The sequence below is a fragment of the Streptomyces changanensis genome (genome assembly GCF_024600715.1).
GTDB lineage: Bacteria > Actinomycetota > Actinomycetes > Streptomycetales > Streptomycetaceae > Streptomyces > Streptomyces changanensis.
The window spans coordinates 2,174,149-2,404,834 of sequence record NZ_CP102332.1 but is presented as its reverse complement, the minus strand read 5'-3'; the positions used below and the strand labels follow the sequence as shown (position 1 = coordinate 2,404,834).

The following is a 230,686-nucleotide window of genomic DNA, read 5'->3' as shown; positions in this document are numbered from 1 at the left end:
TGGCCGCCCGTCAGGCGCCGGCGAGGAGGCGTTCGAGGGCCTCCACCACCAGCGCGTGGTCCTCCAGCTGCGGCAGGCCGGAGACGGTGACCGCACCGACGACACCGGCGCCCGCCACCGTGATCGGGAAGGAGCCGCCGTGGGCCGCGTACCGGTCGGGGTCCAGGCGGGAGTCCGTGTCGAAGGACCCGCCCTTGGCGCGGAAGCGCGTACCGACCAGGAGCGAGCTCTCCGCGTACCGCTCCACGACGCGGCGCTTGCGGTCGATCCAGGCGTCGTTGTCCGCGCTCGACCCGGGCAGGGCGGCGTGGAAGAGCTGCTGCGCGCCCCGCCGCACGTCGACGGCGACCGGGGCGTTCCGCTCGCGGGCCAGGTCGACGAGGATCGTGCCGAGCCGCCACGCGTCGTCGTGCGTGAAGCGGGGGAGGGTCAGCCGGGCCTGCTGCTCGACCAGTTCGGCGACGGTCGGGGCGGTCACAGCGCCACCGCCACGCCGTCGCGGGCCGAGCGGCGCGCGGCCTCCAGGACGTCGAGCGCCGCCGCGGCCTCCCCGGCGGTGACCGGCGGGGGCGTGCCGTCCCGTAGCGCGGCGGCCACGGCCGCGTAGTACGCCGGGTAGTCGCCCGGCAGTGTCGGCACCGGCCGCCCGCCGCCCGTCAGCGGTGACTCGCCCGCGCCGACCCGACCCCACAGCGCCTCGGGCTCCACGCCCCAGGGCTCGCCGGCCACCGGTCGCGCGCCCTCCCGCAGGGCCGCTTCCTGCGGGTCGAGCCCGTACTTCACGAAGCCGCCGCGGGAGCCCAGCACCCGGAAGCGCGGGCCCAGCTGGGCGGTCGTCGCGCTGACGTACAGGTGCGAGCGGACCCCGCCCGCGTGCGTCACCGCCACGAACGTGTCGTCGTCCGCCTCCGCGCCCGGCCGCCGCACGTCCACCTCCGCGTACACCCGCACCGCGGGACCGAACAGGACCAGCGCCTGGTCCACGACGTGGCTGCCCAGGTCGTACAGCAGGCCGCCGATCTCCTCCGGCGCGCCCGACTCCCGCCAGCCGCCCTTCGGCCGCGGCCGCCACCGCTCGAAGCGGGACTCGAAGCGCTGGACCTCGCCCAGCTCCCCGGCGTCCAACAGGGCGCGCAGCGTGCGGAAGTCGGCGTCCCACCGGCGGTTCTGGAAGACGGAGAGCAGCAGGCCGCGCCGCTCGGCGAGCGCCGCGAGGGCACGCGCCTCGGCCGCGGTACCGGCCACGGGCTTGTCGACCACGACGGGCAGGCCCGCCTCCAGCGCGGCCGTCGCGAGGGGGACGTGCGTGCGGTTCGGGGACGCGACGACGACCAGGTCCAGCTCGTCCGCCCGGTCCCACAGCTCGTCGGGCGACCCGGCGAGGCGGACGTCGGGGAAGGTGTCGCGGGCCTGGCGGCGCCGCTCCTCGTTCGCGGTGACGACCGTGTCGAGCACCAGGCCCTCGGTCGCGGCGATCAGCGGGGCGTGGAAGACCGAACCCGCCAGGCCGTAGCCGACGAGTCCGACGCGCAGCGGAGGTGGAGTGCTCATGACCGCCACTTAAGCAACACTGTTGCGTTACCGCAAGCCGGGCCCGCAGAATGGCCGGGTGAACCTCTCCGGCCTGCGCAGTCACAACACCGCCCGCGTCCTCGGCTTGCTGCGCGCGGCCGGCGCCGCCGGCGTCAGCCGCCTGGAGCTCGCCGAGCGCACCGGGCTCACCCCGCAGGCCGTCAGCAAGATCACCGCGCGGCTCCGGGACGAGGGCCTGGCCGCCGGCGCCGGGCGCGGCGTCCCCACCGGCGGCAAGCCGCGCACGCTGCTGCGGCTCGTCCCCGACGCCGCCCACGCCGTCGGCCTCCACCTGGACCGGGACGAGCTGACCGCCGTCCTCCTCGACCTCGCGGGCGCCACCGTCGCCGCGCGCACCCGGCCCCTGGACCTGGGCGAGGGCCCCGGAGCGGTCCTCGCGGCGGCCGTCGAGGAGGTGGCCGCCCTGCGCGGGGACGGCACCCTGACGGGCGTGGGCATCGCCATGCCCGGGCCGCTCGACCACACCGCGGGGGTACCGCACCGCGTGACCGGCTTCCCCGCGTGGGACGGCTTCCCGCTGCGCGACACGGCCCGCCGCGCCCTTGCCGAGCGGCTGGGGCAGGACGTGCCGGTGGCGCTCGACAAGGACACGAACGCCGCGGCCCTGGCCCTCGCCCTACGGGCCGACGACGACCGGGAGGCGGGGGCCGGCGACCGGGAGGCGGCGGACGACGACCGGGAGGCGGCGGACGGCGTCCCGGGCGGGCGCGGCGGGGCCCCGGGCGGGGGCGGCGGCAGTCAGGACGGGCGCGGCGGCACTCCCGAGGGGCGCGGCGGCGCGCCGGACCGGCTCGGCGCCGCACCGGACGACCGTGGTGGTCCCGCCGACGGGCGCGGCGGGTCTCCCGACCGACCCGGGGGCGCGCCCGGCCGGCCCGGCGGGACCTCCGGCCGGGTCGGCGTCGCGCCCGACGGGCCCGGTGTCACGCCCGGCCGGGTCGGCGTCGCGCCCGATGGGCCCGGTGTCACGCCCGACCGGCCCGGCGCCGCACCGGGCGGTCGCCCGAGCGCCCCGCCGGCGGACGGTGCCGCCTCGTTCGCGTACCTCCACGTCGGTACGGGGTTGGGCGCGGGGCTCGTCCTCGCCGGCGTCCTTCACCGGGGCGCGCGTACGGGCGCGGGCGAGTTCGGCCACCAGACGGTGCAGCTCGACGGCGCGGCGTGCGGGTGCGGGGGGCGCGGCTGCCTGGAGGCGCTGTGCCTGGCCGCCGTCGCCCGCGGCGACCTCGACGAGGCGGCGCGCGTGCTCGGCGCGGGCGCCGCCAACCTCGCCGGACTGCTGGACGTCGACCGCGTCCTGCTCGGCGGCCGCGTGGTCGCGGCGGCGCCCGGCCCCTTCCTGCGCGGCGTCGGCGCGGCCCTCGCCGACCGCGCCCGCCGCGCGGGCGAGCCGCCCGTACCGGTCGCCCTGGCCACCGGCTCGCCCCACCTGGTCGCCGAGGGCGCGGCCCAACTGGTCCTCGCCCCGCTGTTCGGCCGTTGACCGTTGCGCTGTTCGGGCGGTTCCCGCCGTACGGGCGGGGGACGCGGGGGACGCGGTGGGAGACCTGTGGGGACGACCGTCGGCGAGCAGCAAAGGCCCTCCCATGCGACTGCGCACCGCCCTGGCCGCCACGGCGGCGGCAGTCTCCGCGGCGGCGGTCGTCGCGGGCCCCGCGCTCGCCCTGGCGCAGTCGCCCCGTGACGTCGCCGTCACCGGCCGCCCGCCGGGCGACGTGACCGTCGCCGGCCGCGAACCGAGCTGCGGCGACACCGCCGCCCGCGACTTCCCCCTCCGTACCCGCATCGCCTCGGGCCCCACCGCGTACCACCCCGGCGCGGCGCCCAGCACCTGGTATGTCGACCTCACCAACACCACCCGCCACCTGTGCCGCAACATCCACCCGGTGATCGTCCTCACCGACACGTCCGGCACGCTCACCCCGGCGCAGGTCCGGCTGGGCTTCTCCACCGCACCGGGCGGCCGCCCCCGCCCGGTCCGGGTCGAGCACACCGACCACGACGAGATCGTCGCCGTCCTCGACGACGACACGGACCGGGCCTTCGCCGGCTTCGTCGTCCCGCCCGGCGGCACCGTCCGCGTCCCGGTCCACCTCGCGTTCGCCGCCGACGCCCGCCTCGACGAGGTGACCGCGCACGCCGCCGTCGTACAGCGCAGGGGCGACGACGGCGACTGGGTGGGCGCCTCCCCGTCCTACCGCTTCGCCCTGGTCGCCCCGAAACGGCCGCCCGGCATTTTCCCGGAGGAACTGGCCAGCACCGGCCGCCGCGCCGCCGCGCACGCCGTCCCCCTGTCCGCGGCGGCCGCCACCTGCGTGGCCCTCGGCGCGACGGCCGTCTACCTCACCCGCCGCCACCACCGCCACTGACCGGCCGCCACCACCGCTCCCGCTGACCAGCCGCCGTCACCGCCCCCGCTGACCCGGCGCCGTCACCGCTCCCGCTGACCGGTCATTGCCGACCGGCCGCAGTCGTTGCCGACCACCCGCCCCCGTCCGCAGGTCGTGTGCCCCAGGCCGGAGTTCGCCGGCCGTAGCGGCCGGTCGCCCTCGCGAGGCGCCACCGAGGCCGGCGATGGCGGAACCCCCCTGGCCGACAGACACGTGCGCAGGGGCTCCGAGCCGGTGGGGTCATCCCGCGGAAGCTGATCGTCCGTCAGGAATTCACCGCGCGTACCTGGTCTCCGCGGCCTCCCGGCGCAACCATGGCCCGCGCCACACCCACACCCACACCCGCACGCCGCCGTGCCGCTCCCCGTACCCGTACCCGCACTCCGCACGCCACCGCGCCCCGCCCACGCCCCGCACGCTCCGCGGCCCGACGGACACACCGGCCCGCCCCGCACCACCACCCGGCACCACCCCGCACCACGCCCCGCACCCCCGGCCCCATCCCGCACCCCCCGTACCGTCGCGACCCCCTGGAGGAGACCGTGCCGACCGCCGGCATACCCCGCCGTACCGTGCTCACCGCGTCCGCGTCCGCGTCCGCCGCCGCCCTCGCCGTCACCGCCGGTGCGGCCGGTGGGGGTGTCGCGGCCGCCGCTCCCGCCCGGGCGGCGGCCGTGGCCGCGCCCGAGCTGCCCGCCGGTACGAGCGCCGACAAGGTGCTCGTCGTCGGCATGGACGGGCTGCGCCACGACCGCATCGACGCCGCCACCGCCCCGCACCTGAAGGCGATGCGCGCGGCCGGCACGTTCGGCACGTCGCTGCTCTACGCCAACCCCATGGCCGCGACCTCCTCCGGCCCCGGCTGGTCGACGGTCTCCACCGGGGTGTGGCCTGACAAGCACGGAGTCCGGGACAACTCCTTCGCCGGCCGTGACTACGGCCGTTACCCCGGCTTCCTCGCCCGTCTCCACCAGGTCCGCCCGCAGCTGTCCCTGTACGCCGCCGTCGACTGGAAGCCGCTCGACACCCACGGCACGGTCACGGCCGGCGCCGACGCCAAGGTCGTCCTGGACGGCGACCGGGACGGCTACGTCGGGCACGACGAGACGATCACCGCGACCACCGTCTCCGTCCTGCGCGACCAGAACCCCGACGTGGCCTTCGTCTACCTCGGCAACACCGACGTCGTGGCGCACTCCCACGGCACCGGGCAGCGCTACCTCGACGCCCTCGCCGTGCAGGACGCCCAGCTCGGCCGGATGCTCGCCGCGATCGAGGCCCGCCCCACCCGCGCCGCCGAACGCTGGACCGTCATCGTCTGCACCGACCACGGCCACCTCGACGCGGGCGGCCACGGCGGCAGCTCCATCCCCGAGCGGTCCACCTTCGTCCTCGCCACCGGGCCGGGCATCGCCGCGGGGGCGCGCCCGCACGACACCCGGCTGGTCGACGTCGCCGCGACCGTCTTCCACCAGCTCGGCATCGCCCCCGACCCGTCCTGGGGCCTGGACGGCCGCCCGATCCAGCAGCGCTCCACCGACCCCTTCGACACCCTGTACGGCTCCCTGTCCGGCCGCGTCGACGAGACGGGCATCCCGGCCGGGGTCCTCGGCCACACGCACACCCCGCCCGGCGGCTGGTCGGTCGTCGGCGGCGCCATGGGCACCGGCGGCGTCGCCGAGTGGCGCGGCTGGACCTTCGCCACCGACGACTTCTGGTCCCGCACCCAGCGCGACCAGTGGCGGGAGCTCAACGTCCGCGCGCGGGGCGTGTTCGCCGTCGCCGACTCCGACGAGTGGGCCGACAAGGCGAGTTCGGGGCGGTTCGAGTCGACGCTCGTCACCCCCGCGTACGACGTGACCGGCCGGCGGCGGGTCACGCTCCACTTCACCACCCACTACCGGCAGGAGGCCGGGCAGACCGCGCAGGTCCTCGCCTCCTTCAACGGCGGCACCCCCACCGTGGTGCGCGCCTACACCACCGACGTGGTCGCCCAGCCGCAGGCACTCACCGTCGACGTGCCCGCGGGAGCCTCCGCCGTCTCCTTCCGCTTCCACTACACCGGGTCGAACAACTGGTACTGGGTGGTCGACGGGGTCGAGATCCGCGCATCGTGACTACGCTGGGGGCGCCGCCACAGCGCTGTCGCGGCGCCCCCAGCACACACGCGGTATCCGTACGGCAGGAGTCCCGTTCCATGGCAGAGCGCAAGCCGATCGAATCCTGGCTGACCGACATGGACGGCGTCCTCATCCACGAGGGCGTCCCCATCCCCGGTGCCGACGCGTTCATCAGGAAACTGCGGGACACCGAGAGGCCCTTCCTCGTCCTGACCAACAACTCCATCTACACCGCCCGCGACCTCCACGCCCGGCTGTACCGCATGGGCCTGGACGTGCCGGTCCGCAACATCTGGACCTCCGCGCTCGCCACCGCGCAGTTCCTCGACGACCAGCGCCCCGGCGGCACCGCGTACGTCATCGGCGAGGCCGGGCTGACCACCGCCATGCACGACATCGGGTACGTCCTCACCGACCACGACCCCGACTACGTCGTCCTCGGCGAGACCCGCACCTACAGCTTCGAGGCGCTCACCAAGGCGATCCGGCTGATCAACGCCGGGGCCCGCTTCATCTGCACCAACCCCGACGAGACCGGCCCGTCGGCCGAGGGCCCCCTGCCCGCGACCGGCTCCGTCGCCGCGCTGATCACCAAGGCGACCGGCAAGGAGCCGTACTTCGCGGGCAAGCCGAACCCGCTGATGATGCGCACCGGCCTCAACGCCATCGGCGCCCACTCCGAGACGAGCGCCATGATCGGCGACCGGATGGACACCGACGTGCTCGCGGGTCTGGAGGCCGGCATGGAGACCTTCCTCGTCCTCACCGGGCTCACCACCCCGGCGGACATCGACCGCTACCCGTTCCGGCCGTCGTCGGTGGTCGACTCCATCGCCGATCTGGTCGAACGGGTCTGAGGCCCCGGCGCGCCAAGTCCCCAGGTCACCGGGGTCTACCAGTCGGTAGGCCCCGGGTGGGCGACCGCTGCGGATGCGCGGTGCGCCGAACGGGGTGAATCTTGCCCCAGGAGGTTCACGATGCGTCCACGACTGGTTGCAGTCCGTCCCGCGGCCGGGGCGGCCGCCGCCCTCGTCGTCGCCCTGGCCCTCACCGGCCCCGCCCCGACCGCCCTCGCCGCCGCCCCCGCGGGCGACCCGGCCGGCGACGGCGGTGCCCGCGTCACCGCCGTGGTCATCCCGGCGACCACGGCGCCCGGCGCCGACGTGGACCTGCGCGTCGAGGGCTGCGCAGGCCCGGGCGGCACGGTCCGCTCCCCGGCCTTCGTCGCCGACGCGGAGCTGTCCGGCGGCACCGGTGGCCTCGGCGGCCTCGGCGGGACGGGTGCGGGTGGCACCGGCGGGGTGGAGGGGACGGGTGGCACCGGGAGCACGGGCGGTGCGGGCGGCGCGGAGGATCCGGTCGACCGCGGGGGCGGCAAGGGCGACGGCGGTCCCCTGTACGGCGACACGACCATCCGCTCCGGCCTCGCCGCCGGCAGCCACCCCCTCACCGTCGTCTGCGCCGGCCGCGAGCACCGCGACGCCGGCCGCGTCCACGTCTCCCCGGACCCGCCGGCCACTCCGCACGCCCCGGTACGCGCCGGGGGCGGCGGCGCCGTCGCCGCGCCCCTCACGGCCGCGCCGAGCGTCGCCGAGCAGGGCCCCGGGGCCCGCCACACCCTGGTCGGCCTGGCCCTCGCCGCGGTCGCCGCCGTCGCCGTCGCCGTGCGCTCCACGCGCCGGCGCCGCGAACCCGGAGCGGACTGACCGTGCCGGGCGGCGCGACCTCCGGGACGGGCAGCGGTCGTCTCCTCGTCGGCATGATCTGGGCGCTCGTCCTGGTCCTGATGTGGCTGTGGGGCAAGGAGGTCACCGCCGGCCAGGGCGGTCTGTCCGCCCCGACCACCGGTGACGTGGCCGCCGTGGGCCGTCCCCGCGGCGTCCCCCTGCCACCCCCGCACGAGCCGGTCGGGCCGGCCAGACCGCTCCGCCTGGACGTCCCGTCGCTCGGCGTGGAGTCCCCGGTCGTCCCGCGCGGCCTGGAGGAGACCGGGGCGGTCGAGCCGCCGCCCTTCCAGATGCCGGGGACGGTCGGCTGGTACGCCGCCGGCACCCGGCCCGGCGAGCGCGGCGCCGCGCTCCTCGTCGGCCACGTCGACACCGAGACCGGCCCGGCCGTCTTCCACCACCTCCGCACCGTGCGCCCCGGCGCCCTCGTACGCGTCGGACGCGCCGACGGCTCGGTCGCGGAGTTCACCGTGGAGGATGTGCGCGTCCTGTCCCGGCACGGCTTCGACCCCCACCAGGCGTACGGGCCGCGCGACCCGTCCCGGGCGGAACTGCGCCTGATCACCTGCGGCGGCACCTTCGACCGGGCGACGCAGACGTACACGGCGAACGTCGTGGTCTCCGCGTACCTGACGGCCGTGCGCTGATCCCCGGCGCCCCGCCCGCGGGCCCGCGCGTCGCCCCCTCCCGCGTCCCTCCCACGCGTCCGGCCTCCCGCGTCCCTCCCACGCGTCCGGCCTCCGGCACTCCGCCCCGGCCTCCCGCGCCCCCCGGTCGGCCCGTCCGGCGGTTCCCTGTCGGCCTGCCGGGCGGCTCCCTGCCGGGCCCGCTTCGCGGCTCCTCGGCGGCCCGCGCGGCGGGCGCCGCGACCGGCGGGCGCCGGGGCGTCCCCGCTGTGCCAGGATGGCCGCCGAACGGGTCGTCAGGCGCACCCAAGGGGGAGTCGATGTACGGCAGTCGCGGCGGCTACGTCCGGGCGGGCGTGGCCGCGGTGGGGGCGGTGGCGGTCCTGCTGGTCGCCGCCTGCACCTCGTCCGACGGGGACGGCGGGGACGGCGGGCGCGACGGGGGGCCGGGTACCGGTCGGGACCGGCCGGCCCGGACGGCGGACCGGTTCTGGGTCGACCCCGACGGCAACGCGGCCCGCCGCGCGGCCGGCCACCGCCGCGCCGGCGACGCGCGCGGCGCCGCCCTCGTCCACCGGATCGCCTCCCGGCCGACCGGCGTGTGGATCGGCACCGACGACCCCGAGGGCGAGGCCCGCCGGGTCACCACGGCCGCCGCCCGGGCCGACCGCCGCCCGCTCCTCGTCCTCTACGACATCCCGCACCGCGACTGCGGGCAGCACTCCGCGGGCGGCGCCGCCGACGGCGCGGCGTACCGGGCGTGGATCGAGGCCGTCGCCCGGGGCGTCGGCGACCGGCCCGCCACGGTCGTCCTGGAGCCCGACGCCGTGATGCACCTGGTCGACGGCTGCACCGAGGGCCGGTACCACGAGGAGCGGTACGCGCTCCTCGCCGGCGCGGTGCGGCGGCTCGCGCGGCTCCCGCACGCCCGCGTCTACCTGGACGCCGGCAATCCGGGATGGAGCCGCCCCGAGGCGCTGCCCGGCCCGCTCGGACGCGCCGGCCTCGCCGACGCGGACGGCTTCGCGGTGAACGTCGCCAACTTCCACACCACGGCGGCATCCCGCGCGTACGGGCGCAGGATCTCCGCGCTGACCGGCGGGAAGCACTTCGTCATCGACACCGGCCGCAACGGCAACGGCCCGTACACGGGCGGCGACCCGGCGGGCGACTGGTGCAACCCGCCCGGCCGGGCCCTCGGGGAGCCGCCGACCACCCGGACCGGGGACCCGCTCGTCGACGCCCACCTGTGGGTCAAGCGACCGGGCGAGTCGGACGGCCCGTGCCGGGGCGGCCCGGAGGCGGGCGAGTGGTTCGCGGCGTACGCCCTGGAACTGGCCCGCAACGCCCGCTGATCCACCGCCCGCCCCACCACACCCGCCGCGGACCGCCCACCCGCCCCGCGACACCACCCCCCGAGGGCAGCTCCACCAACCCCCGCCCGCGGACCGCCCACCACCCACGACACCCGCCTCGCAGCACCCACCGTCCCGCCGCCGACGCCCGCGCCCTAGACGCCCGCGCCCTAGACGCCCGCGCCCTAGACGCCCGCGCCCTACGACGCCCGCGCCCTACGACGCCCGCGCCGCCAACGCCCGCGCCCCCACGACGCCCGCGCCGCCAACGCCCGCGCCCCACAACGCCCCGCCGCCCACGACGTCCGCGCCCCGCGACAGCCCCGCCCACGTCACCCGCCCCGCAGCACCCGTCACCACACCCGCCGCCCTGCTCTCCCCTCCGGGCCGTTCACGGCACCTCCACCCACACCGCCTCCGACGGTGTGCCGCGCCCGTCGGCGACGAACAGCATGTAGTACCCGGACGGGACGAGGGCGCGATTGGCCGGCACGGTCACCCGCAGGGCGTCGGGACCGGTCCGCTCGACCGTCAGGGCGACGCCGCTGGTCGACGTCGGTGACGTGCGTGACGGCGCTCGGGCGCATGAGCCGCGCGGTCCGCACCCGCGCCGCGTCCGGGGTGCGCAGCACGGCGTGCGGGGGCGGTGGGGCGGGGCGTGCGGCGGTGCGGGCCGCGCGGCGCCGTGCGCGCCGCCGGTCGCGGCGGGCGGCGCGCATCCGCTCGAGGTAGTTGGGGAGCGGCACGTGGTCGGTGTCGACGCAGGCGAGGAGGTCGTAGCCGGCGCCGTGCGCCTCCAGCCAGGCGTTGTAGTTGCCGTGTTTGGTGCGGGCGCGGTACGGGCCGGCGGGCCGGTTCCAGCGGGGGACGCCCCGGCGGGAGAAGTGGCGCACGCCGAGCCGCGCGCAGACCCGCCGGACGTCGGGGTCGTCGCCCTCGTCGAGCAGCCACACGTGCACCACGCCGCGGTGCCGGACCCGTACGGCGGCCTCCAGGGTCCGGGTCACCAGGGCGAGGGGTTCCTTGCCGGGGACGAAGGAGGTGAGGAAGGCGACGCGGGTGCCCGGCTCGGGCACCACGGGCACGGGGTCGCGGGCGACGAGCGTGGCGTGGGCGATCGACAGGACGTTCAGCGTCCGGAACAGTTCGATCAGGCCGATCGACGCGAGCATGACGAGGTCGAGGGCGAGCAGGCGCCCGTCGGCGGCGCGCGGCCCGCCGGCGGACCAGTGGCGGGGCTGCACGAGCCAGCCGAACAGCCCGAGCGAGACCAGCGGTGCGGCGCCGAGCAGGAGCGCGGCGCGCACGCGGTGCGGTTCCGCGGCGAGCAGCGGGCGGTAGCGCACCCGGTAGGGTCCCGCCGCCGGGTCGGGCTGGGTGAGGGGCCCGGCGAGCCGGCTGTGGTGTTCGTAGTCGTACCGGGGCGCGGGTCCGGGCGCGTCGCGGGCGCGGGTCGTCCGGCGGGTCGGGCGCGGTGGCGGGGCCGGGGAGGCGTCGTCGTCCCGTCGGGCGCCCGTCGGCGTCCACGTCATGGGCCATCCCCCCGCACGCGCGTCGCTGCTGACCGGTCGCGGCGCGGCCACCGCCCGTACCCGGAGCGGGGACGGCGGACGGGACGCGCCGGTGACCTGCCACCCCCCTCAGGTCAGCCGCGGGGGTCACGGCTGGAACACAGCGTGGACGAGCACATTCGTGTCCGCAAGGGTGAAAAAGCGGCATACCCGGATGTGTGTGCGATTCCCGGGCGGGCGCGGACGCGGGAGGGCGTGCGGGCCGTGTGGGGGAACGACCGAGGCCCCCTCACTCGAAGTGAGGGGGCCTCGACCCTGCGTGCGCCGCCAGGGACTCGAACCCCGGACCCGCTGATTAAGAGTCAGCTGCTCTAACCAACTGAGCTAGCGGCGCCTGCTGACCTGCACAACTCTACCCGACGTCACGGAGTGCTCCCGACCGCCCGCCGGGTGCCGGTCGAGAATTTTCCGCCCCGATGCGCCTGTCGGAAAGTCGTTTTTTCCCTTTTGACCGTCAAAATACGAGACGTCCGGACAGTTGGGAGGCTGGCGCGTGTGCACCAGTACGGAGAAATCTTGCCCAGTGTGGAGGGGAACCGTATGACCGTCCCGGTCTTCGAGGAGTACGCGCCCGCCGCCGACTGCCCCTGCCCGGGCTGCGCCCGGCAGCGGCGGGAGCACGCACTCCGCCCGGCCGTGCGCGCGGGGGGCCACCCGGCCGCCCACGGCGCCCGCCGCGCCCTCGTGCTGGCCACCGCCGCGGGGGCCGTCCTCGGCGGCGGCGCCACCACGGCGGGCGGCGCGGTCCACCCGGCCGGCCACCCCCTCCTCCCGGCGCTGCCCGCGGGCCCGGCGGGCCACGCGGCGGACGGCGACACCCCGCAGGGCGGCACCGCCGGACTGCACGGCCGGCCGCTGGCGGGGCCGACGACCGGGCCCGTCTCCGTGCGGCAGCTCCCCGAGTCCACCCGCGCCGACATCATCAACCGGGCCAAGCGGTGGGTGACGGCGAAGGTCCCGTACTCCATGGAGAAGTACTGGACGGACGGTTACCGCCAGGACTGCTCCGGCTACGTCTCCATGGCGTGGAACCTGCCCGCCAACGAGTGGACCGGCAGCCTCCACCGCTTCGGCCAGAAGATCGCGTGGGCGGACCTCCAGCCGGGCGACATGCTCCTCTTCCACAATCCCGACAATCCGACCAAGGGCTCGCACGTCACGCTCTTCGGCGGCTGGACCGACCACAAGCGGACGCACTACACCGCGTACGAGCAGACCAAGCCGCACACCCGCCGCCAGACGACCCCGCTGGCGTACTGGACCAACTCCGAGCGGTACGTCGCCTACCGCTACCTGGGCCTCGTCGCGGAGTCCGGTGTCACGCCCGCGAGCGTCACGCCCGCCGGCGGCGCCCCCGCGTCGATCGCCTACCCGGGCGCCGGCCACTTCGGCCCCGGCGCCCGCAACCACCACGTCACCCGGCTCGGCCGGATGCTCGTGGCACGCGGCGCCGCCCGCTTCTACACCGACGGACCCGGCCCCCGCTGGGGCGAGGCCGACCGGCGGGCGACCCGCGCGTTCCAACTGGCGCAGGGCTGGCGGGGCGCCGAGGCGAACGGCCTGCCCGGCCCCCACACGTGGCGCCTGCTCGCCACGGGCCGCGGCCGGGACATCCCACCGGGCGGGGGCCGGGCGACGGCGCCCCCCTACCCCGGGCGGGCCCACTTCCGTCCGGGCCGGTCCGGCAGGCACATCGAGACGCTGGGCCGCCAGCTGGTGAAGCGCGGCCACGGCAAGCACTACACCCACGGCCCCGGCGCGCGCTGGAGCGAGGCCGACCGGCGCAACGTCCAGGACTTCCAGCGCGCCCAGGGCTGGCGCGGCGGCGCCGCCGACGGCTACCCGGGCCCGGAGACATGGAGGCGGCTCTTCCGATGACCGAGCACCACGAGCGTGAGAAGGCACCCGACACGGCGGCACCCCCGGACGGACCCGCGCCGGCCCGCCGCGCCCCCCTGATCGGCCTGGACACCACCGGCCCCGTCCCGGCCCATCCGTTCTTCCGCGCGGAGCACCAGGCCCCGCCCGAGCCGGAGGTACCGGACCTGCTGGGCCACGGCGCGCGGATGCTCCTCGACGCCCCGCCCCCGGCGGCCCCGGACCCGTACCTTCCGGACCTGCTGAATCCCGAGACGACGACCCGCAGGCCACCCCGCTTCACCCCGACGCCCCACCCTCAGCACACCCGTCCGGCCCCGCCCCCGGCGGCCGGCGCGGCCCGCCCGGCGGCGGCACCGGCGCGGCCGGCGTCGACACCGGCCTGCGCGGCGGCCGGGACGGCGCAGACCCCGCCGGCGGCCACGACCTCACCGGCGGCCACGACCTCACCGGTGTCCCCGCCCGCGCCCCCGACCGCGGCCCCCACCCGCCCGGAACCGGCCCCGGCTCCTCCTGCCTCGACCCCGGCCCGCCCGGGGGAGGCTTCTGCCCCCGCGGAAGAGGCTCCTGCCCCCGCGGGGCAGGCCCCGGCCCGACCGGCGCCGACCGCGCCGCCCGCGACGGCCCCGCTCCGGCGGCCGGACCGAAACCGCCCGGCCCCGGGCGACGCCTCCGCCCCCGGCCCCGCCCGTACGACCCGACGCCTGCCGGACTTCCTCCGCCCGTCCGCGGCCCGCTCCACCCCCGACAGGGGTGACGGCGCACGCGGCGAGCGCCCCACGGGTGCACCGACCGGACGCGGCCCGTCGCTGCGGACGCCCGCGGAGTCGCCGGGCGGGGGTACGGAGGTACGTGTCGGAACCCCGGCAGCGGCGGCCCCGACCGTCGACCGGCCGGCAGCGGCGCCGGAGGCGCCCACCGCGTCGACCGTCCGGGCCGCGAGCGGGGACGACGTACGTGGCGAAGACCCGGCGGGTACGTCCACCCGGCGCGACCCGTCCCTGCGGGCACCGGCGGAGTCGCTGCGCCCGGGCGCGGAGGGGGTACGCGTCGGCCACCCGACGGCAGCGGCGCCCCGCCCCGAAGCGGCGCAGGCCCACCCGACGGCAGCGGCGCCCCGCCCCGAAGCGGCGCAGGCCCACCCGACGGCAGCGGCGCCCCGCCCCGAAGCGGCGCAGGCCCACCCGACGGCAGCGGCGCCCCGCCCCGAAGCGGCGCAGGCCCACCCGACGGCAGCGGCGCCCCGCCCCGAAGGGGCGCAGCGAAGGAGGAACGAGGTCCGCGACGAGCGTCCCATGGGCGCACCGACCGGGCGCGGCCCGTCCCTGCGGACTCCGGCGGAGTCCCTGCGCCGAGGCGCGTCGGTACGGGTCGGACGCCCGGCAGCGGCGGCCCCGACCGCCGACCGGCCCGCGGCCGCGCCGGAAACGTCCACCGGCTCGTCCGCCCCGCCGGCGGAGGGTGTGGCCGCCCCGCCGCGCGCAGTGGCCGCGGACCCGGCTCCGGCGGAGGCCCTGACCGGCTGGTTCCCCCGCGTGGCCGAGGCGCCCGCCCCGCACACGAACGTGCCTCCGCGGCCCACGGCGCCGCCGACGCCCCCGACCGGCTCGACCGCCCATTCGGCGCGGGAGGAGCCGGACGTGGCTGCGGCAACGCCACCCACCGGCCGCCGGACGCCCACCACTTCGCCGGCGCCGGCGCGGGCGCCGCGGGACGTGACGGACGCCGCCGAGCCGGCGGCAGCGGCCCCGGCAGCGTCGACCGCGACGAGCCGGGAGCCGATGGCACCCGGCAACGACCCGGCCGCCGCGCCGAAGACCGCCCCGCCCGCCCGTGCGACGCAGGACCCGACCGATGGGGAGCCGGCAGCCCCCGGTGATCGGTCCGCCTCCGCGCCGGAGGCGCCTGCCGGCCCGAGTGTCCGGGCGGCGAGGGATGTGGCCGTGGCGGAGAGGGTGTCCGACGGGCGACCCGCTGCGGATACTCCGACCGCCCCGCCCGCCCGTGAGGCGCAGGCCCCGACCGGTTGGGACCCGACAGCGCCCCACGACCGGTCCGCCTCCGCGCCGGAGGCGCCTGCCGGTCCGAGTGTCCGGGCGGCGGGGAAGGTGGCCGTCACGGAGGGGGCGTCCGACGGGCGGCCCGCTGCGGAGGGTCTCACCTGGCCGTTCGCCCATGGGGCCGACGCCCCGGAGGACACGGAGGCGTCCGTCATGCGTGAGCGGAGCGTGGAGGTGCCGGAGGCCGCCCAGGCGGCCGAGGTCCCGGCTTTCCAGGAGGCGGCGACCACCCGTGACCGGCCCGCAGACGCGGCGGCGCTTGCCGGTGCGGTCGCCGCGGGCGGCGCCCGGGTCCCGTCGGAGGGCGGGGCCGAGAGCCGGGCGTCCGTCAGGATCGCCCCGGACGCCCCGGACGCCCCGGACGCCCCGGACGCCGCCGGCCGGGTGGAGGGTGCCGGCTTCGGGCCTCACCCGGGCGGGGCCCGGGACTCCGCGGCTGCCGCCGGGGCCGCCCCGGCATGGGGAGGGGCGACGGTGGCGCCGCCCCCGTACGGCGCGCGTTCCGGGGGCGGTTCCGCCCCCTCCTGGGGGCAGGGGCCGGAACACGGTGATCCGCGCCGGTCCGATGCCGCGCCGTACGAGGGGCGCGGGGTCGAGGCGGATCCCGCCGCCACCGTGCGGGCCGGCGCCCTCGCGGGCGTGGGTGTCGCGCCGCGCTCCGAGGCGTCGCGGGCGGCCGGGCCCGGGCGTGGGGGACGGCACGCCGCGGTGACGCCGGTCGGCCGGCGCCGCGCGCGTCCCGTACCCGACGCCGAGCCGCGGCTCGCCGAGCGGCCCGGGGCGGTGCTGCCCGGCTGGGCGGGTGTGCTCGCCGGGGCCGCGGCGCTGGTCGCGTGCGGCCTGGCCCTGTGGTGGGCGGGCGCCCTGCCGGAGCTGGTGGGGCGGGTGTTCGGCCTGCCGGACGTGCCGCCGGCGGGGCTGACGGCGGGGCCCTCCGCCCTGATGGTGTGCGGCCTGCTGCTGGCGCTGTTCGCGTTCGGCGGGCTGGTGCGCGGCCGGGTCGGGCACGCCTGGGTGCTCACCCTGTTCGGTGACTACCGGGGCACGGTCCGCCGTACGGGCCTCCTGTGGCTGAACCCGGCGTTGGCGCGTCGCCGCGTCGACGTGCGGCTGCGTCACTGGCGCAGCGAGCCGCTGCCCGCGGTCGACGCGAACGGCACCGCCCTGCGGGTGGTGGTCCTGGTGGTGTGGCGGGTCGGTGACACGGCTCGGGCGGCGCTCGCGGTCGCCGACCACGAGGAGTACCTGCGCGACCAGGTGGAGGCGTCACTGGCGCGGGTGGTGTCGCAGCTGCCGGCCGACGCGTTCCAGGTGGGCGGTGGTACGCCGACGCTGCGGGACGCCGAGTCGGTGGGAGAGGCGCTGACGCGGACGGTGTCCGTCGAGTGCGCCCCGGTCGGCGTGGAGGTGTTCTCGGCGCAGCCGACGCGGATCGAGTACGCCCCGGAGATCGCGTCCGCGATGCGCCGCCGCCGGATCGCGGCGATCGACGCGGAGCACCGGGACGCGGTCCTCACCTCGGTCGTGGACGCGGTGGACGACATGGTGCACCGACTGACCGAACGGGGCCTGATGGAGCTGGACGACTACGAGCGCAAGGCCCTGGTGAAGGACCTGGCCGTCGCCTTCTACACGGGGCACGGCGCCCGGACCGAGGGCGCCTGACCCCGGCGGGACGGGGACGGACGCGCCGGACATGCGGGAAGGCCCCTCGCTTCCGCGAGGGGCCTTCCCGTGTCTGTGCGCCGCCAGGGACTCGAACCCCGGACCCGCTGATTAAGAGTCAGCTGCTCTAACCAACTGAGCTAGCGGCGCCTGCTGACGGAGTAAATACTACCTGGTCCGCGGGGTGCTTCCGACCGCGCTGTCGTGATCCGGCTCACATCGGGGGCCCCGGAGGTTTAGGTGAGGTCTGGAGGGGTGCCCCGCCGCGCCGCTGGGCCTCCGCCGCCCGGGCACTGCCCGCCGCCCCGCGCGTCGGCGGGCGACGCCCCCGCGCGCCCGCAGCGCCCCGCGCGCCCGCAGCGCCCCGGCGCGTCTACAGCGCCAGCGAGAGCACCACCGGCGCCGCCTTGCGGTTGAGCGTGTCGGCCGCCGAGCGCAGGCGGTGGGCGTGCTCGATGGGGAGCGACAGCGCGAGGCAGCCCACCGACGACCCGGCCGTCAGGGGGACCGCCGCGCAGACCGTGCCCACGGCGTACTCCTGGAGGTCCAGGACGGGGACGGTCGGCGGCTGGCTGTCCAGCTTGGAGAAGAGCACCCGCTCGCTGGTGATCGTCCGCGACGTCAGCCGGGCGATCTTGTGGCGGGAGAGGTGGTCGCGCCGGCCGTTCTGGTCGAGCTGGGTCAGCAGGCACTTGCCGACCGCGCTGGCGTGCGCGGCGGAGCGGAAGTCCACCCACTCGTTGACCTTCGGGGTGTGCGGGCCGTCCGCCATTTGCGTGATCTTGACCTCGCCGTCGATGTACCGGCTGATGTAGACGGCGGCGCCGACCGAGTCGCGCAGCTCCGTGAGGGTCTCCTGCAGCTTGGCCTCCAGGGCCTCGCGGCGCGTGACGCCCGAGCCGAGCAGGACGAGCGAGTCCCCCACGACGTACGCGCCGTCGGCGACCTGCTCCACGTACCCCTCGCGGCGCAGCATCCGCAGCAGCGGGGTGAGGTGCGCCGTGGGCAGCCCGGTCTCGCGCGCGATCTGGACGTCGGTGACCCCGCCGCCGTGCCGGGACACCGTTTCGAGCACGCGCAGGGCGTACTGCACCGAGTGGAACGGCGTGGTCGGCTCAGGCTTCAGCGCCACGGTTTCCCCCTACCAGGTTGTGACCGCAAGCTTCCGTACCACGATAGCCGCCAAGGGCCGGTTACGGGCCACCTGTTGACGAGAACCGGCCGCGCCCCGGGCGCCCGCGCCGGCCCGGTCGGCCCCTGGCACATGCCAGGGGCCGAACCGCCGGTGGCGGGGGTCGTCAGAGCACCGCGCCGAGGAACTCGCGGGTCCGTTGGTGCTCCGGATCGGACAGGATCCTCTCCGGAGAACCGGATTCGATCACCCTTCCCGCGTCGAACATGAGCACCTCGTCCGAGATGTCCCTGGCGAAATTCATCTCATGCGGGACGCACACCATCGTGATGTCGGCGCTCCGCGCGACGTCCCGCAGCAGGTCCAGCACGCGCGCCACGGACTCGGGGGCGAGCGCCGACGTCACCTCGTCCAGGAGCAGCACCTTCGGCCGCATCGCCCGGGCGCGGGCGATGGCAACGCGCTGCTGCCGGCCGCCGGAGAGGGTGCCGGGGCGGGCGACCGCACGGTCGGCGAGGCCCACCAGTTCGAGCAGGTCCCGGGCGCGCTCCCCGGCCCCCTCGCGGCCGAGGCCGAGCACGCGGACCGGCGCCTCCGTGAGGTTGCGCAGCACGGTCATGTGGGGGAAGAGGGTGAACTGCCGGAAGACCATCCCGATGCGCTTGCGCACCTCCCGGCGGCTCTTGTCGTCGGCCGGGAAGAGCCGGTCGCCGTTGACGTCGATCGTGCCGCGGTCGGGCCGCTCCAGGGTCATCGGCATCCGCAGGATCGTGGTCTTGCCCGATCCGGACGGGCCGATGGGCGTGACGTGCCGGCCGGCGTCGACCGAGAAGGACAGGTCCCGCAGGACGGTGCTGCCGCCGTGGCTCTTGCCGACGCCGGAGAAGCGGACGAGTCCAGTGGACAGACGGCGCTCCCGTCCACGACCACGGCGAACGGCGGCACGCTCTCGGCGCGGCTGCTGTCCCGCGCCACCCGGCGGGTGGTGAGCGCGGTCGCGGCCAAGGCGCCCACGCGGCCGGACTCGACGGCGGCGTTCAGACCGGCGACCTGGTCCCGGAGAATGACGAGCCGCTTCTCGGGGTACCCGGCGGCCACGGCGTGAGCGGCCTGGGCGTACCCGGTGCCGGTGGCGAGGCGGGCGCCCTCGCGCAGCACGTCCGCGCAGGAGCGCAGCCCGAGCGGGTTGCCGCGGCGCACGATGAAGGAGTCGAGCATCTGGTACTCGGGGTCGGAGAAGAGCACCTGACGGCACCGCTCCGGGGTGAGGTACATCCCGGAGAGACGACGTCGGACTGCTGGGAATCGAGGCCGGGGATGAGCGAGCCGAAGTCGGTGGCGACGGGCTGGACGCGGGCGACGCCGAGCCGCCGGAAGACGACGCGCGCGAGTTCGGGCGCCCCGCCCGTGAAGGCCCCGTTCTCGTCGACGTACCCGTAGGGCACCTAGCCGGCGATGCCGAGCCGTACGGTGCCCTGCGACCTGAGCCGCGCCGAGGCGTCCCCGGACGGGACCCGGGCGCACCCCGCGGCCGCCAGGGCGCCGGTCGCGCCGAGAGCGGCCGTGCCCAGGAGCAGCGAGCGCCGTCCCACCGCCCCCGACCACCTGTTTTCTGTTGGACGAGCTGTTCGAGCCAGGGCCGCGCGGCTACCCGGGCGCCGACGGGGTATGCGTGATCCGCGCCGAGGACAGGAGGCCAGCATGACCACCGTCGGACTTCTCCTCCCGGAGGGGACCCCCGAGGACGATTACCGCCGCATGGAGACGCTGCTCGGCGGGGACATCCGCGTCGATTCCGTCGCGTACGGCGGGCCGGGCGGGGGCGCCGTGTCGTTCGCCGCCGAGGGCGAGCGGCTGCGCCTCGCGGGTGCGGACGCCGTGGTGTGGGCGGCCGCCGGGGCGTCGTTCGCGCCGGGGTGGGAGGCCGCGCACGAGCAGGCGCGGGCCCTCGCCCTGAGCGCCGGCGTCCCCGCGTCCAGCACCGCGATCGGCTTCACCCACGCGCTGCGGGAGCTCGGCGCCACGAAGGTCGCCGTGGCCGGCGCGTACCCGCGCGACACCCTCGACGGCCTCGCCCGGTTCCTGGGCGCCGCGGGCGTCGAGGTGGTCGGCTCGGGCGGGGGCTCCGCCGCGACGCCGCTGCCCGAGCTGGTGCGTGCCGCGGACGACCCGCTCGCCGAGGCCGTGCTCGTCCCGGACACGGCCACGCCGTGCGTCGCGGAGGTGGCGGCGGCCGAGGCGGCGGTCGGCAAGCCGGTGCTCACCGGGACGCAGGTGACGGTCTGGGAGGGGCTCCGCCTCGCCGAGCGGCGTGGCGCCTGGGCCGACGAGCTGGGGGCGCTGTTCGCCCGACGCGACGCGAGGGACGTGGGACAGCCGGCAGGCTGACGCGGCCCCGCCCCACCCGGGGCGGGCGCTCACGCGGGCGTGGCCGGCGCCGCGGGGTCCGCGGGGTCTCGCACGCGCGCGCCCCGCCTGTGGGCGCGGCCGGACTGCCCCCGGCGGTACGACCCCGGCGGTACGACCGGCGGCGCGCCCCCCCGGGACGCGAGCCCGGCGGCGGCGCGCCTCCGGGCGCCCGGCGTGGGCGGCACGGCCCCGGGGCACTCCCGGCCCGGTGGGCGGGCAGCGTGTGGCCGGAGGGTGGGAGCCCGGGGCGACCCGGCTGGCCCGTGAGACCCCGGGCGCCCGGGCCGGACGGTACGGCGTCCCGGGCGTCCGGCCCCCGTGCGGTACGAGCCGGTCCGGAATAACCGGACGGTCCCTCCTGTTAGTGCCTGGCGTACCGACGTCATGTGCAGGAGGACCCAGCGGTGAGCGACGACGAGGCGACACGGGAGACGGCGACCGGGGAGACGGCGGCGCGCGGGGCCGCGCCCGGGGACGCGGTGCGCGGGACGGCGCGCGGCACCGCCCCCGTACCGCTGTCCGTACTGGACCTGGTCACCGTGGGGGCCGGGTCGACCGCCACCCGCGCCCTGGCCACCAGCGTGGGGCTCGCGCGGCTCGCCGAGGACCGGGGCTACCACCGCCACTGGGTCGCCGAGCACCACTCCATGCCCGGGGTCGCCTCGTCGTCCCCGGCCGTGATCCTGGCGCACCTGGCCGCCCACACCCGCCGCATCCGCCTCGGGTCCGGCGGCGTCATGCTGCCCAACCACGCCCCCCTCGTGGTGGCCGAGCAGTTCGGCACCCTGGAGGCGCTCGCCCCGGGCCGGGTCGACCTCGGGCTGGGCCGGGCGCCCGGGACCGACGGGGCCACCGCCGCCGCGCTGCGCCGCGCCGACCGGCTGGACGAGGGCGCCGACGAGTTCCCCCGGCAACTGTCCGAGCTCGTCCGGTTCCTGGACGACGACTTCCCCGACGGGCACCCGTACGCCAGGATCCACGCCGTGCCCGGTCCGGTGCAGGGCCCCACGGGGCGCCCGCCGGTGTGGCTGCTCGGCTCGTCCGGCTTCAGCGCGCGGCTGGCCGGGACCCTCGGGCTGCCCTTCGCCTTCGCCCACCACTTCTCCGCGCGCAACACGGTCCCCGCGCTGGAGCTGTACCGGGACTCCTTCCGGCCCTCCGCCGTCCTCGACGCGCCGTACGCGCTGATCGGCGTCTCCGCCCTCGCCGCGGACGACGAGCGGGAGGCCCGGCGCCAGGCGCTCACCGGCGCGCTGTCGATGCTGCGGCTGCGCACCGGCCGGCCCGGACTCGTCCCGACGCCCGAGGAGGCGGAGGCGTACCCGTTCGGCGCGGCGGAGCGGGAGTTCGTGGACGGCTGGCTCGCCAACGTGGTGCACGGCACGCCGGACGCGGTCCGTGCCGGTCTGGACGGCCTGCGGGAGCGGACGGGCGCCGACGAGCTGATGATCACGGCGAGCGTCCACGGCGGTGAGGCGCGGCTGCGCTCGTACGAACTGATCGCGGACGCGTACGGGATGCCGGCCGGTGGTTCCCCCTCGGGAACCGATGCACAAGATTCCTAAGGGAGGCTTAAACCGCTCGTCACCATGGGTGGCGGGCGGTTTCTCCGTCCCCCGCACGGCTTCTGATGAGGGGTTTTACCCGGCGATTGGTCTAGTCCTCATTCTGGTGCAGACCATTGACGGGGCGTTCGCGCGGCGGTTATCAATTCTTCGACTTCAGCTCCGCGTACCGCGCTTCACCCCCTCGGAGGCCGCTCGTGCCCGCCCGCAAACCCCTGCTCGCCGCGCTCACCGGCCTGGCCGTCGCCGCCACCGGTGTGCTGGCCGCCGTCGCCGGCCCCGACACCGCCCGCGCGGCGGAGACCGCGCCCGCGGCCGCCCCCGGCGGCGTGAAGATCGCCTACTACGACCAGTGGAGCGTCTACGGCAACGCGTTCTACCCCAAGCACCTCGACACCCGGGGCATCGCCGCCAAACTGGACGTCATCAACTACTCGTTCGGCAACATCCACCCGACCGAGCACACCTGCTTCATGGCGAACAAGGCGGCGGGGGACGACAACAACCCCGACGCCGGTGACGGCGCGGGCGACTCGTACGCCGACTACCAGCGCTCCTTCGCGGCCGCCGACAGCGTGGACGGCGTCGCCGACACGTGGGACCAGCCGATCGTGGGCGTCTTCAACCAGTTCAAGGAGCTGAAGGCGAAGTACCCCCACCTGAAGATCAACATCTCGTTGGGCGGCTGGACCTACTCCAAGTACTTCCACGACGCCGCGAAGACGGACGCGAGCCGCAAGAAGCTCGTCTCGTCGTGCGTCAAGCAGTACATCCAGGGCGACCTGCCCGTCGAGGGCGGCTTCGGCGGCCCCGGCACGGCGGCCGGGATCTTCGACGGCATCGACGTCGACTGGGAGTACCCCGGCTCGCCCGACGGCCACCTCGGCAACCACCACGGGCCGGAGGACAAGCAGAACTTCACGCTGCTGCTCGCCGAGTTCCGCAAGCAGCTCGACGCGTACGGCGCCGCGCACGGCGGCAAGAAATACCTGCTGACGGCGGCGCTCCCGGCCGGCCAGGACAAGATCAAGCACATCGAGACGGACAAGATCGGCGCGTACCTCGACTACGCGAACATCATGACGTACGACATGCACGGCGCCTGGGACGGCGACGGGCCGACGTACCACCAGTCCCCGCTGTACTCCGGCTCCGACGACCCGACGGACCCGATCAAGCCGGGCACCGAGAAGTACTCGATCGACAACGCCATCGACGCCTGGATCGACGGCGAGCCCGCCTACGGCATCGCGGGCGGCTTCCCGGCGAACAAGCTGACGCTCGGGTACGAGTTCTACTACCGCGGTTGGAAGGGCGTCCCCGCCGGGGGGAGCAACGGCCTCGCCCAGCCCGCGACCGGCGCCTCGGCCGCCCGCCCGGTGAGCCGGCAGGCCGGCATCGCCCACTACAAGGAGCTCGGCGGCATCGTCGACAACCCGGCGACCACGTTCTGGGACGACCGGGCGAAGGCCAGCTACTTCCACAAGGACGGCGAGTTCTTCACCGGCCTCGACAAGCGGGCCGTCCAGGCGCGCGCCGAGTACGGCCGCAGCCGGGGCCTGGCGGGCGCGATGATGTACTCGCTGCTCGGGCTGGACGCCGGTACGACGCTGCTCAACGAGATCGTGGCGGCCGTCGGCGGCACCCCGCAGACCCCGGACCCGATCCCCACCCCGACTCCGACCCCCACCCCGACCCCGACTCCGACTCCGACCCCCGCCCCCACTCCGACCCCGACTCCGACGCCCACCGGCCCGGCCGGCTGCACGGCCGGTGCCTGGGACCGGGCGGCCTCGTACGGCGGCGGCGCGCAGGTCTCCCACCAGGGGCGCACCTGGAAGGCCAAGTGGTGGACACGGGGCGAGGAGCCCGGCACCACCGGCGAGTGGGGCGTCTGGCAGGACCTCGGCGCCTGCTGAGCGCCGTACCCGGACCGCCCCCGGAACCCACCCCCCACACCACCGCCCCTGACCGGAGAGCCGCGGCCTCCCGGTCAGGGGCGGTTCCCACGCCGGTCCCACGCCGGTCCCGCGCCTGCCCGGTCCCACGCCGGTCCCGCGCCTGCCCGGTCCCACGCCGGTCCCGCGCCCGGTCCCGCGCCCACGCCGGTCCCGCGCCCGCCCGGTCCCGCGCCCGGCCGGCTCAGGCGACCTTCGCGCCCACGCGGATCATGTCGGCGATCCGCTCCGGGGCCACCGCCCGGGAGTACAGCCAGCCCTGCCCGGTGTCACAGCCGATCCGGCGCAGCCGCGCCGCCTGCCCGGCCGTCTCCACGCACTCGGCCGTGACGGTCAGCCCCAGTCGGTGCGCCAGGTCCACCATCGTCTCGACGATCACCTCGTCGGCCGGGTTGGGGTGTGCCTCGTCCTGGAAGCCGCGGACGAACGAGCCGTCGAGCTTCAGCACGGACACGGGCAGCCGGCTCAGGTAGGCGAGGTTGGAGTACCCGGTGCCGAAGTCGTCGATGGCGATCCGCACGCCCATGTCGCTGAGCGCCTGGAGCGCCTGGAGCGGGCGCCCGGCCGAGCCCATCACCGCGGACTCGGTCAGCTCCAGCTGGAGCAGGTGGGCGGGGAGCCCCGTCTCGGCCAGGATCCCGGCGACGTCCGTGACGAGGTCGGAGTCCCACACCTGCCGCACGGCGACGTTGACGCTGACGAACAGGGGCCGCTCGCGGGGGTGTTCGAGCTGCCACCGGCGGGCCTGCCGGCACGCGGTCCGCAGCACCCAGCGGCCCAGCTGCACGATCGAGCCGTCCTCCTCGGCGATGCCGACGAACCGATTCGGCGCCAGCGCGCCGAAGCGCGGGTGGTGCCAGCGCACCAGCGCCTCGACGCCCCGCACGGTCCCGTCGGCCATGCCCACCAGCGGCTGGTACTCCAGGGCGAACTCGCCCCGCTCCACGGCCGGCCGGAGCGTGGAGCTGAGCGCCTGCCGGGTCATGCGGTGGGCGTTGCGCTCGGGGTCGAAGAGCGTCCAGCGCGCCTTGCCGTCGGCCTTGGCCCAGTACAGCGTGGTGTCGGCGGCCTGCATCAGGCCGTTCACCGTGGTGCCCGCCGCGAGCCGCTCGACGACGCCGATGGAGGCGGAGACGGACAGCCGCTGCCCCGCGAGGTCGAACGGCCGCTGCACCGCGGCGAGTACGGCCCCGGCGAGCCCGGCGAGCTGGTCGGTGCCGGAGGAGTCCTCGACGAGGATGGCGAACTCGTCGCCGCCGAGACGGGCCACGAGGTGGCCGCCGCCGCGGGCGTGCCCGTCGTTGTCGGCGCACTCCGTGAGGCGGGTGGCGACGGCGGCGAGGAGCCGGTCGCCGACGCGGTGGCCGAGGGTGTCGTTGACGGCCTTGAAGCCGTCGAGGTCGAGGTAGCACAGGCCGATCCGGCCCGTGCCGCCGTCGCCGTGGGAGCCGTACGACTCGTAGGCGTCGTACGAGGAGTTCTCCAGCGCGGAGGTGAGGCGCTCGAAGAACAGGGTCCGGTTGGGCAGGCGGGTGACCGGGTCGTGCATCTGGAGGTGGCGCAGCCGGGCCTGGAGCTCGCGGCGGTCGCTGATGTCGGCGATGGACAGCAGCACGTTGTGGCCGCGGGGCACCGGCGCGACGGTCACCTCCGCCCACAGGGACCGCCCGTCGGGGTGCTTGAGCCGGCGCGTGCAGCGGAACCGCGAGCGGTGGCCGCGCAGCACCTCCCGGTAGGCGTGCCAGGTGCGGGGGTCGCCGGCCAGGTCGACGAGGTCGGCGGCGACCTGGTCGCGCAGCGACGCCGCGTCCGTGCCGAGGAGCGCGGCGAGCGCGTCGTTGGCGTTGAGGACGAGGCCGTCGGGGTCGACGACCGCCATGGCGAGCTGCGCGGCGTTGAACGCCGCGTGGACGTCCCGCAGCTCGCCCGCCGGGACGGGACCGGACCGGGGCGGCGGCTCGGTCCGCGCCGCGTACCGGCGGACGCCGGAGTCGCCCGCCGCCCCGCAGTCACCCTCCGTGATCGCGCGGATCGTGGTGCAGGGCTGCGCGACTGCCGTGTGTCCCGGTCCTTCTGGAGTTCCGCTCACCGCTCGCTCCCGCAGGGCAGTTGTGACGTACAGGTGTGGTCGGGCGAGGTCAGCCAAGGAAAGTGTGCCGATCATAGAGGCTGCCGTTGGGCCGTTCCAGCGCCATCGCCGGGCCGTCGGGGCCTCCGTGTCCGCCTGCCGAACAGGGACGATCGTTTCTGCACGGGTGTGGCGGCGCCCGGTCCCGGTCTGACCGGTTGTGACTGTCAGTGAAGTGACCGATGTGGTCCGGGAGTGTCGCTGCTCACCCGAGTGGTGCAGCGGAACAGGACGAAACGTGGCAAACCCCCACAGGGTGGGATGACGTTCCGCATCTCGCACCCGGAGGTCGACGTGCAGGGTCAGCAGCCACCCGCGCAGCCACCCGGGGGAGTGCACCTGCCGAGCCTGCGCTCCACGGCCGCCGGTGTGTTCTCCCTGATCGCCATCGCCGCCACCGGCCTCGCCGCCGGCCCGGTGGCGGCCGTCCCGTCCACGGGGCCGTGCGTCCTGCCCCGTACCGAGGCCCACCACTCCCTGGGGCTGGACACCTGGAACACCGCCTACCCGCGGCCCGACCGGGCGCTGGACGCGGTGATGGTCTTCCTCTCCTTCCCCGACGCGACCCCCGTGCACGGCACCGAGGTGATCGCCGCGGACCACTTCCCCGGCACCAGCGAGTTCTTCGCGCGCGCCTCGTACGGCCGCTTCGCGCTGCGCGCCGAGCCCCGGCACGGCTGGCTGCGCATGCCGCGTCCCTCCACGGCGTACGCCGTGCGGCGCGACTGGGCGCCTGACCGGCGGGCCGCCTATCTGCGCGACGCGCTGGCCGTGGCGGACCCGGTGGTGGACTTCTCCCGGTACGACGTCGTCTACCTGGTCGCGGACCCGGACGCGCCGGGCGTCGACTCGGACGCGACGAAGGTCGTCAACCTGCGGACCCCGCTGCGGGCGGACGGCACCGACATCGACCGGGTCGTCACCGTCTTCGAGCGGCACCCGCCGGACCGCAACGTCCTCGCCCACGAGACCGGCCACGTCTTCGACCTGCCCGACCTGTACAACCGCCCGGTGGACGGGAAGGGCGACTGGGACACGCACGTGGGCGACTGGGACGTCATGGGCAGCCAGTTCGCCATGGCGCCCGAGCCCTTCGGCTGGCACAAGTGGAAGCTCGGGTGGCTCGACGAGCCGCAGGTGCGCTGCGTGCGCACCCCGCAGTGGGTGACGCTGCGACCGCTGTCCGGCGGGACGGACCCGGACGGCGCGGACGGGGGCGGCTCCGTCCCGGGCGGCGCGGACCCGGCCGTTCCCGTCCCGGGCGCCGCGGACCCGGGCGTTCCCGGCCAGGCCGTTCCCGTCCCGGCCGTTCCCGTCCCGGGCGGGGCGGACCCGGGGGCCGGCTTCGGCGCGCAGGGGGCGGGTGCGGGCGGTGGCGCGGACCCGGGCGGCACAGGCGCGCCGGGTACGGGGGCGGCCGGGCCGGGTGTGGATACGGGCACGGGCGCGGGTACGGCGGCCGACGGCGCGCTGCCCCGCGGTGCGGGGCCGGGGGCGCGGCTGGCGGTGGTGCGCACGGGCCGCGACACCGTGCTCGCCGTCGAGGCGCGCGGCGCGGTCGGCAACGACCGGGGCACCTGCGCGGAGGGCGTGCTCGTCTACCGGGTGCGGGCCGGCGCCGAGTCCGGTGCGGGACCCGTGGAGGTGGTCGACGCCCACCCGCTGACGGCGGCGTGCCGGGACCGCTCGGTGTACCCGCCGCTGGCGGACGCGCCACTTCGTGAGGGCGAGTCGTTCACCGTGCCGGGGGAGGGTGTGCGCGTGCAGGTGGGGGCTCGGACTCCGGCGGGGGACTGGACGGTCCGGATCACGCCGTAGCCACGAGGAAGGCGCACGAAGAAGCCCCCCGCTTCCGCGAGGGGCTTCTTCCGTCTGTGCGCCGCCAGGGACTCGAACCCCGGACCCGCTGATTAAGAGTCAGCTGCTCTAACCAACTGAGCTAGCGGCGCCTGCTGACGTCGTAGACCTTAGCATCCTGCTCCGGGTCGGGCGAAATCGATACCCGGACGGCCCCGGCGGACGTGGCGCGGGCCACGCGGACGCACGCCCACAGGACCACGTCGGGGCCCGGCAGCCAGGGGCGGCGGGTGTCGGGGGCGACGACCCAGCGGGGCCCCTCGCCCCTGCCCCGGACGAGCGGGGGCACGGTGACCGCGTCGCCGAGGCCGTGGCAGAGCAGCGGCGGGACCGCGTCGCCCCACTCCTCCCAGCCCAGCAGGGAGGGCAGCCGCTGGCTCGTGCCGGGGGCGGTGAACAGCAGCATCCGTCCGTGGTGCGCCGCGACCGGGCCGGAGCCGGGGCCCTCCTCCCACAGCCGGTCCAGGAGGCGCCGCCCGAAGACGGCGGGCACGTTCACCACGTCGAAGACGGAACCGCAGGGCAGCACCGCCGGGGCGGTGGGGTGGGCCTCCCACCGCGAGAGGGTGGTGGCCGGGTACGCGGAGCCGGACACCAGCCACTCCGCGCCGTCGGCGGTGATCCGCGTGGCGTGGTGCGGCCCGTCGCCCCCCGGGTGCGGGAGGACGTCGGCGCGACGCTCGTCGGCGTCGCCGTGGACGGGGCTCGGCGGGGTCTCGTCTCGCAACCAGGTCCTCATGCCACCGGTCTACCGAAGGTGACGAAGCGATCTCACTGAGTTCCCGAAAACGGGGACAATCGGGGAGCGGGAGGGGTATCTTTCCCCCTCGGCATATGCCCAGGGCGTGCCCGTGTGGCTCAGTCCTCGCCGGTCCGCCCGCCGCCGCGCAGCAGGTCCCGGCCGAACTCGACCATCTTCTTCGCGTAGTCCTCGGTCCACTCGGCGCGCTGGGCGATGTCCGCCGTGGTCAGCCGGTCGAACCGGCGGGGGTCGGCGAGCTGCGCCGCCGCCATCGCCTGGTACTCCACCGCCCGGTCGGCCGCCGCGCGGAAGGCCAGCGTGAGCTCCGTGGACCGGGAGAGCAGCTCGCGCGGGTCCTCGATGGACTCCAGGTCGAAGAAGTGCTCCGGGTCCGCGGCGGCCTCCGCAGGCTCGAAGAGCAGGGGCGCCGGTTTGAACCGTCGCTGCTGCTCGCTCCGCTCGGTCTCCGCCATCGGTGAACTCCCATCGCTGCTGCCGTGCCGTGCGCTGCCGTGCCGTGCCGTGCGCTCCGTGTGCGCGCAGCCGTCCGGTCGTACCGGCCGTACCGACGGCCACCGACCATTGTCCCGCCTCCCACAAGACCACGTCCCCCGGCTCCGCCCGACCTCGCGCCGACCGCGCCCCGGCTCCGCCCGACGCCCGTCCCGGAGCCCGTTCCGCCGCTCCGAGCGGCGCCCGGCCGGACCGGCGCGCGGGGTCAGGGGCGGTGGCGGACGCGGTGCTCCGCGAGGTGCGAGAGGACCGCGTGGTTCGCCTCCCAGCCGTCCGGGAACTTGACCGTGACGCCCAGCTGGACCGGCTCCGTCGACGGGTGCTCGTCCAGGAGGTCCGCCACGCCCTCGCGGCAGACCACGACGCACGCGTGCCGGTGCCGGGAGGCCAGGACGCACAGGCGGCCGGTCTCCAGGTGGAAGGCCGTGGCGTCCGGCCGGCCCGACAACGGGTGGAGGACGACCGTCACGTCGTACTCGCGCCCCTGGAGGCGGTTCGCCGTGTCCACCGTCACGCCCCGCACGCCGAGGTTGGCGAGGGCCGCGCGGACGGCCGCCGCCTGGTCGCGGTGGGCGGTGCCGACCGCGACGCGGTCCGCGGTGACGGGCACGGGGCCGTCGGACCGCTCGCTGACGGCGACCGCCCCCCGGTCCAGCAGGCGGCGCACCACCAGGGCGCAGGCCCGGACCGCCTCCGGGTCCGTGCGCGGCGTGTGGCGGGCGGGCAGCTCCAGCAGGCCCCAGCCGCTCTCCGCCGCCTCGTCCAGGACGCGGTCGGCGGCGGACACGTCCGACGGCACGCCGAAGGACAGGCGCCGGTCGCCCGGGCCCGTGCCCGCCCGGAACGGCGTGTACGGGTAGAAGGCGGCCGACACCAGCGGCGCCGCCGACGCCGGCAGTCGCCACGACACCGGCAGCCGGTGCTGCGGCAGCCGCGGGTTGTGCGCGAGCAACGTCGACACGGCGCTCGCCGACGGGTCGTACGACAGCCCCGCCCACTGGTCGGCGCCCACCACCGAGAACGGGTCGAGCTGGCCGGGGTCGCCCACGAACAGCGCCCGCTCGAAGAGGCCGGCCACGGCGAGCAGCGCGTCCGACCGCATCTGGTACGCCTCGTCGACGATGGCGTGCCCCCACGGCTCGGCGCCCCGCACGTGCGCCCACTTCGCGGCCGTGGAGATGACCACGTCCAGCCCGGTCAGGTCCGCCACCTTGGCCGACTTCCGGACGTTGCCGAGGTCGTCGAGCGCCTTGTCGTACGGGTCGGAGTCGTTGCTGTGGAGCCGGCCCACCGGCAGCTCGGGGTCCTTCTCGGCGAGCCGCAGCACCAGGTCGTCGACCTGGGCGTTGGTCTGCGCGACCACCATGAGGGGCCGCCCGGCCGCCGCGAGCTCCAGCGCGGCGCGCACCACGAGCGTGGACTTGCCGGCGCCCGGCGGCGAGTCCACGACGACGCCCCGCGCGTCGCCGTGCAGCGTGTCGTCGAGGATCTCCCGGGTGGCCCGGGCGGCCTCGGCGGCGGGATCGAACGGAACGGACGTCACAGCAGGTCCTCCGGCGTCACGGGGTCGGGGATCTCGGCGGCCTCGGAGCGCGGGGGCCCACCGTGCGTCCACGGTGTCTCCTCCGGGTCCGGCAGCTTCGGGCCCACCCGCGGCTCGTGCTCGAACAGCGTCCACACCAGCCGGTCGCCCTTCTCGGGCACCGAGCCCTCGGCCGGGTCCCTGCCGCGGCCCATCCGGTCCAGCAGCCGCAGCACCAGCGACCCGTCCTCCTCGTACCGGACGAACTCCGCGGCCTGCGGCCGGCCGTCCAGCGACCGGTACGCCTTGACCCGCTCGCCGACGTGCGGGGCGTCGTCCGTGCGCACCGTCAGCAACGGGCGCGGGGAGGGCCGCTTCGACTCCGTCCAGGCCATCGTCACGTCGACCACCTCGGCGAGGAACGCCTCGCCGGCGAGCCGCCGCCCCGCCATCGCCAGCGGGTCGTCCAGCGCCTCCTGCGCCTCCAGCTGCGTCTGGGCGCTCTCCCGCGCGGCGAGCTTGTTCGCCGCCGTGACGGCGTCGTCCCGGCGCGGCTGCGGCGGTTCGCCCGCCCGCACCCGGTCGCGGTGGCCGGTGAACGACCAGCGGTCGCGGGTCCACCGGTCGGCCACGCGCGCCCCCGGCGGCAGCTCCCGAGCCAGGTCCAGCGCCCGCCACACGGCGTGCCACGTGGGCCGCAGCTGGGACAGGACCAGCCGCCTGACCTCGCGTTCGGCGTGGTGCAGGTCCCCCAGCCGCTCGTCGGCCGCCTCCCCGTCCTCGGCGGACGCCAGGGCCTGCCGGGCGCGGTCGTACCGCTCGATCGCGGGGGCGAGGAGCCGGTTGTCGAAGGCGGGGTCGGTCGCCGGGCCGGCCGGCGGGCACAGCAGCTGCCCGTCCCGGTCGCGCCCCAGCTCGGCCCGGAGGGCCGCCTCCGCCCCGGACCCGCCCCCCACGTCGGGAGCGTCGATCCAGGCGAGCAGCGCCCCCAGGTGCTGGTCCTCCAGCGACGACTGACCCGTCGCCCAATGGCGGTTCAGCAGGTCCGTCGCCGCCAGCAGCAGCGACGAGCCGGGCACCCGCGCCCGCTCCCCGTAGTGCGTCAGCCACCGCCCCAGCAGCGGCACCCGCGGCGGCGCCGGGAACGGTGTCTCCGGGTCCTGCTCGGCCGTGCGCCGGAACCGCATCGACCGACCCAGCAGCCGTACGTACTCGACGCCCGCCCGGCTCGGCACGATCAGCTGCGGCGCGTCCGCGCACAGCTCCACCTCGACCTTGACCTTCTTGCCGGTCTCCGGATCCGTCTGGCTGCGCTCGGCGGCCTCGACGTCGTCCGCGTACCCGTCGACGTACGGCAGGACCGCCTCGGCCAGGTCCGCCAGGAACGCGAAGCGCAGGTCCCGGTCGCGCGGCTGCGGCACGACCAGCAGCCGCGGCTCCTCCCGGTCCGTGCCCACCAGCGCCCCCAGCGGCGCACCCGCCTCACCGGCGGTCGTCAGCGGGACGAGGACGAGGGGCCGCTCCGACAGGTGCCGGTGGCGCACCGTGGCCAGCGGCCGGGCGCGCCCGGACTCGACGGCCTCCAGCCGGGCGAGCGTGGAGATCAGTGACACGCGCCCGCCCCCTCCAGGGACTCGGCCCGCAGCGCGGCCGCCCGCCGCAGCGCCGCCACGGCCGGGTCGCGGGGGTCGCCCGCCTCGCCGCGCGCCGCCGCGAGGACGTCACCGACGGTCCTCAGCCCGCCCAGCTCACCCCGTACGGAACGGCCGAGCGCCTCCACGGCGCCCGCGGCGCGGGCCCGGCCGCGGCAGTGGAACGCCAGCTCGCACGCGGCCAGGCACTCCGGCGCGTACGCGTGCGGCACCGCGTCCACGGCGGCGGTCAGCTGATCCGCGGAGCACGTCGACATGTCGAAGGAGACCCCTTCGGGCAGGGCCGCCGCGATGTCCTCGACGCGGGTCAGCCGGGCCAGCTGCCGCCGGGTGACGGACAGCTGCTTGCGGACGTCGACGACCGAACCGGTCGGCTCGTTGGAGAAGTCCCTCGGGCAGACCAGCAGCACCGCGTGGTCCACGGCGGCGCCGTCCGTGACGGCCGCGACCCGCTCCAGCGCCAGCACGTACACCGCGGCCTGCCGGGCCGCCGCGCCGACCTTCGCGGCGTCCGCCGAGCCGTCGATCATCGGGAAGGACTTGATCTCCACGACCGCCCACCGGCCGTCCGGCCGCACCACGACCGCGTCCGGCTCCAGGTAGGCCGGGGAGCCGGCCACCTCCAGCGCCAGCATCGGGTGGTCGAGCAGGGCCCAGCCGCCGCCCGCCGTGGCCTCGCGCAGCGCCAGCGCCGTGCGCGCCGCCCGCCCCTCGGGGCCGGCCGCGGCGAGGTCCGGCGTCCACACGCCGTCCGGCCCGTCCGCGCCGAGCAGCCGCAGCAGCTCGGCGCCCCCGTCGGCCTTGACCTTCGCCTCGAAGGCGTTGCCGCGCATGAAGGCGAACTGCGACTGCCCGAACCCGGACGACGCGCCCAGGGCCGTCGCCAGCGCGGCCTTGTCGACCCCGGCGCCGTCGAGCAGGGCCCGGCGCCGGCAGCCCGGGTTCGCGGCGAGGGCGGCCAGCGCACGGGCGTCCAGCGGGTGCGGCGCGGCGGCGGGGCCGCGCAACTCCGCCAGCCGCCGCCGCAGCGCCCCCGGCGGGACCTGCGGGGTCTGCGGGACGTGCGGGTCCCGCTGCGCCTGTGGGGCCTGCGGGGCCGGCCGGTTCTGCGGGGTCCGCGGAGCCGGAAGCGGTCCGCTGCCCAGGGAATCGCTCACCGCGGCAGTCTCGCATCCGCCACTGACATGTGGGGCGGGGTCGCGCCACTCGCCCCCCGCGGCCGTCCGTGATCCCGTGCGCGATGATGGACGGGTACGTCGCTGCACCCGCCGAAGTGTGCACCCCCCCCGCGTGACCCCCAGGAGTACGCCCCATGGCACCGCGCATCCTGCTCGCCCGGCACGGCCAGACCGAGTGGTCGCTGCTCGGCCGGCACACCGGCCGGACGGACATCCCCCTCCTCGACGAGGGCCGGCAGGGCGCCGAGCTGCTCGGCAAGCGGCTCCACCGGGCCCGCTGGGCGGGCCTGGAGGGGTACGAGATCCGCACGAGTCCGCTAGCCCGCGCGCGGGAGACCTGCGACCTGGCCGGCTTCGGCGCCCGCGCCGAGGAGTGGGACACGCTCATGGAGTGGGACTACGGCGCGTACGAGGGCATGACGCCCGCCGAGATCCACGCCGTCCGGCCGGGCTGGCTCATCTGGCGCGACGGCGTGCCGGAGGGCGAGACGCTGGCGCAGCTGTCGGCCCGCGCCGACGAGGTCGTGGAGTGGGCCCGCTCGGCCGACCGGGACGTGCTGGTCTTCGCGCACGGCCACATCCTGCGGTCGATCGCCGCGCGCTGGCTGGGCGAGGACGTCTCCTTCGCGGCGCGCGTCCGCCTCGACCCGACGAGCCTGTCGGCGCTCGGCTGGGCGTACGGGGCACCGGCGATCGAGCGCTGGAACGACACGGGACACCTGGAAGCCTGACCCCGCGCGCGGGGCGCCCGCCCCAGGGCCGCCCACGCGGGCGTCCGGGCCGCCCTGGGAAACCCCGGACCGCTCCACGCAGCCCCGGGCCGCGCCGCACGGGCATCCCGGGCCGCGCCCCGGGCATACCGGGCCGTCCTGCGGAAATCCGCCCGCCCGGCCGCCGGCTCCCCCTAGGCGCCGCCGCCCGTTCCCGGTCCCGGGCCCGGTGCGAGGGCCGGGACCGTCGACCGGTGGCGGGCCAGGAACGCCGCCACCTCCGGCACGTCGCGCCGGGCGTGCAGCACCCGCGCCGTGTCGGCGAGCATCGCCTGGACCCGCGCCGAGCGGACCTCCACGTCGTCCAGCAGGTCCAGGACCCGGCCCCCGACGGCCGCCGCCTCCTCCACCGCGCCCCCGCGCGCCAGGTCGCCGGTGAGCTGGGCGTGGTAGAGGGCGAGGTTCCGGGCGAAGTGCGGGTCGTTCAGGGCGGCGGCGCGGCGGGCGTGGCGCACGGCGCGGGCCCCGTCGCCCAGCAGCGACCACGCCTGGGCCTCCAGGAACTCCAGCTCCGGCGCGCCGAAGAACGACATCCACTCCGGGTCGGCGTCCGAGGCGCCCCGCCCGAACTGGGTGTGCGCCCGCCCCAGGGCCTCCTCGCACGCCGTGCGATCGCCGAGCCCCGCCCAGCCGGCCGCCTCCCGCATCGCCAGGAGCGACAGCAGCCGCGCCGACGACAGATGCTTCGCCGCGTGCTGCCCGGCCTGCGCCGCGCGCACCGCCTCCCGGAACCGGCCCGCGTCCTTCGCCAGGAACGACGTGTTGGAGAAGGCGTGCGCCTCCAGACCCGGATCGGCCCCCACACGCGCGGTGGCGAGCGCCTCCGCGTAGTGCGAACGGGCGTCCTCCAGGCGGCCCGAGTCGTGGGCCAGCCAGCCGACGGAGAGGGCCAGCTCACCCGCGCCCGCCGTGAGCCGGTCGGCCGTCGACCGGCGGGTGGTCGTCCCCGCGTCGAGCAACGCGTACGCCGTGCGCAGCGGCTCCGCGGCGCGGCGGTACAGCCCGTCGGCGCCGTACCGGTCGTCCAGCAGCCGGATCCGCCGTACGGCCTCCTCGACCGCCGCCACCTCGGACTCGCCGAAGCGGCCGCCGGCACGCGGCGCCGGGATCGTCCCGAGCGGCTCCGTCCCGCCGCCCCGCTCCGCCGCCGCCCGGGCGGGAGCGAGGCCGAACGAGACGGCCGCCACGGTGACGGTTCCGCCCGTCATGAATGCGCGACGCAGCACGTCGCTCTCCTCATCGTTCGGGATGGTGGTGGGGGGTTCGGGAGCGGCGGCCACCGCACGCGCCCCCCGACCGCGTACCCGCTCCCGCGCGACGAACCCCAGATCGGTCAGCGACAGACCGGGGAACATGTGCAGGAACACCCGCTCGTACGCGTAGTTGGGGCAGCGGATCTCCCCCGACTCGACGCGTCCGACGTAGCGGGCGTCGCACGCCACGTGCTCGCCGATCTCGCGGCCCGCCCGGCGCACCGCGGCGGCGAACTCCGCCGGGGAGCGCGGGCCCCGCAGCCGTCGGAAGGCGAGATTCGGAACTGCCCGTGACGAGGCCATGGCGAGCCCTCTCCTGCGTGCTGCCGATGCTCCGGCGATGCAAGAACGTACCTGCCGGGGCGGGGCACACACGCACGGTTTGGCTACAAACGGGATATCTCACCCACGATCCGCCATGAACTGCCATCCTTTGCGGCGGCATCCGGCCGTAGCTGTTGACGCCGCCGGCCGTTGAACCCCCCGGAGAGACGGCCCGTGTCTCCACTCGGGGCTCGAGCGAGGAGGCAATCCCTTGTTGGAGGTCGGTATGGAGACAGGACGACCCGCCCACGGCGTGCCAAGCGGCACCGCGCGGCACACGCCCGTCCCCGACGGCGGCGCCTGCCCGGCCGGGGGCCACGGCGCCCCGGACGGCGCCCGGGAGCACACCGCGGACGGCAGGGGCGCCGCGCCCCGCGGGGGGGCGCCGTGCGATCTGGTCACCGTGCCCGCCCGGCGGGGCCTGGAGGCCGTCGACATCCTCCGCCGCGTCGCCCCCGCCGTCGGCCCCGTCCTCCACGACGACGCCAGCGACACGCTCGGCTTCGTCGTCCCGCCGGGCACGGCCGCGGCCTGGGACGTACCGGGCAGTGCCTGTACCGGTACCGACGGCCGGGGCCTGCGCCTCCCCGCCGACCCGGCCGCCCCCGCCCCCGCCCCCGGGGCCGCACCGCCCCCGCCCCCCGCCGGTACCGGCTGGCTGCTGCCGCCCGCCGACACCGACCCGGTCACCGACCCCGAGGCGCTGCGCGAGGCCCTCGACGAGGCGGCCCGCCTCATCGAGGCCGCGGACAACTGTCGCTAGGGGGCGTCGTCCCGTCGATCGGCCGGATCGACGGGAACACCCCGGGGGCCCCGGCCGGGGGATGCTCAGGCAGGCAGGCAGGCGGGCAGGCAGGCAGGCAGGCAGGCGGGCAGGCAGGCACCGGCCCGGGGACGGGCGGCCTGCGGCGCGGCCGATAATGGCCGTGTGGCGAGGAACAAGGAACGGCGCGGGCGCACGGCGGCCCCGGAGACCCTGCGCGAGACCGTCGACGGCGGGCTCGCCGAACTCGTCCCCGACCGGGAGCGGGCCCGGGCCTGGACGCTGCTCGTCGACGGCGCGCCCCAGTCACACGTGGACCTCGACGACCCCGCCCACCTCGACTTCGCGTACCAGCGCCGCCTCGGCCACGTCATCGACCTCGCCGCGCCCGCCGGCCGCCCCCTGCACGCCGTCCACCTCGGCGGCGGCGCCCTCACCCTCGCCCGCTACGTCGCGGCCACCCGGCCCCGCTCCACGCAGCAGGTCGTCGAGATCGACGCGCCCCTCGTCCGGTTCGTCCGCCGGGCCCTGCCCCTCGAACCGGCCGCGCGGATACGGGTGCGGGGCGGCGACGCGCGCGCCGGCCTCGGCAGGCTCCCCGACGGCTGGGCCGACCTCGTCGTCGCCGACGTCTTCAGCGGCGCCCGCACCCCCGCGCACCTCACCAGCACGGAGTTCCTCGCCGAGGTGCGGCGCGTGCTGAAGCCGGGCGGCCACTACGCCGCCAACATCGCCGACGGGCCGCCCCTGGCGCACCTGCGCGGCCAGATCGCCACCGCGGCCGCCGTCTTCCCCGAACTGGCGCTCGCCGCCGACCCCGTCGTCCTGCGCGGCCGGCGCTTCGGCAACGCGGTGCTCGTCGCCGCCGACACCCCGCTGCCCGTCGCCGAGTTCACCCGCCGCGTCGCGACCGACCCGCACCCCGGCCGGGTCGAACACGGGCGCGCCCTCGCCGACTTCACCGGCGGCGCCTCCCCCACCACCGACGCCTCCGCGAAGCCGTCCCCGCCGCCCCCGCCGTCGGTCTTCGACGCGTAACCGCCGCACCCCGCCCCGCCCTTCCGTTCGGATCACCGAACGGGTTTTCGCGGTTTCCGTTATCCGCGTCCCGCCGTCGGGTCTCCCCTCGTGCCAGAGGAACGAGAGGACCGGGCGCCGCCCGGGGACAGTGAGGGGCGCGACGTGCAGAGGGAACCGGAAGCCGCGGTGGTCAGGGCGGCGCAGCAGGGGGAGACGTGGGCGCAGGACCGGCTGATCGCCGCCTACCTCCCCCTCGTCTACAACATCGTCGGGCGGGCCCTGAACGGTCACGCCGACGTGGACGACGTCGTCCAGGAGTCGCTGATCCGGGCCCTGACGGGACTCGACGCCCTGCGGGACCCCGACCGCTTCCGGTCGTGGCTGGTGGCCATCACCATGAACGGGATACGCGCCCACCACACGGCGCGGGCGTCCGGCGCCGTGGCGGTGGCGCCCGACCGGGTCCAGCAGGTCGCGGACCCCGGTGCCGACTTCGTGGACCTGACCATCGTCCGGCTGGGCCTGTCCGGGCAGCGCCGCGAGGTCGCCGAGGCCACGCGGTGGCTCGACGCCGACGACCGGGAGCTGCTGTCGCTGTGGTGGCTGGAGGCGGCGGGCCGCCTCACCCGCGTCGAGGTGGCCGCCGCGCTGGACCTGTCGCCGCAGCACACCGCCGTACGGGTGCAGCGCACCAAGGGCCGGTTGGAGATGGCGCGGCTGGTGGTGCGGGCCCTGGCGGCGGTGCCCCGGTGCGTGCTCCTCGACGACGCGCTCGGGGCCTGGGACGGCGCGCCGTCGGCGCTGTGGCGCAAGCGGCTCGCACGGCACGTGCGCGACTGCACGGTCTGCTCCGGGTATGAGTCCGGGCTCGTGCCCGCGGAGGGGCTGCTCGCCGGGCTCGGTCTCGTGCCGGTGGCGGCCGGGCTGCTGGCGGCGCTGCCGGGCGGTGACGGCCCGTCGCTCGCGGAGACCACCGCCGCCACCCCGGCCGCCGCCGCGGCGGGCGGCCCCGCCGTAGTCGTCGGCCGCCGGGCGGCGCAGCGCGGCGCCGCGCGGGCGCGCCGCCGCCGTACGGCCGCGGGCGCCGCGGTGGCGCTGCTGGTCGGCGCGGGCGCGGTGACCGGGGTCGTACTGCTGCCCGGCGACGGCGACACCGACGCCGTACGCGTCCAGTCGGCGCTGCCCGGGGACGGCAACCCGCGGCCCCTCGCGGTGGGCTCGCTGCAGCCCGCCGCCCCGACCGCGCCGAGCCCGTCGACGGCGTCGTCCTCCCCGTCCCCCGCCGCCTCCGCCTCCGCGTCCCCGGCGGCGTCCGCCTCGCCGAAGCCCTCCGCGACGGCCGGCCCGACCTCGGCGCCCAGCCCGAGCGCCACCCCCTCCGCGCGCCGGAGCACGCCCACCGCCGAGCGCGACGACTCCGACCGGTCCGGCGGGACGAGCCGGCGGTACAGCGCCACCCGGCCCTCGGGCGGCGGCTCGTACGGCGACCGGGTCACCGCGCTCGTCAACACCGAGCGCGCGCGCAACGGCTGCGGCCCCGTCTCCCGGAACGGCCTGCTCGACACGGCCGCGCTGCGGCACTCCGAGGACATGGACGCCCGCGACTACTTCGACCACCGGTCACCGGACGGCACCGACCCCGGCGACCGCGTCACCGCCGCCGGGTACCGGTGGAGCACGTACGGCGAGAACATCGCCCGCGGCCAGCAGACGCCCGAGGCCGTCATGGAGTCGTGGATGAACAGCCCCGGCCACCGCGCCAACATCCTCAACTGCTCGTTCAAGGAGATCGGCGTCGGCCGGCACGACGCGTCGGGCGGCCCCTGGTGGACGCAGGTCTTCGGCGCGGCGGGCTGACGGACACCGCAGCCGGCAGCACGGGTGCTCCCGGTGCTCCCGGGTCTCCCGGTGGTACCGGTGCTACCGGTGCTGCCGGTCTACGCGTCACGCTCGTCGACCTCGACGCGGGGCGGGCCGTCGTGCCAGACGCAGAACACGGAGACCTCCCGGCCGTCCCGGGTGAACGTCACACGGATCCAGGTGTCCTGCTTCCACACCTGCATCCGCCACCCGGACGCCGGGGTCGCCGAGACGAGTTCGGCCGACGTCTCGCCCAGATCGAACGCCACCCGGCCGCCGTCGACGACGTGACTCCGCACCGTCCCCGCCGACGAGCCGGACGAGTCCGGCGGGTTCGGCTCCGACGGCCCGGGGGACGGCCGATGGGCGGACGGCGAGCCGTCCGGGTCCGCCGGCGCCGGCGACGGGGGCCGCCCCGACGGGCGGGCCGGCGAGGCGGACGGGAAGGCGGACGGCGCGGGGGAGCCGGGGTCCGGCCGGACCGGCGAACGCGGCGGCGCGGACGGCGCCGCGGCCGGGTCGTCGTCGGTCACCGCGGCGAGCGGCAGGGCGCTCGGCCGGTCGTAGACGCTGCCCGCCAGGACCGTGTGCACGCCCCACCACGAGAGGGTGACCGCCGCGCCCGTGGCGAGCGACCACGCCAGGGCATGGACCAGTCCTCTTCGCATCCGGGCCATACTGCACCACACGGCCACGGCGTCAACGACGGTCCCGCTCATTCCGCCTGATGGCGTACGGTGCCGCCCATGGCAAGTGTGCTCGTGGTCGAGGACGACCAGTTCGTGCGCTCCGCCCTCATCCGGCACCTGGCCGACGCCTCCCACACCGTGCGGAGCGTCGGCACGGCCCTGGAGGCGCTGCGCGAGGTGGCCCACAACCGGTTCGACGTGGTCATCCTCGACCTCGGTCTGCCCGATCTGGACGGGGCGGAGGCGCTGAAGATGCTGCGCGGCGTCACCGACGTACCCGTGATCATCGCGACGGCCCGGGACGACGAGGCGGAGATCGTCCGGCTCCTCAACGACGGCGCCGACGACTACCTCACCAAGCCGTTCTCCGTGGAGCACCTGTCCGCGCGGATCGCCGCCATCCTGCGGCGCGCGCGGGGCGGTGCCGGGGAGACCGGCCCGGACACGGTCCTCCGCGTCGGTGGCCTCGCCGTCGATCCGCTGCAGCGCCGCGCCGAACTCGATGGCCACCCCCTGGACCTGACGCGCCGGGAGTTCGACCTGCTGGCGTTCCTCGCCGGGCGGCCCGGCGTCGTCGTCCCGCGCCGGGAACTCCTCGCCGAGGTGTGGCAGCAGGCGTACGGGGACGACCAGACGATCGACGTCCATCTGTCGTGGCTGCGCCGGAAGCTGGGCGAGACCGCCGCCGCCCCCCGCTACCTGCACACCCTGAGGGGCGTCGGCGTGAAGCTGGAGCCGCCTCGGTGAGGTGGGCGCTCGTCAGGGTGGCGCTGGCGGTCACGACGATGGTCGTGATCGCCTTCGCCGTCCCCCTCGGACTCGTCACCCAGGAGCTGGCCCGCGACCGGGCCTTCGGCAACGCCGAACGGCAGGCCGCCGCGATCGGCCCCACCCTGTCCGTCACCACCGACCGGTCCGCGCTGGAGCGGGCCGTCGCCTCCACCCAGGCGGGCGCCGACGGCCGCATGGCCGTCCACGTCCCCGCGTCGCCCGGTCGGCCCGGCGCGCGGGACGTGCGGATCGGCACGGGCCGGGCCACGGCCGCCGACCTGGACACCGTACGGCGGGTGCCGCGCGCCTCGGTGACGGACGTGGCGGGCGGCTCGGTGCTGCTCCAGCCGACCGCGCTCGGCACCGGGCAGATCGCCGTCGTCGAGGTGTTCGTCCCCGAGGGCGAGCTGACCCGCGGCCTCACCACCGCCTGGCTGGTCCTCGCCGGGGTGGGCGCCGCCCTCGTCGTCGGGTCGGTCGCCGTCGCCGACCGGCTCGGCGTACGGACGGTGCGGCCCGCGCAGCGCCTCGCCCGCGCCGCCCACGACCTCGGCGAGGGCCGGCTCGGCGCCCGCGTACCGGAGGACGGGCCCGCGGAACTGCGGGCCGCGGCCGTCGCGTTCAACGCGATGGCCGACCAGGTCGTCCGGCTCCTCGCCAACGAGCGGGAGCTCGCCGCCGACCTGTCGCACCGGCTGCGCACCCCGCTGACGGTGCTGCGCCTCAACGCCGCCTCCCTCGGCGACGGCCCGGCCGCCGACCAGACGCGGGCGGCCGTCGAGCAGTTGGAGCGGGAGGTCGACACGATCATCCGTACCGCCCGGGAGGCAAAGCCGCAGACGCGGGCGGCGGGGCCGGGCGCCGGCTGCGACGTCTCCGAGGTGGTCCGCGACCGGATGGCGTTCTGGTCGGCGCTCGCCGAGGACGAGGGCCGCACGGTGCGGCTGGCCGGCGTGGAGCGACCCGTACGGGTCCCGGTCGCCCGCCCCGACCTGGCGGCGGCGCTGGACGCGCTGCTCGGCAACGTCTTCCGGCACACGCCGGAGGGCACCGCCTTCTCGGTCGACGTCCACAACGGCGACGACGCCGTCATCGTGCTCGTCTCGGACGCCGGGCCGGGCATAGCCGACCCGCTCGCCGCCCTGGCCCGCGGCAACAGCGGCGCGCGGGACGGCTCGACGGGGCTCGGGCTGGACATCGTGCGCCGGGTCGCCGAGTCGACCGGCGGCGACGTCCGCATCGGCCGCTCCGTCCTCGGCGGCACGGAGGTCCGGGTCCGGCTCGGCCTGGACGGCCACCGCCCGGACCCGGGCGGGCGGCGCGGCCGGCGCGGGCGGCGGACGGCCCCCCGCCGCGGCCCCGGCCGCTGACCGACCACCCCGGACGGGCCCCGGCCGGCAGGCCCAGGCCGCCACGCGCGCCCGACAGCCGCCACCCGCGCCCGGCGGCAGGGCGCCGGGCGTCGGGCGCAGGTCGGGCGACGGCCCCGCCACCCCCGACCGGGCAGCCGCGACCCGCACCCGGCGGCCCGGACCGCCACGCGCACCCGACAGCCGCGACCCGCACTGGCAGCCGTGGCCCGCACCGGCAGGCGGCACCCGCACCAGGTACCCGTGACCCGCACCCGGCGGCCCAAGCCGCCACGCGCGCCCGGCAGTCGCGGCCCGCACCCGGCATCCGCGGCCCGCACCGGCGGCCGTACCCGCACCGGCGGCCTATGCCCCGCGGCCGGGCGTCGGGCGTGCGTCGGTCAGGGGGTCACGCGGGTGAGTTCCTCCATGCCGCCGCCCTCGCGGTCGGCGCGGGCGACGTAGAGCTTGCCCTCCCCGGCCGGGGTGAGGACCATGCGGCCGCGCACGGGGCAGGCGGCGCTGCCGGGTTCGAGCGGGCTGAGGACGAGCCGGTCGCTGTGGGCGCCGGTCAGGACCGAGATCCAGGCGCACTCCGCGTGCCGGCCGGAGCCGGTGGCGGTGGCGACCCTCTTCCCGAACCGGCCCTGGGTGACGGTGAGCTTCAGCCGGTCGTCCTCCCCCGGCGTGTCCAGCCGCCACGTGCCGAGGAACTTCGGGTGCACCGCGGCCTCGCTGGTCGTGGCCGGTTCGAGGACGGCCTTCGCGCCGCCCATCTCCCAGTCCAACTTGCCGTCGGTGCGCGTGGCGAGCGTCAGCGGCGGGGGCGGCGTGCACTGCTCCGCCCCCTTCGGCACGGCCGTCTTCCGGACGCCCGCGCCCAGGGAGATCCGCCGGTCGTCGACGGACGCGAGCGGGCTCTCGCCCTCGCAGAGCGCGGTGGGGCCGGTCAGCGTGACCGTGGCGACCCGCATGCCCTTCTCGCCCTGCACCACCTCGAACCGCCCGTGCAGCTCCCGGTCCGAGTCCGTGCGGATCATGCCTTCCCACGAGCCGAGGTACGCGTCGGGGACGGCGCCCTCGATCTTGCGGATCTCGGGTGTCTCCTCACCGCCCTTGTTGACGAGGAGGCCGATCAGGAAGAGCAGCACCGGCACCAGCAGGATGCCGCCGACGACCGAGCCGACCACGATCAGCGCCGTGCGCCCCCGCTCCTGCGCGGTGCCGGCGCGGGCGCGGGCACCGGCACGGGGGTGGGCGCGTAGGGCTGGACGGGCGGCCCGTACGGGCCGGAGTGCGGCGGGGCGTACGGGCCCGGCCCGGGCGGCGGCGTGCCGAAGGCGGTCGGCCCGTACGGCGAGGGGGCCGGGCCCTGCGTCGGGAACGGCGCCGGCGGTGCGGGCGCCGACAGCCGCGTCGAAGGGTGGGCGCCCGCCGCGGCGGGCGCCTCCGCGTCAAGCAGCTGCGCGGCACGCCGGCCGAGCTGCGCCAGGAGCGCCCCGGGCAGCCACGCGCCCGCCGGTTCGGCGTCCCGCGTGGCCTCGACGAGCTCGGCGACCGTCGGCCGGCCCGCCGGGTCCTTCACCAGGCACGCCCGGACCAGCCCGGCCACCGCCGACGGGACGCCGTCGAGGTCCGGGTCCTCCTGCGCGATCCGGTACAGCAGGCTGTGGACGCCGCTGTCGGCACCGCCGAACGGGGTGCGTCCCGTCGCCGCGTACGCGAGGACCGCGCCCAGGCAGAAGACGTCGGACGCGGGCGTGACCGCCTGGCCGCGGACCTGCTCGGGCGACATGAAGCCGGGGGAGCCCACCATCACGCCGGTCTGCGTGCGGACGTCGCCCGTGGCGGCGAGCCCGTCCAGCGCGCGGGCGATGCCGAAGTCGATGACGCGCGGCCCGTCGACCGTGACCAGGATGTTCGACGGCTTCAGGTCGCGGTGGACGAGGCCGACCGCGTGGATGGCCGCCAACGCCTGGGACAGCCCGCTCGCCAGGGCCCGCACGGACGTGTCGGGCAGCGGCCCGTGGTCCTCGCCGACGACCTGCGTGAGGGAGGGGCCCGGCACGTACCCCGTCGCCACCCACGGCACCGCGGCGCCGGTGTCGGCGTCCAGCACCGGGGCGGTCCACTGGCCGCCGACCCGCCGCGCGGCGGACACCTCCTGCGCGAACCTCCGCCGGAACTCGGCGTCCTGGGCCAGCTCCGCCAGGACCAGCTTCACGGCGACGGTACGACCACCCTCGCTGCGGGCGAGGTACACACGGCCCATGCCCCCCGCCCCGAGCCGGCCGAGGAGACGGTAGGGGCCTATCCAGGAGGGGTCTTCAGCGGTGATCGGTTGCACCGGGGGATCTTCGCACAGCGGCCCCGGCGGGGGAGGCGGGGCCGCGACCGCCGGCTGGTCCTCCACCTTTAATCCACGCCCATGGCTTCCTTAAGCGGAGCCTAAGATCACCGAGCCCCGCCCTTGGCGGCCGTTTTGTCCGGTCGGTGGCGGCTAGCGTGCTGCCGCGTCCACCCCCCACCCGTACACGAGGCAGGCACATCGATGGGAACGACCACGCACCGGCGCAGGGCCGGCGGCAGGGCGAAGGCGGTCGGCGCGCTGGTCGCGGCGGCGGTGGCCGCGGGCACGGCGTTCGCGTTCACCGGCACGGCGCAGGCCGCCGGCGTCAGCGCCGCGTACACCCGGACCAGCTCCTGGGCGGGCGGCTACACCGGCCAGTACGTCGTCACCAACACCACCGGCGCGGCCCGTTCGGGCTGGAAGCTGGAGTTCGACCTGCCCGCGGGGACGCGTCTGACCTCGCTGTGGAACGGCCGGCACACCGTCGAGGGACGGCACGTGACGGTGGAGCCCGAGAGCTGGAACCGGGACCTCGCGCCGGGCGCCTCGGTCGGCGTCGGCTTCGTCACCGGCGCGGACGGCGGCGCGGCGGGCGACCCGACGGGCTGCCTCATCGACCGGGTCGCGTGCTCCGCCGGTCCCGGTACGACGCCGCTCCCCACCGGCCGACCCACCGGGCAGCCCACCACCGGCCCCGGCACCACCGCGCCGCCCACGCCGACCGCCTCCCCGACGACCACCCCCACCCCCACGGCCGTGCCGACCCCGACGGCGACGGCCCCCACCACCCCCGCGCCCACCGGCGCCCCGGCGGCCGGCGCGCGCTTCGCGCCGTACGTCGACACCTCCCTGTACCCGGCGTACGACCTGCTGGACACCGCGGCGAAGACCGGCGTCAAGCAGTTCAACCTGGCCTTCGTCACCGCCGGCGGCGGCTGCGAGCCGCGCTGGGGCGGCGTCACCGCACTCGCCGACGACCGGGTCGCCGCGCAGATCGGCGCCCTGCGCGCCGCGGGCGGCGACGTACGCGTGTCGTTCGGCGGCGCCGCGGGCCGTGAACTGGCCCTGAACTGCGCGACGACCGCCGAGCTGACCGCCGCGTACGGCAAGGTCGTCGACGCGTACCGGCTCACCAAGGTCGACTTCGACGTCGAGGGCGCCGCCCTGCCCGACGCCGCCGCCAACACCCGCCGGGCCCAGGCCATCGCCCGGCTCCAGAAGACCCACCCGGACCTCGACGTGTCGTTCACGCTGCCGGTCATGCCGGAGGGCCTGACGCAGCCGGGCGTGGACCTCCTCGCCGACGCCCGCCGCAACGGCGTCCGCGTCGACGCCGTCAACATCATGGCGATGGACTACGGCCCGGCCTACGCCGGCGACATGGGCCGCTACGCGGTCCAGGCGGCCACGGCGACGCAGGCGCAGCTCAAGGGCGTGCTCGGGCTGTCCGACGCGGCCGCGTGGAAGACGGTGGCCGTCACCCCGATGATCGGCGTCAACGACGTCACGACGGAGGTCTTCCGCGTCGACGACGCGACCGAGCTGGTGGACTTCGCCCGGTCGAAGGGGCTCGGCTGGCTGTCGATGTGGTCCTCGACCCGGGACAAGCAGTGCCCCGCGGGCGAGGTCGGCCACGCCGACGCGACGTGCAGCTCCATCCTCCAGCAGCCGCTCGCCTTCACCCGGGCGTTCGCCGCCTACCGCTGACCGGCCCCCGGGGGCGCCGGGGCACCCCGCCCCGGCGCCCCCGGCACCCCCTGCACCGCGCGCTCCGGCCGACACCCCCACCCCGGCCGGAGCGCGCGGCCTCACGCCCCCGGCAGCTCCGGCAGTTCGCCGCTGCGCGCGACCCGCCCGTACCAGTGGGCGCTCGCCTTCGGGGTGCGGACCTGTGTGTCGTAGTCGACGTGCACGGCGCCGAACCGCTTGTCGTACCCGTACGCCCACTCGAAGTTGTCCAGCAGCGACCACAGGAAGTACCCGCGCACGTCCGCGCCGCCCTCCACGGCCCGGTGCACCGCCTCCAGGTGGGCGTGGACGTAGGCGATGCGCTCCGGGTCGTGGACGGCGCCGTCCGCCCCGACCGCGTCCTCGTACGCGGCGCCGTTCTCCGTGACGTACAGCGGCAGTTCCGGGTACCGGCGCGACAGCCGCGTCAGCAGGTCGTACAGGCCGGAGGCGTCCACCGACCAGCCCATCGCGGTGAGGTCGCCGGGCGGCTGGTGGAAGGCCACCTCGTCCGCGGCCGGCCACGGCGACGACGTCCCGCCGCCGTGCCCGCCGTCGCCGCCGGCCGACCCGTCGCCGCCCGCGGACACCAGGGTCGGCGTGTAGTAGTTGACGCCCAGGAAGTCCAGCGGCTGGTGCGCCGTCGCCGTGTCGCCGGGCCGGACGAACGACCAGTCCGTGAGGCGCGCCGTGTCGGCCGGCAGGTCCTCCGGGTAGGCGCCGTCGAGCATCGGCCCCAGCCACACGCGGTTGCCGACCGCGTCGATGCGGCGGGCCGCGTCCAGGTCGCCGGGCGCGTTCGTCAGCGGCCGGACCTCGTGCAGGTTGAGCGACACGCCCACCTCGGCGCGCGGCGGCAGCGCCGCGCGCAGCGCCTGCACGCCGAGGCCGTGGGCGAGGTTCAGGTGGTGCGCGGCGCGCAGGGCGGCGACGGGGTCGGTGCGGCCGGGCGCGTGGACGCCGGAGCCGTACCCGAGGAAGGCGGTGCACCAGGGCTCGTTGAGGGTCGTCCAGCGCTCCACCCGGTCGCCGAGCGCGTCCGCGACGAGCGCCGCGTACGCGCCGAACCGCTCGGCGGTGGCCCGCTCCGGCCAGCCGCCCGCGTCCTCCAGCTCCTGCGGCAGGTCCCAGTGGTACAGGGTCAGGGCGGGCCGGATGCCGGCGTCGAGCAGCTCGTCGACGAGGGCCCGGTAGAAGTCGAGGCCCTTCTGCACGGCGGGGCCCCGCCCGGTGGGCTGCACCCGCGACCAGGAGACGGAGAAGCGGTAGGCCGTGAGGCCCAGCTCCCGCATCAGCCGGACGTCGTCGCGGAAGCGGTGGTAGTGGTCGACGGCCACGTCACCGGTGTGGCCGCCGAACACCTTCCCCGGCGTGTGGGAGAAGGTGTCCCAGATGGAGGGCGTACGGCCGTCCTCGGCCGAGGCGCCCTCGATCTGGTACGCGGCGGTGGCGGCCCCCCAGAGGAAACCGGGCGGGAAGTGGCGGGTCGCGGTGAGCGGCCGGGCTTCGGACGCAGTCATAGGAGAGCGCTCCCAACGCGGGTAGGAAGGAGTGACGTGATGGGTGCCGGACCGGCGGTGCGGTGCGGGGTGCGGCGGTGCGGTGTGCGGGGTGCGGTGCGGCGGTGCGGCGGTGCGGCGCGGCGTGATGCGAGGCGGTGCCGGGCGGCGCGCGTCAGCTCTTGACCGCGCCCGAGGTGATGCCGCCCACGATGTGCTTGCCGAGCAGCGCGAAGACCAGCAGCAGGGGCACGGTGGAGATCAGCGCGCCCGTCAGCACGACGGCCTGGTTGATGGTGTGGTTGCCGGAGCCCAGACCGGCGAGCGCGACCTGGAGCGTCGGGTTCCCGTCCGGGGTCAGCGCGATGAACGGCCAGAAGAAGTCGTTCCACGCCTGGACGAAGACGAGCATGCCGAGGACGGCCATCGCGGGCCGCGCGACCGGGAACACCACGTGCCAGATGATCCGCAGGCTGTGCGCGCCGTCCACCCGCGCCGCCTCGACCAGTTCGACGGGCAGCGCCTCCAGCAGGTACTGCCGCATGAAGAACACGCCGAACGCGGCGACCAGCGACGGCAGGACCACCGACTGCAGCTGGTCCACCCAGCCCAGGTCGGTGATGATCTGGTAGAGCGGGATGACGCTGAGCTGCGGCGGGATCGTCATCGTCGCGACCACCAGGGCCAGCAGCACGTTGCGGCCCCGGAACGGCAGCTTGGCGAAGGCGAACCCGGCCAGCGTGGAGAACAGCACGGTCGACACGGCCACCAGCCCGGCCACGACGGTCGTGTTGACGAGGGCCTCGCCCATGTCGACCTGGTTCCAGGCGAAGGACAGGTTCTCGAACAGGCGTGGTCCCGGCAGCAGCGGGGCGGGCGCCTCGACGACACGCTCCCCGGTGTGCGAGGCGGCGACGAGGTTCCAGTACAGCGGGAACAGGGACACCAGGGCGGCCAGCCCCAGCAGGACGTAGGTGACGGGCCCGGCGTGGTGCTGCCGGCCGGCCGTCTGCGTGAGCTTCATCGGTCAGGACCCCTGCCTCTTGCGGTGGACGCGGGCGGACAGCAGCCGCAGGCCGCCGATGAGCAGCAGGAGCAGCAGCATCACCCAGGCGATGGCCGACGCCTGCCCGAGCGCGCCCGTCACCCAGCCCTTCTCGTACATGAGCAGGCTCAGCGTCTGGAACTGGTTGCCGCTGCCGCCGCTCACGCCGAGGCTCCCGCCGAAGAGCATCGGCTCACCGAACAGCTGGGTCGCGCCGATCGTCGACACGACGATGGTGAAGAGGATCGTCGGCCGGATCGAGGGGATCGTGACGCTGACGAACTGCCGCCAGCGCGAGGCCCCGTCGAGCGCGGCCGCCTCGTACAGGTCCTGCGGGACGGCCTGCATCGCGGCGAGGTAGATCAGCGCGTTGTACCCGGTCCACCGCCACGTCACGATCACCGAGATGGCGATCTGCGCCGGCCACTTCGAGGACTCCCAGCTGACCGGCTCGAAGCCGACCCAGCCCAGCACGGTGTTGATCAGCCCGTAGTCGCTGTTGAACAGCTGTGCGAAGACGAGCGTGGCGGCGGCGATGGACGTGGCGTACGGGGCGAGCACCGCGACGCGGAAGAAGCCGCGCCCGCGCAGCTTGTAGTTGAGCAGGTGCGCCAGGCCCAGCGCCATCAGCAGCTGGGGGACGGTGGAGAGCACGCCGATGGTGAACGTGTTGGCCAGCGCGTTCCAGAAGAAGTCGCTGTCCCACAGGGCGGTGTAGTTGTCGGCGCCGCGCCACTCGGCCTCGCCGCCCAGCTCGACCCGGTGCAGGGAGAGCCAGCCCGTGTACACCAGCGGGAAGAGCCCGAACGCGGCGAAGCAGAGGAAGAAGGGCGCGACGAACGCGTACGGCGTCGCCTTGAGGTCCAGGCGGTAGAGCCTGCTGCGCCAGCCGGCGCGCGCCGGGGTCGGTGTCGGCTTCCGGAGGGCGGGGGGCGGAGGAGGAGGGGGCGGCGGCGTACCGTCGGCCGCCGCCCGGACGGAGGTGGCCACGAGGCGGTCCTTTCGGTCGGGGGGTCCGGTGGCCCGGCTTCGCCGGGGGTGCGGGTGGCCCGGGTTCGCCGGGGCAGTCGTGGGCCGGGCGCTCGGCGGACGGCAGGGTGTGGGCCGGTGCCGGTGTTCCGCTCACGGTCGGGTGGGGCGGGCCCGGCGATGGGGCGCGCGTCAGGGCGTCCACGGGTGGGCGCCGTGCACCCTCGGGCGTGGCACACCCGTGGTGCCGCGGTGCACCGGTCGGCTCGGTGCGGGGCTGGGCGCTGTTCGGGTGGGCGGGTGCGGCCCGCGGGGGCCGGGGTGCCTGCGGGCCGGGGTCCGTATCGGCGGCGGACCCCGGCGCCGGCCCCTCCCCACCGCCGGGCCCGTCCCCACCACCGGGCCCGGCACGGTTCCGTCCCCGCCGGGCCGTGCCCGGCCCCCGCGTCCGCCGGGGCCGGGGCCGGGGTCCCCGGGCGCTACTGGGCGATCTTGTCGTCGACCAGCTTCTTCACGTTGTTCCACGCCTCCTCGGGCGACGTGCCGCGCTGCTCGATGTCGAGGATGCCGTTGTCCGTGACGAACGTCTTCACCTGACCGTCGTACCGGCTCACCGGTGCGGGGGTGATGCCCGCGGCCGCCGACGAGTAGATCTTCCCGACCGGGGTGTCGCCGAAGTACGGGATCCTGGCGTTCTGGACGGCGTCGGAGGCGAGCGTGTCCTTGGTGGACGGGATGTTGCCGTTCACGCCGAAGACCTTGGCGTGCTGCGCGGGCGCCGTCAGCCAGGCGGCCAGCTTCGCGGCCTCCTCGGTGTGCTTGCCCGCCTTCGGGACGGCGAGGAACGACCCGCCCCAGTTGCCGGCGACGGGAGGCGCCGCGATGTCCCACTTGCCCTGGTTGGCGGGACCGGCCTGGTCCTTGATGATGCCGGTCATCCAGGACGGGCAGGCGACGGTGGCGAACCGGGAGTTCTTGAACCCGGCGTTCCAGGTGCCCTTCTCGTCGAACTGGCGCAGCTTCGCGGTGATGCCGCTGCGCGCCGCGTCGACGGCCAGGCCCCACGCCGTGCGCACCCCGGGGCTCTCCTCCCAGGACAGGTTGCCCTCGGCGTCGGCGTACTGCTGGGGCTGGCTGGACAGGACGGCGTTGAACAGCCCGCTGGCGGAGTCGTGGAAGGCGGTCCCCGCGGGGGCGTTGCGCTGGTACGTCTTGCCCGTGGTTACGAATTTCGCCCAGTCCCCGGCCCACAGCCGCGCGACCCGCTCGCGGTCCGTGGGCAGCTTCGCCTTGGCGAAGAGGTCCTTGTTGTAGCAGATGGCCATGGGGCCGATGTCGGTGCCGAGGCCGATGACCTTGCCGTCGGCGGTGGTGGCCTGCTTGATCTTCCAGTCCAGGAAAGCGGAGGTGTCGGCGCCCCCGGTCTTCGACAGGTCGACCCACTTGCCGGCCAGGGTGGAGCCGGTCGCCTCGGCGATGTACCCGACCTCGACGGCCTGGATGTCGGCGAGGCCGCTGTTGCGGGAGAGGCGCAGCTTCAGGGTGTCCCAGTACTTCTGGCCGTCCGCGACGTTCGACTCGACGATCTCGACGTGCGGGTTCAGCTTCTCGTACTCGGCGTACAGCTTGGCGCCGTTCTTGTCGTCGTAGCCGAACGACCCGAAGGTGCCGATCCGCAGGGTGATCTTCCCGTCGGCACCCGCGCCCGATCCGGAGCCGTCGCCCCCGCCGTCGCTGCAACCGGCGATCAGGGCCGCGCAGGCCGCGATGGCGGTCACCGCGAGTGCGGGGCGGCGTCTGCGGGCCAGGTCACGGGTACTGCTCGAAGTGCGCATTCTCCACTCTCCTCGTCCAGGGTGGTGCGGGGTCGCGCCGGGGTGGGGGTGGGGCGGCCGGGGCCGGGGGACCGGGTGGCCTGACCGGGGCGGATCGGATCGGCGTGCGGCGGCTCGTGCGTCGGATCCGGCGAGTCCTCGCGGGGTGGTGGTGGGAGCGCTCCCACGTCGCCATGCCCGGAAGATTGCTGCCTGGCGGGTGCGGGTGTCAAGAGATGAACGCGAATTGATCCCCTCGCGGGCGCCCGGTGTCCGCGATGCGGTGCGTGCCTTCAGGACCTCAAGGCCGATCGCTGGAGACCGGCGCCACCTTCCGCTACGTTGGGAGCGCTCCCACCACTCTCGGTCAGGACCCGGCCCTCCCGCTGGGGCCGGTGCGCGGGGCAGGCTCTACCTTGACTCCAAGGAGCCCCGCCCGGCCGGGCGGCCGGCTCCGCGGCTCTCCGCCCCGGGCGAGCCGGCACCGAGGACGGACGGGAGACGTGACCCCATGGCGGTGAACGGACGGCAGACGGGCAGGCCCACCCTGGAGGAGGTCGCGGCCCGGGCGGGCGTCGGCCGCGGCACGGTGTCGCGCGTCATCAACGGCTCGCCCCGCGTCAGCGACCGGGCCAGGGCCGCCGTCTCCCGGGCCGTCGCGGAGCTGGGGTACGTCCCGAACCGCGCGGCCCGCGCGCTGGCCGGGGCCCGTACGGACGCGGTGGCGCTGGTCATCCCGGAGACCGAGGCGCGGCTGTTCGCCGAGCCGTACTTCCTCGACATCATCCGCGGGGTGAGCGCCGAGCTCGCGGACGCCGACAAGCAGCTGCTGCTCACCCTGATCCGCACCAGCCAGGAGCGCCAGCGCTTCGAGCAGTACCTCGCGGCGCAGCGCGTCGACGGGGTGCTGCTGGTGTCGGTCCACGCGGACGACCCGCTGCCGGACGTGGTGCGCGGCCTGGACATCCCCGCGGTCCTCAACGGCCGCCGCTCCGAGGCGGAGCCCGTGGCGTACGTCGACTCCGACAACGTCGGCGCGGGCCGCTCCGCCGTCGCCCACCTGGCGGCGGGGGGCCGCCGCCGCGTCGCGACCATCACGGGGCCGCTCGACATGTACGTGGCCCGCTGCCGCCTCGACGGCTACCGCCGGGGCCTGGCGGACGCCGGCCTGACGGCCGACGAACGGCTCGTCGCCGCGGGCGACTTCACCGAGAAGGGCGGCCACCGCGCGATGGTGGAGCTCCTGGAGCGGTGCCCGGACCTGGACGCCGTGTTCGCGGCGTCGGACGTCATGGCGGCGGGCGCGCGGGTCGCCCTGCGCGAGGCGGGCCGCCGCGTCCCGGACGACGTGGCCCTGGTCGGCGTGGACGACTCGGCGGTCGCCCGCCACATGGACCCGCCGCTCACGAGCGTGCGGCAGCCGATCGAGGAGATGGGCCGCGTGATGGCCCGCGTCCTGCTCCAGGAGATCACCGGCACCGGCTCCGAACCGCGCCAGCTCGTCCTGCCGACGTCCCTGGTCGTCCGCGACTCGGCGTGAACGGGGCGCTCACCGGTTCCGGTAGAACCCCTCGTCCTCTTCGTCGGGCTCTGACGGGGCGAACTGCCGCAGTTTGCCACCTCGGATCATCCAGGTGCGGAAGAACTCCTGCTCCTGGTCCATCACCAGCAGCTGGACCAGGTTCGGCTCACACCACGGCACCTCGGACACGCGTTGCCTGAGGGCGTCGAGGTCGGCGTGGTTCAAGGTGCCCGCCCACACCTCGCACTCGGGCTGCTTCCAGCCGCCCCACTGGTTCGTCCCAGCGTCGGTGAGCAGCTTCAGAAACCCCACCCCGCGGACTTCCGGTTGACCGCGGCGAGGGGCTTCCGTCCGCAACCACTCACTCAACGCCTCGACATTCGCGCTGTCGGCCATGTCGACCGAGATCATCACGTTCGCCACCCAACTCATAGCGATCGTTGTACTGCAACAGCCGGCGGTTCCGCCGCGCCTATCCGTGCGGGAGGCTTCGCAGGCCCCCGCACATCCCACCACCGCGCCCAGCCGTCGTTCGGGGTCTGCACCTGTGTACCCGCACGGTCGGGTGGCGTGCGGTACACAGGTGCCCCCGCGGCGGGCCGTGTCTTGTTCCCCGCTCCCGCACATGCCTCGATGCGCCCTTGATGCTGCTCAGGCGTGAGGACGAGGCTCATGCACGTCTGTGCAACCGATTTGCTAGGAGAGTACCCAGTGGCTCTGACCTTCCTGGGGATCTGGCCCAACACCCCCGATGACGGCTCGCCGACGATCTGGGTGGAGGAGGAGACGGGAGACCTGATCATCCAGTCATGGAAGGCGGACGAGGAGACGATTCGCAAGGCGCAGGAGGTCGGCTCAGTTCCGGGTCACTCCACGGACGTCCCGGATCACGAGACCGTCATCCGGCTCCCTGCGAACATGCTCCGGTTCATCCCCCGTACGGACAGTGAGGGCAGTGGTGGCAACAGCGGTACGTGAATGCCTCGCCAAGACCCAGCGATCGGCGATGCACCTGGAGATGCGGGACAGCTACATGCGGGATGACCCGGAGTTCATCCGCTGGCAGCAGGGGCACCGGTACGACTCGGCGGACCGTGAGTCCTGGTGGCGGCCGTGGCTGGACGTGGTGGCCCAGACGACCGGCCGGGGTGTCGTCATGCGCCGTTTGCGGGTGGTTTCCGAACCACTGAGCGACTATGTCCGGTATGAGTACGACGGCACCTTCACGAACGTTGCAGCCGGTGAGGACGTCCGTTGGCTGTCGCGCTCGCGGGCGCGTGATCTGCTGCTCCCTGTGCTGGACGGGTGGGTCATGGATGAGGAGACCGTGATCCTCCACCACTTCAGCGGCGAGGGGCAGTGGACCGGGCCGCGTATGGAAGTCGTGCACGACCCGGCTTTGGCCGCGCAGTACGTCAGCGCGTACGAGACGGCGTGGGAGCGCGCGATTCCCCATGCGGAATACCGACCCGCCTGATCGCGCCTCCATGGCTGTCTCAGCGTCTTCCAGCGCCCAGGAGGCCCGACAGGCTCTCGCGAAACGGCTCGCGGATCTTTGCCGGGATGCCGGGCTGACCGGTCTCGACCTTGCCGAGCGCTGCGGATGGAGTCGGTCGAAGTCGTCCCGGATCATGAACGCCAGGACACCCCCGTCCGCTGACGACATTCGGGCCTGGTGTCAGGCGTGCGGTGCCGAGGATCAGGCCGAGGGTCTGATCGCCTCGCTGCGGACGGCCGAGGGCATGTGGGTCGAATGGCGGCGTATGGAGCGGGCGGGCCTCAAGCGGGCGCAGGAAGCGCGCTTGCCGATGTACCAGAGGACGCGCCGTTTCCGGTCCTACTCGTCGTGGCTCGTGCCCGGCATGATGCAGACGCAGCCGTACACGACGGCTGCTCTGCGAGCGATCCAGCGACGACGCGGTTTGGTGGACGACGTGGCTGATGCGGTGGCCGCCCGCATGGAACGTCAGAGGGTGTTGTACGAGGGCGATCGGCGGTTCGCGTTCCTCGTTGAGGAGTCCGTGTTGCGGGCCGGGGTGGGTGGTCCTGAGGTCATGTTCGGGCAACTCGGCCACTTGGTCTCGATCGCCTCGCTTCCCCATGTCAGTCTGGGCGTCGTGCCCATGCGACCCGACCGGGAGCGCTGGCCGGCTGAAGGGTTCTGGATCTATGACGCCGCCCAGGTCAACGTCGAATTGATCTCCGGCTACCTCACGATTACGCAGCCGAGCGAGGTGGCGATGTACGCGGAGACGTTCGCGGAACTGGCAGCGCTGGCCGTCTACGGGGCCGCCGCTCGTGCGCTGATCACCTCGATGCTGGACGTCCTCGGATAACTCGCGTGCAATCTCGTGCAACCGCCTGTCAGTCGGCGTTGCCTCCTCCCTAGCGTGGTCGTCGTCGGTCCACGTGAGAGGACGCCTCCGATGGCGAGTACGACCGGAGACAGGGATGGCCGCAGGGACGAGTACGCGACGTTCGCGCCCGGGGGAGAGACCCTGCCACGAGTGCGGCAAGCCGATCGGAAACCTGAGCTCTGTCGCCGGGGATCGGTGGCACGGCCGTCGGGGCCGCCCGCCGTGGTCTACCGGCACAGCGAGTGCGCCGAACCGTACCGGCGCGACCGGTGACACCGAGATAGGGGAACACCATGGGATGGGGAACGGGTAAGGGCGGCAGCGGAGGCAACGGGCAGCACTCCGGAGGGAAGGACCCGGGCACGTCCAAACCGTCGTCGGACACGGCCAAGCCCAAGGACCCGCCGAAACACAAGAAGGGCGAGTGACAGTGGCGGCGGACTCCGCAGCGTCCGAGCGGATCGCCAACCGCGATCTTCTGCGCGCGTTGAAACAGGAGGGATACGTGGCGCCCGAGTGGGAGCATGCCGCGTGGGCCGTGCCCCGTTCCGCGTACGTGCCTGATCGTGTCTACCTCGGTGATGCCCTGGAGCCATGCGACCGTGCCGACGCCCCGGACACGTGGCTGCAGGCGGTGTACGCCAATGACTCCGTGGTGACGCAGATCAACGACGGCGAGGACCCAGGAGCAGGAGAGCGGTGGGCTTCGTCGTCCGCTTCCGCCCCGTCCATCGTGCTCCGGATGCTGCACATGCTCGACGTGCACGACGGACACCGGGTCCTGGAGATCGGCACGGGCACGGGGTGGAACGCGGGGCTGCTGTCCTACGTCGCCGGCGCGGAGAACGTGACGACCGTCGAAGTGGACCAAGCGTTGGCTTCCCGAGCCCGGGACCGCCTGCGCAAGGAGGGACTGAGCGCGGAAGTGATCGCCGGCGACGGAGCGGAAGGGCACGCGGCCAACGCTCCGTATGACCGGCTCGTGGCCACGTGCTCCGTACGGTCCGTCCCGCGTCAGTGGGTCGACCAGGTGAAGCCCGGCGGCGTCATCCTCACGCCATGGGAAAGTCCATGGGTCTGCTACGGACTGCTCCGCATGACGGTGGACGACACCGGAGGAGCGTCGGGTCCGTTCTCGCCGCACTCCGCGTTCATGCTCATGCGGAACCAGCGCACCGACCTCCGGGTCTACCGGGACGTGGTGCGCGACGACCACCGGCCCGCTGGGTCCACTACCGATCTTCCCCCGTGGATGGTGACGGGTGAGGATCTCGCCGCGCAGTTCGCCATGGGGCTACAGCTCCGCGACGTGTGGTGGACGTGGCACGACAACCCGGACGTGGACGGGGTGGCGGCCCGCCTGTGGGTCGCGACGACCGACGCCACGTCGTGGGCAGCCGTGGACTGGGACGGACAGCCGGACGGCCGGTGTGCGGTGTGGCAGCACGGCCCGCGCCAGCTCTGGAACGAAGTGGAAGCGGCTTACTCGTGGTGGTCGCTGCACGGCCGTCCCGGCCCGGAACGGTTCGGGCTGACCGTGACCGCCACGGGTGAGTATCCGTGGCTGGACATTCCCGATCATCCCGTTCCCGCGCTCGGCTGATCGGTACGACTGCCCCGTCTGTGCGCTGCTCTCCGTAGCGCATCGGCGGGGCTCGTGCGACCTGCGAGGTGAGCCACGCGCCCGAAGGCGTCGCCGGACAACGTCACGGACGCGTGCCGGCTGCGCGTACGGCCCGAGCAGGCGGGATTCGTCGAGTCGGTCGCGGAGTCCCTCGCCGAGGCGTACGCCTCGCCCGACATCGCCTGGCCGCGGCTGGTGTGCGACGGTGAGGAGGCCGTCGGCTTCGTGATGGCCTTCTTCGACGTCCCGTTCGACGTCGACGGGCCCGGCGCCGCGCCCCGCAGTGGACTGTGGCGGTTGGCCGTCTCCGCCGACCACCAGGGCGCCGGCTACGGCCGGTTCGCCGTCGCGGCCGTCTGCGACGAGGTCCGGCGCCGTGGCGGGTCGACGGTGACGGTCACCTACAAGCCCGGCGAGCACGGCCCGGAGGGCTTCTACGCGCGGCTCGGCTTCCGTGCGCTCGGCATGACGGACGACGGGGAGGTCCTCGCCGAAATGAACCTGCCCGAACGGGACCTGTCCGAGGTGGACCCGACCGAGGTTGACCGGACCGAGCTCGGCCCGACCGAAGGGGGCCCGGCCGCGCCCGCTGCCTGAACCCGGACCCGTACCCGTACCGGGCCTCCCGCTCGGACGCGATCCGGACCCGGACCGGGCCCGCTCGGACGCGATCCGGACCCGTACCGGGCCTCCCGCTCGGACGGGACCCTTACCCGGGCCCGCACCCAGGGCGGGGGCGCGCCCCGCGTCGTGCGGCGCGCGCCCCCGGCCCGACCGGAGTGGACCTCTCCGCGCCCGCCGCCTGAGCGCCCGCCGTCCGCTCCGTACAGGGGCGGGCGGCGGGCCGCCGGGGGCTACGCGGGGCGCGCGTACGGGCGGGTGATGATCTCCATGTTGTGGCCGTCCGGGTCCTCGAAGTAGGCGCCCCGCCCGCCGAAGAGGTCGTTGACCTTCCCCTTCTCGGTGTGGTGCGGGTCGGCGTAGTACGTCACGCCCGCCGCCTCCAGACGGTCGATCATGGTGTCGAACTCCTCGTCGGGGACGAGGAAGGCGTAGTGCTGCGAGGCGACCTGTCCGTCGGGCGCGGTGTAGAAGTCGAGCGTCACGCCGTTGCCGGTGTCCACCGGCACGAACGGCCCGAAGGGGGCGCCGACCTCCAGCCCGAGGATCCCCGCGAGGAACTCGGCGGACGCCTGCTTGTCGGTGGCGTGGACGACGGTGTGGTTGAGATCTGCGGTCATGGATGTTCCCTGTGGTCGATGGGCGTCGAGGCGTGCGAGAAGTCCCCGTGCGACAGAGGCACGGAGAGGAGCGCGTCGGAGGGACGCGTGCACGCCGCGGGGGGCCTCTGGCCCGCCCCGCGCTCACGAGGAGGCCGGGTGCCCCACTCGCTGATGGCCCATGGCCGACCCGGCAGTCACGGTGTCGACTCTAGTCCCGCCGGTCCCGCGCCGACAACGCGGTTCCGGCCGAACTCCCGTTCGCTCAGCGTCGATCCAGCAGCTCGACCATCCCCGCGACGTCCTCCCCGCCGTGCCCCGCGGCGACCCGCCGGGCCATCAGCTCCATGTACGGCGTGAGGAGCTCCGGGCTGACGCGCTGCTCCTCGGCGGTGCGCAGCAGCGTCGCGTTCCCCGCCGACTGCATCGCGAGGTTGGACACGACGCCCTTGCCGTAGTCGCCGGTCTCGATCTGCTCGGCCGTCGTGTGCGCCGACCCGGCCATGGCGGTCAGCCAGTCGACGAGGAGCGCGGCGAAGTCCCGGGGGGCGACCTCCTCGTGGCGCACCAGGGCGAAGGCGTGCAGGACCCCGGCGAACATCCCGCTCATCGCGCTGAGCAGCGCCACGTCGTGCAGCGCGGCGAAGCCGGGGTCCTCGCCGACGTACCGCGCGCCGGCCGGGACGGCGAGCGTGGCGCGGTGTTCCGCGAAGAGGTCGCGGGAGCCGCTGTAGAGGACGTAGGCACCCGAGTCGGGCACGCCGATCATGGGCGGTACGGCCATGATCCCGGCGTCCAGGAAGCGGGCGCCGCGCTCGCGCGCCCAGGCGGCCCGGGACCGGCCCTCGCCGGGGGTGCCGGTCGTGAGGTTCACCAGGTCGCGGCCGGCCAGGTCCGCCCCGTCGAGGGCGGCGCCGACGGAGTCGTCGTCGAGGAGGCAGGCCACGACGAGCCGGTTCGCCGCGACCGCCTCGGCGGCCGTGGAGGCGACCACCGCCCCCAGCGCGGCGAGTGGCTCGGTGCGGGAGGGGGTGCGGTTCCAGACGGTGAGGGGGTGGCCCGCGGCGAGCCAGGCCCGGCCGAGGGCGCTGCCCATGTCGCCGGTGCCGAGCAGGGTCAGCGGGGTGGGCGACGGCGTCGGGGAGGCGTCGGGGGAAGGGGTGGTGTCGGTCATGACCGTTAGGCTCGTCGGTGCGGGGCGGCCGCTCAAGTACGCACTTTCGAGTGGGCGGGCACCTCCGGGTAAGCATCCAGGTGGAGGGGGTGGCGGCATGGCGGTGGCCAGGCGGCCGGGGGCGTACGTGTGCGGGATCGACGCCGCGATGGACGTGATCGGCGGGAAGTGGAAGGTCCTCATCCTGTGGGCGCTGCACGAGCGGCCGTGCCGCTTCGGCGAGCTGCGCCGCGAGCTGCCCGGGGTGACGGAGAAGGTCCTCGCCTCGCACCTGCGGGAGCTGGAGGCCGACGGCGTCGTCCACCGCGAGGAGTACGACGAGGTGCCGCCGCGCGTCGAGTACTCCCTGACCCCGCGGGGCGTGTCGCTGAACGAGGCCCTCGCCCCGCTCGGCGCCTGGGGCCGCGACCACGTCCTGGCCCCGGCCCGTGAGGCCGCCTCGGCACCCCGCTGAGCCGCCGCCCGCCGCCGCGCCGGGCTGAGCCGCCGCCCGCCGCCGCGCCGGGCTGAGCCGCCGCCCGCCGCCGCGCCGGGCTGAGCCGCCGCCCGCCGCCGCGCCGGGCTGAGCCGCCGCCCGCCGCCGCGCCGGGCTGAGCCGTGCTGGGCGATGGGACGAGCCCCCGCCCCCGGGAACGTACCGCCGGGTGCGGGGGCTCGTGGTCAGGAGCCGGCTGCGGGCGTCAGAGCGCCGGGTGGGCGTTCTTCAGCAGCTCCTGGAACTGGGCCGAGAACCAGTGGCCCGAGACGGGGGCGTCGGGCAGGGCGCCCGACATGTTGTTGTTGTTCCGCGGGTTGCCCGTGTACGTGGGGTCGCACATGCGGTCGAAGCCCTTGCCCTCGTTGTTCGGGATGGCCTTGCTCGACCCGTCGGACTCGCCCGGGGGCTTCATCCACACGTAGGCGTCGATGCCCGGCTCCGGGTTGGCCTTGGGTCGCTCGCCGAGGCCGGCGCCCGCCTGGTTGCACCAGTTGCCGAGGTGGATGCGGCGGTCGTAGCGGCCGCCGTTGACGTACGTGTCGACGTTCGTCTGCGCGCCGGGGCCGGTCGGGCGAGCCGCGCCGCCCCAGCCGTTGCGGGAGGTGTCGATCAGCATGCCGAGGTTCGGCGAGAAGCCGATCCGGATCAGCTCGGCCCGCATGGCCTGCGCGAACGACAGCTCGTCGGTGTACCGGTTCCAGTCGATCCACTTCGAGGTGCGCACCGACTGGCCGCCCACCGTGTCGTTGATGGTGAAGTGGTCCTCCTTCAGGGCGCTGTAGTTGGCGGTGTTGACGATGAAGCCGTGGACGTTGGCCACGGTCGATCCCTCAGCCGTCGCCGCCTGCTTGAAGATCTGGGCGGACGCGCCGAAGTTGTCGTCCCAGCCGAGCCAGCCGTGGTGGCCGGCGTCGACGTAGTTGTAGACGTTGGGGACGGCGCCCAGCTTCGCCAGGGCGTAGCCGACGCCCTTCACGTAGTTGCCGTTCGCCTTCATGACGTCGCAGTTCGGCGTCGCGGTCGGGCGCGGGGTGACGTTGGTGACGAGGTTCGGCAGGCTGTCGATCTCGACCGTCGTGACGATCCGCAGACCCTTGTACTTCGGGTCGGCGAGGATCGCGGCGATCGGGTCGATGTACTCGCGCTGGTAGCGGCCGATCTCGGTCGGGCCCAGCTCGCCGTTGGAGGCGAGCGCGGCGCAGTCGCGGCCCGGCAGGTTGTAGATCACCAGCTGGATGGCGAGCTCGCCGTTGCCCTTCTGGCGCAGCGCCTCGTCCAGGTGGTCGCGCAGGCCCATGCCGCCGTTGACGCCCTGGATCGCGGCGATGCGGTCGAGCCAGACGCCGGTGGGCTGGTTCGCGACCTTGGCGCCGCCCGGCTCGGCGGCGGCCTTCGCGGACCACTCGGGGTTCACGTACACCTTGGCGCCCGCGTACGGGTTGTCGACCCGGTTGCCGGCCGGCGGGTCCGTGGGCGGGTCGGTCGGCGGGTCCGTCGGGCCGGTGGAGCCGTTGCAGACGACGCCGTTGAGCTTGAACACCGTCGGCACGGCGTTGGTCCCGCCGTAGGAGCCGTTGAACCCGAAGGACGTGGACGCGCCGGTGGCGAGGGAGCCGTTGTACGCGAGGTTCCTCGCGGTGACGGCCGCGCCGGACTGGGTGACCGCGGCGTTCCAGTGCTGGGTCACCTGCTGGTTGCCCGCGTACGTCCACTCCAGGGTCCACGCGGCGACCGGGTCGCCGGTGTTGGTGACGGTGACGTTGGCGCCGAAGCCGTTGTTCCACTGGTTGGTGACGGTGTAGTCGACCTTGCAGCCCGGGGCGGCGGCCCCGGCGGGGGAGGAGAGCGCGGTGGCGGTCGCGCCCGCCGTGGCGATCAGGGTGCAGGCGGCCAGCAGGGCCGTTCTGCTGCGGCGGCGAGGTACCTGAACGGTGGTGCTCGCGGTGCTCGTGCGGCTCATGGGGATGAGGTTTCCTCTCTGACTTTCCCGGTCTCTCCGGGCGTGCGGTGTGCCGTGCTGCGGTGTGCTGCGGTGCGGATCCGTGTGGTGCGGGGCGCGGTGAGGCCGTGCTCAGCCGGCCAGCGCGCGCAGGTGGTCCCGCAGTCCCGCGCCGAACGGCGTGGGGGTGCCGTCGTACGCGCTGATCAGGGCCGGGCCCGCGGAGCAGTCCCAGGTGTTCCAGGTCCAGCCCAGGTACGACAGGCCGCGGGCGTCGAACCACGCCATGACGCGGTCGATGAACCCGTGGCCGCAGGTGTTCTCGCCGATCTCGCCCGCCACCAGCGGGACGCGGGCGGCGACCGGGGCGAGCGTGGCGTCCCAGCAGCTCTCGGTGGAGCAGGTGTTGAAGTTGTAGACGTGCCAGGCGGCGGCGAGATTGCCGGCCGGGTCCGTCGGGGCGTGCGCGAGCCACCGGCTCAGGTCGTTGGCGTAGGCGAGGCCCGGGACGAGCACGAGGTTCCTCGCGCCCGTGGCCCGTACCGCGTCGAGCAGGTCCTGCATGCCGGCCACCTCGTAGCCGATGCCGGGGCAGGTGCCGCCGTCCCGCCAGCACGCCCACGCCGCGTCGGCCGTGGGGGTGGCGCGGTCCGGGTACGGCTCGTTGAACAGGTCGAACACGACGCGCCGGTCGTCCTTGAAGGTGTCCGCGACCGAGGTCCAGAACGCCGGTGTGTAGCGGGCGTTGGGCATCGGCTTCTGGCAGCTCGCGTGCTCGTCGGCGCAGCCGGCGGAGTTGCCGGTGTACCGGCCCCAGCTCCAGTGCAGTTCGAGCACGGGGGTCATGCCGTGCGCCAGCACGCGGCCCACGAAGCCCTTCACGGCGTCGACGTAGGCGGTCCCGCGGTATCTCGGGTCGATGTTGTCCAGGCCCAGCCAGCACTCCTCGTTCAGGGGGATGCGTACGGTGTTCGCCTTCCAGTCCGCGATGGCGCGCACGGAGGCGTCGTCCACGGGGCCGTCGAAGATCCCGCGGCCCTGGACGCACATGAACTCGCCGCCGGAGCGGTTCACGCCGAGCATGCGGCGGGTCCGGCCGTCCCCGTCCACGAGCCGGTTGCCGCTCGCGGTGAGGACGGGCGCCCCGTCACCGGGGCCCGGCGGGTCCGGCGGATCGGGTGGATCCGTCGGGCCGCCCGGGTCACCGCAGGGGGTGCCGTCGAGCGTGAAGGCGGTCGGCGCCGGGTTGGCGCCGGAGTACGAGGCGACGAAGCCGGCCGTGACGCTGGCGCCCGGGGCGAGCGCCGCGTTCCAGCTCTCGTTCACGACGGTCACCGAGGCACCGGACTGGGACCACCGGGCGCCCCAGCCCTGGGTGACCCGCTGGTCGCCCGGGAAGCCGAAGCCGAGCCGCCAGCCGTCCAGCGCGGGGCCCCGGTTGGTGACCGTGACCGAGCCCTGGAACCCGCCGGACCACTGGTTGACGACGGTGTACTCCACCGTGCAACCCGCGGTGGGGGCCGCCGTCCGCACGGGGGCGGCCGCCGGCGGGGCGTCCGCCACGGGGGCGGCCGCACGGACCGGGGTGGCGGCCGCTGGGGCCGCCGGTGCGAGAACGACGCCCGCCAAGGCGAGCGCGGCTCCCACGACGAACGATGATGTGCGCGGGGGGTGTCGCATGAGCGACTCCTTGCCATTTAGGCGCGAACCTGACAACGCGCCGACTGACGTGGAACCGCTCCCACTGGTGTCGCCGACCGTAACCCCGGTCCGCCGTCAAGCAACAGAGGGTGGGTCAAGTTTTTCTTTCGAACTTCTTCGACTCTTCGCACACCTTGACCGCGCACCCGCCCCTCCTCATAGTGGGAGCGCTCCCACTGGTTCAAGGCTTGTCACCCCCCTCCTCCTGCCCTACAGAGCCGCTAGGAGAGACCCGCATGTCGCCAGGACCACGTACGGGCCGGCGCCGACGGCTGACGGCCGTCCTGGCCGCCGTCCTCGCCCTCCCCCTGGGCATGACCGCGGCCAACGGCGCACCCGCCGGGGCGCGCACCGCCGCAACAACCGCCTCCGCAGCCGTCCAGTGCAGCGTCGACTACCGGACCAACGACTGGGGCTCCGGCTACACGGCCGAGCTGACGCTCACCAACCGGGGCACCGCCGCCCTGGACGGCTGGACCCTCCGCTACGACCAGACCGGCAACCAGCGGCTGGCCAACGGCTGGAACGGCACCTGGTCCCAGACCGGCAAGACCGTCACGGTCACCCCCGTCGGTTGGAACAGGACCGTCCCCGCGGGCCAGGCCGTCACCACCGGCGCCCAGTTCACCTACAGCGGCGCCAACGCCGCGCCCACCTCCTTCACCGTCGACGGCACCGTCTGCGCCGGCGCCCAGCAGCCGCCGGTCGCCGTGCTGACCAGCCCCGCCCCGGGCGCCACCTACACCGCCGGCGACCCGGTCCCGCTGGCCGCCACCGCGGCGGCCGCCGACGGGGCGACCGTCGACAAGGTCGAGTTCTACGACGACACGACCCTGCTCGGCACGGACACCACCGCGCCGTACGCCCTCACCGCCCGGGGCCTCGCCGCGGGCACCCACTCGCTCTACGCGAAGGCGTACGACAGCCGGGGCGCCGCCGCCGAGTCCGCCCCCGTCGGCATCACCGTCGCCGCCGGGCCGGCCCTCGTCGCGACCCCCGCCCAACTGCCGGTCCGCCAGGGGCAGTCCGCGACCTTCGACGTGAAGCTCTCCACCCGGCCGGCCGCGAACGTCACGGCGACCGTCGCCCGTGTCTCGGGCAGCACCGGCCTCACCGCGGCGCCCGGCACGCTCACCTTCACCCCGGCCGACTGGAACACCGCCCGCAAGGTGACCGTCACCGCCGCCGCGACCGGCACGGGCTCCGCCGTGTTCGCCGTGACGGCCCCCGGCCACGCGAAGGCCGAGGTGACCGCCACCCAGCTGGACGGCGACTCCACGTACGACGCCCGGTTCCTCGCCATGCACGCCAAGATCACCGACCCGGCGAACGGGTACTTCTCGCCGGAGGGCATCCCGTACCACTCGGTCGAGACGCTGATCGTCGAGGCGCCCGACCACGGCCACGAGACGACGTCCGAGGCGTACAGCTACCTTATCTGGCTCGACGCCATGTACGGCAAGGTCACCGGCGACTGGACCCGGTTCAACGGCGCGTGGGACACCATGGAGAAGTACATGATCCCCACCCGCGCCGACCAGCCGACGAACGACAAGTACAACGCGTCGAAGCCGGCCACCTACGCCCCCGAGCACGACCTGCCGACGCAGTACCCGTCCCGCCTCGACGCCGGCGTCCCCACGGGCTCCGACCCGATCGCCGGCGAGCTGAAGAGCGCCTACGGCACCGACGACGTCTACGGCATGCACTGGCTCCAGGACGTCGACAACGTCTATGGCTTCGGCAACGAGCCCGGCAAGTGCTCCGCCGGCCCCGCCGCCACCGGCCCCTCCTACATCAACACCTTCCAGCGCGGCCCGCAGGAGTCGGTCTGGGAGACCGTGGCCCACCCCACCTGCGACAACTTCACCTACGGCGGCCGCAACGGCTACCTGGACCTCTTCACCGGCGACGCGTCGTACGCGAAGCAGTGGAAGTTCACCAACGCCCCCGACGCCGACGCCCGCGCCGTCCAGGCCGCCTACTGGGCGGACGTCTGGGCCAAGCAGCAGGGCAAGGGGACCGCGGTCTCCGGTGTCGTCGCCAAGGCCGCCAAGATGGGCGACTACCTGCGGTACTCCCTCTTCGACAAGTACTTCAAGAAGGCGGGCGACTGCGTCGGCGCGACCACCTGCCCCGCCGGCACCGGCAAGAACAGCGCCCACTACCTGATGTCCTGGTACTACGCCTGGGGCGGCGCCACCGACACCTCCGCCGGCTGGGCCTGGCGCATCGGTTCCAGCCACGCCCACAGCGGCTACCAGAACCCGCTCGCCGCGTACGCGCTGAGCGAGTACGCCCCGCTGAGGCCCAAGTCGGCGACCGGCGCGCAGGACTGGGCGACCAGCCTGGACCGGCAGGTCGAGTTCTACCGCTGGCTCCAGTCCGACGAGGGCGCCATCGCGGGCGGCGCCACCAACAGCTGGCAGGGCCGCTACGCCACCCCACCGGCCGGCACGCCCACCTTCCACGGCCTGTTCTACGACGAGAAGCCCGTCTACCACGACCCGCCGTCCAACCAGTGGTTCGGCTTCCAGGCCTGGTCCATGGAGCGGGTCGCCGAGTACTACCACCAGAGCGGTGACGCCCTCGCGAAGAGCGTCCTCGACAAGTGGGTCGACTGGGCCCTGTCGCAGACCACCGTCAACCCCGACGGCACGTACCGCTTCCCGTCCACCCTGCGCTGGTCCGGCAAGCCCGACACGTGGAACGCCGCGAACCCCGGCCCCAACGCCGGCCTGCACGTCACCGTCGCCGACTACACCGACGACGTCGGCGTGGCCGCCGCGTACGCCAAGACCCTGACGTACTACGCCGCCAAGTCCGGCGACGCGGACGCCAAGCGGGTCGCCAAGGCACTCCTCGACGGCATGTGGCAGCACCACCAGGACCCGCTGGGCATCGCGGTCCCGGAGACCCGCGCCGACTACAACCGCTTCGACGACCCGGTGCACGTCCCCGCCGGCTGGACCGGCACCATGCCGAACGGCGACCGGATCGACTCCACGTCCACCTTCGCCTCGATCCGCTCGTTCTACCAGGACGACCCCGCCTGGCCGAAGGTCGAGGCCTATCTGAAGGGCGGCGCCGCGCCGGTCTTCACGTACCACCGCTTCTGGGCGCAGGCGGACATCGCGCTCGCCATGGGCGCGTACGCGGAACTGCTCGAATAGCCCCGCGGCGGCTTTCGCGTACGTCACAGCCGGGTGGGCCGCGCTGTTCGCGCCCCACCCGGCTTCCGCACGCCCCCACCCGCACGCCCCCACCCGCGCGCCCCGACAGGAGGCACCGTGCGCACGAAGTGGACCCTGCTCACCGGACTGGCCCTGGCCGCCGGCCTGCTCACCGCCGCACCACCACCCGCCCCGGCCGTCCCCACGGCCCCTGCCGCCCCCGCGGTCCCGGTCGCCCATGCGGCCCCGACCGCCCCCGGGGGCGCAACAGTGCCGGCAGCCGCCGGCACCGCACGGACCCCGGCCGCCCCCGGCGCCCCGCGGATACCCACGGTCCCCGGCATCGCACCGGCCCTCTCCACTCCTTCCGCCCCTGCCGGCGCACCGGCCCCCGGCACCACCTCCGCCGACACGTACACCTGGAAGAACGTCCGCATCGACGGCGGCGGCTTCGTCCCCGGCATCGTCTTCAACCGCGCCGAGAAGGACCTCGCCTACGCCCGTACCGACATCGGCGGCGCCTACCGCTGGCAGCAGTCCACCAAGACGTGGACCCCGCTCCTCGACCACGTCGGCTGGGACCGCTGGGGCCACACCGGTGTCGTCAGCATCGCCACCGACTCCGTCGACCCCGACCGCGTGTACGCCGCCGTCGGCACCTACACCAACAGCTGGGACCCCGGCAACGGCGCCGTCCTGCGCTCCACCGACCGCGGCGCCACCTGGCGCACCGCCGACCTGCCGTTCAAGCTCGGCGGCAACATGCCGGGCCGCGGCATGGGCGAGCGCCTCGCGATCGACCCGCACCGCAACGGCGTCCTCTACCTCGGCGCGCCCAGCGGCCACGGCCTGTGGCGCTCCACCGACGCCGGCGCCACCTGGTCGAAGGTCACCGCCTTCCCCAACCCCGGGAACCACGCCCAGGACCCCACCGACCCCTCCGGTTACGCCTCCGACAACCAGGGGATCGTCTGGGTCACCTTCGACGAGTCCACCGGAACCCCCGGCTCCGCCACCCGCACGATCTACGTCGGCGTCGCCGACAAGGAGAACGCCGTCTACCGCTCCACCGACGCCGGCGCCACCTGGTCCCGGCTGCCGGGCCAGCCCACCGGCCTCCTCGCCCACAAGGGCATCCTCGACGCGCGCGGCGGCCGGCTGTACCTGGCGTACAGCGACACCGGCGGCCCGTACGACGGCGCGGACGGCGCGGTGTGGCGGTACGACACGAAGGCCGGCACCTGGCAGGACATCACCCCGGACACCGACCCGTACTACGGCTTCAGCGGTCTGAGCCTCGACCGGCAGAGGCCCGGCACGGTCATGGTGACCGGCTACAGCGCCTGGTGGCCCGACACGCAGATCTTCCGCACCACCGACGGCGGGACGAACTGGACCCGGGCGTGGGACTTCTCCCCGTACCCCGACCGGACCGACCGCTACACGATGGACGTCTCCTCCTCGCCCTGGCTGGGCTGGGGCGCGAACCCGTCCCCGCCCGAGAAGTCCCCGAAGCTCGGCTGGATGACGGAGGCGCTGGAGATCGACCCGTTCGACTCCGACCGGATGATGTACGGCACCGGGGCCACCGTCTACGGCACCGAGGACCTGACCCGGTGGGACACCGGCGGCCGCATCACCATCAGGCCGATGGTCCGGGGCCTGGAGGAGACGGCCGTCAACGACCTCGTCTCCCCGCCGTCCGGCGCGCCGCTCCTCAGCGCCCTCGGCGACATCGGCGGCTTCCGCCACACGGACGTCACGAAGGTCCCGGCGATGATGTTCACCTCCCCGAACTTCACCAGCGGGACGAGCCTCGACTACGCCGGGGCCAGGCCGGACACCGTCGTCCGCGCCGGCCATCTCGACGCGGGCCCGCGGATCGCGTTCTCCACCGACAACGGCGCGACCTGGTCCCCGGGACAGGAGCCGGCGGGCGTCTCCGGCGGCGGCACGGTCGCCGCCGCGGCGGACGGCAGCCGCTTCGTGTGGAGCCCGGACGGCGCGGGCGTGCACTGGACGTCCGGCCCGGGCGGCACGTGGACCGCGTCGCGGGGCGTCCCGGCGGGCGCCGTCGTCGAGGCCGACCGCGTCGACCCGCGCACGTTCTACGCCTTCGCGGGCGGCACGCTCCACGTCAGTACGGACGGCGGCGCGACGTTCACCCCGAAGGCGACGGGCCTGCCCGCCACCGGTCCCGTCCGCTTCCAGGCGGTCCCCGGCCGGGCCGGTCACCTCTGGCTCGCGGGCGGCGCCGCCGGGGCGTACGGGCTGTGGCGCTCCACCGACGCGGGGACGACGTTCACCAAGGTCCCGGGCGTCGAGGAGGCCGACACCATCGGCTTCGGCAAGGCCGCGCCGGGCGCCTCGTACGACACGCTCTACACGAGCGCCCGGATCGGCGGCGTACGCGGCATCTTCCGCTCCACCGACGCCGGCGCGAGCTGGACCCGGATCAACGACGACGCCCACCAGTGGGGGTGGACCGGCGCCGCCATCACCGGCGACCCGAGGGTCTTCGGCCGCGTCTACGTCTCCACCAACGGCCGCGGCATCGTCTACGGCGACCCCTCCGGCAGCCCGGGTCCGGATCCCGACCCGGACCCGCCCACCGGGGCGACCTGCGAGGCCGCGTACCGGGTGACCAACCAGTGGCAGGGCGGCTTCCAGGCCGACGTGACGGTCAGGAACACGGGCACGACCGCGTGGAACGGTTGGCGGGCCGCCTGGGCCTTCCCCGACGGCCAGCGCGTCACCCAGGGGTGGAACGCCGCCCTCACCCAGTCCGGCGCCGAGGTGACCGCCGCGCCGGTCGGCTGGAACACCCGCGTCGAGCCGGGCGCCGCGGTCGCCTTCGGGTTCACCGGCTCGTGGTCCGGCGCGAACCGGCCCCCGCCGGTGCTCACCGTGGACGGCACGCGCTGTGCGACCGCGTCGCCGTGACGGCGGTGCCGGGGGTGCCGGGGGTGACGCGGGCGCCGGTCCGGCGCCCCTGGCACCCCCGGCGTCACGTCACGCCCACCGCGCGAGGCGTGCGTGCCGCCGGCGCCGGTGGTAGGCGACGGTGACGGCGACCAGCAGCGGCGGCCAGGTGAGCAGCGGCAGGTAGCAGACGAGGAGCAGCGCGTCCTGCGCGGGCGTCCCGATGCTGCCGTCCCCGAGCCCCGCCGCCTGGGCGTAGAAGCCGTACGCGGCGAGCCCCGTCAGTCCGGCGGCGCCCAGCAGCGCGGGCACGACCGCGGCGAGCGGCCGCACGCCCCGGCCACCGAGCAGCGGCACCCAGCGGGGCACCACCTCCCCCCAGCCCTGTACGAGCCCCAGCGTCAGCAGCGCGAGCAGCTCCGACAGGACACTCAGGCCCACGACGTACGCGATCTCCCACCCGCCTTCGACGGGCTGTTCGGCGACGGGCAGCCCGGCGGCGAGGGCGATCCGCCACAGCCCGGACGGCAGGGTGACGAGCGGGACGGCATGGGCGGCGAGCACGGCCCAACGGGGCACGTGCGGCAGGGCGTTCATCGTCAGCATGCGGCCATGCTGCCGTCGGCCCGGTGGCTGTGCCGTCGCCGCCGGGTCGCATCATCCGCCCGCCCCTCCGCCACACGGCGGACCCACCCCTACGACCCCGGTCGCCCAGGGCGCGGGCCCCACGACCCGGCGCGGCGAGGCCAGCCACAGCCGCTGCCCGGCGGCCGTCACGGTCAGCCCGAACGCGTCGGCGGACGGCCGCCCCAGCCCGGCGTACTCCGCCTCCACCCGCTCGACCTCCCGCCACAGGTCGCGGGGCCCGTACTCCCACACCTCCCGCGCGGCGGCGTGCGCGGCGGACCTCGACCCGTCCTGGAACCAGAGCTCCACGCCGTCGCCCTCCCCGGAGTGCCACGCCCGCACCCCCGGCAGGCGGGCCCCGGCGTACAGGGCGAACCCGAGGTCGAGCAGCCGCGCGGGCGGCAGGGCCCCGGCGCGGCGGCGGGCTGTGGCCCCGTCCACGCCCACCGCGTCGTCCGCCGCCCGGTGGGACCGCATCGGCATGTACGAGGCACCACCGTGGAAACGCCCCTCCGCGACGGCTCCCGCCCCGGCGGTGAGCCGCACGAGCGCACCGGACCAGAAGTCCCGGCACAACGGCGCCACCAGCACGCCACTGGGGCGCAGCTGGGTGAGGAGGTCGGGCGGTACGCGGCGGACTCCGCAGGTCACGACGATCCGGTCGAACGGCCCGGCACCGGGCAGCCCCCACGCGCCGTCGCCGTGGACGGCGTGGGGCGCGTACCCGGCGGCGGAGAGGGCCCGCGCGGCCCGATCGGCGAGGGCCGCGTCGACCTCCACGGTGTGGACGTTCCGGTCGCCGACCCGCTCGCACAGCAGCGGCCAGGTGCCCGGTGCCGGTGCCGACCTCCAGCACCCGGTGCCCGTCGCGCAGGTCGAGGAGCCGCAGCATCCACGCGACCATGCTGGGTTGGCTGTTCGAGCAGGTGGCGACACCGGGGCCGTCGGGACGACCGTCGTCGAGCTGGGTGACGACGGGCTCGTCGGAGTGGAGCAGCGCGAGCCGCCCGTCACCGGTGACGGGCACGCACCCGGCGGCCGTCTGCCGCCAGGCCGTCTCCGGGACGAACGCCGCCCGGGGGACACCGAGCCAGATGCGGCACCACTCCACGTCGAGCAGCCCGCGCTCGCGGAGCGACTCCACGAGCGCGACGTGCCCGGGACGCGGGGCGAGACCCATTCCCGCCCCCTACCTGCCGGGCCCGGAACCGTCGGGCGACGGCGGCGCGGGCGGCGGGTTCCACGGCTTGTCGGACGGCGGCCCGGCGTGCTTCCCGTCGGTCATGAGGGGACCTCCTTCGTGAGGGGTACGGCAGCGGTGGCAGGACCGGCAGGACCGCGGCCACCAGGAGAGGTGGTAGTCGACCCAGTCGTCCGGTTTGTAGTCGTGCCGCCCCAGGTCGACGGCGGTGCGGGGCGTGAGGACGACACCGCAGTGGACGCAGTCCGCGCCCCGCCGCTGCCGCTCGGTGACCCGCCGCACCGGGGGCACCCCGCCCGGTACGGCCGCCGGGACGCGCCCGCAGCTCACCGCCCCGCCTCCCCGCCCGCGCACCGCGCGCACGCGCAGGGCGGATAGCGCAGCCCGTCGACGGGCGGATCACCGGCCTCGAACTCCCGCCGCTCGCGCACGGTGTCGGCGGTGCCGTCGGCACGGACCCGGTACACGCGCAAGGTCATGCCGCTCACCGGACGGCCCCGCCGTCCGACACGTAGGGGCGTACCGGTGAGCCCGTCTCGATCAACACGTCCGGCCCTGCCGCTGCCCGCGGCAGATGCGCGGCGACGGGTTGCCAGGGAGTCGCCCGCGCGGCACCCCAGACAAGGGAGCCACTGCTGGTGCGGGTCGGGCAGTGGGGACGTTGCAGCGATTGTCCCCTCGCCATGTGAGGAGGCGGGGCGGCGACACGGACCATACGATCACCTGCATTTCGCTACGCTGAGTTGTCCTTGATGACTCTTCGACAGTAGAAGCCCACGCCCACGCGTTGAACCGACTGCCAGTACCGGTTATGGGCGTCTCTTCGGGCAGGAGGAGCGAATGCGAGGCAAGCGGAACGTAGGAACCCGGACAGTCGGTCGGGGTCCCTCCCCACCGTCACGTACAGGGTTGATCTCCGGATTCGTCTTTCGGCTGGCGCGGGAGCAGTTAGGGCTCACGCAGGAGAGGCTCGCCGAGCGGTTGCGGGTGTCTTCCGACACCATCGCCGGATGGGAGTCCGGCAGGCGGGCACTCACCGCCGTTCCCACCGGCCAAACGCTCGTCCACCGGCACATGCTGCTTCGGATGGGGGCTTCGCCCCCTCTGCTCCAAACGCTTGAACGAGCCATAGAGGCGGATGTCCTGTTGACGAGCATGCTCGATGACGGAGCACCGGAAGAGAGCCCCATGGGCGCGTGGGTGATGCGGCGCGATCTCATGGAGGTGATCACGTGGCCTCTGACCGGCATGGTGCCGACCCCCCTCCGCTCGCTGCCCCAGCCGCCGCGACTCCGGCGAGGGCCCGCACCCGCTGGGCCAGAGATGTGCAGGGCTGACCGAGAGTGCCTCTTCGGCCGCCTACGGCACACAGCCGAACTCGCACGGGACCCCGACTTGTTCCTTCTGCGACGCCAGAGCCTCTACCTCGCCGGATACGACACCGAGAGCGATACGACGGCTTGGCTCAACGGGCAACAACGGGCAGTGCGCCCGGACGGCTGGCTCAACCACTGGCTGCACTCTCGCTCCGTCGCAGCAGTCGCAGCCCGCCAGGGGGACCGTGACCGGATGAGCCACTTCATCGGTTCGCTGGAGGGCGACGACGCTTATGAGGCGGCGAACTTGAACTACTGGGCGTACTGGATCGGGGAGCTCGACACGGTGGAGCTGACCGACGACTTCATCGCAGACCCGACACTGGGCCCTTGGACGGGTGACAGGTTGCTTGCGCATCTCACTCGTGGTCTGACACCCGAACACGGGTTCTTCGAGCTGAATGTCCACACCCTGTGGGCCTTGCTCATTGCCAGGCCGCATCTATTGCGACGGTCGGCCGGCGGATCACACCTGTCTGAACGGCTCCCCATGCTGTTGGATGACCATGGCCTCTCACCGCATGCGCGGCGAGAGCTGGAAGGCATCCGGTATGCGATCCGCCTCGCTGAGGCGTGAGAGGAGACGGACGGTGGCTGACGACCTGTCCGCGGTGGGCCGCTTCTTGTTCGAGGCCGGCACGCTCAAGCACAGCAGGCGCACGGGCTGGTGGATGGCCGGGGTGCGGGACCCGGAGAGCGTCGCCGAGCACTCCTGGCGTACGGCCCTCCTCGCGTCGGTCATCGCCGAACTGGAGGGCGCCGACCCGGCACGTGCCGCGCTCATGGCCGTGTGGCACGACTCGCAGGAGACGCGTACGGGCGACGTGAACCACCTAGGCAAGAAGTACACGCCCGCCGCCGACCCCCGTGCGGTCACCGCCGACCAGACGGAGGGTATGCCGCCCGGCCTCGCGGCGCTGGTGCGCGGACTGGTGGGTGAGTACGAGGCCAAGGAGTCGCCCGAGGCGGTCTGCGCCCGGGACGCCGACAAGCTGGAGTGCCTGATCCAGGGCGTCGAGTACAGGGAGCAGGGGTACGCCCACGCACAGCGCTGGATCGACAACAGCCGAGACAGGCTCGTCACGCCGACGGCACGGAGCCTCGCCGACGAGGTGCTCCGGCAGGGCAGCCTCGACTGGCTGCGCGTGGCGATTGGCGAGGAGAAGGCGTAACCGGCAGGCACGGATGATGCCGCCGCGCCCGGTCGCATGGGTGTCGGATGACCTGGGCGAAGATCCGTCCGGTCGGCTCCGGCCGGTGGGGACCCTCCTGTGCGCGTCGCGACCAGGCGGAACCGAGGGCCCACGCCGCCTCCGACATGCCGGGTCCGCACCCGGATCGCCCGGGAGGCCACCCAGGCCGAGTGCTCCACATGGGCGGGTGGGACGCGCCGACGTCACATGGACACGCCACCCGATCGGGGCCTGAGGGTGACGGGGCAGGAGTTCCACAGGGCCACTCCGGCGCGGAGGAGTGCCAGTACCGCGCGTCGCTCGTCGGGTGTCCACGCGGCGCACTCGTTTCCGAACAGCCGCTCGTAGGCGCTGTCGTGCACGGCTCCCTGCGCGGGCAGCTCGGGCAGCTCCTGGACCGCGTCGAGCCCTCGGGCCAGATCCTCGAAGAAGTGCCACGCGTCCAGGACCGCGCCCGGTGGGACGTGGCGACGCGCCGGATCCTCCAGCCAACGTTCGACACGGACGAGCTCCAGGGTGCCGACCTCGGAAGTGGCCAGCCGCCGCCCTTGCCGACGCGCGTACACCCGCGCTTGCCGAGCCGTCACGAACAGCGGCACTCGCCGACGATCGGGTGCCGGCGACGTCAGCACCCGATCCGGTTCGTCATCCCCGCCACCGATCCACAGGACCACCCCGCTGCGGCTGAGCCCCCGCACCCGGTACGCATGGGGACTGCCCCCTCCACCGCGCCGTCCGGCCGCGCCCGCGTCCGCCCTATCGATCTCTGTCACGCCCTCACCCTGACATGGCACGGCAGAACCGTCGCGCGCCTTTCTCGGCGGCGCCTGGCGGACGATGCGCTGCGGCAGAAGGGCCTGGCGGCTGCACATGGCGGTCGGCGAGGGTAGGACGCCCCCCCCCGTGCCGCTCGAAGAAGGGCGCTCCGCTCAGCGGCGACCCCGGACGTGCCGGGGTCGCCGGGAGGGGGCACGGGCGTCGGCAGGCTCAGACGGCCAGGGCGAAGATGCGGGGGCCGTGACGAAGCATGCCACTACGCCACTCGCGCGCTCGTGCAACTGGACGCCACCTGGTACGCGACCGGTATGGAGCGGGTGCGTGAGGTGCGGCGAGCCCTGGCGCCATGGCAGCACGAGCAGTGCGTCCGCGACCTTGACGAGCGGCTGTACGGGTGGGGGACGACGCTCAGCGCCCTTGCGCGTTGAAGGCCGTGATCGCTTGCGGGAGTTCGGCGAGGTTGCCCACGCGGAAGGTGGGCAGCTGTACGGCCTCATCGGTATCCCACTGGATCGTTGCCCACGGGCCGCGTCGTACGAGGGCCGTGTGCATCCCGGCCTTCACCGCCGGGCGGATGTCGTTGTCGACGCGGTCGCCGACGTACAGGATCTCCTCAGCCTCGTACGGGACCGCCTCGGCGACCCGCACGAAGAATGCGGGGTCCGGCTTGCTGGCACCCGAGTCGTCCGACGTGCCGATCAGGTCGACGTCGGCGCTGAACAACTCCCGCAGGAGCCCCCCGGCTCTCACGGTCTGGTTCCCGGCTATGCCCAGCCACAGTCCGTCCGCGCGCAGCTTCGCGAGCGCGGGCCGGACGTCCGGGTACAGGTCGTCCTCGCCGAACCACTCCGGCTGCCCGGCGGCCGCACGCTCCTCCCGCTCGGCGTACAGGTTGAACCCGGGGCGGAACACCTGGAAGACATCGCGGTAGTCGCGGCCCTGCGCGACGACGGCGCCGAACATCGCGGCGAACGTGTGGCGCGGCACGCCCAGCCAGTCCGCCCACGTGCCGTACTCGCGGGTCTCGTCCACCAGGCACTCACCGATGTCGAACACCACCGCGTGAATCATGGCCGCAGCCTAGACGCGGGCCTGGGCATGACGAAAGCACCCCCGGACCTCCCGCAGTCGGGAGGGCCGGGGGCGTCGCCGTCAGGTGGGGTCCGTGTGGCCACGGTTTGGCCAGGAGTCGGGATACGACGAAGGGCTGACCTGTTTTACCAGGTCAGCCCTTGATCGATCAGGGTGAGTAACGGGACTCGAACCCGCGACATCCTGGACCACAACCAGGTGCTCTACCAGCTGAGCTATACCCACCACGACCGGTCGTTTTTCCGACCGGCCGAGAAAAAGTGTACAGGGTCCGGGAGGGTGCTCGCGCACGCGTTTCCCTGGGGGCCTCCCGGACCCGTGGGAGCGGGGTCAGGCCAGGGGTTCGGTGGGCAGGACGTGGCGGGCCGCGATGGCCTTCGCGGTGTCGGAGTCGGGGCCGGGCTGCGGGACGAAGACCGCCTCGCGGTAGTAGCGCAGCTCGGCGATGGACTCGCGGATGTCGGAGAGCGCCCGGTGGTTGCCGGTCTTCTGCGGGCTGTTGAAGTAGGCCCTCGGGTACCAGCGGCGTGCCAGCTCCTTGACGGAGGAGACGTCGACGATCCGGTAGTGGAGGTACGTCTCCAGGCCGGGCATGTCGCGGGCGAGGAAGCCGCGGTCGGTGCCGACGGAGTTGCCGCACAGCGGCGCCTTGCCGGGCTCCTTGACGTGCTCGCGGACGTACGCCATGACCTGTGCCTCCGCGTCGGCGAGGGTGGTGCCGCCCGCGAGCTCGTCGAGGAGCCCGGAAGCGGTGTGCATCGCGCGCACCACGTCCGGCATCGTCTCCAGCGCCGCGTCCGGCGGCCGGATGACGATGTCCACGCCCTGACCGAGCACGTTCAGTTCCGAGTCGGTGACCAGTGCGGCCACCTCGATGAGTGCGTCGTCCGTCAACGAGAGCCCGGTCATCTCGCAGTCGATCCACACCATGCGGTCGTTCATGCGTCCACCTTAAAGGGGCCGCCGGTGGGGAGTGGCGTCGTGCCCACACCCCCACCGGCGGCCCCTCAGGGACGTGCCGTGCCCTACGGCGCGCTGCGCTGGCCGGGCAGGGCGCCCCGCCCGGACGCGAAGGCGTCCGCGTGCGGCTTGCCCGGGTCCATGCCCAATCCGGCGCCCGCGCCCGCCGTCGGCCGGCGCAGCCCCGGGCCCTGGCCCGCGGCCTGCGGCGGGACGACCGCGTCGGCGACCGACGGCGGCCCCCCGTCGCCCTGCGGGCGCCGGGCCCGGTAGGCGGCGCGGTAGGCGGCCGGCGACGAGCCGAGCTGCCGGCGGAAGTGGCCCCGCAGCGCCACCGGCGAGCGGAAGCCGCAGCGGCCCGCGACCTCGTCGACGGAGTAGTCGGACGTCTCCAGGAGGCGCTGCGCCTGCAGCACCCGCTGGGTGATCAGCCACTGGAGCGGCGCGCTGCCGGTGAGCGAGCGGAACCTGCGGTCGAAGGTCCGTCGGCTCATGTACGCCCGGGCGGCGAGCGTCTCCACGTCGAACTGCTCGTGGAGGTGCTCCAGCGCCCACGCCACCACCTCGGCCAGCGGGTCGGCACCGATCTCCTCGGGGAGGGATCGGTCCAGGTAGCGCTCCTGGCCGCCGCTGCGGCGCGGGGGCACGACGAGCCGCCGGGCGAGCGCCCCGGCCGCCTCCGTGCCGTGGTCCGTCCGCACGATGTGCAGACAGAGGTCGATGCCGGCCGCCGTGCCCGCCGACGTCAGCACGTCGCCGTCGTCGACGAAGAGCTCCCGCGGGTCCACGTGGACCGACGGGTAGCGCTTGGCGAGCGTCGGGGCGTACATCCAGTGCGTGGTGGCGGGACGCCCGTCCAGTAATCCGGCGGCGGCCAGCACGAAGGCCCCGGTGCACAGGCCGACGATGCGGGCGCCCTCCTCGTGTGCGCGGCGCAGCGCGTCGAGCGCCTCGGCCGGTGGCGGTGAGGTGATCGACCGCCAGGCCGGTACGACGACGGTGCCCGCTCTGCTGATCGCTTCCAGGCCGTACGGCGCGGAGAGTTCGAGTCCCCCGGTCGTGCGCAGTGGCCCTTCCTCGCCCGCGCAGACAAGCAGCCTGTAGCGCGGAACTCCGGCGTCCTGGCGGTCGATCCCGAACACCGAGAGTGGGATGGAACTCTCGAAGATGGGCCCGCCGCTGAACAGCATGACGGCGACGACCTCGCGACGGCGGCGTCCGGACAGTTTGCGTCCGGTCTCCGGTGCGGCGGAGTCCTGGCTCATGACGCTAAGCCCCCCTCGGTGTTCGCGTCTCCTAGGTCCTGTCGCTCCTGCACGTTTCCCCTCGGTTTTGCACGAGACCCCGTTCTCCGATAGTCATGATCGAATCTACTGCGTCCCGCGCTGCCGGCGTGACAAGTTCCGTATCCGGCACTATGTCGACAAGGCAACTTGGCGCGAAGCATTCGATCACGAAGCGTTTCACCCGGAGGGCCCCGCAGGGAAGTGCGTCTCACGCTCATGGCCCATCCGCGTAGGGTGCGCGAGGCCCCTGCGGCCCTTATCTCCCAGGTGGCAAGGGGGTTCGCAGGCCATTCCGGCAAGGAACGGCGGGGCTGCTGAAGTTGGCTGAAAACATACGGGTGCGAGTGTGCGAAGCCCTCAGTCTCCCGGCGCACTCCCCGGCCCGCACCGTCCGCCCCGGTGCGCCCCGTTCCCCGTGCGCGCGTGCCGGCCCCGGTGCGGCGCCGGCGCCCCGCCCCGTTCCCCGCCCGCCGCGGCGCAGCACCACCCGGCAGGCGGCCGTCACGGCCGCGAGCCCGAGCGCGGTCCCGGTGGCCGCCACGAGCGACTCCTCGTACAGGAGGAGGACGAAGGGGACCAGCCGCAGCTGAAGGCGCCCACCGCACCACGTCGTCGGCCGCGTCGGCGGGTGCCTCCGGCACATCGGGTACCCCGGGTGCGCCTGGCATACCCCCACGTCTGCGCCCGCCCGCCGTGGCGGCGGCCGGGGGCGGCTCCGTCCGGCCGGTCGGCCGTGCCGTCCGCGCCGACCGCCCCCGCTCGACGGCGGCGGACGCGTCCCGCCCGGCGGTCGCGTCAGGTTCGGCGGAGGCTTCACGCCGGGCGACCGCGTCCCGCCCGGCGACGGTGTCCCGCCCGGCGACCGCGTCCCGCCCGGCGACCGCGTCCCGTCCGGCGACGGTGTCCCGTCCGGCGACGGTGTCCCGTCCGGCGGCGGAGGCCGGCCCCGGCGTGGACGGAGGCGCCGCGTGGCGCCGGGAGCCTGCCTGGGGTGTGTGCACACGAGGGCTCCCTCACGGGGTGACGGCGGGCGGGGCGGGGCCTGGCTGCCAAACGAGGAGCGGAGCGCTCCGGTCACTGTCGGGGAGTGCGGCGTGACGCTCCGGAGGGCGCCTGGGAGGCCGCGCCGAGGGGCGCCGGGGCCGGTTCGGGGCCCGGGCGGGGGACGCCTGTAGGGGCCAACCGGCGTTGCGTACGGGGGCGGGCTCGTGCATGCTCCCTGGAACGCCGCGTGCGCGGCGGCGGACGATGGGCACGAGAGGAGTGGCGCCGTACCCTTGGGGTATGGGGTTGGGAAGATGATTCCCGGACACAGCTCCGCGTGCGACGTCCCTTGAACCCCTCCCACGAGGACCTTCTTCGCCGAGACACCGATGGCCGGTCACGAATTCCCTGAACCAGCCGACCGCAGGCAGGTCGCCGATTCGGCGGTGGACCCCCTGGCGGCGGCTGACACGCGCCAGGCGTGTGATCCCGCGTTCCGGCACGGCGTCGTCGTCGGCTTCGACGGCTCGACCTCCAGCGAACGGGCGCTCGCCTACGCGATCGGCATGGCGCGCCGGTCCGGCTCGGGTCTGATCATCGTGCACGTCGCGAACCGGCTGCCCACCACCGTGTGGGCCGGCTGCGAACCGCCCGTCTTCGTCGATCTGCCGGATCATCGTACCGAGGTGCTGGGGCTGGAGCTCGCCTGCGCGGACCACCTGTCCGAAGTGCCGTGGATCCTCGTCGAGCGGGGCGGTGACATCTGCCACGAGCTGGAGGAGGTCGGCCGCGAGTACGCGGCCGACGCGATCGTGGTCGGTTCGACGCACGGTATTGCGGGGCGCATTTTCGGTTCCGTCGCCGGTCGTCTCGCGCGGCGCGCGCAGCGGCCCGTCGTCGTCATTCCCTGACCGTGCGGCGGCGCATTCCCCCGGGGCGGCTCCGGGGTGCTTTCGGACCATCGCGCTATTGATTCAATAATGAACCACATTCCCCGCCCGGCAGGGCCCGCGGGGCCGTCCGGACGGGAATTCCCCCGGCCACCCCGCCACGGGCCCCCGCGCCGGGCCCACCCCGCCCCCGCCCGCCCGCCGCTCCCGCCAGGTCCCCGGCCCCGCCGCCCCCCGCCCCGGCGTCCGCCACCGACCGTCCGCCGCCCCGCCCCGCGGCCCCCGCCGGGTCCCCGGCCGCCCCGGCCCCGCCGCTCCCGGCCCGCCGGCCGCCCCGGCCCCGCCGCTCCCCGCCCCCCGGCCCGCCGCCCACCCCGGCCTCGCCGCTCCCCGCCCCGCCGGACGCCCCTCCGCCCGCGGGCCGCCCGCGTCGGCCGTTCCCTCGGGTGCCGGATCCGACGGTTCGTCAACCGCCTCCGGGTGCACGGTGGATCACCCTCCGGTCGCACACGGACGCGACCCTGGAACGACGCCCGCGCCCCGCGCCGCCGCCTAGCGTCGGGACCATGAAGACGTCACGCACGCTGCGGTCGGCGGCAGCCGCGGCCCTCCTCGCCACCCTCGCCGCCACGGCCACGGCTCCGACCGCCCAGGCACACACCCCCGGCGCCGGCGCGTCCGCTGCCGCGCTCACCGCCGGCGCGTCCGCCACCACCGCCCCGGTGCTCCGACAGACGGCGCCCGACTCACGGGCGGCGGTCGGAGTGGTCCTGCCCCGTCCCACCGGCCCGTCGGCCGTGGGGCGCTCCACCCTCCACCTCGTCGACCGCTCCCGCCAGGACCCCTGGGTACCGGACCGGCCGCGCGAGCTCATGGTCGACATGTACTACCCCGCCCGCTCCGCGGCGGGCACGCCCGCGCCCTACGCCGACCCGCGCGAGGCGCGGCTGCTGCTGGAGGCGGCCGGGAACCAGGACGCCGAGGCCGCCGCCCGGCTGGGCGCGACCCTCACGCACAGCGTGGCAGGCGCCCGCCCGCAGGGCGGACGCCACCCGCTGGTCCTGCTGTCACCCGGATTCGGCGCCCCCCGGTTCACCCTGACGACCCTCGCCGAGGAGTACGCGAGCCGCGGCTACGTCGTCGCCGTGGTCGACCACGCCTACGAGGCGGCCGGCGCGGTCTTCCCCGGCGGGCGGGTGCTCACCTGTGTCGCCTGCGAGAAGGCGCAGACCCTGGAGGACATGCGGAAGGCCACCGTCAACCGGGGCCGGGACCTGTCGCACGTCGTCGACCGGCTGACCGGGCCGCGTCCGGCCTGGCGGTACGCCCGGACGATCGACCGGAAGCGGATAGGCGCCGCGGGGCACTCGATCGGCGGCGCCGCCGCGGCCTCCGTCATGGCGCAGGACGACCGGGTGCGGGCGGGCGTCAACATGGACGGGTCCTTCGGCGACCCGGTACCGGCGGGCGGGCTCGGGGGCCGGCCGTTCCTCATGCTCGGCACGCACGACGAGGTCCACCTGCCCGGCGGCGGCGACCCCACCTGGGACGAGGCGTGGCGCCACCTGGACGGGTGGAAGCGCTGGCTCGGCGTGAGCGGCGCGCACCACTTCACCTTCTCCGACGTGCCCGTCCTCTTCGACCAGCTGGGCGTGGCCTACCCCGGCGAACAGCCGCAGCCGACGATCGCCGCGGGCCGGGCCGTCGAGCTGACGCGCGCGTACACGACGGCCTTCTTCGACCGGCACCTGCGCGGCCGGCCCCAGCCGCTGCTGGACGGCCCGACGGCGCAGAACCCGGAGGTGCACTTCCACGGCGACGCGCGGTAGCCCGCCCGCTCCCGCGCCCACCCGCTCCCGCGCCGACGCGGGTACGACGCGGCCCGGGGGCCGGCCAGGACGGCCGGCCCCCGGGCCCGGTGCGTGCGGAGAGCGCGGTGCGGCCGCGCGTGCGCCGCCTACTCGACGGTGACGGACTTGGCGAGGTTGCGCGGCTTGTCGATGTCGCGGCCCATGGCGAGGGCCGTGTGGTACGCGAAGAGCTGGAGCGGGATGCCCATGAGGATCGGGTCGAGCTCGTCCTCGTTCTTCGGCACGACGATGGTGTGGTCGGCCTTCTCCTGCTCCTGGTGGGCGACGGCGAGGATCCGGCCGCTGCGGGCCTTGATCTCCTCCAGGGCCGCCCGGTTCTTCTCCAGCAGCGAGTCGTTCGGGACGATCGCCACGGTCGGCAGGGCCGGCTCGATGAGCGCGAGCGGACCGTGCTTCAGCTCCGAGGCCGGGTACGCCTCGGCGTGGATGTACGAGATCTCCTTGAGCTTCAGGGAGGCCTCCAGGGCCACCGGGTAGCCCCGGACGCGGCCGATGAACATCATCGACTTGGCGCCGGCGTACTCCGCGGCCAGCTCCTTGATCTCGTCCTCCAGCTTCAGGATCTCGCTGATCTGGTCCGGCAGGCGGCGCAGGCCCTCGATGATCCGCTTGCCGTCGGCGACGGACAGGTCGCGGATGCGGCCGAGGTGCAGGGCGAGCAGCGCGAAGGCGACGACCGTGTTGGTGAAGCACTTCGTGGAGACCACGCAGACCTCCGGGCCGGCGTGGACGTACACGCCGCCGTCGGCCTCGCGGGCGATGGCCGAGCCGACGACGTTGACCACGCCGAGGACGCGGGCGCCCTTGCGCTTCAGCTCCTGCACGGCGGCCAGCACGTCGTACGTCTCACCGGACTGCGACACGGCGATGTACAGGGTGTCGGGGTCGACGACCGGGTTGCGGTAGCGGAACTCGGAGGCCGGCTCGGCGTCGGCCGGGATCCGCGCCATGCCCTCGATGAGGCCCGCGCCGATCATGCCGGCGTGGTACGAGGTGCCGCAGCCGAGGATCTTCACGCGGCGGATGCCGCGGGCCTCGCGGGCGTCCAGGTTCAGACCGCCCAGGTGCACGGTGGAGAACTTGTCGTCGATGCGGCCGCGCAGCACGCGGTCGACGGCGTCGGCCTGCTCCGAGATCTCCTTGTGCATGTACGTGTCGTGGCCGCCCATGTCGTAGGAGGCGGCCTCCCACTCGACGGTCTCGGGCGTCGCCGTCGTCAGCGTGCCGGAGGTCGTGTACGTGCGGAACTCGTCGGCCTTCAGGGTGGCCATCTCGCCGTCGTCCAGGGTGACGATCTGACGGGTGTGGGCGATCAGCGCGGCGATGTCGGAGGCGACCAGCATCTCCTTCTCGCCGATGCCGAGGACGACCGGCGAGCCGTTGCGGGCGACGACGATGCGGTCGTTGAAGTCGGCGTGCATGACGGCGATGCCGTACGTGCCCTCGACGACCTTCAGCGCCTCGCGGACCTTCTCCTCCAGCGACTCGGCCTGCGAGCGGGCGATCAGGTGGGTGAGGACCTCGGTGTCGGTCTCCGAGGCGAAGACCACGCCGTCCGCCTCCAGCTTGGCGCGGAGCTCGGCGGCGTTGTCGACGATGCCGTTGTGGACGACCGCGACCTTGTTCTCGGGGTCCATGTGCGGGTGCGAGTTCACGTCGCTCGGGGCGCCGTGGGTGGCCCAGCGGGTGTGGGCGATGCCGGTGGTGCCGGTGAAGCGCTTGGGGACGCGGGCCTCCAGGTCACGGACCCGGCCCTTGGCCTTGACCATCTTCAGGCCGCCGGACTTGGGGCTGGTGATGACCATGCCCGCCGAGTCGTACCCCCGGTACTCCAGCCGCGCCAGACCCTCCAGCAGCAGCGGAGCGACGTCGCGCTTGCCGATGTAACCGACGATTCCGCACATAAGGTGTTGCCCCTCCAGGTTCGGTGTGTGTGCCCGGTCCGACGCTCAGCCGTAGACGATGCGGCGCAGCTGGCGGAGCGAGAGCTCCGGCGGCGCCACGGCGCGGTGCGGCAGCTCCGCCGCTATCCGCTCGAAGATCTCCGCGTTCACCGCGCCGGCCGCCTGGAGCTCGCGGTGGCGGCGCCGGACGTACTCCTCGGTCGTCTCGTCGAAGTACGCCAGCACGTCGAGTACCACCCGGGCGGCCTCGCCGCGCGGGAGCGCGGTGCTGCGCACCAGGTGGTCGATGAGGTCGTCGTGTGACGGGCGGCGATCGAGCACCCGTCGATATTGGAGGACGGGCAGGTCGATGGCAACATTTCTGCCCGATATCGGGCAGAGGTGTGCCCGTTTTGGTCAGAGTTGTTGGAGAACGGCCCGTTTCGCCGTGCTGAACTCCTCATCGGTGAGGACGCCCGACCGGTGCAGCTCACCCAGCGCCATCAGCGGGTCCTTGCGGAACCCGTACAGCTTCACGGCGTACGGGTCGTACTCGGGCGCCGGGGGAGAGGCCGGCGCCCCGACCGCCACCCGGAAGCGCAGGTAGCCGTTCTCCAGCCCGACGGCGGGCAGCCACTCCACCGCCCGCACGTCGGCCGGCGCCAGGGTGCGGGCGCCCCCCGAGGACGTGGAGTCCAGTTCCACTCCAGGCGGACGGCCTCCCCGTCGAACGTCACCGTGCCGTCCCCCGCCCCGACGGTGAGGGGCACCGGCGGGCCGGGCAGCAGGTACCTGTCCACGGGGCCCGTCCCCGTCTGCTCCAGCAGCATCGCGCGGCGCACCTCGTCCACGAAGTACTCCGCCACCTCGCTCCGGTCGTTCGCCACCGCGAGCCGGTAGGGGTCCGAGCCGTCCGCCAGCCTGCCCCGGGTGATCCGCAGCAGCGGATCGACGCCGTCCCGCAGCCGCAGCCGCAGCCGCAGCCGCAGCCGCAGCCGCAGCCGCAGTTGCAGTTGCAGTCGCAGCCGACCGGTCTTCCTGCCCGGCTCGAACGAGATGCCCGCCGGCGCGTCGAGGGGTACGGCGACCTCTCCCAGGGTCTGGCGCAGCAGCCCCACGCCCTTGTCGCCACCCGGCACGATCCGTATGACGTCCCCGTCGAAACTCCAGGTCCCGTCCTTCTGGATGATTTCCGTCATGCCGAGGATTCCGACACCGGGCGCGGGAAGCCGGGGCGTCGGACGGGGGACCGTACCCCGTCCGACGCCCCGGCCGGCCCGTGTTACGCGAACCGCGCGATCGGGTTGACCAGCGTGCCCGCGAACTGCAGCGCGCCGGACGGGTCCGCGAGGTCCACCATCTGCCTGTTGTTGCGCAGCTGGAGGCGGTTCAGGCAGGAGAGCGCGAACTCCTCCGCGAACAGGTCGTACCGCTTGAACTTCTCCGCGAGCTCCGGCACGGACTCCTGGTAGCCCGTGACGCACTCGGCGACCGTCCGCCAGAACGTCTCCTCGTCCAGCACGCCCTCGGAGTCCAGCGTCGCGCCCAGGAAGCGGAAGAAGCAGTCGAAGACGTCCGTGAAGACCGACAGCAGCTTCTCGTCCTCGGGCACCTCCACCCGGATCCGCTCCACGTCCGGCGGCAGCACCGCGTCCGGGTCCATGACGACGATCTCCTCGGCGATGTCCTTGAAGATCGCCCGCCGCACGGTGCCGTCCTCGATGACGAGGATGACGTTCTCGCCGTGCGGCATCCACGCCAGGTCGTAGGCGTAGAAGGTGTGGAGGATCGGCAGCAGGTAGGCGTCCAGGTAGCGGCGCAGCCACCGGTCCGGGGCGAGCCCCGACTCGGCGATCAGCGCGCCCGCGAACGAGGCGCCCTCGTGGTCGACGTGGAGCAGCGACGCCATGGTGGCGAGCCGCTGGCCGGGCTCCAGGGTCGGGACCGGGCTCTCCCGCCACAGCGCGGCGAGCATCTTGCGGTAGGGCGAGTAGCGGTCGGTGGCGGCCTCGTACTCCAGGTGCCGGTAGCCGACCGCCGCGCGCTCGCGGATGATCGAGAAGCGCGCCGCCCGCAGGACGTCGTCGTGGTCGATGAGCCGGGCCAGCCAGTCGTTGATCGCGGGCGTCGCCTGCATGTACGCGGCCGACAGGCCCCGCATGAAGCCCATGTTCAGCACGGACAGGGCCGTCTTCACGTAGTGCTTGGCCGGGTCGCTCGTGTTGAAGAACGTGCGGATCGACTGCTGCGCCAGGTACCGGTCGTCGCCCTCGCCGAGGTACACCAGCCGCTGCTGGGCGATCTCGGCGGCGAAGGTGACCGTCAGCTTGTTCCACCACTGCCAGGGGTGGACCGGCACGAGCAGGTAGTCGGCCATGTCCAGGCCGCGCTCGGCGAGGGTGCGGGCGAAGCCGTCGACGGCGGCGTCGCCCAGCTCCGCCCGGACGAACGTGTCGTACTCGATGTCCGCGCCCGCCGTGAAGGCCGTGCGGTCCCGGTGCGCGGCCAGCCACACCAGCCGCAGCGGGCTGGCGGCCTCGGGCGCGTACGCGTGGTACTCGTCGACGCCGAAGCCCAGCCGGCCGTTGTTGGCGACGAAGCACGGGTGGCCCTCGGTCATGCCCGTCTCGACCGCCTGGAAGTCGGCCCGCGCCAGCTCCGCGGCGGTCACCTGCGGTTTGGCCGACTTGTACGCCGTGCCGGAGAGGGTCGAGGAGATCTCCTCCAGGTACACGGGGAGGATCTCGTCGCTCAGGCCCAGGGCCCCGCGCAGCTCGATGACGAACTCCAGCGCGTCCACCGGCAGCTCCCGGCCGTCGCGGTGGCGGCTGATCGAGTCGGCGTACACCTGCCAGTGGTCGAGGGCGAAGCGGCCCGCGGTGAAGCGGTACTCGGTGGCGCCGTCGTCGCTGAGGACGCGGTACCGGCCCTCGCCGAGCGGCTGCGGGTCGAGCAGCCGCTCGTGGGCGAACTCCGCGAGGCCCTTGCGGACCAGGAGACGGTTGGCGTGCGCCCAGCGCTCGGGGGTGAGGTGGGCGACGGCGTCGGCGGTGCGCCCCGGGGCGCCGGTGCCGTCCGGGGCCACCGTGCCGTGCGTGTCGTGCGCCAGGGCGCTCGTGCTGCTCGTGCTGTTCGTGTTGCTCATCGGGGTGCTCCCACTGCCGCCTCGAACGCCTCGCGTGTGCACACGCTGAGCAGGGCTTCCTTCTCCGGCTTGGTGATCTTGTCGACGGGGACGAAGCCGACCGCCTCGTTCAGGGCGTGCACCGCGGTGTTGCGGACGTCCGGCTCGACCACGACGCGGCGGGTGGCCGGGTCGGCGAAGAGCTCCGCCATGACGGCCGTGATGACGGCGCGCGTGAAGCCGTGGACCGGCGTGTCCGTCGGGGCGACGAGGAAGTGCATGCCGACGTCGCCGGGGAGCGGGTCGTACAGGCCGACCAGCTCGACGTGCGCCGGGTCGTACCGCTCCATGAGGAAGGCCGGCTCGCCGTCGAGGAGGCCGATGAAGGCGTCGTGGTGCGGGTGGGCGGCGATCGCCATGTAGTCCCGCTCGACGTCCTCCAGCTTGTGGTCCTGCATCAGCCAGAACGACGCCTTGGGGTGGGTGACCCAGCCGTGCACCAGCTCGGCGTCGGACAGCGGATCGAGCGCGCGGACCGTGAAGGTGCCTATGCCGGGGACGGTGGTGCCGGTGGTGCCGGTGGTGCCGGTGGTGCTCATACGGTGAACTCCTGGAACGCGATGGACTTCTCGACGGGGTAGTACTCGGTCCCCAGCAGCTCACGGATGATGTAGGAGTTGCGGTACGCTCCCATGCCCAGGTCGGGCGAGGTGATCGAGTGGGCGTGCACCCCGGCGTTCTGCAGGAAGACGCCGCGGCCGGTGGTGTCGATCGAGTAGTTGCGGGCGATGTCGAACCGGCCGCGCGCGTCCCAGCGGAGCCGGTCGCGGACCGGCTCCAGGAACGCGGGCACGCTGTACTTGTAGCCGGTGGCGAGGACCAGGCCCTCGGTACGGATCTCGTACTCCTTGCCCTGCTCCTCCTGGCGCAGGCCCAGCGTGTACGTGCCGGTCGCCTCGTCGTAGGAGGCGGTGTGCAGCGCGGAGTTGGTGAGCAGCCGGGTGGGGACCGGGCCGTCCAGGTTCTTCTGGTACAGCAGGTCGAAGATGGCGTCGATCAGGTCGCCGTTGATGCCCTTGAACAGGCCCTTCTGCGCCGTCTCCAGGCGGTAGCGGGTCTCCTCCGGCAGGGCGTGGAAGTAGTCGATGTACTCGGGGGACGTCATCTCCAGCGTGAGCTTGGTGTACTCCAGCGGGAAGAAGCGCGGGGAGCGGGTCACCCAGTTCAGCTGGTAGCCGTGGACGTCGATCTCGGAGAGCAGGTCGTGGTAGATCTCGGCCGCGCTCTGCCCGCTGCCCACGAGCGTGATGGACTTCTTCGCCTTCAGGGCCTCGCGGCCTTGCATGTAGCGGGAGTTGTGCAGCAGGTCGCCGCCGAGGCCCTGGCACGCCTCCGGCACGTACGGCGGGGTGCCGGTGCCCAGGACGAGGCGGCGGGCGTGGAAGGTCTCGCCGCCCTCGGTGTGGACGACGTACACCTCGCCCTCGGTGTCGTACTCGACGCGGCTGACCGTCGTGCCGAAGCGGACGCTGCTCAGCTTCCCGGCGGCCCAGCGGCAGTAGTCGTTGTACTCGGCGCGCAGCGGATAGAAGTTCTCGCGGATGTAGAACGAGTACAGCCGGCCCTTCTCCTTCAGGTAGTTCAGGAAGGAGTACGGCGAGGTCGGGTCGGCGAGCGTGACGAGGTCCGACATGAACGGCGTCTGGAGGTGCGCGCCCTCCAGGAACATCCCCGAGTGCCACTCGAAGTCCGGCTTCGACTCCAGGAACAGGCCGTCGAGCTCCGCGATGGGCTCGGTCAGGCAGGCGAGGCCCAGGTTGAACGGACCCAGTCCGATACCGAGGAAATCAAGAGGCGTGGACAAGGTTCTCTCCCAGGTACTGCTCGGCGTGGCCGGCTATCAGATCGAGGACGGCGGCGATGTCGTGCACGGTCGTCTCGGGGTTGAGCAAGGTGAACTTGAGGTACTGGCGGCCGTCGACCTTCGTACCGGCGACGACGGCCTCGCCCGACGCGAAGAGCGCCTTGCGGGCGTGGAGGTTGGCCCGGTCGATCTCCGCGGGGGAGGTGACGGCGGCCGGGACGTAGCGGAAGACGAGGGTGGAGAGCGAGGGCCGGACCACCACGTCGTAGCGCGGGTCGGCGGCGAGCATCTCCCATCCCTCGGAGGCCAGGTCGCACACCTCGTCGAAGAGCTGCCCGACGCCGTCGGCGCCCATGACGCGCAGCGTCAGCCACAGCTTGAGCGCGTCGAAGCGGCGGGTCGTCTGGAGCGACTTGTCGACCTGGTTGGGGATGCGCTCGGCGACCGTGCGGCGCGGGTTGAGGTAGTCCGCGTGGTAGGTGGCGTGGCGCAGGGTCGCCCCGTCGCGGACCAGCACGGCGGAGGAGCTGACCGGCTGGAAGAACGACTTGTGGTAGTCGACGGTGACCGAGTCGGCCAGCTCGATGCCGTCCAGCAGGTGGCGGCGGGTGGGGGAGGCCAGCAGGCCGCAGCCGTAGGCCGCGTCGACGTGCATCCACGCGCCGTACTCGGCGGCCAGGGCGGCGATCTCGGGCAGCGGGTCGATGGAGCCGAAGTCGGTGGTGCCGGCGGTCGCGACGATCGCCATCGGGACGAGCCCCTCGGCGGCGCAGCGGGCCAGCTCGGCCGCGAGGACCACGCTCTGCATGCGGCGGTCGCGGTCGCAGGGGATGGAGACGACCGCGGAGCGGCCCATGCCGAGCAGCTGCGCGGACTTCTGGACGCTGAAGTGGCTGCACTCGGAGGAGAAGATCCGCAGCTTCGTCAGGTCGTCCGTCTTGGCCTCCTCGCGGGCCAGGAGCAGCGCCTGGAGGTTGGACTGCGTGCCGCCGCTGGTGAAGACGCCGTCGGCGGCCTCGCCGAAGCCGATGCGCCCGGTGGTCCAGTCGATGAGGCGGCGCTCGATGAGCGTGCCGCCGGCGCTCTGGTCCCACGTGTCGAGGGAGGAGTTCACCGCCGAGAGGACGGCCTCGCCGAGGACGGCCGGGATGACGACCGGGCAGTTGAGGTGCGCCAGGTACCGCGGGTGGTGGAAGTACACCGCGTCGCGCAGGTACAGGTCCTCCAGCTCGTCCAGGGCGGCGGAGGCGTCGCCCAACGGCCGGTCCAGGTCGACGGCGTCGACACGCGGCGCGAGGTCGTCGGGGGTGGCGCCGCTGAAGGGCCGCTGGGTGGTGGCGATCTTCCGCGCCACCCGCTCGACTCCTTCGGTGACGGAACGCCGGTACTGCTCCGCCGTTGCGTCATTGAGCAGGTGCGAGCGCATGCGACATCCTCCCGGATGCAGGACTTGACCGTCCCTCAGGGACAGGGTGAGGGCGAGGGACGCGGTGTTAAGTTAGCCTAACCTAACTTGATGTTGCAACGTGTCCCACCCCCTCTGACGGGCGTACGGGCGCAGGGCGTGCGCACGTACGGGCGTGCGGACGTACGGGCGCGGCGCGCCGGGGGGACGCGCCGCGGGCGGTACTGGTGGTGCGGTGGTGCGAGACGTGGTGCCGTCGTACGGGCGGTGCCGTCGTACGTGCCCCGCCCTGCCGTGCCGTCGTGCGGGCGGTGCGGCGTGCGCGGTGCGGGGGTCAGACCTCGGCGTCGGCGTCGGGCTCGGGGACCTCGCGCAGGGCGTCCTCGCTCAGCCCCTTGCGCCAGTATCCGACGAACGTGACGCGACGGCGATCGAACTTCCGCTCGTTCACGAGGTGGCGGCGCAGCGCCTTCACGACCCCCGACTCGCCGGCGATCCAGGCGTACGGCGCCGTGCCCCGGACCTCCGCGGCGCGGACCGCCTCCAGGGCCGGGGGCGCGCCCTCCTCCCGCACCAGCCACGTCACGGTGGCGTCCGCGGCGGTGCGCGGTTCCACGCGGTCGCCGGCGTGCGGCACCTCCAGCCACACCTGGGCCCGGATGCCGGCCGGCAGCCGCTCCAGCACGGCCGAGGCGGCGGGCAGCGCCGTCTCGTCGGCCCAGATCAGCACCTCGTCCGCGTCCGCGGGCAGCCGGAAGCGGACACCGGTGTTGTCCTCCACGGTCGGCCCGAGGACCGCCACGCGGTCGCCCTCCGACGCCTGCTGCGCCCAGCGGCAGGCGGGCCCGCCGTCGGGGTGGACGGCGAAGTCGATGTCGACCTCGACCGTCCCGTCGTCGGCGCGGCGCTGCTCCCGCACGGTGTACGAGCGCATGACGGCCCGTACGTCGTCGTCCATGGCCCGCCAGGCGCCGAGCGCGCCGTACAGGTCGCCGTCGACGACCGGCGGCATGACCGGCTCGGGCTGGCCCGGGTGGGGGAGGAACAGCGACAGGCTCTGGTCGTGGCCCCCGGAGGCGAAGCCCGACAGGTCCTCGTCACCGGCGCCGGTGAAGGTGACGCGGACCAGCGACGGGCCGAGCCGCCGCGTCCGTGCGACCCGCAGGGCGAAGAAGGCGAAGGGCAGTGCGGCGGTCTCGGCGGTCGTCATGGTGTCAGGCCACCTTCTTCGCGTTCTCGATGGCCTTGGCGAGGTCCTCCAGGAGCGGCGCGCACTTCTCGTACGAGTAGATGGGCTCCGTGACGCGCGGGACGACCTGGCCGGCCTTGACGGCGGGCAGCTGCGCCCAGGTCGGCTTCGACGCCAGGTCCTTGGGCTGGATGGCCGAGGTGCGGTTGTCCATCATGATGATGTCGGCCGGGTACTTGTCGACGTTCTCCCAGCTCAGGCCCTCGAACCAGCCGGCCGCGTCGAGCTTGGTCGGGACGACGACGTTGACGCCGAGCTCCTTGAAGTACAGCGTGTCCGTCGGCCGGACCGGAGTGGAGACGTAGAAGAGGTCGGCGCTCGCGGAGCCGATGAGCACCCGGATCCCGGGGTTCGCCTTGGCGGCGGCGCGCAGCCGGGCGGCGGCCTTCTCGAAGCGGGCCTTGCTGTCGGCTATCGCCTTGGTCTTCACGTCGGCGCCCAGGCTCTCGGCCAGGTCCACGTGACGCTGGATCACCTTGGGCATCGACTGGTCGGCGGCCCACAGCGCGACGCTCGGGGCGAGCTTGAGGATCTTGTCCTTCGACTCGTCCGGCACGTACCAGAGGGCGTCCTTCTCCCACATGTCCGTGATGAGGACCTCGGGCTGGAGCTTGATGTACTCCTCGATGTTGAACTCGCCCCAGACGTTGCCGATGATCTTGACCTTGTTCACGTCGAGGTCGCCGGCCTGCACGTCGGGCTTGCCGTCGGCGGTCTTCGTGGGGCCGAAGACGCCCTTCACCTCGACGCCGAAGTCGTGCAGCGCCGCCGCCGTGCCCGTGAACGCCACGATGTTCTTCGGCGTGGACTTCGCCTCGGCCACGACGCCGCGGTCGTCCGTGAACTTCCACGGGCCCGACGCGGCGCCGCTCTTGTCGGCGGCCTTCCCGCCGTCCGCGTCCTTGCCGCCGCACGCGGCGAGAGCGGCGCCCAGCCCGAGGGCGCCGCCCGCAGCGAGGAGACCGCGTCGGGTGAGATGGGTGGCTCGGGCGTTGCTGGGCATGGCGGAGTCGCTTTCGTACGGCCGGATCCGGCCTGTGGGCAAGTTCGAGGGTAGGTTAGCCTAACCTCAGATCTTGTCCAGGGGGTGACTCCCGGTTGTTCCCTTGATCACGCCGAGAGGCCGAGTTCACGGGCGATGAGCATGCGCTGCACCTCGCTCGTGCCCTCCCCGATCTCCAGGATCTTCGAGTCCCGCCACATCCGCGCCACCGGGTACTCGTTCATGAAGCCGTAGCCGCCGTGGATCTGGGTCGCCTCGCGGGCGTTGTCGACCGCCACCGTCGACGAGTACAGCTTCGCCAGCGCGGCCTCCTTCTTGAACGGCTCGCCGAGCACCAGCCGGGAGGCCGCGTCCCGCCAGCCGATCCGGGCCATGTGCGCCCGCATCTCCATGTCGGCCAGCTTGAACTGGATGGCCTGGTTGTCCCCGATGGGCCGGCCGAAGGCCCGGCGCTCCTTCGCGTACCGCACCGACTCGTCCACGCACCCCTGTGCCAGCCCGGTGGCGAGCGCGGCGATGGCGATGCGGCCCTCGTCCAGGATGCGCAGGAACTGGGCGTACCCGCGGCCCTCCTCGCCCAGCAGGTTCGCGGCGGGCACGCGGACGTCGGAGAAGGACAGCTCCCGGGTGTCCGAGGCGTTCCAGCCGACCTTCGAGTACGGCGCCGCGACGGTGAAACCGGGCGTGCCCGACGGGACGATGAGCGAGGAGATCTCCGGGCGGCCGTCCTCCTTGCGGCCCGTCACGGCCGTCACCGTCACCAGACCCGTGATGTCCGTACCGGAGTTGGTGATGAAGCACTTCGTGCCGTTGATGACCCACTCGTCACCGTCCCGCACGGCCGTCGTGCGCGTCCCGCCCGCGTCCGAGCCGCACTCGGGCTCCGTCAGGCCGAACGCGCCCAGCAGTTCACCGCTGCACAGACGGGGCAGCCACTCCCGCTTCTGCTCCTCCGTACCGAACCGGAAGATCGGCATCGCGCCCAGCGAGACGCCCGCCTCCAGCGTGATGGCCACCGACGAGTCGACGCGGGCCAGCTCCTCCAGCGCGATGCCCAGCGCCAGGTAGTCACCGCCCATCCCGCCGTACTCCTCCGGGAAGGGCAGGCCGAACAGCCCCATCCGGCCCATGTCCCGCACGATCTCGTACGGGAACTCGTGGCGCTCGTAGAAGTCGCCGATCTTCGGCGCGACGACGTCGTGCGCGAACTCCTCGACCGTGCGGCGGAGTTCTTCCAACTCGGCGGGAAGGCGGTGGTCCATCGGTGATCACTGCTCCTTGTGGGACAGGGCGCGGACGGTGCGGGAGGGGCTGGGTCGGCCCAGGCGGTCGGCCATCCACGCGCTCGTGGCGACGAGACGGCCGAGGTCGACCCCGGTGTCGATGCCGAGGCCGGTCAGCATCCACACGAGGTCCTCGGTGGCGAGGTTGCCGGTGGCGGACTTGGCGTACGGGCAGCCGCCCAGCCCGCCGGCGGAGGCGTCGACGGTGGTGACGCCCCGCTGGAGGGCGGCCAGCGTGTTGGCGAGGGCCTGCCCGTAGGTGTCGTGGAAGTGCACGCCCAGGGCGCCGACCGGGACGCCGGCCCCGCCGAGCGCGTCGAGCAGCGCGGTGACGTGACCGGGCGTGGCCACCCCGATGGTGTCACCGAGGCTCAGCTCGTCGCACCCCATGTCGAGCAGGGCCCGGCACACCCGCACCACCTGGGCGACCGGCACCGCGCCCTCCCAGGGGTCGCCGAAGCACATCGACAGGTAGCCGCGCACGTGCACGTCGGCCGCCTTGGCGCGGGCCACCACCGGCTCGAACATGGCCAGTGCCCCGTCCACGGTGCGGTTGAGGTTGGCCTGCGCGAAGGACTCGGTGGCGCTGGCGAAGACGGCGACACGGGTCGCCTCCAGCGCCAGGGCGCGGTCGAGCCCGCGCTCGTTGGGGACGAGGACGGGCAGCGCCACGGGCAGGTCCCGCACGAGCGGGAAGAGCCGCTCGGCGTCGGCCAGTTGCGGCACCCACTTCGGGTGGACGAAGCTCGTCGCCTCGACCGTCGTCAGCCCCGCGTCCGCGAGGCGCCGGACGAACTCCGCCTTCACCTCGGTGGGCACGACGCCCTGCTCGTTCTGCAGGCCGTCGCGGGCGCCGACCTCGTGGATCCGCACCCGCGCGGGCAGGCCCGGCGCGGGGACGGTCATGGGGAGCCCCAGCCCTGCGGTGGTCATGCCCCCTCCTCCTTCGGGACCACCACGGCGAGCACCTGGTCCATGGCGACGGTGGTGCCGGGCGTGACGTCCAGCTCGGCGACGGTGCCGTCGTGCGGGGCGGAGATGACGTGCTCCATCTTCATCGCCTCCACCACCAGCAGCCCCTGACCGGCCGTGACCTCGTCGCCCACGGCGACCTTGACGACCGTGACCGTGCCCGGCATCGGCGCGGTGAGGGAGTCGGCGCCGGCGTGGGCCGCGCCCGTGAGCGACGCCTCCACGGGATCGTGGTCCAGCACGTTCCACGCGTCGCCGTCCCGGCCCAGCCAGGTCCCGGCGCGGTGGAAGGTGTGGGTGACGCCGTCCACGGTGACCGTGACCCGGTCGCCGGTCACGCGCGCGCCGCCGCCGGCCCGGTGGGCGACCGGCTCGTGCCCCGGGACGCGCAGCCAGTGCGTCGCCGGTACGGCCTCGCCGCCGAGGCGCCAGCCGCTCGGCACGGAGAACGGGTCCGTCCAGCCGCGCGCGTCCGGGCCGGGCCGCAGCCGGGCCTCGCGCACCGCCGCCGCGGCCTCGTACACCTCCTCCGGCACGCCCTCGGGGACCAGGCCGTCCACCTCACGCTCCACCAGGCCCGTGTCCAGGTCGCCCGAGACGACGTCCGGGTGGGCGAGGAGGCGGCGCAGGAACCCGGCGTTCGTCGGGACGCCGAGGGTGACCGTGCCGGCCAGGGCGGCGCGCAGCCTGCGCAGCGCGGTGGGCCGGTCGGGGGCGTGCACGATGACCTTCGCCAGCATCGGGTCGTACAGGCTGGACACCTCGGTGCCCTCGCTGAGGCCCGAGTCGGTCCGCACCCCCTCGCCGGCCGGCTCGGACAGGGCCAGCACCGTGCCGCCCGACGGGAGGAAGCCCCGGGAGGGGTCCTCGGCGCAGAGACGGGCCTCGATCGAGTGGCCGGTCAGGGCGACGTCGTCCTGGGTGAACCCGAGGGGCTCCCCGGCGGCCACCCGCAGCTGCCACTCCACCAGGTCCACGCCCGTCACCAGCTCGGTGACCGGGTGCTCCACCTGGAGGCGGGTGTTCATCTCCATGAAGTAGTACTGCGAGGGGTCGCCGCCCGGGACGATGAACTCGACCGTGCCCGCGCCCCGGTAGCCGCAGGAACGGGCGGCCTGCACGGCCGCCTCGCCCATCGCGGCGCGCGTCCCCTCGTCGAGGAGGACCGACGGCGCCTCCTCGACGACCTTCTGGTGGCGGCGCTGGAGGGAGCACTCGCGCTCACCGAGGTGCAGCACGGTGCCGTGGCCGTCCGCCAGGACCTGGATCTCGATGTGCCGGGGCCGGTCGATCCACCGCTCCACCAGCAGCGTGTCGTCACCGAACGACGCCCGCGCCTCGCGCCGCGCCGCGGCGATCTCGTCCTCCAGCGCCGACTCGGCGCGCACGAGCCGCATGCCCTTGCCGCCGCCGCCCGCCGAGGGCTTCAGCAGCACCGGCATCCCGATGTCGCGGGCCGCCGAGGCCAGCTCGCCGTCGGTGAGGCCGCTGCCCGACGAACCGGGCACGACCGGCACGCCCGCCGCCTTCACCGTCTCCTTGGCGCGGATCTTGTCCCCCATCAGGGAGATCGCGGAGGCCGGCGGTCCGATGAAGACGAGCCCCGCGTCCTCGCACGCCTGCGCGAAGGCGGCGTTCTCCGCGAGGAAGCCGTACCCCGGGTGCACCGCCTCGGCGCCGGTCCGCGCGGCGGCCTCCAGCAGCCGGTCCACGCGCAGGTAGCTCTCCGTCGCGGCGGGCGGGCCGATCCGTACGGCCGTGTCCGCCTCCCGGACGTGCCGGGCGTCGGCGTCCGCGTCGCTGAAGACGGCGACCGAGCGGATGCCGAGCGCCCGCAGCGTGCGGATGACGCGGACCGCGATCTCGCCCCGGTTGGCGACCAGAACAGTCGTGAACATCAGTCCCTCACATCCGGAAGACGCCGAAGCCGGGCTCACCCAGCGGGGCGTTGGCGCAGGCGGTCAGGGCCAGACCCAGCACCTGGCGGGTCTCCATCGGGTCGATGACCCCGTCGTCCCACAGCCGGGCCGTCGCGTAGTAGGCGCTGCCCTGCTGCTCGTACTGGGCGCGGACGGGGGCCTTGAACTCCTCCTCCGCCTCCGCCGACCACTCCTCGCCGCGCGCCTCCAACTGGTCGCGCTTGACGGTGGCGAGGACCGACGCGGCCTGCTCGCCGCCCATCACGGAGATCTTGGCGTTGGGCCACATCCACAGGAAGCGGGGACCGTAGGCCCGGCCGCACATCGAGTAGTTGCCCGCGCCGTACGAACCGCCCACGACGACCGTCAGCTTCGGCACGCGCGTGCAGGCCACGGCGGTGACCATCTTCGCGCCGTGCTTGGCGATGCCGCCCGCCTCGTAGTCCCGGCCCACCATGAAGCCGGAGATGTTCTGGAGGAACAACAGCGGCACGCCCCGCTGGTCGCACAGCTCGATGAAGTGCGCGCCCTTCTGGGCGGACTCGGAGAACAGGATGCCGTTGTTGGCGACGATCCCCACCGGGTGCCCATGGACGCGGGCGAAGCCCGTGACGAGCGTCTGCCCGTACTCCGCCTTGAACTCCTGGAAGCGGGAGCCGTCGACGATCCGGGCGATGACCTCCCGCACGTCGAAGGGCGTCCGCGGGTCGACCGGCACCGCGCCGTACAGCCCCGCCGGGTCGACCGCCGGCTCCTCGACCGGCTCCACCGACCAGGGCAGCGCCCCGCGCGCGGGGAGCGTCGCGACGATGTTCCGCACGATCCGCAGGGCGTGCGCGTCGTCCTCCGCGAGGTGGTCGGTGACGCCGGACGTCCGGGAGTGGACCTCGCCGCCGCCCAGCTCCTCGGCGGTGACGACCTCACCCGTCGCCGCCTTCACCAGCGGCGGGCCGCCCAGGAAGATCGTGCCCTGGTTCCGCACGATGACGGCCTCGTCACTCATGGCCGGGACGTACGCCCCGCCGGCCGTGCACGAGCCGAGGACGGCGGCGATCTGCGGGATCCCGGCGCCCGACATGCGGGCCTGGTTGTAGAAGATCCGGCCGAAGTGCTCCCGGTCGGGGAAGACCTCGTCCTGCATCGGCAGGAACGCGCCGCCCGAGTCGACCAGGTACACGCAGGGCAGCCGGTTCTCCAGCGCCACCTCCTGCGCGCGCAGGTGCTTCTTGACGGTCATCGGGTAGTACGTGCCGCCCTTGACCGTGGCGTCGTTGGCGACGACCACGACCTCGCGGCCCGAGACCCGGCCGATCCCCGCCACCACCCCTGCGGCGGGCGCCTGGTCGCCGTACATGCCGTTCGCGGCGAGCGGCGCCAGCTCCAGGAAGGGCGACCCCGGGTCCAGGAGCGTGTCGACGCGGTCGCGCGGGAGCAGCTTGCCGCGCGCCGTGTGCCGGGCGCGCGCCTTCTCGCCGCCGCCCAGCCGGGCGGCGGCGAGCCGCGCCCGGAGGTCGTCGACGAGCTCCCGGTGCGCCGCCTCGTTGGCCTGCCAGGCCGGCGACGCGGGATCCGCCGCGCCGGCCAGCACAGGTGCCTGCTGCATCGTGTCGAGCCCCCTTGCCCGTACGAGAGCGTTAATGAGCGTTAACGTGTGTCCTTCAGGTTAACGACCGCTAACCGCGTTGTCTAGAATCGATCCATGACCACCAGGACCGACGCCCCGACCCGCCGCGAGCAGATCCTCAAGGAGGCCGCGCGCCTCTTCGCCGAGCGCGGCTTCCACGGCGTGGGCGTCGACGAGATAGGCGCGGCGGTCGGCATCAGCGGCCCCGGGCTCTACCGGCACTTCCCCGGCAAGGACGCCATGCTCGCCGAGCTGCTCGTCGGGATCAGCGAGCGCCTCCTCGACGGTGGACGCCGCCGCGTGGCCGAGTCCGACGGCGACCCCCGCGCGCTGCTCGCCGCGCTCATCGACGGGCACATCGACTTCGCGCTCAACGACCGCTCGCTGATCACTCTGCACGACCGCGAGCTGGACCGCCTCCGGGACGCCGACCGCAAGCGGGTCCGCCAGCTCCAGCGGCAGTACGTGGAGCTGTGGGTGGATGCCGTCCGCGCCACCTACCCCGAGCTGGGGGAGCCCGACGCCCGCGCGGCCGTCCACGCGGTCTTCGGCCTGCTCAACTCCACCCCGCACCTCGGCCCCGCCGGCGCCCTCACCAGCCACGGCAGCACGGCCGCCCTGCTGCACCGCCTCGCCCGGGGCGCCTTCGCGGCCGCCGCGCCGGGCGCCTGACGGGCCTGTCGGGGGCACGCCGAGTGTCCGGGCGCGGGCCCGGGCAATGGCCTGCGCGGGGGTACGCCGGGCGCGTGACGGGACCGCGCGGGGTGGCCGGCGCCTGACGGGGCCCGGCGGGCCGGCGCCTACGGAACCCCCTGGGCGGACCGGCGTGTGACGGGATCCCGCGGGGTGGCCGGCGTGTGACGGGGCCCGGCGGGCAGGCCGGGCGCCTGACGGGACCCCTGGGCGGGCCGGGCGCCTGGCGGACCCCGCGGGCGGGCCGGGTGCCTGGGCGCGGGTCCCGCCCGCGGGACGTCGGCGACTGGGCGTGGCCCGGCCGCCGGTACGCCGGGCGCCTGACGGGACCCGCGCCGACCCGCCGGGTGTCCGGGCGCGGGCCTGCGGGGCGTACGCCGGGCGCCTGCGCGGGGGCGACGGCCGCCCGGACGCGCGCCCGTGCCCACGTACGCTCGGGTGACCGCCGCGCCCCCGGCCCGCCCCCCGCCCCGCCCCGCCCCGGACGCGGCGGAGGCCGGCCGGGCGGGGGTACCGCTCGGCCGGCCTCGCGTGCCGCGTCCCGATCAGCAGGCGTACGTGGTGGCGTCCCGGGCGGAGCCCCAGTTACACGCGGACAGGGAGCCGGCCGTGCTGTTGTCGTCCCGGCTGCCGGGCTTCTTCAACCGCAGGTCGGGGTTGCGCGTGCCGGCCTCGTTGGGCAGGACGTGCCGGGCGTACCCGCGGTAGATGTGGTGCCAGCCGGCGCTGTCCCGGTGGTTCGTGCCGCTGCCGGTGTGCACGTAGGCCCGCGCGCCCGCCGGCAGGCTGTACGAGGGCAGGGCTCGGCCGTACGTGTTCGAGGTGATGTCCGGGACGTAGCCGCCGGTGTTCACCGCCCGCGCCGTCACGTTCTTGATGACGAAGTACTCGCCGTTGACGTTGAGCTGCCGGCCGTCCTTCGTGTCCGCGCCGGCGGCGTTCGGCCGCACGTGCGTGAGCATCAGGGAGCCCGTCGTGGAGGCGGCGTGACCGGTCGACGGCAGGGCGGCGAGGGAGAGTGCGGCCGTCGCGAGGGCGGCGGCGCGTATCGCACGGTGCAAAGAGGTGCCTTTCTGGCGGCGGTGCCGGGGCGCGTGGCGGCCCGGCCCGTCCGGGACCGCGCGTCCCGGGGGCGAGGGGGATGGCCGCCGCCCAGTCTGCCCGGCCGGAGGGCCGTTCCGGGGCGTTTTCCGCACAACCGGGCACGGGCCCGGGAACACGCGGCCGTCCACGCCGCGGAACGGCTCGGCCACGCGCGGTGCCGGGCGGCACAATGGGGGGATGCCGATACCCAGCCGCCCCGCCCTCGTCGAGCACCTCGTCCGCACGCGCATCGCGGGCGACGTCGCCACGCCCCGCGACAACAACCTCTCCCACTACCGCAAGCTGGCGAACGGCGACCGCCACTACTGGCTGGGTCTGGAGCTGGGCGACCGCTGGACCGACGAGCAGGACGTCCTCGCCGTGATGGCCGAGCGGTGCGGCGTCATCGACGACCCCGCCCACCGCGCCGGGCAGGACACCATCGACCCGGAGCTGACCGTCGACGCCCTGGACCGGATGGCGGCCCGCCTGCGCAAGGCCGCCGCCGCCCGCGAACGCGTCCTCTTCGCGACCGGCCACCCCGGCGCGCTCCTCGACGTGCACAGCCGCACCGCCGCCGCGCTGCGCGCCGCCGGGTGCGACGTCGTACGGATCCCGGGCGGTCTCCACGCCGACGAGGGGTGCGTCGTCCAGTTCGCCGACGTCGCCGTCTTCGAGCGCGGCGCCACCCTGTGGCACACCCACTCGCCCGAGCCGATGAACGCCGTCCTCGACGGGCTGCGCGCCATGGACCAGCCGCTGCCCGACCTCGTCGTCGCCGACCACGGCTGGGCCGGCCGCGCCGCCCAGCGCGGCATCGACACCGTCGGCTACGCCGACAGCAACGACCCGGCGCTCTTCGTCGCCGAGGCGGAGGGCACCCTCCAGGTCACCGTCCCCCTCGACGACCACGTCGTCGACCCGCGCTTCTACGAGCCGATGACGCAGTACCTCCTGAACGCGGCGGGCCTCCTGTGACCCGTCCGGGCCCCCGCCGACGCGCCCGGACCGTCGGGCCCGCCGGTCACAGGCCGCCCGGGGGCGCCACCCACGCCGTCGCCTGCCCGGTGGCCCGCGCCACCGTCTCGAAGTCCGCGTCGTAGTGCAGGACGGTGAGCCCCGACAGCTCGGCCGTGGCGGCGACCAGCAGGTCGACCGGCCCCGCGCTGCGGTGCTCGCCGCGCTCCGTGAGCGCCCGCTGCACGGCGCCTGCCCGCTGGTACACCCCGTCGGGGACGGGGGACCAGTTGAAGAGTTCGGCGAGCAGGTCCTGCTTGGCCAGGCGGTCGGCGAGGGAGCGCGCCGAGTGCAGCATCTCCAGCTCGGTGATCTCACACATGCCGACGACGCCCTCGGTGAGGTGGTCGATCCAGCGCTCCCTGACGCGCACGTCGGTCAGGATCCGGGCGGCGGCCGATGTGTCGACCAGGTGGGTGACCGGGCTCATCGACGGTAGTTGGCCTTGTCCAGCAGGACGTCGAAGTCCCCGCGCTCACCCATGGCGGCGAGCTCCTCCAGGGCCCGAAGGCGGCGCCGGCGCTTCGCCACTTCGAGCAGGGCCGCGTTGACCGTGTCCTTCTTGGTCGTCGTGCCCAGTATCGACGCGGCCTCGCTCAGGGCGTCGTCGTCGACCTCGACGTAGAGATTCGACATGACATATCCTCCCTATGGCTCCGGCATATGAAGCATATGCCCGCCCCGTCGGGGCGGGCAACGTCAGCGGGAGAGCGGGCGACGCCGCCGGTCAGTCGCGGGGGACGCGGATCATGCCCTCCTGGATGACCGTGACCGCCAGGCGGCCGTCCTGGGTGTAGATGCGGGCCTGGCCCAGGCCCCGGCCGCCCGCCGAGGAGGGTGACTCCTGGTCGTACAGGAGCCACTCGTCCGCGCGGAACGGGCGGTGGAACCACATCGCGTGGTCCAGGGACGCGCCCACCACGTCGCCGACCGCCCAGCCTCCCCGCCCGTGGGCGAGGAGGACCGAGTCGAGCAGCGTCATGTCGGAGACGTACGTCGCCAGGCACACGTGCAGCAGCGGGTCGTCGGCGAGCTTGCCGACGGTGCGGAACCACACCTGGGAGCGCGGCTCGCGCCGCACGCCGGCCGTGCCGTACGGGGGCTCCTCGACGTACCGCAGGTCGACCGCCGCACGCGCCTCCAGGAGGCGGTCCATGGCGTCCGGGTGGACGAACAGGTCCGCGTACCGGGGGAGGAGCTCGGCGGCCGTCGGCAGCGTCTCCGGGTCCGGCGCGGGCGGCATGTCCGCCTGGTGCTCCAGCCCCTCCTCGTACACCTGGAACGACGCCGACAGGTGGAAGATCGGCTGGCCGTGCTGGACCGCGACGACCCGGCGCGTGGTGAACGAGCGGCCGTCGCGGATCCGGTCCACGGTGTAGACGATGGGCGCGCCCGGGTCCCCGGGGCGCAGGAAGTACGCGTGCAGGGAGTGGGCGGCCCGGTCGGCCGGGACCGTGCGGCCGGCCGCGACCAGTGCCTGGGCCGCGACCTGGCCGCCGAAGACGCGCGGGACGATCGCCGCGCGGGACTCGCCGCGGAAGATGTCCTGCTCGATCCGCTCCAGGTCGAGCAGGTCGAGCAGGTCGTCGAGCGGCTGCGCGCTTGCGGTCACCGGTGTTACAGGCCCATCGACTTGGCGATGATCGACTTCATGATCTCGCTGGTTCCGCCGTAGATGCGGTTGACGCGGTTGTCCGCGTACAGGCGGGCGATCGGGTACTCGTTCATGTAGCCGTAGCCGCCGTGCAGCTGCAGGCAGCGGTCGATGACGCGGTGGGCGACCTCGGTGCAGAAGAGCTTGGCGCTGGCGGCCTCGGCCGGGGTCAGCTCGCCCGCGTCCAGGGCCTCCAGGGCGCGGTCGGCGACGGCCTCGGCGGCGTCGACCTCGGCCTGGCAGGCGGCCAGCTCGAACTTGGTGTTCTGGAAGTGCGCGACCGGCTTGCCGAAGACCGTGCGGTCCGTGACGTAGCGCTGGGCGAACCGCACCGCGGCCTTGGCCTGGGCGTACGAGCCGAAGGCGATGCCCCAGCGCTCGGAGGCCAGGTTGTGGCCCAGGTAGGAGAAGCCCTTGCCCTCCTCGCCAAGCAGGTCCTCGACCGGCACCTTGACGTCGACGAACGCCAGCTCGGCGGTGTCGGAGGTGCGCAGGCCCAGCTTGTCCAGCTTGCGGCCGATGGAGTAGCCCTCGGACTTCGTGTCCACCGCGAAGAGCGAGATGCCGAAGCGGCGGTCCTCGGCGGAGGGGGCCGAGGTGCGGGCGCAGACGATCACCCGGTCGGCGTGGACGCCGCCGGTGATGAACGTCTTGGCGCCGTTGAGGACGTAGTGCGTGCCGTCCTCGGAGAGCTTGGCGGTGGTCTTCATGCCCGCGACGTCGGAGCCGGTGCCCGGCTCGGTCATCGCCAGCGCCCACATCTCCTCGCCGGAGACGAACTTCGGCAGGTACCGCTTCTTCTGCTCGTCGGTGGCGAGCATCTTGAGGTACGGCAGGGCGAGCAGCACGTGGACGCCGGAGCCGCCGAAGATGACGCCCGCGCGGGCCGTCTCCTCGTAGAGCACGGCCTCGAACTTGTGCGTGTCCAGGCCCGCGCCGCCGAACTCCTCGGGGACGTTGATGCCGAAGACGCCCAGCTCGCCGAGCTTGTAGTAGAAGTCGCGCGGCGCCTGGCCGGCGGCGAACCACTCGTCGTAGACGGGGACGACCTCGGCCTCGATGAAGGCGCGGATGGTCTCCCGGAACGCCTCGTGGTCCTCGTTGAATACGGTACGGCGCACGAGCCGCCTCCTTCGGTTCCTGTCCTGGTCCGGCCGGTCGCTCCGACGCTCCGGCATGTGCCTAAGCGCTTGCTCAGCCTGTGTCAGTCGAAGTTACTCACCGGTCACCCGGTCTGTCCAGACTCCGTGTCTGTGATCCAGAGCCCTTCGGCGGAGTCGTACACGTACGCCGGCCTCCCTCGGGTCCCGCTCGTGCGGAAGGGCTTCCCGCCGTCCGTGATCCGCGCCGTCCCCGAACGGCCCCCGGCGCTCCATTCCAGCTCCAGGTACCAGCGGCAGTCGCAGCCCGCCGTCCGGGCGGAGACGAGCAGCTCCTCGGGGTCGGAGGAGGTGACCTTGTACGGGAAGGAGACGGCCGGGATCGTCCGGACCTCGGCGCCGGAGGCGTCAAGGCCGTCGACGGGCCTCGCGAGCGGGCGCGGCCGGTCGAGGTCCACGGCGAAGTGGCGCGGGGTGACGGCGCCGCCGCAGCCGTTGTCCATCCGGTACGCGTTCCATGGCAGCGGCGCGGCCCGGTCGACCACGCGCACGTGCAGGGCCTGGAGGACGACGGCGTCGGACGGCGACCGGCCCTGGAGCGTGATCCGCACCAGCGCCTCCCCGCCGTGCACGGCACCGTGCGTCCCGGCCCACGCCCCGGAGTCGGCCGCGACCGGCGGCGGGGCGACCGCGCGGGGGGCCCGGTCCACGAGGTAGGTGTGCCCGCAGCCGCCCTGCCAGAGCTGGGAACCGATGGTCCAGGTGAAGGGGAGGGGGGCTGCGGTCCGCCCCGGAGGGGTGGAAGCGGGAGCGGGGGCGGAAGCCGTACGGGTGGGGTGGCCGAGCAGGGCGGCGGCGAGGGCGAGCACGACGAGGGCGACGGCGGCGGCGACGAGGAGGGGAGCGGGGGCGGCACGACGGGGGCGGGCGCGGGGCGCCTCCGGCGTGGTCGGGTCCGGGGCGGTCGGATCCGGCGTGGTCGGGTCCGGGGCGGGGGTGGGGCTCGGTTCCGGCGCGGCCGGTTCCGGGTCCGATTCCGGCGCGGACGGCACAGGCGTGGGCGAGGGCACGGGCGAGGCCGTTCGGCGGCGGGCGCGGTCCGCCTCCGTCCAGGCCGCCTCCAGGGCCCGCCGTTCCTCCTCGTCCGCCCCGCACAGCAGGGCGAGGCGGTCGACCACGGCGAACTCCTCCGGGACGGTCGCGCCGGAGCAGTAGCGGTGGAGGGTGGACGCGCTGACGCTCAGGCGCCGGCCCAGCGCCTCGTAACTCCTCCCGTCCCGCGCCTTCAGCACGCGCACGAGCCCCGCGAACTCCTCGACGGCGGCGTCCTTCGGCATTCCATCCCCCTCGACCCTGCGTCCCATCCTTCACGTCCTTGCACGTCAGCGGGGGTGGAATGGTTCCGGGACGGATGGTGGGCGCGTGATCGTTGCAGACGGCGGGCGCCGGCCCCACGCTGGTTGAGCACTGACCGAACGAACGACCCGACGGGGGATCACCACCATGAACAAGCTCCGTACCGCATTCGCCACCGCCGCCGCTGCCGCCCTGGGCCTCGCGGCCCTCGCCACGGCCCCGGCGCAGGCCGCTGCCCAGCCCGCCTTCCTCGCCGCCTCCCAGATGCCGCCGTCGTCGACGCCGTGGACCGCCACCCAGGTCTTCACCGGCGTCCCGGAGAACGGCGGCGTCCTCTGCGCCCCCTACAAGATCCCGGCGCAGAACACCCGCTACCGCGAGTTCAGCACCGAGCTCGACACCAACGGCGTCCAGGTCACCACCGTCGCCCCCACCGAGGCCGACGCCGTGAAGCTGGTCGACACCCTCCGCAAGTCCCTCGCCGGCTGCGGCCCCCTCCTCGAGAAGCAGAACCCGGGCCTGAAGGCCGTCAGCGCCTCCCACGGCAAGCTCGCCGTGGAGGAGGGCGCCTGGGTCTACAGCCTGGACACCGCCGACCCGCAGATCGGCATCAGCGACATCCACCTGTTCTCCGTCGGCCGCGACGGCCGCACCGTCACCCTCGTCCGCTGGGGCCAGATGGGCGACTTCAAGGACGCCCCGCTGACCGCCTTCGGCACCACCACGAAGACCGCCGTCAACAAGCTCCACTGACCCGGGGGCTCCCCCGAGGGCTGACCACAGCTCCACAGCGGCGCGGCCGGAACCCGGGCGCGCCGCTGTCGTGCCCGCCCACTGCGCCGGCGGCGAAGAGGGCCCGGCATGCTGCCCGAGGGGGCGTCAGGGGAACAGAGTGGCCGGCCTGAGGCCAGGTGCGGTGCGCGGCGACCGCGCCGTCGTCAATCCGGCGCTGGGCGCCATGGCGCAGGTGCTGGGGGTTTTTGCTGCTCTTGTGGGGCGCCCTGCTCGTCACCACCGTCGTCAACCCGTCCGCGGCCGAGGGGAACGCCGCCGTCGCGACCGCCGTGGTGGCCGCGGTGTACGCCCCGAAGTTCGATGGCGCCGGCTGACCGCCCGGCTCGGCGTGAACAGGTGCTACCTGTGCGCGGACGGAGTGGCCGTCACCGACCGGTTCGGCCGGATAGGCGGCTCCGTGGCGTGGAGCGAGGTGACCGGGGTGCGGCCGCGGGCGGTGGCGAGTCTCGTCATGGCCTGCCACGGCGTCGAGCTCCTCAGGGACGACGCCGCCGCGCCCCTCTGATGCGTGGCGCCGGGAGCGAAGTCCGCCCTCGTGCGGGCCCTGCTCGACGAGGGCAGGCGTAGCGGCGTCCTCCGGTGACCGCCCGCACGGTCGCCGCCGGCGACTCCCGTACGGAAGCGGCCGGAGACTCCCGCACCGCGCAGGTACGTTCGCGTAGGCACGTCCGAGTGGGGGCGTGCGGCGTGGGGGCGTGCGGGGCACGGGCGTGTGGTGCGTGGGGGGCCTGTCAGTCCGTGGGGGGCCGGCCTGCCTCCGGGGGCCCCGCCGCCCGCAGGGCGAACCAGAGCTCCATCCGTACGTCCGGGTCCTCCAGGTCCGTGTCGAGCAGCGCCGCGCAGCGGGCGACGCGTTGGCGGACGGTGTTGCGGTGCACGCCCAGCGCCGCCGCGGTGCGGTCCCAGCCGCCGTGCAGCGACAGCCACACCCGCAGCGTCTCCACCAGGACGGGGGCGTCCAGCAGCGGGCCCAGCAGCGTGCGGGCGTGGGCCGCGGCCTCCTCGTCGTCGACCAGCGCGGCGAAGCCGCCCGCGCGGTGGCGGGCCAGCGGCCGGTGCGTGGCCTCGGCCCGGCGCAGCGCGCGGGCCGCCTGCGCGTCCGCCGCCGCCAGCTCCGCCGGCGCGGCCGGGGCGCTCACCCCCAGCGTCCACCCCGGGTACGGCGCCACCTCCCGCCCGGCCGGCAGCAGCACCCGCACGGTCCGCGCCCGCGCCGCCGGGCCGGCGGAAGCGGAGACGTCGGGGTCGCCGTCCGGGCCGCCGTCCACCAGGGGGCTGCCCAGGGCCGGCGGCGGGGCCTGCGGGTCGGTGGACCGGGCGTGCACCACCGTCCACGGCGCCGCGCCCAGCGACGGCGCCACGTCGGCGGGGTCGGCGCCCAGCAGCAGTCGTACCAGCGCCGCCGACCGGGCGGCCTCGCCGGCGCCCTGGTGCGGGGCGGTCAGCAGGGAGAGCAGCACCATCGCGGTCTCGGCGATCCGCCGGTCCGCCTCCTCGTGCCGGGCCATGGCGAGGGCGAGCGTCAGCCCCTCCCGCCCGGTCCCCAGCCCGTACGCCACGAGCCGCGCCCCGCCGGGCGCGTCCGGCCCCTCCGCCGCCGAGGCCGGCCGGCGCGCCTCCCCGGCCGCCGCCGTCGCTGCGGCGGTCCCTGCCGATCGGGCGGTCCCGGTCGCCTTCACCGCCCCCGTGATCCCGGTTGTCCCTGTCGGCGCCTTGGGCTCGACTGCCTCGGCTGCCCCGGTGGCTCCCGGCAACTCGCCCGCCCCGTCGGCCCCGCTGCCCCCGCCGCTCCCGCTTGCCCCGCCAGACCCGCTCGTCCCGCCGGTCACGACGCGCACCAGCCGGTCCACCGCCGCCGCCTCGCGCGCCGTGAGCGCCCGTCCGGCCGCCGCGTACTCGGCTCCGTCCGGCGCGTACAGCGCGGCCCGACCGTCCAGGTGCGCGGCCAGGACCCGCAGCACCGCCGGTACGGGGGCCGGGCGCGCCGCCGCCGCGGCCAGCGCGCGCTGGGCGTCCGCCACCCGGCGCAGCTCGTGATGGCGGGCGTCCGCCATCAGCCGCCACACCGCCCGGGCCACCGCCGCGAACGTCGTCCCCGGCTCCACCTCCACCAGCGGCAGCCCGTGCCGCCCGCACGCCTCGACCAGGGCACGCGGCACCGTGTCGTACACGGGCGTCACCCCGAAGCCCAGCGCCGCCGCGCCCGCCTCCGCGGCCCGCGCCACGAAGTGCTCCGGGTCGTCGAGCTGCACGCCCGCCGTGAGCAGCAGCTCGCCGCCGAGCAGGTACGGGTACGGATCGGCCATCTCCGAGGTGTGCACCCAGTGCAGCTCGGCGGCCGAATCCCCGGAGACCAGCCGCAGCCCCAGCTCCCCCCGGTCCAGCAGCGCCGCCAACCGGACCGGCGGCGCGAACGGCACCAACGGCTCCACCATGGACGTTTCCTCCACTCCGGGACACTCCGATGGAGGAAACGTACACTTCTGTCGGTCTGGCGGCGCCCGTACCGTCGTTCCCATGGGCGCCGTGTGACGGGCGGCGCGAGCGCAGGAAAGAAGGCACCCCACATGAGCAGCACCAACGGCACGCCCCGCGGCCCCATCGACTCCTCCCGCGTCCCGCGCTACGCCGGCCCGGCGACCTTCGCCCGGCTGCCGCGGCTGGACGAGGTCGGCACGGCCGACGTCGCCGTCGTCGGCGTGCCCTTCGACTCCGGCGTCTCCTACCGCCCCGGCGCCCGCTTCGGCGGCAACGCCATCCGCGAGGCCTCCCGCCTCCTGCGCCCGTACAACCCGGCGCAGGACGCCTCCCCCTTCGCCCTCGCGCAGGTCGCCGACGGCGGCGACATCGCCGTCAACCCGTTCAACATCAACGAGGCCGTCGAGACGGTCGAGGCCGCCGCCGACGACCTCCTCGGCACCGGCGCCCGCCTGATGACGCTCGGCGGCGACCACACCATCGCCCTGCCGCTGCTGCGTTCGGTCGCGAAGAAGCACGGCCCGGTCGCCCTGCTCCACTTCGACGCCCACCTCGACACCTGGGACACCTACTTCGGCGCCGAGTACACCCACGGCACCCCGTTCCGCCGGGCCGTCGAGGAGGGCATCCTCGACACCGAGGCGCTCTCCCACGTCGGCACCCGCGGCCCCCTCTACGGCAAGCAGGACCTGACCGACGACGAGAAGATGGGCTTCGGCATCGTCACCTCCGCGGACGTCTACCGCCGCGGCGCCGACGAGGTGGCCGACCAGCTGCGCCAGCGCATCGGCGACCGCCCGCTGTACATCTCCATCGACATCGACTGCCTCGACCCGGCCCACGCCCCCGGCACCGGCACCCCCGAGGCGGGCGGCATGACCTCCCGCGAGCTGCTGGAGATCCTGCGCGGCCTCGCGTCCTGCAACCTCGTCTCGGCCGACGTCGTCGAGGTCGCCCCGGCGTACGACCACGCCGAGATCACCTCGGTCGCCGCGTCGCACACCGCGTACGAGCTGACCACGATCATGTCCCGGCAGATCGCCGCGGCCCGTACGGCGGACGCGCAGTAGTCTCCGAAGACGGCGGGCCGGCCCGCACCGGCCCGCCGTCGCGCACCGGCCCGCCGTCGCGACCCCGCACCGAGCCCGGAGACCGGATGACCCACGACCACGACGCGGTACCGCGCCCCACCGCCGCGCAGACCGCCGCCGCGCTCGACCCCCCGCCGGGGCGGATCGGCGGCGACCTGGTCGTCGAGACCCTGCGCGGCCTCGGCGCGACCACCGTCTTCGGCCTGCCCGGCCAGCACGCGCTCGGCATGTTCGACGCGCTGCGCCGCTCCGACCTGGAGTACGTGGGCCTGCGCGTCGAGAACAACGCCGGGTTCGCCGCCGACGCCTACGGCCGCGTCACCGGCGAGGCGGCGCCGCTGCTGCTGTCGGCCGGACCGGGCGCGCTCATGGCCCTGCCCGCCCTCCAGGAGGCCGCCGCGGCCGGGGCCCCCGTGGTCGCCATCGGCGCCCAGGTCCCGGTGCGCGGCCTCGGCGGCGGCCGCCACGGTTACCTGCACGAGCTGCGCGACCAGCAGGCGTCCTTCCGGGACGTCGTGAAGTCCGTCCACCCCGTCCGCACGGCTTCCCAGATCCCCTCGGCCGTGGCCGCCGCCTGGGAGTCCGCCCTGACCGCCCCGCACGGCCCCGTGTGGGTGGAGATCCCGCAGGACGTGCTGACGGCCCCGGCCCGCCTGCCCGTGGTGACCGCCGTCGACGCCACCCCCCGCGACCTCGTGCCGCGCCCGGAGCTGACGGCCGTCGCCGCCGACCTCCTCACCCGCGCCGCACGTCCGGTGATCATCGCCGGTGGCGGAGTCGTGCGGGCGGACGCCTCGGGCAAGCTGCGCGCGCTGGCCGAGCGCCTGTCGGCGCCCGTCGTGACGACCTTCGGCGGCAAGGGCGCCTTCCCCTGGGAGCACCCGCTGTCCCTGCGGTCCTGGCTGGAGGACCGGCACACCACGGACTTCCTGGAGGACGCCGACGTCCTGCTGGTCGTCGGCTCCGGCCTCGGCGAACTCTCCTCGAACTACCACACCTTCCGGCCCCGCGGCCGGGTCGTGCAGATCGAGGCCGACCTCGGCAAGCTGGAGTCCAACCACCCGGCCCTCGGGATCCACGCCGACGCCCGCCCGGCCCTGTCGGCGCTGCTGGAGACGGTGGGGGAGCGCCACGACCCGACCGCCGAGGAGCGCGTCCGCACCCTGCTGGGGAAGGTGCGGAGCCGGATCGACGCGCAGGGCCTCGACCTGGAGCAGGGCGTCCTCGCGGCCGTCCGCCGCGCCCTGCCGGACGCGTCGCCCAGCTTCTGGGACATGACGATCCTCGCCTACTGGGCCTGGTCGGCCTTCGACCCCCGGCGCCCCGGCACCATGCACTCCGCGCAGGGCGCGGGCGGCCTCGGCTACGCCTACCCCGCCGCCCTCGGCGCCGCCGTGGCGGACCGCGGCCGGCCGGTGCTGGCGGTCTCCGGCGACGGCGGCGCCCTGTACTCGATCGCCGAGCTCGCCACGGCGCGCCAGCACGACCTGCCGGTGACGTGGCTGATCGTCGACGACGGCGGCTACGGCGTCCTGCGGGAGTACATGACGGACGCCTTCGGCGCGGCCACCGGGACCGAGCTGACCCGCCCGGACTTCGTCGCCCTCGCCGAGTCCTTCGGCGTGCCGGCGGTCCGCACGACGCCGCAGGCGCTGGAGGGCGACCTGGCCGCGGCGCTCGCCACCCCGGGCCCGTCGGTGGTCGTCCTCCCGGCGGTACTGCGGATGTTCGCCCCGACGCACCTCGGCGGGGACGACGGGGACGACGCGGCGGCGGGCGGGCGCTGAGGCGCCGAGGCGCTGCGGCGGGGCCGGACCGGCCCGGCCGCACCGCGGCGGGACCCGGACGCACCGCGGCGGGGTACGGGAGGCGCGTCGCCCTCCCGTACCCCGCCGCGTCGGCGTGTCCGTGCGCGGGCCGGTGCCCGCGCACGGACTCACCAGATCGCCTCGACCCACTCCGGGTGGTCGATGAACGGGTTCCGGTTGCGCTGGTAGGTGCTGTAGATGATCTCGTTGCGCTTGCGCTCGAACGCGTCCGGCGGGTCCTCGTCGTTCCACCGCTTCAGCACCGAGAGCCGCCCGTGGTACGGGGCGCTGCCGTTGGTGACGGTGTCGTTGGGCTCCAGGTCGGGCCAGCCGTCGGTGCCCTCGTAGCGGACGGCCATGTACAGGATCATGCGGGCCACGTCGCCCCTGTCGGCGGCGCGCGGCTCGAAGGAGTCGGCGTCCGTGTAGCTGCCCGGGGCGCCGCTGACGGGGCTGCCGCCGAGGTCGAAGTCCTTGTTGCCGCGGATGGCGTTGACCTGGACGTCGGCGGGGCGCAGGTGGTGCAGGTCCGTGCCGGGGCCGGCGGAGGTGCCGAAGTCGCCGTGGGACTGCGCCCACACGTGCTCGCGGTTCCAGTCGCCGACGTCTCCTCCGTTGAGGGCCTTGCTGCGGGAGGCGCCGCTGTAGAGGAGGCGGACGTTGGCGCTGTTGGCCGGGTCCTCGTCCGTCTGCTTCAGGGCGGTCCAGACGGTCGAGTACGAGATCTTCGTCTGGTCGCGGATGATCCCGTGCAGGGCGGTCTTCAGGCTCGCGCCGGTCTTCCCGGCGGCGTTCGCGTAGTAGGTGTCGTCGTACGCGGTGACGGTGGCGGTCGCGCCGGCCGTGGCCGGGGCGGGCCGCGGGGCCGTGGCCGCCGTGGCGCCGGGCACGACCATCCCGGTGAGGAGGGCGGCGGCCAGGACGGGGACCGTCCAGCGCCGGGTGTTTCCGGCCGGGGAAGACGGCATGGGGGAGTCCTTTCCCGAGGTGGGGTCACGGGGGAACGGGGTGGACGTCGAGCGCGTTCTACGCGGGTTGACGGGTGCGGTGAGGGGAGAGTGCCATGGACATGGCTACCTGTGCGTGAACGTCGTGCGACGGTCCTGTGTCTTTGTCATGGACGTGTCGCAATGGCCGAAAACCGCCCCGTACCGGGAAAGCGGGGGACAGGACGGACCGCCCGCGGGCACACGGCGGACCACCCGTGCCGACACCGGACGGACCCGCCCGCGGCCGCCGGACGGCGCCCCGACGCGGGCGCGGCGGAGGCGTACCCCGGCCCGGGCCCGTGGGCCGGAAGTCCTAGGCCGAAAGGAGGGACCTGGCCCGACCCGCCGCCCCCCGGGATGAAAATCGGACCCGCTCCTGTTGGTGCCTTCCGGTAGACCAGCGGAGAAACGGGAGGCGCGGGACGTGGTGTCGGCGGCGGGGGACCAGGAGCGGAAACCGGGGCGGAAAGCGGAGCGGGGCTGGGCCGGCCGGCTCTGGCAGTACGCGTGGCGGCACCGGCTGGACGTCGTCCTCGCCCTCGGGTCGTCGCTCGGCGGCATGGCCGTCATGGCGTTCGTCCCGCTCATCACCAAGATCGTCATCGATGACGTGATCGGCGGGGGCGACGGCTCCCTCGGCACGTGGATCGGCGTCCTGATCGGCGCGGCCCTCGCCGTGTACGCCCTCACCTACGTCCGCCGCTACTACGGCGGGCGGCTCGCCCTCGACGTCCAGCACGACCTGCGCACCGAGATGTACGCGACGATCACGCGACTCGACGGGCGGCGGCAGGACCAACTCTCCACCGGGCAGGTCGTCGGCCGCGCCACCAGCGACCTCCAGCTCATCCAGGGCCTGCTGTTCATGCTCCCGATGACCCTCGGGAACGTCCTGCTCTTCCTCATCTCCCTCGGCATCATGGCGTGGCTCTCCCCGCCGCTCACCCTCGTCGTCCTCGCCGTGGCCCCCGCCCTGTGGTTCATCGCCCGGCGCAGCCGCACCCGCCTGCACCCGGCCACCTGGTACGCCCAGGCCCAGGCCGGGCACGTCGCGGGCGTCGTCGACGGCGCCGTCACCGGCGTCCGCGTCGTCAAGGGCTTCGGCCAGGAGGAGCAGGAGACCGACAAGCTCCGCGAGGCGAGCCGGACCCTGTTCGCCGGCCGGCTGCGCACCATCCGGCTCAACGCCCGCTACACCCCCGCCCTCCAGGCCGTCCCCGCGCTCGGCCAGGTCGCCATGCTCGCCCTCGGCGGCTGGCTGGCGACCCGCGGCGAGATCACCCTCGGCACCTTCGTCGCCTTCTCCACCTATCTCGCCCAGCTCGTCGGCCCGGTCCGCATGCTCGCCATGGTCCTCACCGTCGGCCAGCAGGCCCGCGCCGGCGCCGAACGGGTGCTGGAACTCATCGACACCGAGCCCGTCATCCGCGACGGCACACGGGCACTGGACCCCGACGCCCCCGTGGGCGTCGAGTTCGACGACGTCTCCTTCGGCTACGAGGACGGGCGGCCCGTCCTCGACGGGTTCTCGCTGAGCATCCGCCCCGGCGAGACCGTCGCCGTGGTCGGCGCCTCCGGCAGCGGCAAGTCCACCGTCTCGCTGCTCGTGCCCCGCTTCTACGACGTCACCGGCGGCGCCGTCCGCGTCGGCGGCCACGACGTGCGCGAGCTGACCCTGGAGTCCCTGCGCGCCGCCGTCGGACTCGTACCGGAGGACAGCTTCCTCTTCTCCGACACCGTCCGCGCCAACATCGCCTACGGGCGGCCCGACGCGACGCCCGAGGAGGTCGAGGCCGCCGCCCGCGCCGCCCAGGCCCACGGTTTCGTCACCGCCCTCCCCGACGGGTACGACACCACCGTCGGCGAACACGGCCTCACCCTCTCCGGCGGGCAGCGCCAGCGCATCGCCCTCGCCCGGGCGATCCTCACCGACCCCCGGCTGCTCCTCCTCGACGACGCCACCTCCGCCGTCGACGCGCGCGTCGAGCACGAGATCCACGAGGCCCTCCGGTCCGTGATGGCGGGCCGCACCACGCTCCTCATCGCGCACCGCCGCTCCACGCTCGGCCTCGCCGACCGGATCGCCGTCCTCGACGGCGGCCGCCTCTCCGACCTCGGCACCCACGACGAGCTCCAGGCCCGCTCGCCGCTGTACCGGCGGCTCCTCACCGACCCCGACGGGCTGGGCGGCGTCTCCCCCGGCCACACCCTCCCCGCCGGCACACCGGCCGACGAGGCGGCCGAGCACACCGTCCGGGACGAGATCGACGCCGAGTTCGACGCCGAGCGCGGCATCACCCCCGCCCTGTGGGACCGCGAGACGGCCGGCACCGGCCACGACGCCACACCCGGCGCCACGCCCGAGCTGCTCGCCCAGGTCGCGGCGCTGCCCCCGGCCGACGGCACCCCGGACGTCGACGAGGACCGGGCCGTACGCCCCGAGGAGTCGTACGGGCTGCGCCGGCTGCTGCGCGGCTTCGGCCTGCCGCTCCTCGCCAGCCTGCTGCTCGTCGCGGTCGACGCCGGCATGGGCCTGCTGCTGCCGGTGCTGATCCGGCACGGCATCGACGAGGGCGTCACGCAGCTCGCGCTGGGCGCGGTCTGGGTGGCGTCCGCGCTCGCCCTGCTGGCCGTCGCCGCGCAGTGGGCGGCGCAGTCCGGCGAGGTCCGGATGACCGGGCGGACCGGCGAACGCGTCCTCTACGCCCTGCGCCTGAAGATCTTCGCCCAGCTCCAGCGGCTCGGCCTCGACTACTACGAGCGCGAGCTGACCGGGCGCATCATGACCCGGATGACGACCGACGTCGACGCCCTGTCGACGTTCCTCCAGACCGGGCTCGTCACCGCCTTCGTCTCCGTGGTGACCTTCTTCGGGATCATGGTCGCCCTCGTCGTCATCGACGTGGAGCTCGCCCTCGTCGTCTTCGCCACGCTGCCCCCGCTGGTCGTCGGGACCGTCTTCTTCCGGCGGGCCAGCGTCCGGGCGTACGAGCTGGCCCGCGAGCGGATCAGCGTCGTCAACGCCGACCTGCAGGAGTCCGTGGCGGGGCTGCGGATCGTGCAGGCCTTCCGCGGGGAGCGGTCGGGCGGTGCCCGGTTCACCGAGCGGAGCCTCGCCTACCGCGAGGCGCGGGTGCGCGGCCAGTGGCTGATCTCCGTGTACTTCCCCTTCGTCCAGCTGCTGTCGTCGCTCGCGGCGGCGGCGGTGCTGGTCGTCGGCGCCGGCCGCATCGAGGCCGGCACGCTCACGGCGGGCGCCCTCGTGGCGTACCTGCTCTACATCGACCTGTTCTTCGCGCCCGTACAGCAGCTGTCGCAGGTCTTCGACGGCTACCAGCAGGCGTCCGTGTCGCTGGGCCGCATGCAGGAACTGCTGCGCGAGCCCACCTCGACCGCCCCGGCGGCCGACCCCCGGCCGGTGCGCTCCCTCAAGGGCGAGATCGCCTTCGAGGGCGTGTCGTTCGCCTACGGCGACGACGAGCCGGCCCTCACCGGCGTCGACCTGCGCGTCCCCGCCGGACAGACGGTCGCCTTCGTCGGCGAGACCGGCGCCGGCAAGTCGACGCTCGTGAAGCTCGTCGCGCGGTTCTACGACCCGACGTCCGGCCGCGTCACCGTCGACGGCACCGACCTGCGGGAGCTCGACCTCACCGCGTACCGCCACCGCCTCGGCGTGGTGCCGCAGGAGGCGTACCTCTTCCCGGGCACCGTGCGCGACGCCATCGCCTACGGGCGGCCCGGCGCGAGCGACGCCGAGGTGGAGGCCGCGGCCCGCGCGGTCGGCGCCCACGACATGATCGCCACCCTCGACGGCGGCTACCTCCACGAGGTCGCCGAGCGCGGCCGCAACCTCTCCGCGGGCCAGCGGCAGCTGATCGCCCTGGCGCGGGCCGAGCTCGTCGACCCGGACGTGCTGCTGCTCGACGAGGCGACCGCGGCGCTCGACCTGGCGACGGAGGCGCAGGTCAACCAGGCCACCGACCGGCTGGCGGGCCGCCGCACGACCCTCGTCGTCGCGCACCGCCTCACCACGGCGGCCCGCGCCGACCGCGTCGTCGTGATGGACCACGGCCGCGTCGCCGAGGACGGGACCCACGACGAGCTCCTCGCCCGCGACGGCCACTACGCGCGGCTGTGGCGCACCTTCACCGGCGAGGCCGACCCCGAGCCCCGCCCCGAGCCGGAACGCGTCGCCTGACACCCGGGGCAGGGCGGGACGGGACGGGGCCGGCGGACGGCGGCGGGCGACGCCCGGCCGGCCGCGGTGCCGACCGCCCACGGCGCCCGCCACTGCGGGGGCGTCCGTGGTGCGTGACGCCCGTGGTGCGTGACGCCCGCGGGGTCGTGATGCCGCGGGTCCTGACGCCGGCCGGTTCGGGGCGCCCGCCGGTTCGGGGCGCCCGCGGGTCGTGATGCCCGCCGTTCGGGGCGCCGGCCGGTTCCGGGCGCCCCCGGCGGCGTGGTGCCTGCGGGGTGGTGGGTGCGCGGTGCGGTCGCCGGTCTCCCGGCCGGTTGAGTACGCCGCCCCGCCGTACCGGGTACGCGCGCTCATGCCCCGGCGCCCGCCGCCGCGCTGTGATCGGGGCATGACCGCGCACCCCGAGCCCGCCTCCCCTGGGCCCACCACCGCCCCCGCCCCCGGCTCCCCGGCCCCCGCCGTGACCGCCCTGCCCACCGTCACCGCCGCCGGAGCACGCCGCGTGGCCGGGTTCGCCGCGCTCGCGCTCGCGCCCGCCTGGCTGTGCGCGTGGCTGGCGGTCGCCTTCAGCGACGACTTCGGCCGCTGCCTCACGTACGGCGAGCGGTGCACGGGCTGGCCGTCGTGGGTGGGCCAGGCGGCTTTCGTCGTCGCGGGGGCCGCCTGGTGCGCCGTGCTCCTCGTCGGCGGCCGGGGACGGTGGGTCCCGCCGGTCCGCCTGACCGCCCTGGCCGTACAGCTCGCCGCCGAGGCCGCGCTCGTCCTGTCCGTGCTGAGCCGCGCCTGACCCGGGCCCGCGGAGCGCACCCCGCGTCCCCAGCTGCCGCGTCTCGTCCCTCCCCCGCCTCTCCCGCGTCCCGCGCCTCTACGCCGCCCGGCGCCTCCCACGCACCCCGCGTCCCCAGCTGCCCCCCCCCGGCCGGGAACGCGCCCCGCGCCGGGAACGCGCGTCCCGGAGGGCAACCCTCCGCCGCGCTCCCGCGTCGTACGCCAGTACGGGGTCGAAACGAGGGAGTCGCGGTGTTCGGTCGAGGCACGGGTACGTCCGGATGGCGGCGGAAGGTCGCCCACGGGGTCGCGGTGGCCGTCGCCGCGGGGGCGCTCGGCCTCGCCGGGCCGGCCGTCGCACCCGCCGGGGCCGCCGGTACGGCGTGCCCCGGGCGGCTCGCCAAGACCGTCCGGTTCGCCACCGGTGAGCTGCGCGTCTACAAGAACCGCCAGTACGCCTGCGCCGTCACCGTCGCCAAGGCCGGCCCCCGCCGTGCCATGTCCGTCACCCTGCAGCCGCGCGGCGCCCGCGCCGTCGTCGACGCCGGGCGGTTCACCCGGCAGGCCGGGCCCGTCAGCGTGCACGCCCTCAACCGCTGTGTGCGCGCGGCCGGCAGCGTCTCCGGACGGGGCACCGCCACTGGCTGGATCCTGTGCTGACACCACGTCGGAAATAACCGGTCGGGTCTGGTCATGCACACGCGCACCCCAGTAGGTTCGCCGCGACCGCAGTGAACCCAGTGGAAGGCAGCGCATGCGCACGACGCTCAGATGGCTGCTGTCGCTCGTGGTGCTCATAGGCACCGTGGGCACGGCCGGCACGGCCACCGCCGCCGGACAGGACAGCACCGCCGTGGACATCAAGGAACGCGTCCTCGCGATCCCCGGGATGTCCCTCATCGAGGAGAAGCCCTACCCCGGCTACCGCTTCTTCGTCCTGAACTACACCCAGCCGGTCGACCACCGCCGCCCCGGGAAGGGCACCTTCAAGCAGCGCCTCACCCTGCTGCACAAGGACACCAGCCGCCCCACCGTCTTCTACACCAGCGGCTACCACGTCAGCCCCGACCCGCGCCGCAGCGAGCCCACCCGGATCGTCGACGGCAACCAGGTCTCCCTGGAGTACCGCTACTTCAGCCCGTCCCGCCCCCAGCCCGCCGACTGGTCCAAGCTGGACATCTGGCAGGCCGCGTCCGACCAGCACCGCCTGTTCACCGCCCTGAAGAAGGTCTACGACCGCAAGTGGATCGCCACCGGCGGCTCCAAGGGCGGCATGACGGCCACCTACTACGAGCGGTTCTACCCGCGGGACATGGACGCCGTCGTCGCCTACGTGGCGCCCAACGACGTCGTGGAGAAGGAGGACTCGGCCTACGACCGGTTCTTCGCGACCGTCGGCACCGCCGAGTGCCGCGACCGGCTGAACGCCCTCCAGCGCGAGGCCCTCGTCCGCCGCGCGCCGCTCCAGAAGAAGTACGGCGACTGGGCCGCCGCCGAAGGCGCCACCTTCCGCACCGTCGGCAGCCTGGACAAGGCGTACGAGGCCGTCGTCCTCGACTTCGTGTGGGCGTTCTGGCAGTACCACGGCGAGCAGGACTGCGCGGGCCTCCCCGACGCCACCACCGCCACCGACGACGCCGTGTACGAGGCGATCGACACCTACTCCGGCTGGTCCTTCTACACCGACCAGGGCCTGGAGCCGTACACGCCGTACTACTACCAGGCGGCCACCGAGCTCGGCTCCCCGAGCCTGCGCGTGGACCACCTCAAGGGGCTCACCCGCTACGGCTACCAGCCGGCGCACACCTTCGTCCCGGACGACATCCCCGTCCGGTTCAAGCCGTGGGTGATGCGGGACGTCGACAGCTGGGTCCGCCACAACGCCCGCCGCATGCTCTTCGTCAACGGCGAGCGTGACCCGTGGGGCGCCGAGCCGTTCCGCGTCGACCGCGGCGCGAAGGACAGCTACGTCCTCACCGCGCCCGGCGCGAACCACGGCGCCAGCATCGCCGGCCTCGCCGCGCCCCAGCGCGAGGCGGCCACGGCGCGACTGCTGGAGTGGGCGGGCGTCGCCCCCGCCGCCGTCCGGGCCGACGCGGAGCGGGCGCAGCCGCTCGCCCGGTACGACGCGCGCCTCGACAAGCGCGACCTCCGGCGCGAGCCGACGCTCCGCCCGTAGGCGCCGCGCCCGCGCGCACCGCCGCCCCCCGGGCCGTACCCGGGGGGCGGCGGTGCGTCCGCGCTCAGTACGACAGGCCGTACCCGATCGGGTACAGCACCCGGGACGGGTCGTCCGCGCGCTGCACCGGGACGGGCAGCCGCCCCCCGGGGCGCACCCGCCCGGCGATGACCCGCGCGGCGGCCCGCAGCTCCACGTCGGTCCACGCGTACGTGGCGAGGAGGGCCCGCTGCCCCGTCAGGTGGGCGGCGTCGTACGGGTTGCGGATCGCCACGACCACCACCGGCACGCCCGTCGCCGCCAGCCGCGCGACGAGGGTGCGCTGCGCGCTCGTCGCCGAGACGTTGTACGTGCCGACGACGACCGCGTCCCGCCCGGCCGCCGCCGCCACCGCCTGCTCGATGCGGGCCGCGGTGGGAGCGGTGCCGGTGGACAGCGCGGTGGTGGCGAACCCCAGCTCGCCGAGGGCCGCGGCGAGCGTCGCCGTCGGCGGACCGGTCGTCCCCGACGGCGAGGCCGGATCGGCGCCGACGACGAGCACGTCCCGGTGGGTGAGGCGGTTCAGGGGCAGCAGGCCGCCCTCGTTGGCGAGCAGCGTCGTCGTCGCCCCGGCGATGCGGTCCGCGGCGTCCAGGTGCGCGCGCCGGCCGACCACGCGGTCCACGCCCTCGCGCGTCACGTAGGGGTCCCGGAACAGGCCCAGGCGCGCCTTCAGCCGCAGGATCCGCAGAACCGATTCATCGATCCGGGCCCGGTCGAGCTCCCCGCCGCGCACCGCGGCGAGGACCGCCTTCCACGCCAGGTCCAGGTCCGGCGGGTTGAGGAGCTGGTCGCACCCGGCCTTCAGCGCCAGCACCGGCACCCGGTCGTCGCCGTACTTGGTCCGCACGCCCTCCATGCCGAGCGAGTCGGTCACCACCACCCCGTCGTAGCCCAGCTCCTCGCGCAGGATGCCGGTGAGGATGGGCCGCGACAGGGTCGCCGGGTCCTCCGCCGAGTCCAGGGAGGGCACGACGATGTGCGCCGTCATCACCGCGTCGATGCCGGCGGCGACCGCCGCCCGGAACGGCGGCGCGTCCAGGGCGTCCCACTGCTCGCGCGTGTGGTGGATGTACGGCAGCTTGGTGTGGCTGTCGTCCGTGGTGTCGCCGTGGCCGGGGAAGTGCTTCGCCGTCGCCGCGACGCCCGCCCCCTCGTACCCCTTCACCTGCGCGGCGACCAGCCGGGCCACGGCCCGCGGGTCCGCGCCGAAGGAACGCACGCCGATGACCGGGTTGGCGGGGTTGACGTTCACGTCCGCGACCGGCGCGTAGTTCTGCCGGATGCCCAGCGCGGCCAGCTCCGTCCCCGCGATGTGCGCCGCCCGCCGGGCCAGGTCGCGCGAACCGGCCGCGCCGAGGGCCATCGCGCCCGGCACGAGCGTCGCCGGCTCGCCGACGCGGGCGACGATGCCGTGCTCCTGGTCGGTCGAGACGAGCAGCGGCACCGGCGTCCGCTGCGCGAGGCCGGCGCGCTGGATCCCGTTGGACAGGTCGGCGATCTGGTGCGGGTCGCGGGTGTTGTGCGCCCACGTGAAGTAGATGATGCCGCCGACGTGGTACCGGGCGACCAGCTCGGCGGCGGAGCGGACGCCGATCTCGCGGAGGTTGGCGTCGACGTCGGACTGGTCGGGGTCGGTCGCGGAGTGCCCGTACACCCGCATGACGAAGAGCTGACCGACCTTCTCCTCTAGGGTCATGCGGTCGACGATCCGCGCGAGGCGCCGCTCCTCGGCGGCGTCGGCGGCGCCGTCGGCGACGGCGGTGCGGGGGACGATCGCGGTGGCGGCGGCCGCGGCGGCGGTGGCGGCGAGGACGGTGCGTCTGGAGGTGGCCCGGTGGTGCACTGGTGCTCCTTCCGGCCGTACGTGACGAGGGATGAAGGAAACTTCCGAGGAGTCACGCTTAGGCGAAAGTAACTGCCGGGTCAAGGATGCGCGCGGACACCGGCCCCCCGACGACGCCCGTGGCGGCACACCGCCGACGGCGCCGGCGGGGACGCCTCCTAGGGTGACGGTCATGGACACCTCGACGTACTTCTCCGAACTCTTCTCGCTGGACGGCCGCGTGGCCGTGGTGACCGGCGGCAGCTCCGGCATCGGGCGGGCCATCGCCGAGGCGCTGGCCCGGGCCGGCGCCGCCGTCGTGGTCGTCGCACGCCGGGAGGCCGAGCTGGACGCGACGGTCGGGGAGCTGCGGGCGCTGGGATGCCGGGCGGCCCGGGTCAGCGCCGACCTGGCGACACGGGACGGCGTGCGCGCCGCCGCCGACGGCGCGGTCGCCGCGTTCGGCGAGCCGGACATCCTGGTGAACTGCGCGGCGGTCAACCTGCGCCCGCCCTTCGGGGAGCTCGGCGAGGACGTGTGGGACACCACGATGGCGGTGAACCTGGACGCGCCGTTCCTGCTGGGGCAGCGGTTCGGGCCGGGCATGGCCGAGCGGGGCCACGGCCGCATCATCCACGTCTCCTCCCAGCAGGCGCACCGCGCGTTCGTGCAGAGCGGCGCCTACGGGGTCTCCAAGGGCGGGCTGGAGTCACTGGCCCGCTCGCAGGCGGAGGCGTGGTCGCCGTACGGCGTCACCTGCAACACCCTCGTGCCGGGCTTCGTCATGACGCCCCTCAACTCCCACCTGTCGGCCCAGCCCGGGAAGGTCGCCGCCCTCGCCGACCGCACCCTGGTGGGCCGCAACGGACTGCCCGGGGACTTCGCCGGGGCCGCCGTCTTCCTCGCGAGCCGCGCCTCGGCCTACGTCACCGGCCAGTCCGTCTACGTCGACGGCGGGTTCCACGCCCACTGAGCCCCGACCCGCCACCGCCCACCCGCGCCCGCGGCGGTCAGCCGCGCACCGTCACCCCGTACCGGGTGCGCAACCGCCGCAGCTCCCACCACGCCACGGCCGTCACCGACGCGGGCCCGCCCAGCAGCGCGCACCACTGCACCAGCGGCGGGCCCGGCGGTGGCCCGCCGTAGTACAGGTTGATCCCCGCCAGCTCCCACACCAGCACCCCCGTCAACAGCGCCGGCAGCACGGGGTGGACACCCGCGGCGTTGAACGCGCCGCGCACCGCCCGCGCCGACGCGAACGCCAGGAACATCGCCGCCCAGGCCAGCAGCACGAGCAGCACGAGCAGCACCAGCGCCACCACCAGCTCGGACGCGTCCAGCTTCGTCCCGTCCGACGCGAGCAGCTGCATCCCGACCAGGAGCAGGACGGGGGCGCTCAGCGCGCCGAGGTACCACAGCACCGCCCGCACCGCCGGGCGCAGCCCCGCCCGCATGCGCGGACGCATCGCCGGCGGTGCCAGCCGGAACACCACGAGCACCACCACGGGCGCGGTCAGCAGCAGCAGCCACGGCGTCAGCGCCAGCCGCATCACGAACTGCTCCTGCGCCTGGTCCCAGTCGGCGGACGTGCCGTAGACGGCGAGGATGAGGACGGACGCGGTCGCCGCCGCCCACGCCCTGGTCGTCTGCACCCGGACGACGTGCGGGTCGACGCCGAACCGCGCCTCGGACGGGAAGACCTGCCGCGCCTTGTTCCGGGCCGCGCGGAGCATGGGGTAGCCGACCAGCAGCGCGAGGAACGGCCACACGCAGCACATCAGCGGCACCCACAGCACCGGCTGCACGTACCCGAACAGCTCCCGCAGGGTGGGCCACTCGTCGTCACGGAACCGCCGCCACAGCGAGGGCCGCGGCGGCGGCCGACGCGGCCCCGGCACGTACGGGGCGCCACCGTACGGATACGGAGCACCCGGGTGGGGAGCACCCGGATACGGCGGCCCCGGATACGGGGCACCCGGGTACGGCGGTGCCCCCGCGGGCGGATCGCCACCCTGCGGGGGCCACCCGCCCCCGTACGGACCATTTCCCCCGAACGACACGTCGACGTCCCTCCCAGCCCACCCGCGAACACCACCGACCGACAGTCAGCCCCCCCCGCGCACCCGCGGGACGGCCCACCGACCGACAGTCAACCCCCCGCGCGCCCCGCACGGCGGCCACCATGGCACAACGCCCACCACACGCCCACTTCACGCCCACGGGACACCCACCCCACACCCGCCCGGCCCGTCACCACCCCAGGTGCGTGAAGCCGGCCCACCCCGCCAGGTCCCCGGCGTCGATCCGCCGCACCCGCGGCAGGAGGGCGCCCGGCATGCCGGGCGGCGCCTGGCGCCCCTCGTCCAGCATCCACAGCTGGGCACTCCTCAGGGCCCGCCCCGGCGTCTGCCCCTCCCGGGCCATGTAATGGTGCGTCATGTACATCAGCAGCGACGTCGCCTCGTCCGGCACCGGCCACAGCGACCCGACCACCGACCGGGCACCCGCCACGAGGAACGCGGTGGCCAGGCTGTACGCCTCGTCGTAACCGCGGCCCGACACGTTCGTCCGGCACGCGGCGAGCAGCACCACGTCGAGCCCGCCGAACCGGTCCGCCGACTCCGTCAGCTCCTCCGCCGCCAACCGCCCGCCCAGCAGTTCCAGATAGGCGCTGTGGCGCTCACCCGGCCGCACCACGCCGTGGCAGGCCAGGTGCAGCAGCCCGCCGCGCTGCCCCCGCAGCCACTCCGTCACCGCCCGCGGCGTCGCGTCCCCGGGCCCCAGCAGCACCCCACCGGGGTGGAACGCCGCGTGCACGGCCCGCGCCTCCTCGCCCGCGTGCGGCAGGTCCCGCGTCGGGTCACCGACGACGAGCGCCTGCCGCGCCCCGGCGGCCGGCCGGGCCGCCACCTCGCACAGCACCCGCGCCGACGGCACGTACGACACCCGCGCCTCCTGGCAGACGTAGCGGTACCGGCCCCGCCGCCCCCGCACCCGCGCGGCGTGCCAGGGCACCATGCCCAGCTCCGCCATGGGCACCAGCACCACGGACGGGACGCCGCCCAGACGGCGCGGCAGCTGCCGCAACAGCGGCTCCATCACCGTGGCGCCCGCCCAGTCGCACAGCCGCTCCAGCGCGGCCCGCCCGTCCGCCGACGGACGGGCGGCCCCGGCCGCGGCGGGGTGCGCGGGCGGCCTGCCCGCGTCCCGGCCCGGCGCGCCCACGTCCCGGTACTCGGCGAGCGGCGAGCCGTCCACCACCAGCCCCGGCAGCCGCAGGTACCGCACCGACCCGTCCGGCGCGACGACCACCGCCGCGCCCGGATGGTCCTCCTCGGCCGGCACCAGGTACACCAGCGCGTCCGCGCCCAGGGCGCGCAGCGCGGCGGCGGTCTCGGACAGCGCCGGCACCTCCAGCAGCCGCCGCTGGTGCGGCGACGCGGCGAGGACGTCCAGGACGCGCCGCCGCAACCGGCTCGACGGGCCCTGCGCGGCGGGCGCCGGCAGCCCCGCGGCCGACTCCGGTACGACCGCACCGGCGCCCCGCCACTCCCGGGCAAGGTCCGGGTGCCCGAGCCCCGCCAACATGTCGGGCACCGTCACCGCGACCGTCGCCGCGTGCAGGACACCGCCACGGCCGGCGTCCAGGGCGCGCACGGCGTCCTCGTACGCCCCGTCGGCCAGACACCAGCGGGCCACCTCCAGCGCGTGCCACGCCGCGTGCCGGCCGGTGTCCGCGGCGTGCCCGGTACCGGACTGGAGCAGTACGCCCCGCGCTCCGGTCCGCACTCCCTCCATCCCGAGCCGCCGTGACGCGTCCCGGTTCAGCCGGGCGGCCCGCCGGTCCGCCACCTGCGCGTCACCCCGCATGCGGCAGGCGCGCGCCAGGGACTGGGTGATGTTGTGCCACAGCGGGTGCTCGGGCCCGCCCGCCTGCCGCCGCGCGTGGTCCAGCCACGCGATGCCCTGGTCGAGCAGGACCGGGCGGTCCGCCGCGGAACCGGCCCCCAGGGCGGCGAGCACGACATGGGAGACACCGAGGACGAGCGCGTACCGCGTCCACCGCTCGTCACCCGGTTCGAGCAGCTCCATCGCCTCGTGCAGCAGCTCCACCGCCTCGGAGAGCCGCACCGGATCGCGGGCGAGCATCCCGTGGCCGCCCCGGCCGATCGCCACCTCCCCCAGCCGGTCCGCCCGCGCGTCGTCGGGCAGCACGTCCAGCTCCCGCCGCAGCTCCTCCAGCGGCGGGGCCGCCGACTGCGCCAGCTCGGGGTCGAACCGGCCGGTCCGCATCCCCTGGAGCGCCGCCAGGTGGGCGCGCATGGTGTCCAGGTTCGCGCGGAGCGCCGGCCGGTCCGCGTGCTCGGCCGGCATCCGGGCGACGCACCCGTCCAGTACCGCGATGTGCTCCGCCAGGGCCGCCTCGTCCTGGCGCCGCGCGGCCTGACGGCCCCGGAACGCCGCGAGCTGACCCGCCAGCACCACGCGGTCCTCGTCCTCCCACAGCGGCGACTCCGCCAGCTCGGCCAGGTCCTCGACCGCCGAGTCGAAGTCGTCCTCGCCGCCGCTCAGCTGCGCCAGCTGGGCACGCAGGCTCGCGTGGGTCGTCCGGAACGCGAAGTGCTCCGGGCTGCGGGACTCGACCAGGGACATCGCCTCGTCCACCCGCGCCAGCGCCTCCTCCAAGGCCGCCGGCCCGGCCCCCGTGTCCCGCAGCGCGGTCAGGGCGCTCAACCCGGGCACGTTCGCCTGCCAGCGCACCTCCTGCGGGCCGTGCTCCCGCAACTCCCGCAGCAGCTCCTCGCGCTCCGCCCGCCGCCGGGCGACGGCGTCGGCCCGGTCGAACTGGAGCATCGGCAGGAGCGACAGGATCTGCCCGGCCCGCATGCCCGACATGACCGTGGCCCGGGGAAGCGCCCGCCAGTCCCGGTACATCCGGTCGAACGCCGCGTCGGCGGTGGCGCAGCCGAGCCGCTCGCACACCAGCGACGTGACCCGGGCCAGGGCCTCGGAGCCGGTGCCGAGCCGCTCCCAGGTGTCCTTGACCTCCCACGTCACGGCGTTCAGGTCGTACGGGATCTCCGGCATACCCAGCCCCCTCCGGCTTCGTCACCGGACGCCACGCTAGCGGCGGGGGCGGCCGCGTTCCGGCCGAACGCCGGTCGTCACCCGGCCACGAGCCCCGCCAGGTGCTCCCGGCCCGCCGCGAGGAGCCCCGGCAGCGGCGGCGCGTCCGGGTACCAGCGCCGCTCGTACTCCCAGCACAGCCAGCCGTCCCGGTCCAGCAGCCCCACGCAGGCGTCCAGCGGCAGGGCGCCCGCGCCCAGCGGCACCGGCGTCGGGTCGTCGACCGACGGGCAGTCCTTGACCTGCACGTACCCCAGGTACGGGGCCAGCAGGCCGTGCGTACGCCGCGGCTCCTCACCCGCCCGCCACGCGTGCATCACGTCCCACACGGCGCCCACCTGCGGGTGGCCCACGGCGGCCACCACCCGCGCCACGTCGGCGCCCGTCGCGTGCGAGTCGTGGTTCTCCAGCAGGATCCGCACGTCCAGCTCCGTCGCGACCTCCGCCGCCGCCCCCAGCCGCCGCGCCGCGACGGCGTCCGCCGCGTCCTGCGGCTGCTCCCCGCCCCCTGGCAGGACCCTCACGTAGGGCGCCCCCAGGTCGGCGGCGAGGTGCAGGAGCCGGTACAGCTCCTCGTACACCTCCTCGTCGTCCCCCTCGGCGGCCACCCGGGCGTACCCGGCGACGCCGAGGACCTCCACCCCGCCCGCCGCGAACGCCGCCACCACGTCGCGCCGCTCGTGCGCGACGAGGCCCGGGTGCACCGGTTCCTCGGGGTGGGCCCGCAGCTCCACCCCTTGGTAGCCGGCCTCGCCCGCCAGCCGCACCACGTCGTCAACTGCCATTCCGGGGACCCCGAGGGTCGAGAACGCGTACCTCATCCAAGGAAGCTACCCCGCCCCCCGCGATCCACCGCGCGACCCGCGTGCCATGATCGACCGACGTCGAGGAGCGGAAGGATCACCGGGCGGTGGACGAGGAGACGCACCTGCGCCGCCACGGTCTGCACCCGGCCGGCCCACGGCTGGACGAGGTCCGCGCCGTACTCGCGGAGCAGACCCGCCTGGAGCGCGGCGCGCAGGGCGACGGCGACACGGAACTGATGAAGCTGTGCTGCGTCCAGCTCTTCAACGCCGGCGACCCCCGGGACACCCCGCTCGTCTGGGCCGCGAAGACCGCGAGCATGGACGCCGGCTGCTCGATCGAGACCCGTCTCCTGTGCGGCGCCGGCCTCCCCGAGACCAGGGCGTACCTGACCGCCCACCCGTCGCCGGCGTCCGAGGCGACGCTGACGCACCTACGAGAACGCGCCGCCGACTTCGGGGCGTTCACCCCGCGACTCGTCACCGCCCAGTACCGGGCGTACTACGCGGACTGACGTGCCCCGCGGCCGTGCAGCGGCCACCACGCCGTCGATGCCGGTGGGTGGGGTCGGGGGCGCGCGGGGTCACCTCCTCGGGGCCGGCGGCCCTGGGCACTGGACAACGGAACCCACCCGACGCCGCCAACCCCTGCGGGGGCAACCCCCCACGCTCCCTCCCAGGCCGGACGACGGCGAGCCGGCCGAGGCGGCGGGGGCCGGCAAGGCCGACGGTACGCACGACCGGCCACCGCGTCCTACGCGGCCTGCCCCGCCCCGTCGGTCCGGGCGTACGCGGTGAACGCCCTCCACGCGGTGTGCGAGAGGGTGAGCGGCGCGACGCCGAAGTCCTTGGAGTCGCGGACGTGGACCACACGACGCGTGAGGGCCACCTCGACGCAGTTGTCACCTGCGCTGCCGCTGTGACTGCTCTTGAACCATTGCAGGTCTCTGGCGCTCATGGGGCTCCTCGCAACTGCTTCAACAGGCCGACCGAAGCAACGGGGTTCGAGGGCCTGTCCCTGCATCCTCCCAAAGCGCTGCAGCATCGCACTGGCCCTGATCGGCGACAATGAGCCGAACGAGCGACCGGACGGACGGAGCCCGCAACGTGCTGCATCTCGACCGGCGGCTCATCGGCGGTTGGCACAGCGCGCCCTTCGATGTGGGCGCCATGGAGACGAGTGGCCTCGTGTTCCTGGCGGACGGACGGGGGTGGAGCCGGTTCGAGAGCATCAGCTCCGAGCTGGGCGTCAGCCGCTTCCGCTGGCACTGCCCCGACGCCGGCGTGCTGGAGATGCGCCACACCTGGCAGGTCGACGGGCACTGGGGGAGCGGCGACGGCTTCGCCGCCGTGGACTCCAGCGGGCCGGACGACGAGGTCGTCCGCACCGGCTACCGCATCGGCCCCGAGACGCCGCCCTACGGGGCGGGACCGGTGGACACCCTCGTCCTCGACCGGGCGGTGGCCTTCACCACCACGTATGCCCGAGGGCAGCGCACCGTGTCGACCGCCGACGACCCGTCGGCGGCGGTGGTCCCGTACACCCCGGCCCCCCGCCCCGCACCGCCACGGCGCTGAGTCCGCGTGCGGTCTGGGAGGGGGCGTGGGGGGTTGCCCCCGCAGGGGTTGGCGGCGTCGGGTGGGTTCCGTCGTCCAGTACCCAGGGCCGCCGACCCCGAGGAGGTGACCCCGCGCGCCCCCGACCCCACCCACCGGCAGTGCGGCGGCCCTGCCCCGCACCGCCACGGCGCTGAGTCCGCGTGCGGTCTGGGAGGGGGCGTGGGGGGTTGCCCCCGCAGGGGTTGGCGGCGTCGGGTGGGTTCCGTCGTCCAGTGCCCAGGGCCGCCGACCCCGAGGAGGTGACCCCGCGCGGCCCCGACCCCACCCACCGGCCTTGCGGCGCAGTGCCCCCGAGGGCGGCGGACGCCCCGTTACGCGCGCGGGGGCGCCGTCGACGCGCGGACCGTCAGTTCGCCGGCGATCGTCTCGACGCCCCCCGGTGGCGGCGTGTCCGTGCCCATCGCCAGGCGCCCCGCCCGGACGCCCGCCTCGTGGAGCGGCAGCCGTACCGTCGTCAGGGCCGGGACCGCGTCGACGGAGAACGGCAGGTCGTCGAAGCCGGCAACGGACACGTCCTGCGGGATGCGCAGCCCGGCCTCGCGCACGGCCGCGCAGGCGCCGAGCGCGACGGTGTCGTTGGCCGCGACGACGGCCGTGAGGGACGGGTCGCGGGCCAGCAGCTCCCGGGTCGCCTCGTACCCGGCGGCCCGCGTGTACGGGCCGTGCGCGGTCAGTCCGTCCTGCTCCGGGCCGCCACCGCCGAGCCCCGCCGCGGCGAGCGCGTCGCGGTGGCCCTCCAGCCGGTCCCGGGTCGTGGTGCGTTCGGCCGGCCCCGCGACGTAGCCGATGCGGCGGTGGCCGAGGGCGAGCAGGTGCTCGGTCAACCGCCGCCCGCCGCCGCGGTTGTCGAAGGCGAGGGTGGCCGTGACGGCGTCGCCGGGCATGGGAGGGCGGCCGCACAGCACGACGCGGGTGCCCGCGTCGGCCAGCTTCGCGAGTTTGGCCGTCAGGGCGGCGATGTGCGCGGGATCCTCCAGCGCGCCGCCGGTCACGACGACGGCGGCGGCCCGCTGCCGTTGGAGGAGCGTCAGGTAGGTGAGCTCGCGTTCGGGCGAGCCTCCGGTGTTGCAGACGACGGCGAGCTTCTCGCCGCCCGCCCGGCCGGTCCCGGTGTCGCCGATGGCGCTCTGCGCGGCCCCGGCCATGATGCCGAAGAAGGGGTCGGCGATGTCGTTGACGAGGATGCCGACGAGGTCGGACGTGGCCGCGGCCAGCGCGCTGGCGGGGCCGTTGAGCACGTAGTCGAGTTCGTCGACCGCGCGGAGGACCCGTTCCCTGGTCGACGCGGCCACGGGGTAGTTCCCGTTGAGGACGCGCGAGACGGTCGCCGGGGACACCCGGGCGCGTGCCGCCACGTCGGCCAGAGTGACTGTCATCGCGTCCCTCCGTGGGGGGAAGTCGGGCGCGGCTCTTGTACGGGCCGCTGTGCGCAGGCTAGCGTCATCACCCATAGAAAGCGCTTGCTATAGCGGCGCCGCACCAGCGGCCGCCCGGCGCGCAGGGGCCACAGGGGACGACATGGAGGACCTTCGTGACACGTAGGACAGTGCGGATCGCCATGAACGGCGTCACCGGCCGGATGGGATACCGCCAGCACCTGGTGCGGTCCATCCTGGCCATCCGCGAGCAGGGCGGCCTGGACCTCGGCGACGGCCGCGTGCTGTGGCCGGAGCCGGTCCTCGTCGGCCGCCGCGAACACGCCCTGCGCGAGCTCGCCGAACGCCACGGCCTGACCGAGTGGTCCACGGACCTCGACGCCGTCCTCGCCGACGACCGCACCGAGATCTACTTCGACGCGCAGGTCACCTCCGCGCGCGTCGCGGCCGTCACCCGGGCCATCGCCGCCGGGAAGCACGTGTACACGGAGAAGCCCACCGCCACCGACCTGGCCGGCGCCCTGGAGCTGGCCCGCCTCGCGCGCGGGGCGGGCGTCAAGCACGGCGTCGTCCAGGACAAGATCTTCCTGCCGGGCCTGCTCAAGCTGAAGCGCCTGATCGACGGCGGCTTCTTCGGCGAGATCCTCTCGGTGCGCGGCGAGTTCGGCTACTGGGTCTTCGAGGGCGACTGGCAGGAGGCGCAGCGCCCCTCGTGGAACTACCGCGCGGAGGACGGCGGCGGCATCGTCGTCGACATGTTCCCGCACTGGGAGTACGTGCTCCACGAGCTGTTCGGCCGCGTCACCTCCGTCACCGCCCATGTCGCCACGCACGTCCCGCGGCGCTGGGACGAGCACGGCAAGCCCTACGAGGCCACCGCCGACGACGCGGCGTACGGCATCTTCCAGCTGGAGGGCGGCGCCGTCGCCCAGATCAACTCCTCCTGGGCGGTCCGCGTCAACCGCGACGAGCTCGTGGAGTTCCAGGTCGACGGCACCCACGGCTCCGCCGTCGCCGGACTGCGCGGGTGCCGTGTCCAGCACCGCTCGGCCACCCCGAAGCCGGTCTGGAACCCCGACATCCCCGTCACCGAGTCCTTCCGCGACCAGTGGCAGGAGGTACCCGACAACGCCGAGTTCGACAACGGCTTCAAGGCCCAGTGGGAGCTGTTCCTGCGCCACGTCGTGCTCGACGAGCCGTACCAGTGGGACCTCCTCGCGGGCGCCCGGGGCGTCCAGCTCGCCGAACTGGGCCTGCGGTCCGCCGCCGAGGGCCGCCGCCTCGACGTCCCGGAGGTGGCGCTGTGACGGTCCGACCGCCCCGACCCGACGGCGGTGCGCAGGAGCGCGAGGACCGCCGTACCGACGTCCCGGAGGTGACCCCGTGACGGTCCGCCTGCCCCGACCCGACGGCGGTCTGCGGGAGTACGAGCCCCGCGCCGAGCCCCTGGCCCTGACCGGTGGCGGCCCGCTGACCTCCCGTACGGTCTTCTCCGCCGCGCACGTCGTCGCCGACCCGTACGCCGACACCACCCCCGACGGCCCCGCCGCCGTCGACTGGGACGCCACCCTCGCCTTCCGCCGCCACCTGTGGTCCCACGGCCTGGGGGTCGCCGAGGCCATGGACACCGCCCAGCGGGGCATGGGCCTCGACTGGGCGGGAGCGGCAGAACTGATCCGGCGCAGCGCGGCGGAGGCCCGCGGCGTGGGCGGCCGCATCGCCTGCGGCGTCGGCACCGACCAGATCGCGGGCGGCACGCTGCCGGAGATCCGCGCCGCGTACGAGGAACAGCTCGCGGTGGTCGAGGAGTCGGGCGCGCAGGCCATCCTGATGGCCTCCCGGGCCCTCGCGGCCGCCGCCTCCGGCCCCGACGACTACCTCGACACCTACGGCCACCTCCTGCGCCAGGCGAGCGAACCGGTGATCCTGCACTGGCTCGGCCCGATGTTCGACCCGGCCCTCGACGGCTACTGGGGCTCGGCCGACCTCGACGCGGCGACGGAGACCTTCCTCGACGTGATCGCGGCCCACCCCGACAAGGTCGACGGCATCAAGGTCTCCCTCCTCGACGCCCGGCGCGAGGTCGAACTGCGCCGCCGCCTCCCGCAGGGCGTCCGCTGCTACACGGGCGACGACTTCCACTACCCCGAGCTGATCGAGGGCGACGAGCAGGGTTTCAGCCACGCCCTGCTCGGCATCTTCGACCCGTTGGGCCCGCTGGCGGCGGAGGCGGTCCGCACCCTCGACACGGGTGACACGACGGGCTTCCGCACGCTCCTGGACCCCACGGTTGAGCTCTCCCGCCACCTCTTCCAGCCCCCCACGCGCTTCTACAAGACCGGTGTGGTGTTCCTGGCGTGGCTCGCCGGCCACCAGGACCACTTCGCGATGGTGGGCGGCCTGCAGTCGGCACGCTCCCTGCCGCACCTGGCGCGCGCCTACGAACTGGCCGACGGCCTCGGCCTGTTCCCGGACCCGGAGCTCGCGGCGGACCGCGTCTCGTCCCTCTTCGCGGTGTACGGGGTGGCCCGGTGACCGACACCCCCGACCTGTCCCGCTTCAGCGTCAACCAGATGACCGTCCGGCAGCTGTCGCTGCCCGAACTGACCGAGGCGTGCGTCCTCCTGGGCGTCCCGGGCGTCGGCCTGTGGCGCGAACCGGTGCGGGAGTACGGCGTGGAGGCCGCCGCGAAGCTCGTCCGGGACGCCGGGCTCGCCGTCACGACCCTGTGCCGGGGCGGGTTCTTCACCACGGCCGAGGACCTGGACGACAACCGGGAGGCCGTCGACGAGGCGGCCGCGCTCGGCACGGACACCCTGGTCCTGGTCTCCGGCGGTCTCCCGCCGGGCGGCAGGGACCTGTCCGCGGCGCGTGAGCGGATCGCCGCGGCGCTCGCGGTCCTCGCGCCGTACGCGGCGGAGCGCGGCGTCCGCCTCGCCGTCGAACCGCTGCACCCGATGTACGCGGCGGACCGCTGCGCCGTGTCCACCCTGGACCAGGCGCTGGAGCTGGCGGCGCCGTTCCCGGCGTCGTGGGTGGGCGTGGTCGTGGACACGTACCACGTGTGGTGGGACGACAGGGCCCCGGCGGCGGTCGCGCGGGCGGGGGCGGAGGGCCGCATCCACTCGTTCCAGCTGGCCGACTGGACGACGCCCCTGCCGGCGGGCGTCATGACCGGTCGGGGGCAGCTCGGCGAGGGCGTGATCGACCTGCGGGGTTGGTACGAGCGCGTCGCCGCGGCCGGTTACACCGGACCGGTGGAGGTGGAGCTGTTCAACGACGCGCTGTGGGCGAGGGACGGGGTGGAGGTCCTGGAGGAGACCGTCCGCGGGTACGTCCGCCACGTCCTGCGACCGAACGGGTGACGGCGCCGCGCGGAACGAGGGGGGCCGGCCCTGCCCCCCTTCGTTCCGCGCCCCCGCGCAAGCCCCCACCGACTTCGCGCCCCCGCCACCGACGGGCGTCCACCCCCACCCGCCCCGTGCCTGTGGACGACTCGTCCACAGGCACGGGGGCGTGTCGGAGCCACCCGATAGCGTCGGAGCCATGTCCCGACTCGCGGTGGTGGAAGGCGTCCTCGAGCGGATCACGTACTGCAACGAGGACAACGGCTACACGGTCGCCCGGGTCGACACCGGGCGCGGCGCCGGTGACCTCCTCACGGTCGTCGGCGCGCTGCTCGGCGCCCAGCCGGGGGAGTCGCTGCGGATGGAGGGCCGCTGGGGGTCGCACCCCCAGTACGGGAAGCAGTTCACCGTCGAGAACTACACGACCGTCCTGCCCGCCACCCTCCAGGGCATCCGCCGCTACCTCGGTTCCGGACTGGTCAAGGGCATCGGCCCCGTCTTCGCCGACCGCATCACGCAGCACTTCGGCCTGGAGACCCTCGACATCCTCGAAGGGTCCCCCGGGCGCCTGATCGAGGTCCCGGGCCTCGGCCCCAAGCGCACCCGGAACATCACGGCCGCCTGGGAGGAGCAGAGGGCGATCAAGGAGGTGATGGTCTTCCTCCAGGGCGTCGGCGTCTCCACGTCCATCGCGGTGCGGATCTACAAGCAGTACGGGGACGCCTCGATCTCCGTGGTGAGGAACCAGCCCTACCGGCTCGCCGCGGACGTGTGGGGCATCGGCTTCCTCACCGCCGACCGGATCGCGCAGGCCGTCGGCATCCCGCACGACAGCCCGGACCGGGTGAAGGCCGGCCTGCAGTACGCCCTGTCGCAGTCCGGCGACCAGGGGCACTGCTTCCTGCCCGAGGAACGGCTGATCGCGGACGCGGTGAAGCTCCTCCAGGTCGACACGGGGCTCGTCATCGAGTGCCTGGGCGAGTTGTCCGAGGACCCGGAAGGGGTCGTGCGGGAGACCGTGCCGGGCCCGGAGGGGACGCCCGTCACCGCCGTGTACCTGATCCCGTTCCACCGGGCGGAGCTGTCCCTCGCCGGGCAGCTCCGGCGGCTGCTGCGGGCCGAGGAGGACCGGATGCCGGCCTTCCGGGACGTGTCCTGGGACAGGGCGCTGGCCTGGCTCGCCGCCCGCACCGGGGCCACGCTCGCCCCCGAGCAGGAGGAGGCCGTGCGGCTCGCCCTGACCCATAGGGTCGCCGTCCTGACGGGCGGCCCCGGTTGCGGCAAGTCCTTCACGGTCCGCTCCATCGTGGAGCTGGCCCGCGCCAAGAAGGCCAAGGTGGTGCTCGCCGCCCCCACGGGGCGGGCCGCCAAGCGGCTCGCGGAGCTGACGGGCGCCGAGGCCTCCACCGTCCACCGCCTCCTGGAGCTCAAGCCCGGCGGGGACGCGGCCCACGACCGGGACCGGCCCCTCGACGCGGACCTGGTCGTCGTCGACGAGGCCTCCATGCTCGACCTGCTCCTGGCGAACAAGCTGGTCAAGGCGGTGGCCCCGGGCGCCCACCTGCTGCTGGTGGGGGACGTGGACCAGCTCCCGTCGGTCGGCGCGGGCGAGGTCCTCGGCGATCTGCTCGCCCCGGGCAGCCCCGTACCGGCGGTCCGGCTGACGCGGATCTTCCGGCAGGCCCAGCAGTCCGGCGTGGTCACCAACGCGCACCGGATCAACGCCGGCACGCCGCCGCGCACGGAGGGCCTGCCGGACTTCTTCCTCTTCGCCGAGGAGGAGACCGAGGACGCGGCCCGGGTCACCGTGGAGGTCGCGGCCCGCCGGATTCCGGCCAAGTTCGGCCTCGACCCGCGCCGGGACGTCCAGGTACTCACCCCCATGCACCGTGGCCCGGCCGGCGCGGGCGCGCTCAACGGCCTGCTCCAGCAGGCCATCACCCCGGCCCGCCCCGACCTTCCGGAGAAGCGGTTCGGCGGCCGGGTCTTCCGGGTCGGCGACAAGGTCACCCAGATCCGCAACAACTATGACAAGGGGGCCAACGGGGTCTTCAACGGCACGGTGGGCGTCGTCACGGCACTGGACACCGTCGAGCAGCGGCTGACCGTCCGGACGGACGAGGGCGAGGAGGTCCCCTACGACTTCGACGAGCTCGACGAGCTGGCCCACGCGTACGCGGTGACCATCCACCGGTCGCAGGGGAGCGAGTACCCGGCCGTGGTGATCCCCGTCACCACCAGCGCCTGGACCATGCTCCAGCGCAACCTCCTCTACACGGCCGTCACCCGCGCCCGGAAGCTCGTCGTCCTCGTCGGCTCGCGCAAGGCGATCGGGCAGGCCGTGCGGACCGTTTCCGCCGGTCGGCGCTTTACCGCACTCGATCACCGGCTGTCAGGAGGACGTCCCGTGGGAAACATCACCTAGCACTTCCGGAACCGGGGCGAAGGGGGCAGTATGAGCAGGTTGACGGCACTCAGTGCCGCCAATAGGCCCAATGGTCGACCCCGAGTGCACTCTGCTGAGCCAAGTGGGGGATGGTAGAGACAGTCAGGGCACCTCGAAGAAGAGGCACAACGTCGGTGAGGGATGACGTGAGCGACAACTCTGTAGTACTGCGGTACGCGGACGGTGAGTACACCTACCCGGTGGTCGAGAGCACCGTCGGCGACAAGGGCTTCGACATCGGGAAGCTCCGCGCGCAGACGGGTCTGGTGACGCTGGACAGCGGCTACGGCAACACGGCCGCCTACAAATCGGCGATCACCTACCTGGACGGCGAGCAGGGCATCCTGCGCTACCGCGGCTACCCCATCGAGCAGCTCGCCGAGAGCTCCACCTTCCTGGAGGTGGCGTACCTGCTGATCAACGGGGAGCTGCCGAAGGCCGACGAGCTGGAGACCTTCACCAACGAGATCACGCAGCACACCCTCCTGCACGAGGACGTGAAGCGGTTCTTCGACGGCTTCCCGCGCGACGCCCACCCGATGGCGATGCTGTCCTCCGTGGTCAGCGCCCTGTCGACGTTCTACCAGGACAGCCACAACCCGTTCGACGAGAAGCAGCGCCACCTCTCGACGATCCGGCTGCTCGCGAAGCTGCCGACCATCGCGGCCTACGCGTACAAGAAGTCGATCGGCCACCCGTTCGTCTACCCGCGCAACGACCTGTCGTACGTCGAGAACTTCCTGCGCATGACGTTCTCCGTGCCGGCGCAGGAGTACGAGCTGGACCCGGTCGTCGTCTCGGCGCTCGACAAGCTGCTGATCCTCCACGCGGACCACGAGCAGAACTGCTCGACGTCCACGGTGCGCCTGGTCGGCTCGTCGCAGGCGAACATGTTCGCCTCGATCTCCGCCGGCATCTCCGCCCTGTGGGGCCCCCTGCACGGCGGCGCCAACCAGTCGGTGCTGGAGATGCTGGAGGGCATCCAGGCCAACGGCGGTGACGTCGACTCCTTCATCCGCAAGGTGAAGAACAAGGAGGACGGCGTCCGCCTGATGGGCTTCGGGCACCGGGTCTACAAGAGCTTCGACCCCCGCGCGAAGATCATCAAGGCGGCGGCGCACGACGTGCTGTCGGCGCTCGGCAAGTCCGACGAGCTGCTCGACATCGCCCTCAAGCTGGAGGAGCACGCGCTCGCCGACGACTACTTCGTCTCGCGCAACCTCTACCCGAACGTCGACTTCTACACCGGTCTGATCTACCGGGCCATGGGCTTCCCGACCGAGATGTTCACGGTCCTGTTCGCCCTCGGCCGCCTGCCGGGCTGGATCGCCCAGTGGCACGAGATGATCAAGGAGCCGGGTTCCCGCATCGGCCGTCCGCGCCAGATCTACACCGGTGAGGTCCTGCGCGACTTCGTCCCGGTCGAGGGCCGCTGACGCCGGTACTCCCGGCTCGACCCGACATCCCGGTTCGACCCGACGTCCCGGGCCGACCCCGGCACCCCGGGTCGACCCCGACGCCGCCGGCCGCGTACGCGTGGCCGGCGCCGGTACGGAAAAGCGCCCCGCCAGCCGATCCCCCCACGGGTCGGTGAGCGGGGCGCTTCCCGTTTCCCCGGTGCGGATTCCCCCCACGGGATCCGGCCCGGGCGTCTGCCGTTGTCCGGCAGAAGCTCGCGTGCGATCTGCCGGGGTACGCACGGACGGGAGGGCCGCTCAAAGCTCCCCGGTTGCGCGTGCCCCGGCCAACGCTTGCCTGGGACGTCCCCCAAGACATCCCATGAACGTCCCCCAAGACGTTCTCGGCATCGCCCATTCAGACTCGCGAGCCGTCCGAATGGTTACCCCCAAATATCTGTGATCTAGGTCTCTTTGTGAAGGTCTGGTGAGTCACGTGAAGGTGAATTCACGTGAACGTCCGTTCCGGCGGCACAGGCAGGACGGGCCGTACTACGGCATTTGTCGCGGTACGGCCCGTACGGGTGTGCGGGGTGAGGTGCGGTGGGGCGGGCGGCGCGGGGTTCAGGCCGTGCCGAGCAGCTCGTAGCCGGCCTCGTCCACGGCGGCCCGGACCGCCTCCTCGTCCAGCGGCGCCCGCGAGACGACGGTGACCTTGCCGGTGGAGGCGACGGCCCGCACCGAGGTCACCCCGTCGAGGGCGGAGAGCTCCTGCGAGACGGCGCCCTCGCAGTGGCCGCAGGTCATGCCCTTGACCTCGTACACGGTCGTGACGTCGGCGGCCTGCTCCCCGGCGGCGCCCGCGTGGCCCGCGCCGGCGGACGAGCAGCAGGAGCCGCCGCCCACCTGGGGCAGCTCGTTCTTCGTCGTCTCGGCGGTCATGGTGCTTCTCCTCTGTGACGGGGGAGGGGGGTGGTACCCCGGTACGGAGCCAGGGTATACCCCTAGGGGGTATGAATTCCAGCGCCCCCGCCGCCGCCCTCGCCGTGTGCGCCGCGCCCGCCGTCGTCGACGTGGCCGTGGTGGCGGGCCCACTCCGGTGCCAGGATCGCCATCCGTACGGCGTCGATCCACTCGCCCCCGTGCAGCAGAGCCTCCCGCCCCACCCCCTCCCGGACGAAGCCGACGCGCTCGTAGACCCGCAGGGCCCGCGGGTTGAACGCGTAGACCTCCAGATGGATGCGGTGGAGGCCCAGCCGTTCGAAGCCGTACCCGAGGAGCAGACGGACGGCCTCCGTGCCCAGCCCCCGGTCGCGGCCGTGCGGGCCGATCGCGATCCGGAACCCGCAGCTGCGGTTCGGCTCGTCCCACTCGTGCAACACCAGCTCGCCCACCAGCTCCCCGGAGGCCCGGTCGACCAGACCGAGGTCGAGCCGGTCGGTCTGCTCGGCGCGCGAGGCGTACCAGGCGCGCAGCCGCTCGATGGTGAAGGGCGGGTGGCCGGCGCTGCCGGTGAGCCGCGCCGTCTCCGGGTCGTCGATGACCCCGGCCATCGTCTCCGTGTCGGCGGCGGTCAGGGGGCGCAGGACCACCCGGTCACCGGTGAGCGTGGGTTTGTGAGAGAAGTCGGTCATGGCGCGATCGAAGGCGACCGGACGGCGTATCCGCAACCGGTGGGCGTCCGCTGCCGGTCGCCACGACTCGCGGCCGCCGGGCCGGTTGGGTTGTCGCCGCGACCGACGGCTCTCCTCCGGGCCGGGTGCCGCCGCGGCCGCGGCCCCGCGCCGGGAGGCGGCGCGGGGTCGGAGCCCCTCGGGTGCCGAAGGGTGGTCCGCGGGGGGTCAGGTGCCGCGCGCCCGGTTCCCGGGCCGGTTGGCCACCCAGGTGCGGATGGTGTCCGCGTACCAGTAGGGCTTGCCGCCCTCCACGTGGTCCGGCTCGGGCAGCAGCCCGTGCTTGCGGTACGAACGGACGGTGTCCGGCTGCACCTTGATGTGCGCCGCGATCTCCTTGTACGACCAGAGCCTTCTGTCCGTCATCTCGGTGGCACCTCCCTGCGCGCGCCGCGGCGCGACCCGGGAGGGCCGTCGGGGGAGCCGCGGTGCGGACTGGTGATCACCAGGGCTGTGCCCGCCCGTGGACGGAGAGTGACCAGGAGGGGGCAGGCTGTTGAACGACCGTGACCGAACACCCGCGTCATGGCGACAAACGTGACATCGGTGCGACCTCCGTGACGCAATGCGGGTAGGGACCGGTCGTGGTCCGGCGGCCCGCACGCCCGCGGGGCGCCGTCCGCGCCGCGCACGTGTCTACGACGACCCCGAAACGCCCGACACAGTGTCCGGCGCGCCGTCCGCGCCGGGCGTGGTGGGATCAGCCCGACGCCGCCATCTGCGAAGGAGTACGCACGCCATGACGAAGACCGTCCACCACTGGATCGGTGGCAAGACCGTCGAGGGCACGTCGGACCGCTGGGGCCCGGTCGCGAACCCGGCGACGGGCGAGGTCGGCACGCGCGTCGCGCTCGCCTCCGCCGACGAGGTCGACGCGGCGGTCGCCGCCGCCCGGGCCGCCTACACGACCTGGGGCACGTCGTCGCTCGCGCAGCGCACCGCCGTCCTCTTCCGCTACCGCGCGCTGCTGGACGCGCACCGCGACGAGATCGCCGCGATCGTCACCGCCGAGCACGGCAAGGTCCACTCCGACGCCCTCGGCGAGGTCGCCCGCGGCCTGGAGATCGTGGAGCTGGCGTGCGGGATCACCACCCAGCTGAAGGGCGAGCTCTCCACCCAGGTGTCGCACCGGGTCGACGTCGCGTCGATCCGGCAGCCGCTCGGCGTGGTCGCCGGCATCAGCCCGTTCAACTTCCCGGCGATGGTGCCGATGTGGATGTTCCCGCTCGCCATCGCGTGCGGCAACACCTTCGTCCTCAAGCCCAGCGAGAAGGACCCGTCGGCCTCCCTCCGCCTCGCCGAGCTGTTCGCGGAGGCCGGGCTGCCCGACGGCGTCCTCAACGTCGTTCACGGCGACAAGGAGGCGGTCGACGCGCTCCTCGTCCACCCGGACGTCGCCGCCGTCTCCTTCGTCGGCTCCACGCCGATCGCCCGGTACATCCACACGACCGCGACCGCGCACGGCAAGCGCGTCCAGGCGCTCGGCGGCGCCAAGAACCACATGCTCGTGCTCCCCGACGCCGACCTCGACGCGGCCGCCGACGCCGCGGTCTCCGCGGCCTACGGCTCCGCGGGCGAGCGGTGCATGGCGATCTCCGCCGTCGTCGCGGTCGGCGCCGTCGGCGACGCCCTCGTCGGGAAGATCCGCGAGCGCGCCGAGAAGATCAAGGTCGGTCCCGGTGGCGACCCGTCCTCCGAGATGGGCCCGCTCGTCACCGCCGCCCACCGCGAGAAGGTCGCCTCGTACGTCACCGGCGCCGCCGCCGAAGGGTGTGAGGTCGTCCTCGACGGCACCGACTGCGTCGTGGAGGGGCACGAGGAGGGGTACTGGATGGGCCCGGCCCTGCTCGACAAGGTGCCCACCACCGCCCGCGCGTACCAGGAGGAGATCTTCGGCCCGGTGCTGTGCGTGCTGCGCGCCGAGACGTACGAGGAGGGCGTCGCGCTCATCAACGCCTCGCCCTACGGGAACGGCACCGCGATCTTCACCCGGGACGGCGGCGCGGCCCGCCGCTTCCAGATGGAGGTCGAGGCGGGCATGGTCGGGGTGAACGTGCCGATCCCGGTCCCCGTCGGCTACCACTCCTTCGGCGGCTGGAAGGACTCCCTCTTCGGCGACCACCACATCTACGGCAACGACGGCGTGCACTTCTACACGCGCGGCAAGGTCGTCACGACCCGCTGGCCCGACCCGGCGGACGCCCCGGCCGGCGTGGACCTGGGCTTCCCCCGCAACCACTGAGCCCGGTCGCCGGGGCCGGTCGCGGCGCCCCGGCACCGCGGCCGGCCGTCTCCGGGACGGCCCGCGGTCGGGCCGGCCCCCGCCCGCCGCCCGGCTGGGCCGTCGGGTCGGCCGCGCCCGCCGCACCGGCCGCCCGCCGCGCCCGGCCCACGGGCAACCGGAGGGTGGGCGGCCGGTGCGGCGGCGCGGCAACCGGGCGGCCGGGTGCGGCGGTCCGCGCCGCAGGCCGGATCCCCACGCCGGGTCGTCCCCTTCGTCCGCTTGCGTCTACCGCGCCCGTGGTACGGGGACGCCACCGCGTCGTCCCTGAGGAGGCGGCAGACTTCCGACCGGCGGCACCCCGGCGACCGTCGCGCGCCGTTTAGGGTCAAGGGATGCGCATCCGACTCCCCCGCCGGTGGGCGGCGCTCGCCGCGGCCGCCGCGCTGCTCGCCGGCGCCGGCACCTGGACCGCCGTCGCCTCCGACGGCGAGCCCCCGGTGCACCGCGAGGACACCGTGCTGGCCATGCCCGGCGCGAGGATCGACACGTCGTTCTTCACGGCGGGCGGCGGCGGACGCCGCCCCGCCGTCCTGCTGGGGCACGGCTTCGGCGGCGCCAAGGACGACGTGCGCGGGCAGGCGGAGCAGCTAGCCCGCGACGGGTACGCCGTACTGACCTGGACCGCCCGGGGCTTCGGCGCCTCCGGCGGGCGGATCGGCCTCAACGACCCGGACCACGAGGTGAAGGACGTCCGGCGGCTGGTCGACTGGCTGGCGAAGCGGCCCGAGGTACGGCTCGACGCGCCGGGCGACCCGCGCGTCGGGGTGTCCGGGGCGTCGTACGGGGGCGCGATCTCGCTGCTGGCCGCCGGGTACGACCGGCGGGTGGACGCTATCGCGCCGCAGATCACCTACTGGAACCTCGCCGACGCGCTCTTCCCCGACGGGGTCTTCAAGAAGCTGTGGGCCGGCATCTTCTTCACCACCGGCGCCGGTACCGGCCCGGGGACGGGTCCCGGCGCCGGCGTCGCACCGCCGGCCGGTGAGCGCCCGCCCGCCGGGGACGCCCCCGCTTCCGGCCCGGACACGAACACCGGCACCGGCGCGGCCACCGGTCCGGGCGCGGGCGCGGCCGGGGGAGCGCGTCCCGCCGCGGGCCGCCCGGCGGCACCGCCGGCCGCCGCCTGCGGGCGGTTCCAGCCGGAGCTGTGCGCCCTGTACGAGCGGGTCGCCGTCAGCGGCCGGCCGGACGCCGCGGCCCGCGCCCTGCTGGAGGCGCGCAGCCCCTCCGCCGTCGCGGACCGCATCAAGGTGCCCACCCTGGTGGTGCAGGGCCGGTCGGACTCGCTCTTCCCGCTCTCCCACGCCGACGCCATCGCCGAGGCCGTCGCCGGCAACGGCGCCCCCGTCGCCGTCGACTGGATCGCCGGCGGCCACGACGGCGGCGACGCCGAGGCGGAGCGCGTCCACGCCCGGATCACCGACTGGTTCGACCGGTACCTGAAGGGCGACACGACCCAGGACACCGGCCCGGCCTTCCGCGTCAGCCGCTCCGGCGGTGTGGACTCCACGGACGGGCGGGCCACACTGCGCGGCGCGACCGCCGACCGCTACCCGGGCCTGCGCGCCGGCGCCCGTGCCCTGCCGCTCGCCGGCCCGACGCAGACCTTCCGCAACCCCGCCGGGGCGAACCCGCCCGGCATCTCCGCCGTGCCCGGCGTCAGCGGCGGCCTGTCGCAGCTGTCCTCGCTCGGCGTCGGCGTCTCCGTCGACTTCCCCGGGCAGCACGCCCGGTTCGAGACTCCTCCCCTCGGCGAGCCGCTGCGCGTCACCGGCTCGCCGACCGTCCGCGTCCGGGTCGCCGCCGACAGCGGCGAGGCCGTGCTGTTCGGCAAGGTGTACGACGTGGGCCCCGACGGCCGCCAACAGGTGCTGCCGGCCCAGCTCGTGGCCCCCGTCCGCGTCGGGGACGTCCGGGCCGGCCGGCCGGTCGAGCTGACCCTGCCCGCGATCGACCACGAGGTGGAGGCCGGGCACCGGCTGCGCCTCGTCCTCGCCGCCACCGACCTCGGCTACGCCTCCCCGGTGGCGCCCGCCGCGTACACCGTCTCCCTCGCCGGCGGCGGGCTGTCCGTGCCGACCGCGCCGACCGTGCGCACCGAGGCGGCCGGCCTGCCGTGGTGGGTGTGGGGGCTGCCGGCCGCCGGCGCCCTCGTCGCGGCCGCGCTGCTGCTGACGGCCCGCCGCCGCACGGCCGCGCCCGCCCCCGACCCGGAGCTGGCCGACGTGCCCCTGACCATCAGCGGGCTGACGAAGCGCTACGCGGGTTCCACGGACGCCTACGCGGTCCGCGACCTGTCGTTCCGCGTCGAGAAGGGCCAGGTCCTCGGCCTGCTCGGCCCCAACGGCGCCGGCAAGACCACCACGCTGCGGATGCTCATGGGCCTGATCGCCCCCGACGACGGGGAGGTCCGGGTCTTCGGTCACGCCATCCGGCCCGGCGCGCCCGTCCTGTCCCGGGTGGGCGCCTTCGTGGAGGGTGCCGGCTTCCTGCCGCACCTGTCCGGCCGGGAGAACCTCGAACTGTACTGGCGGGCCACCGGGCGCCCCGCCGCCGACACGCACCTCGACGAGGCGCTGGAGATCGCCGGGCTCGGCGGAGCGCTCGCCCGCGCCGTCCGCACGTACTCGCAGGGCATGCGACAGCGGCTCGCCATCGCCCAGGCCATGCTGGGCCTGCCGGACCTGCTCATCCTCGACGAGCCGACCAACGGGCTCGACCCGCCGCAGATCCGCGAGATGCGGGACGTGATGATCCGGTACGCGGCCGGCGGCCGGACGGTGATCGTCTCCAGCCACCTGCTGTCGGAGGTCGAGCAGTCCTGCACCCACCTCGTCGTGATGGACCGCGGCCGGCTCGTGCAGGCCGGACCGGTCGCCGAGATCACCGGCAGCGGTGACACGCTGCTCGTCACCACCGAGGGCGACCCGCCGGACCAACTGGTCGAGAAGGTCGGGGCCCTGCCGGGCGTCGGCTCCGCCACCCGCACGGAGGGCGGTCTGCTCGTCCGGCTGGACGGGGCCACCGCCGCCGCGCTCGTCGCCGACCTGGTCCGGCTCGACGTGCCCGTCACCGGTGTGGGCCCGCACCGCCGCCTGGAGGACGCGTTCCTCACCCTGATCGGAGGAGGAGGCACCGCATGACCGCGCTGCTCGACTCGGCGCCCGGCTACCGCGCCGGGCACACCCTGCCCCTGCGCGTCGAGGCGGTGCGCCAGCTCAAGCGGCGCCGCACGGTCGTGATGGGCGCGGTCCTGGCCGCCCTGCCGTTCGTCCTCATCGCCGCCTTCGCCATCGGTGGCGGTGACGACGACGGGCCGGACCGGCGGATCACCCTGATGGACACGGCGACGGCGTCGGCCGCGAACTTCGCCGCGACGTGCCTGTTCGTCTCGGCCGGCTTCCTGCTGGTCATCCCCGTGGCGCTGTTCTGCGGGGACACCGTGGCCTCCGAGGCCGGCTGGTCGTCGCTGCGCTACCTGCTCGCCGCGCCCGTCCCGCGGGCCCGGCTGCTGTGGTCGAAGCTCGTGGTGGCGCTCGCCTTCAGCGCCGCCGCGATGGTGCTGCTGCCGCTCGTCGCGCTGGCCGCCGGCACCGTCGCGTACGGGTGGGGGCCGCTGCGGCTGCCGACCGGCGGCGCCCTGCCCGCGGTCGACAGCCTCGGGCGGCTGGCGGTCGCCGTGGCGTTCGTCTTCGTCTCCCAGCTGGTCACCGCCGGGCTCGCCTTCTGGCTCTCCACCCGCACCGACGCGCCGCTGGGCGCCGTGGGCGGCGCCGTCGGCCTGACCATCGTCGGCAACGTCCTCGACGCGGTGACCGCGCTCGGCGACTGGCGGGAGTTCCTGCCCGCGCACTGGCAGTACGCCTGGATCGACGCCCTCCAGCCGCAGCTGGAGTGGGGCGGCATGATCAAGGGCGCGGCGGTCTCCGTGGCCTGCGCGACGGTCCTCTTCGCCCTCGCCTTCCGCGGCTTCGCCCGCAAGGACATCGTGTCGTAGGGCACACGGACGACGCCCCCGGGCGGGACGTCGACGCCCCCCGGGCCGGCCGGTGCCACCAAGCGGGACCGCCGGGGCCGCCGGGGCTGCCGGGGCCGCCGGGGCCGCTGGGGCCGCCGGGGCTGCCGGGACGGACGCCGGCGTCACCGAGCCGGACCACCGGGGCCGAGCCGGACGGCCGAGGCTGCCGAGACGGTCACCGGCTCGGGGGCGCGCCGGCCCGGCCCGGCACGGAGCAGGCCGGCCCACCTCCAGGCCCCGGCCCCGCACTGAGGCAGGTCCGGCACGGAGCAGGTCGGCTCTCCTCCGGGCCCCGGCCCCGCACTGAGGCAGGTCCGGCACGGAGCAGGCTCCGCACTCAGGCAGGTCCGACCTCGCCCGGAGCGGGTCTGCCCGGCCCGGAGCGGGCCCCGGCCCGGCGGCAGGTGGGCACGGCATCGGCGCGGTGTGTCACAGCCAGCCGCGCCGTGCCGCCTCCGCCCCCGCGCGGAAGCGGCTCGTCGTGCCCAGCGCGGCCAGCAGTTCGCCCACCCTGCGGCTGTACGTGCGGCCCGATATGCCCAGGCGGGCCGCGGCCGTCTCGTCGGTGAGCCCGGCCAGCAGCGCGTCCAGCACGGGGCGCAGCTGCGGTGGCGGCGCGGCGCCCCCGGGTGACGCCTCGCCGATGTCCTCTCCGGCGTCCCACCAGGCGTGGTGCGCCCGCACCAGCGCCTGGACGACGACCGGGTCCCGGATCAGCAGCAACCCGTTGTGGAGGAGCTCCAGGTCGAGGGGGACGGCCGCGACCGCCCGGTCGACGACGATCATCTTGAACGGGATCGTGTCCGTCAGCCGGGCCCGGCCGGGCAGCCGCGCCGTCGCGGCCAGGTCGGCCGCGGTGACCCGGGCCAGCGCGTGGCGCGGTACCACCTGGCGGACCGTCCGGACCCGCTCGGTCGCCATGCGCACGCACGTCACGACCAGTTCCAGGATGGGTTCGGGGATCGGCTGGCGCAGCGCGGCCGCCGGGTCGTCGAAGGTCAGCAGCTCACGGCGGGCCGACTCGGTGAGGGCCGCGAGGGCGGCGCAGATGTGCCGCGTCCCCCGCACCGGCTGGCCCGCCGGTCGGGGCGCCAGCGGGGGAGCCGCCCGCGCCGGTACCGCCTCCCGTGCCGCCCTTTGGCCGAGCACGGAGACAGGGACGTTCGCCACGGCCGACCACCCCCCGTCATCGCCAAGGAACGTACGCCACTCCATGTACTCATGTGACTCCGTACGGTGACAAGGGGGGTGTGGGGGGAATGGCGAGTCCAGGCCAAGTCCTGTGCGCCGTGGGCGGCGGGCGCGACTCTGGGCGGTTCGCCCCGGTTCGCCCCGGTTCGCCCCGGTTCGCCCCGGTGCGCCACGGCGACGGCCGGGTCCCCGCCGTCCGGGTGAGCCGCCCCCCGTTCGCACTACCGCCGATGGCGGCCGGCCGTGAGCCGTGTCCCGATGGTGGTGCGGCCCGCCACCCGCCGGGCCGAGAGCCGACCCACACGAACGGATGACGACGACGCCATGCGCACGCACCACTTCTGGGCCGCGACGGCCCTCACCTGCCTCTCCCTCTCCGGCATAGCCGCCGTACCGGCCTTCGCCGCAGACGACGCGAGCCCCACCGACAGCGCGTTCCTGCGCGCGGCCCACCAGGGCAACCTGACCGAGATAGCCGCCGGCCGGGACGCCCGGAAGAACGCCACGACCGAGTGTGTGAAGAAGGTCGGCGGCGTCCTCGAACGCGACCACACGAAGCTGGACGCGGCGACGAAGGCCCTCGCCGACCAGCAGGGTGTCGACCTGCCCGTCGCCCCCAGCGCCGAACAGCAGCGGGTCCTGGCCGACGTCATGGCCAAGGCGGGCAGCAGCGCGTACGACGACGCCTGGCTGAAGGCGCAGGACGCCGCCCACGTCAAGACGCTCGGCATGATCGACCATCAGATAGCCAAGGGCGAGAACGCCCAGGTGACGGCCGCCGCGAAGGCCGCCCGGCCGATCGTGGCCCACCACCACTCCATGGTCCGCGGCGGTACCTGCCACGACGGCGCCGCGACCCACACCACCCCGAAGACCGTCCACGCGGGCAACGGCGGCCAGGTCGCCCTCGCCGACGAAGGGGTGCCCGCGTTCGTCGCGGTGCCGGCGATGGCCGTGGGCGGCGTGCTCATCGCGGGCGGCGCCTTCTGGGCGGCCGGGCGCATCCGCCGCCACGACACCCGCTGACGCATGCGCCGCAGGCTGACCACCGAGCCCGGTCCCGGCCGCCTCCTGGCCTGGGCCGGGCTCGCGGGCGCCGCGTCGGCGGCGCTCGCGCTGTTCCTGCCGGCGTCGCCGCCCGCCCCGGCCGACGTGGGAGCCGTGCCGACCGGGAGGGCCTCCGGGCCCGCGAGGGAACCGGCGTACTCACCGCCCGTCACCCTCACCGTGCCGGGGCACGTCGGCAGCCTGCCGGTCGACCCGGTCGCGGGGGCCGGCGGGACGCTCGACGTGCCGGCCTCCCCGTCCCGGCTCGGCTGGTGGGCGCTGGGCGCCCCGCCGGGGGCCGCCCGCGGCACCCTGCTGATCGCCGGGCACCTGGACTCCGCCGAGGAGGGGCCGGGCCCGTTCGAGGCGCTGCACTCCCTGCCGATGGGCGCGTACGCGCACGTCGCGGCGGCGGACGGGTCCCGGCACGCGTACCGCATCGTGGCCCGGCGCACCTATCCGGCGGGGGCCCTGCCCGGCGACCTGTTCTCGGCGGAGGGCCGCCCCCGGCTCGTCCTGGTCACCTGCGCGGGCGCCTTCGACCCGGAGGAGCGCGTCTACGCGGAGAACCTCGTCCTGTACGGCGTGCCGGCGTGAGGCGCCCACCGCGGCGGCCGACCGGCCCCGGACGCGGGTGAGCCCCGGGAGGATCGGATCCTCCCGGGGCTCACCCGTGGGACGTCGGTACCGACGCGGCTACCGGTCTCAGCCGAAGGCGCGGCCGAACTGGCCGCCGACGGCCGGCAGGCCGTTCGTGCCCGGCTTGTACGTCGTCGCCGCGGTGGCCGCACCGGTGCGGCCACCGGTCGCGTTGCCCCAGGGCAGGGCGTACGCGGCGCCGTACGGGGAGGCGTTGGGCACGCCGACGTACAGGCTGGTCGCGCTCGCGCCCAGCCAGGTGCCGACGGCGTGGCCGGCGGCCGGCGCGCCGCCGAGGCCGGAGGCGTCACCCGCCTGGATCCAGTGGTCGTGCGCACCGGCGCCGCCGAACGGGTAGAAGGTCTGCACCGCGCCGGCGCCCGCGAGGGAGCCGAGGGCCTCGCCCGGGATGCCGACCGCGAGCGCGAGGGTCGACGCGGAGCCGACGGAGCGCGGGGCGGTGTTGGCGAGGACGACCTTGGAGCCGAACTTGTCACCGGTCTCGGCGGAGCCGGCGACGTCGGTGACCTCCTGCTGGACGTTGGAGGCCGCGGTGACCGCGCCCGCCGCGGAGACGCGCAGGGTGTGGACGCCGCCCGCGTCGGCCTTGTTGGCCGTGCCGACGGTGAGGTCCTCACCGGGGGAGCCGATCGCGACGACCGTGTCGGTCGCGGTGGCCGCGCCCGAGGGGCGGTACTCGACGGCGGCGACGGACGCGCCGAACTGGTCGCCCGGCTCGGCACCGCCGCTGACGAACTCGGCGTCCTGGTCGAAGCCGGAGACCGGGGCGGGGACCTTGTCGGTGTTCAGCGCGTGCTTGCTGATCTGCACGCCGCCGGCGTCCTTCTCGGTGCCGATGGCCTCGCCCGGCGTGCCGATGACGATGTGGTTCGCGGAGCCCGCGACGGCGGAACCGAACCGGTCGTTCGCCTCGGGGTCGCCCGCGTAGCCCGGCTTGTCCTGGTTGACGGCGACGTTGACGCTGCCGCGCAGGTAGATGGCGCTGCCCGCGTTCGCGACGGTGCCGAGGTCCTCGCCCGGCATGCCGATCAGCAGGTACGGCTCGCCCTCGGCGGTGTGGCCGGCGGCCACGGCGTGGCCGAACCGGTCGCCGGCCTCGGAGGCCGAGCCCTTGATCGCGGCGACGTCGCCGAGACCCTGGACGTGGTCCGTGGCCGCGCGGCCCGTGCCGATGCCGCCCGGGGCGCCGTACAGGATCTGCACGGAGCCGGCGTCGGCGTGGGTCGTGGAGCCGACGGTGATGTCCTCGGCGGGGACGCCGACGACGAGGTCGGTGCAGCCGTCCTCGTTCTGGTCGAACGTCGCGAGGGCCTCGCCGAACCAGTCGCTCGCCTCGGCGCCGCCCGGCACGTAGGCCTGGTCCTGGTTCAGCTCGGCGGTGCCCTTGCCGCCGCCGTAGACGACGCGCACGACACCGGCGTTGGCGTCGCCGCCGACGGTGGCCTTCGGGTCGCCGATGGCGACGTCCTCGGCGCCGTCGCAGTTGAAGTCGTTGACGACCGGCGCGGCGGTCTCGGCGCCGACCCAGGCGCGCAGGTCGTCGACGCGGGTGTCGACGGCGGCGGTGCTGGTGACGGTGGCGTCGATGCCGAAGCAACCGGCCTGGTACGAACGGCTGTTGACGGCGACCAGCTGGGCCGCGCCGTTGACCGTGCGCAGGACCGGGCCGCCGGTGTCGCCGGCGCAGACGGACACGCCGCCCTGGCCGGTGACGTTGACGTCGGCGGCGTTCACCGCGTCGACGGTGAAGGTGCCGCTGTGGAGCTTGAGGGGCGCCCACTCGTCCTTGGTGCGGCCGTAGCCGGCGGCCTTCAGCTGCTCGCCCGCCGCGGCGGCGGTGGCGCTGATCGCGACGGGGGCGACGGTGGTGACGGGCCGGTTCAGACGGACCAGCGCCGCGTCACGGGAGGGGTGCGCGACGACCTCGACGACGTTGCGCACCACGCCGGTGGCGGTGGTGAGGTCGGTGCGGCCGATGGTGGCGGTCGTCTTCAGCTTGGGCGCGCCCGCGGGCACGGCGAGGCTGACGGCCGGGTTGTCGGCGAAGCAGCTGGCGGCGGTCAGCAGCCACTCGCGGTCGACGAGGGCGCCGGAGCAGGCGCGCTGCCCGTTGCCGATGTCGAGGCGGGCGGTGAAGGCGAGCGAGCCCTCGGCCTCCGCGCTGCCCGTGACGGCGTGCGCGGGGACCGCGAGCGGTGCCGCTATCAGGGCCGCGGTGAGGGCGGCCAGCCCGGCTGCGCGGGCGGTGTGCGGACGTTGCATCGAAAATTCCTCGTGTGGGGGTGTCGAGGAGCCGGCGGCCGGTGCCGTGTTCCGGCTCCTCGGGCGACAGGGCCGGCCTTACTTGGAGGTGATGATCTCCAGGAGCATGTGGTCGCGGCCCTGCGGGTCGGCGCTCTCGCCGACCGGCGTCCACGTGTTCTTGGTGACGTCGAAGTTCTTCTCTTCGTTGTCGACCGTCATCGTGACGTCGGTGTTGTAGTCGTTGCCCTTGATGCCGTAGACGGCCGGGAGCTCCAGGCTCAGGTAGCCCTTGGTGCCCGTGACGCGGAAGCAGACCTTCTCCTTGCTGCGCGCCCACACCTCGAGGAGGGTCGGGTCGCCGCAGGTGGCGAGGGTGATGTGGCCGTCGCCGCGCTTCAGCTTGATGCCCTGCTCGGCGAGGATCTTGTCCGCCTGCGGGTAGTTGAAGTCCTCCACCGCGTAACCCGGCGCCTCGTCGGCGACCGGGACGACGGACGGCGCGCCGGCGCCGCCGGTCGTCGTGATGGCGAGGACGGCGGTGCCGGCGACCGCGCCCGCGACGAGCAGACGAGAGATGAACTTCATCGGGAGTCTCGTTTCCTGTTCCGTGAGATGGCAAAGGCGCACGGGTCGCACCCGTGCGCGGACGTGCTCAGAGAGCGGCATGAAGCCGCGCCGCAATGGCGAAGCGCCGCAAAAGGGACACTTCGGATCTTTCACAGATGGGTCGTCAACTCCCCCCGTTGCGACGGCCAGGTTCCGGTTCCCCAGATCGGATTTGGCGTGATCATTGTTACCACTTCACCCGACCCGCACAAGAGTTCGCATGGCGTGGCGGCGCGCCGGGGCCCGGTGGAGGTGCTGCGGGGACGGTGTCCGCGGTGTGCGCGTTGTCTGACCCTCTGCAACGATTCGATAACAGCGGGCGTACGGCGGAGAGCCGCCCCCCGGGCCCCGGAACCCCCGTGGTCCAGGCGATCCACCGGCCTTCCGGCCCCCCGCGGCGTCCTCACGACCCCTCAGCAACCCTTTCGTGCAAGGGCTTTGACTGTGTGACCATCCACCTCTGAAATGGCGTCACGACACACGTGCCCCATGGTGCAAACGGGGTGCAGGAGAAGGGGCATGAACATACTCAGATCGCCGCGCAGGAGGCATCTGCGCCGCAGGTTCCTGGTGACCACCGCCCTGGCCACGGCCATGACGGTCTTCGGTACCTCCACTGCCTTCGCCGAGGAGACCCTCCCCGGCGACCTTCCCGACGGGCTCCGCGCCCGCGCCGTCGAAGCCTGGCTGACCGGCGGCACCGCCACCAGGGACGCCGCCCAGGCCGCCCTCGCGGGGACCGAACAGGACGTCGCCGCCTTCGTCCAGGCCGACCTCCCCCGTCTGCGGGCCGAGGACAACCGCGTCGCCGTGATGCGGATCATCTCCGTCTCCGGCAAGGGTGTCCGCGACGCGGCCATCAAGGCGCTGGCCGGCGACGACGCCGCCATCACCGCCTTCATGAACGACGGCGTCAAGGCACCGCTCCGCGAGGACAAGCGGGCCGCGGTGCTGACCATCATGAACAGCGGCAAGCGCGCCGTCCGCGACGCCGGCCAGACCGCGCTGAACGCCGGCACGGAGGCCGCGCTCGACGAGTTCCTGCAGACCAAGCAGTACGCCGCCCGTCAGGAGGACGAGCGGTTCGAGGTCATGCAGATCATGGCCCAGGGCGGCCCCGAGGTGCAGCGCACCGCGGCACGCGCCCTGGAGGGCACGCCGGCCGACATCACCCGGTACATCGAGACCGGCCAGCACATCTCCCGCGCCCGCGACCAGGAGTCGCTGACGGTGGCGCAGCTCGTCCAGGTCGCCCAGGAGGCCGGCCGCCGCGCCAAGCACGAGACGGACGCCGCCATCGAGGCGGGCGCCCGTGCGGAGACCGCCGCGGCGAAGGCCAAGGAGGCCGCGCTCGAGGCCGCCGCCGCGGCCGAGGCCGCGAAGAACGACGCCGACAAGGCCGGCCGGCACGCGTCCCGCGCCGCCGAGGCGGCGAAGGGCGCCGCGCAGGCCGCCCGCACCGCCGTCCACGCCTCCAACATCGCCGTCGCCGCCTCCCGCCGCGCCGCCTCCGCCGCGCAGGCCGCCGCGTCCGCGGCCGCCGCCGCGGGCCAGGCCGCCTCACGCGCCTACAACGCCGCGACGGCCGCGTCGAAGGACGCCGCCCAGGCGTCCCAGGCCCGCTCCGCCGCGCAGGCCGCCCGCAACGCCGCCGCCGGCGCCCGTACGGCCGCCGCCGCCGCGTCCGCGGCCGCCGCCGCCAGCGACGAGGCCGGCCGCGCCGGCACCGCCGCCGCGTCGGCCGCGCAGAACGCCGCCGCCGCTGCCTCCGCCTCCGCCGCCGCGGCCGCCGCGGCCGGCGAGTCGTCCGAGCAGGCCCGCCGGGCCCGCGCGGCCGCCGCCGAGGCGAACGCCGCCGCCGCCACGGCCTCCGCGGCCGCCGCGCGCTCCCGGTCGCTGGCCGCGCAGGCCGCCTCCGCCGCCCGCGCCGCGCACGCGGCCGCCAACAGCGCCGCCCAGCACGCCGAGAACGCCGCCGCCGCGGCCGACAAGGCCGCCGACAACGCCGGCAAGGCGCTGGACTACGCCAACCAGTCGACGACCCACGCCAACGCGGCCCTCGCCGCGGCGAACGTCGCCTCCGACGCCGTCACCCAGGCGCAGAACATCGAGCGCGTCGCCCGCGAGACCGAGGCGGCGCAGCTGGAGGCCGACAAGCAGACCGGCATCGCGGAAGCCGGCGAGGTGCTCAAGGCCGAGCTGGAGAGCGTCAAGGCCGAGGACGCCCGCAAGACCCACGGGGCCTCCATCGACGCCGAGGCCCGCGAGCTGGTCGCCCAGGCCACCGCGGCCGCGAACACCGGTGACACCGCCACCGCCGTGCGGCTGGGCCGCAAGGCCGCCGTCGACCTCTTCGACGACCGGGGCTCCTGGACGCGCTCGGCGGCCCAGTTCGCCGCGGCCGGCTCGGACTCCGACATCGTCACCTGGCTGAAGCAGGACCACCCGAAGGCCGTCAGGCTGGACACCCGGGAGAAGGTCCTCTTCATGGCCCAGCTGGGCCAGACCGCCGTCGCCGAGGCCGCGCAGAAGGCCCTGGAGAACCCCGACCCGGCGGCCGCGGAGAAGTTCATCACCACCGACGTGGTGAACCTCCAGGCCGAGGACTACCGCCGGCAGATCCTCAAGCTGATGGACGGCTCCGGCTCCGCCGTGTCGAACGCGGCCAACGCCGCCCTGAACGACGGCAGCACCGAGGTCATGCTCCACTTCCTGATGGTGGGCATCCGCGACGCCGTCATGGAGGACGACCGGGTCAAGACCCTGTCCCTGATGAGCGGCGGCGGCGCCAACGTCAAGGCCACCGCCGAGGTCGCCATGGCGGGTCCGGCGTGGATGCGCCACGACTTCGTCGGCGGCGCCTACCTCAAGGCCGCCCAGCTCGACCAGGACACGGCCACCCACGTCTCCGCCATCCGCGCCTCCATCGCCAACGCGGCCCGCGTCGCCGCCAAGGCCCACGAGGACGCGGCGCGCGCCGCCGAGGCGGCCGCCAAGGCCCGCAACGCCGCCACCGAGGCGGCCCAGTGGGCGGACAAGGCCCTGAAGTCGGCCAACGAGGCCGCGAACCACGCCAAGGACGCCCGGGACAGCGCGGCGGCGGCGGACGCCTCCGCCGCCGCGGCGGCCGAGTCCGCCCGCAAGGCGACGGCCGCGGAGCAGACCGCCCGCTCCGCCGCCCGCTACGCCAACCACTCGGCCAACCGCGCCATGGCGTCGGCGGCCCAGGCGCAGTCCTCCGCCGCCTACGCCCAGTCGCAGGCGACGGCCGCCCGCGCCTCCGCCCTCGCGGCGGGCAGGGACGCCCAGGCGGCCTCCGCCGCGGCGAGCGACGCGCACCGCATCGCCGCCGACAAGCGGGTGCAGGAGCAGGCCGCCGCGGCCGCCGCGGCGGCCGAGAAGGCCCGCCAGGACGCGGCCGCCGGCCGCACCCCCGCCGACGACCCGGCCAACGACAAGGTCAACGCCGACAAGCCGGGCGGCGACGGCAAGGACGGGTGGCGGACCGCCGCCACCTGGACGGGCCGCATCAGCACGGGCCTCGGCTTCCTCTCCGTCGGCCTGACCATCGGCTCGGCGTTCTTCCCGCCGCTGGCGGTCGCCGCCGGCGCCGTCGGCCTGGTCTCCCTCGGCTTCGGCGTGCTGAGCGCCGGCCTGTGGGGGTACGCGGACAACTGGAAGGGCGAGTCGTTCAAGAACGCCGTCGTGGGCGTGGGCCTCGGCGTGATCGGGCTGCGGGTGGGCTCGGCCGTCAAGTACGCCGACGAGGTGTTCGAAGCCGCCGGGCACGTGAAGTCGTGGGGTTCGGCCGCCGTCACGGCGGGGCACGACCTGCTCTCACCCATCTGGGGCGCGTTCACCTGGTAGCGAACCGGCACGTAGCATGCCGCCGAAGGAATGACGTGGCCGCCGTCCGTCCCGCGCCCGCGGGGCGGACGGCGGCCACACCGCCGTCCGGCGGTGACACGAGGAGCACTGTGCATTTCTCCGATATCCCCGTCCTCGTCCTGTGGCTCGCCGCCGCCGTCTCCACGGCGGTCTTCGCCGTCACCTGGGGTTCCTGGATGACCGGGAAGCTGCGCCGCGCCGTGTACTACGCCATCGCGGGCATGGCGCTCTTCGGCGTCGCCACCCACTACGGCAGGAACATGCCCCTGGGCGAGGTCCTCTTCCTGTACTCCCTGGCCATGCTGGCCCTCGCCCTGGGCGTCCTGGGGCGCCGCGAGGAGCTGACGCGGCTCGCCGAGGCCGTGAAGCGCGACCCGAAGTCCCCCGACAACAAGATGTCCACGGGCGCGACCGTCCAGATCGTCGTGGCGGGTCTCGTGGTCATCGGCGCCGGCACCTGGTTCCTGAGCACCTGACGACCCGACCGCCCCCCAAGTGCCGCCGTTCCGGCGGCGCGCGGCCCGGCAGCGGGGTACACGTGGTACGACGACCGGCCGGGACACTCCGGCCCCAGCCGACGCAGGAGGTCCCCCATGGCAGGCCCGGAGCGGCACACCGGCAGTGACACCCGCGGCGACACCGGCGACGGTGCGAGCGGTGGCGGTGCGGGCGGTGGCGGGGGCGAGGTCGACGTCGTCGTGGTCGGCCTCGGCGTGGGCGGCGAGCACGTCGCCGGGCGCCTGGCGGAGGCCGGGCTCGACGTCGTCGGCGTGGAGGCCGAGCTGGTCGGCGGCGAGTGCCCGTACTGGGCGTGCGTTCCCAGCAAGATGATGGTCCGGGCGGGGAACCTCCTCGCCGAGGCGCGGCGCGTGCCCGGCGCGGCCGGCCGCGCGGAGGTCGCCGCCGACTTCTCGCCCGTCGCCGCGCGCATCCGCGACGAGGCCACCGACGACTGGGACGACCGGGCCGCCGTCGACCGGTTCACCGGCAAGGGCGGCCGCTTCGTCCGCGGCCGCGGACGCCTCACCGGCCCCGGCCGCGTCGAGGCCGACGGGCGGGTCTTCACCGCCCGGCGCGGCGTGGTCCTCGCCACCGGCAGCCGGCCGCGCGTCCCGCCCGTGCCGGGCCTGGACGGGGTGCCGTACTGGACGAACCGCGACGCCGTCTCCGCCGAGGAGGCCCCGGAGTCCCTGCTGGTGCTCGGCGGCGGGCCCATCGGCGCGGAGCTGGCCCAGGCGTACGCCCGGTTCGGCACGGACGTGACGGTCGTCGAGGCGGCGGACCGCCTGCTGCCCTCCGACGAGCCCGAGGTGGCGGAACTCCTCGCGGAGGTGTTCCGGACCGAGGGGATCGACGTGCGCACGGGCGCGCGGGCCACCGGCGTGCGCCACGAGGCAGGCACCTTCCACCTCGCCCTGGACGGCGGCGGGGAGCTGACCGCCCGCCACCTCCTCGTGGCGACCGGCCGCGGTGCCGACCTGACCGGCCTCGGCGTCGAACACGCCGGCCTGGACCCCGACGCCCGGGCCCTGGAGCCCGACGGGCGGATGCGGGTCGCACCGGGCGTGTGGGCCGTCGGCGACGTCACCGGGCTCGGCGCCTTCACCCACGTGGCGATGTACCAGGGGGAGATCGCCGCCCGGGACCTCCTGGGCGAACCCGGCCCCGAGGCCGACTACCGGGCGCTGCCGCGCGTCACGTTCACCGACCCGGAGGTCGGCTCGGTCGGGCTCACCGAGCGCGCCGCCCGCGACCGGGGACTGCGGGTGCGCACCGGGCTGACCCGGCTGCCGTCCTCCACCCGCGGCTGGATCCACGGGCCGGGCGGTGACGGGCTCGTGAAGCTCGTCGTGGACGAGGACCGGGGGGTCCTGGTCGGCGCGACGTCCGCGGGCCCCGCGGGCGGCGAGGTCCTGTACGGCCTCGCGGTGGCCGTCCACGCCGAGGTCCCCGTGGAGCGACTGCGCCACATGATGTACGCGTACCCCACCTTCCACCGCGCCGTGGAGGACGCCCTGCGCGACCTGGGCTGACGGGGCCCGCTCCGGGCTGCCGGGCCGCCCGCTCGCCGCCGACGGGGTACCGCTGCCGGCCGGCCGGCCGGGCGTGGCCGGGCCCGCTCCGGCTCAGGGGAGCGGGCCGCCGCCGTCAGTAGTCCTCGCCGAACGCGGCCCGCTGCCGCTTCTCCAGCCACCCCCTGAACAGCGCGGCGACCGGGGGAGCGGGCACCCCGCGCCGCTCGCCGGGGCCGGCCACCGACGCCAGCCACGCCGGCATGAACTTCAGCGTCCACCCCGGCGCCGTCTTGCGCATGTGGGTCGCGAAGCCCTTCCACACCTCCTTGCCCAGCACCGGCGCCAGCCGCCCGGACAGCTCCCGCTCCTCGTCCCCGGCGTGCCGCGACAGGTGGTCGCGCACCCCCTCCGACAGCCGCGCCAGCTCGGCCGCCGCCCCCGCGTCCGTACCGAGCCGGCGACTCACCTCGTGCCAGCCGTGCAGCAGCTTCGACAGCTCCTCGTGCTCGGTGGCCATCAGCGTGAGGGCCTCCTCGTCCGCGCCGAGCCGCCGCAGCCGCGGCCACAGGAACTCGTCCTCGCCCTCGTGGTGGTGGTCGATCAGCTGGAACAGCTTGTCGACGTACTCCCGCAGCGCGGCGGCCCGCGCGGCGTCGGGGGCCTGCGCCAGGCGCTCGGCGGAGCGGGCGACCCGGCCCAGGTCGCGCACCATGGCGCGGTGGGCGAGCAGCATGGTCTGGTGCGCGGGGGTGAGAGCGGCGGACGACGGGGTCATGGGTACTCCTCGGTGTTTCGGTGGTGGCCCGGTGGTGCGGGGCGCACGGGTGGTGCGGCGTGCCTCACCAGGCGTCCTCCGGCACGGACATGAGGACGGTGTCCAGCCGCCGCGCGACGGAGAGTTCGGCGGTCAGCAGCGGGAGCACCTCCTGGGCGAAGAACCTGGCGGTGGCCATCTTGCCCACGCAGAAGGCCCGGCGTGCCCGGATCGCGCCAAGACCGTCCTCCGGCAGCCGTGCCAGGGCCGCCCCGGCGACGGTGGCCTGCCGCAGCAGCAGCCACCCGACCAGCACGTCACCGACGGCCATCAGCAGGCGTGTGGTGTTGCGGCCCACCTGGTACAGGGCGGTCGGGTCCTCGAAGGACTCCGCCAGCCGCCCGCCCATCGTCCCGGCGATGCCCCGCACGTCCTCCAGGGCGCGGGCGAGCAGCGCGCGGGTCTCCGCCAGTCCGTCCTCCGCCGGGGCGTCGAGCGCGGTCTTCTCCACCTCCGCCAGCAGCGCCCCGAAGGCGGCCCCGCCGTCCCGGGCGATCTTGCGAAAGTACAGGTCCAGGCCCTGGATCGCGGTGGTGCCCTCGTAGAGGGTGTCGATCTTCGCGTCGCGGACGTACTGCTCCAGCGGGAAGTCCCGGGTGTAGCCGGCTCCGCCGAGGACCTGGAGGCAGTGGGAGAGCTGTTCGCAGGCGCGCTCGGAGGAGTACCCCTTGACCACCGGCAGGAGCAGGTCGTTGAGCGCCTTCGCCTCCGGGTCGGGCCTGCCGGCGGCCTCGGCGGCGGCCAGCCGGTCCTGGACGGTCGCCGTGTACAGCACCAGGGCCCGCAGCCCCTCCGCGTACGCCTTCTGCAGCAGCAACGCGCGGCGCACGTCGGGGTGGCGGGTGATCGCCACGCGCGGTGCGCCGCGGTCCGCCGCCGACGCGAGGTCGGCGCCCTGGACGCGCTGACGGGCGTAGGCGGCGGCGTTGAGGTAGGCGGTGGACAGGGTGGCGGCGGACTTCGTGCCGACGATCATGCGGGCCTGCTCGATGACCTGGAACATCTGCCGGATCCCGTCGTGCACCCCGCCGAGCAGCAGCCCCACCGCGGGCCGGTCGGCGCCGAAGGTCAGCTCGCAGGTCGCCGACGCCTTCAGCCCCATCTTGTCCTCCAGGGCGGTGGCGTGCACGCCGTTGCGGGCGCCGAGCCGGCCGGTCCGCTCGTCCGCGACGAGGAACTTCGGTACGAGGAACAGCGACAGCCCCTTGGTGCCCGGCCCGTGTCCCTCGGGGCGGGCGAGCACGAAGTGCACGATGTTCTCGGACAGGTCGTGCTCGCCGGAGGTGATGAACCGCTTGACGCCCTCGACGTGCCACGTCCCGTCCGGCTGCGGCACGGCGCGCGTGCGGCAGGCGCCGACGTCGCTGCCGGCCTCCGGTTCGGTGAGGACCATGGTGCCGCCCCACCCGTGCTCCACCATGAGCCGCGCCAGCCGCCGCTGCGACGGCGTGCCGAGCCGGTCGAGGATCTTCGCGAAGCCGGCGAGGCCCTGGTACAGGTAGACGGCCGGGTTGGCGCCGAGGGCCAGTTCGGCGACGGCCCAGCGCAGGGACGGCGGCACCTCGGCGCCGCCCAGCGACGCGGGCAGGTCCAGCAGGTGCCAGCCGCCGTCCGTCCACGCCCGGTACGCCCGCTTCAGCGGGTCGGGGAGGGTGACCGTGTGGGTCGCCGGGTCGTACACGGGCGGGTTGCGGTCGCCGTCGGTGAACGCGTCGGCCAGCTCGCCGGTGGCGAGCCGTGCGACCTCGGCCAGCACGGACCGGGCCGTGTCCTCGTCGGTCCCGGCGAACGCGCCGCGGCCGTAGGCGTCCGCGCGGCCCAGCACCTCGAAGAGGGTGAACTCCACGTCCCGCAGGTTCGGCTGGTAATGGCCCATGGCTGGTCTCGCTCCCTGTACCGGATGTGCGGGTGTGCCGGGTGTGCCGGGTGTGCTGGTGTGCCGGGTGTGCTGCATGTGCCGGGTCCGCAGGGCCTGCCGGGGCTGCCGGGCCTGTCGTGCCGGTACCGCCGGGCCTGCCGGTGCCGCCGGGGCTGCCCGGTCCGCCCGGGGGGGCTCAGCCGGTCGCGGCCGGCGCGTCGAGGACCGCCCTCAGCGCGGTGGCCAGGCGCTCCACCTCGGCCTCCGTGCCGACCGAGATCCGCAGCCGACCCGGCATGCCGAGCGCGTCGAGCGCCCGGACGAAGACGCGGTGCTCCGCCGCGAGCCGCGCCGCGAAGGCGGCGCTGTCACCGGGCGGCGGCACGTCCACCATCACGAAGTTGCTCGCCGACGGGGTGTGGGCCAGGCCCAGCGCGTCCAGCTCCTTGCCGAGGAGCTCGCGCACCCGGGTGTTGGCGGCCCGCACCCGCTCCGGGTACTCGGGCTGCTCCAGGGCCCGCAGCACGGCCCGCTGCGCCTGCCGGTTGACGTTGAACGGCAGCGCCCCGGCGGTGGCGGAGATCCGCGCGATCAACTCGGCGGGCCCGACCGCGAGGCCCATCCGCACCGAGGCCAGCCCCCACGCCTTGGAGAACGTCCGCGTCACGAGCGCCCGGCGGCCCGCGCGGACCGCCTCCAGCGCGAACTCGTGGTCGGGCCCGGCGAAGTCGATGTACGCCTCGTCGAAGACGACCACGCCGCCGCCCCGTTCGGCGGCGTCGAGCAGCCGGGTCACCTCGGCGCGGTCGAGGAGCGCGCCGGTCGGGTTGAGCGGGTTGCAGACGAACGCCAGGTCGGCGCCCGCCTCCAGCCGCTCCGCGAGCGCGCCCACGGGCAGGCGCGTGCCGTCGAGCGGGACGGTGACCGGGGTGCGGCCCACGGAGGCGGCGGACATCACGTACCCGGGGAAGGTGGTCGCGGTGGTCACCATCGACGTGCCCGGCTCGCGCAGGAAGGTCAGGGACGTGACGAGGACGATCTCGTCGGTGCCGTTGCCGACGGCGACCATGTCCGCGCCGACCCCGAAGTGCGCCGCCAGCGCCTCGCGCAGCTCGCGGCAGTCGGCGTCCGGGTAGCGGTTGAGGCGGTGCTCGGACTCGTCGCGCACCGCGTCGACCGTGCCGGGCGGCGGGCCGTACGGGTTCTCGTTGAGGTGGAGCCGGAGGTGGTCCCCGCCGTCCGGGATCTCGGTGTCGGCGAAGAACCCCGGTGGCAGTACCGGGCCCTGGGGCATGGTGGATCCTCTCTGTCGCGGGCCGGCCGGGCCGCGTGCGGCGGCCCGGCCGGCCCGTCCGGATCAGTCGAGCCGGACGCGGGCGATGGTCTTCAGCCGGGAGTCGTCCCGGCCGAGCAGGCTCCGGCAGCGGAACCGCTGGATCTTGCCGCTGGGGGTGCGCGGCAGGTGGCCGCGCTCCACGAACACGCACTCCGACAGGGCGATCCCCGACTTCTCCAGGGCCACCGTCGCCGCCCGGTCGGCGATCGAGCGGAAGTCGTCGCTGCGGCGGGCCGGTTCGAGGAGCAGCACCAGCCGGGAGACGGGGGAGCCGGGCACCTCGACCAGCGCCGAGCAGCCCTTGCGGACCGGGCCGAGGTCCTCGATCGCCGACTCGATCTCCCCGGTGTGGACGTTCCGTCCGCCGACCGAGATCAGGTCGTCGGCGCGGCCCACGAAGAACACCTCGCCGTCGTGGACGAACCCGAGGTCACCGGTGCGCAGTTCACCGCCGCGGAACCGGTCGGCGGTGCGGCGCGGGTCCCCGTGGTAGCCGCTGGCGAGGCTCGGTGTGGCGACCAGCAGCTCGGAGACGCGGTCCGGTACGGCGGTCCGCACCCGCACGCCGGGCAGCGGCGGGCCGTTGGACACCAGCCGGGTCGCGCCGGGGGTGCCCGCCGGCACCTCAACGACCCGGTCGTCGAGCAGGGCCGCCGCGTCGAAGGAGCGGGCCGAGGGGAGCTCGCCCAGGGGACAACTGGCGATGGCGAGCGTCGCCTCCGCCATGCCGTACGCGGGCATGAACGCCTCCGGTGCCAGCCCGGAGGAGCGGAACGTCTCCGCCGCGGCGTTCAGGGTGTCGAAGTCGACGCGTTCGGCGCCCACCACGAACACCTTCAGCCGCAACGGCTTCGGCAGGGCGGTGCGGCCCTGCGCCCGCGTCGCCAGGTGCAGGGCGGTGTTCGTGCCGGCCGTCATCGTCGCGCCGAACTCGGACATGTCGCGGAACCAGCTGCGCGGCGCCATGCCGAAGCGCTCCGGTGACGACATCACGAAGTCGTGGTCGAACGCCCAGGCGTGGAGCATCGTGCCGAAGACACCCATGTCGTGCGAGAGCGGCAGCCAGGAGGCGATGGTCTCCTCGCCGGGGCGCCCGTCCGACATCTCCCGCAGCATGTGCAGGTGGGTGCCGACGGCGCGCACGCTCAGCTCGCACCCCTTGGGCAGGCTGGTGCTGCCGGACGAGTACTGGATGAACGCGGTCTCCTCCGGGCCGGGCGGCTCCGGCTCGATCCGCCCGCCGCCGTACAGCGACGTCCATGTGCGCACCGGCAGGCGCGTGGCGAGTCCGGCCGGGACCAGGGCCCGCAGCCGCTCGTCGACGAGGAGCGCGACCGGGTCGAGGCGGTCGCTGAGCACGCTCAGCTGCTGCCCGTACTCCTCCGGGCTCTGGCCACGCGCCGGCAGCGGGAAGGAGGCGACGGCGCCGCCCGCCAGCCACACGGCGAGCAGACCGCGGACCGTGTGCGCCGAGTTCGTCAGCACGGTGGCGACCCGGCTGCCCGGCCCGACCCCGGCGGCGCGCAGGGACGCCGCCATGCCGTGCGCGTCGGCGACGACCTCGCGCCACGGCAGGTGGCCGAAGCCGTCGCCGTCCCAGTGGTGGAGGGTGCCGCGCGCGTCGTCGCGCAGCAGCAGCTCCCACAGGCCCGCGTCGGTGGCCGCCACGGTCACTCCACGTCCACGAGGGAGACGTCGCCGCCGTCGCGGGACCGCTCGGCCATGGGGGCGATCCGCTGCTGGCTGACCAGCAGCTCCTCCTGGCTGAGCCGGCTGCCGGCGACCCGGCTGACGCCGGCCTCGCGCATCGTCATGCGCTCGGGGTCGATGCGGATGACCTTCCACGCCAGACGGGTCTTCTCCAGGCTCCAGATGAAGATCGCGGAGATGTCGACCTCGTACCACTTCATGCCGTGCCGGGCGGACCGGGGGAAGGCGTGGTGGTTGTTGTGCCAGGCCTCGCCGAACGACGGGATCGCGAGCCAGGCGACGTTGCGGGACTCGTCCGTGGTGGAGAAGCGGCGCCGGCCGAAGTAGTGGCCGATCGAGTTGACCGCGTACGTCATGTGGTTGATCAGGAAGATGCGGACCAGGCCGCCCCAGAGGATGCCGGTCAGCAGTGCCCGCACGGAGCCCCCGCTCACCGCGAAGGCGATCAGGCCCGGCAGGACGACGCCCGCGGCGACCACGGCCAGGAAGTTCTCGCTGAGCCAGCGCAGCGACTTCTCCCGGACCAGGTCGGGGCAGTAGCGGATCGGGTCCGAGCTGAGCCGCACGTTGAACAGCCAGCCCAGGTGGGCGTGCCACATCCCGGCGAGCGCCCCCTTGAAACCGGGCTCGAAGCCGAGGTGGGGGCTGTGCGGGTCGCCCTCCTTGTCGGCGACCCGGTGGTGCTTGCGGTGGTGGGCCGCCCAGATGATCGGCGGACCCTGGCCCGCCATCACCCCGGCCGCCGCGAGCCCCACCCGTATCGGCTTGTACGTCTCGAACGAGCGGTGCGTCAGCAGCCGGTGGTAGCCCGTCGAGATGCCGATGCCCGAGATGACGTACATGATCGCCGTCACCAGCACGTCGGTCCAGCCGAAGACGCGGTTCCACGCCAGCACCATGGCGACGCCGAGTGCGAGCAGCGGCACCACGGAGACCATCAGCATGTACCAGCGATGCTCCCTGCCGTCCATATCCCCTCTTCCCCTCACTCCTAGGTGTGTTGCACTCGGCGCCCCGGCGGGGCGGACCCGGCGGGGCGGACCCGGCGGGGCGGACCCGCCGGGGGCGGTCAGACGCCCGAGGTCGTCTCGGGGTCGAACTCCGTGCGCAGCGCGGGCAGGACCAGCGCCAGCAGCGCGGCGCAGGCGCTGAGCACGGTGCCGACGAGGAACGCCGAGTGGAAGCTCGCCAGCAGGGCGTCGGGCATCGCCGTGCCCGCGGCGACCTCGTCGTCGAGCCGGCTGCCGGCCAGCGCGGCCAGCACCGCGAGGCCGGTGGCCCCGCCGATCTGCTGGCCGGTGTTCAGGACGCCGGAGGCCGCTCCGGAGTCCGCCTTCGCCACCCCGCTCACCGCGGCCACCACGAGCGGCACCATCGCCAGCCCGTACCCGGCGGCGCACAGCAGCAGCGTGGGCAGGACGTCGGACGCGTACGACGCCTTGACGGGCGCGCCCAGCAGCAGGCCGAGCCCGACGGTGGCCGTGCCCAGTCCGAGCAGGCACAGCACGCGGCTGCCGAGCTTCGGCAGCAGCTGGATCGCGATGCCGGAGAACACCGCCATCGTCACGCCGAACGGCGCCCACGACAGACCGGCCCGCAGCGGTGACCAGCCCTGGAGGAGCTGCATGTACTGCGTCAGGAAGAAGAAGATCCCGTACAGGCCGGACGCGGCGAGCAGCATCATCACGTTGGCCGCCGCGATCTGCCGGTTGGCGAAGATGCCCAGCCGGATCAGTGGCTGCTCCGCCCGCAGCTCCCGCACGACGAACCCGGCCAGCAGCGCGGCCGCGCCGACGAAGCCGGCGACCGTCGCCGCCGAGCCCCACGGGCGGTGGCTGGTGCTGATCACCGTGTACACCAGGAGCAGCAGCGCGGAGGTGATGAGCACGGCGCCGGTGGTGTCCGTGGACGTGCCCTTCGCCGGCGCCTCGCGGTCGGCGAGCGCGGGCCGCATGGCGAGCGCGAACAGCAGGATCCCGACGGGGATGTTGATGAAGAACACCCACCGCCAGTCGATGATGTCGGTGATGACACCGCCGAGGAGCACGCCGGACACGCCGGAGATGCCGGTGAGCCCGCCCCAGATCCCCAGCGCCCTGCGCCGCTCCTTCGCCTCGGTGAACACCGTGATGAGGATGGAGAGCGCCGCCGGGCTGAGGAGCGCCGCGCCGAAGCCCTGGGCGCCGCGCGACACGATCAGCATCTCGGAGCTGTTGGCGAGCCCGCAGGCGAGCGACGCCACCGTGAAGACGGCGAGGCCGGTGAGGAAGACCCGGCGGCGGCCGAAGAGGTCCGCGCACCGGCCGCCGAGCACGAGGAAGCCGCCGAACAGCAGCATGTACGCGTCGACGACCCAGGCGAGCGACGCCTGTTCGAAGTCGAGTGCGGTGCGGATCGTCGGCAGCGCCATCGCGACGACCGTGTCGTCGATGATGACCATGAACTGTGCGCCGCACGTCACCGCGAGCGCGAGGCCCGCGGCCTTGCCGGCCGCGCCCGGCGTGGCCTTCGCGGCCTTCGCGGCCCGTGCGGCGGACGGGGTCGTTCCCCTGCCCATGCCTTCTCCTGTTCGCCGTTCTTGCCTGGGGGTGGTGGTGCCGTGGGGGGTGGGCGGCGCGGCCGGCGGGCCGCGCCCGTCAGGGGGTGGCCGCCCGGGCCACGACCCGGTTCAGCCGGTCCATGCGGGTGGCGAGGCTCATCCGCCCCTCCAGCCGGAAGGCGGGCAGCCGCCGGCCGTCGACGTCGGTGAAGCCGTACTCGGCGGCGAGGTCGCCGACGGTGAGGACCTGCCCGGCCCGCTCCCGGACCTCGGGGTCGCCCGCCAGGTGGGCGATGGCGCGGCCCACGTACTCGGGGGTGTGCACCACCGCGGCGGGACCGTCGCCCAGCGCCTCCCACGCGGCCTCGACCCGCTCGGTGCGGACGAAACCGGGGTGCAGCGAGAGGGCGGTGACCCGCTTCTTGCGCAGGTCCGCGGCGAACGCCCGGCTCATCCGGTCGTTGGCCGACTTGAACACGTCGTACGCGGCCTGCCCCAGGTACGTGTCGCCGTCCGTGTAGCCGATGCCGACGACCAGGCCGCCCGGCCGCTCGAACATCAGCGGCGTCAGCAGCCGCGTCACGTCGTACTGGGCGCGCAGCGAGCCCTCGCACAGCTCGTAGCGCCACATCGGCTGCTCCCAGTACGGCGCGTCGAACCGGACGTCCGCGGAGCGCTCGTAGCCGGCCCAGGCGTTGTTGACCAGCACGTCCAGACCGCCGTGGTCGGCGCGGATCCGTTCGGCGAGGGCCTGGTTGTCCTCGGTCGAGCGGTGGTCGCAGCGGACGGCGACGCCGGTGCCGCCCCGGGCGGTGACCTCCTCCGCCGTGTCGTCGACCGTGCCGGGCAGCCCCTCCGTGCGTCCCTCGCCGCGGCTGCTGCGGCCGGTGACGTACACCGTGGCGCCCGCGGTGCCCAGGGCCAGGGCGATGCCCCGCCCCACGCCGCGGCTGGCGCCGGTCACCACGGCGACGGTCCCGTCGAGCCGCGGCGGCTTCCACTCCTCGTTCACTTGGCGTGCTCCTTCGGTCTCAGCTGAGGTGGGCGGAGGCGTACTCGAGCGTCCGCAGGTAGGCGTCGGTGTCCTCGACGTGCGGGATGCCGTACCGCTCGCGCAGCTCCGGCATGGACGTCGGCAGGACGCCGCCGCTGCACCGGGTGACCTCACTGACGTCCCGCAGCACCGACAGGTACGAGCGGGCCGGCGGCGGCAGCCGCCGCAGCTCCTCCGGGTCGAGGGCGTCGGGGTCGGTCACCGGGACCGGCTTGAGGGTCCGGCCGAGGGTCGCCGCGTGCTTGGCGCACACCTCGACCGCCCGCTCCATGTCCATGGCCTCGTCGCCGTACGTCACCCAGAACGCGCCCTCGTCGTCGCCGAGTTCGACGGCCCGCAGCACCGCCTTGGCGAGGAGGTCCTGCGGCACGACGTCGATCCGGTTGCCCCGGTGCACGGGGACGAACGGCGCCCGGCCGCGGCAGATCCAGTCCGACATCAGCTGCACGATCTGGCCGCGCGAGGTCCAGCCGGTGACCGAGTCGCCGATCAGGTTGGTGGGCCGGAACACGGTGTGCCGGATCCCGCTGTCGCGCAGCAGCTGCTCGGAGCGCAGCTTGGAGCGGACGTAGTTCGTCGTGACGTTCGTGTCGCTCAGCCGGTGCGGCGCGCCCGTGAAGAGCGCGGCCACGAAGGCGGTGCTCATGAAGTGGACGGTGGCGCCGGCGCGCTGGGCGAAGTCGATGACGCGGCGCGTGCCGTCGACGTTGACCGGCTTGTACCGCTCGTCGGGCAGGCCCCACTCGGTCAGTCCGGCCGAGTGGATGACGGTGTCGACGTCGCGGGCCAGGGCGGCGTAGCTGTCCTCGTCGAGGCCGAAGCGGGGCTGCGCCAGGTCGGCGCCGAGGACCTCCTCGGTGCCGGCCGGGAGGGGGGTGCCGCCGGGGCGGGCCATCGAGACGATCCGTACGGGCCGGCCGGGCGCCTCCCGCAGGACGGCCTGTCCCACGACGCCGGAGGCCCCCGTGAGCAGCACGGTGCGGCGCTGTCCGGTCATGGCCGGGACTCCTTCCACTCCATGAGCCGTGTGGTGGCCCGGGCGCCCACGTACAGCAGCGGCTCGGGCGGGAAGTCGCGCTGCCTGCGGTGGCCGTCGTCGACGTAGAGCAGGCGCGCGTACTCGGTGTCCTTGCCGAGGACGAGGTCGCGCAGGACCTTGCCGCCGGTGTGCGTGGCGGCGATGCCGTTGCCGTTGAAGCCGTAGCCGTAGAAGACGTTGCCGCCGGGCAGCTGTCCGAAGTGCGGGGCGTAGTCCCGGGTGACGTCGACCGTGCCGCCGTACGCGTAGGTGAACCGCACGTCGCCCCACATGGGGAAGAACCGGCGGAACTCCTCCTGCAGCGCCCGGTAGGCGCGCGGGTCGTTCATCCGGCGGCGGCGCGTGTCGCGGCCCAGGAAGTACAGGGCGGGCCCGCCGGCGAACATCAGCCGGTTGTCCGCGGTGAAGCGCGCGCAGGTCAGGAACGTCTTCGCCTCGACCATGCCCTCGCGGCCGGCCCAGGCGACCCGGCCCAGCTGCTCGTCGGTGAGCGGCTCGCTCACCAGCGCGTAGCTCCAGATCGGCACGGTCTTGTTGCGGAACGGCGCGAAGGTGAACTGGTGCGCGTTCGCCGCGATGATCACCTTGTCGGCGGTGATCCGCCCGCCGGGCGTGACCACCGTCGGCCGCACGCCGGGCAGCACCCGCAGCACGGGCGTGTTCTCGTAGACGGTGACGCCGCGCTCCTTGACGACCCGCGCCACGCCCCTGGCCAGCTTGAACGGGTTGACCAGCGCGCCGCCGACGCGCATCGCGCCGAGCACCGCCGGAGAGCCGATCACCTCCCGGGCGCGCGCCGCGGAGAGGATCTCGGGCTGTTCGCGGCCGGCGATGGTGGTGGCCAGCTCCCGGTCCTCGCGCAGCCGGCGCAGCTGGGCGGCGTCGGTGGCGACCATCAGGTAGTCGTTGGCCTCGTACTCGGCGTCGACCTTGTTGCGGCGCAGGAACCGGCCGATCTCCAGGATCGAGCGGCCGACCGCCTGGGACGCCTCCAGGGCGCGGCGCGTGCCGAACTCCTGGACGAGCGCCTGGATGTCCTTGCCGATGGTCGGCGTGACGAACCCGTCGGCGCGGCCGGACGCCCCGTACCCCGAGTACTCCGCCTCGACGATCCGGATGTCGAGCGCGGGCTCCGCCTCCTTCAGGAAGTGGGCGGCCCACAAGCCGGTGTACCCGCCGCCGACGACGGCGACGTCACAGTCGACCGCGTCGCGCAGCGGCGGCTCGGGCGTGACGGCCTCGGTCTCGTGCCAGTAGACGACGTGCTTGCGCGTACCCACTACCGCCCCTTTTCGAGGATGATCCTCGACAGGCCCAGGTGCCGGTTCTCGAAGTGCCGGACGCTCGCCCCCAGGTACTTCTCGTAGTTGCGGACGGTCTCCTCGCCCGCGACCCGTACGGCGGACGCGCGGTTCTCCCGCAGGCGGCGCAGCCACTCCGCGCAGGTGCGGGCGTAGTGGTCGGGGTCGTTGCGCAGGGAGACGACGTCGAAGAGCTTCTCGGACGACTCGACCACCTCGGACAGGGCCGGGATCTCGGACTCCGGGAAGATCGTGTCGATGATGAACATCAGCTCCCGCACCGTGGCCTTGTCCATCACGGTGTTGTTGCCCTTGACGTTGGTCTGCAGGGCGATCCGGCCGCGCGGCGGCAGCCACGCGTGGCACCGCTCGAAGAACTCCCGGTACGCCGCGATCCGTTCGGCGCGGGACAGGCCCGTGGTGGCGAAGTGCTCGAACGCGCCGATGGAGACGATCGCGTCGTACCCCTCCTCGGGGTGGTGGTCGCGCCAGTTCTCCACGCGGACCTCCGCGCCGGGCAGCGCCGCCCCGCGGACCAGTTCGGCCTGGCTGTCGCTGAGGGTCAGGCCCACGGCGTGCTCGACGCCGTAGATCCCCGTGAGCCGCTTCAGCAGGCTGCCCCAGCCGCACCCCACGTCCAGGACCCGGCGGGCGCCGGCCGCCCTGGCCCCCTCGATGAGGTAGTCCAGCTTGCGCGCCTGCGCGCTCTCCAGCGTCTCCGGCACCCCGGCCAGGCCGGTGGTGGAGTCGTCCCACAGGGCGCAGGTGTAGGTGAGGGAGTCGTCCAGCCACAGGGCGTAGAAGTCGTTGGAGACGTCGTAGTGGTGCCGGATCGCCTCCGCCGTCGCCCCCCGGTAGGCGTCGGTCGCGGTGGTCGGGGTGGTCGCGGTGGTCATGCCGCCGCACCGGCGGACTTCGTGGCCTCCACCAGCGTGACCAGGTCACCGACGGTCTTGACGTTGGCCGCCTCGCTCGGGTCGAGCTCGATCTCCGCGTCGTCCTCGATCGTGTAGACGATGTCGGCGATCTGGAGGCTGGACAGGCCGACCGAGTCGAACGCCGTGTTCTCGTCGAGCGTCAGGCCGGCGGCCTTGCTGCCGAGCTTCTTCTCTATGAGGGAGCAGACGGTGGCGACGGTGATCACGGTGGTTTCCCCATTCGTTCGTACGTCGATGTGCCGGGAAACCTAACGGCGCCACGTGGCCGGATACATGACAGTCGGACATGGCAGATCCCTGCCATGCGAACCCTCCTCGGGCCGGCAGGTCACTGCCGGGTCGCGTCCGCGGCACCTGGTCGAAACCTGCCGGTGCGGCCCCTGTCGACCGGCAGATCCCGGTCACTTGTCGCCCGTCGGCGGCGCTGCCTGTAATGGCCGCACCACCGTCGGAAGGGGGCGGCCACATGAGAAGTTCACCCCGCGTGGTCGATTTCGTCGTGGATTTCCTGCAACGGCAGGAAGTCAGCCATGTATTCGGAGTCGGCGGCGCCAACATCGAGGACCTCTACGACGCGCTGCACCATGCGCAGGCCGGCCCCCTGGGGGTGGTGGCCAAGCACGAGTTCTCCGCCGCCACCATGGCGGACGGCTACCACCGCGCGTCGCAGCGCGTCCCGGTGATCGCCGCCACCTCCGGCGCCGGCGCGATGAACCTCGTCCCCGGCATCGCCGAGCTGCGCGCCTCCTACGTGCCGGCGCTCGTCCTGATCGGGCAGCCGCCGGCCGCGCTCGACGGCCGCGGTTCCTTCCAGGAGACCAGCGGCCTCGCCGGTTCGATCGACGCCGCCCGGATGTTCGCCGAACTGGCCGTGTACTGCGTCCGCGTCGACGACCCCGAGTCGATCGTCCGGGAACTGCCGCGCGCCCTGGCCGCGGCGACCGACCCGGCGGCGCCCGGGCCCGCCGTGCTGCTCCTCCCCAAGGACGTGCAGCAGGCCGTCATCCCGTCGTGGGACCCGCCCGCCGCGGTGGCCCCGGCCGCGCTGCCGCTGTCCGACGCGGCCGAGCGGAGCCGCGCCGCCGGGCTGCTGCGCGCGGCGGCCCGGCGCGGCGGTGTCGCCGTCATCGCCGGCGAGGCCGTCGCCCGCGCCGACGCCCGTCCCCAGCTGGCCCGGCTCACCGCGGCGCTGGGCGCGGCGGTCGCGGTCGTCCCCGACGCCAAGGACGTCGCCGACCCGCGCGACCCCGGCCACCTCGGCATCGCCGGCGCGATCGGCACGGCCGAGGTGCAGGAGGCCCTGGAGCGGGCGTCCGCCGTGCTGCTCGCCGGCACGCGACTGCCGCAGATGGCCGGCGCCGGACTGCACGAGCACCTCAAGGGCGTGCCGGTGGTCTGCGTCGACCCGCGCGAGCCGTTCCTCGGCGCCCACGAGGAGCTGGTCCGCCTCACCGGGCCGGTCGCCGCCGAGCTGGAGCTGCTGGAGCGGGAGGTCACCACCGCGTCCGGCCCCGCCGCGGACCGCCCGACGTCCGGCCCGGCCGCCGAGCACCCGGCGCCCGGTCGGACCGCCCGGCAGCCGGGGCCCGCGCCGCGGCCCGTGCGCCCGGCCGCCGCCGTACCCGACCCGGCGACTTCGCTGGACCTGCGCACGGCCGCCCTGACCGTCGCGGCCCACCTTCCCGAGGGCGCCACCGTCGTGGCCGACGCCGGCAACACCGGGGCCGCCGCCATCCACCACGTCGACGTGCCCCCCGGCGGCCGGTTCATCGCCGCCCTCGGCATGGGCGGCATGGGCCACAGCTTCGGCGCGGGGGTGGGCGCGGCGTTCGCCACCGGCCGGCGCACCTGCGTCATCGCCGGCGACGGGGCGTTCTTCATGCACGGCATGGAGGTGCACACGGCCGTCGAACACGACCTGCCCGTCACCTTCGTCGTGCTGAACAACAACGCCCACGGCATGTGCGCCACCCGGGAGCAGCTGTTCTTCTCCGGCGACTACTCCTACAACCTCTTCCGGCCGGCCCGGATCGGCGACGGCGCCGCCGCGATGTTCCCCGGCCTGGCCGCCGACACCGTCCGCACCGCGGGAGAGCTGGGCGCGGCCCTGGACCGCGCCCACGCCACCTCGTCGCCCGCGCTGGTCTGCGTGGACGTCGACCCCACCGAAATGCCACCGTTCCGGCCGTTCCGGCAGCACGTGCTGCTCACCGGCCGCGGACGGCCCGTCCGAGAAGGAGCCGTACCAGGATGACCACCTCCGTCACCAACCCGACCCCCCTGCCCGGCTACGTCGCCCCGGAGCCGATCCCGGCCGGCGTCAAGGACGTCCCCGGCCTGCTGCGCTGGGAGACCACGCCGCGTGAGGAGGCCATGGCCGTCGCCGCGCAGATGACGAAGGACAGCTTCACCTACGACGAGGTGTACGGCCGGTTCGTCACCGTCCACCAGTACATCGACGCGCCCCCGCAGGCGGTCTACGACTACCTCACCGACGTCCGCAACCTCAACGAGTACACCTACAGCACCCGCGACTTCGCCCCCACCGACGTCCCCGGCGTCTACCAGGGCCGCGACGTCCTCCTCGACGACAACACCAAGATCTTCATGCGGATCGACGGCGACCCGAACGCCCTCACCGTCGACATGCGCTGCGCCTGGGACCAGGGCGAGGAGCTGTGGATGAACTACCTCCACCGGATCGTCCCGGCGGAGATCGTCCTGAACAGGCCCGGCTCCGTGGTCATCTGGACCAACTGCCGCCACCCGTACTACGACGAGAACCCGCACCCGGAGCTCGCCACCACCCCCGATCGCCCCTGGGTCGGCGACATGTGGCCGCTGTTCTACGCGGGCCACCAGGCGGAGATCGACAACCTGAAGAAGATCCTGGAGCACCGGCACGGAAGCGGCGCCCCCGCATGAGGGGCGCCACCGGCGGGGAGACCGGCATGCGGGACGTGAGCCTCCTGGAGGTCGCCTCCTACATGCCGGGCGAACCGGTCGGCACGGAGTACTTCCTGCCGTACCAGACGCAGGACGCGGCCCTCGCCGGCCACACCATGTTCAAGGCGCCGCGCTTCCGGCACCAGGTGTCCCGGGACGAGACGCCCGCCGACATGATGGAGAAGGCCGCGCACACCCTCGCCGACCGCGTCGGCCGGGACGCGCTGCGCGGCGTCGACGTGGTCATCACCAACACCCTGCTGCCGGAGGTCCCCTTCACCGGGCCCGGCGCGGAGGTCGCCCACCGGCTCGGCATCCGCGCCGACTGGGTGCTCGACGCGCACAACGGCGGCTGCGCCTCCTTCGTCCACCTGCTGCGTCTGGCCCGCGTCCTCATCGGCACCGGCCAGGCCCGCTCCGCGCTCCTGCTCAACGTGCAGAACAGCGCGGGCCCGGTGATGACCCAGACCGAGGTGCGCCGGCTCGCCGAGGCGGTCATCCCCGGCGACGGCTGCGGCGCCGCTTTCGTCGCGGCGTCCTCGGAGTCGCCCGTCCTCGGCGTCAAGGTCGCTCACCACGGCGAGTACACCCGGGACTGCGGCCTGACCCTCGACGACGGCCGCAAGTACTGGGAGCCGGGCACCAGCCAGATGCACGTCGGGTTCACCCCCGGCCGCGTCAAGGACATCGTCGAGCGCGGCAACCGCCTCGTGCCCGACGTCGTCCTCGGCCTGTGCGCGGAACTCGGCCTGGGCACCGCCGACCTGGACGTCCTCATCACCAACCAGCCGAACCGGATGTTCCTGGAGCAGTGGCGGCGGCGCCTGTCCATCGGCCCCGACCGGCACCTGGACACCTTCGACCGGTTCGGCAACCTCTTCGGCGCCGCCGTGCCCATCACACTGGACCACGGCGTACGCGAAGGAAGGATCGAGGACGACAGCCTGCTCATGCTGGCCGGCTTCGCCCACGCGGGGGACTTCGCGGGCGCCGCGGCGGTGCACTGGCGGTCCGGGGGCGCCCGGACGTAGGGGGCGTCGTGCCGATCAGGCAGGACACCCCCCGGCGGGCACCGCGACCCACCTGACCGGACACCCCCAAGGAGAGTTCATGTCCCCTCCACGAGCAGTCGTCATCGGCGCGGGAATCGGCGGTCTCACGGCAGCGCTGGCGCTGCACCGGCGCGGCTGGCGGGTGACGGTGCTGGAGCGCGCCGCCGGCCTCGCCCCGGTCGGCGCGGCGCTCACCCTGGCCCCCAACGCCCAGCGCGCGCTGGCCGCCCTCTCCCTCGACGAGGAGGTCAGCCGGCTCGCCGCCTGGGACGGCGACGGCCTGCTGCGGGACCCCCGCGGCCGGCCGCTCGCCAGGACGACCAGCGCGTCCGTCGTCACCCGCTTCGGCGGACCGCTGGTCGTGCTGCGCCGCAGCGACCTCGTCGACCTCGTCGTCGACCGGCTCCCGGAGGGCACCGTCCGCACCGGCGAGGCCGCCTTCCTCGCCGACGCGGGCGCGCCCGGACGGCCGGCGAAGGTGTCGACGACGGGCGAGGTGTACGAGGCGGACCTCGTCGTGTGCGCCGACGGCGTCAACTCCGCGAGCCGCCGCGTCCTCTTCCCCCACCACCCCGGACCGGCGTACGGCGGCTGGACGGTGTGGCGGATCCTGGCGCCCACCCCGCAGCGGTTCGTCCCCCACGAGACCTGGGGCGGCGGGCAGGTGTGGGGCAGCCTCGTCCGCGACCCGGAGAGCGTCTTCATCTACGCCTGCGCCGTCACCGAGCGCGGGGGCCGCTCACCGGACGGGGAGAAGGCCGAGCTGCGCCGCCGCTTCGGGCACTGGCACCACCCGGTGCCCGCCCTGCTCGACTCGATCGGGGAGGAGGACGTCCTGCGCCACGACGTGTTCCACATGGCGCAGCCGCTGGAGCGCTACCAGCGCGGCCGGTCCGTCCTCCTCGGCGACGCCGCGCACGCCATGGTGCCCACCCTCGGGCAGGGCGCCAACATGGCGATCGAGGACAGCGTCGTGCTCGCCCACCACGCGGCGCCCGACGCCGACGTGCCGGCCGCCCTCGCCCGGTACGACCAGGAGCGCCGGCCCCGCACCACGGCCCTCATCCGCCGCGCCGAACGCGCGTCCCGGATCATGGCGCTCCGCTCCCCGGCCGCGCTCGCCCTGCGCGACGGCGCGATCCGGGCGATGGCGAAGGTCGTCCCCGGACTGCTGCTGCGCGGCTTCGACGGGGTCGCCGACTGGCAGCCGCCGGTCACCCCACCAGGCTCCCGGCCGCGTGACACCCACGCGACCGGGTAACCGCGGCGGCGCACGCGCCGCCCGGACGTTTCCACGCACACCACCCGTAGTCAGTGGAAAGGTTTTGATGATGCGTCAGATATTGTCCACCACCGCCGTCGCCACCGCCGGGCTCCTCCTCGGCGGCATCGCCACGGCCGCCCCGGCCACCGCCGTCCAGTCCGCGGCCGCCTCCCAGACGGTGACGGCCCGCTACGACTGCGGCGCGTACGGCGTCACCGACCTCACCATCGAGGCGTCCGCCTCGGGCGGTGCCGGCTCGGTGCGCATCTCCACCAGCGGCGGACTCGCCCCGTTCGACATCCCGGCCGACTCCATCAGCGCCACGCTGCGCCTGGAGCGTGCCGCCGGTGGCACCGTCGCGTTCAGCGGCACCGCCAACGACGCTGCGGCGGCCGGCCAGCCGGTCACCATCGGTCCCCTGACGGGCGCCGTGTCGGCGGGTGACAGCCTCGACTCGTACGTCCCGGCCGCCGGGGCCACCGACGTGTCGCTGAGCCTGAACGTCCTCGGCATCGTCAACTCGTGCAACGCGGTCGGCAAGCAGACGCCCGGTCCGATCGTCTTCTGATCCGGCGCCGAACCCCCTTCACCGGCCCGGCCGTCCCCGGACGGCCGGGCCCCCGGGAACGGCCGGCCGGGCCCCTGGTGCGGTGGGCCCGGCCGGTCCGCACACGCGGACCCGGCACGCCCTGGCGGGCGACGCTCCGGCCCGCACGCCCTGTTCGGCAGGCTCCGGTCCGCACGCCCTGTTCGGCAGGCTCCGGTCCGCACGCGCGGACCCGGCACGCCCTGGCCGGCAGGGTTCGGCCCGCACGCCCTGTTGGGCAGGCTTCGGCGGGCTCGGCAGGCTCCGGCGGGCTTCGGCGGGCACGACCTGTCCCCTTCAGGCCGTGCTCCCCTGGACCGCGCGGACGACGTGCACCCGGGAGGCGCAGTCGAGTTTCTGCATCACCACCCGCAGGTGGTTGGTCACCGTCCACTCCGATATGCCGAGCCGACGGGCGATCTGCCGGTTCGTGAGCCCCTCGGCGACCAGCAGGGCGATCTCGTGCTGGCGCGGCGTCAGCCCGTGGGGCGCCGCCCCCGCCACCGCGCGCGGCGGCTCCGGCGCGGGCGGCGGCGCGAACAGCGCGGCGACCAGCGCGTCGTGCAGCGACACCTGCTCGGCGTCCCGGCGCAGCCGCCGCAGCAGCGCGGCGTCCACGCTGCCGGCGAGCCGCTCGGTCAGCGCGCCCACCGTGCCCCCGTCGCCCGGGCCGGCGCCGTACCGCCTGCGGATGGCCTCCGCGTACGCCAGCACCCGGGCCACCGCGTGCCGCTGCTCCTGGTCCCCGCCCCCGCCGACGGACGTGACCGCCATCGTCTCCAGCGCCTCGGCGACCTGCACCGGGTCCCCGGTCCCCATGAGCAGCCGCGCGGCCTCCCGCGCGCTGCCGTACGCCTCCTGGTTCCGCCCGAGCACCCGCCGCACCCGGGCCAGCGCCGTCAGCAGGGACGCCCGCGTCGCGACGTCGTCCGCCACGTCGTCCAGCGCGCGCAGCAGCGGTCGTTCCGCGTCCGGGTCGCCGTGCGCGGCCAGCAGCAGCGCCTGGCCGCGGCGGGCCGGCGCGGCGCCGCGGCCTTCCCCGAGCGCGTCGAGGCGCCGTACCGCCGAGTCGAGCAGCACGGCCGCGGCCGCCGCCTCGCCCCGGCGCCGCAGCAGCTCCCCGGTGACCGCGGCGACGCGCGCCCGCACCGCGGGCAGCTCCGCCGCGAGGGACGCCGCCCGGTCCAACACCCGCTCGGCGCGCCGGAAGTCCCCGCACGCCACGGCCCACCAGCCCACCGCGGCCAGCGCCCCGGCGACCTCCCCGGCCGCGTCCGCCGGCTCCCCGGGCACGTTCCCGGCACCCCCGCGGTCGCCGTGCTCCCCGCGCTCACCGTGGTTCCCGTGGTCGTCCCGTCCCCGCCCGGCCGCCCACGCCGCCGCGGCCTCCTCGACGAGGTCCGCCGCCGACGGGGCCAGCCGGTGCCGGAGCAGGGGCCCCTCCAACGCGGTCAGCAGCCGCAGCGCGGCGAGGTGGTCACCGCGCGCCGTCAGGTGCCGTACGGCTTTGAGGAGGTCCGGCAGGCGGGCCGTGACCGTCTGGAGGACCTGGTCGACGTGCCGCCCCGAGGCGAGCGCCGCGGCGGTCGCCCCGGCGAAGGCGCACCAGTGCGCGGCGTGCCGGTCGAGGGTGCGGCGCAGCGCGTCGCCGTCGCGGGCGAGCGCCGCCCGGTGGTGGCAGCGCGCCATGTGCGTCAGCCGGAACTCCGGTTCGCCGTCCGGCCCGTTCGCGCTCAGCAGCAGGCTCTTGTGGACCAGCGACTCCACCCCGGCGACCGCCGCCGCGTGGTCGAGCCCGCTCACACCGCGCACCGCGGCCAGGTCGACGTGCGTCTCGCACACGGACAGGTCCCGCAGCAGCGCCACGTCGCCCGCGTCCAGCGTCCCGGCCGCCCAGCCCAGTGCGGCGGCGACGCTGCGGTGCCGCTCGTGGGTGTCGCGCGGCCGGCTCCGGCCGGGGCACTCGCCGCGCGCCAGCCGCTCCAGCAGGGCGCGCGGCCCCTCGGTGCCGACCGCCTCGGCGGCCATCTCGACGGCGAGCGGAATCCCGTCCAGCGTCCGGCAGATCTCCGCCACCGCGAGCTGCCCCGCCCCGCCGTCGACACCGGCCCGGTAGTACGGGCGCACCCGGTCCGCGAAGACCGCCTCGGCCGGCGAGCCGGCCCCGGTGGGCAGCGGCCCGACCGGCAGGATCCGCTCCGCGCGGATGTCCAGCGCGACCCGGCTGGTCACCAGGACCCGCAGCAGCGGGCAGGCCCGCAGCAGCCCCGCCACGTCCAGGGCGATGTCGGCGACCAGCCGGTCGCAGTCGTCCAGCACCAGCAGCAGCTCTGAGCCGCCGACCCGGTCGGCAGCCTCCCGTGCGGAGCGGGCGCCGAGCAGCGCCCACACGGCCCCGCCGTCCGGCGCGTCGGCGAGGTCCGCCCACAGCAGCGCGGTGCCGTGGGCACGGGCGTGCGCGCCGACCGCCGCGTGCGCCAGGTGGCTCTTGCCGACGCCCGCGGGGCCGGTCAGGGTGAGCTGGCGCGCCGGCGCCCCCAGCTCCAGCCAGTCGCGGACCCGGCCCAGTTCGCGTTCGCGCCCGTACAGCTCGCCGAACCCCAGGTCGACGGGGCCGCCGGCGCGGGGCGGGGCCGCGCCGCCGCGCCGCGCGGTGGCCGGCACGGGCGCCACCTCCTCGCTCCTCACCGTCCGGCCCCCGTCAGACCGCCGGCACGGCGGAGCCGTACCGGGTGGTGAGCGCGGCGACCGCGCGCAGCAGCTCGTCCTCGTGGGCACGGACGAAGAAGTGCCCGCCGGGCATGGTCCGCAGCTCGCTGCCGCGCGCCCCGTGCGCCCGCCACGCCGCCATCTTCGGCAGCGGCACGAGGTGGTCGTCCACCCCGGTGAACAGGTGCAGCGGCACGTGGAGCGGTTCGACGTCGGCCGGCTCCACCCAGCCCGAGCACAGCCGCAGGTCGTCGCGGACCAGCGGCATGTACGCCGCCCGGAAGCGGGGCCGGCGGGCCAGCTCCCAGGGGATGCCGCCCAGTTCGGCCAGGCTCGTGGCGAGCGCCTCGTCGTCGGCGTCCGGGTCGAGGATCCGGTCGGGGCGTACGTGCGGGGCCCGGTGCGAGCTCAGCACCAGCGCCCGCGGCAGCGGCGCGCCCCGCCGCTGCCGCGCGAGCGTCAGGGCGTGCGCGACGAACGCGCCCATGCTGTGCCCGTACAGCAGGTGCGGCCGGGCGAACGCCGTGTCGAGCCGCTCGTCCAGGTCCGCGACGAGCGCGTCGAGGTCGGTGAAGCGCGGCTCGCCCGCGCGGTCCTCCCGGCCCGGCAGCTGGACCGGCAGGACCCGCACGCGGGCGCCGAAGGCGTCGAGCCGCTCCTGCCAGCGGGCGTAGGCGGAGGCCCCGCCCCCGGCGCAGGGCAGGCAGAACAGGTCCAGCCCGGACCACGGCCCGGACGGCGGGGTCCTCAGGTGGGGCGTCATGGCGTACGTGCTCCCCGCCGCGCCTCAGACCAGCTGCCGGGCGGCGACCGCGCGGTCGTAGTACAGCGTCCCGTCGACCAGCAGCTCCCCGTCGAACTGGGAGAGCACCGCCACGGGCAGCTCCATCCGCTTGCCCCGGTTCGGTATGCCCTGCCAGTCCGCGGCCTGCGTGCCGTTGATCCGGCCCTCCAGGATCACCACGTCGGCCGAGTGGTGGATCGACAGCACCTCGTGCGCCAGGTCCGGGAAGGCGGCGAGCATCGCGTCGAAGTGGCGGCGGACCGCGTCGTCGCCGACCAGCGGCTGCTCCTCGAACGGCACGACGCGGCACACGCCGCCGGCCGGCCCGCCCGCCGTGCCCGGCCCGTCGGCGGGCGGCTCCGCCACCGTGGCGAGGGTGTTCCTGATGACCGTGTCCTCGCGCCGCCTCCGCAGCTCCGCGCCGACCCCCTGCTGCACGTCGTGCATCCGCGTACCTCTTCTCCCCGTTGCCGGCCGGGGCGTGCGGCGACCCGGCCCGTACCCGTCGAAGCCTGCAACGGCCCCGGGCGGCGGGACAGTGGCCTCCTCCCGGTGCGCGGGATGTGTTCCTCTCGGACCGGACGTGAAGCCGTCATACCCGGCCGGGGTCACGGAGGCGGCGCCTGTGGGGGAGTGGGCGGGGGCGGCCGGGCGACGGGAGATCGTCACGCCCCACGGGTGACGCCGTCACTGTCTGCGCCCGCCGCCCCGGTAGCAGGATCCGGGTGACCGCACGGCGGACGCGGACACCCGCGGTGCGGGTCGCGGCCGGACCGTCCGAAGAGCCGGACCAGCCGAGCGGTCCGACCCAGCCGAAGAGCCGGACCAGCCGAAGAGTCGGGGACCACCCGAGGAACCGAGGAGTACGCACATGGGGGACGTCATCGCCCGGGCCACCGCGGCCGCCGGGTCCACCACCGAGTCGGGCCGGGGCCCGCAGCCGCGCCGCATCGTCGTGGACCACCTGGAGGGCGGCCCGGACGACGGGGTCGCGCTGTTCACCTTCTGCGCCGTGTCGTCCGCGGTCGAGGGCGAGCCCGCCGGCGCATGACGGTCACCCGGGGGAACGAGACCGTCTACGTCGAACTGAAGAGCCACCTGCGGCCCGCCGTGGTCCCGGGGGACGCCGCCTACCTCGTCTCGCACGGGGGGATCACGGCGCTGCGCGGGGCCCCCGCCGAGGTCCTGGTCCCGTTGCTGGACGGGACCCGCACCCCGGCCGGCCTGGCGGACGCCGCCGCGCCTGCGCTGAGCCGGGAGGAGGTCGCCGAGGCGCTGCGGCTGCTCGACCGGACGGGGCTGCTGCGGTACCGCGGACGTCCCGTGCCCGCGCCGGCATCGCCCGGGGCGCCACCGGGCGCCGGGCACGGCGGCGCGCGGGCCGCCGTGCCCGCACCGCCGTACGACCGGGCCGCCGAGGCGTTCTTCGACCTCGCCGGCCTGGACGGTGCCCGCGCCACCGCGCGGATGGCGCGGGCGGCCGTGCGGATCGTCGCCCTGCCGGGCACGGACCCCGCCCCGGTACGGGCCGCCTGCGCCGCCTCCGGGCTGCGCGTGGCGGAAGGGGACGGGGACCGGGGGGAGGCGGAGCTGACCGTCGTCCTGTGCGACGACTACCTCGCGCCCGGCCTCGCCGAGGTGGACGCCCGGCACCGGCGGGCCGGCCGACCGTGGCTGCCGGCCCGACCGGCCGGACCCGAGCCGTGGGTCGGGCCCGTCTTCCGCCCGGACGACGGGCCTTGCTGGGCATGTCTCGCGGCGCGGCTGCGGGGCCACCGCGCCGCCGAACTGGCCGTGATGCGCGCCCTGGGCCCGGACCGCCCGCTGGGCCGGCCGGAGGCCGCCCTCCCGGCCGGCCGCGCCCTGGCGGCGCAGGCCATGGCCCTGGAGGCGGCCAAGTGGGTCGCCGGGCTGCGCGGCCCCGAGGCCGGGCGGCTGCGCGCCCTGGACACGCGGACCCTGCGCGTCGACGCCCACCCGGTGCCGCGGCTGCCGCAGTGCCCGGTCTGCGGGGACCCGGGGATCGTCGCCGCGCGGGGCCTGCGCCCCTTCACCGTCCGCAGCCGGCCCAAGGCCGCCGACGGCACGGGCGGCGGCCACCGCGCGCTCACCGCCGAGCAGATGCTGGAGCGCCACGGCCACCTCGTCGGGCCGGTCACCGGTGTGGTCAAGGAGCTCCGGCGGGCCCCCGGCGCGCCCGCCTTCACCGAGGCGTACGTCTCCGGCGAGAACCTCGCCGTGCGGCCCGCCGGACCCACCGGGCTGCGGGCCGGGCCGCGCGCGCTCAGCGGCGGCAAGGGCCTGACGGCCACCGAGGCGCGGGTGAGCGCCCTGTGCGAGGCCGTGGAACGGTACAGCGGCTCCCGCCACGGCGACGAACCCGTCATCCGCGACACCTACCGGGCCCTCGGCGACGAGGCCCTCCACCCCAACGCCGTCCAGCTCTTCCACGAGCGGCAGTTCCGCGAGCGGGACCGGTGGAACGCCGCGCGGTCACCGTTCACCGCCGTACCCGAGCCGTTCGACGAGGACCGGCCCGTCGACTGGACGCCCCTGTGGTCGCCGGCCACGGGCGCGCGCCGGCTGCTGCCCACGAGCATGCTGTACTTCTCCGCCGACCCGCCCCACCCGCGCGAGCCGGTCGCCGACTCCAACGGCGGCGCCGCGGGCAGCAGTCCGGAGGACGCCCTGCTCCAAGGCGTGCTGGAGCTGGTGGAGCGGGACGCGGTGGCCCTGTGGTGGTACAACCGCACCCGCCAACCGGCCGTGGACCTCGCCGCGTTCGACGAGCCGTACGTCGAGCGGCTGCGTGCCGGGTACCGCGCGCTGGGCCGGGAGGTCTGGGCCCTGGACCTGACGGCGGACCTCGGGATCCCGGTGTTCGCGGCGCTCTCCCGCCGCACGCCCGCCGCACGCCCGGCCGGCCCGCACCCGGCCGGCCCGGAGGCCGGCCCGCACCCGACCGGCCCGGAGGCCGGCCCGCATCCGGCCGGCCCGGAGGCCGGCCCGCATCCGGCCGGCCCCGGCACCGGTGCGGGCGCGGGCCCGGCCGAGGAGATCGTCTTCGGCTTCGGCGCCCACCTCGACCCGCGGATCGCGCTGCGCCGCGCGCTGACCGAGATGGGCCAACTGCTCCCCGCCGTGGCGGCGGTGGCGTCCGGCCGGGACACCGGCCACGACGCCGCGGCCCGCTGGTGGCGCGGCGCCACCACCGCGAACTGCCCGTACCTGACGCCCGATCCGCACGCCGCGCCGCGCGGCCCCGGCTCCTGGACGCACACCCACCGCGCCGACCTGCGCGACGACCTGACCGCCGTCACCGGCCTGCTGGTGGCCCGCGGGATGGAGCTGCTGGTGCTGGACCAGACCCGGCCGGACACCGGCATCCCCGTGGTGAAGGCCGTCGTCCCCGGGCTGCGCCACTTCTGGCCGCGGTACGCCCCCGGCCGGCTCTACGACGTCCCCGTGGCCTTGGGCCGCCTGGCCGAACCGACCCCGTACGAACGGCTCAACCCGGTCCCGCTGTTCGTCTGAGCGCCCCCGGTGACCGCCGCGACCGGGTGTTCGAGGGGTTCAACTGAAAAGTGCGGACCTGACGGCCGCTCGACGTAGAGTCACCCGAAAGAGTGTCTGGGGTCACACTGGCCCCTCCAGTCGCGGGGTGCCCGTGGAGCAGGGCGCCCCGGACTCTGCCACGCGCGGACGAGGAGCACCCGAATGCCCAGCTACGAGGAGCACGAGCCCGTCGCTGCCGGGGTGAGGACGAGCACCAGCCCGGCGCCCCGGCTGGCCCGCGTCATCCCGCTCGCGGTGATGACCTGCTACTTCGTGATCACCGTCATCAACCTCCTGAGCCGCCGACCGGACACCGAGGTGTTCGTGACCGGTCTGATCACGCTCTCGTGCGTGTTCGGCCTGCAGCTGTTCCACTCGCGCCGCGGCGCCGACCGCGCTCCGGCCCCGGCCAGGGCGGCCACGCTCACCCTCCAGGCCGTCCTCACCTACCTGCCGCTCGTCTGGTTCGGCGTGGCCTGGGGCGCGATGGCCGGTTTCCTCGGCGGCTCCCTGCTCCTGCTGCTCCCGCCGCGGGCCGCCTGGCCGCTGTACGGGCTGACGGGCGCGAGCCTGCTCGTGCCGGGCCTGGCCCTCGACATGTCCGTCATCGACCTCGTCTACATGTGCCAGACCACGCTCCTGACCGGTCTGGTGGTGTACGGCGTCTCGCGGCTGTCCGCCCTCGTCGACGAGGTGTTCGCGGCGCGCGCCGAGATCGCCCGCATGGCCGTGGCGCACGAACGGCTGCGGCTCGCCCGCGACCTGCACGACCTGCTCGGTTACAGCCTGTCCGCGATCGTCCTCAAGAGCGAGCTGCTCCAGCGGCTGGTGCGGCTGCGCCACGAGCGGGTCGAACAGGAGGTGGAGGAGGTCCTCGCGATATCCCGGCAGGCCCTCGCCGACGTGCGCCGCGTCTCGCGCGGCTACCGGCAGATGTCGCTCGTCTCCGAGGTGTCGTCAGCGCAGTCCGTGCTGGAGGCGGCGGAGGTGGAGGCGACGGTGGTGGTCGACCCGTCGGTCGGGTCCCTCGGGCCGCGGACGGGCACGGTCCTCGCGACGGTCCTGCGGGAGGCGGTGACGAACCTGCTGCGCCACAGCAAGGCGACGCGGTGCTGCATCACGGCCGTCGTCGACGAGGGGACGGCCCGCCTCACCATCGTCAACGACGGGGTGGCGGCGGACTACCACGACCCGTCCCCGCACGGCGGGGACGGCCTGGGCAACCTCCGGCGCCGGCTGTCCGGCGTCGGCGGCCGGCTCGTCGTGGACCGTGAACCGCCGGACACGGCGGGGCGGGACGGCTGGTTCCGTCTCGTCGCGGAGGCGCCCGCCACGCCCGCCGACGAGGAGCCCGCGCAGGCCGGGGAGGCCGTGGAGGGGGGCCCGGAAGACGGCGTGGAGCCTGCGCAGGAGGGCCCGGATCGCGTCACGGCGGCTTGATCGGGCCGGTTGCTAAAGTGTCCGTCCACGTCTGGAGAGCAAGGGGGAGCTCCGATGATCCGTGTCCTGCTGGCCGAGGACATGCACATGGTGCGGGGGGCGTTGGAGGCCCTCCTCGGTCTCGAACGGGACCTGACGATCGTGGCGAGCGTGGAACGCGGTGACGAGATCCTGCCGTCCGCCCGCGCGTTCGCGCCGGACGTCGCCATCATCGACATCGACCTGCCGGGCCTCGACGGGATCAGCGCCGCCGCGCAGCTCCACGAGCGGCTGCCGTCGTGCCGGACGCTCATCCTGACCAGCCTCGGCCGCCCAGGCACCCTGCGCCGCGCGATGGCCGCCAAGGTGTCGGGGTACCTGCTCAAGGACGCGCCGCCGCAGGAACTGGCGCACGCCATCCGCAAGGTGGCGGCCGGCCAGCGGGTGATCGACCCCGAACTGGCGCTGGCCGCGTGGGGCGGCGCGGAGAGCCCGCTGACCGCCCGCGAGACCGAGGTGCTGCGGCTGGCGGCGGAGGGCCTGGACGCGACGGACATCGGCAAGCGGCTGCGGCTGTCCACGGGCACCGTCCGCAACTACCTCACCACCGTCGTCACGAAGCTCAACGCCCGCAACCGCGTGGACGCGATCCGGATCGCGACGGAGGCGGACTGGCTGGTGTGACCGGCCCGACGACCCCGGCGGCCACCAGGTAGTCGAGGATGCCCGTCGTGACGTGCGCGGGTATCGGCAGCGTGGCGGCCACGGCCTCGGGCGTGGCCGGCCACGCCAGGCGGGCGACCACGAGCAGGGCCTCGTACCGGTGGAGGACCACCCGGTGCGAGGCCGACCGCATCTCCACCGTGGCCGACGGGCGGTCGAACACCACCGACACCCCGACCACCAGCTGCAGGACGGCCCCCGCGTGCAGCGGCGGCACGCACAGCGCCGCGCCCTCCGCGAGGGGCCCGATCGACAGCAGCGCCCCGCGCAGGTCGTCGAAGCCGACGGTGCGGCGCAGCAGTTGCGGGAAGCGCGCGAAGACCGGACGCATCAACAGGTACGCGTACACGTGCGGGTCCTGCTCCCCGGCGGCCCCGGCGACGACGGCGTTGCCCAGCAGCACGGGCCCCAGCTGCATCCGCCGCAGCACCTCCCGCACGGTCGGCCCGGCCGGCTCGACCGCCACGGTCCCGGACTCCCACGTGACGACCACCGCGTCGCGCCGCGCCCCGGCCGCCACCGCCACGTCCTCCCGGAACGACCAGAGGTGCCGCAACCGCCCACCGGCCCGCTCCGCCACATCAGCCGAGCCCACCATCCGCACTCCTCGCCGTACCCCTGGGCCTCCAGCATGAGAGCGCCGCCCGCACCCGCGACAGCCACGAGTTCATGCACCATCCATGAATCGCTCACGGTCCGACGCCCCACGGTCCGACCCACCGGACACGCCCGGACCCGGCAGCGCCGCGGCGTCGTCCGGTCGGGACCACCGCCGGGCGGGCGTCGGTCAAGCGGGGGGTCGTGCTCTCGGGGCGCGGGTGCCGTCCGCGGCGCCCGTCCGGTGCCCGGTGCCCGGCGCCCGCCCGTCTCCGGGGCGGGGCGGAGGCCGGCCTCACACCAGCAGGCGGTAGACGTAGAGACCCCGGTCGCCCCCGACGGCGAGACCCCTGCTGTCGGGGTGCCAACTACAGGACCGCAGCGCCCCCTCGGTCCGCTGGGCGGCCAGCACCCGTCCGCCCGCGCGGTCCCACACCCGTACCGTGGCGTCCTGGCCCGCCGAGGCGATCCAGCGGCCGTCCGGGGAGGCGGCCACCGCGTGCAGCGGTTCCCCGCCGCCGGTGCGCAGGCCCCGGTAGGCACCGGTCCGCGGGTCCCACAGGCGCAGGGTCCCGTCGTGGCCGCCTCCGAACAGCCGGCGTCCGTCCGGTGAGACCGACAGTGCCGGCACCGCGCCGCTCCCGCCGGTCAGCTGGTTCCTCCGGGTACGGGTGGCCAGGTCCCAGACGGTGACCACGCCGTCGGCGCCGCCGCTCGCCAGCCAGGTCGCGTCCGGGGAGACCGCCACGGAACGCACCGTGCCGCCGCAGGTCAGCACGGCCCGCGGCGCCCCCGACCGGAGGTCCCAGAGCCGTACCGTGCCGTCGTCCCCCGCGCTGGCCAGCCAGCTGCCGTCCGGTGCGGCCGCCAGACCGGAAGCCCGCCGGGGGCGGATGCCCCGGCTGCCGTCCCGCCGGCCCCCACGGCGGCCGATCATGCCGCACCGACCCCACCACCGGCACCCACCCCCCGAAACCACCCACCCCACCGCCCCGGAAGCCGCCCCGGGCCCTTGGTCGAAAACCGACCCCGACCAGCAAAAAGACCCTCCCGCGGGAGGGTCGTGTCCAAAGCGCCCCCGGCAGGACTCGAACCTGCGGCCAAGTGCTTAGAAGGCACTCGGCGACTCCAACGCCATACCCCCGCTGACCTGGCTCGCCTCTCGCTCTCGGTATCCCGTCGGCCCGACTTCGACACGCATTCGACGGGCTAGTGTTCTGACCGCATAGGTTCGCTGGGTTGGTGGCGTCGGTGCTCGGACCGGCTGTACTCGGTGTGGGAACAATCTGAGGAGGTCGGGGAGCCGATCAACGTAGGCTCCCAGCATGTCTGGACCGACGTTGGTGATCGAGTTGGCGGAGCCGCTCTCCCCGGTTGCGCTGCGGGAGTTTCGCGCGTTGATGGTGGGGGTCTCCTCGCACTTTGACGAGGAGCGGCCCGGGTGCTTCGACGTCAACGTGCCCGCAGAGCGACTGGGCGTCGAGGACAGGCGGGGGGAGGACTGGCGAAAGCCGTTCCCGCTTCCACTCCTCGACGACACCTCCGCGGACGAGGGGCTGAGGGCCCTGGTGGGATTCAATCCGCAGCGCGAGGATTGGCGTCGGCCGTTCCTGGTCTACTTGATGGGGCCGGGTGTCGGCGATGAGAGCATTTTCGAGGCTGAGCACGCGGACGAGCCCGAGGTAGAGGCCGTCCTCGGCTTCAGGCCGACCCATGCCGTCAATGTCAGCGCCGGCTGCAATCGCGAGATCGACCACGTGGCCACGGCCCTGCTGACCGCCGCTGTCATGGACGTCATCGGGGGCGTGGCCAAAGCCGAGCTGCTGGACGGACAGGCGCCGGTCGTCGCCGGCCTTCCGGGGGTGTTGGGGATCGCGGACGACGACTGGATGGCGCTGGGAACGGCGGAGTTCCTGCGGGCCTGGGCCGGGCACCCCGCCTTCCGGCTGGTCAAGTAGGACATCCAACCGCTACGACCGCCGACCCGTCCACCTATGCGGTCACAGCACTAGGGACGAATGATCGGGATCTCGTAGACGATCTCGCAGTGGGCGGCCGGCACCACGATGTCCGCCGTCTCCACCGGCCGCCCCTCGTCGCTGTAGTAGGTCCGGCGGATGTGGGTGACGAGCGCGGACTTCTGGATGCCCAGAAGTGACGCCTCCTCGGCGGTCGCCTGCCTCGGCTCCGGTTGCATCGGCCTGCCGTCGGCCAGGAACTCGTACCACCGTGCGGACGCACGGGTCTCCCTCGGCGATGCCGAGCCGGACCGCGATGTCCGCGGGCGCCGGCACCTTGGCGTCGGTCCGGCTCTCCCAGTCCCCTCGCTTGCCCAAGGCCTTCATGTCCACCCGGAACGGCGACCCGTCGGGCCGCTCACGCGCGGCCGACCGCACCATGCGCACACGCTGTCGGGGCTCGGCGACGTACGTGCCCGAACCGGCGCGGCCCTCCAGCACGCCCTGGGAGATCAGCAGCTCCTGAGCCCGCCGGACCACGTTCTCACCGACCCCGCACTCCTGACCGATCTGGGCGCGGGACGGCAGACGATCTCCCGGCTCCCATACGTGCTCCGCGATCCGCCGCCGAAGCTCGTCAGCGACGCGGAGATAGGGCGGCTGCTCAGGCATATGGAAAATCTAGTCCACTAGCTCTAACCTAGTTAACTAGCTTCACTGAAAGTGATTGCCGGTGACGGAGGCTGCCCTGTGCCCGCTTCGGGAGTTAGCGCGGCGGGCATCGCCGCCCGGTTGTCCGCCCTCGGGCTTCCCGCACGTGTGCAGGAGCACGACCGGCACACGACGGTCGAAGCGGAAGTGCCGGGATCGCTCTCCGCGGACTTATGGCGGGGGGTCCTCCAAGTGGTGGCCGAGGCCGACCGGTTCGGGCTTCTGGCCACCAGCCTGAACGACCGCACCCTCTGGGCGGTCGTACGCAAAGCGGTCCCCACGACGGGCGATGTCGGGGGACCGAGCCATCAGCGATAGGAGCTGAGCAGCGTGTTCAACCGTATCCGCCGTGCCGCCTCGCTCACCAGAGCGCGGTACTTCCCCAAGGGCAGGCACCGCCGATCCTTAGCGCCCTACCGGCCGTCGACGGCGACCGTGCCCCCGGAGTCCGCCGGCGAGTCGACAACCCCTCCAGGCCGGGCCGGCGACCAGGGCCACCGGCACCCACTCGCCGGTGAGGACGTCGCGCTCGTACGTCCGTACCTGCTGGCCTGGGAGGAGCGCGTACGGACCCGTTCCGTGATCGTCGCCCCCCGTCTGCCGGCTGACGCCTGCTCGACCCTTCTGGGAGCCCATGGATGAAGCCTCGCCGACAGCCTCACACCACCGTCGCCGCCATCCCCTACCGATCCACCGCATGCCGGATCGGCACGCACCCCACGTGCGCGGAGGCCTCGCCGCTGTCGCCGCCGGTCGACATCCCCGTGGTCTACGAGAGGTGCGACTGCCTGTGCCACTCGACGCCCGACCGGTTCGCGTGCGCGGGAGTGGAACAGTGATCGACCGCACGCCCAGGAGGATGCCGGCCGCCAGCATCGAGGTGACGGCGGCCACGGTCCGGCGCGGCGATGTCATAGAACTCGGGGGACTGTTCTGCCGAGTGCAGGACCTCTTCCAACTGCCCCACGGTGCCAAGCAACTGATCTTCGAGTCCGGCGAGCTGCTGACGATGCACGCCCGTACCCGGCTCGTCGCCGTCAGGATGATGGGAAGGCGGTGACCGGGCCCGTGGCCTCGCGCCATCACGAGATCGCCGACGACCTCCGGAACCAGATCGCGACCAGCCGCATCAAGCCCGGTGAACGCCTACCGTCCGAGGCCGTCCTGGCGAGCGGGTACAGAGTGAGCACGGTGACCCTGCGCCGCGCTCTCGCGGTCCTCCAAGGCGAAGGACTCGTCGAGAAGATCCACGGCAAGGGCAACTTCGTCCGCCGTCCACTCCGCAAGATCATGTACGTCGGCGGATGGGGGATGCTGGACCCGTGGACGGCCGCTGAAGCGGCCCTGCACATCACAGTGCGCTGCGCCACGGTCCGGGCGCACGGGCACTTGGCGGAACTACTGAAGGTGCCGGCGGGAAGCCCCCTTGCAGAGTTCTTCTGCGTCAGCCACGAGGGGGACGCACCGCATGGCCTGGCACGCATTTACATCCCCCGGGACCTGGCACCGGACGGTGTACTCGGCGACGAGCCACTGTGCCGTGAGGCGGTCACGAGATTCGCTGTCCTCAGCCTGCCGCCGGCCATTGTCCGGGAGACGGCCTGTGCCCGCCCACCGACACCGGACGAAGCATCGACCCTCCGGACCAACTCCACCGCGCCGGTCCTCGCGATCACGCGTGTGGCCACCGACTCCACCGGGAGGGTCGTCGAAGCCGCGTTCCTGGTGTTCCCGGGGGACCGCGTCGATGCCGTCTTCACCACCCACGCCATGACCGACGAGAGGCAGACGCGAGCATGACCACAGCGAACGAGCTACGCCTCCTCCCGTGGTCCGGCCCGGACGGCAAGCCCTGCTACCTGAGCACCGACGACAAGGACAGCTACATGTCCCGCCTGGCCGACAACATCGAAGCTGTTCAGCTGGGCACGGCAGCCGACCTACTGGTCGAGGCCGAGGAAACCCTCGGCGCAGGGGACGCCGACACGGAAGCCCTGCGCCACGTGGCACAGGAACTGACCGGAGCCCTCCGAGACGTACTCCGCATCGCAATCAGCCGAGGTCACCGCCTGACTGCGAGCGAGCCCCACCGCCTCTGACGGTCGGCGCGCGGCGACAACTGAGAGCCCACTTCCGTTCCACCTCAATGGGAGAGGCACCCAAGCCATGGGCTGGGTGCCTCTCTTCGCGTCTCCTTACGGAGGAGCAGCGCTCCGGACGTCGACCACAGGGCTCCGGGGTGGACCGTGACTGGCCGCTGCATCCGGCACGGTTGTGGCACGAACCTCAGCCGACGACAGTCAGCCACGATGGCGGGCGCGTCGACCGATCAGGCGCGCGTGTGCCTCGCTGTACGGACGACTCGTGGACGACTCGTGGACGACTCGTGGACCGGCAACATCTCAGGGGTGGCTAACGTTACTGTGACCAGCAACATTCGACGGTTCTCACAGCCCCTCCGGAGCCGTGTGCCACTCCGCGGTCCGCGGAAGGGCTGGCCGGCAACATGCCGCAGCGTGGCTGAGACCGGTGGGGCACGAGTCGTCCACGGGTCGTCCACGGCTCTTCAGCTCCCATGGGAAGACTCGTTGGGGCCAGGATGCGAAGCCCAACGCCCTCCACTCGACAGTACAAGCCGCAGAATCAGCACGAACACATACGCCGACGCAGCGCTCGGTGGGAACCCTGGCGTCAACTCGTGCACCAGTCATCTGGCTGGTACGACAGCTTCGGCGTGCGCCTCACGGACGGTTCTTGTGCCTGGCTGCCGCGACTCCTTAATTGGTCAGCCGTAGCACGCCCTCTAGCCTAGGCGACCTCACCCTCGCATCCAGTGACCGCGGATTGGGGACATGAGGCCAGATGAACAGTCACTCCTGCCAAGGTCCAGTAATATGCGCCTAGTTGACCCGGCTGAGGGGGGGATGGGTCCCATGGCAGGTGCGTCGGACAGCAGCATCAAGGCACAGGAGCGGTATCGTCTCGGCGCTCGAACACTGGGGCACGGGAGCTATGCCCAGGTATTCCCTGCCGTGCACAAGAAAACGGGTGAAGAGGTAGCGCTCAAACGCGCCTACAACCGCCAGGATGCTCAGGACAGGATCAAGCGGGAGATTCAGGACCAGAAGCGGCTAGCCCACCCTAACATCATGCCGATTTTGGATCACGATCCAGGCTTCACGTGGTACACGATGCCTCGCGCGGTCGGCAATCTCAAAGACCTTCGCCAAGGGCCGGACGAAGAGGAGCTGGCGTCCATCCTCCTTGCTATCGGTGAAGCCCTGGATGTGGCCCATCAACTCGGGCTGGTTCATCGTGATATCTCTCCCCAAAATATCCTCGCTCTCTCTGGCGACAGCGGTGCAAGATACCGGTGGGTGGTAGCGGATTGGGGCATGGTTCGTCGTCCGCCTGAAGAGGCTTCCCGAATTCTCACCCGTACCGGTCAGGGGATGGGCACGCCAGGATACGATGCCCCTGAACTGAGTGTGGACCCCCGTAAAGCCACGCCAGCGGCGGATGTGTACAGCCTCGGACGCGTTGCTGCTTGGTACCTCACCGGGACGTCCCCTGCAAGCGGAGTACGGCTGCTCCCTGACGGCGAGTTCCTGCATTGGCGACTATTTGTCAACGCATGCACGCGGCAAGAGACTTCGTTGAGGACGCAGACCATGTCTGAGTTGCGGGACATGGTACAGGTGGTACTTAACGACCGTGATGAGCCTGTACTAACGAAGGCCCGCAGGCTGGTGGAAGGGATCACGCTCGGACAGGAGGGAAGCCTAGAGGCGCTAGTCCGGCTGGTTGACGCTCATCAAGACGACGCTAGCCTGTACTTCGATTACTTCGCGCAGATACCCACTGGGCATACACGTGCTTGGTGCCACTCTGACCCCGAGCGAGCCGCTTTGCTGGCAGGTGTTCTGGCAAAGCACCTTGTTGCTGGCTCCTGGGATGATCGAGATAGGGAATATGTAAGTACACCGCTGGCCTTCCTACTCACGGTCCTCCAGGCGTTGGTCGGTAACAACAACCTCGGACACGCGCAAGATCTCGCGCCAGACTTCTTCGCCGCCGAACTCCACTGGCAGGATCAAGACCAACGCAGACGGACTCTAGAGTGGTTGGGCGACCTCCAGGCGCCGTTTGACCGTGCGCTCGCACCGGTCTTGGGCGCGCGACAGGACGTCGTGGAGTACTACAGAGAGCCTGGTTGGCGAGCGCGCAGTGTCGTGCTGGCCACCATCCTCGGCGCCAGCTGAATCCGATCCCGCATCACCGTGGTGGTGACGGCTGTCACCGTGGTCCAATGGGCGAGTGTTGATGAGCGATAACCACAGGCCGATGCCGGAGGGCGCGGTCCTCCAGGAAGAGTCACCAGTGTTTGAGCCCAGCTCAGGACGAGGACGCCGGCACGGCACCAGCCGAAGTGAGCCGTTCGATCGATGGTTTCGCTACCCAGCAGGCTTCGCGTCCGACTATGCCTCCCTGCTCCTGCAGCAGTTGCAGCTGCCCACCGCAGGACTTGTAGTTGATCCCTTCACCGGGTCAGGCGTTGCAGGTACCGCGGCTAGGCGAGCTGGTCACGCCTTCTACGGAGTTGAGGCCCATCCGCTCATAGCTGAGCTTGCAGCTCTGAAACTCGATCGCACCTCAGAGGACCCGAATGGGCTCCTCGCGACTGCCCGTGAGCTCACGCTACAAGTTATAACGACGAGGGCAGACATCGACATCAGCGGCGAAGCCGACCTGACACTTCGCAGTTTTGATCCCGAAACGCTCGCCATTTTGGTGAGCTTGCGCGATTTGATCCGAGAAATGCAAGCGCATGAATGGCACTTGCATTTGAAATGGGCATTGCTAGCGACACTAAGAGATGTCGCATCAGTGCGTGTTGGTTGGCCATACCAAAGACCCGGAAGTCAACGGCAGCCGACATTCGCCGACCCCTTGACTCGCTTCCTTCAGCGTATCGGGTGGATGGTCGAGGATATGCGGGAGTTTGAGGCCAACTATTCTTCCTCGCCGGCATGCCGGGTAAGACAGGGCGACTCCCGGGAGGCTATGAACTGGAGTGAACTGGGGCATGGCACTGCGCACGGGTGTGTCACCTCACCGCCATATCTAAACAATTTCGATTACGCTGACGCGACGCGGCTGGAACTCTACTTCTGGGGTGACGTTACCAGCTGGTCGCAAATGTGTGCCGAGGTGCGTTCTGACATGCTTACGGCTACCACTCAGCAGAGCAGCGTAGGCGCTGCAAGCGATGCCAGGACGCTTTTGCAGACATACGGGACGGTCGGAACAGAGGTCAGTGAAATTGCCGATCGACTTCAGAAAGAAAGAGGAAATCGATCGAGGGGAAAAGAGTATGATCGTGTAGTTCCCGACTACTTTGTAGCGATCGCACGAATTATGGAAAATCTTTCCACAGTACTGGCCTCGGGAGCGCCCGCGGTCTTGCTAGTTGGTGACAGCGCGCCATATGGGGTTTACGTTGACACACCCGGATTGATTGCCAAGCTGGCGAAATGTCAAGGATTCACTCTGGAGGAGGATGTAATCCTTCGTCACCGTGGGCAGCGATGGGCAAGCAATGCGACCCGGCATAATGTGCAACTCGCAGAGCGGTTGGTATTGCTTCGCCGTGATTGAAATGGTCCGGCGTCTTCCTTGAGCACAATCTCTTATGAGCCCGCGAGGAAGAACGCCGGCCTCACGAATCAAGGCGCAGAACCACAAATTCATGGATGCTGCGCCGTTGAGAACTCTCGCAGTAGTTCTTCCTTAAGGGAGCGAGTGTCCGTAGATCGCTCAAAGACCATGCCGCGATGAGCTAGCTGGCCAGCGGCGCCGCGATACGCGCTTACCAGCGCATCAAAAGCTGAGGCAAGGACAGCCTGTGTAAGCCTTGGGCGCCTGGCGAGATCTCGACCAAGGAATGCGATAACTTCCGTCCTGTGTCGAGCGGGGATATACAGGAGCTCGCCGCCATCTTTTCCGTTAGGGGCTACGACGAGCTGGTTAGCCAAACGCCGACGCGCCTCACTAAGGGCGTAGCCGCCTTTCAGGCGTTGTTCTCCGGCAGCGCGGCTGCTTCGGTTCCGAGACACTTCAGCAGCGAATGCCTCAGCTCCGGCGAAGATGGCACTGTCCACCTGTTGACCATTCGCTGTCGAGTGATGCCACCTGACTACGGCTCTATCCTCAGTATCCGACCTGTTGACGAGTAGTGCGATTACGACCCCTACAGCGATCGCCTGCATCACCTCGCTTCCTTGCCCTCTTCTGAGGGCGACTACCTGGTTTAGCCGCGCCATCGACCATGCCCTGTAGAGTTCCATAGCATGGCGTTCTGCTGATTCGATGTCAGCCAGCGTCAGCACCAGGTGGTCATCACCCGCGTACTGCTCCTCCAGCAATTCCAGCATGAGTCGCGCCTCGATACCCACGAGCGATACATTGTCGCCCACTTGAGTTACCAGCGGTTCCCCGTACTGGCCGGCGCGACGCAACAAGTCAGCTGGGGTGGGTGGAAGCTTGCCCAATCGATCACGCAGGGAATGGCCACGTGCAACAGGATCGAAAAAGCGTTTACACATGGCTAGGTCGGCTTCCAATGCGCCCGGCGCCTTGTCATACGAAAGATGCCAGAGCTGAGTGAGGTCGCGAATCAGTGCTACGCACTCGTCACCCGTCAAGATGGCGGGAACCCCGAACACTCGCTGCACGGTCGTACTCATAGTTGAAAGGCCTCTGCGAAGTATCCGCGCTGCCTAAGCGCGTTAACTCGCTCGTTCGTAGTTCCGTTTGATGACGCTATCGCCGGAGAAACTTCAAGCGGAAGGACCACTAGGACTTGATCGTGGGGTGCTTGTGCCTGTCGTCCCCGAAGGTATGAGGCTAGGGCTGACATGTTTTTGGCGTCAATGAATGAGCCAAACTCATCGAGGGCGATAAGCCGGTTGGTAGCGGCGTTATCGTCCCGGTCCAGACGAGCGACCTGCGCCTGCGTGTAGGCGAACGCTTGCTCTCCACTGGAGAATGCCGCGAGTGGACGTTCGTTAGTCTGCCCGTCCGCAGCTGTCCATGAAAGCTGCAGACTGTCGGGATCCAATTCGACGTTGTTACCTCCGTTAAACAGCGCCGTTCTTACGACTTCGCTCTCGAACCACTGACGAACCTCATCCGCTAGCCAGCGCTTGGCTGCCCTATCGGACGCAGTCTCGGTGCCTGTTTCTCCGCTGTTTTGGCGAATGCGCGACTCCAGTCGGCCGAGTGCTGTTTCCATGCCGCGCAGTGATGAATAGGTGGACCCTAGGGAGTCACGAGCCTTGTCGATTGCAGAGGCCACCTCTGTCAACGCTTGCGCTTGGTCGGCAACGTTGAGCCCGGGCAGGGAGGAGATCTTCGGGAATGCCCTCCTTAGCCAAGAGAGTCCATGATTCTGACTCAGGAAGCGCGCAGTCGCTGTGACCCTGGAAATGCGGTTCTCGGAATTGCGGTGAGCAAGAGTTGCTTGCTGGGCGGCCTGGGCTTCTCGGCGAGTCAGCTCCTCGAACTCAGCCTGCTCCTTCTCGCGATGCTTTCTAAGGCGCGCAACCTCTACATTGGCCTCGCGGCATAGCTGCACCAACTCCGCCACTAGAGCATCCTCAGTTTTTCCACCACCGAGTACTTCTCGGGCATGAGTCAGCCTGGCGTGATCTGCTTGAACAGCACGAGCCTCTTGGTCCAGTCTTGCGCGGTTTGACATCAGGTCTTCAAGGTTGCGCGCTGTTTGCTCAGGCAGCCCCTTCGTCGCCTTTAGTAGGCGGCCCTCGGCCTTTTCGAGGGCTGTCTGGGCGGCTTCTACCTCTCGCAATGCAGCTTCTGTTTGCGCGATTGCTCCGAGCCGGCCTCGCGTTTCCTCGATCTCCTGCGTCAACTGTTCGGCGTCAGCTGAAGGTGCTTCTTCGCGGAGGACAGCCTCACGATGCTGAAGCGCCTCCCTCAAAGCAGTGACAGTCCAATCAGTGCCCCCCTGACTAGAAGAGATCAGGAGCTCGTTGCCTAGATGCTCTGCTCCCTCTGCGTTCTCCAAGCTAAAAGTTAGGCTGCTGATCAGACTCAACAACATCGGAGTGGCGTTAACGCGAGGTTGTCGCTCGAGCAGTCTATTCAGATGCTGACTGGTGTCACGGCGTGCTGCTGCGAGAGCATCCTCAGTCGGCTCCACTCCTACAACTGCCGCGAGGTTCTGGAGATGGCTTTGTATGGTTCGCAGCGCCTTGTCTCGACGAACTAGATGCTTTTGGGCGTTCTCGAACTCGTTCTCGGCTTTCTCATTCTGATGCTTTTGAGCGCTCGCATTCTTGATCTGCCTGTCGAGCTTCTGGCGCTGTTGATCGAGATCAGCAAGGTGTGCCGCTAGCTCCTCAATTTTCTCATCCATTTCAGGTCCGCGCCCTCGAACCTGCGTTAGCTGCGCGGAGATCTCGACAGCTCTATCCAGCCGCTCGACGCGTTCACGTGCGAGTTTCAATTGATTAGCCAGGCTAATCGCGATTTTTTCGGTCTCGGATGTGATCGTGAGCTCGCGTGACAACTGTGATGGTGCGCAATCAGTGATCTTGTTTTGCAGGTCTCCCAGGGCGAGCTCTACCTCTTCTTGGCGCTGCCTTCCAACTTCGGCGTCCCACTCCTGGATTCGCTTTTGTGCAGTGCTGAGTCTTTCAGATAGGACGCTTACGGGTGTATCGGCCGCCATGACGTGGTGCACGCTCAGAAGGGGTGTGATGTCTCGTGGTCGAGCGGATCGTCCGTCGATTCTAATCTCACCGATTAGATCGCCTAGTGGTTCGGCAACTTGAGGCCAGCGACTTGGATCGAGTGCCCACTCCAATTTCTGCGCCCCGTGCAGGTCGGTAACTGAAACCCGCGCGCTCTTCAGCTGATTTCGGAAGGTTCTCCAGGAATGATCGTTCCCTGTAAAAGGTTGGTCTCCCGTGCACAGCCTGAGAAGCTTAATGGCATTTGTTTTACCGATGCCGTTGTAGCCTTCGATTCTGCAGAGTGGAATGCTGGGAATCTCGCCGATGATTCGGAGGCCGCGGCGGGTTTCAGCTTCAATCCTGATGTGCATCTGCGATCAACCTTTCGAGGACCAAGTGAGGGCCGAAGGGTTCTGATGCGAGCAGGGTCAAAAGTGAAAGATCTACCCCGTGCGCGGTGCTCTGGTCGGCAGTCGAACGGGAGTTCTCAGGCGCTCGAATCGCTGAGTCTATTTCCCGAATCACTGTCATCATTTGTTGGCCGACATCTGACACTACAGTCCCCCTGTCTGTCGCGACAGGCCATACCCATCAGACCTGATGCTGCCACAGTTGCGGCGTAGGCAAGCCTACTTAAGGCGGAGCGGGTTTGGCCGGTGTCCTGCCCGGTCTGGGGTCGAGCATGGCCAGGGGGCCGTACGCTGGTTGGCAACTCGGGCAGGCTTTGGGCCTGACCGCAATGAGCACGAGTGGCCCCCTGGTCTTGCTCGATGCGGGACCCTGACCGGGGAGGTGGCTAAAGCCGTGGAGCCGACCGTCCCAGCCACGACGTACCCCTTCTCTGGTGGCTGATTGCTGTACTCGCGGCACGGGCGCCGGTCGGGCTGGAGCGGGGCGGAGACAGGAGCGCAGGCCCGGCCGGGGGTCGGGCCGCGCGCGGTGAGCGCAGCGAGCCGCCTTGATGAAGTAGGGAAAGTCTTATCCCGCTGTGATGAGCTGCTTTCCATCGTGGCTCCGTACGTGGGGGCCGTTGCCGTCCAAGGCGTCCAGGAGCCTGATGGCGTAGACCTCGGCCATGCGCTCGCTGACCTCGTCCGGGGTGAGCCAGTCGACGGCTGTCGACTCGCTCGATGTGCGCTCGGTGCCGCCGGAGGGCTTGCAGCGGAAGACCAGGGCCACGATGCCTCGCGTCGTGTTCTTGTAGACGCCGGTCAGCTCGTCCACCTCGACGTGGATGCCCGTCTCCTCCAGGACCTCGCGGACCACGCCGGCCTCGGGGGTCTCGTCGAGTTCCAGCACTCCGCCGGGGAGTTCCCAGGTGCCGTTGTCGGCGCGGCGAATCGCCAGGAGTCGCCCGTCCTCGCGTACGACGACCCCGGCTACGGACACCGAGTGCAACGGTACGGACGTGGCTCCCTGTGATTCACTCATGTACAGGAGCATAGGAGGCTGAGAAGGACGATGGGAACCGCAGTAGGAGGTGAGAGGGCCGTACCTCGGTACGTGCAGATCGCCGACGAGATCGTGCAGCAAATCCGGGCCGGGGTCCTCAAGCCCGGTGACATGGTGCCGAGTGAGTCCGAGCTGGTCGACCGCTACGGGGTCTCGGGCGGCACGATCCGCAAGGCAATGGCCGAGGTGCGCGCGAGCGGGCTGGTGGAGACCCGGCACGGCAAGGGCTCGATCGTGAAGGACCGGCCGCCGGTGCGGCACCGCTCCTCCGACCGCTTCCGCCGCTCGCACCGGCGTGGCGGCAAGGCCGCCTATCTCGCAGAGTCGGCGCAGTCCGGCGCCACCGCCAAGGTCAGTGTCCTGTTCATCGGGCCCATGGAGGCGCCCGAGGACGCCGCCCGGCGTCTGGGCGTCGACGTCGGCGCTCAGGTTCTCGCCCGGCGTCGCCTCTACTTCCGCAACGGCACTCCGGTGGAGACCGCAACTTCCTACCTCCCGTGGGACGTGGTGAAGGAGATCCCGGAGCTGTTCGCCGAGAACCCTGGCGGCGGTGGCATCTACGCCCGACTCGAAGACCAGGGGCATGAGTTCGCGGAGTTCGTCGAGACGCTCCAGGCGCGTCCGGCCTCCAAGGCGGAGGCGTCCGAGCTCGCACTCAGCCCCGGTTCCGCGGTGGTCCATCTGGTCCGTGAGGCTCGCACGACCGAGGGGCGTGTGGTCGAGGTCTGCGACACGCTCATGGCTGCTGACCAGTTCGTTTTCGAGTACCGCATCCCCGCCGTCGACTGACGCGACATCAACTCACCGCAACCCGCCGAGACTTCCGAGTCGCGGTGGGTTGACTCATGTACAGGAGTTCTGCACTCTTCTTCATGTCACTCATGTACATGAGTGACGGAGATCCGCACCTATAGAGGAGTGCTCTGTCATGCGTCAGATCCCCGTCGACACCTCCAACGCCGTCGTGATGGTCGCCAAGGCCCCGCAGCCCAAGGTGAAGGACCGCCGGACCGGCGAGATCGCCTTGGACGCCGAGACCGGCGCGAAGCTGATGACCGTGGACGTGATGTTCGCGGCGAACAACGAGGTGGAGATCCTCTCCCTCACCGTTCCCGAGACCGGCGTCTCCGAGGAGCTGGCCATGGGTATCCCGGTCGCGCTCACGGGCCTGATCGCGCGGCCGTGGGAGAACGAGTTCAACGGCCAGAAGCGGCACGGGATCGCCTTCCGCGCGGTCGCGGTGACCTCGCTGGCCGCCACGGGCGCGGCCTCGAAGGCGGCCTGAGCCGTGACGTGGCCGACGGTGTTGTTACTGCTGGTGGTCGTCGCTACCGCGGGTCTCCTGCGGTGGCGGCGTCCCGCCTGGTACTGGCTGACCTTCGGGGTCACCCTCGCCGTCCTGCGGGTTCTCTTCCGTTACGCCTCGGTCATGGACTCCTGCGGTCTGACGGTCCCGCCGCCCCGCTGGCGCTTGGCCCTGGCCCGGATGACGAACCGGATCGCGCCGGACTCACGCCCGCCGCGCATCCTGCGGCTGCGGCCCACCCGCACCGGGCTGGTCCTCCGGCTCAGGCTCCGTCCGGGGCAGGACGCCTTCGATGTCGCCGCCGCCTCGGACCGGCTGCGTCACTCGTTCGGCATGTACGGCGTGACCTCCCGCGAGCTGCGTTCCGGCGTGGTCGAGCTGCGGATGACCGGCTACGACGTGCTCAAGCGGGTGCAGATGCCCGCCCGGCTCGAACCCCGCCCGATGCGCGTCCCGGTCGCCCTCCGGGCGGACGGCTCCGTCCACTACCGCGACTACCGCGCCGTTCCGCACGGCCTGACCCTGGGGGCGACCGAGTCCGGCAAGTCCGTCTACCAGCGGAACCTCGTCGCCGGCCTCGCCCCTCAGCATGTCGCCCTGGTCGGCATCGACTGCAAGCAAGGCGTGGAGCTGTTCCCGCTGGCACGCCGGTTCTCCGCGCTCGCCGACAACCCGGACACCGCCCTGGAACTGTTGGAAGTGCTCGTCACGCACATGCAGGAGGTGTACCAGCTCATCCGTGCCGAGCAGCGGATCAGTGTCGCTGTGCCTGATGCGGAAATCGCCGCCGACATCTGGGACCTGCCCGAAGACCGCCGTCCGGTGCCGGTGGTGGTCCTGGTCGACGAGGTCGCCGAACTCGCCCTGTACGCCTCCAAGGAGGAAGAGAAGCGCCGGGACCGCATCATCACCGCCCTGGTCCGCCTCGCCCAGCTCGGCCGTGCCGCCGGCATCTACCTGGAGATCTGCGGGCAGCGCTTCGGCTCCGAACTCGGCAAGGGCATCACCATGCTCCGCGCCCAGCTCACCGGCCGCACCGCCCACCGCGTCAACGACGAGACCAGCGCGAACATGGCCTTCGGCGACATCGCCCCGGACGCCGTCCTGGCCGCCATCCAGATCCCCGCCGAGACCCGCGGGCTCGCCATCTCCGGGGACTCCTCCGGCGGCTGGCACCGCATCCGCGCCCCGCACACCTCACTGCGCCAGGCCGTGAACCTCTGCAACAAGTACGCCGACCGCACCCCCGACGTGCCCGCCCTCGCGCCCTTCCGGCCTGCGGTCGCCTCGCTGTCGTCGGCGCGGGTGCCGCTGTCCAAGACGGCTACCGCCACCGCCACCGCCTGACCCACACCCACCGCCTCGGTCGGCGCGACCGCTTCGCGCCAGCTAACTACGCCTTCCATGCCGGAAACCGGAGGTGAACCCGTGGACGCCCGTGAGGACTTCCACCGCACGGTTCAGCTGCTCAGCGCCCTGGCCCTGTACGCCCACACCTTCGGCGCCGACCCTGACTTCGTCGACGCCGTCGGCCCCTCCCTGGCCGTCTCCCTGCCCGAGCTGCCGCCCGGCGCCTTCCCGCCCGGCTGCGACCCCCATGACGGCCCCCAGCACCCCGGTGGGCGGCCGTGACGACCCGCTCCCGCGTGGACGCCGTGCTCGTCCAGGCGGTCATCGCCGGAGCGCTGTCCTTCGCCCACCTGCACGACCTCGCCGCCGCTGCCGGACAGGACGGCTGGAAGGCCTGGGCGTATCCCGTCTCGGTGGACCTGCTCCTGGTCGCCGCCTGGCGTCGGCTGCGCACCGACGGGCCGTCCCGGCTGGCCTGGTGCTGGTTCCTCATCGCCCTGGTCGCCTCCCTCGGCGCCAATGTCGCCACCGCCGGGCTCCTCGACCTGGGCGACGTCCCGGCCTGGCTGCGCATCCTCGTCGCGGCCTGGCCCGCCCTGGCCTTCATGGGCGGCACCCTCCTCGCCCACGCACCCGCGGACCGGGCCTCGGTTAAGCCGACACCGTCAACCCCGGACCCGGCGCCCGCGGGCAACTCCGAGCCGGCCGCCGACCAACCCGCCACCGCCGAGCCGGCCCCGGCACCCGAGTCCGCGGCCCTAGGCCCCGAGGAACTGCCCCTCCTGCCCGCCGCCGCGCCGCTCCCGGCTTCCCCGGCGGTGCCGGTGCCGGCCGCGTTGGTCGACCACGCGCGGAAGGTCGCCACCGACCACGAGGAAAGGACCGGCGCTCCCATCGACGTCGAGACCCTGCGCGCCCGCCTCGGCGTCCCGCCCCAGCTGGCCCACGCCATCGCCGCCCGACTCGCCTGACACAAGAGGAGACCGACTGACATGCCCGCCCGTGACTTCTTCCACTCCCTGATGCGGATCGGCCCCGTGCAGATCGGCACCCACCGCGACCGCAACGGCCAGACCAAGCACGCCGCCGTGTGCGGCTCCGACGGCTGCGGCTGGTCCGCCGACTACTCCAGCCGGTCCGCCGCCCAGCTCGCCGCCCGCACCCACCGCTGCAAGGTCCGCTAGGAGGCCCCGTGGACGTTCCGCTCTGGTTCGCCCTGCTGTGCGTCGGAGTCCTCGGCGTCAAGCTCGTCCGCCCGCCCTGGTGGCTCGTCGCCGTGCTCCTGCTGGGCGGCTACCTCCTCGCCGACAGCCTCCTCGCCCCGGTCATCGACACCGCCGTGAAGTAACCCGCGAAAGGAGATCCGCTCATGTTCCGGCCCAAGCTCCCGACCATGCCCCACCCCACCGGCACCGCCCCGCCCGCGGTCATCCAGCCGACCACCATCACCCCTGGCACCCAGCCCCCACCCACCCCCGCTGTCCCGGCCTCGACCCGGCCGGCGGTTCAGCTCACCCCCGGCACCGCGCTCGCCCTGGTCGGCGGCGGCACCGCCGTGGTCCTGATCGTCGGCACCGTCCTGGTCTCCATGCTCCTGGCCGTGGCCGTCACTGCGGCCTCGGTCGCCGTCTGCGCCGTCGTCCTGCGCTCGCTGCTCTCGCAGCACCGCCGTTGACCGGCCCCCGGGCGGCCTCGATACCGCCAAGCATCCGCCGCCCGGGCGCCGTCCCTGTCCGATCTCGCAACCGGAAGGAACATCCAGCATGGCCCACCGCGCCTCATCCGCGACACCGAGTGCGCCCGCGCCACAGGCACTGCTCGACCCGATCACCCTCGGAGACGTGCTCCGGGTGGCCTCTGCCCCCGACTACGCACGCTGGGAGGACCAGATCCGCCGCACCGGCGGATGCTCCGACCCGATCCACCTCACCGGCTGGGTCCTCCACAAGGACAAGACCAGCGGCGAGACCCTGCACCACTACTCCACCGCGCACGAGCCGGGTGGACGCCTCCGTCTCGCCTGCGGGAACCGCCGCGCGTCCCGCTGCCCGTCCTGCGCCTGGACCTACGCGGGCGACACCTACCACCTGATCCGCGCCGGTCTGGTCGGGGACGCCCGCCGAGATGTCCCCGACACCGTCCGGGACCACCCGCGCGTCTTCGCCACTCTCACGGCCCCGTCGTTCGGCCGGGTCCACAATCGGCCGGCCCACGGCACCTGCCGCTGCGGCGTCCGGCACGCGCCCGACGCCTCGGAGCTGGGCACCGCCCTCGACCCGGAAACCTATGACTACGCGGGCGCCGTCCTGTTCAACAACCACGCCGGGCAGCTCTGGCAGCGCTTCACCACGCGGCTCCGCCGCGAACTCGCCGCCCGCGCCGGGCTGACCCGCCGGGGACTCGCCGCACACCTGCGGGTCTCGTACGGCAAGGTCGCCGAGTTCCAGAAGCGCGGGGCCCTGCACTTCCACGCCGTCGTACGCCTCGACGGACCGGCGGGGCCCGCAACGCCGCCGCCCGCCTGGGCCACGGCCGGCCTCCTCACGGACGCGCTACGCGCCGCCGCCGCGCACGGGTACACGTCGGTCTCCGTCCCGGCCGCAGGCGACCAGCCGACGCGGACCTTCCGCTGGGGGCGGCAACTCGACGTCCGACCGGTCAAGGCCTTCGGTGACGGCTCCGACATCACCGAACAGGCCGTCGCCTCGTATGTCGCCAAGTACGCCACCAAGGCCGCCGAGAACACCGGCACCCTGGACCGCCGCATCGGGGAACTCGCCGAACTCGACCGGCACCAAGTCCCCGACCACGCCCGCTGCCTGATCACGGCGTGCCGCGACCTGGACCGCCTCTACCCCGACCGGCGCCTCTGGGCCTGGGCGCACATGCTCGGATTCCGCGGTCACTTCTCGTCCAAGTCGCGCGCCTACTCCACCACCCTCGGCGTCCTCCGCCAGGCACGCGCGGACCACCGCGCCGCCCAGGAAGCCTCCGCCCTCGGCCTCGGCGACCGCGAGCCGGACACCGTCCTGGTCCTGGCTGACTGGCAGTACGCCGGCCACGGCCACACGCCGGGTGAAGCCGCCCTCGCCGCCACCATCGCCCGCAGCCTCCGGACCAACCGCGAGACCACCCGCGAAGCCCTCCTGGACGAGGGGAGCAGGGCATGACCACGGCCGTCCGCTCACGCGGCATGCTCACCCTCGCGGAGGTCTGCGAGGAACTGGCCATCTCGCGCTCGACCTTCTACGACTGGCGGGCCAAGCGCCGTGCGCCGCGCTGCATCAAGCTCCCGAACGGGGACCTCCGGATCCGGCGGAGCGACCTCGAACACTGGCTCGACGACCGTGAGGACGCCGTCTGATGGAGACGACGTACGACGTCAAGGTCTACAAGATCCTCACGTACAAGGGCGCCCGGAAGAACACCTACACGGTGCGCTGGGTGGTCGCGGGGAAGCGCTGGCGTGAGCCCTTTGGCACGGTCGCCCTCGCCGAAGGTTTCCGCTCCGAGCTCATCCGGGCCACGGGCAAGGGCGAGGCGTTCGTCGTCGCCACCGGTCTCCCGGTGTCCCACAGCTCCAAGTCGGCTGCCATGAGCTGGTACAGCTTCGCCGTCGAGTACGTGGACGCCCGCTGGCACCAGCTCGGCGGCAACAGCCGCAAGAGCGTCGCCAAGACCCTGACCGCGACGACCATCGCACTGCTGCGGGCCAAGCCCACCCAGTTCACGCCTGCGGCCGTGCGCACCGCCCTGAGGGAATGGGCGTTCAACACCAACCGGCGTCCGGACGCGCCGCGGGACGTGGTGGCCGTCCTCAGGTGGGTCGAGCGGAACTCCCTGCCCGTCTCGGCCTGGGAGGAGCCGGAGAGGCTGGACCAGGTCCTGCGTGCCGTCGACACCCGCCTCGACGGCACGCAGGCGGCGGCCTGGTCCCGTAAGCGCAACCGCCGGATCCTCAACGTCGTCATGAAGTACGCCGTCCGGCGGCGCGTCCTTCGGGTCAACCCCCTGCCCAAGGGCAAGGAGTCGACGACCGCCATGAGGACCACGAACACCGTCGACAAGCGGTCCCTGCTGAACCCCGAGCAGGCGGCGGCGATCCTTGACTGGATACGGCACCGGCCGCGCGGTGGCAGGCGGCTCCACGCCTTCTTCGCGACGCTGTACTACTGCGGTCTGCGACCTGAAGAAGCCGTGGCCATGCGGGTGGAGGACGTCACGCTGCCCGGGCCCGACGCCGAGGACCAGTGGTGCGAACTGCTGATCCATGCGGCGACCCCGGAGGTCGGGAAGCAGTGGACGGACACGGGGGAGGCCCACGAACGGCGTGACCTGAAGGGCCGTGCGCAGGGCGAGACGCGCACCGTGCCGGGGCACCCGGCCCTCACCCGCATCCTGGGGCAGCATCTCCGGGACGAGCGGCTGCGGCCGGGGGATCTGCTGTTCCAGGGGGAGTCGGGCGGCATCCTCGCCGGGTCGGTCATCCGCCGGGCGTGGCGCGCTGCGCGCAAGGCCGTGCTGCCGCCCCACGTCTTCGCGTCGCCGACCGGGCGGCGCGTGTACGACAACCGGCACACGCGCCTGACCAAGTGGCTCAACGACGGCATCCCACCCGCCCAGGTGGCGGAGTGGGCCGGGAACAGCGTGGCCGTGCTCCTCGCCACGTACGCCCGGTGCGTCGACGGTCAGCTTCCCGATCTGAAGCGGCGGCTCGAAGCCGCGGGCGACCTGCCCGAGGCGTCCGGCGCCGGCTGACTCTCCGGCGCGGAAACTTCGACACGTATTCGACACGGCCACCCGCCAGGACCCGGTGACAGCCGGACGGCCCCGGAGCCCGCCCTTGATCGACAAGAGGGCGCCCGGGGCTTCGCCGTGACACCCGAGGCCGGCCCCGACCAGCAAAAAGACCCTCCCGAAGGAGGGTCTGTCCCGGTGCGCCCCCGGCAGGACTCGAACCTGCGGCCAAGTGCTTAGAAGGCACCTGCTCTATCCACTGAGCTACGGGGGCCGGTGGTGGCCTGGTGGCCGTTGGAGCCCGTGGGTGGGTGGTCCGTGACCTTGCCGGGGTCAAGGATAGGGCTCCGATCACCTTGGCCCGGTCGCTTCACCTGCGTGGCACGATGTGGAGGTTCAGTGAAGCGACCCTGATAATCGCAGGCAGGTGCGATTCCCGCAGCGCTTTTCGCGCCCCGCGCCCCGGGTGTTGTGCACTCGTTATGCCTGCGTCCCACTCATCCCCTCTGTCCCTTCTGTCCGATCGGCGCGCAGGGAGGGGCATACGCTTCAAAAAGATGCTGAAATTGGGCATTCTTCACATGTGGTGACCTTGGATGTACGGCCTCAGCTCCTCGACGCACTCTCCGCTCTGCGCGACAGTGTCGCCGCCGTGCGTCTCCCGCTGCCGATCCCAGGAGCTCCCCGGGCCCGGCAGACGAGGACCGAGCTGCTCGCGCAGCTCGACGACTACCTGGTGCCACGGTTGAGAGAGCCCGAAGCACCGCTGCTCGCCGTCATCGGCGGATCGACGGGAGCCGGCAAGTCCACGCTCCTCAACTCCCTTGTGGGGCGCCGCCTCAGCGAGGCCGGCGTGCTCAGACCCACCACCCGCACCCCCGTCCTGGTCTGCCACCCGGACGACCACCACTGGTTCTCCGGGCCGCGCGTCCTGCCCCGGCTGACCCGCGTCTGGGGCGCCGGTACCGAGGACGACGACGAGGACGACGGCGGCCCCGCCCTGCGCGTGGAGACCGCCGACACCCTCCCCCGCGGACTGGCCCTGCTCGACGCGCCCGACATCGACTCCCTCGTCGTCGAGGGCCGCGAACTCGCCGCCGAGCTGATGTGCGCCGCCGACATCTGGGTGATGGTCACGACCGCGTCCCGCTACGCCGACGCGGTCCCCTGGCACCTGCTCCGCACCGCCAAGGAGTACGACGCCACCCTCGTCACCGTCCTGGACCGGGTACCGCACCAGGTCATCGGCGAGGTCTCCCGCCAGTACGAGGCGCTCCTCGTGCGCGCCGGCCTCGGCGCCGTACCCCGCTTCACCGTCCCCGAGCTCCCCGAGTCCGCCGGCGGCGGCAGCGGCCTGCTGCCCGACACCGCCGTGGCCCCCCTGCGCGCCTGGCTCGCCCACCGGGCGCAGGACCCGGCCGCCCGCCAGCAGACCGTCGGCCGCACCGCCGGCGGCGTCGTCGCGTCGCTGCGCATGCGCGTGCCGGAGCTCGCCGGCGCCGTCGCCGCCCAGTGCGCCGCCGCCGTCCGGCTGGCCGGCGCCGTCGAGACGGCGTACGCCCGCGAAGGCGAGCGGGTCCGCGGCGAGCTGGCGCGCGGCGCCGTCCTCGCCGGCGACGCCCGCACCCGCTGGCGCGCCCACCCCAAGGACTGCACCGCCACCGAGCTGCTCGACGCCCTGACCGGCTCCTTCGGCGCCCTCCTCCACTGCGCCGTCGCCGCAGCCGACGAGCGGGTACGGGAGGCGTGGCGGCGCGAACCGGCCGCCGCGGCGCTCGGCGACCCCCTCCCCGCCGGCCTCGACCGCGAGGCCGCGGAACGGGTCGGCATGGCCGTCCGCCGCTGGCGGCGCGTCCTGGAGGAGCTCGCCGAGGACGAGGTGCGGCGCACCGACCGCCCCACCGTGCCCGACCCCGACACCGTCGGCGCCCTGCTCGCCGCCGCGCTCCTCGGCGGGCGCCGGGCGCGCGGCGCGGGCGAGCAGCTCGCGGAGCTCCTCGGTGCCCAGGGCACCCTCCGCCTCCGCGACCGGGCCGACGACCTGATCACCACCTACATCGACCGCGTCCTGCACGAGGAGCGGGACCGCCGCCTGGCACCGCTGGACGCGCTCGGCGTCACCCCGCAACCGCAGGCCGAGCTCATCGCCGCGTTGTCCCTACTGCAGAAGGAGAGGTGACGGCGGGTGAGCGCCGTGGACCAGACGTGGGACGACGGGCTGATCGCCCGGCGCGCCAGTGACCGGGCCGTGTACGAGGACCCCGGCATGGGCGTCGGCATGGGCGTCGGAATGGGTGTCGGCATGGGTGTCGGCGCACCACCCGGGTCGAACGGGTACCCGCCCGTCGGTGGCGGCTACCCGGGCCCCCTGCGCGAGCGCCTCGCCGCCCTGCGCGAACTGCTCGGCCTGTCCGCCACCCGCCTCGACCCCGAGGACCTCGCCGAAGCCGGCCGGGTCCTCGACGAGGCCGCCGCCCGCCGGCGACTCTCCGCCAGCCACACCGTCGTCGCCATCGCCGGTGCCACCGGCAGCGGCAAGTCGACCCTGATCAACGCGCTGGCCGGGGTGCCGATCTCCGAGAGCGGCCTCAGGCGCCCCACCACCGCCGCGCCCATCGCCTGCGCCTGGTCGGAGGGCGCGGCCGGCCTGCTGGACCGGCTCGCCATCCCCGGCCGGCTGCGGCGCCGCCCCCTGGCGGGCGGCGACGGCGACGAGGCCCTCCAGGGCCTGGTCCTCGTCGACCTGCCGGACCACGACTCCGCGCTCACCGCCCACCGCGACCAGGTCGACCGGATCCTCGGCCTCGTCGACGCGGTGATCTGGGTCGTCGACCCCGAGAAGTACGCGGACGCCGCCCTCCACGAGCGGTACCTGCGGCCGCTGGCCGGGCACGCCGAGGTCACCTTCGTCGTGCTCAACCAGGTCGACCGGCTCCCCGGCGACGCCGCCCACCAGGTCCTCGACGACCTGCGCCGCCTCCTCGACGAGGACGGCGTGGCCCTCGGCGAGCACGGGGAACCCGGCGCCACGGTGCTCGCCCTGTCCGCGCTGACCGGCGAGGGCGTCACCGAACTGCGCGAGATGCTCGGCGCCTTCGTGCAGGCCCGCACCGCCGCCGAACGGCGCCTCTCCGCCGACGTCGACGCGGCGGCCGCCCGCCTCCACCCCGTGTACGTCGGCGAGGGGCGGCCGGGCCTCGGCGAGCGGTCCCAGGAGGACTTCGGCGCCCGGCTCGCCGTCGCGGTCGGCGCCACCGCCGCCGGCGAGGCCGCGGAACGCGAGTGGCGGCGCAACGCCTCACGTGCCTGCGGCACCCCCTGGCTGCGCCTGTGGCGCTGGTACGAACGGCTGCGCACGCCCGCCGCCCACACGGGCGAGCCGGGCGAGGCGGAGCCGCCGGAGGAGGAGCCGACGGCACGTCAGCGCGTCGAGCAGGCCGTCCGCGTCGTCGCGGAGGAGGCCGCGCACGGGCTGCCCGCGCCCTGGGCGCAGGCGGTGCGGGAGGCGGCGGTGCGCGGGGCTCGGGACCTGCCCGAGGTGCTGGACGACCTGGCCGCCCGGGAACGCGAGACGCGCGGCGGCGGGCGTCCGCCCCGCCCCGCCTGGTGGCCGGTGGCCGTGCTGGTCCAGGCGTCGATGACGCTGCTCCAGATCTTCGGCGCGCTGTGGCTGGCCGGGCAGATCGCCGGCCTGGTGGAGCCCGGTCTCACCCGGCCGGTGCTGGTCATGCTCGGCGGGATCGTCGGCGGTCCGCTCGTCGAGTGGGCCTGCGCGGCGGCGGCCCGCGGTCCGGCGCGCCGGTACGGGAACGACACGGAGCGGCGGCTCCGCGAGGCGGCCGCGTCCTGCGGCCGGGCGAAGGTCCTCGACCCGATCGCCGCCGAGCTGATGCGCTACCGGGAGGTGCGCGAGCAGTACGCGACCGTCTCCGGCGGCCGCGCCACGGGCGGGTGACGGAGTTCTCCCCAATTCCCGCCAGGGCGCGACCCCGGCGGGGATCCGGCGGGCATCCGGCGGGGCTTTGTCCACAGGGCGCGGCGGGATCCGTGCCGGGCGGCCAGGATGGAGCGGGAGGCGGCGCGGGGGAGCGCGGCCCAGGAGGGAGGAGGCGTCATGCACGACACCCTGGTGACGGTCGTGGGGAACGTCGCGACGAACGTCGAGTACCGGGAGACCGCGGGCGGCGGGGTCGCGAGGTTCCGCTTCGCCGCCACGACCCGCCGGTGGGACCGGGAGCGGTCCGCGTGGGCGGACGGCCCCACCAGCTTCTACACGGTGAGCGCCTGGCGGCAGCTCGGCGTGAACCTCGCCGCGTCCGTGACGGTCGGTGAGCCCCTCGTGGTGCACGGCCGGTTGCGGGTGCGGGAGGAGACCGCGGGCGCCGGGGAGGGGCAGGGGCAGCGCAGGACGTTCGTGGACATCGACGCCGTCGCGGTGGGTCACGACCTCGCGCGGGGGACGGCCGCGTTCCGCCGCGGCGGGAAACGGGGGCCTGAACAGGCCATGGCGGGACGGAGCGAACCGGCCCCGGCGGAGGATCCACGGCTGGTGCGGAGTTGAGGTGGCCTCAGGAGCCTGCCCATACCAGCCTGAACGGGACGTAGCGTAGGGGCACTTAGGGGAACGGCGGCTGAAAAGCACCCCTCGGATGGGTGGTTTCTGATAACGATTCAGAGTCGGAATGGTTGAGGGGGGACCTCAGGGGGGACTCGCGGATGCCACCTCTCTAGGATTCCGGTACTCACGGGGCACTTGAGTCATCAGGCGAGTCTCACCTCCCACGTGTCCCGCGCCGTGCCTCACGCCGCGGCCACACCGAGGGGTCTCGCCCAGAGGGGAAATCTGTGTTTGCTGCGTTTTCTGTGAACGGGCGCGAGCGGCTCGGCCGCCGGCTCGCCACCGCGGTCCTGACCTCCGGTCTGATCGCGGGAGCCTCCATAGCCGGGACGGCCGTGGCCGTCGCCGACGAGGGCAACCCCCAGCACCAGGGCGGCGCCTCCGCCACCCTCAACGGTCTGACCATCCACGACCGCGCCGTGCTCCACGCCGGCGGCAAGGACAAGGAGCTGCCCGCGGGCCTCTTCGAGATGGCCGTCGACGGCGGCGGCACGCTCAAGACGTACTGCATCGACATCCACAACCCGACCCAGCAGAAGGCCAAGTACCTCGAGACCTCCTGGGACCAGACCTCCCTCGGTCACAACGAGGAGGCCGGCAAGATCCTCTGGATCCTGAAGAACTCCTACCCGCAGGTCGACGACCTCGCGGGTCTGGCCCAGAAGGCCGGCGCGGGCACCCTGACCAAGGAGACCGCCGCCGCGGGCACGCAGGTCGCCATCTGGCGCTACTCGGACGGCGTGGACGTCGAGGCCCTCGACCCGGCCGCCGAGAAGCTCGCCGACTGGCTGCAGTCGAAGGCCGAGAAGCTCCAGGAGCCGAAGGCGTCCCTGAGCCTGGAGCCCAACGCCGTCTCCGGCAAGGCCGGCAGCAAGCTGGGCCCGCTCACCGTCCGCACCAACGCCGAGCGCGCGTCCGTGGCCGCCCCCGACGCCCCCGGCGTCAAGGTCACCGACAAGGACGGCAAGCCGGTCACCGAGGTGACCGACGGCACCGAGCTGTACGTCGACGTCCCGGCCGGCACCGCCGACGGCACCGCCTCGTTCGGCCTCCAGGCGGGCACCTCCGTCTCCGTGGGCCGCGCGTTCGCCAGCCTCTCCAAGAGCCAGACGCAGATCCTCGCCGGCTCCAGCGAGTCGACGGTCGCCGCGAGCGCCACCGCCACCTGGGCGAAGAAGGGCGCGATCCCGGCGCTCACCGCCGAGAAGAACTGCGCCAAGGGCGGCGTCGACGTCACCGCGAAGAACGAGGGCGACGAGCCCTTCACCTTCGAGCTGCTGAAGACCACGCACACCGTCGGCGCCGGCGAGTCCAAGACGGTGACCGTCCCGGTCACCGAGGACCAGGCGTACGACTTCACCATCGAGCTGCCCGGCGGCGAGAAGAAGACCTTCAAGGGCGTCCTGGACTGCAAGACCACCAGCGACACCGAGCCCCCGGCCACCGGTGGCGACGAGCCCGGCTCGCAGCCGAGCCCGCAGTCCGGCGGCACCTCGGCCGGTACGACCGGCGGCGGCGACACGGCCGGTACGACCGGTGGCGGCGACACCACCGGTGACCTCGCCGAGACCGGCGCCTCCAACGCCACCCCGATGATCGCCGGCATCGCCGCGGCGTTCCTCCTGGTCGGCGGCGGCGCGGTGTTCTTCCTCCGCAAGAAGAAGGGCGCGGCGGCCGGTCACTGACCCGGCGGCACCCCGCACCACGGCCCCCGGCGCCCCGCGCCGGGGGCCGCACCCTTTCCCGGCGCCGGGTGCCGGCGGGCGCCTCGGCCCCGAGGCCGCCGGGCTCCCGCCCCGGGCCGGGGCCGAGCCGCACCTGGGTCATCGCCGGGCCGGGCCCGGGCTGTCCCCTGTGCTGTACCCGGGTCGGGCCTGGGCCGCGCCTGGGCCGCCCCGGGCCTCGCCTCCGGGCGACCGCCGGGAGGCGTCCGCCCGGTGTCCGTCGGCGCGGGTCGCCCGCGCCCTCCGTACGGTTGCCCCGCCGGGCCGCCGGGGCCGGCCCGCCCTGCGGGGCCGCGAGCCCGCCTGCGTACCGGCACGGGAGGCGCCGCCCGGATCCCGGGCGCGACCACCCGAAGCCGTACCGATCGGCCCGGAGGTCTCCGCGCCCGAACGCGCAGGCGACCGCACGCCCGTACCGGCGGCTTCGCCTGCCCGGCGCCCCGGCGCCCGGAGCCGGGGCCGGAGTCAGGGGCCCACGCCTCCTTCCGCAGTCCGGGCATGGCGGCCCGGAGCCCGCGCCCAGCGGCCCGGGAAGGTCATGGGGCCGGACCGTCAGGTGATCGCAGACCCCTGCGTCGGTGGACACGCTCGCCCGAAGCCGAAGCCGAAGCCGAAGCCGAAGCCGCAGCCGGAGCCGGAGCCGGGGCTGACGTCGCCAGGCCGAGCCGCAGCCGCAGCCGGAGCCGGAGCCGCCAGGCTGAGCGCGAGCCGATCGGCTCGGGCGGGCTGCGCGCCCGTGGGGCCGGACGGCGGGGGCGGGGGTGGGTTCGTGGAGGTGGGTGGGGGCCGGTGGACGGACGGGGTGGGTTCGGGCGGGGGCGGGCGCGTACTCGTTTTCGCCCTGGGGTGGCGGTACGGCAAGATGGGGTGTATCTGCCCTCACGGCGGAGCCGCGAATCGACCCCTACTGATTGCCGGACGGTTTCTCTTGGCTGAGTACATCTACACGATGCGCAAGACGCGCAAGGCGCACGGCGACAAGGTCATCCTCGATGACGTGACGCTGAGCTTCCTGCCCGGCGCGAAGATCGGTGTGGTCGGCCCGAACGGCGCCGGTAAGTCCACCGTGCTCAAGATCATGGCGGGCCTGGAGCAGCCCTCCAACGGTGACGCCTTCCTGTCGCCCGGCTACACCGTCGGCATCCTCCTGCAGGAGCCCCCGCTCGACGAGTCCAAGACCGTCCTGGAGAACGTCCAGGACGGCGTCGCCGAGGTCAAGGGCAAGCTCGACCGGTTCAACGCCATCGCCGAGGAGATGGCCACGAACTACACGGACGCGCTGATGGAGGAGATGGGCAAGCTCCAGGAGGACCTGGACCACGCCAACGCGTGGGACCTCGACGCCCAGCTCGAGCAGGCCATGGACGCCCTCGGCTGCCCGCCCGGCGACTGGCCCGTGACCAACCTCTCCGGTGGTGAGAAGCGCCGCGTCGCGCTCTGCAAGCTGCTGCTCGAGGCCCCTGACCTGCTGCTGCTCGACGAGCCCACCAACCACCTGGACGCCGAGTCCGTCCAGTGGCTGGAGCAGCACCTCGCCAAGTACGCCGGCACCGTCGTCGCCATCACCCACGACCGGTACTTCCTCGACAACGTCGCCGAGTGGATCCTGGAGCTCGACCGCGGCCGCGCCTACCCCTACGAGGGCAACTACTCCAAGTACCTGGAGACCAAGCAGACCCGTCTGAAGGTCGAGGGCCAGAAGGACGCCAAGCGCGCCAAGCGGCTCAAGGAAGAGCTGGAGTGGGTCCGCTCCAACGCCAAGGGACGCCAGGCCAAGTCCAAGGCCCGTCTCGCCCGCTACGAGGAGATGGCAGCCGAGGCGGACAAGATGCGGAAGCTGGACTTCGAGGAGATCCAGATCCCGCCGGGCCCGCGTCTGGGCAGCGTCGTCGTCGAGGTCGAGAACCTCAACAAGGCCTTCGGCGACAAGGTCCTCATCGACGACCTGAGCTTCAGCCTCCCGCGCAACGGCATCGTCGGCGTCATCGGCCCGAACGGCGCGGGCAAGACCACGCTGTTCAAGATGATCCAGGGCCTGGAGGAGCCGGACTCCGGCTCGATCCGCGTCGGCGAGACCGTCAAGATCTCCTACGTCGACCAGAGCCGCGCCAACATCGACCCGAAGAAGACGCTGTGGGCGGTCGTCTCCGACGAGCTCGACTACATCAACGTCGGCCAGGTCGAGATGCCGTCGCGGGCGTACGTCTCCGCCTTCGGCTTCAAGGGCCCGGACCAGCAGAAGCCGGCCGGCGTCCTGTCCGGCGGTGAGCGCAACCGCCTCAACCTCGCGCTCACCCTCAAGCAGGGCGGCAACCTGCTGCTCCTCGACGAGCCGACCAACGACCTGGACGTCGAGACCCTGTCGTCGCTGGAGAACGCGCTGCTGGAGTTCCCGGGCGCGGCCGTGGTCGTCTCCCACGACCGCTGGTTCCTGGACCGGGTCGCGACGCACATCCTGGCGTACGAGGGCGACTCCAAGTGGTTCTGGTTCGAGGGCAACTTCGAGTCGTACGAGAAGAACAAGATCGAGCGTCTCGGCCCGGACGCGGCCCGTCCGCACCGTGCCACGTACAAGAAGCTCACGCGGGGCTGAGGAAGCGGCCGTGGCTCGTCACCTCTACAGCTGTCCCCTGCGCTGGTCGGACATGGACGCCTTCGGGCACGTCAACAACGTCGTCTTCCTCCGCTACCTGGAGGAGGCGCGCATCGACTTCATGTTCCGCCTCGCGCCGGGGGACGGCTCCCCCTCGTTCTCCGGCGGGTCCGTCGTGGCCCGGCACGAGATCGACTACCTACGGCCGCTGGTCCACCGGCACGAGCCGGTGACCGTCGAGTCGTGGGTCACGAAGATCGGCGCCGCGTCGCTGACCATCGCGTACGAGATCAAGGACCCGGACCAGGTGTACGTCCGGGCCTCCACGGTCGTCGTCCCCTTCGACCTGGAGGCGCAGCGCCCCCGGCGGATCACCGCCGAGGAGCGGTCGTTCCTCCAGGAGTACGTGGACGACGGGATGCGCTCGGAGGGTGCCGCCGCATGACGGCGCCGCTGCACTTCGCCGACGCCGGGCAGGCGGCGGGCGTCGCCGCCTTCCTGGCCCGGCTCGTCCGGTACGACCGGGCCGCCGCCGTGCGCCTCCGGGCGGACGGCGGCGCCCTGGCCGTCTTCGGACGGCCGCCGTCCTTCGAGGTGCTCGCCGTCCGCACGGCGGCGCTGCGCGACGAGGCGGTGCTCGACGTGACCGTCTCCGCCGGGGAGCTCCTCGACGGCGTGGAGGAGTCGACCGGCAAGGCGATCGTGCCGGCGCAGGTCACCGGACCCCCGTGGAGCGGGGTGCTGCCGCCGCGCGGCGGCTGGCACGAGGTGGCCGGGCTGCCGGACGCCGGCGGGCTGCGCGGCGCCGTGGCCGCCGCCGTCACCGAGTTCCGCACGCGCGACGAGGAACTGCCGCAGGAGCGGCGCACCCGCGCGGAACGCGACCGGATCGGGCGCGAGATATGGTCGCGCACCGTCGCCACGACCGGGCTGCCGCTGCGCGCCGCGCACGCCGCCCACTCACTGGGCTTCCTGCCCCCGGCGGGGGCCGTCGCCCACGACGTGCCGGTGACGCTGCTGTCGGCCGGCCCCTGGCTGCGGCTGCGCACCCCCTTCGGCTCCGTCGCCGTGCGCACCGCGACGGGCCTCGGCGAGCTGGGCGTCACGCCCCTGCGCACCACCCTTTGAGACGACCCGCACACCCGCCGCGCACGGGTCGGGGCGGTCGGTCGGACGGCAGGCCGGTCGGACGGCACGCCGATCGGGCGGTCGGGTCGGCCGGGCGGCAGGCCGGGGCGGACGGCCGGTCCGCCGGTCAGTCGGGGGCGTTCACCATCGACGCGGCGGCGTACGTGAGGTAGTTCCACAGCTGCCGCTCGTGTTCCTCGGACAGTCCCAGCTCGTCCACGGCGGCCCGCATGTGCCGCAGCCACGCGTCGTGCGCCGCCCTGTCCACCACGAACGGCGCGTGCCGCATCCGCAGCCGCGGGTGCCCGCGGTGGTCGCTGTAGGTGCGGGGGCCGCCCCAGTACTGCATCAGGAAGAGCACGAGCCGCTCCTCGGCCGGCCCGAGGTCCTCCTCCGGGTACATCGGCCGCAGCAGCGGGTCCTCGGCGACACCCTGGTAGAAACGGTGGACGAGGCGCCGGAAGGTCTGCTCGCCGCCCACCTGCTCGTAGAAGGTCTGCTCCTGGAGAGTGCCGCGCGGAATCTCATTCACCCGTCCATCGTCTCAGACACGCCGACGGAGGACCCCGGACCTAGGCCGTCCCGCCGGCGGGTCCGAGCGGACATAGTGGATGTATGGGTACAGGTGGGGTGCGGTGGCAGGACCCGGTCGCCGACGCGGCCGCGGTGGCGCGGCGCCGGCTCGTCGCGGTGCTCGACGCCGCCGGCGCGCTGCCGGACCCGGCCTGGCGGGCGGCGTTCGCGGAGGTACCGCGCCACCTGTTCGTCCCCGAGTACCACGTCGGCGTGACGGGCGGCCACGAGTGGCTGCGCCACGACGACCCGGACCCGCAGGCCCGGCTGCGCTGGCTCTCCGGCGCGTACGAGGACCGCCCCCTCGGCACCCGGCTGCACGACGGCGACGTCGTCTCGTCCGCCAGCCAGCCGTCCCTCATGGCCGACATGCTGCACGCCCTGGACGCCCGGGACGGCGACACGGCCCTGGAGATCGGCGCCGGCACCGGGTACAACGCGGCGCTCCTGTGCCACCGCCTGGGCGACGCGCACGTGACCACCGTCGACCTCGACGGCGACATCACCGCCGCTGCCGCCGCCCACCTCGGGCAGGCCGGCTACCGCCCGGCGGTCGTCACCGGCGACGGCGCCCGCGGCTGCCCCGAGCGGGCCCCCTTCGACGTCGTCGTCGCCACCTGCGCCCTGCCGTCCGTACCGGTCGCGTGGACCGCCCAATGCCGGCCGGGCGCACGGGTCGTCGCGCCGCTGTCCACCGGCATCGTCCGCCTGCGCGTCGAGGACACCGGGCGCGCGGAGGGCCGCTTCCTGCCGACGCCGGCGTACTTCGTGCCACTGCGCGGCGCCACCCCGGCCGCGCCCGAACCCCGCACCGGCGGGCTGCCCCGGCGGGCGCTCGACGACGAGCTGTTCCGCTTCCTGCTGACCCTCGCCTCCGGCAGCCTCGACCCGTACGAGGCGTACGCCCTGTGGCAGCGCGAGGGGCGGCCCGGGCGCGAGCGGTTCGGGGTGACGATCAGCGGCGCCCGGCAGTGGGCGTGGCTGGACACCCCCGACGGCCCGTACAGCTGGGCCCTCGGCGGGCCCGGCCGCTGACGGCCGCCGGCCGACGGGGCTCCGTCGAGCCGACGTCGACCGGCGGCGGTCGTGTGCGCTCCGGCCGCTAGCCGCGCACCACGGTGAGCGTCGTCCAGGCGCCCACGTGGACCCGGTCGCCGTCGGCGAGCGGGACGGGCACGTAGGGCTGGATCGGGTCGTCGGCGCCGTTCAGCGTGGTGCCGTTGGTGGAGTTCTGGTCCATCACCGCCCACGATCCGTCCTGCTGCCGGACGAACAGCGCGTGCTGGTGCGAGACGCCCGGGTCCTCCGGCGGTACCGACAGGTCGATGTCCGGCGCCTCGCCAGTCGACTGCCGGCGGCGGCCGACGGACACCTGGTCGCCGGTGAGCGACACCCGCCGCTCCGGCGCGTACGCGGGCAGGTTGAGGCTCGCCGCCTCGGGGCCGCTGCGCCGCATCATCGCCATGAAGTAGTCGCGGTCGGGCCTGACCACCACGGACCAGCCGGTCCCGGCCGTACCCTGCGGCGGCTGCTGCTGCCCCTGCGGGGGGTGCTGTGCCTGCGGTGGCGGGCCCTGCTGGGGCTGCTGTGCCTGCGGTGGCTGGGCGTGGGAGGGCCGGGCGTGCGGGGGCGGGCCCTGCGGGGGCTGGGTGGCGGACGGCGGGGGCAGCACCCAGTCGTCGTCCCCGGGCGGTCCCGGCTGCCGGAACGCCTGCGGCGGCGCGGACGCCGCCCCGGTCTGCCCGGGGGCCGCCTGCGCGCCGGCGGGCCCGTGCCCACTGTGGCTGTCGCCGCCGGGGCCGGGGCCGGGGCCGAAGGCCGGGCCGCCGCCCGGGCCGGCGCCGTGGGTAGCCGGGCCGGGGCCGAAGGCCGGACCGCTGCCCGGAGTGGGCGGAGGGCCGCCGAAGGACGGTCCGTCGGGACCGGTGCCGCCGCCGTGGGCCGGACCCTGCCCGGTGGCCGGGCCCGTGCCGGGCGTCGGGGGCGGGGCGAACGGGGAGCCGCCCCGACCGCCGGAGCCCTGGTCGGGGCCGGAGCCGGGTGCGGGCCGCCCCTCGTGACCGGGAGCCCCGCCGGAGCCGGGCATGGGGCCGGGCGGCGGGAAGACGGGACCACCGGGCCGTGCCGCCGGTCCGCCGTGCCCGCCGGGGCCACCGCGGCCGGGGTCGCCAGGGCCGGGGTTGTCGGCACCACGGCCGTCCGGGCCGCCGTGCCCGCCGGGCCCGGGACCGCCGGGGCCACGACCGTCGAAGCCACCGGGGCGCGGACCGTCGAAGCCGCCGGGTCCGCCGGGAACGCTGGGGGGTCCGCTGGGTCCGCTGGGTCCGGGTCCGCCGGGACCGCGACCGTCGAAGCCGCCGGGGAAGCCGGGGCCTCGGCCGTCGGGGCCGGTGCCGTCAGGGGTGCCGGGGCCGGTCGGGCCCGGGCCGAAGGGCTGGTGGGGCGGTGCGGGCGCCGGCCCCCGGCCCGTACCGGGAGCGCCGGCGCCGTACGACGGGCCGCCGGGGGCCGGCGGCGGGGGCGGGGGGCCCTGGCCGGGCTCCGGCGGGAGCGGCTCCGCCGGGCGGTTCACCTGCGAGGGGCGGGAGCCCTGGTACTCGTACGGGTCCGGCGGGCGCGGCGCGGAGGTGAAGCCCGGGGGAAGGTTGAGGCCGCCGCCGGAGCGCGCCGGCGGGGGAGGGGAGACGGGCGTGTACGACGTCGCCGTGTTCGTGACGAAGTTCCACCGGCATTCCTCGCAGAACGGCGCCATCGCCTCGCGCGGGGTGCGGCACTGCGGGCACAGCTCCGCCTGCTGCGTGGCGTTGGGGTCACCGCCCGCGGGGCCGGGGTAGCCGTACCCGGGGGCCGGCGGCGGGGGAGGGGGCGGCACGGCACCCGTGGGCGCGCCCGGCCCGGCCATGCGGTGGCCGCAGACCTCGCACCAGTCGTCGGCGCCCGACTGGTGTCCGTTCGGGCAGGTCGGCATGTGGGCCCTTCCCCCTCTCTCCTCGCCGGCCGCCGCTGCGACCGTCGTCACGGCTTCTTCACGCGAACCGTCTTGGTGGAGCGCGTCTCGAGCGTCATCTCGTCCGCGTCCGCGACCTTCGCCTTCAGTCGCACAGTACCCGTCGCCGCGTCGACGACGTCCACCACCTTCGCAAGCAGTTTCGCCGTATCCGTGTTCCCCGAGGCCGCCGCGAGCTGCACCGCCCGGCCCAGGCGGGCCGTCGCCCCGCGCAGGTCACCGCACTTGCGGGCGTCCAGTCCCTGCCGGATGGCGCGGGCCAGTTCGGCCTGCCCGGTGTAGTGCGCGACCTGCGGGTCGAGGGAGGTCAGCACCGCCGGGTCGTCCGTCCACACCGCCCGGACCAGCCCCTGCGCCGGTGTCGCGGGCGGCCCGCCGGCCGGGTCGGGCACGACCGGGGACACGCGTGCCGCGAGCATCTCCCGGCCGAGTCCGGCGGCGGGCACCCGGACGCACAGGTGGTAGTCGCGCGACTCGTCGCCCCACGATCCCGTCGGGTAGTCGCCGAGCCGCGGCCCCACCTCCGTGCGGCGGTCGGTGAGGTCCTCCACCGTGGGCGCCACCTGCTTGACGAAGACGACCTCCGCGTCCACCGGGGTCCACAGCCGCAAGGCGACGTCCGCGACCTCCTTGCCCATGGCGTGCTCCATGATCCGCGTGAAGTCCGCGGCGAGGCCCGCCGGATCGGCGACGATGTCCGCCGTGCCGAGCAGCGCCGACGCGACACCGGTGACCTCCCGCACCTCCCAGTCGGTGCCCACGCCGCGCGCGTCACAGGTGAACCGGCCGGCGCAGGCGTCGAGCGCCGCCCGCAGGTCCGCGGGGGACTCGTGCTCGTTGCGACCGTCGGTGAGCAGCACGCCGTGCCGGATCCCGGCACCGGAGCCGGCCAGCAGCCGGTCGGCGAGCCGCAGCCAGGTGCCGATCGCCGTGCCGCCGCCCGCGGCCAGCCGCCGCAGCGCCTCCTTCGCCTCGGCGCGCGTCCGGGCGTCGGCGGTGGCGAGCCGCCCGCCGCCCGGGTACACCTCGTGGGCGACGTGCGTGCCCGCGACGACCGCGAAGGACACCCCGTCGCGCAGGGTGTCGACCGCGGCCGCCGTCGCCGCGCGCGCGTGGCGCATCTTCGCCGGCGGGTACTCCATCGAGCCGGAGCAGTCGACCATCAGCACCACCGCCGCCCGCGGCCCCGCCACGGTGCCGCCCGCCGCGCCGCCGCGTGCCCCGCCACCGGCCACTCCGCCACCGGCCACTCCGCCACCGGCCACTCCGCCACCGGGCGTCCCGCCGCCGCCCGCGGTCGGCCGGGCGGCCGGCAGGGGCGCCCCACCCGTCGTGCCACCGCCGGTGGCGGTGACCGTCACGACGGCGTGCACCTCGCGCCCGCCCTCCGGCAGGTACTCGTTCTGGTACACGTCCACCGAGAACCGCGGCACGCCGGACTTCGAGAAGTTCGCCATCTGGTCGGCTCCTGTGCTCCCTCGGTGCTCCGCACGACGGGCGGGCGTCACGCCCCGGTCAGGCCGATCCTGCCCCCTGCCGCTCCACGGCGAACGGCACCACCGCCACCGTTACGTTGTCGTGGCCCCCGCCGTCGAGGGCGTGGCCGACCAGGACGCGGGCGCAGTGCAGGGGGCGGCCGGCGGCGTCGCCGGGCACGACCCGCGCCAGGTCCTGCGCGCCCTCGGCGTAGTTCCACAACCCGTCCGTGCACACCACGACCACGCCCGGCTGTTCCGGGCGGAACACGGCGGTGTGCGGCTCCACTTCGTACGCGTCGGCGCCGAGCCAGCCGGTGATGGCGTGGGCGCGTTCGTCGGCGTACGCCTCCTCCTCGTTCATCAGGCCCGCCGCCACCATCTGCGCGGCCCACGAGTCGTCCTCGGTGAGCCGGGCCGCCGGGGTCGACCGGTCGTCGGGCACCCAGTAGACGCGGCTGTCGCCGACCCAGCCGACGACGAGCAGGTCGCCCGCGGCGACGGCACCGACGAGGGTGCAGGCGGGGGCGTTGCGCTGGCGGTGCCCGTCGTGTTCGCGGCCGCCCCGACCGTCGCCGGACGGCTCGTCGGCGAGGGCCTCGACCGCTTCGGCCGCGGCGACGATCGCCTCGTGCATGGCCTGCTGCGGCGGCGTGCCGCGCGCGAGCGAGCCGCGCAGGGAGACCTCCGCGGTGGCCGCGGCGGCCGCCGACGCGTCGTCGGGGCGGGACGCGGAGGACACGCCGTCGCAGACGATGGCGACGACGGCCGGCGAACCGTCCGGGAGCACGGCCGTGGTGACGGCGAACGCGTCCTCGTTGCGGTGGTGGCGCAGTCCCCGGTCGCTGACGGCGGCGACGGGGCCGAGCTCCCGCTCGACGTGGTCGCGCGCGTGCGGCTGCTTGTGGCCGCAGTTCTCGCAGTACCCGTCGGCGGAGACCCGGCCCGTCCGGCAGGCGACGCAGGGGGCGCCGCCGGCGGCGTGGGGGTCGGGCGCGGCGAGTTCGAAGTCCCCACCGCCGGACCCGGGGCCGCCGCCCGGCGTGACGGCGGACGCGGCGGAGGACGGGCCGGCGGGCGCGTCGGTGGGCGTGTCGGCAGGTACGCCGGCCGGTCCGCCGGCCGGCCCGTCGAGCCGCACGGCGGGCTCCGGGGCGGGCGGCGCGGTGTGCGACGACGTCGGCTGCGGGGGCGCCGGGGCCTGTGGCGGCTCCGGGGGCCCCGGCTCACGCCCCTGCGCGGGCGCCGCGGCCGGGGCGGGGACCGGTGGGGGTGGCGGAGGCGACGGCGCGGCGGGCGGCGCCACCTCGGGAGCCGGCGCCGGAGCCGCGGCCGGTGGCGTGGCCGGTGGCGCCGGTGGGGCGCCGAGGGCGGGATCCGAAGCCGGGGCCGGGGCCGGTGGGGCGCCCGGGGCCACGGCCGGATGGTCCTGCGGCGGCTCCGGTACGACCGACAGGTCGTACCCGCACGCGCCGCAGAACCGGTCACCCGGTTCCAGCGGCTCGGAGCAGTTCGGGCAGGCCGACAGTTGATGCGTCTGCGACATCGTTCACACCCACGTCCGGGGGCGGAAGCGGTTGGCCCGTTCCACCAGTTCGATCCTCTCCTCGCCGCGCTGGGCGAGCCGGGCGAGCACCCGGTACGAGCGTTCCAGGCCGAACCTCAGCCCGCGCTCGTGCAGTTCGCTGCCGAGCAGCGGGTGGTCCGGCGACAGGCCGCCTGCCCGCCCCGACAGCCACCAATCCAGGGCGAGGCCCAGGACCTCGGCCGACAGCCGCTCACGGCGCACCGCGTCGAGCCCGAGGGCGTCGAGCGCGGTGATCTGGCGCGCGGCCGCGTACAGGTCGTCCCGCAGTGGCGCCCGCGGGTCGCGCCGGCGCAGCCGGGCGCGCACGGCGGCGACGCGCGCGGCCGTGTAGTGGATGGACGACTCCGGTACGGACTCCAGCGTCCGCACCGCCGCCGCCCGGTCGCCCGCCGCGAGCCGCACGCGGGCCAGGCCGAACGCGGCGCCGACGTGGCCGGGGTCCGTCGCCCACACCAGGTGGTGGCGGGCGGCGGCGTCGTCCGGCCGGCCGAGCAGCTCGGCGCACACGGCGAGCGCCAGCTTGGGCGCGGGCTCGCCGGGGAACGCCGCGTACACGGCGTCGAAGTCACGGGCCGCGGCGGTGTGTTCACCGGTGGCGAGCGCGGTGACGCCGCGACACCAGACGACGCGCCAGTCGTTCGGGCGGGCCCGCTCCAGCTCGTCCAGCGCGCGGACAGCCGCCGGGGCGTCCCCCAGCTCCAGCAGGGCCCGCACCTCGCGCAGCCGCAGTTCGGGGGAGTCGGTCGGGGCCGCCCGCAGCGCGGCCAGCAGTTCGGCCGGGGCGGACGCGGCGAGACCGGCGAGCAGGGCGGCGTTCGGGTCGTCGGCGTCGAGGAGCGGTACGGGCAGCGCGAGCGCGGCGGCCCGCGCGTCCAGCGGGGCGAGCGTCGGTGCCCCGACCGCCTCGGCGGTCTCGGCCGCCTCGACGGCCCCGGTCGCCTCGACGGCCTCCACCGCCTCGGCCATCCCGCCGGTCCCGATGGCCGCGCCGGTCCCGGTGGCACCGGTGGCGGCGTCGGCCGCGTTGGCCCCACCGGGCCCGGCGGCCCCCGTACCCGCGCCCACATCCCCGGCGGCCCACCCCACGCGGCCCGGCCACCCCAGGCGGCCCGGACGCCCGGAGCCCCCCGAGCGCCCCGCCCGTACCGGGCGTCCCCCACGGCCCGGGCGGCCCGCGCGGCGGCCCGTGGGCCGCAGGCCGAGCCGCGACACCTCGCCCGCCGGCTCCGCGAACAGCACCGTGTCCGCGACGCGCCGCTCCGGGCCGAACAGCGTCGACAGGGCGGGCCTCGGCGTGCCCGTCTCCAGGGCCACGACCTCGCGCAGCACGCCGGTCAGCTGCTCCGCCATCTCCTGCGCGGAGCCGAACCGGCCCGCCGGATCGGGGTCCGTGGCCCGCACCAGCAGCCGGTGGAACGACTCGTACCGCCGGAAGACCGGGATGTGCCGCGGATCGGGCAGCGAGTCGGCGAACACGTTGGTGTACCCGTGGAAGTCGAACGTCAGCACCGCCAGCGTCCGCGCCACCGTGTACAGGTCCGACGCGACCGACGGGCCCGACTCCGCGACCTCCGGCGCCTGGTAGCCGACCGTGCCGTAGACGGCGGACTCGCGGTCGTCCATCCGCCGCACCGCGCCCATGTCGATCAGCTTGAGCTGGTCCTCGCTCTGGATGGCGTTGTCGACCTTGAAGTCGCAGTACAGCAGGTTGCGGTCGTGCAGGTGGCCCAGCGCCTCCAGCGCCTCGATGCCGTACGCGCACGCCTGCCCCACCGGGATGGGGTACCCCCTGCTCGCACGGAGCCGGGAGCCCGTGGAGGGGTCGCGCGGCCCGTCGGGGTCGCGCCGCTCGTCGGCCACCTCCTTGAGGGACTTGCCGCCCACGTACTCCATGACGATGTAGCCGTCGAGGGAGCCCGTCCGCTGGTCCAGGTGCTCCACGAAGTTGTAGATGCGGACGATGTTGGCGTGCTCGATCTCGGCGAGGAACCGCCGTTCGGATATCGCGGCCGCCATCGCGTCCTCGTCCCCGGTGTCCAGCAGCCCCTTGAGCACCACCCACCGGTCGGACACGGCCCGGTCCACCGCCAGGTACACCCAGCCGAGGCCGCCGTGCGCCAGGCAGCCCGCCACCTCGTACTGGCCGTGCACCACGTCCCCGGCGCGCAGCTTCGGCACGAAGGAGTACGGGTGGCCGCACGCCGTGCAGAACCCCTCCGTACGGCCCGCCCGGCCGCCGCGCGCCCGGCCGACCGGCGCCCCGCAGTCGGAGCGGGAGCAGAACCGCCGCCGCTCCGGTACCTCGGGGCACTCCATCACCGCCGTGCGCGGGTCCGGGCGCGGTACGGCGGGCACCGTCACCAGGCCCGCGCCGAGCCGCCCGCGCGACGCGGAGCGGCCGCTCGGCGACGCCCCGGGGCCGCGCGCGGGCAGTGACCGCACCGTCGCGCCCGAGGCGAGGGAGGACCCCGGCGCGGCGACGGAACCGGAGGAGGGGCCGGCCGGCCCGGGCACGCCCGGGGACGGCGCCGGCACGGGGCCGTGAGGCGCGGGCGGCTCGGGCACGGGACCGTGGGGCGCGGGCGGCTCCGGTACGGGCCCGTGGGACGCGGGCGGCTCCGGTACGGGCCCGTGGGACGCGGGCGGCTCCGGTACGGGCCCGTGGGACGCGGGCGGCTCCGGTACGGGCCCGTGGGACGCGGGCGGCTCTGGCACGAGTCCCCGCGGTACGGGCGGCTTCGGTACGGGCCCGTGCGGGCCGTCCGCCGTGGCGGCCGGGGCCAGGCCGCACGTGTCGCAGTACAGCCGCCCACCGCCCACGTCCTCGTACGCGCCGCCGCAGCCGGGGCGCGGGCACCGGCTCACGCGCCGCCCCCCGTCGACAGCAGCTCGCTCGCGGCGCGCTGGTAACGCAGGACGGCCCGCTCGGCGGCGCGCAGGTCGCAGGGGGCGCTCCACAACATCCGGCGGGCGGCGTCGTACCGCTCGCCGAGGAACGCGTCGTCCGCCAGGCCGTGCCGGGCGACCCGCGCCCGGTACGCGTCGAGGCGCCCCCGCAGCTCGGCGCGGACCGCGAGCGGCGCCGTCACCGCCGTCAGCGACTCGCGGGCCCGCAGCAGTTCGTCCTCCGCCTCCCGCTCCAGCGCCTCCAGCAGCGGTGACAACCGGTGCCACTGGGCGTGCCGCCGGTACTCGGCGGCCATGGCGAGGCGTTCGTGCAGCGCGGTCGGCGGGCCGCTCACCACCGGCACCTCCGTCGCGGCGATCTTCGAGAGGACCTCGACGCGCGCGGTCCGCGCCTCCGCGAGGGTGCGGTCGGCCCGCGACAGCAGGTCCCGCAGCCGCAGCAGCCGCGACTCCGAGTCCTGCCGCACCTGGAGCACCGCCTCGATCTCCCGGCGCACGTCCTCCAGCGCGCGGGCCGCCCGGTCGTACCGGTCCGTGTCGGGCCGCCCGCCGCCGGGCGCCGAACTGCCCGCCGGGCGCCGCCAGAACGCCAGCGGGTCGCTGATCACCTGCGCGCGCAGCGCGGTCAGCTCCTCCGTGATGGCCTCCAGGTCGTCGCCCGCCGGGTGCTCGCCGGGCCGCACGCCGACCGAACGCGCCAGTGAACGGGTGCGGTTCAGCTCGGCGGCCAGGAGGTCTATGCGGGCGGGCAGCGCCGACCAGACCGCCTCGGCCGTCACGACGACGTCGAGCGAGCGCGCGTACAGCTCGTTGATCCGCGTCACCAGCCGGTCCAACGTGAACCGCTCGACCGGCCCGCCCGACCCGCCCACGGCCCCCCCGCCGCCCGGTTCCGCGCGGTCCGGTTCCGCGCCGTCCGGTGTCATGCCGCCCGGTGGCGGGAACTGCGGCGGCGCGCCGTCCGGTTCCGGGTCCGCGCCGCCGGAGGGCTCCGCCCCCGCCGCGCCCCCGGGGGCGGGGGCCGCCGGTACGGTGACGCACTCCGCGCGCAGCCAGCCGCTCAGCTCCGCCAGCTCGCCGCTCCCCGGCGTGCGGCGCCGGGAGCGCACCTCGTGGGCCGCGCGCAACGCGTCCGTGTACGCGTCGAAGTACGTCCACAGCAGCGCGATCGTCCGCTCGGCCGCGGCCCACCGCTCCCGGGTCGTCCCGGTCAGCGCGGCGCCCTCCAGCAGCCTGCGGCCCGCGTGGTCCTGCAGCGCGAGCAGCGAGTCCTCGACCGCCTTGTGCTCCGCGCCGAGGCGGGCCAGCGCACGGTCCGCCTCGTCCCGGTCCATCACCGGACCGGGGGGACCCGTGACGCCCATCGATCACCTCTCGCTCTCAGGAACGGTTCGTCCGGTACATGGGTGCGGGCGGCCCGGTGATGCCGGGGAGGTCCGCCTCCAGCCACTTCTCGTACGCCTTCGTCCAGGGCCCGGCGCGGTACGCGACGAGCACCTGGTTCACCCGCCGCACCAGGTCGTCGGCGCCGAGCCTGGCCGCGACACCGTAGTACTCGGTCGTGAACGGCTCGCCCTTCAGCTCGACGGCCGGGTCCTGCGCGGCCTGCCCGGCGGCCAGGGCGCTGTCCGTGACGACCGCGTCCACCTCCCCGGTCTGCAACCGGACCAGGCAGTCCAGCTGGTTCGGCACGGTGAGGCGGTCGGCGTCCCGGGCCGTGCCGTCGTACGCGTCGCGGTAGACCGCGCCGAGCGGGGCGCGGTCCAGCGCCTCGTACGCCGTGGAGCCCTCGGCCGTGCAGACGCGCCGGCCGGCGAGCGAGGCGTCGTACCCGGTGATCGGCGAGTCCTTCGGCGCGAGGACCTGCTGGCCGGTCTCGAAGTAGGCGGTGGAGAAGGCGACCTGCCGGATCCGGGCGCAGTTGATCGTCATCGTCCGTACGACCAGGTCGACCTTCCCGCTCACCAGGGCCGCTATCCGCTGGTCGGTGGGGACGGTGCGGAAGACGATCGCGTCGGGGCTGCCGAGGAGGTCGGCGGCGATGGCCCGGGCGAGGTCGATGTCGAACCCCTCCAAGGTGCCCTTGACCGAGTCGCGGTAGCCCCAGCGGTAGCTGTTCTGGTCGACCCCGACGACCAGCCTGCCGCGCGCCCTGATCGCGGCGACCGCCGGCCCCTCGGCGCGGGACGGGGGCAGGGACGCCTCCGGGTTCCGGCAGGTCCCCGACCGGGCGGGCAGCGGCGGCTCGGCGGCGGGCCGGGCCTCCGGTACGGGCCGGACGGCGCCGGGTCGCTCGTCCCCGGGTGGTACGGGCGGATCCGGTGGTACGGGCGGTACGGGCTTGACGGGCGGCCCCGGTGGTACGGGGGGTACGGGCGGTACGGGTGACGGGGGCGCGATTGCCGACGTGCCGGCGGGGGCGCCGGTCGACGCCCCGCCCGATGCCGCGACCGGCGCGCCGATCGACGCCGCCGACGGTGCGCCGGCCTGCCCGCCCGCCAGCACGCACGCCAGTCCCACGGCGAGGACCGCGCCCCGGCGCCGTACCCGCGGTACCCGCGTGCCGCGCGGCCGGCCACCGGTCACGGCGCCCGTGCCGCTACCGGCCGCCGCGGCCGCTCCGTCACCGGTCACGGCGGCTGTTCCGTCACCGGTCACGGCGGCTGTTCCGCCACCGGTCACGGCGGCTGTTCCGCCGCCGGTCACGGCGCCCGTTCCGCCGCCGGTCACCGCGTCCCGTCCGCCGCCGGTCCCCGGGCCCGTTCCGTCACCGGTCGCGACGGCTGTTCCGCCGTCGATCACGGCACCCGTGCCGCCGCCGGCCGCCGCGTCTCTTCCCGGGCCTGCCACCGCGTCCCTCCCCGCGCCGTTCACCGGTACTCCGCCAGCCTGCGGTTGACGCCCGCGACGGCGGCGACCGCGGCCACCGCCGCCAGGACGGCCGCCCCTGTCGGGAGCCCCGCCAGGGCGTCGCGGCCGCGGGCCGCCGCCCGGGTGAACTCGCCCTGCTCGTGGTCGACGGCCGTGCGCAGCGCCGCGTCGACCCGGTCGAAGGCGGCGCCCGTCGACGGGCCACCGCCCACCACCCGTGCCAGCGCGCCGTCGTAGTCGCCCTCGTCGTTGGTGCGCCGCGCGGCGGCGTGGCGCTCGCGCCACTCGGCGGTCCACCGGGCGGCCTCCTCCACCGCGGCGCGGCCCGCCTCGTCGTCGGCCAGCCCGCGCGCCCCGGCGAGCGCCCGGTCGAGACCGGCCATGGCCACGCCGTGGTCGGTCTCGTACTTGTCGCTCCTGCCGTCGTCGGTCAGTACCGCCCCACGTGCCACGAGGGTCAGGTTCTCGTTCGCCCGGGCCTTCAGGGAACCGATCCGGGCCTCGTTCAGCACCTTGAGCGAATCCAGGCCGTGGACGCGGGCGTCGTCCAGGCCCGCACGCGCGAGGGTGTGGGCGCCCGCCAGCCACAGCAGCGCCACCGCGGTGGCGGCCGCCGCGGCCACCAGCCCCGGGTTCAGCACGCGGTGGGTGCGCCGGTAGTCGCGCCACTGCGCCGCGGCGAGCACGGCCAGCGCCAGCGCGCCCACGGCGAGGGAGGGCACCGGCCAGGCGCGCGCCCGGCGCTCGTCCTCGGCGAGCCGCGCCGTCTCCGCCGCGTACAGGCGCTGCGCCGCGGGGAGCAGATCGGTCGTCATGTGCCCGTTGGCGTACCGGAGGTAGGCGCCGCCGAGCGGCAGGCCCTGGCGGTTCGCGGCGCGGGCCCGCTCGACGAGTCCCGTGTAGACGGGAAGCCGCTCGTTGAGGGTGGCGATCTCGTCCGCCGACCGGGACGGGCCGCCGGCGCCGCCGGCACCGGCGTCGGCCGCGGCCTTCACCAGCAGCCGGGCGGCGGTGGCGACGTCCGTGTCGTACCGCTCGCGCAGGTCGGCGGGTTCCTGCGCGCCGGCGAGGAAGCCACCGGCGGCGACCGTGTCGGCGTCGGCGAGGGACCGGTAGAGGTGCGCGGCGTCGGCGCTCAGCGGCTGGCTGCGGCCCACGACGTCACCGGCGGCGGAGGACCGGCCGGTCACCTCCAGGGCCGTCACCGCGCCGAACGCGACGAGGAGCGCGGCCAGGACTGCGCCGAGCAGGCACAGCCGACCGGGTGGCGTGGCCACGACGGCCCGCAACCGCGCCCGGCCGCCCACCGGTCCGGCGGCGCGCCCGCCGAACCCTCCACCGCGCGGGTCTCCCGCCGCCTCCGGGACGTACGGGCTGTCCGGGGCGTACGGGCCTTCGGGGGCGTAAGGGGCTGCAGGGACGTACGCGCCCGCCGAGATGCCCGAGACGTCCGTGGCGCTCGGGGCGCTCGGGGCGGGCGGTACCTCCGGGTCTTCAGGCTCTTCCGGCTCTTCCGGCTCTTCCGGGGCTTCGGGGGCCTCGGGGGCGCCTCGGACGTACGCGCCCTCCGCGACGTTCGGGCCGTCCGCCGGGTGTTCGGGTGCCGGCGGGTCCGGGCGCGCGGGCCGTGCGTGCGGTACGTGCGGTACGCCTGCCACGTGCCCTCCCCCTCGTCGCCGGCCGGCCGCCCCCGTCCCCACGGTGCGGTCCGGCCAGCAGTATGGCCGCAAGGGGCCGTGCACACACCGGTATTGACTGGATCTTGTTCTGATCGTGCCCCCGCCCCGGTGCCCACCACCGGCGCCCGCGCCCCGCCCGCGCCCCGCCCGCGCCCGCCGTGCCCCCGCCCGCGCCGTCCGCGCCCGCGCCGGCCCGTCGACCGCTCCCGCGTGCGGTTCACCGGCGGCGATCCCCGCGCGTGGCCCGACCGGCAGCGTCCCGCCCGTCCCCCTCACCCCCGGGGCCGGCAGGCCGGACCCCCGTCACTCCGGGGCCCCGCGGGCCGGACCCCCGTCTCACCGCACGTGGTCCGCCGCCGCCCGGTTCGCGGCCGCCGCGTAGTGCGCGCGCAGCGCCGCCCCGGCCGCCGCCGGCGCCGCCACGTGGTCCAGCCCCAGCAGCGCCGCGCCCAGCACCGGCGGCGCGGTCACCACGCGCGGTACCGCCGCGGGCGCCCGTTCCCGCAACAGGGCGGCGATCCGGGTGTCCAGGTCCCGGTGCCCGGCCGCCAGGACGCCCCCGCCCAGCACCACCGGCACCGGGACCCGCGTCTGGGCCAGGCCCAGGCGCTCCAGGGCCACCCCCGCCATGGCCACGACCTCTCCCGCCAGCCGCTCCACCAGCCCCCGCGCCACC

At 74.3% G+C, this 230,686-nt stretch carries 188 protein-coding genes, 6 tRNA genes and 7 pseudogenes (1 of these 201 cut by a window edge); 97 read left to right on the top strand and 104 right to left on the bottom strand.

Features of this window, described 5'->3' with window-relative positions:
• Positions 1 to 10: 10 nt before the first annotated feature.
• Positions 11 to 478 (bottom strand): heme-degrading domain-containing protein, encoded by a 468-nt coding sequence (locus NRO40_RS10665; protein ID WP_058943922.1) that lies wholly within the window; start codon positions 476 to 478, stop codon positions 11 to 13.
• Positions 475 to 1,551: a Gfo/Idh/MocA family protein gene (locus NRO40_RS10660; protein ID WP_058943921.1), complete on the bottom strand. Its 1,077-nt coding sequence runs from the start codon at positions 1,549 to 1,551 to the stop codon at positions 475 to 477. The genes NRO40_RS10665 and NRO40_RS10660 overlap by 4 nt, the downstream gene beginning before the upstream one ends.
• 58 nt (positions 1,552 to 1,609) lie before the next feature.
• Here NRO40_RS10660 and NRO40_RS10655 point away from each other — a divergent pair, with 58 nt between their 5' ends.
• From NRO40_RS10655 to NRO40_RS10625, 7 genes are all read left to right on the top strand, one after another.
• Entirely contained in the window at positions 1,610 to 3,076 is a 1,467-nt protein-coding gene (locus tag NRO40_RS10655) for an ROK family transcriptional regulator (protein WP_232791180.1), read from the top strand.
• A 103-nt stretch (positions 3,077 to 3,179) separates the two neighbouring features.
• Positions 3,180 to 3,962: a hypothetical protein gene (locus NRO40_RS10650; RefSeq protein ID WP_058943920.1), complete on the top strand. Its 783-nt coding sequence runs from the start codon at positions 3,180 to 3,182 to the stop codon at positions 3,960 to 3,962.
• 563 nt (positions 3,963 to 4,525) lie between these two features.
• Positions 4,526 to 6,100, top strand: a complete 1,575-nt coding sequence (locus NRO40_RS10645) for an alkaline phosphatase family protein (RefSeq protein WP_058943919.1) — start codon at positions 4,526 to 4,528, stop codon at positions 6,098 to 6,100.
• 80 nt (positions 6,101 to 6,180) lie between these two features.
• Entirely contained in the window at positions 6,181 to 6,960 is a 780-nt protein-coding gene (locus tag NRO40_RS10640; protein WP_058943918.1) for an HAD-IIA family hydrolase, read from the top strand.
• Between the two features lie 120 nt (positions 6,961 to 7,080).
• The gene (locus tag NRO40_RS10635) at positions 7,081 to 7,809 is read left to right on the top strand and encodes a hypothetical protein (protein WP_058943917.1); all 729 of its coding nucleotides are present in this window, start codon (positions 7,081 to 7,083) and stop codon (positions 7,807 to 7,809) included.
• Between the two features lie 53 nt (positions 7,810 to 7,862).
• Positions 7,863 to 8,477: a class F sortase gene (locus NRO40_RS10630; RefSeq protein WP_058943944.1), complete on the top strand. Its 615-nt coding sequence runs from the start codon at positions 7,863 to 7,865 to the stop codon at positions 8,475 to 8,477.
• A gap of 299 nt (positions 8,478 to 8,776) precedes the next feature.
• Positions 8,777 to 9,811 carry a glycoside hydrolase family 6 protein gene (locus tag NRO40_RS10625; protein WP_058943916.1) on the top strand — a complete coding sequence of 345 codons (1,035 nt, stop codon included), beginning with the start codon at positions 8,777 to 8,779 and terminating at the stop codon, positions 9,809 to 9,811.
• Between the two features lie 391 nt (positions 9,812 to 10,202).
• On the opposite strand, the pseudogene NRO40_RS10620 reads toward NRO40_RS10625, so the two are convergent.
• The 3 genes and pseudogenes from NRO40_RS10620 to NRO40_RS10610 all read right to left on the bottom strand — a co-directional run.
• Positions 10,203 to 10,407: pseudogene (locus NRO40_RS10620) on the bottom strand (galactose oxidase early set domain-containing protein); the annotation flags it as partial.
• A gap of 102 nt (positions 10,408 to 10,509) precedes the next feature.
• Positions 10,510 to 11,343 (bottom strand): annotated as a pseudogene (locus NRO40_RS10615) (glycosyl transferase); the annotation flags it as partial.
• 299 nt (positions 11,344 to 11,642) lie between these two features.
• Positions 11,643 to 11,716 (bottom strand) — tRNA-Lys (locus NRO40_RS10610).
• A 206-nt stretch (positions 11,717 to 11,922) separates the two neighbouring features.
• On the opposite strand from NRO40_RS10610, the gene NRO40_RS10605 reads away from it, so the two are divergent.
• Positions 11,923 to 13,260 carry a peptidoglycan-binding protein gene (locus NRO40_RS10605; RefSeq protein WP_058943915.1) on the top strand — a complete coding sequence of 446 codons (1,338 nt, stop codon included), beginning with the start codon at positions 11,923 to 11,925 and terminating at the stop codon, positions 13,258 to 13,260.
• A 298-nt stretch (positions 13,261 to 13,558) separates the two neighbouring features.
• On the opposite strand, the gene NRO40_RS10600 is transcribed toward NRO40_RS10605, so the two are convergent.
• The gene (locus tag NRO40_RS10600; protein ID WP_157901907.1) at positions 13,559 to 13,702 is read right to left on the bottom strand and encodes a hypothetical protein; all 144 of its coding nucleotides are present in this window, start codon (positions 13,700 to 13,702) and stop codon (positions 13,559 to 13,561) included.
• A 1,771-nt stretch (positions 13,703 to 15,473) separates the two neighbouring features.
• Between NRO40_RS10600 and NRO40_RS10595 the strand changes: the two genes are divergently transcribed.
• On the top strand, positions 15,474 to 16,985 hold the full coding sequence (locus NRO40_RS10595) for an SPFH domain-containing protein (protein WP_198549434.1): 1,512 nt from the start codon (positions 15,474 to 15,476) through the stop codon (positions 16,983 to 16,985).
• A gap of 76 nt (positions 16,986 to 17,061) precedes the next feature.
• Here NRO40_RS10595 and NRO40_RS10590 read toward each other — a convergent pair.
• The 5 genes and pseudogenes from NRO40_RS10590 to NRO40_RS10570 form a co-directional block, all read right to left on the bottom strand.
• Positions 17,062 to 17,135, bottom strand: a tRNA-Lys gene (locus NRO40_RS10590).
• Between the two features lie 223 nt (positions 17,136 to 17,358).
• Complete coding sequence (locus tag NRO40_RS10585) at positions 17,359 to 18,117, bottom strand: IclR family transcriptional regulator (protein ID WP_058944342.1); 759 nt, start codon at positions 18,115 to 18,117, stop codon at positions 17,359 to 17,361.
• Between the two features lie 166 nt (positions 18,118 to 18,283).
• Positions 18,284 to 19,024: an amino acid ABC transporter ATP-binding protein gene (locus tag NRO40_RS10580; protein ID WP_058944347.1), complete on the bottom strand. Its 741-nt coding sequence runs from the start codon at positions 19,022 to 19,024 to the stop codon at positions 18,284 to 18,286.
• A gap of 8 nt (positions 19,025 to 19,032) precedes the next feature.
• Positions 19,033 to 19,562: pseudogene (locus NRO40_RS10575) on the bottom strand (transporter substrate-binding domain-containing protein); the annotation flags it as partial.
• Positions 19,563 to 19,709, bottom strand: a complete 147-nt coding sequence (locus NRO40_RS10570) for a hypothetical protein (protein ID WP_232791218.1) — start codon at positions 19,707 to 19,709, stop codon at positions 19,563 to 19,565. It lies immediately after the preceding pseudogene.
• Between the two features lie 109 nt (positions 19,710 to 19,818).
• Here NRO40_RS10570 and NRO40_RS10565 point away from each other — a divergent pair, with 109 nt between their 5' ends.
• The 3 genes from NRO40_RS10565 to NRO40_RS10555 all read left to right on the top strand — a co-directional run bounded on the left by NRO40_RS10565 (position 19,819) and on the right by NRO40_RS10555 (position 24,010).
• Entirely contained in the window at positions 19,819 to 20,505 is a 687-nt protein-coding gene (locus tag NRO40_RS10565) for an aspartate racemase/maleate isomerase family protein (protein ID WP_058944341.1), read from the top strand.
• 500 nt (positions 20,506 to 21,005) lie between these two features.
• Positions 21,006 to 22,091: an LLM class flavin-dependent oxidoreductase gene (locus NRO40_RS10560; RefSeq protein ID WP_408057082.1), complete on the top strand. Its 1,086-nt coding sequence runs from the start codon at positions 21,006 to 21,008 to the stop codon at positions 22,089 to 22,091.
• 197 nt (positions 22,092 to 22,288) lie between these two features.
• The gene (locus NRO40_RS10555) at positions 22,289 to 24,010 is read left to right on the top strand and encodes a glycosyl hydrolase family 18 protein (RefSeq protein ID WP_232791217.1); all 1,722 of its coding nucleotides are present in this window, start codon (positions 22,289 to 22,291) and stop codon (positions 24,008 to 24,010) included.
• A gap of 223 nt (positions 24,011 to 24,233) precedes the next feature.
• Here NRO40_RS10555 and NRO40_RS10550 read toward each other — a convergent pair whose 3' ends face one another.
• Positions 24,234 to 26,138: a putative bifunctional diguanylate cyclase/phosphodiesterase gene (locus NRO40_RS10550; protein WP_058944339.1), complete on the bottom strand. Its 1,905-nt coding sequence runs from the start codon at positions 26,136 to 26,138 to the stop codon at positions 24,234 to 24,236.
• 300 nt (positions 26,139 to 26,438) lie between these two features.
• Between NRO40_RS10550 and NRO40_RS10545 the strand changes: the two genes are divergently transcribed.
• Positions 26,439 to 27,995 (top strand): M6 family metalloprotease domain-containing protein, encoded by a 1,557-nt coding sequence (locus NRO40_RS10545; RefSeq protein ID WP_079047381.1) that lies wholly within the window; start codon positions 26,439 to 26,441, stop codon positions 27,993 to 27,995.
• A 57-nt stretch (positions 27,996 to 28,052) separates the two neighbouring features.
• Here NRO40_RS10545 and NRO40_RS10540 read toward each other — a convergent pair.
• From NRO40_RS10540 to NRO40_RS10515, 6 genes are all read right to left on the bottom strand, one after another.
• A tRNA-Lys gene (locus NRO40_RS10540) sits at positions 28,053 to 28,126 on the bottom strand.
• Positions 28,117 to 28,773, bottom strand: a complete 657-nt coding sequence (locus NRO40_RS10535; protein ID WP_079047380.1) for a bifunctional DNA primase/polymerase — start codon at positions 28,771 to 28,773, stop codon at positions 28,117 to 28,119. The genes NRO40_RS10540 and NRO40_RS10535 overlap by 10 nt, the downstream gene beginning before the upstream one ends.
• A gap of 119 nt (positions 28,774 to 28,892) precedes the next feature.
• On the bottom strand, positions 28,893 to 29,249 hold the full coding sequence (locus tag NRO40_RS10530) for a hypothetical protein (protein ID WP_058944337.1): 357 nt from the start codon (positions 29,247 to 29,249) through the stop codon (positions 28,893 to 28,895).
• Between the two features lie 245 nt (positions 29,250 to 29,494).
• Positions 29,495 to 30,832, bottom strand: coding sequence for an AAA family ATPase (locus NRO40_RS10525; protein ID WP_058944336.1), 1,338 nt, complete (start codon positions 30,830 to 30,832; stop codon positions 29,495 to 29,497).
• Complete coding sequence (locus tag NRO40_RS10520; RefSeq protein WP_058944335.1) at positions 30,829 to 32,424, bottom strand: hypothetical protein; 1,596 nt, start codon at positions 32,422 to 32,424, stop codon at positions 30,829 to 30,831. The genes NRO40_RS10525 and NRO40_RS10520 overlap by 4 nt, the downstream gene beginning before the upstream one ends.
• A complete protein-coding gene (locus tag NRO40_RS10515; protein WP_079047379.1) occupies positions 32,415 to 33,620 on the bottom strand; it encodes a hypothetical protein in 1,206 nt (401 codons plus the stop codon). Before NRO40_RS10515 ends, NRO40_RS10520 begins: the two co-directional genes overlap by 10 nt.
• 155 nt (positions 33,621 to 33,775) lie before the next feature.
• On the opposite strand from NRO40_RS10515, the gene NRO40_RS10510 reads away from it, so the two are divergent.
• The gene (locus NRO40_RS10510) at positions 33,776 to 34,372 is read left to right on the top strand and encodes a histidine phosphatase family protein (RefSeq protein WP_058944334.1); all 597 of its coding nucleotides are present in this window, start codon (positions 33,776 to 33,778) and stop codon (positions 34,370 to 34,372) included.
• Positions 34,373 to 34,545: 173 nt separating this feature from the next.
• On the opposite strand, the gene NRO40_RS10505 is transcribed toward NRO40_RS10510, so the two are convergent.
• Positions 34,546 to 35,967, bottom strand: a complete 1,422-nt coding sequence (locus tag NRO40_RS10505; RefSeq protein WP_058944333.1) for a hypothetical protein — start codon at positions 35,965 to 35,967, stop codon at positions 34,546 to 34,548.
• A 247-nt stretch (positions 35,968 to 36,214) separates the two neighbouring features.
• Here NRO40_RS10505 and NRO40_RS10500 point away from each other — a divergent pair, with 247 nt between their 5' ends.
• The 3 genes from NRO40_RS10500 (at position 36,215) to NRO40_RS10490 (ending at position 39,628) form a co-directional block, all read left to right on the top strand.
• Entirely contained in the window at positions 36,215 to 36,751 is a 537-nt protein-coding gene (locus NRO40_RS10500; protein WP_107115200.1) for a hypothetical protein, read from the top strand.
• Between the two features lie 165 nt (positions 36,752 to 36,916).
• A complete protein-coding gene (locus NRO40_RS10495; RefSeq protein ID WP_058944332.1) occupies positions 36,917 to 37,789 on the top strand; it encodes a spermidine synthase in 873 nt (290 codons plus the stop codon).
• Positions 37,790 to 37,933: 144 nt separating this feature from the next.
• On the top strand, positions 37,934 to 39,628 hold the full coding sequence (locus NRO40_RS10490; protein WP_058944331.1) for a sigma-70 family RNA polymerase sigma factor: 1,695 nt from the start codon (positions 37,934 to 37,936) through the stop codon (positions 39,626 to 39,628).
• Between the two features lie 80 nt (positions 39,629 to 39,708).
• On the opposite strand, the gene NRO40_RS10485 is transcribed toward NRO40_RS10490, so the two are convergent.
• Positions 39,709 to 40,308, bottom strand: coding sequence for a hypothetical protein (locus NRO40_RS10485; RefSeq protein WP_058944330.1), 600 nt, complete (start codon positions 40,306 to 40,308; stop codon positions 39,709 to 39,711).
• Positions 40,309 to 40,377: 69 nt separating this feature from the next.
• Here NRO40_RS10485 and NRO40_RS10480 point away from each other — a divergent pair, with 69 nt between their 5' ends.
• Together NRO40_RS10480 and NRO40_RS10475 are read left to right on the top strand one after the other, a co-directional pair.
• On the top strand, positions 40,378 to 41,067 hold the full coding sequence (locus NRO40_RS10480) for a response regulator transcription factor (protein WP_079047377.1): 690 nt from the start codon (positions 40,378 to 40,380) through the stop codon (positions 41,065 to 41,067).
• On the top strand, positions 41,064 to 42,461 hold the full coding sequence (locus tag NRO40_RS10475) for a sensor histidine kinase (RefSeq protein ID WP_058944328.1): 1,398 nt from the start codon (positions 41,064 to 41,066) through the stop codon (positions 42,459 to 42,461). The genes NRO40_RS10480 and NRO40_RS10475 overlap by 4 nt, the downstream gene beginning before the upstream one ends.
• 380 nt (positions 42,462 to 42,841) lie before the next feature.
• On the opposite strand, the gene NRO40_RS10470 is transcribed toward NRO40_RS10475, so the two are convergent.
• Entirely contained in the window at positions 42,842 to 43,630 is a 789-nt protein-coding gene (locus tag NRO40_RS10470; protein WP_257375386.1) for a hypothetical protein, read from the bottom strand.
• A 29-nt stretch (positions 43,631 to 43,659) separates the two neighbouring features.
• Positions 43,660 to 44,787 (bottom strand): annotated as a pseudogene (locus NRO40_RS10465) (serine/threonine-protein kinase); the annotation flags it as partial.
• 204 nt (positions 44,788 to 44,991) lie between these two features.
• Between NRO40_RS10465 and NRO40_RS10460 the strand changes: the two are divergent.
• A complete protein-coding gene (locus NRO40_RS10460; RefSeq protein WP_058945024.1) occupies positions 44,992 to 46,497 on the top strand; it encodes a glycoside hydrolase family 18 protein in 1,506 nt (501 codons plus the stop codon).
• 101 nt (positions 46,498 to 46,598) lie between these two features.
• Here the strand turns inward: NRO40_RS10460 and NRO40_RS10455 are convergent, their stop codons facing one another.
• The 4 genes from NRO40_RS10455 to NRO40_RS10440 all read right to left on the bottom strand — a co-directional run bounded on the left by NRO40_RS10455 (position 46,599) and on the right by NRO40_RS10440 (position 51,866).
• On the bottom strand, positions 46,599 to 48,038 hold the full coding sequence (locus tag NRO40_RS10455; protein ID WP_058945025.1) for a GH1 family beta-glucosidase: 1,440 nt from the start codon (positions 48,036 to 48,038) through the stop codon (positions 46,599 to 46,601).
• A gap of 154 nt (positions 48,039 to 48,192) precedes the next feature.
• Positions 48,193 to 49,041 carry a carbohydrate ABC transporter permease gene (locus tag NRO40_RS10450; RefSeq protein WP_058945026.1) on the bottom strand — a complete coding sequence of 283 codons (849 nt, stop codon included), beginning with the start codon at positions 49,039 to 49,041 and terminating at the stop codon, positions 48,193 to 48,195.
• 3 nt (positions 49,042 to 49,044) lie between these two features.
• Positions 49,045 to 50,052: a carbohydrate ABC transporter permease gene (locus tag NRO40_RS10445; protein ID WP_058945027.1), complete on the bottom strand. Its 1,008-nt coding sequence runs from the start codon at positions 50,050 to 50,052 to the stop codon at positions 49,045 to 49,047.
• Between the two features lie 458 nt (positions 50,053 to 50,510).
• Entirely contained in the window at positions 50,511 to 51,866 is a 1,356-nt protein-coding gene (locus tag NRO40_RS10440; RefSeq protein ID WP_058945028.1) for an ABC transporter substrate-binding protein, read from the bottom strand.
• A gap of 490 nt (positions 51,867 to 52,356) precedes the next feature.
• Here NRO40_RS10440 and NRO40_RS10435 point away from each other — a divergent pair, with 490 nt between their 5' ends.
• Positions 52,357 to 53,385, top strand: coding sequence for a LacI family DNA-binding transcriptional regulator (locus NRO40_RS10435; RefSeq protein WP_058945029.1), 1,029 nt, complete (start codon positions 52,357 to 52,359; stop codon positions 53,383 to 53,385).
• Positions 53,386 to 53,394: 9 nt separating this feature from the next.
• Here NRO40_RS10435 and NRO40_RS10430 read toward each other — a convergent pair whose 3' ends face one another.
• Complete coding sequence (locus NRO40_RS10430) at positions 53,395 to 53,799, bottom strand: hypothetical protein (RefSeq protein ID WP_058945030.1); 405 nt, start codon at positions 53,797 to 53,799, stop codon at positions 53,395 to 53,397.
• Between the two features lie 279 nt (positions 53,800 to 54,078).
• Between NRO40_RS10430 and NRO40_RS10425 the strand changes: the two genes are divergently transcribed.
• From NRO40_RS10425 to NRO40_RS10405, 5 genes are all read left to right on the top strand, one after another.
• Positions 54,079 to 54,345 (top strand): hypothetical protein, encoded by a 267-nt coding sequence (locus NRO40_RS10425; protein ID WP_058945031.1) that lies wholly within the window; start codon positions 54,079 to 54,081, stop codon positions 54,343 to 54,345.
• A complete protein-coding gene (locus NRO40_RS10420) occupies positions 54,326 to 54,844 on the top strand; it encodes a DUF6879 family protein (RefSeq protein WP_332836280.1) in 519 nt (172 codons plus the stop codon). Before NRO40_RS10425 ends, NRO40_RS10420 begins: the two co-directional genes overlap by 20 nt.
• A gap of 10 nt (positions 54,845 to 54,854) precedes the next feature.
• Positions 54,855 to 55,703 (top strand): helix-turn-helix domain-containing protein, encoded by an 849-nt coding sequence (locus tag NRO40_RS10415; RefSeq protein ID WP_257375385.1) that lies wholly within the window; start codon positions 54,855 to 54,857, stop codon positions 55,701 to 55,703.
• 445 nt (positions 55,704 to 56,148) lie between these two features.
• Positions 56,149 to 57,327: a methyltransferase domain-containing protein gene (locus NRO40_RS10410; protein WP_232791258.1), complete on the top strand. Its 1,179-nt coding sequence runs from the start codon at positions 56,149 to 56,151 to the stop codon at positions 57,325 to 57,327.
• Positions 57,328 to 57,447: 120 nt separating this feature from the next.
• A complete protein-coding gene (locus NRO40_RS10405) occupies positions 57,448 to 57,945 on the top strand; it encodes a GNAT family N-acetyltransferase (RefSeq protein ID WP_058945033.1) in 498 nt (165 codons plus the stop codon).
• 257 nt (positions 57,946 to 58,202) lie between these two features.
• On the opposite strand, the gene NRO40_RS10400 is transcribed toward NRO40_RS10405, so the two are convergent.
• Both NRO40_RS10400 and NRO40_RS10395 read right to left on the bottom strand, forming a co-directional pair.
• A complete protein-coding gene (locus tag NRO40_RS10400) occupies positions 58,203 to 58,589 on the bottom strand; it encodes a VOC family protein (protein ID WP_058945034.1) in 387 nt (128 codons plus the stop codon).
• 244 nt (positions 58,590 to 58,833) lie between these two features.
• Positions 58,834 to 59,742, bottom strand: coding sequence for an NAD(P)-dependent oxidoreductase (locus NRO40_RS10395; protein WP_058945035.1), 909 nt, complete (start codon positions 59,740 to 59,742; stop codon positions 58,834 to 58,836).
• 97 nt (positions 59,743 to 59,839) lie between these two features.
• Here NRO40_RS10395 and NRO40_RS10390 point away from each other — a divergent pair, with 97 nt between their 5' ends.
• Positions 59,840 to 60,196 carry a winged helix-turn-helix transcriptional regulator gene (locus NRO40_RS10390; RefSeq protein WP_257375384.1) on the top strand — a complete coding sequence of 119 codons (357 nt, stop codon included), beginning with the start codon at positions 59,840 to 59,842 and terminating at the stop codon, positions 60,194 to 60,196.
• 226 nt (positions 60,197 to 60,422) lie between these two features.
• Here NRO40_RS10390 and NRO40_RS10385 read toward each other — a convergent pair whose 3' ends face one another.
• Both NRO40_RS10385 and NRO40_RS10380 read right to left on the bottom strand, forming a co-directional pair.
• Entirely contained in the window at positions 60,423 to 62,180 is a 1,758-nt protein-coding gene (locus NRO40_RS10385) for a glycoside hydrolase family 6 protein (protein ID WP_058944851.1), read from the bottom strand.
• Between the two features lie 111 nt (positions 62,181 to 62,291).
• Positions 62,292 to 63,839 (bottom strand): cellulose binding domain-containing protein, encoded by a 1,548-nt coding sequence (locus tag NRO40_RS10380; protein WP_079047466.1) that lies wholly within the window; start codon positions 63,837 to 63,839, stop codon positions 62,292 to 62,294.
• A 257-nt stretch (positions 63,840 to 64,096) separates the two neighbouring features.
• On the opposite strand from NRO40_RS10380, the gene NRO40_RS10375 reads away from it, so the two are divergent.
• Complete coding sequence (locus tag NRO40_RS10375; protein WP_058944852.1) at positions 64,097 to 67,033, top strand: glycoside hydrolase family 48 protein; 2,937 nt, start codon at positions 64,097 to 64,099, stop codon at positions 67,031 to 67,033.
• A gap of 342 nt (positions 67,034 to 67,375) precedes the next feature.
• Positions 67,376 to 69,976: a cellulose binding domain-containing protein gene (locus NRO40_RS10370; RefSeq protein WP_232791251.1), complete on the top strand. Its 2,601-nt coding sequence runs from the start codon at positions 67,376 to 67,378 to the stop codon at positions 69,974 to 69,976.
• Between the two features lie 69 nt (positions 69,977 to 70,045).
• Here the strand turns inward: NRO40_RS10370 and NRO40_RS10365 are convergent, their stop codons facing one another.
• The 4 genes from NRO40_RS10365 to NRO40_RS10350 all read right to left on the bottom strand — a co-directional run bounded on the left by NRO40_RS10365 (position 70,046) and on the right by NRO40_RS10350 (position 72,262).
• Positions 70,046 to 70,561, bottom strand: a complete 516-nt coding sequence (locus tag NRO40_RS10365; RefSeq protein WP_058944853.1) for a hypothetical protein — start codon at positions 70,559 to 70,561, stop codon at positions 70,046 to 70,048.
• A 51-nt stretch (positions 70,562 to 70,612) separates the two neighbouring features.
• A complete protein-coding gene (locus NRO40_RS10360) occupies positions 70,613 to 71,362 on the bottom strand; it encodes a protein-L-isoaspartate O-methyltransferase family protein (protein ID WP_306674859.1) in 750 nt (249 codons plus the stop codon).
• A gap of 409 nt (positions 71,363 to 71,771) precedes the next feature.
• Complete coding sequence (locus NRO40_RS10355; protein WP_058944854.1) at positions 71,772 to 72,113, bottom strand: hypothetical protein; 342 nt, start codon at positions 72,111 to 72,113, stop codon at positions 71,772 to 71,774.
• Positions 72,110 to 72,262, bottom strand: coding sequence for a hypothetical protein (locus NRO40_RS10350; RefSeq protein ID WP_157901936.1), 153 nt, complete (start codon positions 72,260 to 72,262; stop codon positions 72,110 to 72,112). The genes NRO40_RS10355 and NRO40_RS10350 overlap by 4 nt, the downstream gene beginning before the upstream one ends.
• 361 nt (positions 72,263 to 72,623) lie before the next feature.
• Between NRO40_RS10350 and NRO40_RS30755 the strand changes: the two genes are divergently transcribed.
• Positions 72,624 to 73,736, top strand: coding sequence for a helix-turn-helix domain-containing protein (locus NRO40_RS30755; protein WP_058944855.1), 1,113 nt, complete (start codon positions 72,624 to 72,626; stop codon positions 73,734 to 73,736).
• Positions 73,737 to 73,749: 13 nt separating this feature from the next.
• The gene (locus tag NRO40_RS10340) at positions 73,750 to 74,331 is read left to right on the top strand and encodes an HD domain-containing protein (RefSeq protein WP_058944856.1); all 582 of its coding nucleotides are present in this window, start codon (positions 73,750 to 73,752) and stop codon (positions 74,329 to 74,331) included.
• 224 nt (positions 74,332 to 74,555) lie between these two features.
• Here NRO40_RS10340 and NRO40_RS10335 read toward each other — a convergent pair whose 3' ends face one another.
• The gene (locus NRO40_RS10335; RefSeq protein WP_232791250.1) at positions 74,556 to 74,951 is read right to left on the bottom strand and encodes a hypothetical protein; all 396 of its coding nucleotides are present in this window, start codon (positions 74,949 to 74,951) and stop codon (positions 74,556 to 74,558) included.
• Between the two features lie 426 nt (positions 74,952 to 75,377).
• Between NRO40_RS10335 and NRO40_RS10330 the strand changes: the two are divergent.
• Positions 75,378 to 75,557 (top strand): annotated as a pseudogene (locus NRO40_RS10330) (transcriptional regulator); the annotation flags it as partial.
• Here NRO40_RS10330 and NRO40_RS10325 read toward each other — a convergent pair.
• From NRO40_RS10325 to NRO40_RS10310, 4 genes are all read right to left on the bottom strand, one after another.
• The gene (locus tag NRO40_RS10325; protein WP_058944857.1) at positions 75,538 to 76,200 is read right to left on the bottom strand and encodes an HAD family hydrolase; all 663 of its coding nucleotides are present in this window, start codon (positions 76,198 to 76,200) and stop codon (positions 75,538 to 75,540) included. The pseudogene NRO40_RS10330 and the gene NRO40_RS10325 overlap by 20 nt on opposite strands.
• A 173-nt stretch (positions 76,201 to 76,373) precedes the next feature.
• Positions 76,374 to 76,446 (bottom strand) — tRNA-His (locus NRO40_RS10320).
• A gap of 105 nt (positions 76,447 to 76,551) precedes the next feature.
• A complete protein-coding gene (gene orn, locus NRO40_RS10315) occupies positions 76,552 to 77,163 on the bottom strand; it encodes an oligoribonuclease (protein ID WP_058944858.1) in 612 nt (203 codons plus the stop codon).
• An 83-nt stretch (positions 77,164 to 77,246) separates the two neighbouring features.
• A complete protein-coding gene (locus NRO40_RS10310; protein ID WP_058944859.1) occupies positions 77,247 to 78,446 on the bottom strand; it encodes a helix-turn-helix domain-containing protein in 1,200 nt (399 codons plus the stop codon).
• Between the two features lie 1,394 nt (positions 78,447 to 79,840).
• On the opposite strand from NRO40_RS10310, the gene NRO40_RS10300 reads away from it, so the two are divergent.
• Both NRO40_RS10300 and NRO40_RS10295 read left to right on the top strand, forming a co-directional pair.
• Positions 79,841 to 80,362 (top strand): universal stress protein, encoded by a 522-nt coding sequence (locus tag NRO40_RS10300; protein ID WP_058944860.1) that lies wholly within the window; start codon positions 79,841 to 79,843, stop codon positions 80,360 to 80,362.
• 545 nt (positions 80,363 to 80,907) lie between these two features.
• Complete coding sequence (locus NRO40_RS10295) at positions 80,908 to 82,170, top strand: alpha/beta hydrolase family protein (protein ID WP_058942080.1); 1,263 nt, start codon at positions 80,908 to 80,910, stop codon at positions 82,168 to 82,170.
• Between the two features lie 128 nt (positions 82,171 to 82,298).
• Here the strand turns inward: NRO40_RS10295 and glmS are convergent, their stop codons facing one another.
• The 13 genes and pseudogenes from glmS to NRO40_RS10230 all read right to left on the bottom strand — a co-directional run bounded on the left by glmS (position 82,299) and on the right by NRO40_RS10230 (position 98,517).
• Entirely contained in the window at positions 82,299 to 84,116 is a 1,818-nt protein-coding gene (gene glmS / locus NRO40_RS10290; protein WP_058942081.1) for a glutamine--fructose-6-phosphate transaminase (isomerizing), read from the bottom strand.
• Positions 84,117 to 84,161: 45 nt separating this feature from the next.
• On the bottom strand, positions 84,162 to 84,437 hold the full coding sequence (locus NRO40_RS10285; protein WP_058942082.1) for a hypothetical protein: 276 nt from the start codon (positions 84,435 to 84,437) through the stop codon (positions 84,162 to 84,164).
• Positions 84,438 to 84,512: 75 nt separating this feature from the next.
• A pseudogene (locus NRO40_RS10280) lies at positions 84,513 to 85,294 on the bottom strand (DUF4429 domain-containing protein).
• 83 nt (positions 85,295 to 85,377) lie between these two features.
• Positions 85,378 to 87,240, bottom strand: coding sequence for an IucA/IucC family protein (locus NRO40_RS10275; RefSeq protein ID WP_232791060.1), 1,863 nt, complete (start codon positions 87,238 to 87,240; stop codon positions 85,378 to 85,380).
• Positions 87,237 to 87,818 carry a GNAT family N-acetyltransferase gene (locus tag NRO40_RS10270; protein ID WP_058942083.1) on the bottom strand — a complete coding sequence of 194 codons (582 nt, stop codon included), beginning with the start codon at positions 87,816 to 87,818 and terminating at the stop codon, positions 87,237 to 87,239. The genes NRO40_RS10275 and NRO40_RS10270 overlap by 4 nt, the downstream gene beginning before the upstream one ends.
• On the bottom strand, positions 87,815 to 89,083 hold the full coding sequence (locus NRO40_RS10265) for a lysine N(6)-hydroxylase/L-ornithine N(5)-oxygenase family protein (protein ID WP_058942084.1): 1,269 nt from the start codon (positions 89,081 to 89,083) through the stop codon (positions 87,815 to 87,817). Before NRO40_RS10265 ends, NRO40_RS10270 begins: the two co-directional genes overlap by 4 nt.
• Positions 89,067 to 90,509, bottom strand: coding sequence for a pyridoxal phosphate-dependent decarboxylase family protein (locus tag NRO40_RS10260; RefSeq protein ID WP_058942085.1), 1,443 nt, complete (start codon positions 90,507 to 90,509; stop codon positions 89,067 to 89,069). Before NRO40_RS10260 ends, NRO40_RS10265 begins: the two co-directional genes overlap by 17 nt.
• A 313-nt stretch (positions 90,510 to 90,822) precedes the next feature.
• Positions 90,823 to 91,698 carry a siderophore-interacting protein gene (locus NRO40_RS10255; protein ID WP_058942086.1) on the bottom strand — a complete coding sequence of 292 codons (876 nt, stop codon included), beginning with the start codon at positions 91,696 to 91,698 and terminating at the stop codon, positions 90,823 to 90,825.
• 4 nt (positions 91,699 to 91,702) lie between these two features.
• Entirely contained in the window at positions 91,703 to 92,740 is a 1,038-nt protein-coding gene (locus NRO40_RS10250; RefSeq protein ID WP_058942087.1) for an ABC transporter substrate-binding protein, read from the bottom strand.
• A 107-nt stretch (positions 92,741 to 92,847) separates the two neighbouring features.
• A complete protein-coding gene (locus NRO40_RS10245) occupies positions 92,848 to 94,002 on the bottom strand; it encodes an acyl-CoA dehydrogenase family protein (protein WP_058942088.1) in 1,155 nt (384 codons plus the stop codon).
• A gap of 6 nt (positions 94,003 to 94,008) precedes the next feature.
• Entirely contained in the window at positions 94,009 to 94,956 is a 948-nt protein-coding gene (locus NRO40_RS10240; protein WP_058942089.1) for a hydroxymethylglutaryl-CoA lyase, read from the bottom strand.
• Positions 94,953 to 96,893 (bottom strand): acetyl-CoA carboxylase biotin carboxylase subunit, encoded by a 1,941-nt coding sequence (locus NRO40_RS10235; protein ID WP_058942090.1) that lies wholly within the window; start codon positions 96,891 to 96,893, stop codon positions 94,953 to 94,955. The genes NRO40_RS10240 and NRO40_RS10235 overlap by 4 nt, the downstream gene beginning before the upstream one ends.
• Before the next feature lie 7 nt (positions 96,894 to 96,900).
• Positions 96,901 to 98,517 carry a carboxyl transferase domain-containing protein gene (locus NRO40_RS10230; protein ID WP_058942091.1) on the bottom strand — a complete coding sequence of 539 codons (1,617 nt, stop codon included), beginning with the start codon at positions 98,515 to 98,517 and terminating at the stop codon, positions 96,901 to 96,903.
• Positions 98,518 to 98,613: 96 nt separating this feature from the next.
• On the opposite strand from NRO40_RS10230, the gene NRO40_RS10225 reads away from it, so the two are divergent.
• Positions 98,614 to 99,210, top strand: coding sequence for an SACE_7040 family transcriptional regulator (locus NRO40_RS10225; RefSeq protein ID WP_058942092.1), 597 nt, complete (start codon positions 98,614 to 98,616; stop codon positions 99,208 to 99,210).
• Between the two features lie 566 nt (positions 99,211 to 99,776).
• On the opposite strand, the gene NRO40_RS10220 is transcribed toward NRO40_RS10225, so the two are convergent.
• Positions 99,777 to 100,292 carry a lamin tail domain-containing protein gene (locus tag NRO40_RS10220; protein ID WP_058942093.1) on the bottom strand — a complete coding sequence of 172 codons (516 nt, stop codon included), beginning with the start codon at positions 100,290 to 100,292 and terminating at the stop codon, positions 99,777 to 99,779.
• Positions 100,293 to 100,512: 220 nt separating this feature from the next.
• On the opposite strand from NRO40_RS10220, the gene NRO40_RS10215 reads away from it, so the two are divergent.
• Positions 100,513 to 101,292: a phosphatase gene (locus NRO40_RS10215; protein WP_058942094.1), complete on the top strand. Its 780-nt coding sequence runs from the start codon at positions 100,513 to 100,515 to the stop codon at positions 101,290 to 101,292.
• Positions 101,293 to 101,338: 46 nt separating this feature from the next.
• On the opposite strand, the gene NRO40_RS10210 is transcribed toward NRO40_RS10215, so the two are convergent.
• The 5 genes from NRO40_RS10210 to NRO40_RS10190 all read right to left on the bottom strand — a co-directional run bounded on the left by NRO40_RS10210 (position 101,339) and on the right by NRO40_RS10190 (position 105,422).
• Positions 101,339 to 101,761 (bottom strand): PIN domain nuclease, encoded by a 423-nt coding sequence (locus tag NRO40_RS10210; protein WP_058942095.1) that lies wholly within the window; start codon positions 101,759 to 101,761, stop codon positions 101,339 to 101,341.
• Positions 101,758 to 101,967: a type II toxin-antitoxin system VapB family antitoxin gene (locus NRO40_RS10205; protein ID WP_058942096.1), complete on the bottom strand. Its 210-nt coding sequence runs from the start codon at positions 101,965 to 101,967 to the stop codon at positions 101,758 to 101,760. Before NRO40_RS10205 ends, NRO40_RS10210 begins: the two co-directional genes overlap by 4 nt.
• A gap of 91 nt (positions 101,968 to 102,058) precedes the next feature.
• A complete protein-coding gene (locus tag NRO40_RS10200; RefSeq protein ID WP_058942097.1) occupies positions 102,059 to 102,943 on the bottom strand; it encodes an acyl-CoA thioesterase in 885 nt (294 codons plus the stop codon).
• Positions 102,944 to 102,948: 5 nt separating this feature from the next.
• Positions 102,949 to 104,106, bottom strand: coding sequence for an acyl-CoA dehydrogenase family protein (locus NRO40_RS10195; RefSeq protein WP_058942098.1), 1,158 nt, complete (start codon positions 104,104 to 104,106; stop codon positions 102,949 to 102,951).
• A gap of 104 nt (positions 104,107 to 104,210) precedes the next feature.
• On the bottom strand, positions 104,211 to 105,422 hold the full coding sequence (locus NRO40_RS10190) for a helix-turn-helix domain-containing protein (RefSeq protein ID WP_058942099.1): 1,212 nt from the start codon (positions 105,420 to 105,422) through the stop codon (positions 104,211 to 104,213).
• Positions 105,423 to 105,588: 166 nt separating this feature from the next.
• On the opposite strand from NRO40_RS10190, the gene NRO40_RS10185 reads away from it, so the two are divergent.
• The 3 genes from NRO40_RS10185 (at position 105,589) to NRO40_RS10175 (ending at position 106,741) form a co-directional block, all read left to right on the top strand.
• Positions 105,589 to 106,194, top strand: a complete 606-nt coding sequence (locus NRO40_RS10185) for a hypothetical protein (RefSeq protein ID WP_058942100.1) — start codon at positions 105,589 to 105,591, stop codon at positions 106,192 to 106,194.
• Between the two features lie 227 nt (positions 106,195 to 106,421).
• Positions 106,422 to 106,550 carry a hypothetical protein gene (locus tag NRO40_RS10180; protein ID WP_257375383.1) on the top strand — a complete coding sequence of 43 codons (129 nt, stop codon included), beginning with the start codon at positions 106,422 to 106,424 and terminating at the stop codon, positions 106,548 to 106,550.
• A 14-nt stretch (positions 106,551 to 106,564) separates the two neighbouring features.
• Positions 106,565 to 106,741, top strand: coding sequence for a hypothetical protein (locus NRO40_RS10175; protein WP_232791061.1), 177 nt, complete (start codon positions 106,565 to 106,567; stop codon positions 106,739 to 106,741).
• A gap of 226 nt (positions 106,742 to 106,967) precedes the next feature.
• Here the strand turns inward: NRO40_RS10175 and NRO40_RS10170 are convergent, their stop codons facing one another.
• Positions 106,968 to 108,671 (bottom strand): helix-turn-helix domain-containing protein, encoded by a 1,704-nt coding sequence (locus tag NRO40_RS10170; RefSeq protein WP_058942101.1) that lies wholly within the window; start codon positions 108,669 to 108,671, stop codon positions 106,968 to 106,970.
• Between the two features lie 132 nt (positions 108,672 to 108,803).
• Between NRO40_RS10170 and speB the strand changes: the two genes are divergently transcribed.
• The gene (gene speB / locus NRO40_RS10165) at positions 108,804 to 109,784 is read left to right on the top strand and encodes an agmatinase (RefSeq protein ID WP_058942102.1); all 981 of its coding nucleotides are present in this window, start codon (positions 108,804 to 108,806) and stop codon (positions 109,782 to 109,784) included.
• 86 nt (positions 109,785 to 109,870) lie between these two features.
• Positions 109,871 to 111,592 carry a thiamine pyrophosphate-binding protein gene (locus tag NRO40_RS10160; RefSeq protein ID WP_058942103.1) on the top strand — a complete coding sequence of 574 codons (1,722 nt, stop codon included), beginning with the start codon at positions 109,871 to 109,873 and terminating at the stop codon, positions 111,590 to 111,592.
• 149 nt (positions 111,593 to 111,741) lie between these two features.
• Here NRO40_RS10160 and NRO40_RS10155 read toward each other — a convergent pair whose 3' ends face one another.
• On the bottom strand, positions 111,742 to 112,581 hold the full coding sequence (locus NRO40_RS10155; protein WP_058942104.1) for an endonuclease I family protein: 840 nt from the start codon (positions 112,579 to 112,581) through the stop codon (positions 111,742 to 111,744).
• A gap of 445 nt (positions 112,582 to 113,026) precedes the next feature.
• Between NRO40_RS10155 and NRO40_RS10150 the strand changes: the two genes are divergently transcribed.
• The 4 genes from NRO40_RS10150 to NRO40_RS10135 all read left to right on the top strand — a co-directional run bounded on the left by NRO40_RS10150 (position 113,027) and on the right by NRO40_RS10135 (position 119,747).
• Positions 113,027 to 116,800 carry an ABC transporter ATP-binding protein gene (locus NRO40_RS10150; protein ID WP_058942105.1) on the top strand — a complete coding sequence of 1,258 codons (3,774 nt, stop codon included), beginning with the start codon at positions 113,027 to 113,029 and terminating at the stop codon, positions 116,798 to 116,800.
• Between the two features lie 388 nt (positions 116,801 to 117,188).
• Entirely contained in the window at positions 117,189 to 117,587 is a 399-nt protein-coding gene (locus tag NRO40_RS10145; RefSeq protein WP_058942106.1) for a hypothetical protein, read from the top strand.
• Between the two features lie 233 nt (positions 117,588 to 117,820).
• Positions 117,821 to 118,228, top strand: coding sequence for a hypothetical protein (locus tag NRO40_RS10140; protein ID WP_058942107.1), 408 nt, complete (start codon positions 117,821 to 117,823; stop codon positions 118,226 to 118,228).
• A 94-nt stretch (positions 118,229 to 118,322) separates the two neighbouring features.
• Complete coding sequence (locus NRO40_RS10135; protein WP_058942108.1) at positions 118,323 to 119,747, top strand: S28 family serine protease; 1,425 nt, start codon at positions 118,323 to 118,325, stop codon at positions 119,745 to 119,747.
• Between the two features lie 64 nt (positions 119,748 to 119,811).
• Here the strand turns inward: NRO40_RS10135 and NRO40_RS10130 are convergent, their stop codons facing one another.
• On the bottom strand, positions 119,812 to 121,632 hold the full coding sequence (locus NRO40_RS10130) for a glycoside hydrolase family 3 protein (protein ID WP_058942109.1): 1,821 nt from the start codon (positions 121,630 to 121,632) through the stop codon (positions 119,812 to 119,814).
• A gap of 172 nt (positions 121,633 to 121,804) precedes the next feature.
• Between NRO40_RS10130 and NRO40_RS10125 the strand changes: the two genes are divergently transcribed.
• Positions 121,805 to 122,584 (top strand): SDR family NAD(P)-dependent oxidoreductase, encoded by a 780-nt coding sequence (locus NRO40_RS10125; protein WP_058942110.1) that lies wholly within the window; start codon positions 121,805 to 121,807, stop codon positions 122,582 to 122,584.
• A 37-nt stretch (positions 122,585 to 122,621) separates the two neighbouring features.
• Here NRO40_RS10125 and NRO40_RS10120 read toward each other — a convergent pair whose 3' ends face one another.
• The 3 genes from NRO40_RS10120 to NRO40_RS10110 all read right to left on the bottom strand — a co-directional run bounded on the left by NRO40_RS10120 (position 122,622) and on the right by NRO40_RS10110 (position 127,559).
• Complete coding sequence (locus tag NRO40_RS10120; RefSeq protein WP_198549330.1) at positions 122,622 to 123,509, bottom strand: hypothetical protein; 888 nt, start codon at positions 123,507 to 123,509, stop codon at positions 122,622 to 122,624.
• Positions 123,510 to 123,861: 352 nt separating this feature from the next.
• The gene (locus NRO40_RS10115) at positions 123,862 to 126,699 is read right to left on the bottom strand and encodes a CHAT domain-containing protein (protein ID WP_058942111.1); all 2,838 of its coding nucleotides are present in this window, start codon (positions 126,697 to 126,699) and stop codon (positions 123,862 to 123,864) included.
• A gap of 77 nt (positions 126,700 to 126,776) precedes the next feature.
• The gene (locus NRO40_RS10110) at positions 126,777 to 127,559 is read right to left on the bottom strand and encodes a sugar phosphate isomerase/epimerase family protein (RefSeq protein ID WP_058942112.1); all 783 of its coding nucleotides are present in this window, start codon (positions 127,557 to 127,559) and stop codon (positions 126,777 to 126,779) included.
• An 89-nt stretch (positions 127,560 to 127,648) separates the two neighbouring features.
• Between NRO40_RS10110 and NRO40_RS10105 the strand changes: the two genes are divergently transcribed.
• Positions 127,649 to 128,056: a hypothetical protein gene (locus NRO40_RS10105; protein ID WP_058942113.1), complete on the top strand. Its 408-nt coding sequence runs from the start codon at positions 127,649 to 127,651 to the stop codon at positions 128,054 to 128,056.
• Positions 128,057 to 128,295: 239 nt separating this feature from the next.
• Here the strand turns inward: NRO40_RS10105 and NRO40_RS10100 are convergent, their stop codons facing one another.
• Entirely contained in the window at positions 128,296 to 128,499 is a 204-nt protein-coding gene (locus NRO40_RS10100; RefSeq protein ID WP_058942114.1) for a DUF397 domain-containing protein, read from the bottom strand.
• A 110-nt stretch (positions 128,500 to 128,609) separates the two neighbouring features.
• Here NRO40_RS10100 and NRO40_RS10095 point away from each other — a divergent pair, with 110 nt between their 5' ends.
• The gene (locus tag NRO40_RS10095; protein WP_257375382.1) at positions 128,610 to 129,119 is read left to right on the top strand and encodes a hypothetical protein; all 510 of its coding nucleotides are present in this window, start codon (positions 128,610 to 128,612) and stop codon (positions 129,117 to 129,119) included.
• Positions 129,120 to 129,472: 353 nt separating this feature from the next.
• Here NRO40_RS10095 and NRO40_RS10090 read toward each other — a convergent pair whose 3' ends face one another.
• A complete protein-coding gene (locus tag NRO40_RS10090; RefSeq protein WP_058942116.1) occupies positions 129,473 to 130,537 on the bottom strand; it encodes a LacI family DNA-binding transcriptional regulator in 1,065 nt (354 codons plus the stop codon).
• A gap of 155 nt (positions 130,538 to 130,692) precedes the next feature.
• Between NRO40_RS10090 and NRO40_RS10085 the strand changes: the two genes are divergently transcribed.
• From NRO40_RS10085 to NRO40_RS10065, 5 genes are all read left to right on the top strand, one after another.
• Positions 130,693 to 131,844 (top strand): Gfo/Idh/MocA family protein, encoded by a 1,152-nt coding sequence (locus NRO40_RS10085; protein ID WP_058942117.1) that lies wholly within the window; start codon positions 130,693 to 130,695, stop codon positions 131,842 to 131,844.
• A 76-nt stretch (positions 131,845 to 131,920) separates the two neighbouring features.
• Entirely contained in the window at positions 131,921 to 133,072 is a 1,152-nt protein-coding gene (locus tag NRO40_RS10080) for a dihydrodipicolinate synthase family protein (protein WP_058942118.1), read from the top strand.
• A gap of 38 nt (positions 133,073 to 133,110) precedes the next feature.
• A complete protein-coding gene (locus NRO40_RS10075) occupies positions 133,111 to 133,902 on the top strand; it encodes a sugar phosphate isomerase/epimerase family protein (protein ID WP_058942133.1) in 792 nt (263 codons plus the stop codon).
• A gap of 181 nt (positions 133,903 to 134,083) precedes the next feature.
• Entirely contained in the window at positions 134,084 to 136,309 is a 2,226-nt protein-coding gene (gene recD2 / locus NRO40_RS10070) for an SF1B family DNA helicase RecD2 (RefSeq protein ID WP_058942119.1), read from the top strand.
• Positions 136,310 to 136,476: 167 nt separating this feature from the next.
• On the top strand, positions 136,477 to 137,766 hold the full coding sequence (locus tag NRO40_RS10065) for a citrate synthase (protein ID WP_058942120.1): 1,290 nt from the start codon (positions 136,477 to 136,479) through the stop codon (positions 137,764 to 137,766).
• A 585-nt stretch (positions 137,767 to 138,351) separates the two neighbouring features.
• On the opposite strand, the gene NRO40_RS10060 is transcribed toward NRO40_RS10065, so the two are convergent.
• From NRO40_RS10060 to NRO40_RS10050, 3 genes are all read right to left on the bottom strand, one after another.
• Positions 138,352 to 138,669: a heavy-metal-associated domain-containing protein gene (locus NRO40_RS10060; protein WP_058942121.1), complete on the bottom strand. Its 318-nt coding sequence runs from the start codon at positions 138,667 to 138,669 to the stop codon at positions 138,352 to 138,354.
• 62 nt (positions 138,670 to 138,731) lie between these two features.
• Positions 138,732 to 139,361 (bottom strand): GNAT family N-acetyltransferase, encoded by a 630-nt coding sequence (locus NRO40_RS10055; protein WP_058942122.1) that lies wholly within the window; start codon positions 139,359 to 139,361, stop codon positions 138,732 to 138,734.
• Positions 139,362 to 139,568: 207 nt separating this feature from the next.
• The gene (locus NRO40_RS10050; protein ID WP_058942123.1) at positions 139,569 to 139,766 is read right to left on the bottom strand and encodes a helix-turn-helix transcriptional regulator; all 198 of its coding nucleotides are present in this window, start codon (positions 139,764 to 139,766) and stop codon (positions 139,569 to 139,571) included.
• Between the two features lie 373 nt (positions 139,767 to 140,139).
• On the opposite strand from NRO40_RS10050, the gene NRO40_RS10045 reads away from it, so the two are divergent.
• From NRO40_RS10045 to NRO40_RS10035, 3 genes are all read left to right on the top strand, one after another.
• On the top strand, positions 140,140 to 141,642 hold the full coding sequence (locus tag NRO40_RS10045; protein ID WP_058942124.1) for a CoA-acylating methylmalonate-semialdehyde dehydrogenase: 1,503 nt from the start codon (positions 140,140 to 140,142) through the stop codon (positions 141,640 to 141,642).
• Between the two features lie 374 nt (positions 141,643 to 142,016).
• Positions 142,017 to 144,827, top strand: coding sequence for an alpha/beta fold hydrolase (locus tag NRO40_RS10040; RefSeq protein WP_058942125.1), 2,811 nt, complete (start codon positions 142,017 to 142,019; stop codon positions 144,825 to 144,827).
• Positions 144,824 to 145,681 carry an ABC transporter permease gene (locus NRO40_RS10035; protein ID WP_058942126.1) on the top strand — a complete coding sequence of 286 codons (858 nt, stop codon included), beginning with the start codon at positions 144,824 to 144,826 and terminating at the stop codon, positions 145,679 to 145,681. The genes NRO40_RS10040 and NRO40_RS10035 overlap by 4 nt, the downstream gene beginning before the upstream one ends.
• 450 nt (positions 145,682 to 146,131) lie before the next feature.
• Here the strand turns inward: NRO40_RS10035 and NRO40_RS10030 are convergent, their stop codons facing one another.
• The gene (locus NRO40_RS10030) at positions 146,132 to 146,872 is read right to left on the bottom strand and encodes a helix-turn-helix transcriptional regulator (protein WP_079047040.1); all 741 of its coding nucleotides are present in this window, start codon (positions 146,870 to 146,872) and stop codon (positions 146,132 to 146,134) included.
• Between the two features lie 345 nt (positions 146,873 to 147,217).
• Between NRO40_RS10030 and NRO40_RS10025 the strand changes: the two genes are divergently transcribed.
• Together NRO40_RS10025 and NRO40_RS10020 are read left to right on the top strand one after the other, a co-directional pair.
• Positions 147,218 to 147,919, top strand: a complete 702-nt coding sequence (locus tag NRO40_RS10025; RefSeq protein ID WP_079047041.1) for a DUF4142 domain-containing protein — start codon at positions 147,218 to 147,220, stop codon at positions 147,917 to 147,919.
• A gap of 3 nt (positions 147,920 to 147,922) precedes the next feature.
• Complete coding sequence (locus tag NRO40_RS10020) at positions 147,923 to 148,537, top strand: class F sortase (protein ID WP_058942128.1); 615 nt, start codon at positions 147,923 to 147,925, stop codon at positions 148,535 to 148,537.
• Between the two features lie 108 nt (positions 148,538 to 148,645).
• On the opposite strand, the gene NRO40_RS10015 is transcribed toward NRO40_RS10020, so the two are convergent.
• Both NRO40_RS10015 and NRO40_RS10010 read right to left on the bottom strand, forming a co-directional pair.
• Positions 148,646 to 150,862 (bottom strand): S1 family peptidase, encoded by a 2,217-nt coding sequence (locus NRO40_RS10015; RefSeq protein WP_058942129.1) that lies wholly within the window; start codon positions 150,860 to 150,862, stop codon positions 148,646 to 148,648.
• A 78-nt stretch (positions 150,863 to 150,940) separates the two neighbouring features.
• The gene (locus NRO40_RS10010; protein ID WP_058942130.1) at positions 150,941 to 151,429 is read right to left on the bottom strand and encodes a hypothetical protein; all 489 of its coding nucleotides are present in this window, start codon (positions 151,427 to 151,429) and stop codon (positions 150,941 to 150,943) included.
• Between the two features lie 540 nt (positions 151,430 to 151,969).
• Between NRO40_RS10010 and NRO40_RS10005 the strand changes: the two genes are divergently transcribed.
• The 3 genes from NRO40_RS10005 (at position 151,970) to NRO40_RS09995 (ending at position 157,371) form a co-directional block, all read left to right on the top strand.
• Entirely contained in the window at positions 151,970 to 155,317 is a 3,348-nt protein-coding gene (locus NRO40_RS10005) for an ALF repeat-containing protein (RefSeq protein WP_257375381.1), read from the top strand.
• A gap of 110 nt (positions 155,318 to 155,427) precedes the next feature.
• Entirely contained in the window at positions 155,428 to 155,814 is a 387-nt protein-coding gene (locus tag NRO40_RS10000) for a hypothetical protein (protein WP_058945058.1), read from the top strand.
• A gap of 117 nt (positions 155,815 to 155,931) precedes the next feature.
• A complete protein-coding gene (locus NRO40_RS09995; protein WP_079047500.1) occupies positions 155,932 to 157,371 on the top strand; it encodes a dihydrolipoyl dehydrogenase family protein in 1,440 nt (479 codons plus the stop codon).
• A gap of 115 nt (positions 157,372 to 157,486) precedes the next feature.
• On the opposite strand, the gene NRO40_RS09990 is transcribed toward NRO40_RS09995, so the two are convergent.
• From NRO40_RS09990 to NRO40_RS09940, 11 genes are all read right to left on the bottom strand, one after another.
• Positions 157,487 to 158,128 carry a hemerythrin domain-containing protein gene (locus tag NRO40_RS09990; RefSeq protein ID WP_198549468.1) on the bottom strand — a complete coding sequence of 214 codons (642 nt, stop codon included), beginning with the start codon at positions 158,126 to 158,128 and terminating at the stop codon, positions 157,487 to 157,489.
• Between the two features lie 64 nt (positions 158,129 to 158,192).
• Positions 158,193 to 160,043 (bottom strand): acyl-CoA dehydrogenase, encoded by a 1,851-nt coding sequence (locus NRO40_RS09985; RefSeq protein ID WP_058945057.1) that lies wholly within the window; start codon positions 160,041 to 160,043, stop codon positions 158,193 to 158,195.
• 178 nt (positions 160,044 to 160,221) lie between these two features.
• Positions 160,222 to 161,319 carry a pyridoxal phosphate-dependent aminotransferase gene (locus NRO40_RS09980; RefSeq protein WP_058945056.1) on the bottom strand — a complete coding sequence of 366 codons (1,098 nt, stop codon included), beginning with the start codon at positions 161,317 to 161,319 and terminating at the stop codon, positions 160,222 to 160,224.
• A 63-nt stretch (positions 161,320 to 161,382) separates the two neighbouring features.
• The gene (locus tag NRO40_RS09975; protein ID WP_232791262.1) at positions 161,383 to 163,029 is read right to left on the bottom strand and encodes an AMP-binding protein; all 1,647 of its coding nucleotides are present in this window, start codon (positions 163,027 to 163,029) and stop codon (positions 161,383 to 161,385) included.
• A gap of 2 nt (positions 163,030 to 163,031) precedes the next feature.
• Positions 163,032 to 164,042, bottom strand: coding sequence for an acyl-CoA desaturase (locus NRO40_RS09970; protein ID WP_058945055.1), 1,011 nt, complete (start codon positions 164,040 to 164,042; stop codon positions 163,032 to 163,034).
• Between the two features lie 98 nt (positions 164,043 to 164,140).
• Positions 164,141 to 165,628 carry an MFS transporter gene (locus NRO40_RS09965; protein WP_058945054.1) on the bottom strand — a complete coding sequence of 496 codons (1,488 nt, stop codon included), beginning with the start codon at positions 165,626 to 165,628 and terminating at the stop codon, positions 164,141 to 164,143.
• 79 nt (positions 165,629 to 165,707) lie between these two features.
• Positions 165,708 to 166,622 carry an SDR family NAD(P)-dependent oxidoreductase gene (locus NRO40_RS09960; RefSeq protein ID WP_058945053.1) on the bottom strand — a complete coding sequence of 305 codons (915 nt, stop codon included), beginning with the start codon at positions 166,620 to 166,622 and terminating at the stop codon, positions 165,708 to 165,710.
• 19 nt (positions 166,623 to 166,641) lie between these two features.
• Positions 166,642 to 167,661 carry an SDR family oxidoreductase gene (locus NRO40_RS09955; RefSeq protein WP_058945052.1) on the bottom strand — a complete coding sequence of 340 codons (1,020 nt, stop codon included), beginning with the start codon at positions 167,659 to 167,661 and terminating at the stop codon, positions 166,642 to 166,644.
• Positions 167,658 to 168,983, bottom strand: a complete 1,326-nt coding sequence (locus NRO40_RS09950; protein ID WP_058945051.1) for an NAD(P)/FAD-dependent oxidoreductase — start codon at positions 168,981 to 168,983, stop codon at positions 167,658 to 167,660. The genes NRO40_RS09955 and NRO40_RS09950 overlap by 4 nt, the downstream gene beginning before the upstream one ends.
• Positions 168,983 to 169,900: an SAM-dependent methyltransferase gene (locus NRO40_RS09945; protein WP_058945050.1), complete on the bottom strand. Its 918-nt coding sequence runs from the start codon at positions 169,898 to 169,900 to the stop codon at positions 168,983 to 168,985. Before NRO40_RS09945 ends, NRO40_RS09950 begins: the two co-directional genes overlap by 1 nt.
• Positions 169,897 to 170,148 carry an acyl carrier protein gene (locus NRO40_RS09940; RefSeq protein WP_058945049.1) on the bottom strand — a complete coding sequence of 84 codons (252 nt, stop codon included), beginning with the start codon at positions 170,146 to 170,148 and terminating at the stop codon, positions 169,897 to 169,899. Before NRO40_RS09940 ends, NRO40_RS09945 begins: the two co-directional genes overlap by 4 nt.
• A gap of 260 nt (positions 170,149 to 170,408) precedes the next feature.
• Here NRO40_RS09940 and NRO40_RS09935 point away from each other — a divergent pair, with 260 nt between their 5' ends.
• From NRO40_RS09935 to NRO40_RS09915, 5 genes are all read left to right on the top strand, one after another.
• The gene (locus tag NRO40_RS09935) at positions 170,409 to 172,196 is read left to right on the top strand and encodes a thiamine pyrophosphate-binding protein (RefSeq protein WP_079047432.1); all 1,788 of its coding nucleotides are present in this window, start codon (positions 170,409 to 170,411) and stop codon (positions 172,194 to 172,196) included.
• Positions 172,193 to 172,867, top strand: a complete 675-nt coding sequence (locus NRO40_RS09930) for a hypothetical protein (protein WP_058944634.1) — start codon at positions 172,193 to 172,195, stop codon at positions 172,865 to 172,867. The genes NRO40_RS09935 and NRO40_RS09930 overlap by 4 nt, the downstream gene beginning before the upstream one ends.
• 26 nt (positions 172,868 to 172,893) lie before the next feature.
• Positions 172,894 to 173,919: a 3-oxoacyl-ACP synthase III family protein gene (locus NRO40_RS09925; protein WP_058944651.1), complete on the top strand. Its 1,026-nt coding sequence runs from the start codon at positions 172,894 to 172,896 to the stop codon at positions 173,917 to 173,919.
• Positions 173,920 to 173,998: 79 nt separating this feature from the next.
• Positions 173,999 to 175,201: an FAD-dependent oxidoreductase gene (locus NRO40_RS09920; RefSeq protein ID WP_058944635.1), complete on the top strand. Its 1,203-nt coding sequence runs from the start codon at positions 173,999 to 174,001 to the stop codon at positions 175,199 to 175,201.
• Positions 175,202 to 175,271: 70 nt separating this feature from the next.
• Positions 175,272 to 175,772: a hypothetical protein gene (locus tag NRO40_RS09915; RefSeq protein WP_107115224.1), complete on the top strand. Its 501-nt coding sequence runs from the start codon at positions 175,272 to 175,274 to the stop codon at positions 175,770 to 175,772.
• Positions 175,773 to 176,087: 315 nt separating this feature from the next.
• On the opposite strand, the gene NRO40_RS09910 is transcribed toward NRO40_RS09915, so the two are convergent.
• From NRO40_RS09910 to NRO40_RS09900, 3 genes are read right to left on the bottom strand one after another with little or no spacing between them, the layout of a single operon-like run.
• Positions 176,088 to 178,454 carry a LuxR C-terminal-related transcriptional regulator gene (locus NRO40_RS09910; protein WP_198549447.1) on the bottom strand — a complete coding sequence of 789 codons (2,367 nt, stop codon included), beginning with the start codon at positions 178,452 to 178,454 and terminating at the stop codon, positions 176,088 to 176,090.
• Between the two features lie 37 nt (positions 178,455 to 178,491).
• On the bottom strand, positions 178,492 to 179,262 hold the full coding sequence (locus tag NRO40_RS09905; RefSeq protein ID WP_107115222.1) for a thioesterase II family protein: 771 nt from the start codon (positions 179,260 to 179,262) through the stop codon (positions 178,492 to 178,494).
• A 24-nt stretch (positions 179,263 to 179,286) separates the two neighbouring features.
• Positions 179,287 to 179,730 (bottom strand): ester cyclase, encoded by a 444-nt coding sequence (locus NRO40_RS09900; protein WP_058944638.1) that lies wholly within the window; start codon positions 179,728 to 179,730, stop codon positions 179,287 to 179,289.
• 424 nt (positions 179,731 to 180,154) lie between these two features.
• On the opposite strand from NRO40_RS09900, the gene NRO40_RS09895 reads away from it, so the two are divergent.
• The 4 genes from NRO40_RS09895 (at position 180,155) to NRO40_RS09880 (ending at position 184,941) form a co-directional block, all read left to right on the top strand.
• Positions 180,155 to 180,334, top strand: coding sequence for a hypothetical protein (locus NRO40_RS09895; protein ID WP_058944639.1), 180 nt, complete (start codon positions 180,155 to 180,157; stop codon positions 180,332 to 180,334).
• Positions 180,331 to 182,817 (top strand): TOMM precursor leader peptide-binding protein, encoded by a 2,487-nt coding sequence (locus tag NRO40_RS09890; RefSeq protein WP_079047433.1) that lies wholly within the window; start codon positions 180,331 to 180,333, stop codon positions 182,815 to 182,817. The genes NRO40_RS09895 and NRO40_RS09890 overlap by 4 nt, the downstream gene beginning before the upstream one ends.
• Before the next feature lie 183 nt (positions 182,818 to 183,000).
• The gene (locus tag NRO40_RS09885; protein WP_107115223.1) at positions 183,001 to 184,278 is read left to right on the top strand and encodes a sensor histidine kinase; all 1,278 of its coding nucleotides are present in this window, start codon (positions 183,001 to 183,003) and stop codon (positions 184,276 to 184,278) included.
• 54 nt (positions 184,279 to 184,332) lie between these two features.
• Positions 184,333 to 184,941, top strand: a complete 609-nt coding sequence (locus NRO40_RS09880; protein WP_058944640.1) for a response regulator transcription factor — start codon at positions 184,333 to 184,335, stop codon at positions 184,939 to 184,941.
• Here the strand turns inward: NRO40_RS09880 and NRO40_RS09875 are convergent.
• From NRO40_RS09875 to NRO40_RS09865, 3 genes are all read right to left on the bottom strand, one after another.
• Positions 184,880 to 185,578: an NADH oxidase gene (locus tag NRO40_RS09875; RefSeq protein ID WP_157901928.1), complete on the bottom strand. Its 699-nt coding sequence runs from the start codon at positions 185,576 to 185,578 to the stop codon at positions 184,880 to 184,882. The genes NRO40_RS09880 and NRO40_RS09875 overlap by 62 nt on opposite strands.
• A 294-nt stretch (positions 185,579 to 185,872) precedes the next feature.
• Positions 185,873 to 186,514, bottom strand: a complete 642-nt coding sequence (locus NRO40_RS09870) for a WD40 repeat domain-containing protein (protein ID WP_058944642.1) — start codon at positions 186,512 to 186,514, stop codon at positions 185,873 to 185,875.
• A 136-nt stretch (positions 186,515 to 186,650) separates the two neighbouring features.
• Positions 186,651 to 186,732, bottom strand: a tRNA-Arg gene (locus NRO40_RS09865).
• A 170-nt stretch (positions 186,733 to 186,902) separates the two neighbouring features.
• On the opposite strand from NRO40_RS09865, the gene NRO40_RS09860 reads away from it, so the two are divergent.
• A complete protein-coding gene (locus NRO40_RS09860; RefSeq protein WP_058944643.1) occupies positions 186,903 to 187,535 on the top strand; it encodes a DUF6368 family protein in 633 nt (210 codons plus the stop codon).
• Between the two features lie 50 nt (positions 187,536 to 187,585).
• Here the strand turns inward: NRO40_RS09860 and NRO40_RS09855 are convergent.
• Positions 187,586 to 188,207, bottom strand: a pseudogene (locus tag NRO40_RS09855) (GntR family transcriptional regulator).
• Between the two features lie 78 nt (positions 188,208 to 188,285).
• Here NRO40_RS09855 and NRO40_RS09850 point away from each other — a divergent pair.
• The 7 genes from NRO40_RS09850 to NRO40_RS09820 all read left to right on the top strand — a co-directional run bounded on the left by NRO40_RS09850 (position 188,286) and on the right by NRO40_RS09820 (position 193,904).
• Positions 188,286 to 188,564 (top strand): hypothetical protein, encoded by a 279-nt coding sequence (locus tag NRO40_RS09850; RefSeq protein WP_058944645.1) that lies wholly within the window; start codon positions 188,286 to 188,288, stop codon positions 188,562 to 188,564.
• Between the two features lie 320 nt (positions 188,565 to 188,884).
• A complete protein-coding gene (locus NRO40_RS09845) occupies positions 188,885 to 189,085 on the top strand; it encodes a hypothetical protein (RefSeq protein ID WP_058944646.1) in 201 nt (66 codons plus the stop codon).
• Positions 189,086 to 189,105: 20 nt separating this feature from the next.
• On the top strand, positions 189,106 to 189,306 hold the full coding sequence (locus tag NRO40_RS09840) for a hypothetical protein (RefSeq protein ID WP_058944654.1): 201 nt from the start codon (positions 189,106 to 189,108) through the stop codon (positions 189,304 to 189,306).
• The gene (locus NRO40_RS09835; protein WP_058944647.1) at positions 189,303 to 190,046 is read left to right on the top strand and encodes a GntR family transcriptional regulator; all 744 of its coding nucleotides are present in this window, start codon (positions 189,303 to 189,305) and stop codon (positions 190,044 to 190,046) included. The genes NRO40_RS09840 and NRO40_RS09835 overlap by 4 nt, the downstream gene beginning before the upstream one ends.
• The gene (locus NRO40_RS09830) at positions 190,043 to 190,345 is read left to right on the top strand and encodes a hypothetical protein (protein ID WP_058944648.1); all 303 of its coding nucleotides are present in this window, start codon (positions 190,043 to 190,045) and stop codon (positions 190,343 to 190,345) included. The genes NRO40_RS09835 and NRO40_RS09830 overlap by 4 nt, the downstream gene beginning before the upstream one ends.
• An 834-nt stretch (positions 190,346 to 191,179) precedes the next feature.
• Positions 191,180 to 192,508, top strand: coding sequence for a protein kinase domain-containing protein (locus NRO40_RS09825; RefSeq protein ID WP_157901929.1), 1,329 nt, complete (start codon positions 191,180 to 191,182; stop codon positions 192,506 to 192,508).
• Positions 192,509 to 192,563: 55 nt separating this feature from the next.
• On the top strand, positions 192,564 to 193,904 hold the full coding sequence (locus NRO40_RS09820; RefSeq protein WP_257375380.1) for a hypothetical protein: 1,341 nt from the start codon (positions 192,564 to 192,566) through the stop codon (positions 193,902 to 193,904).
• An 89-nt stretch (positions 193,905 to 193,993) separates the two neighbouring features.
• On the opposite strand, the gene NRO40_RS09815 is transcribed toward NRO40_RS09820, so the two are convergent.
• The 3 genes from NRO40_RS09815 to NRO40_RS09805 form a co-directional block, all read right to left on the bottom strand.
• Positions 193,994 to 194,980 carry a hypothetical protein gene (locus NRO40_RS09815; protein ID WP_157901988.1) on the bottom strand — a complete coding sequence of 329 codons (987 nt, stop codon included), beginning with the start codon at positions 194,978 to 194,980 and terminating at the stop codon, positions 193,994 to 193,996.
• Between the two features lie 8 nt (positions 194,981 to 194,988).
• A complete protein-coding gene (locus NRO40_RS09810) occupies positions 194,989 to 197,373 on the bottom strand; it encodes a coiled-coil domain-containing protein (protein ID WP_257375379.1) in 2,385 nt (794 codons plus the stop codon).
• A gap of 607 nt (positions 197,374 to 197,980) precedes the next feature.
• Complete coding sequence (locus NRO40_RS09805) at positions 197,981 to 198,445, bottom strand: NUDIX hydrolase (RefSeq protein WP_058944671.1); 465 nt, start codon at positions 198,443 to 198,445, stop codon at positions 197,981 to 197,983.
• 18 nt (positions 198,446 to 198,463) lie between these two features.
• On the opposite strand from NRO40_RS09805, the gene NRO40_RS09800 reads away from it, so the two are divergent.
• The 11 genes from NRO40_RS09800 to NRO40_RS09750 all read left to right on the top strand — a co-directional run bounded on the left by NRO40_RS09800 (position 198,464) and on the right by NRO40_RS09750 (position 205,868).
• Positions 198,464 to 199,243, top strand: coding sequence for a GntR family transcriptional regulator (locus NRO40_RS09800; RefSeq protein WP_058944670.1), 780 nt, complete (start codon positions 198,464 to 198,466; stop codon positions 199,241 to 199,243).
• Between the two features lie 139 nt (positions 199,244 to 199,382).
• Positions 199,383 to 199,739, top strand: coding sequence for an SCO3933 family regulatory protein (locus tag NRO40_RS09795; RefSeq protein WP_058944669.1), 357 nt, complete (start codon positions 199,383 to 199,385; stop codon positions 199,737 to 199,739).
• Positions 199,740 to 199,742: 3 nt separating this feature from the next.
• On the top strand, positions 199,743 to 201,107 hold the full coding sequence (locus NRO40_RS09790; RefSeq protein WP_058944668.1) for an FtsK/SpoIIIE domain-containing protein: 1,365 nt from the start codon (positions 199,743 to 199,745) through the stop codon (positions 201,105 to 201,107).
• Between the two features lie 81 nt (positions 201,108 to 201,188).
• Complete coding sequence (locus NRO40_RS09785; RefSeq protein ID WP_232791243.1) at positions 201,189 to 201,392, top strand: hypothetical protein; 204 nt, start codon at positions 201,189 to 201,191, stop codon at positions 201,390 to 201,392.
• Positions 201,389 to 202,081: a DUF2637 domain-containing protein gene (locus NRO40_RS09780; protein WP_058944666.1), complete on the top strand. Its 693-nt coding sequence runs from the start codon at positions 201,389 to 201,391 to the stop codon at positions 202,079 to 202,081. The genes NRO40_RS09785 and NRO40_RS09780 overlap by 4 nt, the downstream gene beginning before the upstream one ends.
• Positions 202,082 to 202,102: 21 nt before the next feature.
• Positions 202,103 to 202,294 carry a mobile element transfer protein gene (locus tag NRO40_RS09775; protein ID WP_031130303.1) on the top strand — a complete coding sequence of 64 codons (192 nt, stop codon included), beginning with the start codon at positions 202,103 to 202,105 and terminating at the stop codon, positions 202,292 to 202,294.
• Between the two features lie 8 nt (positions 202,295 to 202,302).
• The gene (locus NRO40_RS09770) at positions 202,303 to 202,458 is read left to right on the top strand and encodes a hypothetical protein (RefSeq protein ID WP_085921433.1); all 156 of its coding nucleotides are present in this window, start codon (positions 202,303 to 202,305) and stop codon (positions 202,456 to 202,458) included.
• Between the two features lie 21 nt (positions 202,459 to 202,479).
• Positions 202,480 to 202,785 (top strand): hypothetical protein, encoded by a 306-nt coding sequence (locus tag NRO40_RS09765; RefSeq protein ID WP_058944665.1) that lies wholly within the window; start codon positions 202,480 to 202,482, stop codon positions 202,783 to 202,785.
• Between the two features lie 88 nt (positions 202,786 to 202,873).
• Positions 202,874 to 204,280, top strand: coding sequence for a replication initiator protein RepSA (gene repSA, locus NRO40_RS09760; RefSeq protein ID WP_058944664.1), 1,407 nt, complete (start codon positions 202,874 to 202,876; stop codon positions 204,278 to 204,280).
• The gene (locus NRO40_RS09755; RefSeq protein ID WP_058944663.1) at positions 204,277 to 204,474 is read left to right on the top strand and encodes a helix-turn-helix transcriptional regulator; all 198 of its coding nucleotides are present in this window, start codon (positions 204,277 to 204,279) and stop codon (positions 204,472 to 204,474) included. Before repSA ends, NRO40_RS09755 begins: the two co-directional genes overlap by 4 nt.
• Positions 204,474 to 205,868, top strand: a complete 1,395-nt coding sequence (locus tag NRO40_RS09750; protein WP_058944662.1) for a tyrosine-type recombinase/integrase — start codon at positions 204,474 to 204,476, stop codon at positions 205,866 to 205,868. The genes NRO40_RS09755 and NRO40_RS09750 overlap by 1 nt, the downstream gene beginning before the upstream one ends.
• Before the next feature lie 180 nt (positions 205,869 to 206,048).
• On the opposite strand, the gene NRO40_RS09745 is transcribed toward NRO40_RS09750, so the two are convergent.
• Positions 206,049 to 206,121, bottom strand: a tRNA-Arg gene (locus NRO40_RS09745).
• A gap of 318 nt (positions 206,122 to 206,439) precedes the next feature.
• Between NRO40_RS09745 and NRO40_RS09740 the strand changes: the two genes are divergently transcribed.
• From NRO40_RS09740 to NRO40_RS09710, 7 genes are all read left to right on the top strand, one after another.
• Positions 206,440 to 208,026 carry a dynamin family protein gene (locus NRO40_RS09740; protein ID WP_058944673.1) on the top strand — a complete coding sequence of 529 codons (1,587 nt, stop codon included), beginning with the start codon at positions 206,440 to 206,442 and terminating at the stop codon, positions 208,024 to 208,026.
• A 15-nt stretch (positions 208,027 to 208,041) separates the two neighbouring features.
• The gene (locus NRO40_RS09735) at positions 208,042 to 209,802 is read left to right on the top strand and encodes a GTPase (protein ID WP_232791244.1); all 1,761 of its coding nucleotides are present in this window, start codon (positions 208,042 to 208,044) and stop codon (positions 209,800 to 209,802) included.
• Between the two features lie 159 nt (positions 209,803 to 209,961).
• Positions 209,962 to 210,408 carry a single-stranded DNA-binding protein gene (locus NRO40_RS09730; protein ID WP_058944660.1) on the top strand — a complete coding sequence of 149 codons (447 nt, stop codon included), beginning with the start codon at positions 209,962 to 209,964 and terminating at the stop codon, positions 210,406 to 210,408.
• Positions 210,409 to 210,710: 302 nt separating this feature from the next.
• The gene (locus NRO40_RS09725; RefSeq protein ID WP_232791242.1) at positions 210,711 to 212,150 is read left to right on the top strand and encodes a Cys-Gln thioester bond-forming surface protein; all 1,440 of its coding nucleotides are present in this window, start codon (positions 210,711 to 210,713) and stop codon (positions 212,148 to 212,150) included.
• A 967-nt stretch (positions 212,151 to 213,117) separates the two neighbouring features.
• Positions 213,118 to 214,782, top strand: coding sequence for an energy-dependent translational throttle protein EttA (ettA, locus tag NRO40_RS09720; protein ID WP_058944659.1), 1,665 nt, complete (start codon positions 213,118 to 213,120; stop codon positions 214,780 to 214,782).
• A 10-nt stretch (positions 214,783 to 214,792) separates the two neighbouring features.
• A complete protein-coding gene (locus NRO40_RS09715; RefSeq protein WP_058944658.1) occupies positions 214,793 to 215,227 on the top strand; it encodes an acyl-CoA thioesterase in 435 nt (144 codons plus the stop codon).
• Positions 215,224 to 215,910, top strand: coding sequence for a hypothetical protein (locus tag NRO40_RS09710; RefSeq protein WP_058944657.1), 687 nt, complete (start codon positions 215,224 to 215,226; stop codon positions 215,908 to 215,910). Before NRO40_RS09715 ends, NRO40_RS09710 begins: the two co-directional genes overlap by 4 nt.
• A 127-nt stretch (positions 215,911 to 216,037) precedes the next feature.
• On the opposite strand, the gene NRO40_RS09705 is transcribed toward NRO40_RS09710, so the two are convergent.
• Positions 216,038 to 216,442 carry a globin gene (locus NRO40_RS09705; RefSeq protein ID WP_058944656.1) on the bottom strand — a complete coding sequence of 135 codons (405 nt, stop codon included), beginning with the start codon at positions 216,440 to 216,442 and terminating at the stop codon, positions 216,038 to 216,040.
• Between the two features lie 83 nt (positions 216,443 to 216,525).
• Between NRO40_RS09705 and NRO40_RS09700 the strand changes: the two genes are divergently transcribed.
• Positions 216,526 to 217,518 (top strand): methyltransferase domain-containing protein, encoded by a 993-nt coding sequence (locus NRO40_RS09700; protein ID WP_058944655.1) that lies wholly within the window; start codon positions 216,526 to 216,528, stop codon positions 217,516 to 217,518.
• A gap of 67 nt (positions 217,519 to 217,585) precedes the next feature.
• On the opposite strand, the gene NRO40_RS09695 is transcribed toward NRO40_RS09700, so the two are convergent.
• The 8 genes from NRO40_RS09695 to NRO40_RS09660 all read right to left on the bottom strand — a co-directional run.
• Positions 217,586 to 219,451 carry an FHA domain-containing protein gene (locus NRO40_RS09695; protein WP_257375378.1) on the bottom strand — a complete coding sequence of 622 codons (1,866 nt, stop codon included), beginning with the start codon at positions 219,449 to 219,451 and terminating at the stop codon, positions 217,586 to 217,588.
• Positions 219,452 to 219,498: 47 nt separating this feature from the next.
• Positions 219,499 to 220,947, bottom strand: coding sequence for a vWA domain-containing protein (locus NRO40_RS09690; RefSeq protein ID WP_058945321.1), 1,449 nt, complete (start codon positions 220,945 to 220,947; stop codon positions 219,499 to 219,501).
• Between the two features lie 58 nt (positions 220,948 to 221,005).
• On the bottom strand, positions 221,006 to 222,511 hold the full coding sequence (locus tag NRO40_RS09685) for a PP2C family serine/threonine-protein phosphatase (RefSeq protein ID WP_058945320.1): 1,506 nt from the start codon (positions 222,509 to 222,511) through the stop codon (positions 221,006 to 221,008).
• Positions 222,512 to 222,514: 3 nt separating this feature from the next.
• Complete coding sequence (locus NRO40_RS09680; RefSeq protein WP_408056989.1) at positions 222,515 to 225,418, bottom strand: serine/threonine-protein kinase; 2,904 nt, start codon at positions 225,416 to 225,418, stop codon at positions 222,515 to 222,517.
• The gene (locus NRO40_RS09675) at positions 225,415 to 226,824 is read right to left on the bottom strand and encodes a hypothetical protein (protein WP_058945317.1); all 1,410 of its coding nucleotides are present in this window, start codon (positions 226,822 to 226,824) and stop codon (positions 225,415 to 225,417) included. The genes NRO40_RS09680 and NRO40_RS09675 overlap by 4 nt, the downstream gene beginning before the upstream one ends.
• Before the next feature lie 16 nt (positions 226,825 to 226,840).
• Complete coding sequence (locus NRO40_RS09670) at positions 226,841 to 228,094, bottom strand: glutamate ABC transporter substrate-binding protein (RefSeq protein ID WP_232791290.1); 1,254 nt, start codon at positions 228,092 to 228,094, stop codon at positions 226,841 to 226,843.
• Between the two features lie 236 nt (positions 228,095 to 228,330).
• Positions 228,331 to 229,770 carry a hypothetical protein gene (locus NRO40_RS09665; protein ID WP_079047538.1) on the bottom strand — a complete coding sequence of 480 codons (1,440 nt, stop codon included), beginning with the start codon at positions 229,768 to 229,770 and terminating at the stop codon, positions 228,331 to 228,333.
• 576 nt (positions 229,771 to 230,346) lie between these two features.
• A protein-coding gene (locus NRO40_RS09660; protein WP_058945294.1) for an N-acetylglucosamine kinase crosses the window boundary here: on the bottom strand, positions 230,347 to 230,686 show its 3' end. 701 nt of this gene lie beyond the right edge of the window; only the last 340 of its 1,041 coding nucleotides appear in the window; its start codon lies off the right edge, out of view; its stop codon occupies positions 230,347 to 230,349.

Coding starts and splice junctions, on each gene's coding strand:
- NRO40_RS10225 (WP_058942092.1), top strand. CDS start 98,614: ATGACCACCAGGACCGACGCCCCGACCCGCCGCGAGCAGATCCTCAAG.
- NRO40_RS10205 (WP_058942096.1), bottom strand. CDS start 101,967: ATGTCGAATCTCTACGTCGAGGTCGACGACGACGCCCTGAGCGAGGCC.
- NRO40_RS10500 (WP_107115200.1), top strand. CDS start 36,215: ATGGAGACAGGACGACCCGCCCACGGCGTGCCAAGCGGCACCGCGCGG.
- NRO40_RS10185 (WP_058942100.1), top strand. CDS start 105,589: ATGAACAAGCTCCGTACCGCATTCGCCACCGCCGCCGCTGCCGCCCTG.
- NRO40_RS10010 (WP_058942130.1), bottom strand. CDS start 151,429: ATGAAGTTCATCTCTCGTCTGCTCGTCGCGGGCGCGGTCGCCGGCACC.
- NRO40_RS10430 (WP_058945030.1), bottom strand. CDS start 53,799: ATGAGTTGGGTGGCGAACGTGATGATCTCGGTCGACATGGCCGACAGC.
- NRO40_RS10485 (WP_058944330.1), bottom strand. CDS start 40,308: ATGGCCCGGATGCGAAGAGGACTGGTCCATGCCCTGGCGTGGTCGCTC.
- NRO40_RS10095 (WP_257375382.1), top strand. CDS start 128,610: ATGAGCCGAACGAGCGACCGGACGGACGGAGCCCGCAACGTGCTGCAT.
- NRO40_RS09885 (WP_107115223.1), top strand. CDS start 183,001: ATGCCCAGCTACGAGGAGCACGAGCCCGTCGCTGCCGGGGTGAGGACG.
- NRO40_RS10310 (WP_058944859.1), bottom strand. CDS start 78,446: ATGAGCCAGGACTCCGCCGCACCGGAGACCGGACGCAAACTGTCCGGA.
- NRO40_RS09880 (WP_058944640.1), top strand. CDS start 184,333: ATGATCCGTGTCCTGCTGGCCGAGGACATGCACATGGTGCGGGGGGCG.
- NRO40_RS10395 (WP_058945035.1), bottom strand. CDS start 59,742: ATGACCGACACCACCCCTTCCCCCGACGCCTCCCCGACGCCGTCGCCC.
- NRO40_RS10295 (WP_058942080.1), top strand. CDS start 80,908: ATGAAGACGTCACGCACGCTGCGGTCGGCGGCAGCCGCGGCCCTCCTC.
- NRO40_RS09920 (WP_058944635.1), top strand. CDS start 173,999: ATGTCCCCTCCACGAGCAGTCGTCATCGGCGCGGGAATCGGCGGTCTC.
- NRO40_RS09965 (WP_058945054.1), bottom strand. CDS start 165,628: ATGGGCAGGGGAACGACCCCGTCCGCCGCACGGGCCGCGAAGGCCGCG.
- NRO40_RS10040 (WP_058942125.1), top strand. CDS start 142,017: ATGCGCATCCGACTCCCCCGCCGGTGGGCGGCGCTCGCCGCGGCCGCC.
- NRO40_RS10005 (WP_257375381.1), top strand. CDS start 151,970: ATGAACATACTCAGATCGCCGCGCAGGAGGCATCTGCGCCGCAGGTTC.
- NRO40_RS30755 (WP_058944855.1), top strand. CDS start 72,624: ATGCGAGGCAAGCGGAACGTAGGAACCCGGACAGTCGGTCGGGGTCCC.
- NRO40_RS10325 (WP_058944857.1), bottom strand. CDS start 76,200: ATGATTCACGCGGTGGTGTTCGACATCGGTGAGTGCCTGGTGGACGAG.
- NRO40_RS10505 (WP_058944333.1), bottom strand. CDS start 35,967: ATGGCCTCGTCACGGGCAGTTCCGAATCTCGCCTTCCGACGGCTGCGG.
- NRO40_RS09900 (WP_058944638.1), bottom strand. CDS start 179,730: ATGCACGACGTGCAGCAGGGGGTCGGCGCGGAGCTGCGGAGGCGGCGC.
- NRO40_RS09750 (WP_058944662.1), top strand. CDS start 204,474: ATGGAGACGACGTACGACGTCAAGGTCTACAAGATCCTCACGTACAAG.
- NRO40_RS10090 (WP_058942116.1), bottom strand. CDS start 130,537: ATGACAGTCACTCTGGCCGACGTGGCGGCACGCGCCCGGGTGTCCCCG.
- NRO40_RS10235 (WP_058942090.1), bottom strand. CDS start 96,893: ATGTTCACGACTGTTCTGGTCGCCAACCGGGGCGAGATCGCGGTCCGC.
- NRO40_RS10635 (WP_058943917.1), top strand. CDS start 7,081: ATGCGTCCACGACTGGTTGCAGTCCGTCCCGCGGCCGGGGCGGCCGCC.
- NRO40_RS10630 (WP_058943944.1), top strand. CDS start 7,863: ATGATCTGGGCGCTCGTCCTGGTCCTGATGTGGCTGTGGGGCAAGGAG.
- NRO40_RS09875 (WP_157901928.1), bottom strand. CDS start 185,578: ATGGTGGGCTCGGCTGATGTGGCGGAGCGGGCCGGTGGGCGGTTGCGG.
- NRO40_RS10215 (WP_058942094.1), top strand. CDS start 100,513: ATGCCGATACCCAGCCGCCCCGCCCTCGTCGAGCACCTCGTCCGCACG.
- NRO40_RS09755 (WP_058944663.1), top strand. CDS start 204,277: ATGACCACGGCCGTCCGCTCACGCGGCATGCTCACCCTCGCGGAGGTC.
- NRO40_RS09870 (WP_058944642.1), bottom strand. CDS start 186,514: ATGATCGGCCGCCGTGGGGGCCGGCGGGACGGCAGCCGGGGCATCCGC.
- NRO40_RS09985 (WP_058945057.1), bottom strand. CDS start 160,043: ATGGGCCATTACCAGCCGAACCTGCGGGACGTGGAGTTCACCCTCTTC.
- NRO40_RS10400 (WP_058945034.1), bottom strand. CDS start 58,589: ATGACCGCAGATCTCAACCACACCGTCGTCCACGCCACCGACAAGCAG.
- NRO40_RS09860 (WP_058944643.1), top strand. CDS start 186,903: ATGTCTGGACCGACGTTGGTGATCGAGTTGGCGGAGCCGCTCTCCCCG.
- NRO40_RS10375 (WP_058944852.1), top strand. CDS start 64,097: ATGTCGCCAGGACCACGTACGGGCCGGCGCCGACGGCTGACGGCCGTC.
- NRO40_RS09795 (WP_058944669.1), top strand. CDS start 199,383: ATGCGTCAGATCCCCGTCGACACCTCCAACGCCGTCGTGATGGTCGCC.
- NRO40_RS10390 (WP_257375384.1), top strand. CDS start 59,840: ATGGCGGTGGCCAGGCGGCCGGGGGCGTACGTGTGCGGGATCGACGCC.
- NRO40_RS10045 (WP_058942124.1), top strand. CDS start 140,140: ATGACGAAGACCGTCCACCACTGGATCGGTGGCAAGACCGTCGAGGGC.
- NRO40_RS10650 (WP_058943920.1), top strand. CDS start 3,180: ATGCGACTGCGCACCGCCCTGGCCGCCACGGCGGCGGCAGTCTCCGCG.
- NRO40_RS09805 (WP_058944671.1), bottom strand. CDS start 198,445: ATGCTCCTGTACATGAGTGAATCACAGGGAGCCACGTCCGTACCGTTG.
- NRO40_RS09890 (WP_079047433.1), top strand. CDS start 180,331: ATGACGGTCACCCGGGGGAACGAGACCGTCTACGTCGAACTGAAGAGC.
- repSA (WP_058944664.1), top strand. CDS start 202,874: ATGGCCCACCGCGCCTCATCCGCGACACCGAGTGCGCCCGCGCCACAG.
- NRO40_RS10275 (WP_232791060.1), bottom strand. CDS start 87,240: ATGAGCAACACGAACAGCACGAGCAGCACGAGCGCCCTGGCGCACGAC.
- NRO40_RS10270 (WP_058942083.1), bottom strand. CDS start 87,818: ATGAGCACCACCGGCACCACCGGCACCACCGGCACCACCGTCCCCGGC.
- NRO40_RS10025 (WP_079047041.1), top strand. CDS start 147,218: ATGCGCACGCACCACTTCTGGGCCGCGACGGCCCTCACCTGCCTCTCC.
- NRO40_RS09935 (WP_079047432.1), top strand. CDS start 170,409: ATGAGAAGTTCACCCCGCGTGGTCGATTTCGTCGTGGATTTCCTGCAA.
- NRO40_RS10640 (WP_058943918.1), top strand. CDS start 6,181: ATGGCAGAGCGCAAGCCGATCGAATCCTGGCTGACCGACATGGACGGC.
- NRO40_RS09970 (WP_058945055.1), bottom strand. CDS start 164,042: ATGGACGGCAGGGAGCATCGCTGGTACATGCTGATGGTCTCCGTGGTG.
- NRO40_RS10450 (WP_058945026.1), bottom strand. CDS start 49,041: ATGAAGCTCACGCAGACGGCCGGCCGGCAGCACCACGCCGGGCCCGTC.
- NRO40_RS10060 (WP_058942121.1), bottom strand. CDS start 138,669: ATGACCGCCGAGACGACGAAGAACGAGCTGCCCCAGGTGGGCGGCGGC.
- NRO40_RS10110 (WP_058942112.1), bottom strand. CDS start 127,559: ATGAGGTACGCGTTCTCGACCCTCGGGGTCCCCGGAATGGCAGTTGAC.
- NRO40_RS09730 (WP_058944660.1), top strand. CDS start 209,962: ATGCACGACACCCTGGTGACGGTCGTGGGGAACGTCGCGACGAACGTC.
- NRO40_RS09695 (WP_257375378.1), bottom strand. CDS start 219,451: ATGCCGACCTGCCCGAACGGACACCAGTCGGGCGCCGACGACTGGTGC.
- NRO40_RS09995 (WP_079047500.1), top strand. CDS start 155,932: ATGGCAGGCCCGGAGCGGCACACCGGCAGTGACACCCGCGGCGACACC.
- NRO40_RS10365 (WP_058944853.1), bottom strand. CDS start 70,561: ATGCTGACGATGAACGCCCTGCCGCACGTGCCCCGTTGGGCCGTGCTC.
- NRO40_RS10350 (WP_157901936.1), bottom strand. CDS start 72,262: ATGACCTTGCGCGTGTACCGGGTCCGTGCCGACGGCACCGCCGACACC.
- NRO40_RS10260 (WP_058942085.1), bottom strand. CDS start 90,509: ATGCGCTCGCACCTGCTCAATGACGCAACGGCGGAGCAGTACCGGCGT.
- NRO40_RS09685 (WP_058945320.1), bottom strand. CDS start 222,511: ATGTCGCAGACGCATCAACTGTCGGCCTGCCCGAACTGCTCCGAGCCG.
- NRO40_RS10190 (WP_058942099.1), bottom strand. CDS start 105,422: ATGCCGAAGGACGCCGCCGTCGAGGAGTTCGCGGGGCTCGTGCGCGTG.
- NRO40_RS10565 (WP_058944341.1), top strand. CDS start 19,819: ATGACCACCGTCGGACTTCTCCTCCCGGAGGGGACCCCCGAGGACGAT.
- NRO40_RS10100 (WP_058942114.1), bottom strand. CDS start 128,499: ATGAGCGCCAGAGACCTGCAATGGTTCAAGAGCAGTCACAGCGGCAGC.
- NRO40_RS09840 (WP_058944654.1), top strand. CDS start 189,106: ATGCCGGCCGCCAGCATCGAGGTGACGGCGGCCACGGTCCGGCGCGGC.
- NRO40_RS10115 (WP_058942111.1), bottom strand. CDS start 126,699: ATGCCGGAGATCCCGTACGACCTGAACGCCGTGACGTGGGAGGTCAAG.
- NRO40_RS10250 (WP_058942087.1), bottom strand. CDS start 92,740: ATGCCCAGCAACGCCCGAGCCACCCATCTCACCCGACGCGGTCTCCTC.
- NRO40_RS09945 (WP_058945050.1), bottom strand. CDS start 169,900: ATGACCACCGCGACCACCCCGACCACCGCGACCGACGCCTACCGGGGG.
- NRO40_RS09925 (WP_058944651.1), top strand. CDS start 172,894: ATGCGGGACGTGAGCCTCCTGGAGGTCGCCTCCTACATGCCGGGCGAA.
- NRO40_RS09980 (WP_058945056.1), bottom strand. CDS start 161,319: ATGCCCCAGGGCCCGGTACTGCCACCGGGGTTCTTCGCCGACACCGAG.
- NRO40_RS10380 (WP_079047466.1), bottom strand. CDS start 63,839: ATGCGACACCCCCCGCGCACATCATCGTTCGTCGTGGGAGCCGCGCTC.
- NRO40_RS09690 (WP_058945321.1), bottom strand. CDS start 220,947: ATGGCGAACTTCTCGAAGTCCGGCGTGCCGCGGTTCTCGGTGGACGTG.
- NRO40_RS10020 (WP_058942128.1), top strand. CDS start 147,923: ATGCGCCGCAGGCTGACCACCGAGCCCGGTCCCGGCCGCCTCCTGGCC.
- NRO40_RS09905 (WP_107115222.1), bottom strand. CDS start 179,262: ATGACGCCCCACCTGAGGACCCCGCCGTCCGGGCCGTGGTCCGGGCTG.
- NRO40_RS10545 (WP_079047381.1), top strand. CDS start 26,439: ATGACGTTCCGCATCTCGCACCCGGAGGTCGACGTGCAGGGTCAGCAG.
- NRO40_RS10245 (WP_058942088.1), bottom strand. CDS start 94,002: ATGGACCACCGCCTTCCCGCCGAGTTGGAAGAACTCCGCCGCACGGTC.
- NRO40_RS10535 (WP_079047380.1), bottom strand. CDS start 28,773: ATGAGGACCTGGTTGCGAGACGAGACCCCGCCGAGCCCCGTCCACGGC.
- NRO40_RS10530 (WP_058944337.1), bottom strand. CDS start 29,249: ATGGCGGAGACCGAGCGGAGCGAGCAGCAGCGACGGTTCAAACCGGCG.
- NRO40_RS09955 (WP_058945052.1), bottom strand. CDS start 167,661: ATGACCGGACAGCGCCGCACCGTGCTGCTCACGGGGGCCTCCGGCGTC.
- NRO40_RS09830 (WP_058944648.1), top strand. CDS start 190,043: ATGACCACAGCGAACGAGCTACGCCTCCTCCCGTGGTCCGGCCCGGAC.
- NRO40_RS09800 (WP_058944670.1), top strand. CDS start 198,464: ATGGGAACCGCAGTAGGAGGTGAGAGGGCCGTACCTCGGTACGTGCAG.
- NRO40_RS10415 (WP_257375385.1), top strand. CDS start 54,855: ATGGCTGTCTCAGCGTCTTCCAGCGCCCAGGAGGCCCGACAGGCTCTC.
- NRO40_RS10135 (WP_058942108.1), top strand. CDS start 118,323: ATGCGCACGACGCTCAGATGGCTGCTGTCGCTCGTGGTGCTCATAGGC.
- NRO40_RS09765 (WP_058944665.1), top strand. CDS start 202,480: ATGTTCCGGCCCAAGCTCCCGACCATGCCCCACCCCACCGGCACCGCC.
- NRO40_RS10160 (WP_058942103.1), top strand. CDS start 109,871: ATGACCCACGACCACGACGCGGTACCGCGCCCCACCGCCGCGCAGACC.
- glmS (WP_058942081.1), bottom strand. CDS start 84,116: ATGTGCGGAATCGTCGGTTACATCGGCAAGCGCGACGTCGCTCCGCTG.
- NRO40_RS10440 (WP_058945028.1), bottom strand. CDS start 51,866: ATGCGCACTTCGAGCAGTACCCGTGACCTGGCCCGCAGACGCCGCCCC.
- NRO40_RS10385 (WP_058944851.1), bottom strand. CDS start 62,180: ATGAGCCGCACGAGCACCGCGAGCACCACCGTTCAGGTACCTCGCCGC.
- NRO40_RS10170 (WP_058942101.1), bottom strand. CDS start 108,671: ATGGTGGAGCCGTTGGTGCCGTTCGCGCCGCCGGTCCGGTTGGCGGCG.
- NRO40_RS10055 (WP_058942122.1), bottom strand. CDS start 139,361: ATGACCGACTTCTCTCACAAACCCACGCTCACCGGTGACCGGGTGGTC.
- NRO40_RS09895 (WP_058944639.1), top strand. CDS start 180,155: ATGGGGGACGTCATCGCCCGGGCCACCGCGGCCGCCGGGTCCACCACC.
- NRO40_RS09700 (WP_058944655.1), top strand. CDS start 216,526: ATGGGTACAGGTGGGGTGCGGTGGCAGGACCCGGTCGCCGACGCGGCC.
- NRO40_RS10300 (WP_058944860.1), top strand. CDS start 79,841: ATGGCCGGTCACGAATTCCCTGAACCAGCCGACCGCAGGCAGGTCGCC.
- NRO40_RS09915 (WP_107115224.1), top strand. CDS start 175,272: ATGCGTCAGATATTGTCCACCACCGCCGTCGCCACCGCCGGGCTCCTC.
- NRO40_RS10625 (WP_058943916.1), top strand. CDS start 8,777: ATGTACGGCAGTCGCGGCGGCTACGTCCGGGCGGGCGTGGCCGCGGTG.
- NRO40_RS10605 (WP_058943915.1), top strand. CDS start 11,923: ATGACCGTCCCGGTCTTCGAGGAGTACGCGCCCGCCGCCGACTGCCCC.
- NRO40_RS09825 (WP_157901929.1), top strand. CDS start 191,180: ATGGCAGGTGCGTCGGACAGCAGCATCAAGGCACAGGAGCGGTATCGT.
- NRO40_RS09990 (WP_198549468.1), bottom strand. CDS start 158,128: ATGACCCCGTCGTCCGCCGCTCTCACCCCCGCGCACCAGACCATGCTG.
- NRO40_RS10460 (WP_058945024.1), top strand. CDS start 44,992: ATGGGAACGACCACGCACCGGCGCAGGGCCGGCGGCAGGGCGAAGGCG.
- NRO40_RS10050 (WP_058942123.1), bottom strand. CDS start 139,766: ATGACGGACAGAAGGCTCTGGTCGTACAAGGAGATCGCGGCGCACATC.
- NRO40_RS10435 (WP_058945029.1), top strand. CDS start 52,357: ATGGCGGTGAACGGACGGCAGACGGGCAGGCCCACCCTGGAGGAGGTC.
- NRO40_RS10240 (WP_058942089.1), bottom strand. CDS start 94,956: ATGACCACCGCAGGGCTGGGGCTCCCCATGACCGTCCCCGCGCCGGGC.
- NRO40_RS09775 (WP_031130303.1), top strand. CDS start 202,103: ATGCCCGCCCGTGACTTCTTCCACTCCCTGATGCGGATCGGCCCCGTG.
- NRO40_RS10015 (WP_058942129.1), bottom strand. CDS start 150,862: ATGCAACGTCCGCACACCGCCCGCGCAGCCGGGCTGGCCGCCCTCACC.
- NRO40_RS09710 (WP_058944657.1), top strand. CDS start 215,224: ATGACGGCGCCGCTGCACTTCGCCGACGCCGGGCAGGCGGCGGGCGTC.
- NRO40_RS10455 (WP_058945025.1), bottom strand. CDS start 48,038: ATGACTGCGTCCGAAGCCCGGCCGCTCACCGCGACCCGCCACTTCCCG.
- NRO40_RS10035 (WP_058942126.1), top strand. CDS start 144,824: ATGACCGCGCTGCTCGACTCGGCGCCCGGCTACCGCGCCGGGCACACC.
- NRO40_RS10660 (WP_058943921.1), bottom strand. CDS start 1,551: ATGAGCACTCCACCTCCGCTGCGCGTCGGACTCGTCGGCTACGGCCTG.
- NRO40_RS09930 (WP_058944634.1), top strand. CDS start 172,193: ATGACCACCTCCGTCACCAACCCGACCCCCCTGCCCGGCTACGTCGCC.
- NRO40_RS09845 (WP_058944646.1), top strand. CDS start 188,885: ATGAAGCCTCGCCGACAGCCTCACACCACCGTCGCCGCCATCCCCTAC.
- NRO40_RS09810 (WP_257375379.1), bottom strand. CDS start 197,373: ATGCACATCAGGATTGAAGCTGAAACCCGCCGCGGCCTCCGAATCATC.
- NRO40_RS10510 (WP_058944334.1), top strand. CDS start 33,776: ATGGCACCGCGCATCCTGCTCGCCCGGCACGGCCAGACCGAGTGGTCG.
- NRO40_RS10230 (WP_058942091.1), bottom strand. CDS start 98,517: ATGCAGCAGGCACCTGTGCTGGCCGGCGCGGCGGATCCCGCGTCGCCG.
- NRO40_RS10210 (WP_058942095.1), bottom strand. CDS start 101,761: ATGAGCCCGGTCACCCACCTGGTCGACACATCGGCCGCCGCCCGGATC.
- NRO40_RS10255 (WP_058942086.1), bottom strand. CDS start 91,698: ATGACGACCGCCGAGACCGCCGCACTGCCCTTCGCCTTCTTCGCCCTG.
- NRO40_RS09675 (WP_058945317.1), bottom strand. CDS start 226,824: ATGGGCGTCACGGGTCCCCCCGGTCCGGTGATGGACCGGGACGAGGCG.
- NRO40_RS10125 (WP_058942110.1), top strand. CDS start 121,805: ATGGACACCTCGACGTACTTCTCCGAACTCTTCTCGCTGGACGGCCGC.
- recD2 (WP_058942119.1), top strand. CDS start 134,084: ATGTCCCGACTCGCGGTGGTGGAAGGCGTCCTCGAGCGGATCACGTAC.
- NRO40_RS10480 (WP_079047377.1), top strand. CDS start 40,378: ATGGCAAGTGTGCTCGTGGTCGAGGACGACCAGTTCGTGCGCTCCGCC.
- speB (WP_058942102.1), top strand. CDS start 108,804: ATGAGCAGCACCAACGGCACGCCCCGCGGCCCCATCGACTCCTCCCGC.
- NRO40_RS10075 (WP_058942133.1), top strand. CDS start 133,111: ATGACCGTCCGGCAGCTGTCGCTGCCCGAACTGACCGAGGCGTGCGTC.
- NRO40_RS10145 (WP_058942106.1), top strand. CDS start 117,189: ATGACCGCGCACCCCGAGCCCGCCTCCCCTGGGCCCACCACCGCCCCC.
- NRO40_RS10155 (WP_058942104.1), bottom strand. CDS start 112,581: ATGCCGTCTTCCCCGGCCGGAAACACCCGGCGCTGGACGGTCCCCGTC.
- orn (WP_058944858.1), bottom strand. CDS start 77,163: ATGAACGACCGCATGGTGTGGATCGACTGCGAGATGACCGGGCTCTCG.
- NRO40_RS10595 (WP_198549434.1), top strand. CDS start 15,474: ATGCGTGAGCGGAGCGTGGAGGTGCCGGAGGCCGCCCAGGCGGCCGAG.